This is a genomic window from Scleromatobacter humisilvae, assembly GCF_023231945.1.
GTDB classification, from domain to species: domain Bacteria; phylum Pseudomonadota; class Gammaproteobacteria; order Burkholderiales; family Burkholderiaceae_C; genus Scleromatobacter; species Scleromatobacter humisilvae.
Map to the genome: position 1 here is coordinate 1057828 of NZ_JAJLJH010000001.1, position 219025 is coordinate 1276852.

The following is a 219025-nucleotide window of genomic DNA, read 5'->3' on the forward strand; positions in this document are numbered from 1 at the left end:
GTCTCGGCCATCTGGAAGTTGCGCGCCTCGCTGACTTCGGCCAGGTGCAGCAGCTGCGCGACCTGGCGCGCCATGCGGTCGATGTCGCCCAGCAGCAGCTCGCGGTCGGCCGACTCGCTCAGTTCGACCTGGCCGCGGATCAGCGCCAGCGGCGTCTTCAGCTCGTGCGCCGCGGACGCGAGGAACTCCTGCTGCACGCGATACCCCTGCTGCAGCCGATCCAGCGCCTCGTTGAACGCGCGGATCAACGGCCGCAGCTCGCGCGGCATCGCGGCCTCGGACAGCCGCGTCTCGAGGTTGCGCGGCGCGATGCGCGATGCGGCCTCCGACGCGCGCCGCAGCGGCAGCAGGAAGTGGCGCAGCGAGCCGTGGATGCCGAAGGCGAACAGCAGCAGCGACACCGCGGCGATCAGCAACGCGTTCTGCAGGATCGGGCCGACGATGGCGCCGCTGAACAGCGCGGCCGCGCGATCGCTGATCGCGGCCTGCACGACGTAGCGATGGCCCGCGTGCGTCAGCGCCTTCGAGACCACGTGCAGCGGCAGGCCGTCGACGACGACGTCGAAGCGCTCGCGCGCCGCGTCCGCCGGCGTCGGCGCGAACGGCGGTGCGCCAGTGTCCGACGACAGCACCGCGACGCCGCGGCCGTCGACCACGCGGTACTTCCAGTCGCGCGTCGCGGCGGTGTAGACCCAGGCCGTGTCGGGCGGCTCGCGCAGCGCCACCGGCGTGCCCGCGGCGTCGAAGGCGAGGTGCGATTCGATCCAGTCGACCTGCTCGCTCAGGGCGTGCGACAGGGCCATCGAGCGATGCCAGTTGAACGCGGTCTCGAGCACGAGCGCGGCCAGCAGGATGCTCAGCAGCGACGCCACGATGAACATCGCGAGCAGGTTGCCGCCGAGGCTGCGCCCCTGGTGATGGCGGCGGTAGTGCATCAGCTCCCACGCCGCGCGCCGGCGCCAGCGCAGCTCGCGGCGCGACGCGCCCTTGTCGCTGCCGCGCCGAGGCTCGCTGGCGCCGGCGTCCCAGCGGCACCAGTCGCTGTCGCGCCAGGGCCGGCGCGCGGAGCGGTGGTCAGGACGCATCGGGACGCAGCGCATAGCCGTGGCCGCGCACGTTGACCAGTTGCAGCGTCGAGTCGATCGCCTGCAGCTTCTTGCGCAGCCGGTGCAGCGCGACGTCGAGCGCGTTGGGCGTGACGGCCTCGGTCAGCCCCCAGGCCGCCGCCTCCAGCGACGCGCGCCGCACGACCATGCCCTCGGCCTTGACCAGGCACAGCATGATCTGCAGCTCCGCGGACGGCAGCGTCACCGTCTCGGCGCCGCAGCTCATCCTGCCCTGGTCGGGCGCGAGCTGGATGTCGCCGAACGCCGGATTGAGGCTCTGCATCGCGGCCGGCCGGCGCAGCAGCGCGCGCACGCGGGCCGCGAGCTCCTCCATCGAGAACGGCTTGGCGAGGTAGTCGTCGGCGCCGGCCTCGAGGCCCTCGACGCGGTCGTGCACGGCGTCGCGCGCGGTCAGCATCAGGCAAGGCGTGTCGTTGCCGTCGGCGCGCAGCCTGCGCACCAGCGACAGGCCATCGCCATCGGGCAACCCGCGGTCGACGACGATCGCGCCGTACGGCGTCTCGGCGATCGCGTGGCCGGCGCTGGCGATGCGGTCGAACACGTCGACCTCGATGCCGGCCGCGGCCAGCGCCTTGCGCACCAGCGTGGACAGGCGTTCGTGGTCTTCGACGAGGGCGATGCGGTTCATGGTTAGTCGAGAGCGATTTTTCCTGGCGCCCAGTACGCCTTCGCGAGCAGTTGCGACGGCTTCGCGCCGGCGGCCTTCAGCGAGCGCTGCAGGCGCTGGATGGTCAGCGACTGGCCGCTGAGCACGTATTGGCGGAACGAGTCGGCGGCGGCGTAGCGCGCCAGCGCCGCCTCGACCTCCGCCAGGTGCGTGGCGTCGGCCCGTCGTTCGACCAGCCACGCATGTTGCAGCATGCCACGGCCCATCGCGTCGAGGACGGCGCGCACCTCGACGGCGTCGCCGACCTCGAAGATGAAATGCGTGTCGAGCCCGCCCAGCGGCGTGCCGCACAGCGCGAGCGCCAGGCCCAGCGAGGTCTCGTCGCCGACGAACACCGTGGAACGGTCGATCGCCGCCAGGTCCATCGAGCGCCGCGGGCCCAGCACGTGGCAACGGTCGCCGGGGGCCACGGCGTCCAGCCAGCGGGCCGCCGGCGCGTTGCCGTGCGCGTAGCAAAGCAGCTCGAGCGAGTCGTCGCCCTCGCCCAGGCGGAACGGCGTGAAGGTGCGGAACGCCATGCCCTGCACGCGCACCTGCACCTTGTCGCCGGGCCGGTGGGCGACGCGGCGCAGGGCGTCGCTGCGCAGCGAGACGAGCCGGAAGCGCGGCGACAGCGCGTGCACCGCGTCCACCCGCGTCTCGAGCGTCAGCAGCCTCAGCACGGCCTGGCCGACCCGGCCAGGGTCGGTGCGCGGGCCGGCGTCGCGCAGGGCGGCGGGGGTCGATGCGGTGGAATCCATGGCGCGCTCCGGAAGTGTTCGTCGAATGCGTCCATCGTCTCCGCGGACGGCTTTCCGCCGACTTACCGTCTGCGCAGGGGTAGCCACGACCTCCGGGAAGACCCGTGCGTGTCGACAAAACGCCGCTTCGCTTGAGGCGAGTGTGCGGAACTAGTTCACGTTTCCGCTTCCGGCCTGCAATCGCCCCGCATGCGATGGACGGAAACACATGGTCGGGCCAGTAACATGCAGTAACTTGCTCATCATTCGGACGTCCCATGTTCAACACCAAGCGCAAACGTGCCGTCGTTCTGGCACTCATCGCCTTCTTCTGCGGCGCCACCGGTTACGTGGCCGTGGACTGGAAACGCTTCGGTGGTGGCTTCCTGGCCTTCTTCAAGTCCAAGGGCGATCCGGTCGTCGTCACCAGCGGCGCCGGCTCGCCGTCGGGCGCGGGCGGCGCGTTGACCGTGAGCGAGACGCGTCCGAACCCCGGCCCGAACCTGCAGGTCGCGGCGGCGGCCGTGCACCGCCACACGAGCAGCGTGGGCGGCGGCTCCGGCGGCCACAAGGGCGATGACGACCTGTTCAAGTACGGCGATCCGGCCGCCGGCGGCATCCCGCCTGGCAGCTTCGTGGTCGCCCAGAATGACACGCCCGGCGGCGGCAACACCGGCGGCGCCGGCGCGCCCCCGTCGATCGGCGCGCCCGCGGCACCCGAGTCCGTCGCCGGACCCACGGGCGGCGACGCCGGCGGCGGCAGCGGCGGTGGTGGCGTCAGCTCGCCGGCCCCGGCGCCCGGCGGAAGCAACGGTGGCTCAGGCGATGGCGGCATCGTCGTCAAGACGCCCAGCCCGCCCCCGTCGACCACCCCGCCCCCGCCGACGACGTCGATCCCGACGCCGCCCCCGCCCGTGACGCCGCCCCCGCCGCCGACGCAGTCCGGCACAAGCGACCAGAACCCGGGCGACGGCGGCGGCGACAACGGCGACCCGACGGGCGGCGGCACGACGCCGATCTCGTCGCCGCCGCCGGTCTCGGCCGTTCCCGAAGCGTCCGACGCCGCCATGATGACGCTCGGCGCGCTGTTCCTGGCCGCCGTCGCCATGCGCAAGCGCAAGGACGAGCAGGCCTGAAACGGCCGGCGCCTCGCGCGCCACCGCATCCGACCTTCGGGCGCCCCTCTTCGAGCGGCGCCCGTTGTCCTTGCGGGCCGCGCATTCGAGGCGATTGAGGCCCGTTCTGTCGCGCGAGGCCCGGCGTATCCCTAGCTTCGCGCCAACGCGTCTTCAACTGTCACCACGGCGCCTGTAGCATCCTGCTCGGCAGCGACGACGTTGCCGAGGTGACTCCCGCCGCGCCGCTGCCGGCCGTGCCGTCGCCACCATCGACGACGCCGAGGAACCGGACAGCAAGGCATGGCCAAGCCCAATTTTCTTGATCGCAGCTGGCAGGAGATCGACTGGGAGACGTGGGGCTCGCAGTTCAGCATCGTCGACCGCGCCTCGTCCGTCCGCGAGCTGCAGAACGGCATCGGCACGCGCTACATGGAAGTGCAGGACCTGCTCTCGCAGCTGCCGCCGCACGCCGGCCGCGCGCACGCCCTGGTGGCGGCGTGGCGCGCCGAGGTCAACGGCTACGGACGCGCCATCGTGTTCTCCGAATCCGCCCGCATCCTGCGTCGGCTCGACGAGCTGCACGGCCAGGTCACCGCGCAACTGCAGGCCGCGCGCCAGGCCGCCAAGGCCGCACGCAAGGCGCGCCAGCGCGCGCTGCTCGCGGGCGCGCCGGCCCCCGCGCGCGCGGGCGGGGCGGCCACGCACCGCAGCTCGGACGCCGACACCGACGATTTCGAAGGCATGCGCCACAGCGCGGCCACCGCGCGCCAGCGCCGCGACGACGTCAACCCGGGCCAGCAGACCGCCGCGATGCGCTGGGCCGCGGTGCAGGCCGCCATGGCGCGCGAGTGCGAGAACCGCCTTGCCGACACGGCCAGGCCCGTCACCGCGCGCCAGTTCCGCGACGCGGTCGACGCCCCGGCCGACGCCGTCGTCGAGCAGTTCCAGGCGACGCGCGACAACGCCATGGTGCGCATCGTCGTGGCCGGCCGCGCGCAGTTCTGGACCACCGGCCTGCCCAATCTCGAGAACCTGGGCATCGCCCGCTTCTCGATCTACCGCCGCGACGGCAGCACGCGCCGCTTCGAGTACGTGGCGGGCGTGCGCCGGCCCGAGGACGTGGCGGCGCAGCGCGAGATCGAGGAACGCCGCAGCGGTTAGACGTTTCGCCCTAGGACGCCAGGCCGCAAGCTCTAACGGCGCACGTACTCGAAGTCGTCGACGAGCACGCCGCGCAGCGTGTCGTTGCCGGCGAGCACCCGCTCGCGCACGAAGCCCGCGCGCTCCAGCACCCGGCACGAGGCCTCGTTGCCGACGGTGACCGTGGCGTGCTGCTCGGTCACGCCATGACGCCGCAGGTGCTCGCTGAGCGCCGTCACCGCCTCGGTCGCATAGCCCTGGCCCCAGTGCGCCGGCACGAACGCGTAGCCGACGTTGGTGGCCACGCCGCGCGCGGTCACCTCGGCGTCCATCTTGCCGATCCACGCGCCATCGGCCACGCGTTGCACGGCCCAGCCGAAGTCCAGCACATCCACGCCGACGAGCGGGCATTGCGCGACGCGCGCCCAGCGCGCGCGCAGGTGCGCGACGTCCGGCGAAGGTTGCAGCGAGATCCATTCGTAGATCGCCGGGTCGCGCAGGCCGTCGAACAAGGGCGCGGCGTGGCGCTCGTCCAGCGGCTCCAGCCGCAGGCGCGCGGTGGCGAGCGTGACGTTGATGGCGGGACCGTTCACGGGGATGCGCGTGCGTTGCATGGCCCAGTGTCGTCGAGCTGGACCGCCACGCAATCGCTGGCAAGAGGAAATCCCCGCGGCCACTCGGGATGGCGATGCGGACATGCAACGGTCACACTCCGACCCCGTGTTGACCCGGTTGAACTGCAGTCCAGGGTCGATATCCTCGCGGCCACTCGGAAACAGCTCAGGACTCAGGAGACAAGCACATGGACCGCAGACAACTACTCAAGCGTGGCGCCTTCTTCACCGTCGTCGCGGCCACCGGCGCGCTGGCCGCGTGCGGCGGCGACACGGGCCCGGACGCCGGCACCTACCGCTTCGACCAGGGCGTGGCCAGCGGCGACCCGCGCGACACCAGCGTCGTGTTCTGGACGCGCTGCGTGCGCGCCGACGGCGCCGCCGAGACCATCGACGTCTACCTGGAGGTCGCGACCTCGTCCGACTTCGGCACCGTGCTCGGCCACGCCTCGCTGACCACCAGCGCCGACTGGGACAACACGCTGCGCGCGAAGATCACCGGCCTGCCCGCGAACACGCCGCTCTACTACCGCTTCGTCGCCGGCCGCGACATCAGCCCGATCGGCAAGACCAGGACGATGCCGGCCGCCACGGCCGCCGTCGCGCAGGCGAAGTTCGCGTGGTTCACGTGCCAGGACTGGTCGATCAACCACTGGGGCGCGATGTCGCTGCTGGCTGCCGAGCCCGACCTCGACTTCATCGTGCACGTGGGCGACTACGTCTACGAGACTGTCGGCGCCTCGTTCCAGGTCGGCGCCGCCGAACCCGCGCACACCGCGCTGGCGCTGCCCGACGGCCTGCCGCTGCCTTCCGGCGGCAAGTACGCGAACACCCTGAACGACTACCGCTACCTGTATCGCACCTACCGCGGCGACGCGCGCCTGCGCACGCTGCACCAGCAGTGGCCGCTGATCGCGATCTGGGACGACCACGAGTTCAGCGACGACTGCTGGCAGGACCACCAGACCTACACCAATGCCAACGTGCAGCAGACCTCGCGCCGCCGCAACGCCTCGCAGGCCTGGGTCGAGTACATGCCGCTGGACTTCGGCGACGTCTCGTTCGACACCGCCAACGCCGCCTACGACAACATCCGCATCTACCGCGACTTCCAGTTCGGCAACCTGCTGCACCTGGTGATGACCGACGAGCGCCTGTACCGCGACGACCACGTCGTGCCCGAGGCCGCGATCGCGCAGGCCCAGGGCCACGATCCGATCAACGGCAGCGACTCGGTCGGCTCGCGCTACTTCGTGCAGCAGCCGGTGCTGGCGCAGTTCGAGGCGCTCAAGACGCAGGCACTGGGCCGCGCGCCGTCCATCCTCGGCACGACGCAGGAGGCCTGGTGGAAGACGACGATGACGTCGTCGTCGGCCACCTGGAAGGTCTGGGGCAACGAGGTGATGCTCAATCGCCTGTGGGTCGACCTGACGCAGCTGGCGCCGCCGCCGTACAACGCGAACTACGTCGTCAACTGCGACTCGTGGGACGGCTACCCGTCGCACAAGGCGGAGCTGCTGGGCTACCTGAAGGCCAACAACGTGCAGAACGTCGTGGCGATCACCGGCGACCTGCACGCGTTCCAGTGCGGCGTCGTGCGCGACGTGCCGGATCCGGCCACCGGCACGCCGGTGCTCGTCGACTTCGTGACCGCCGGCATCTCCAGCTCCAGCTTCTTCAAGTACCTGCAGGCTGGCGCCCAGGGCACGCCGCTGGCGTCGCTCGTGGCCAACCAACCCACCTTCGAGGGCCTGGTCGGCGCGAACAACCCCGACCTCAAGTACCACGACCACGACGCGCAGGGCTATGCCACCGCCACCGTGACGGCCACGCAACTGGTGGTGACCTACAACAAGGTCAAGCCGCTGAACGCGGACGGCACGGCGCCGGCGGCGCCGCTGCTCAAGCGCACGCAGATGACGCTGGCCGCCGGCAGCCTGGTGCCGGTGATCGCCGACAACGTCTGACGACCGCGGCGCCGGCGCGCATCAGCCCTGGGGCATCCGGGACATGTCCATGAAGAACGGCTCCCAGTTGTGGCCGTCCAGGTCCTCGATGCTGCGCTGGTACATGAAGCCGAGATCCTGCGGCGGATTGGCGTCGGCCTTGCCGCCGTGGGCGGCGCCGGCCTTGACCATCGCGTCGACGTCGGCGCGGCTGTCGCAGATGAGCGCCAGCGAGACCTCGGACGCCTCGTGCGCATTGGTGATCGGCTTTTTCGTGAAGCTGCCCCACTTCGCGTGGGTCAGCAGCATCACGTAGATCGTGTCGGACAGCACCATGCAGGCCGCGGTGTCGTCGGTGAACTGCGGGTTGTTGGTGAAGCCGATCGCCTCGTAGAAGGCCTTGGACTTCGGAAGGTCGCGCACGGGCAGGTTGACGAAGATCTGCTTGGCCATGAAGGGTTCTCCTGTTGGATCGTTGCGGATGATGGGGCGGCCGCCATTTCCGGCACGCCACGTCCATACGACGAACGGGAACCCCGCGTTTCGACACGGCTCGCGCAGAAGGACGCCGGATCAGTTCGGCGGATCCTTCAGGCGGGTGCGCGACACCGCCATCATCACGCCGACGCCGGCGACGATCAGGCAGACGATGGCCACGTAGGTCGACGCGACGTGCGCGGCGACCAGCGCCCACGCGATGCCGCCGACGACCAGCACGAGTCCGACGATGTAGAGCAGGAACGACATGGGCACCTCCGAAGGTTGCTGACGTTCCGACGATAGGCCCCGCCGCCGCCGCCCCCCATCGGCAGGCGCCGCGGACGGTCGTAGGCCGATCCCTACAGTGCGCCTCAGCGCCCCGTGGCGGCGCTGGCCGGCGCCTGGTTCGCCGCGGCGGCCTGCGCGGCCTCGCGATCCTTCTTGGCGGCCAGGTGATGGCCGACGGCGCAGCCGACGACCGCCCCCGCGACGGCGTGGTGGCCGGCGAAGTGGCCGCCGACGCCGCCGACGGCGGCTCCCTTCAGGCAGCCCTTGGCCTGCGCCGGCACCGAGGCGGCCAGCGTGCAGGCGGCCAGGACGGCGGCCATGGCGATGCGTGCTTCGAACATGTCTTGCTCCTTGGTGGGTGACGGCTCGAACTGTCGGCCCTCGCGCCCAAGGCGGCAATCGCCGTGCGACGCGGCGCCGCGGACGCCCGACGGACCGCAGCGGCGCCGGACGGCCGGCATCCGCGCAATCCCCGTGCCGCATCCGGCCGACATGAGCGACGATCGCGCATCGACGAGGAGACCCCATGGACGCATTGCGGGACGACACCCCGGCTCGACGGCAGCTCGCCGCGATGGCCGGCATCGCGCTGGGCCTGGGCGCGCTGGGCGCACTGGGCGTGGGCAGCGGCGACTTCGCGTTCCAGTGGCAGCCCGTGCCGCCCGACGTGCCCGCGCGCGGCGCGCTGGCCATCGCGGCCGGGTTGCTGGAGATCGTCGCCGCCGTGCTGCTCGTGTCGGTGCGCCTGCGGACGGCGGGCGCCTGGCTCGCGGCCGCGATCCTCGCCGGCTGGACGGCGCTGCACGTTCCCGCCGTCGTGCAGCGGCCGGCGTCGATCGCGGACTGGCTGGGCATCGCCGAGAGCGCGGCCATGGCGAGCGCCGCGCTGATGTTCGCGGCCACGCAGGCCGGCAGCGCGTCAGCCGGCGCGATCCAACGCGGCGGCATGTTCGTGTTCGGGCTCGCCGCGATCCTGTTCGGCGTCTCGCACTTCGCCTATGCCGACTTCACGGCCTCGATGATTCCCGCCTGGCTGCCGCAGCGCGTCGCGCTCGCGTACCTGACCGGCGCCGCGCACGCGCTGGCCGGCCTGGCGATCGCGTCGGGCCTCTGCCGCACGCTGGCCGCGGCGCTGGAGGCGTCGATGATGGCTGGCTTCGTCGTCCTCGTGCACGTGCCGCGCGTGCTGGCGCATCCCGACAGCCGCATGGAGTGGACGATGCTGTTCGTCGCGCTCACGCTGAGCGCGTCGGCGGCGATGGTGGCGGCGATCTCGCGGCGTCGCAGGATGTCGATCGGCGCGTCCTCGATGTCGCCCGCGACCTCGCTCCCGAACGCGTAGCCAAGGCTCCGAAGCGACGGATCGCGGCACGATTGCGCACTCGACAATGACTTTCGGCGCCCGATTCGCACGCCGGGCACCGGGCGGCCGTACAGTGGGGGCGCCTTGTCCACCCCATCCGCCGACGTGACCACGCCCCTGCCACCCAACGCCTTCGCGGCGGCCTCGTTCCACCACGGCGCGTTCCACAACGCCAGCGGGCGCGAGAAGCACGGACTCGCGAACGCGCTGCGCTGGATGCTGACCCGCTCGCGCGGGCCGTGGCCGACGCATGTCGAGGACGTCCCCGTCGCGCTGCCGGTGGACCGCGTCGACGACGGCTCGATCCGCGCCACCGTGATCGGCCACGCCACGGTGCTGGTGCAGGTCGACGGCCTGAACATCCTCACCGATCCGGTGATGTCCGCGCGCATCGGGCCCACGCCGTGGACCGGCCCGAAGCGCGTGCGCCCGCCGGCGGTGCCGTTCGAGGCCATCCCCGCCATCGACGTCGTGCTGCTGAGCCACGACCACTACGACCACCTCGACCGGCCGACGCTGCGCCGGCTCGTCGCGCGCGACAACCCGAAGATCCTGACCGGCCTGCGCGTCGGCAAGGCCGTGCCGTCGAAGAACGTCGTCGAGCTCGACTGGTGGCAGGGCCACGCGATCCGCGACGGCGTGACGGCCACCTACGTGCCCGCCGAGCACTTCTCGGGCCGCGGGCTGTTCGACCGCGACAAGACGCTGTGGGGCGGATTCGTGCTGGAGACGCCCGCCGGCAAGGTCTACTTTGCCGGTGACACGGCCGCGGGCACGCATTTCCAGGCGATCCGCGAGCGGTTCGGCGCGATGACGCTGTCGCTGCTGCCCATCGGCGCCTACGCGCCGCGCTGGTTCATGGACCGCGTGCACATGGATCCCGACGAGGCGCTGCAGGCCAGCCTGACGCTCGAATCGCAGACCACGCTGGCGATCCACTTCGCCACGTTCAATCTCGCCGACGACGCCTACGACGCGCCGACGCACGCGCTCGCGCGCGCCGTCTCGCACCTGGTCGACCATCCGCCCGGCGGCGACTTCCGCGTGCTGCCGTTCGGCGAGGCCGCGATCGTGCGGATCGGCGAAGGGCGCGAGGCCGCGGCGCGGCGTCGCTACGCGTAGGTCGTCGCTAGCGCAGGCGTTCCCAGTCGAGGTAGTCGCGCATCGCCTGCGGGTCGCGGCGCGCTGGCGGCAGCAGTTCGTCGTCGTGCGGGGGCAGCGGCGCCGTCTCCAGCGCACGCCCGGCGGCCGCCCACAGGCGCGTGCCGCCCTGCAGCCAGGCCACGTGCACGTAGCCGCGTCGGCGCAGCGTGGCCGCCGCGAACGCCGACTGCGCGCCGTCGGAGCAGGTGACCAGCAGGGCTTCGTCGAGCGACGGCACGACGCGCCCGATGCGCGGCTCCAGCCAGCCGCGCGGCAGCCACCGCGCGCCGGGCAGGTGCCCGCGCCGGTACGAGGCGCTGGTGTCGACATGCAGCACGTGCGCCGGCGCGTACGCGGCCAGCCAGCGCGACACGTCGTCGACACCCAGCCCCGGCGTCACCGCGCTCGCCTCGCTCCAGCCCAGCGGCAGCTCGGCCACCACGCTGGCCGGACGTCCGCTGGCCGCCCAGGCCGCGATGCCGCCCGCCAGCTCCTGCACGCGCGGCAATCCGAGCCGGCGCAGCCAGACGCCGGTGAGCAGCGCGCGCACGCAGTCGTCGTCGATCAGCACGACCGGCGCGTCGCGCAGCGCGACCAGCTCGTCGTGGCGCACGATCAACGCGTCGCTGGACACCGACACGCTGCGCGGCACGTGCGCCACCACGTGGCTGCCGAGATTGCGCAGGTCGAAGGCGCTGAAGTTGCCGCTCGTCGCGTACAGCAGCCCCGCCAAGTCGGCCGCCTCGATGCGCTCGACGCCGAAGTGCTTGGCCAGGCGGGCCGACCCCAGCTCGGCGAACTGGCTCGCCGGCGTGGACGGCTTCACGCGCCGCCGCCGCGAGCCCTGCTCGAGCTCGTGGCCGGCCAGGCGCCAGGCGAGCACGCCGCCTTCGAGGACCATGACGTCGCTCAGGCCGAGATCGATCAGCGTGCGCGCGACGATCAGGCTGCGCGTGCGCGCGCTGGAGCACAGCACGATGACATCGGACTCGCCGGCCATGTCGAGCGCGTGCGAGACGATCTCGAAGCCGGGCAGCGAGACCGCGCCGGGGATGCAGCCCTCGGTGTGCTCGTCGGCACCGCGCACGTCGCACAGCGCGACGCGCCGGCCTTCGTCCAGCCAGCGTCGCAAGGTCTCGACGTCGATGCTGGGCACGCGCTCGAGATCGCCGATGCGGCGCCCGAAGGCCTTGCTCGACACCTGCGTGCCCGAGACGATGGGCAGCCCGGCGTGGCGCCACGCGGCCACGCCGCCGTCGAGCGCGGCGACGTCGCGATAGCCGAGCGCCGACAGCGTCTCGCCGGCCAGCGCCGCCCGCGGGTCGCGCGCGCCGTCGTCGATGTCCTCGCCGCTGTCGACGACGATCAGCGGCGTCGCGCGATCGCGCACCAGCGCCTCGATGCGGAACTCGATGCGGCGGCGCGGCAGGATCGTCGCGCCGGGAATGTGGCCGCGCTCGGACTCGATCAGGTCGCGCACGTCCAGCAGCGCCGGCGGGTGTTCGCCGGCGAGCGCCGCGACGAGTTGGTCGATCGTGACGAGGCGGGTCGCCATGGTCAGGCCTCGGGCCCGGACGCGACGCCGCGGCATGGCGAGGCGCCGGGCACGCGACGTCCGGGAGCGGGGTGTCCCGTTGCCGGTCGAGCGACGACGAGACGATTTGGTCGACTCATCTGCGAGCCCTGAAACACACGCGAAGCCATGGCCTGGCTTTCGTTGACGTGAATGCACCCTGTCGAACGAGTCTATGTGTCGGGCCGCCCCGGGTCAATCGTGACAGCGCTGGAACGGGTGGGGCAACCTGGACGGTCGTCGAGTCTTGTCCTAGACACCGGCCACGTCGACCGTTGCGCGACGCGCGGTCGCCGCGCCGCCGGCCGACGCGCCGATGATGCAGGCGATCGCGAGCCATTGCCACGCAGTCAGGCGTTCGCCCAGCACGACCGCACCGCACGCGGCACCGACGGCGGGCGTCGCGCTGACGAGGATGCCGAACACGTGGCGCGGCATGCGGCGCAGCGCGGCCATCTCCAGCGAGTACGGCACCGCGCTCGACAACAAGGCCACGCCGAGGCCGGCCAGCAGCGTCGTCGGCACTCGCATCGCAGCGCCCGCGTGCGCGATGCCGATGGGCACCGCGAACAGCGCCGCCACCAGCATGCCCAGCGACACCGCCTGTCCGCTCGCGAGGCCGGACACGCGTTTGCCGAACACGATGTAGAGCGCCCACGACGCGGCCGCGCCGAACGCGAACAGCAGCCCGACCGGATCGAGCGGCTGGCTCGCCGTGAGCGGCAGCAGCAGCGCGAGCCCGGCGAGCGCGAGCACGACCCAGGCGACGTCGAGCGCGCGCCGCGAGGCGGCCAGGACCACCACCAGCGGGCCGGTGGTCTCGATCGCGGTGGCGATGCCGATGGGGATGCGGCCGAAGGCGTGGTAGATGCACAGGTTCATGCCGCCCAGCATCGCGCCGTAGACGACGACGTTGGCGACGTCGCGCCGCGCCACTGGCATGCGCCAGGGCCGCCAGAACGCGAGCAGCAGCAGCGCCGACAGCCCGACGCGCAGCGCCGTCATGCCTTCGACGCCGACCACCGGGAACAGGCTCTTGGCGACGGCGGCGCCGAGGTTCTGCGACACCAGCGAGGCCATCAACGCCGCCAGCGGCAACGCGCCGGCCGGCCGCGCCGCGGCGTCAGCCAAAGCGATAGCTCGACACCGTGATGCCGCCGAAGAAATCGCGCTCGTGATAGGCGCGCGTGGCCGCCTCGCCCTCGGCGGCGCCGAGCGCGACCATCAGCGGCAGCAGGTGCTCCTCGCGCGGGTGCGCGAGACGCGCGGCGGGCGCGCGCTCCCACGCGGCGAGCGTGGCCGAGCGCGTGCCGGGGTCGGGGATCGCCAGCGTGCTCTCCAGCCACGCGTCGAACGCCGCCGACGGCGCGCGCGCCGCGGGGCCGAACGCGCGCAGGTTGTGATAGCTCAGGCCGCTGCCGACGATCAGGATGTCCTCGTCGCGCAGCGGCGCCAGCGCACGTCCGAGCGCGAGGTGCTCGCCGGGCGCGAGGCCGTCCTTGAGCGACAGCTGCAGCACCGGCACGTCGGCGTTCGGATAGATGACCGCCATCGGCGCGAACATGCCGTGGTCGAAGCCGCGCGTGGCGTCCTCGTCCGACGCGATGCCGGCCGCGGCCAGCGCCTCGCGCACGCGCGCCGCGACGCCGGGCGCGCCCGGCGCCGGGTACTGGATGCGATAGGTGAACTCGGGGAAGTTGGTGTAGTCGTAGAGCATCGGTGGCGACGGATGCGTCTGCACGGTGAACCGCGGCGCCTCCCAGTGCGCCGACAGCATCAGCACCGCGCGCGGCGTGCGGCCGATGTCGGCGGGCATGCCGGCGAGCGCGGCTTCGAGCCGGTCGTAGACGCCGCCCATCTCTTCCTTCATCCACGGCCAGGGGCCGCCGCCGTGCGAGATGAAGTAGGTCGGAAGGCGCGTCGTCGCCATGGTTCAGGCCGCCTGCCGCCGCAGCGTCAGCAAGGCGGCGCCGAAGCCGACGAAGATCGCGCCGACGCTGCGGTTGAGCCACAGCGAGAAGCGCGGACGCGCCAGCAGCGCCCGCGCGCGCGCCGCGAGCAGCGCGTAGGTCACCAGCGACGCGAACGATAGCGCGCAGAACAGCCCCGTCAGCACGAGGAACTGCGGCAGCAGCGGCGCGTGGGCATCGAGGAACTGCGGGAACAGCGCGGTGAAGAACAGGATGGGCTTGGGGTTGGTGCTGGCCGTCAGCAGCGCCTCGCCGAACAGCCGCGAGCGCCGCGGCGGTGCGGCGACCGCGGCGCCCTCGGGCGGCACCAGCGTCACGCCGCGGCCGGTCAGCTGGCGAAAGCCGACGTAGAACAGATAGCCCGCACCCAGCAGCTTGACGACGCCGAACAGCACCGCCGACGACTGCAGCAGCACGCCCAGCCCCAGCATCGCGGCCGCGGACAGGCCGAACAACCCGCACACGTTGCCCAGCGTCGACCAGATCGCCGTGCGCGGACCCCAGGCCATGCTGTTGCGCAGCGCGAGCAGCGTCGCGGGCCCCGGGCTGAGGATGGCCACGGCGGCGACGGCGGTGAAGGCGATCAGGGTGTGGATCTGCATGGCGTCCCCATTGTCGCGGCCCGGGTTCAATCCGACGGCCGGGCAGGGACTTGTCGCGCGCCGGCGGCTTTCGCGGGCACCATGGCGCCTTCTCCCGACAAGGCCTCGCCATGCGCATCCTGTTCGTCTCGACGTCGCTCGCCATCGCCCTCGCCAGCGCCCACGCGCAGGACGCCGCGGCCGGCGGCATGGCCTTCCAGCAGTGCGCCGAGTGCCACAGCCCGGGCACCGGCGACGGCGCGGGCCCGGGACTCAAGGGCGTGTTCGGCCGCCGCGCTGGCAGCAAGGACGGCTTCGAGTTCAGTGCGGCCCTCCGGAAATCCGCCATCCAGTGGGACGACAAGACGCTGGACGCCTTCCTCGCCAACCCGCAGAAGGCCGTGCCCGGCACGTCGATGGCATTCGGCGGCGACGAGGACGCCAAGGAACGCGCCGACCTCGTGGCCTACCTGAAGACGCTCAAATGAGCGGCGGCTCGGGCGTCGGGTAGCCGCCGACGGCCGGCATCTCGCTGTCGTCCTTCAACTCGATGCCGGTGAGGCGGCGCCGCTGCGATTCGCGTACCAGCCAGGCGATGCGCGCGGCGGCCTCGGCCAGCGGCAGGCCCTGCGGCCGGATGTTGCTGACGCAGTTGCGCTGGCTGTCGATGCACCCGACCTTCGGCGCCCAGGTCAGGTAGGCGCCGAGGCTGTCCGGCGAGCTCAGGCCCGGACGCTCGCCCAGCAGCACCAGCACCAGCGACGCGCCCAGCCGCTCGCCGATCTCGTCGCCGAGGGCCACGCGCGCCTGCGTCGCCACGACCAGCCGGCTCGCCTCGATTCCGACACCGCGCAACGCGGCCACCAGCGCGGCGGCATGCGTCTGCGCGGCCACCGCGGACAGCCCGTCGCCGACGACGATGCACAGCCCGCCGCCGGCGTCGCCCGCGAGCGCGTCGCGGCTCGCGGGCGCGAGCTGCCGGCCGAGATCGGGGCGCGTGAGGTACTCGACGCGCGAGCCCGCGCGGCTCGCGACGACCGCCGCGTCCAGGCCCTGTGCGCGCAGGTCGGCGATCAACGTGGGCACGTCCAGCGGCAGTTGCACCGCGTCGCGCGCGAGCGCGTGCGCGGCGGCGAAGCGCAGCACCTCGGCGGTCGGCAGGCTGGTGCCCGAACGTCCGAGCGAGATACGGGCCGGGGTATGACGGCGCAGCGCCGTCCATGGATCGCCCGGCGGCGTCGGCGCGGGCTCCGGCTCCTCGCCGTTGTCCCAGTGCATGGGATGGTCGGGCAGCGTGCGCGTCATGCCGGCAACCTCCGCGACATCGCCTGTGCCAGCGCCGGCATCGCCGCGACCGGGCGCAGCGCCCCGTGTTCGTCGGTGATGCCGCGGGCGTGCAGCCAGGCCTCGAACTCGGGCGCGCGCCGGCGGCCCAGCAGCTTGCGCGCGAACAACGCGTCGTGGAAGGACGTGCTCTGGTAGTTCAGCATCACGTCGTCGGCGCCCGGCACGCCCATCATGAAGTTGAGGCCGGCGGCCGCGAGCAGCACCAGCAGCGTGTCCATGTCGTCGGAGTCGGCCTCGGCGTGGTTGGTGTAGCAGATGTCGCAGCCCATGGGCAGGCCCAGCAGCTTGCCGCAGAAGTGATCCTCGAGGCCGGCGCGGATGATCTGCTTGCCGTCGTAGAGGTACTCCGGCCCGATGAAGCCGACCACCGTGTTGACCAGCAGCGGCCGGTAGCGCCGCGCGACGGCGTAGGCACGCGCCTCCAGCGTCTGCTGGTCGACGCCGTGATGCGCGTCGGCCGACAGCGCGCTGCCCTGCCCCGTCTCGAAGTACATGACGTTGTCGCCCAGCGGCCCGCGGTTCGACGCGAGCGCCATGGCGTGCGCCTCGTCCAGCAGCGCCAGCGACACGCCGAAGCCGCGGTTGGCCGCCTCGGTGCCGGCGATCGACTGGAACACGAGGTCGACCGGCGCGCCCTGCGCCATCGCGCGCATCGTGTTGGTGACGTGGGTCAGCACGCAGGCCTGCGTCGGGATCTGCTGGCCGGCGATCAGGTCGTCGAGCTGGCGCAGCAGGCGGATCAGCTGCGGCACGCTGTCGGCCGCCGGGTTGACGCCGATGACCGCGTCGCCGGCGCCGTACATCAGCCCGTCGACGATGCTCGCGAGGATGCCGGCGGCGCTGTCGGTGGGATGGTTGGGCTGCAGCCGCACGGCCAGCGAGCCGGGCAAGCCCAGCGTGTTGCGGAAGCGCGTGACGACGCGGCAGCGGCTCGCGGCGAGGATCAGGTCCTGGTTGCGCATGATCTTGCTGACGGCTGCGGCCATCTCGGGCGTCAGGCCGGGCGCGAGCGCGGCGAGCGTCGCGGGCGTCGCCGCGTCGGACAGCAGCCAGTCGCGCAGCCCGCCGACCGTGAGGTGGGCCACCGGCGCGAACGCGGCGGGGTCGTGCGTGTCGACGATCAGCCGCGTGAGCTCGTCGGCCTCGTAGGGCACCACGGCCTCGGACAGGAACGTCGCCAGCGGCAGGTCGGCCAACGCCGCCTGCGCCGCGACGCGCTCCTGCGCCGTCTCCGCGGCGACGCCGGCGAGCCGGTCGCCGGAGCGCAGCGGGCTCGCCTTGCCCATCAGCTCGCGCAGATCGGCGAAGCCGTAGACCCGTTGACCGACCGTGGCGCGATAGCTCATCCGCCGACGATACCCGGATCGCGGACGTTCAGGCGGAGTTCCTGAGCGCCGCCAGCTCCTTCTCCAACGCCGCGATGCGCGCGTCGCGCTCGACGATCGCCGGCACCACCTCGTCGACCGGCACCAGCTGCGGGATGTGCTGCGGGCAGTTCGCGTCCCAGGCCTTCACCGTGAAGACGATCGCCTGCTCGGCCCGCGCCTTGTAGCCGGCCGGCATCAGGCGCTCGACCAGCGCCGGGTCGGTCTCGACGCGCGCCTCGCCCCAGATCTTCAGCCGCTGCCGATGCGCGTAGTCCATCAGGAACAGCTGCGCCTTCGGGTTGTCGGCCAGGTTGCCGGTCGAGACGAACTGCCGGTTGCCGGTGAAGTCGGCGAAGGCGATCGTGTGTTCGTCCAGCACGTGCAGGAAGCCGGGCGGGCCGCCGCGGTGCTGGATGTAGGGTTGGCCGTCCAGGTTGGCCGTCGCCATGAACAGCGTCGTCTGCGCCTCGATGAAGCCGCGCATGCCGTCGTCGATGCCCGTCCGGAAGCCACGCCCCTGCTCCATGCGCGCGTACGCGTGACGCGAGCCGCGCGCCTGCTGCAGCGCCTTGACGCTGGGCGTGAAGACGATGTCGCTGGGATAGGCAGAGGCGGGCATGACAGGCTCCTTCAGGCGGTTTCGAGGGGCGCGACGACGGGGAAGTCGATGTCGGTCGCGGCGACCTCGTTGAGATAGTTCGTCCACGTGTTGAGCGCGACGTGCTGCACGATCTCGACGACCTGCGCATCGCTGTAGCCCGCCGCGCGCACGGCCTGCAGCGCGGCCTCGCCGACGTGGCCGCGGGCACGGGCGACCAGCACCGCGAAGCGGACGGCGGCGTCGGCCTTGGCGTCGTTGGACGTGCCGGCGCGGTTGGCCGCGATCTCGGCGTCGTCCAGCTTCGCGAGGTTCTTGCCGAGATAGGCGTGCGCGGCCAGGCAGTAGCTGCAGCCGTTGACCTCGGCCACCGCCAGCGCGATGCGCTCGCGCGTGGCGGCGGGCAGCGCGCCCTTGGCGAGCGCGCCCATCATGCCGAGATAGCCCTCCAGCGCCGCCGGGCTGGTCGCGGCGAGGCGGAACAGGTTGGGCACCGAGCCGAGCTGCTTGTTGACCGCCTCGAGCAGCGGTTGCGAGGCGGCCGGGGCGGTGGCGATCGAGGGCGGGGTGGGAATGCGGGACATGAGTTCTCCTTGACGGTGGGAGAACTATGGATCCTTCCAATCGATTCCACCAGACGCTAAGATCTGGAATCACTCTTCCATATTTCGGGAATATTCATGGACCGGCTCGACGCCATGACCGTCTTCCTCGCCGTGGTCGACGAGGGCAGCCTGTCGGCCGCCGGGCGCCGGCTGGCGATGCCGCTGGCCACGGTCAGCCGCAAGCTGGCCGAGCTCGAGGCGCATCTCGGCGCGCGGCTGCTGAACCGCACGACGCGCCGGCTGGAGCTCACCGACCCGGGCCGCGACTACGAGCAGGCCTGCCGCCGCATCCTCGACGAGGTCGCCGGCGCCGAGGCCGCGGTGGCCGGCGAGTACGACGCGCCGCGCGGCGAGCTGGCGATCACCGCGCCCATCGTGTTCGGCCGGCTGCACGTGCTGCCGGTCGTCAACGAGTTCCTGCGCGCCAACGCCGAGGTCGACGTGCGCCTCGCGCTCGGCGACCGCATCGCCCACCTGCTGGACGAGCACGTCGACGTCGCCGTGCGCATCGGCATGCTGCCCGACAGCCGCCTCAACGCGGTCGGGCTCGGCACGCTGCGCTCGGTCATCTGCGCCAGCCCGGACTACCTCAAGGCGCACGGCACGCCGCGCACGCCGACCGACCTGGCGCGGCACCGCTGCATCACCTTCGACGCGACCTACCCGACGCCGTGGCGCCTTGCCGGCGACACGAGCTTCGTGCCGGCGCGTCCGCGGCTGGTCGTCAACACGGCCGAGGCGGCGATCGACGCGACCATCGCCGGGCTCGGCGTGACGCGCGTGCTGTCCTACCAGGCCGACGCCGCGCTGCGCGGCAAGCAGCTGCGCCTGCTGCTGCGCAAGTTCGAGCCGGCGCCGGTGCCGGTCAACCTCGTCTACGACGGCCAGCAGCGCGTGACGTCCAAGCTGCGCGCGTTCCTCGACTTCGCCGCCCCGCGCCTGCGTCAACGACTCGCCGCGCTGCGCGCAGAATGACGCCATGACCGCTTCACCCGACCCGCGCAGGCTGCTGCGCCAGATGTTCGACGCCGCCATCGCCTCCGCGCAGCCCGCGCTGTGCCTGCCGCCGCACCTGCCCGCCCCGCCGAAGGGACGCACCATCGTCATCGGCGCCGGCAAGGCCTCGGCCGCGATGGCGCGCGCGCTGGAGGACCACTGGCCGGGGCCGCTGGAGGGGCTGGTCGTCACGCGCTACGGCTACGAGGTGCCGTGCGCGCGCATCGAGATCGTGCAGGCCGCGCACCCGGTGCCCGACGAGGCCGGCGTCGAGGCCTCGCGCCGCATCGCCGCGATGGTCACCGGGCTGACCGAGGACGACCTCGTCATCGCGCTGATCTCGGGCGGCGGCTCGTCGCTGCTGGCCGCGCCCGCGCCGGGCCTGACGCTGGCCGACAAGCGCGCCGTCAACGCGGCGCTGCTCGCCAGCGGCGCCTCGATCGGCGAGATGAACTGCGTGCGGCGCCACCTGTCCGCGCTGAAGGGCGGCCGGCTCGGCGCGCTGTGCCATCCGGCGCGCGTCGTGACGCTGCTGATCTCGGACGTGCCCGGCGACGATCCGCGCGACATCGCGTCGGGCCCGACCGTCGCCGACCCGACCACCTGCGCCGACGCACTGGCCATCGTCGATCGCTACCGGATGGACGTGCCCGACGCCGTGCGCAGGCTGCTCGAATCGGGCGGCTGCGAGTCGGTCAAGCCCGGCGACCCGCGGCTCGCGCGCGGCGAGGTCCGCATGATCACCGCGCCGCAGATCGCGCTCGAGGCGGCCGCGCAGGTCGCGCGCGACGCGGGCATCGCGGCGCACATCCTCGGCGACAGCCTCGAGGGCGAGGCGCGCGACCTCGGCAAGGCGATGGCCGGGATCGCGCGCCAGGTCGCGCTGCGCGGCCAGCCGTTCGAGGCGCCGTGCGTGCTGCTGTCCGGCGGCGAGACGACGGTCACCCTGCGCGGGGACGGCCGCGGCGGGCGCAACGTCGAGTTCCTGCTGTCGCTGGCCGTGGCGCTCGACGGCCTGGCCGGCGTGCACGCGATCGCGGGCGACACCGACGGCGTCGACGGCGCCGAGGAGATCGCGGGCGCGCACGTCGCGCCCGACACGCTCGCGCGCGCCTGGGCGCGGGGCGTGAACCCGCGTGCGAGCCTGGACGCCAACGACGCGCACACGTTCTTCAGCGGGCTCGGCGACTCGGTCGTCACCGGACCGACGCTGACCAACGTCAACGACTTCCGCGCGATCCTGGTCGAGAAGCGCTGAGCCTCACGCCACCTCGGGAAACGCGTCCAGCAGCTCGGGAAGGTGGGTCGCGTAGTTGCGCCAGCGCTCGACCGCGGTCGCATACACCGGCTGGCGCGCCTGCCACGTGCTGGCGGTGACGATGGCCTGGCGCCGACCGCCGTCCGCGGCCGCCGGCTCGGCGTCGCCCAGTCCGATGAAGCCGCGCACGCGCGCCAGCATGGCCTCGGGTTGCGCGACGACATCCTCGTAGTCGACCGGCAGCACGGGCACGCCGGCCTGCATCCAGTGCCGCATCAGGCGCTCGCAGTCGCGCGACACCGTGGCGATGTCGTCGAAGTCACGCGCGTAGCCGTTGTCGGGGTTGCCGAAGAAGTGGCTCCAGATCGACAGTGCCGTGTCGCGCGGGTTGCGCCGGCACCAGATCACGCGCAGGTTCGGGAACAGCGCGGCGGCCGTCCCGAGGTGGCGGAAGTTCAGCGGGTTCTTGTCGACATGCCACTGCGCGGGCGCGTCGTCCTGCCGCAGGTGGGTGCGATAGAGATGCGCCGCCTGCGCCACGCGGTCCGGCGACGGGTCGGCCTCCAGCATCGCGTGCACCTGCGGCAGCCACGCCGATTCGTCGCGGTTGCGCACGCGCTCGTCGCGCCCCAGGCGCTCGGCGATCAGCGTGGTGCCGCTGCGCGGCATGCCGACGATGAAGACCGGAGTGAACGACGCGTCGACCGCCACGTCCGCGACGCATGCGGCAGCGGCCAATTGACGTTCGACAGCCCGCGTCCAGTCGTCCTGCGACCACGGCCGCGCGCCGCGCAGCAGCGCGTTGCCTTCGCGCAGCGCGCGCACCGCGCCCGGCCGGTCGCCGACTTCGTCGCGGGCCTTGCCGAGCGCCAGCAGCGTCGCGCCGCGCGCGACGGGCAGCAGCGCCGGATCGCGCAGCAGCCGCTCGAACAGCGCGAAGTCGGGATGCCCCGCGTCGCCGTAGCGCTGCGCCATCGACAGCAGCAGCGCGACATGCGACTCGTTGTGGTTGACGCCGCGCGCGATGGCTTCGAGCAGGCGCACGCGCGCACGTTCGAAGTCCCCGAGCACCAGCGCCGTCCGTCCGGCCAGCGCCAGCAGGCGCGCATCGGCGGAGCCCGCCGTCACCGCCTCTTCGCACAGCGCGTGCGCCAGCTCGTCGCGCTGGCATTGCATCGCGAACTGCACGCAACGCGCGACCCCGATCGCGTCGTGCGGCGCCTGCCGTGCGCAGCGCGCGACCTGGCGCGCCGCGGCGTCGTAGCGCCCTTGCTCGCGCAGCACGTGGGCCAGCGAGAACGCCACGGCCGCGTCCGCGGGATGCCGTTGGGCCAGGCCTTCCAGCACGCGCAGCGCGCGCTCGCCGTCGCCCGCCAGCTGCCAGGACTCGCCCTGCCGCATCTCCAGCTCCACGCGCCCCGGATGGCGCTGCAGCGCGCGTTCGAGCAGGCGCGCGGCGAGCGCGTACCGGCCGCTGCGCACGAGCGCGTCGGCGCTCTGCTGCCACCGCACGGCGTCCTTGCCCTTGAGCTGGGCGCACAGCGCGGCGAGCCCGCCGTCGGCGGTCGCGCTTTCGTTGGTCATGGCGGACATCCCCGTTGTCGGTCCCGGACCGGCCTCAGGCGCCGGACGTCGGCAGCATCTCGCCGGTGTCCAGCGCCAGCACGCGCTCGGGCCAGCGCAGCGCGCCCAGCCGCGAGCGCGGCACGGCGCCGGCCGCGAGCGGGCGCTCGAGGAAACGGCCGCCGACCGAGAAGTCGATGCAGAACACGTTGCGATGCCGCCCATGCCAGGCGGTCGGCGCGAGGTCGGTGAACAGGTTCTCCTCGGTCTTGCCGAGCGAGGCGCGATCGACGTGCGCGAACTGGCGCCAGTAGTGGCCGACGATCACCGGCACCTCCTCGGCGTACTCGTCCCACCAGCGGATGCGCTCGACGAAGCGCCAGTGCCCGCTCGCGAAGAACGGCCGCGCGGCGCCGCGCTCGATGCCGGAGGTGACGACGCGGATCGGGTTGGCCATCTGGCGGATCTCGTCGACCTGCGCCGTCGCCGCCAGCATCGGCACCGGCAGCGAAGGGTCGACCAGGCGCTCGCGGTACTCCTGGTACTCGATGCGCGCCGCCTCGCCGATGCCGTGCGCGGCGATCAGGGCCTCGGCGTCGGCGTCCCAGCGCCGGAAGTGCTCGACGCGGCTCAACGCCGGATCGGCCGCGCGCAGCTGCGCGATCGAGGCGACGTCCCACGCGGCGTGCACCACGCGCAGGTCGTCGCGCTCGAGGGCCAGCGGCAGCGTGCGCAGGAAGGCGATGACGCCGTCGCGCCGCTCGGGCGGCAGGTGCGAGCGCGGCTCGTACTTGGCGTCGCGCGCGTTGAACTCGCTCCAGTACCAGTCGTTGCCGTCCTTGCGGTCGCCGCGCAGCAGGTTGATCTCGTGGTTGCCCAGCGTCGCCAGGGCCCGCCCCGATTCGACCAGCCGCTGCACGAGCGCGATGACGCCGGGACTTTCCGGCCCGCGGTCGCACAGGTCGCCGACGAAGACCAGGTGGCGGCCGTCCGGATGGTCGCCGTCGGCGTCGTAGCCCAGGCGGGCCAGCAGCGCGAGCAGCGCGTCGAGCTCGCCGTGGACGTCGCCCACCACGTCGAGCGGACCTTCGGGCAGCGGAGCGAACATGGGCGTGCGGGGCATGCCCGTAGTTTCGCCTATGCCGCGAAAGCCCTAGCGTTTCGGCAGCTTGCGGATCAGCTCGATCAGAGCCTCGACATCCACCGGCTTGACGAAATGGTGGTCGAAGCCGGCCTCGCGAGACTTGCGCCGGTCCTCGCTCTGGCCCCAGCCGCTCAGCGCGATCAGCCAGGGTCGATCGCCCTCGGGCAACGCGCGGATCGCGCGCGCCGCCTCGAGGCCGTTCATGCGCGGCATGCCGATGTCCAGCAGCGCGACGGCCGGCCGCCAGTTCGTCGCCATCTCCACGGCCTCGACGCCGTCATGCCCGACGGCCACCGGATAGCCCAGGATCTGCATGACCTGCGACAGGCTCTCGGCCGAGTCGACGTTGTCGTCGACCACCAGCACCCGCAGGCCGTCGGTGTCCTGCGCGATCAGCTCGTGGCCGGCGTCCAGCCGGGGTGCGCGCGCGGGCACGCGGATCAGCGGCAGCCGCACGACGAAGCGGCAGCCGCGGTCGGGGCCGTCGCTGGTGGCGTGCACCGCGCCGCCGTGCATCTCGACCAGCCGCTTGACCAGCGCCAGGCCGATGCCCAGGCCGCCCTGCGCGCGCTCGCGCGAGCGGTCGGCCTGCGTGAACAAGTCGAACACGCGCGGCAGCATGTCGGCCGACAGGCCGATGCCCGAGTCCTGCACGGAGATCACCGCGTCGTCGCCGTCGCGCTCGGCCAGCACCTGGATGTGGCCGCCCTCGGGCGTGTACTTGGCCGCGTTGTTCAGCAGGTTGGCCACGATCTGGCTCAGCCGCGTCGTGTCGGCGTCCACCATCAGCGCGCGCGGCGGCGCGAGCCGCGTCGTGAGATGGTGGCGGCCGGCGTCGATCAGCGGGCGGCTGGTCTCGATCGCGGCGCTGACGGCGTCGGCCACGTCGACCTGCTCGCGGCGCAGTTCGACCTTGCCCTGGCTGATGCGGCTGACGTCGAGCAGGTCGTCGACCAGGTGCACCATCTGCCGCAACTGGCGCTCGATGATCTTGCGCGCCTTGCCGTGCATCGTCTCGTCGCGCGAGAGCTGCATGATCTGGACCGCGTTGCGGATCGGCGCGAGCGGGTTGCGCAGCTCGTGCGCGAGCGTGGCGAGGAATTCGTCCTTGCGCAGGTCGGCGTCGTGCAGCGTGGCCTCGGTGTGCTTGCGCAGCGTGATGTCCGCGATGATGCCCAGGAAGCGCAGGCGCGGGCTCTCGCGTTCGCTGGCCCGTGCCGAGACGTAGGGGCTGCCGTGCACGTCGATCCAGTGCTCGCTCGCGTCGGGCCAGACGACGCGGGCCTCGAACGCGAGGTCGGTGCGCGTCGCGAACGCGCGCGTGACGAGGGCGCGCACGCGCTCGCGGTCGTCCGCGTGCAGGTGCGCGTAGAGCGTCTCGAGGTTCCAGCCCGGCACCGGCGCGGCGTAGCCGAAGCAGCGGTCGTACAGGTCGGAGTGGCGCGACTCGCCGCTGTCCACGTCGATCTCCCACTCGCCCACGTGCGCCGCGGCCAGCGTGAACTCGAGCCGCGCCTTGCTCTCGCGCAGCGCCGCGTCGATCATTTCCTGCTCGGTGATGTTGGAGGCGATGGACAGCACCGACTCCACCTCGCCGTCGTCGGCGAATTCGGGGATCAGCCGCGACGAGAACATCCACGCCTGCCCGCCCACGCCGCTGAAGCGGAACTTGATCGCGCCGACGGCGCCGGTCTCGAACACGCGGCGCACCGCGCGCTCCCACTCGGACTGCACGTCGGGCATCATGCCCATCTCGGCCGCGCTGCGACCGAGGTACGCGGCCGCCGGCACGCCGGTGTAGCGCTCGACGACCGGGCTCACGTACAGATGGCGCAGGTCGCGGTCGAAGCGCGAGAAGATGTCGGGCGAGTTCTCCACCAGCGTCGCGAACTGGCGTTCCCGCTGGGCCAGCGCCGCGGCGGCCAGCGCCAGCGTGGCCTGCGACTGCGCGCGCTCGTCGATGTTGCGGATCACGGACATCGTGCCCAGCGGCTCGCGCGCGCCGTCCTCCAGCAGCGAGACGGTGCACTCCACGTGCATCTCGTGGCCGTCGCGCCGCACGTGCACCGACTCCGCCCGGTAGCTGCCGGTGCTGCGCAGGCTCTCGCGCGCGTGCATGGCGCGCTCCGCGTCCGGCCAGCGCTCGCGGAACAGTTCGCCGCGCTCGCGCCCGAGCATCTCGGTGGCGCTGCAGCCGTACTGCGACTCGGCGGCGGGGTTCATGTAGATGACGTGGTCGTCGACGTCGAACGCCAGCACCGCGTCCTGCATCTGCGCCAGCACGTCCTTGCGCATCGCGTTGGTGGCGGCCTGGGCGCTGTCGAGCGTGTAGATGTCCTCGCCGACGATCAGCGCGTCGACGTCGCCGTTGCGGATCGCCGCCAGCGTGTCCTCGGCCTCGCCCAGGCGCGTCTCGAGCTCGACGTTGGCGCGCCGCAGCCGCGCCAGCTCGTCGTCCGCCGCGTCGCCCCCGGTGGCGGTGTCGCGTTCGAATTGGTCCTTGCTCATGACCACGTCTCTGCAGGCCGCGTGCCTACCGTCCGACCGGGACGTCGAGTCCCTTGAGGACGCGTGCCACGTCCGACATGTCGCCGATGATTCGGCGCGCCGGCGGCGGCGCCAGGCGCAGCAGCGTGGGCGCGCAGATGATCTGGTCCTCGGCGGCCTGCGCCACGTGCTCGGCGATGTCGAGGATCTCCAGCGAGTAGCTGCCCGGCAGGTGCTCCTCGAGGATGCGGCGCGTGTTGACGATCGCGCGCGCGGACTTCGGCGTGGCGTCGGTCACGTAGAGCCTCAGCACATACGGCTTGAATTCGCTGACGCCCATGCCGGCCTACCGCCGCGGCTGGACGTCGAGACCGACCAGCACGCGCTCCTCGTTGGACAGGTCGCCGATGATCTTGCGGATCGGCTCGGGGAACTTGCGCACCAGCGTGGGCACCGCCAGGATCTGGTCGCCCGCGGCCAGGCGCGGGTTGAGCAGCAGGTCGACCACCTCGATCGAGTAGCGCCCGGCCAGGTGCGTCTCGCACACCCGCTTCAGGTTCTCGAACGCGGCGATGGATTTCGCCGTCTGGCCGGCGACGTAGAGGCGCAGCTGCCACTCGGCGACCTCGGGCTGCTCCTCGTGCAGCGCCTTCTCGACCAGCTCCGCGAGGCTGGCGCTCGCGCTGGCCTTGGGCTTGGCGGAGGACTTGTGCGCGTTCATTTCTCCTCCTTTCGCGCCGTCGGGCGCACCAGTGGCGGACGCGGCCGTGGCGGTGGCACGTCGCGCGACTGCGCGATCGCGCGGGCCCGCGAGGACGCGCCCTCGGCGTGCAGGCGCTCGCGCTCGATGGCGAACTCCACCTCCCCGGCGCGCTCGTCGGCCTGCGCATTCAGCGCCGCGATCTGCGCGTCGATCGCCTTGCGATGGGCGGCGAGTTCCTTCACGCGCCGTTCGTGGTCGCGCCGGCGCAGGTCGCTCGCAGCCTCCTCCTGCGCCACCTGCGAGACGCGCGCCGTGCCCGTGAGCACGCGGTCGCCGGACAGGTAGACGTCGACGAGATCGACGCCCTTGTTGCCCATCACGAACTCGCGCACCTGGTGCGAATGCGCCATGCCGCGCGACTTCAGGACCTGCAGCGTGCGCGTGCGCTCGCCGTTGCCGGCCAGGTTGGACAGCAGGATCCAGGTGTCCATCAGCGACGACACGCCCACCTGCGAATCGGCCACGTCCACGCCCGCGTCGCTGGTCAGGCTGGTGAAGAGCGCCGTGACGCCCTGCTGCTTCAGGTAGTCGATCAAGCGCATCAGCGTCGGCTTGAGCGAGCGGTCGTCGCGATCCATCGACAGGTTGCTGATCGGATCGACCACCACCACGGACGGCTTGAAGTCGCGCACCAGGTTGTACATGTGCACCAGGTGCTGCTCGAGGCCGTGCAGCGTCGGGCGCGAGGCGTCGATGCGAAGCCGGCCCTGGCGCTCCCACTGGGCGAGATCCAGGCCGATCGAGGCCATGTTGCGCATCAGCTGGCTTGACGATTCCTCGTACGCGAACAGCAGCGCGCGCTCGCCGCGCCGGCACGCCGCGTCGGCGAAGCTGGCGCCCACGCTGCTCTTGCCGGTGCCCGGCGCGCCCGAGACGAGCGTGCTGCTGCCGCGGTACACGCCGGCGGCGCCCAGCATGTCGTCAAGCCCGTCGATGCCGGTGGACACGCGATCGGACGAGGCCTGGTGCTCCAGCCGCAGCGAGGTGATCGGCAGCACCGAGATGCCGTCGGGGGCGATCAGGAAGGGATACTCGTTGGTGCCGTGCGCCGTGCCGCGGTACTTGACGACGCGCAGGCGCCGCGTCGACACCTGGTCGACGATGCGGTGATCGAGCAGGATCACGCAGTCGGCCACGTACTCCTCGAGGCCGAAGCGCGTCAGCGACGTCTCGCCGCGCTCGCCGGTGATGATGGCGGTGACGCCGCGATCCTTCAGCCAGCGGAACAGCCGGCGCAGCTCGGCGCGCAGCACGGCGTGGTTGGGCAGGCCGGAGAACAGCGCCTCGATGGTGTCGAGCACGACGCGTTTCGCGCCGATGCTGTCGATGGCGTGGCCGAGGCGGATGAACAGGCCCTCGAGGTCGTACTCGCCGGTCTCCTGGATCTCGTTGCGCTCGATGTGGACGTGGTCGATCGCGATCTTCTTCTGGCGCTGCAGCTTGTCGAGGTCGACGCCCAGCGAGCGCAGGTTCTGCGTCAGCTCCTCGGCGTTCTCCTCGAACATCATGAACACGCCGGGCTCGTCGTATTGCAGCGCGCCGTGCACGAGGAATTCCGCGGCGAGCATCGTCTTGCCCGAGCCCGCGGAGCCGCACAGCAGCGTGGGACGGCCGCGCGGCAGGCCGCCGCCGGTGATCTCGTCCAGCCCCTGGATGCCCGTGGGCGCCTTGGGCAGGCTGGTCGCTTCGGGGTCGCTCGTCTTCGCGGTTTTCTTGGGGCGCGCCATGTCGTTCGGTCCTTCAGGGCCGTTGCGGTGAAACGGGGAGGCGGAGCGGCCTGCGAAGGCTGCTCCCGGGCGATGCAGGCAGATCATCCGTCCTGCATGGCGACGAATTTGGCAAGTGGCATGCCCGACCGTCGGCGGGTCCACTGTCGAGCGACGCGGCCTTCAAAACCGGGCCGCGAAAAATTTGCCAGCGCGACTGCAGAGTTTGCTGAAATGGCCGGGCTGCGCCTCGCGCGCCCCCGCAATGCCTTACCATTTCGGCCGAAGTCTTCATCCACCAACCGGAGTCAATGCCATGGGCAAGGAACAACGCGCAAGCAAGAACGAGAAGAAGCCGAAGAAGGACGCCGCGCCGCCGAAGACGGCCGGATCGGACCGTCCGACGCCGCCGGTGACGTCGGTCATGCCCAAGGGCAAGCTGGCGAAGAAGCCGCTGTGACGCCTCGGCGCGCGCCCGGCACCCCCGGGCCGCGCGCCCCGGCCATCGTTCGATGGACGACCTGCGCGCGCTGACCGCGCGCTTCCCGCGCGCGGGCCGGGTCGAGGCAATCTACCTGCGTCCCGGCCGCGACCAGGCGGCGGTGGCGGTGTCGTCCGCCCGCGCCCTGGCCGATCGCGGCCTGGAGGGCGACCGCAGCGCCGCCAAGCCGCCCAGCCGCGCCGGCGGCGGCAAGCGCCAGGTCACGCTGATCCAGGCCGAGCACCTCCCGTTGATCCGGCTCTGGGCCGATCGCGACGTCGCCGCCGCCGACCTGCGGCGCAACCTGGTCGTCTCCGGCATCAACCTGCTCGCGCAGCACGCGCTGTTCCCCGACCAGCCGCTGCAGGTGCGCCTCGGGCCCGACGTGCTGATCGTCGTCACCGGGCCGTGCGACCCGTGCTCGAAGATGGAGACGCTGCTGGGCCCCGGCGGCTACAACGCGATGCGCGGGCACGGCGGCACGACGGCGCGCGTGATCCACGGCGGGGTGGTCTCGGTGGGCGACGCCGTCGTCGTCGAGCCCGGCGCGAAGCCGGCCCAGGCCGGACTCTTCTAGGCCAGAACCTTCAGCAGCCAGGCCTGCATGTCGTCGATCTCTTCCTGGCAGACCGAGTGCTGCATCGGGTACTCGTGCCATTCCACCGGATGGCCCAGCTCGACGAGCGCGTCGCGCGTCTCGACGCCGCGCGCGTACGGCACGACCGGATCCATGCGGCCATGGGCCAGGAAGATCGGCACGTCGCGGTTGGCCTCGCTGCGTTCGGCGGCCGTCGTGGCGGCCAGCGGCAGGTAGCCGGACATGCCCAGCAGGCCGGCCAGCCGCTGCGGCGCGCGCAGGCCGGCGAGCAGCGTCATCGCGCAGCCTTGCGAGAAGCCGCCCAGCACGATGCGCGAGGCCGGGATGCCTTGCGCCACCTCGCGGTCGATCAGTGCCTGCACGTCGGCCGCCGACTCGCGCAGGCTCTTCTCGTCTTCGCGGCGGACGAGGTCGACGCCCAGGATGTCGTACCAGGCCGGCATCTGCATGCCGCCGTTGATGGTGACCGGGCGCACCGGCGCATCCGGGAAGACGAAGCGGACATCTCCGATCGCGCGCAGGTTCCACTGGCGGCCGACCGGCACGAAGTCGGTCGCGCTCGCGCCCAATCCGTGCAGGATGATGATGGTGGACTTCGGCGAGTCGCCGGTCTGGAAATGGAGGGTGTCTAGCGGCATGCCGCCAGCATACCGGAGGTGCCGGGGCGCACGGCGCCGGCCGGAGGGCACCGCCGCCTACTGCAGCGCCGCGGCGCTGGGGGACATGTGCGGCTTGAGCGCCGGCACGTCCGCGATCGGCAGGGCCTCGACGTTGCCGTAGCCCGGCTCCAGCAGCATGTACTGCTTCTCGAGTCCGCCCTTGACCGTGACGCGGTAGCCGTCGATCACCTCGGCCTTGTCGCCATCCCGCTGCACGAGCACGTATTCGCCGCGCGCCAGCAGCCCCGGCACGAACCACTTGGTGCGGTCGACGGTGCGCGTGGGGCCCATGTTGATGAGCGGCTTGGCGTGCGCCTGCCAGCCGGGCGCGAACTGGTCGCTGGTGATGAGCGTGCTCGCGGCGACGGCCGACATGGCCGCCAGCAGCGCGACGGCGGCCAGCGTGCCCAGCACCAGGCGGGCGAAGTGAGGGGTAGCGTGAAGGCTGTGCATGACGAAACCTCGCTGTGGCTGATGGCATGCGCGGGATCGCCGCCATGCCCCATTTGCGGCAAACGCCGTTCCGGGCGCGCCGCTCTGCAGCAACATGTTGCGCCGTTTCGGCCGCGCTGTGCAAGCGGGCGGCGCTTCTTTACGCAGCCTTACTCGACGTCCAGGAAGCGGTCGAGCGCGGCGCGCACCGTCGCCTCGTCGGCGGCCAGCGTCACCGGGGCGCCCGCCAGCGCGGCCGCGCCCTCCTTCTTGAGGCGGCCGACCCACACGCCCGCGTCGCGTCCCTGCGCGAAGGCGGCGCTCTGCAGCAGCAGGGCGTCGCCCGCGCCCACCAGCTTGAAGTAGAACTGGCCGTCCGCCTCGCGGTACTGCTTGAACGTGGCCAGCGCGGGCCCGTCGGCCGTCGACGCCGCCACCGGCGCCGCCGCGAGCGGGCGGAAGCGGCGCAGGCCGACCGCCTCGCGCAGCGTGTGCAGGAACGGCCCGGCGATCGCGCGGGCCTTCCTCGCGCCGATCAGCAACTGTTCCTCGATCAGCTCCGGCCGCGCCATGAACTGCTCGTACTTGGCGCGCATCGGCCCGATCTCGCGATCGATCACGTCGTGCAGCCGCTTCTTCGCCTCGCCCCAGGCCAGGCCGGCGCGCAGCTCGGCGCGGAACGCGGCGCGCTCGTCGGGCGTCGCGAAGGCGTCGAACAGCGTGACCAGGTGCGAGGCGTCGGGATCCTTGGGCTCGCCGGGCAGCTTCGAGTCGGTGACCACGCGTGCGATGGCCGACGACAGCGCCTTGGCGCCGCCGTCGAACAGCGGGATCGCGTTGTCGTAGCTCTTGGACATCTTGCGGCCGTCCAGCCCCGGCAGCAGCTGCATCTCGGCGTCGGTCACGGCCTCGGGCAGCGTGAACAGCGCCTGGCCCTGGCCGAACATGTGGTTGAAGCGCTGGGCGATGTCGCGCGCCATCTCGATGTGCTGCACCTGGTCCTTGCCGACGGGCACCTGGTGCGCGTTGAACATCAGGATGTCGGCCGACATCAGCACCGGGTAGCAGAACAGGCCCATGTTGATGCCGTCGTCCGGCTCGCCGCCGGCGTTGGCGTCGGTCGCGGCCTTGTAGGCGTGGGCGCGGTTCATCATGCCCTTGGGCGTGATGCAGGTGAGCAGCCAGTTCAGCTCGGGGATCTCGGGAATGTCGCTCTGGCGGTAGAACACGACGCGCTCGGGATCCAGCCCCGCCGCCAGCCACGTGGCGGCCAGCGCCAGGCGCGATTCCTCGACGCGGGCCGGGTCGTCGCACTTGACCAGCGCGTGGTAGTCGGCCAGGAACAGGAAGCTCTCGACGTCCGCGCGCCTGCTGGCCGCGACGGCCGGGCGGATGGCGCCGACATAGTTGCCGAGGTGCGGAGTGCCGGTGGTGGTGATGCCGGTGAGGACGCGAACTGTCATGGGAAGGCCGGGGTCTGTTGAAATTGGACTGTACCCGAGGCGTTCGGGCATAGTGGCGCCCCATGTCCATCGCCGACTTCGAACTCGCCTGCACCGCCGCGGCGCTGGTGGTCTACCCGATCAAGGCCTGCGCCGGCATGCCCGTGCAGGAACTCGCGCTCGACGCGCGCGGCGGCGCCGCCGGCGACCGCGAATGGGCGATCGTCGATGCGCAGGGCGTGGTCACGTGGCAGGGCGCGCATCCGCGCCTCGCGCTCGTGCAGCCGCGCATGACGCGCGCGGGCCTGCGCCTGGGCGCGGCCGGCGCCGACGAGGTCGCCGTCCCGGACGACCTTGCGCCGTGCAGCGTGAAGATATGGAACGACCTCCGCGCCCGCCACGACACCTTCGACGCCGCCGATGCTGGCGACGCCGTCGCCGCGTGGCTGGAGCGCGTCGTCGGCGCGCCGCTGCGGCTCGTGCGGCTCGGCGAGGCCGCGCTCGCACGCGAGGGCAACAACGCGCTGCACCTGGTCTTCACGCCCTCGGTCGCGGCGCTCGAGGCGCAATGGGGCGCGACCGACCCGCGGCGCTTCCGCGCCAACGTCGTCCTCGAGATCCCCGGCGGCGACGGCAACGCGTTCATCGAGGAAAGCCTCGCGGCGCTCGAATGGCAGGGCGACGACGCCACGCGGCTGGAGATCACCGCGCCGTGCATCCGCTGCGTCGTGCCCAACGTCGACCCGGCGTCGGCGCGTGTCGACGACAGCTTCGGCGACGCGTTGACGCGCCTGTCGCAGCAACGCCGGCCGGGCGCGACCGTGTTCGGCATCTACGCGCGCGGCGCCGCGGGCGCGCGCCTGCGCGTGGGCGACACCGCGAAGATGGAACTGGCGTTCTAGAGGCCGGTCGACGCGGCCGCGGCCTGCGCCGCCGCCTTCTGCCGTTCGCGCGTGACGGCCTCCATGTCCTCGAGGTGGTAGCGCAGGCCCGAGCACTTGTGGTTGAAGGCGCTCATGTCGGCGTTGTAGGCGTCGTTCACGGGCCGCGAGTCGGCGGCGTCCTGGTTCAACTGCCTGATGTGCTCGTTGTGCTCCTTGACCAGCACGTTGAACGCCTTCACCGCGATGTCGCTGTCGTGATCGAGCTGGTCGTGCAGCTGCTCCAGGCGCGTGTTCTCCGCCTCGAGCTGGTCGAACCGCTTCTCGTGCGCGGTGTTGGACGCGTCGATCGCGCGGAAGCGCTCCTTCAGGCCGGCCTCGGTGTCCGCGCACTCGCGCAACTGCGCGCGCGTGGCCCAGGTCGGCGCGGCCGGCTGCGACGCGGCGGGCTTGCCGGTCTTGACGGTGGTGGCCCCAGCAGCCGCAACGGCGAGGAGGGAGGCGGCGAGCAAAAGGGACGTGCGGATCGGCGACATGGCGACGATTCTGCCCGACCGTGGAGCCGGTCCTGCTCGGCGTTTACCTGCGTCAAGCCGCTTGCGCGCGCCGCCGACCGCGCCACCAGGCCACGACCTGCACGAGCACCAGCAACGCGCTCGCCGCGACGAAGCCCGCGGCCACCGGACGCGTCACGAACACCGACAGCTCGCCGCGCGAGAGCAGCATCGCGCGGCGGAAGTTCGGCTCCAGCATCGGCCCCAGCACGAAGCCCAGCACGATGGGCGACAGCGGGAACTCGAGCGCCAGCAGGATCGCGCCGATGACGCCGAAGGCCGCCACGATGGCGACGTCGAACAGGTTGTTGCGCGTCGAGTAGACACCCACCGCGATGAAGAACAGCGCCGACGGGAACAGGAAGCGGTACGGCACCTGCAGCAGCCGCACCCACACGCCGATCAGCGGCACGTTGAGGATCACCAGCAGCACGTTGCCGATCCAGAAGCTCGCGATCAGGCCCCAGAAGATGTCGGGGTGGTCGGAGATCAGCTGCGGCCCGGGCTGGATGCCCTTGATGATCAGTGCGCCCAGGATCAGCGCCATCACGGCGTCGCCGGGGATGCCGAGAGACATCGTCGGGATGAAGTCGACCTGCGTCTTCGAATGCGACGCGGCCTCCGGCGCCGCGACGCCCTCGAGCGCGCCCTTGCCGAAGCGCTCCGGCGTCTTCGACCACTTGCGCTCGAGCGCGTAGGCGATGAAGGTGGTGATGGTCGGGCCGGTGCCGGGCAGCGCGCCGAACAGCGTGCCCACGCCGGTGCCGCGCAGCATCGGCCAGAACGACTGCCGCATCTCCGCGACGCTCGGGCGCATGTCGCGCATGCGGACGCGCGCGCGCGACGGGCTGATCGTCGTGCGGTTGACGCTGACGAGGAAGTCGGCGACCCCGAACAGCCCCATCGTCAGGCCGCCCAGCTCGATGCCGTCGCGCAGCTCGGTGACGCCCAGCGTGTAGCGCGCGGTGCTGGTCATCTCGTCGGTGCCCACGGCGCCGCACAGCAGGCCGAAGATCGTCATCGCGACGCCTTTCAGCGGCGAGCCGCGCGCCATCGTCGCGCCGGCCAGCAGGCCCAGCAGCATGATGGCGCAGGTGTCGGCCGGGCCGAAGCTGTTGGCCGCCTTCACCAGCAGCGGCGACAGGAAGATCATCACGACGATGCCCACCGACGCCGCGAAGAACGACGCCATCATCGTGATGCCCAGCGCCGTGCCGCCCTTACCGCGCAGAGTCAGCGGATAGCCGTCCAGGCACGTGACCGCGTGCGGCGGATGGCTGGGCAGGTTCAGCAGGATCGCGCCGATCGCGCCGCCGTACTGCGAGCCGTAGAAGATGCCGGCCAGCATCAGGATCGCCGGCACCGGCGCGATGACGTAGGTCAGCGGCAGCAGCATCGAGATCGTCGACAGCGGCCCCATGCCGGGCAGCACGCCGATCAGGTTGCCCACCAGCACGCCGAACACGCACCACATGAAGTTGTCCGGCTGCAGCGCGACGCCGAAGCCGTACATCAGTTGCATCAGGCTGTCGTGCATGGCCTCACCACTGGAACAAGGGCAGCAGCAGGTGCAGGCCGTAGTGAAAGACCACGACGCCGAGGATCGTCATCAGCGCGGCCAGCAGCGCCGCGTCGCGCACGCTGTTGTTGCGGTCGCCGAGCGCCGCGACGAACACCGACACGAACGACGCCGGCACCAGCCCGCCGTGCTGGCCCAGCACGACGAACGACAGCGCGCCGCCCAGGATGCACAGCCAGCCGCGCCACTGCACGACGGGGCCGGACAGGTGCGCCGTCTCGGCGGGCGCGCTGGCGAGGTGGGCGTCCGGCGCGCGCGTCGCGGAGGCGAACAGCACCGCCCCGATCAGCGCCAGCAGCACGCCCAGCACCACCGGATAGAAGCCCGAGCCCATCGCGCGCAGCGTGCCCATGCCATAGCCGCTGCCGGCGAGCACCGTCGCCGCGCCGGTCGCCACCAGCAGCGCGCCGCCGAGGCGATCCTTGGTCAACTTGTTCATGGAGGCGACTCTACCGTCCCGGCCCGCGACAATGCAGGCAGGACAAATCCGGGGCACCCCATGGGCATCGAGATCGAACGCAAGTTCCTGGTCGTCGGCGACGGCTGGCGCGCCGCGCCGGCGGTGCCCTACGCGCAGGGCTACCTCAACCGCGACAAGCTGCGCACGGTGCGCGTGCGCGTCGTGCGCGATCAGGCCTGGCTGACGATCAAGGGCGTCAGCGTCGGCGCGACCCGCGCGGAGTTCGAGTACCCGATTCCCGTCGCCGATGCCGAGCAGCTGCTGGCGCTGTGCGACGGCCCGGTCGTGCGCAAGACGCGGCGCGTGATCGAGCATGCCGGCGCGAAATGGGAGGTCGACGAGTTCCAGGGCGACAATGCGGGCCTCGTGGTCGCCGAAATCGAACTCCCCTCCGAAGACGCGGCGTTCGAACGCCCCGGCTGGCTGGGCGCCGAGGTGACGCATGATGCGCGCTACTTCAACTCCAGCCTCGCGACGGCCCCGTACTGCACCTGGCCCGAGGCACGCGCCCGCGCGTGACGCGCGCGCGACCCATCCTCCAAGAACACCCAACGAAAGACACCATGGCCACCTCCCCCGACGTCACCAGCATGGCGCTGTTCTGCGACTTCGAGAACGTCGCGCTCGGCGTGCGCGACGTCCAGCACGACAAGTTCGACATCAAGCTCGTGCTGGAACGCCTGCTGCTCAAGGGCAGCATCGTCGTCAAGAAGGCGTACTGCGACTGGGAGCGCTACAAGGGCTTCAAGTCGACGATGCACGAGGCGAACTTCGAGCTGATCGAGATCCCGCACGTGCGCCAGTCCGGCAAGAACTCGGCGGACATCCGGCTCGTCGTCGACGCGCTGGACCTCTGCTACACCAAGTCGCACGTCAACACCTTCGTCATCATCAGCGGCGACTCCGACTTCTCGCCGCTCGTGTCCAAGCTGCGCGAGAACAACAAGCAGGTGATCGGCGTGGGCGTCAAGCAGTCGACCTCCGACCTGCTCACCGCCAACTGCGACGAGTTCATCTTCTACGACGACCTCGTGCGCGAGAGCGGCCGCCAGTCCACCCGGCGCGAGGCGCGCCCGCCGCCCGCCGCGAGCCGCAAGCCGGCCGCGCCGGGCGGCAATCCGGAGGAGAGCCGCCGCCGCGAGGAAGCCGAGGCGCGCCGCACCAAGGGCGTCGAGATGGCGCTGCAGACCTTCGAGGCGCTGTATGCCGAGCGCAGCGACGGCGACAAGGTCTGGGCCTCGGTGCTCAAGGAGGCCATCAAGCGCCGCAAGCCCGATTTCAGCGAGTCTTACTACGGCTTCCGCAGCTTCGGCGGCCTGCTCGAGGAGATGCAGGCGCGCGGCTTCCTGAAGATGGGCCGCGACGAGAAGTCCAACGCCTACGTGTTCCGCAGCGGCGGCGCGGACGCCGGCGCGCCGGCCGGCGAGCCCGCGTCGTCCGCGCCCGAGGTGCTGCCGGTGACGCATCGCGTCGGCGACGCCGAGGCGCGCGAGCCGCGCGGCCGCGGGCGCGCGCGTGGGGGCCGTGGCCGCAACGCGCCGGAGCGACATGACTTCGAGCCCGCCGTGGCCGTCGAGCCGCCGCAGCAGCACGCCTTGCCGTACGCCGACGAGGAGGAGGACGACGACGCGGCCGAGCGCTTCGCCGACGCGGCGCGCGCGTCGCAGGCCGGGCGCACGGTCAATCCGCCGTCCGAGCCGGCCCCCGACGCCGACACCTACGTCACCGACGAAGCCGTCACCGACGCCGACATCGCGCCGCCGCGCGAGGCCGGGTCGCGGCGCGGCAATCGCGGCGGCCGCGGCGGACGCGGCAACGCGGCGCGCAAGAACGCCGCGCCGGCGCCGGCGGCCGAGCCCGTCGCCGAAGTCCCGGCGCCGGCACCGGCCCCGGTCGAGGCGGTCGCACCCGTCGCCGCCGCCAAGACGCCGCGGGCGCGCAAGACCGCGGCCGCGAAGACGCCTGCCGCGGAGAAGAAGCCCGCCGCAAGGAAGGCGGCCGCGCGTCCGGCCCGCAAGACGAAGCCGGCCGACGAAGCCTGAACGATCGCGTTCTCCCGCCCACATCCCCGAAAAAGGATTCTTCGATGCAGTCTCGCCTCTGTCTTCTGTTCATGATCGCGGCCGTGCCGCTGGCCGCGTCCGCGGTACCGCCCAAGGCCAAGCCGCCTACCGTCGCCGAGGCGCAGGCATTCATGGACAAGGTCGAGGCCGAGCTGGCCGCGCTGGACGTGGAGAGCGTGCACGCGGGCTGGATGAGCCAGACCGACATCAACGACGACACGGACTACGCGGCGTCCAAGTCGCGCGAGCGCGAGAGCCTGAAGATCAACGAGTTCGTCATCGCGGGCCGCCGCTTCGACAAGCTCGCGCTGCCGCCCGCGCTGGCGCGCAAGTTCAAGCTGCTCGATCTGAACGGCAGTCCCACCGACCCGAAGCTGGTGGCCGAGCTCGCGCAGACCTCGCTCGCGCTGGAAGGCATGTACGGCAAGGGCAAGTACTGCCTCAAGGGCGACACGACGAACTGCCTGGGCATCGAGGACATCGGCGTGCGCATGGCCAGGTCGCGCGACCCCAAGGAGCTGCTGGACCTGTGGACCGGCTGGCACGCGATCGCCCCGCCAATGCGCGACAAGTACGCGCGGCTCGTCGAGCTGTCCAACCAGGGCGCGCGCGAGTTCGGCTTCAAGGACACGGGCGACCTCTGGCGCGCGGGCTACGACATGACGCCGGCGCAGTTCTCGGCCGAGCTCGAGGCCACCTGGCAGCAGCTTCAGCCGTTGTACAAGGAGCTGCACGCCTACGTCCGCTTCAAGCTGATCCAGAAGTACGGCGCGGCTGCGCAACGCCCCGACGGCATGATCCCCGCCCACCTGCTCGGCAACCCGTGGGCGCAGGAGTGGGGCAACGTCTACGACATCGTGCAGCCCACCGACCCGGCGTTCGCCAACGTGCGGATGATCGACCTCGAGGGCGCGCTGAAGAAGCAGATCGTGGCCCAGCATCCCGACGCCGCGCTCGCGTTCTCGCCCACGGCCGACCCGAGCAGCGACGCCGCGCATGCCGCCGACATCGTCGCCGGCAAGGCGATGGCCGCCTACGCCGAGCGCTTCTACACATCGATCGGCTTCGATCCGCTGCCCGCCACGTTCTGGGAACGCTCGCAGTTCGTGCGCCCGCGCGATCGCGACGCCGTCTGCCATGCGAGTGCCTGGTACGGCTTCAGCGACCCGAAGGACCTGCGCATCAAGATGTGCATCAAGGTCGACGCCGACGACTTCACGACGGTGCACCACGAGGAAGGCCACCTGATGTACGGACGGGCCTACGTGCCGCAGCCGTACCTGTTCCGCGCCGGCGCCGACGATGGCTTCCACGAGGCCATCGGCGACTCGGTGGCGCTGGCCGTCACGCCGCCCTACCTCAAGCAGATCGGCCTGATCGACGAGCTGCCGCCCGCCGAGGCCGACATCCCGCTGCAGCTGCGCACCGCGCTCGACAAGGTGGCGTTCCTGCCGTTCGGCCTGCTGATCGACAAGTGGCGCTGGGAGGTCTTCTCCGGCCAGGTCAAGCCGGCCGACTACAACAAGGCCTGGTGGGCGCTGCGCGAGCAGTACCAGGGCGTCGCGGCGCCGGTCGCGCGCAGCGAGGCCGACTTCGACCCGGGCGCGAAGTACCACATCGCCGGCAACGTGCCGTACGCGCGCTATTACCTGGCGACGCTCTACCAGTTCCAGTTCTACAAGGCGATGTGCGCCGCGAGCGGCTACAGCGGCCCGCTCAACCGCTGCACGTTCTACGGCAGCAAGCCCGCGGGCGCGAAGCTCAAGGCGATGCTGGAGGCGGGCCAGTCGGCGCCGGCGCAGCTCACGCTTCAGCGCATGACGGGCACGGATCACCTCGACGCCGGCGCGCTGCTCGAGTACTTCCGTCCGCTGCACGAGTGGCTGAAGAAGCAGAACGAGCTCAACAAGTCGCAGCCGGGCTGGCGGCAGGCCGACTAGCGTCCCGCGTCGGTCGCCGGAGCTCGATGCGCTCGCCGTCGCGGGTCTCTCGCCCGATACCCCCCAGTGTGTGGCCAGCGCTCCGTCCGGGCGTCGTGCGCACGCTCGGCCGCGGCCCCCTGGATGGCGGCTTGCGTCGCCGCGACGCAGGTCAGGGCGCCTTGGCGGCGCCCGCGTCCTTCAGGCAGCGGCCCAGCGCGACCGACGCGTCGTTCAAGGCCCGCGCGACGCCGCGCACCGACGCGTCGCTGTAGGCCTTGGCCGCGGCGCTGGCGAGGTAGTCGACGTTGCGCTTGAGGTCGTCGTCGTCCAGCCCGTCGTAGGCGAACGCGTAGGCGGGCAGGCCCATCTGGGCGTAGCGCGCCACGAGTTGCGGCCGCTTGGCGTCCAGGTCGGCCTTGATGTCGGCGATCGCGCGGGGCGTCGCCGAAGGATCGGCCCTGGCCAGGCCCTCGCGCACCGCGATGGCCATCTCGATGGCGGTGTCGGCCATGACGTCGGCCGAGCGCGTCTCGGCGAGCATCGCCTGCAGGGAAGCCCGTCGCCCGGGCGACGCGGCTTGCAGCAACTGCTCGCCGCGACGCAGGCGTTCCGCGGGATCGGCCACCTTCGCGGCCGACGCCTGCTCCAGGGCCGCGATCCGGTGGCCGAGCTCGCTGTCGTACCACGCGACGAGTACCGGCACGTCCGCGGGCTGCAGCGCGCCGGCCACCGCATCGGTCGCGGTCGCGCGCAGGGCCTCCGCGCCGTACGCCGTCGCGGCGCAGCCCAGCAGGCGAGCCTTCGTGGCCTCGGGCAGCGCGCCGGGATTGCGGGCCAGCGCGCCCGCCATGCCGGCGCGCACCTGGCCGCCCAGCGAGTCCATCTCGAGCCACATGCCCGACTTCTTCACCAGGTCCCGCGCCGCCTCGGGCGCGACCGCCGCCAGCGCGCCGCCCTGCGCGAAGACCAGCGCGACGACTCCGAGCGCCATCCCTTGCCAACGAATCATCGAGTGCTCCGTTCCAATGCAGAATCGCTGACCGCCAGTATAGGGATGGCCCCATGACGAGCACCGCGGTGGACATCGTCCGCCAGTTCTGGACGCTGATGCAGAGCAACGACTTCGCCGCCGTCGCGACGGTGCTCGCGCCCGACTTCGTGCTCGAGTGGCCGCAGACGAAGGAGCGCATCCGCGGCGCCGAGCGCTTCGTGCGCGTGAACGCGGAGTACCCGGCGCATGGGCGCTGGGATTTCGCGATCCACCGCATCGTCGGCGACGAGCGCGACGCCGTCTCCGATGTCGGCATCACCGACAGCGTGCTGCGGGCGCGCGCGATCTCGTTCTTCGAGACTGTCGACGGCCGCGTGCGGCGCATCGTCGAGTACTGGCCGGAGCCCTACGAGCCGCCCGCGAACCGGGCGCACCTCGTCGAGCGGATGGCGTGACGTCCTACTGCTCCGCGATGACGTCCACGAAGACCAGCGGCACCTTGCCGGTGTTGGCGATGCCGTGCGACTCGCCCTTGCGCACGATGGCGACGTCGCCGGCCTTGACGGGCTTGTCCTTGCCGTCCTTGTCCTTGAACACGCCCTCGCCCGAGACGATCACGTAGACGTCCTCGTTGGTGACGTGCGGGTGGTAGCCGATCGAGTCGCCCGGCTCCAGGCGAAGCCAGCTGACTTCCTTGATGGCCTGGTCCTTGAGCGCCTTGTCGCGCGTGAACGCATACTCGCCGTAGACGGTGCCGTGGCCGCCGGCGACGTCGTGGCGATCGTTCCTGATCAGCGACTCCTTCGGAAAGACGTCGGCGCGCGCGCCGGCGCAGGCCAGGGCCGCCGCGGCGGCGAGCAGGACGAGAGCGGTGGTCTTCATGGCGGTCTCCTCGATGCTCCGATGATGGGAAGTCGAGTGGACCGCGAATGCACGCGCCGCGAACCGGTGCAAACCCTTCGCGGCGAGGCCGGTTCAGCGCTCGGCCAGCCGCGCGCGCAGCTCGGTCACTTCGGCCTCCAGCCGCTTGCGCTCGGAGATGTCCTGCGCGATCACCGCGAACTGCCCCGGGGCCGGACGGTAGGCGACGATGTCCCACCAGCGGCCCGACGCGCCGAGCTGCTCGAAGCGCACGGGCTCGCCGGTCAGGGCGACGCGGCCGAAGCGGCCGATCCAGTCCGCGGGGTCGCCGGCGATGGCCGGGAAGACGTCGGTCGCGCGCGCGCCCACCGACGTCGCCGCGTCGATGCCCAGCATCGCGCTGAACGCCGCGTTCATCGCGACGAAGCGATAGTTGACCGGCGTGCCGGCCGCGTCGACCTCGATCGTGTGCAGCGCGTGGCCGCTGGCGAGGTGGTCGAACAGCAGGCGGTAGCGCTGCTCGCTGCTGCGCTGGCGCAGCTCGAGCGACTTCATGCCGGTGATGTCGAACCAGGTGCCGTAGAAGCCGTCGACCTCGTCGTCGAAGGGCCGCGCCGGCACCAGCGTCACGCGCAGCTGGCGCAGGCCGGACGTGGTCAGCATCGGCCACTCGAATTCCTGCCGGCGCCCGCCCAGCACGGCCTCGACGTGCGGCTCGAGCGCGGCGTAGCCGACGGCGTCGATGGCGGACAGGATCTCGCCCAGTCGACTCCCGATCAGGCGGTCGGTGGGCAGGCCCACGGCGGCCTGGAAGTCGCGGTTGACGAAGCGGGTGACGGCGTCGCGATCCCAGTAGCCGGCGAGCGCGGGCATGTTGTCGACCACCGCGTCTAGGTGCGCGTGCGTGCGGCCCAGTTCCTTCTGCAGCGCCTTGGTGGCCGTCACGTCCTCCAGCACCGCCAGCGAGCGCGCGCCGACGCCGGCATCGCCGCGCTCCAGCACCGCCGACAGCAGCACGTCGATCAGCGAGCCGTCGCGCCGCACGAACTGGTACTCGACGCGGTCGCAGAACCCGTTGCGGAAGAAGGCGGGCAGCACGACGTCGCGGGCGTGCGCCTGCGAGGCCGGCGTGAGGAAGTCCAGCGACGCGCGGCCGACCACCTCGTGGCGCTCGTAGCCCATCAGCGCGAGCCAGCGGTCGCTGACGTGGAGGAGGCGGCCGTCCGACCCCATCGAATGCAGGATCGCCGGCGTGGCCTCGTACAGGCGGCGCACGCGCAGCTCGCTGTCGGCCAACTGGCTCGTTGCGGCCAGCAGCTGGCGGCGCTGCGTCAGCATCGCGCCGACGATCGTGGCCAGGCTCACCAGCATCGCGCGCTGGTGGGCGTCGAGCCGGTGCGGCGTGCGGTCGATCACGCAGACCGTGCCGATGCGCTCGCCGCCCGGCAGAGTGATCGGCGCACCGGCGTAGAAACGGATGTCGGGGTCGCCGGTGACCAGCGGATTGGCCGCGAAGCGCGCGTCGAGCGTCGCGTCGGGCACCTCGAACAGCGCCTCGTCGCGGATCGCGTGGTCGCAGAACGCGACGTCGCGCGGCGTCTCCGTCACGCCCGCCAGGCCCAGGTTGGACTTGAACCACTGGCGCTGCGCGTCGATCAGCGAGATGAGCGCGATCGGCACGCCGCACAGCTGCGCGGCGGTGCGCGTGATCGTGTCGAACGCGGCTTCGGGCGAGGTGTCGAGCACGCCCAGTTCGCGCAATGCGGCCAGGCGGCGAGTCTCTTCGACGGACGTCGCGGCGCTCATTGGACAAGCCCCACTGCCGCGGCGTCGACCCGATGCAACGGCACCGCGTCGATCGCGCGCAGCACGTCGACGGCCGCGCCCGGCGCGTCGGCGTTGCGCGCGGCCCAGCGCGCCTCGCTCTGCATCGTGGCCACGAGCGACTGGTCGAGGCGGACGCGGTAGTCCTCGTTCTCCATCGCCGTCGCGGTGAGCGCCGGGGGCAGGTGCAGCCGTTCGGCCAGCAGCGCGCGCGCCAGCTCGGGCTCGGACTGGATGACGTGCTGCGCGTGCAGCAGCGCGCGCAGCAGGCGCGCGACATCGTCCTCGCGCCGCTGCAGCACCGGCCGCGCACCGACGAGGTTGAAGTGCTGCGTGTAGACGCGCGGACTGGCGAACGTGACGGCGTCGCCGCCGAGTGCCAGCGCGGCCGTCGACGCGAGCGGCTCCCAGATCGCGATGGCGTCGACGTCGCGCGCCAGCAGCGCCGGCGTGAGCTTGTCCGGCGGCAGGCCGACGACCGTCACCGAGCCCGGGTCGATGTCGTTGTAGACCAGCCAGTTGTCCAGGAAGTATTGCGCCGAGCTGCCCGGCACCGTGCCGATGCGCTTGCCGCGGATCTGCGGCGCCTCGGCGATCTTGGCGCTGCGGCGCGCCACCAGCTTGATCTGGTAGGAGGACGCGCTGATCGTCGCGATGATCGCGAGCTCGCGATGCGCCGAGCTGCCGGTGGCCACGAGCAGCTCGGCGGCGGTCGCGATGTCGACCTTGCCGTCGGCCAGCCACTGGTAGCACTCGCGGCCGCTGCTGCATTCGCGCAGGCGCAGGTCCAGCCCCTCGTCCTTGAAGAAGCCGCGCGCCTGGGCCACGTAGATCGGCAGCGAGACCGGCCCGGTCGACACGGCCAGCGTCAGCGGCGCCGCATGCGCGCGGTTCGCGAACATCATCAGCATGCAGCCCCAGACCAGCGTCCAGGCGAGCGTCCACGCCGCGCCCGCGAGCGCGCGCCGCGTCACGCGCGCGCGGGCGGAGAGGCGCGGCGGCGCGCTCATGCCAGCCCCTTCTCTTCGATCAGGACGTCGTCGGCCATCACGCGCCAGGTGTTGCGGCCGGCCTTCTTGGCGGCGTAGAGCGCGGCGTCTGCGCGGCCGATCATCGCCTCGGCGGTGGCCGCGTCGGCGGACACGATGGCGCGGCGGAACGCGATGCCGATGCTCGTCGTGAGCGTCAGCGAGCGGCCCTCGACCGTCAACGGACTCGTGACGTTGGCCACGATCTTGCGCGCGACGATCTGCGGCTCGTCCGGGTCGTTGACGCCCTCGAGCACGATCACGAACTCGTCGCCGCCCAGGCGCGCGACCGTGTCGGTGGTGCGCACGCTCTGCTGCAGCCGCTTCGCGAACGCCTTCAGCACCTCGTCGCCGGCGGCGTGGCCCAGCGTGTCGTTGATGCTCTTGAAGTGGTCGATGTCGAGATACATCAGCGCCAGCCCGCTCATCGCGCGGCGCGCCCGCGACAGCGCGAGCGGGAAGGTCTCGTTGAAGCTGTAGCGGTTGGCCACGCCGGTCAGCACGTCCGAGCGCACCAGCAGGCCCAGCTGCTTCTCGACGTTCTTCAGCGCCGAGACGTCGGTGGCCAGGCCGTACAGGCCGGCCACGCGGCCGTCGGACTCGATGTCGGGGATGTAGACGTAATGCAGGATGCGCGTGACGTCGCCGGTGATCGACTCCGCCTCGAACGTGACGCGCTTGCCGGTCAGGCCGGTCTCGATGTTCTCGCGCCGGCGCTCGTAGGCGACGGGCCGCAGGAGGTCGCCGATGCGCTGGCCGATCACTTCGTCGGCCGGGCGGCAAAGCCATTCCAGGCCGGTGCGGTTGACGAAGCGGTAGCGCTGCTGGTCGTCGAGATAGGTGATGGCCACCGGCAGGTTGTCCGTGATCGCGCGCAGCTGGCCCTCGAGCTTCGCGCGCCGCGCCTCGGCCTCCTTCAGCGCGGTGATGTCGAAGGTCATCAGGTAGAAGCCGCGCTGTGCGTCGGCGTCGCTGCGGTCCGGGATCATGTGGGCCTGGAAGTGCGCGGCGCGGCCGGCGAATTCGACCTTGCCATCGAGGCGCGCGCGGCGGCCCTGCAAGGCCTCGCGCACGTAGGGCTCGTGCTGGGCGTAGACCGTCTCGCCGAGCGCCTCGCGCATGCTGATGCCGGGGATGCGCGCGCGCTCGACGCCCAGCGAGCGCAGGCCGGCGTCGTTGGCGTAGAGGCAGGTCTCCGCCATGTCGAAGTAGCCGACCATCGCCGGGATCGCGTTGGTGAGGTCGGCCATGCGCTGCTCGCTGCGAGCGATCTCGAGCTCGGCACCGCGGCGCTCGGTGATGTCCACCGACAGCGCGTAGAAGCCGCGCACCGTGCCGCCGGGCGCGACGTCGGGGATGTATTCGACCAGCAGGTGGCGCTCGACGCCGTCGCGCCAGACGCTGCGCTCCCATTGCACGCGTTCGCCGGCCAGCGCCTTGTCCATCTTGCCCAACATCACGCTGAAGATGTCCTCGCCGAGCACCTCGGGCACGCGGCGGCTCACCATGCTGAACGGATCGATGCCCAGCCACTCGCGGTACTTCTCGTTGGCGAACTGGTAGGCGTACCCGCGGTCGATGTAGGCCACGAGCGCGGGCAGGTTGTCGGTGATGTCGCGCAGCTGCTGCTCGGAGCGGTCGCGCTGCTGGTCGCTGGCGATCAGGGCCGCGGTCATCGCGTCGAACTCGCGCGACAGGTCGCCGAACTCGTCGTGCGTGGTGTTGCCGAGACGGAAGGTCATGTCGCCGCGGCGGATGGCGGCGGCGGCGCGGTCCAGGCGCTGCATCGGCAGCAGCACGCGCCGGAGCACCACGATGGCGCTGGCCAGCAGCATCAGCAGCATCACGCAGGGCACGGCCAGCGCGATCCAGCGGAACTCGCTCTCCGCGGCCCGGCGCTGTTCGACCGAATCCTGGAACCACTGGTAGGCGTAGTCGCTCATGGACTGCGTGTTCGTCAGCAGCTGGTCGAGCAACGCCTCCTTGCGGCGCGCGGTGAAGGCGTCGCCGTTGGACGGCAGTTCCTCCAGGCGCGTGAACAGCGCGGGCAGCGCCTGCGTGACGTCGCGCAGCTCCACCAGCGCCGGGCTGTTGCCGACGCGGGCGTCGTCGGCCAGCGCCGCGGCGATCGCCGCATGGCGCAGACGCCACTGCTCGGCCGCGCGCGGCTCGGCGTAGCGCGCGACCTCCTGCGTCAGCGCGAGCAGGCCCGCGACCTCGTGCTCGGTCACCTGCGCGCGCGCCTGCGCGTCGCCGGCCGCGTCCTCGCGCCGGCCCGCCGCGAACACGATCGCCGCGGCCAGGATGCCGGTGCACACCGACGCCGTGACGAACGCGAGGAGCTGGTTGCGGATGCGCATGGCGTCGGCCTAGCTGCCCGTTCCGACCGCGGCCGGCTTGACCGTCTTCAGCGGCCCCGCATGGATCAGCGTCAGCACGTTGGGCCGCGCGCCGGCGGCGACATGGCCCTCGCGCTGCGCCCATCGGATCTCGCCCTCCATCGTGCTGACCAGGGCCTGGTCCAGCGACAGCCGAAAGCCGAGTCCGCCCCAGACCCAGTCGACGAAGTGCTGGTCGAGCTTCAACTGCTCGCGCAGGATCGCCTGCGCCTCGGCCGGCCGGGCCTGGATGAACTGCTCCGCGCGCTCGACCGCGCGCAGCAGGCGCACGAGCTCGTCGTCGCGACTGAACAGCGCGCGGCGCGCGACCAGGTTGTAGCTCTCGATGTAGCCCCCGCCCAGCGGCAGCCGCACGCCGACGGCATCGTCGCCGTGCAGCGCGGCGTAGCCGAACGGCTCCCACACCGCGACCGCGTCGATGCGGCCCGAGCGCAGCGCCGCCACCGTGTCCTCGGCCTGCAGCGGCACCATCGTGACGTGCTGCGGGTCGACGCCGACGTCGAGCAGGTGCGTCTCGAGCAGGTATTGCGCCGCGGTGCCGGCGGTCACGCCCACCTTGCGGCCGGTCAGTTGCTCGCTCGTCCTCACGCCGCCGGCCTTGCGCGCGATCAGCTTGAGGTTGTCGCTGGCGTGCGCGATCGTCGCGACGATCGCGACGTCCGGCTGCGCGAAGGCGTGCAGGACGACGGGCATCTCCGAGGTCGTGGCCAGGTCGGCCTGGTCGTCGAGCAGCTGGCGCAGGCAGCGCGTGCCGCCGATGCAGTCGGTGATCGCGACCTCGAGGCGCTCGTCCGCGAAGAAGCCGCGCTGCTGCGCGACGTACAACGGCAACGACACCGGCGCCCGCGACGCCGCGATGCGCAGCGTGTCGGCGGCCCCGGCCGGGGCCAGCCATGCCGACGTGGCGAGCGCGACCGCGGCGCGCCAGCGCGCGGCGCGTCGGCGAGGAGCCGTGGCGGAAGGGGTTCGGATCATCGTCTCGTCTTTTGTGGGAATCGACGGTCCGGGCCTGCGCCCGGACCAGCCGTCACCTACGAGCATCCCGTATATGGGCTGACCGCGAAAGCGCGAAAAGACGAGGAAAGGGCCTTCAGTCGGCCCGGCGCTAGTTTTGCGTCGAGTGCGCCACGTGCAGCGACACCGCCCGGGTGCCGCGGAACTCGATGACCGTCGAGCTGACCATCTGCAGCCCGCCGACCTGGCTCTGGAACAGGCTGGAGAAATTGGGGCCAGGCTTGACCGGGACGCCCAGCGCCTTGCGCAGCTCGGCGCTCATCCCGCCCAGCCACAGGCCGTCGTCGAAGCGCACGGGCTTGAACTTCGCCGGCAGGTCGGGGCATTGCGGCGTCGGCCCGGCGCCGGCGGGCAGGTCGGCGGCGACGACCGCGTCGACGCGGCCGCGCGCCAGCTCGCTGGACGTCAGCCACAGGCGCTGCATCGGCGACGCGTCGGAGACGGTGTAGCAGAGCCAGTCGAGCGAATCGGTGCCCTTGCCCTGGCGCTGGCTCACGCCGACGCCGATGGCCTGGCGCACGTCGGCCAGCGGCGAGGCGTCCAGCGTCACGCGCAGCGATCCCATCAGCAGCGGGCGCACCGGATCGGCGGCCAGCGCGACGGGCGAATCCTTGATCGAGGGCCACGCCGGCGGCGGCACGACGGTGTCGGCAAACGCGGTCGTCGCGCCCAGCAGCAGCAGCAGCGCGGACAGCCGGGAAGTCGAGCGGATGGGCATTTGTGAAAGAGTCTCCGAGATCGTTATGTCTGTCTCGGGCGCCTCTGGGTGCGTCCGGTGCGGGCCGAGCCCCGCACTGCCGAGCAGTCTCACACGGAAGGGCGACAACTGTCTTGCCATAAGCCGCCAACGTCGAGCTACGTACGGATGGTCCGGCATTTCGGAGCCGCGCGAGTGACTTCCGGAGCCAATCGGCGGTCATTTCGCACGCTCGTGGCCTCCGGCAGACGCCAGAGCCGCACTCCGCCCCAGGGTCGGGGCCCGTTTGGTAGATTGCAGTCCAACTGACGAGGTGGCAAGACCGATGATCGACAAGATCGTTGAAAGCGCGGCGGCGGCCCTCGCGGACGTGAAGGACGGGTCGACCGTGATGATCGGCGGCTTCGGCACCGCCGGCCTGCCCGACGAACTGATCGCCGCGCTGTTGGACCAGGGCGCGCGCGATCTGGTCGTCGTCAACAACAACGCCGGCAACGGCGACACCGGCCTGGCCGCGCTGCTGGCCGCCGGCCGGGTGCGCAAGATCATCTGCAGCTTCCCGCGCCAGGTCGACTCCTGGCACTTCGACAAGCTGTATCGCGAGGGCAAGATCGAGCTGGAACTGGTGCCGCAGGGCAACCTCGCCGAACGCATCCGCGCCGCGGGCGCCGGCATCGGCGCGTTCTTCACGCCCACCGGCTACGGCACCATCCTGGCCGAAGGCAAGGAGACGCGCGAGATCGACGGCAAGATGCAGGTGCTGGAATACGCGATCCACGCGGACGTCGCGCTGATCAAGGCCGAACGCGGCGACCGCTGGGGCAACCTCACCTACCGCATGACCGCCCGCAACTTCGGGCCGGTCATGGCGATGGCCGCGAAATGCACGGTCGCGACGGTGCACGAGGTCGTCGAACTGGGCGCGCTCGACCCCGAGGCCGTCGTCACGCAGGGCCTGTTCGTGCAGCGCGTGGTCAGGATTCCCCGCACCGCGACGCGCGGCGCCGGCTTCAAGGCGGCATGACATGAACAATCTTCCGCGCTGGACCCGCGACCAGATGGCCGCGCGCGTCGCCCAGGACATCGCCGACGGCAGCGTCGTCAACCTCGGCATCGGCCTGCCCACGCTGATCGCCAACCACCTGCCGGCCGGGCGCGAGGTGATCCTGCAAAGCGAGAACGGCATCATCGGCATGGGCCCGGCGCCCGCGCCCGGCCACGAGGACTTCGACCTCACCAACGCCGGCAAGCAGCCGGTGACGCTGCTGCCCGGCGGCTCGTTCTTCCACCACGCCGACAGCTTCGCGATGATGCGCGGCGGGCACCTCGACATCTGCGTGCTCGGCGCCTTCCAGGTGTCGGCGCACGGCGACCTCGCCAACTGGCACACCGGCGCCGAGGGCGCGATCCCGGCCGTCGGCGGCGCGATGGATCTCGCGATCGGCGCCAGGCGCACCTTCGTGATGATGGAGCACCTGACCAAGGCCGGCGAGAGCAAGCTGGTCGAGCGCTGCACCTATCCGCTGACCGGCCTGGCCTGCGTCAGCCGCGTCTACACCGATCTCGCGGTCATCGACGTCGGGCCGCGGGGCGCGACGCTCGTCGACATGGTCGAGGGGCTGACGTTCGACCAGTTGCAGGCCGTCACCGCGATTCCCCTTGCTCGTGGGTGAAGAAGGCTTCCGACATCGACTCTTCAGCAGAGTCTGTTAGAAATGCTGCACCGCAACGCCGAAAGCAAGCCATGACCGAAGACGAGGTGCGCCAGCGCGCCTTTGCGATGCCGCTGCACAACCCGGCGTTCCCGCCCGGGCCGTACCGCTTCGTCAACCGCGAGTACCTGATCATCTCGTACCGCACCGACCCGGACGCTTTGCGCGCGCTGATCCCGGCGCCGCTGCAGCTCGCCGAGCCGGTGGTGAAGTTCGAGTTCATCCGCATGCCCGACTCCACCGGCTTCGGCGACTACACCGAGTCGGGCCAGGTGATCCCCGTCACGTTGAACGGCGAGCACGGCGGCTTCGTGCTGTCGATGTTCCTCGATGACCACCCGCCGATCGCCGCCGGCCGCGAGCTGTGGGGCTTTCCGAAGAAGCTCGGCAAGCCCGAACTGCGCGTGCACACCGACACGCTGATGGGCACGCTCGACTACAGCGAGTTCCGCATCGCCACCGGCACCATGGGCTTCAAGCACAAGCACATGGACCACGACGTGGCCAAGGCCGCGCTCGAGGCGCCGGCGTTCCTGCTCAAGATCATCCCGCACGTCGACGGCACGCCGCGCATCTGCGAGCTGGTCAAGTACTCGCTCACCGACGTCACCGTCAAGGGCGCCTGGACCGGCCCCGGGGGCCTCGACCTGCGCCACCACGCGCTGGCGCCGATCGCCGACCTGCCGGTGCTGGAGATCCGGTCGACGGTGCACGTCATCGCCGACCTCTGCCTGCCGCTGGGCACCGTCGCCCACGACTACCTGGCCTAACCACTCATTCCACAGGAGAACACCATGCAACTCAAGGACAAGGTCGCCATCATCACCGGCTCGGCCAGCGGCATCGGCAAGGAAATCGCGCTCGAGTACGCCAAGGAAGGCGCCAAGGTCGTGATCGCCGACCTGATGCTGGCCGCGGCGCAGGCCACCGCCGACGAGATCAACAAGAGCGGCGGCAAGGCGATGGCCGTCGAGATGAACGTCACCGACGAGGCGGCGGTCGACGCCGCCACCGCGAAGGTGGTCGAGCAGTTCGGCGGCGTCGACGTGCTGATCTCCAACGCCGGCATCCAGATCATCAGCCCCATCGTCGACTTCAAGTACGAGGACTGGAAGAAGCTGATGGCCATCCACGCCGACGGCGCCTTCCTGACCACGCGCGCCGCGATGCGCGCGATGATCAAGCAGGGCAAGGGCGGCTCCATCATCTACATGGGCTCGGTGCACTCGCACGAGGCCTCGCCGCTGAAGTCGGCCTACGTCACCGCCAAGCACGGCCTGATCGGCCTGGCCAAGACGGTGGCCAAGGAAGGCGCCAAGGACAAGATCCGCGCCAACGTCATCTGCCCGGGCTTCGTGCGCACGCCGCTGGTGGAAAAGCAGATCCCCGAGCAATCGAAGGCGCTGGGCATCAGCGAGGCCGACGTCGTCAAGAACGTGATGCTCAAGGACACCGTGGACGGCGAGTTCACGACGGTGCAGGACGTCGCGCAGCTGGCGGTGTTCCTCGCGGCGTTCCCGACCAATGCGCTGACGGGCCAGTCGATCACCGTGAGCCACGGCTGGCACATGCAGTGATCCGGGCCGGCCATTTCAAGGCGGCCATCTTCGACATGGATGGCCTGCTGATCGACTCCGAGCGCGCGATCTCGCAGGCGTGGATCGCCGGCGCGCGCGAGCTCGGGTTCGACCTGAAGATGGCCGACTTCGTGCGCGTGATCGGCACGGCGGCGCAGCAGTCGACGGCCATGCTGATCGAGATCATGGGCAGCGAGGAGCGCATGCGCGCCGTCGCCGCGAAGGCGCGCGCGCTGCTGCCGCAGGCCGGCGGCGCGCCGGTGTTTCCGCTCAAGACGGGCGCGCTGCCGCTGCTCGAATCGCTGCATGCCGCGGGCATCCCGTGCGCGGTCGCGTCGTCGTCCAGCGTCGACGAGATCCGCCATCGGCTGGGCCATGTCGACGTGCTGAAGTACTTCAAGTGCATCGCCGGCGGCAACGAGGTCACGCACGGCAAGCCCGATCCCGCGCTCTACCTGCTCGCCGCGGCGCGGCTGGGCGTGGCACCCGAGGATTGCATCGCGTTCGAGGACAGCGAGAACGGCGCGCGCGCCGCACAGTCCGCGGGCGTGCGCGTCGTGATCGTGCCCGACCTGAAGCAGCCGCCGGACGACGTCGCGGCGCGCGCGCATGGCGTGATCGGCTCGCTGGGCGATGCGATCGACCACGTCCCGCACTGGTTCCCGAGCCTCTGAGCCGTGTGATGAAATCGGGCGGATGAACCTGCTCGTCCTCGGCGGCACGATCTTTCTCGGCCGCCACGTCGTCGCGGCGGCGCTGGCGCGCGGCCACCGCGTCACGCTGCTCAATCGTGGCCGCCATGGCACGGCGCTGTTTCCCGAGGTCGAGCGCCTCGTCGGCGATCGCGATGGCGACATGCGCGCGCTGCAAGGCCGCGTGTTCGACGCCACGATCGACTGCAGCGGCTACACGCCCGAGCAGGTCGTGCGTTCGACGACGGCGCTGGGCGACGGCGCGGGCCACACCGTGTTCGTGTCGTCGATCTCGGCCTATGCCGGCTTCGCGCCGGACAGGCTCTACGACGAGACCGCCCCGCTGGCCGCGGGCCACGAGGGCTACGGCGCGCTCAAGGCCCGCGCCGAGGAGGCCTTGCTCGCCGCCCGCCCCGGCCAGGCGGCGATCGTGCGGCCCGGGCTGATCGTCGGCCCGCACGATCCCACCGGTCGCTTCGACTACTGGCCGCGCCGCGTCGTGCGCGGCGGCGAGGTGCTGGCACCGGGACGCCCCGAGCGCCCGGTGCAGTTCATCGACGCGTGCGACCTCGCGGCGTGGTGCGTCGACCTGGCCGAAGCGCGGACCGCGGGCACGTTCAACGCGGTCGGCCCGCGGATGCCGATGCGCGAACTGCTCGAGATCTGCCGCGATGTCTCCGCCAGCGACGCGCGCTTCACGTGGCTGTCCGACGAGACGCTGCTCGCGCTCGATGTCGCGCCGTGGACGGGCTTGCCGCTGTGGCTCCCCGAGTCCGACCCGGCGTTCGGCGGCATGCTGCTGGCCGACCTCTCGCGCGCCCGCGCCGCGGGCCTGCGCACGCGGGACGCGCGCGCGACCATCGCCGACACGCTCGCCTGGACGCCCGACGCCGACGACCTCGCCGCCGCACGCCCCGTCGCGACGCTGTCCGCCGAACGCGAGGCCGAGATCCTCGCGCTGCCGCGACCATGAGCGACGACCTGCGCTTCCTCGGGGGCTATCCGGCGTCCACACTCGACCAGGTGCGCGACCTGATCGCGCAAGGCAGGCTCGGCGACTACCTCGCGCGCCGCTATCCCGAACGCCACGACGTGCGCAACGACGGCGCGCTGTACGAGCACGCGATGGCGCTCAAGCAGCGCTACCTGCGCAACGCGCCGCTGCTGTCCAAGGTGGCCTACGACGACCGGCTGCAGGTCGACCAGCGCGCGCTCGGCACGCTGACGGCGGTCTCGCGCGTGCAGGGCGGGCAGTTGAAGGCCAAGCGCGAGATCCGCGTGGCGGCGCTGTTCAAGGACGCGCCCGCCGACATGCTGCAGATGATCGTCGTGCACGAGCTTGCGCATCTGAAGGTGCGCGAGCACGACAAGGCCTTCTACGCGCTGTGCGAGCACATGCTGGCGGACTATCACCAGATCGAGTTCGATACGCGGCTGTACCTCACGTGGCGCGCGCTCGATGGGGCCGCGGCCGTGACGGAAATCACACCCCCGAACACGTGATTTGAGCGGCGTGCGCAGGGCCTCGCGTCACCGGACGGATTGGCGTGGCCGACTTCACGAACTGGCTCGGATTGCATCGGTGTTTCCACGGATCAGCAGGCCCCATTGCCTCTATCCTCATGGCATCCGAAAAGCACTTCCGGCGCCGTTGCTCATGACCACCCTTTTCCTCGCGCTCATCGTCGCCTTCGCCGCCGGCTTCGCGGCCTGGCGAGTGGTCGTCCGCCGCCGTTCCGCAGACACCCAGGCCGCTCGCGAGACCGCGACGCGCACGGCGCTCGCCGCCGCGCGCCAGGGCGTGGCCGAAGGCCGCGCCCCGGTCGCCGCACCGCCCGCCAATGCCAACGCCGCCGCCGATGTCGAGGCCGCGCGCGCCACCGCGCGCGCCAAGGCCGAACGCGTGATCGCGGCCGAGGCCGCGCGCCGCAAGGCCGCGATCCAGAAGGCGCAGAACGTCGCCCGCGTCGAGGCCGAGCGCCGCGCCGCCGAGGCCGCGAAGGCCGCGGCCGAGCTCGCGTCGACGCTGCCCGCCAATCGCCTGCCGAGGGTCGAGCGCACGACGCCCATCCTGCCCAGGCCGGCCGCCGCCGCGCCCGCCCCGGCCCTCGTCGAGAAGACCACGCCCCTGGTTCGTCCGGCCGCGGTCGCGCCGCGCAAGCCCGTGCCGACCGTGCTCAAGACCGTCGAGCAGACGCTGGTCATGCTGGTCGACGATTCGAAGATGGTGCGCGTGAAGTCCAGCCGCCTGCTGGCCTCGCACGGCTTCCAGGTCGTCACCGCGGTCGACGGCATCGACGCGTTGAAGCAACTCGAGAACTGCTGCCCCGACCTCGTGATCACCGATGTCGACATGCCCGGCATGGACGGCTTCGGCCTGGTCAGCGCGCTGCGCGGCAATGCGCGCACGCAGCAGATCCCGCTGGTGATGATCACGTCCGCCGAGGATCGCCACCGCGACGAGGCGATGCGCCTGGGCGTCGGTCTCGTGATGGGCAAGCCCTACGACGAGGCGGCGCTGATCGCCCACATCCGCGGCTTCAAGTTCTTCGCCCGCGCCGACGAGCCGGAAGCGCTGGCCTGCGCCTGAGCGGCAACGGCCCGGCCGCCGAACGCGGCCGGTAGCATGTCGGGATGCGCGTGACCTTCCCGTTCAAGAGCCCGCTGCCGGGCACGTCCTTTCACTGGCTCCTGTGGAGCGACGCGCTGACGCTGCTGTCGATGATGGTGGGGGCCGTGGCGCTGCCGTGGTGGATCGCGCAGTCCGGCGGCGCGCACGACCTGGCGGTCTACGGCGTGCTGGCCGCGGCGATGGGCTTCGTCGCGCTGCCGCTGCTGTCGCCGTTCGTCGACCGCCATTCGAAGCGCAGCCTGATGGTCGTCGGCCTGCTGGGCTTCGGCATTTCCGGCGCCGCGATGGCCGCGTTCGCCTCGTGGTCGCACTACCGGCTCGACGTGGTCGTCGCCATCGCGGCGATCGCCGTGCTGGCCAACGCGCTGGTGCAGCCGGCCACCAACAGCATCGTCACCGAACTCGTACCGCCCGCCGGGCTGTCGCAGGCGCTCGGGCTGCAGCAGTCGGCGCAGGCCGCCGGCCGGCTGGTCGGGCCCGCCATCGCCGGCGCCGTGCTGGCCGCGGTCGGCACCGCCTGGACGCTGTGGCTGGGCGCGCTGCTGCTGTTCGCCGCCGCGTTGCTGGCCACGCGGCTGCCGCGGCCCGACACCACCGTCGCGCCGCCGCCGCGGCGCGCCTGGGCCACCGAGTTCCGCGTCGGCCTGCGCGTCAACTGGGCCATTCCGATCGAGCGCGGCTGGGTGCTCTGCAACTTCGTCGCCGCGCTGGTGATGATGCCCTGCGTGACGATGCTGGTGCCGCTGAAGGTGCAGTCGCTCGGGCTGTCGGCCGCGTGGCTGGGCTGGTGCGAGGCGGCGCTGTCGCTGGGCCTGCTCGTGGGCTCGCTCGGGCCGGCGACCTGGTGGACGCGGGCGCAGGGCCGCTTCGCGACGCGCGTGACCAGCGCGGCGCTGATCGGCGTGGGCTGCGCGATCGCGGGCTGGACAAGCGATCGCCACGTGCTCGTCGCGATGTTCGCGCTGATGGGCTTCGCGAGCGCGGCGACGAACCTGGTCGGCAAGACGCACCGCATGCTCGCGCGCCCGCTCGCGTTCCGCGCGCGCATGTCGGCGGCGGCGATCATGACGACGCAGGTGTCGCAGACGCTGGGCCCGGCCATCGCGGGCCTGGCACTGGTGCACTGGAGCCTGCGCGCCGTCTACCTCGGCTTCGGACTGGCCAGCATCGCGTCGGCGCTGGGCTTCTTCCTCATCCCGGGCTTTCGAGCGTTCATGGCGCTCGACCACGAACAGGTCGACGGCTTCTACGCCCGAACGTATCCGCAGGTGTTCGAGACCGCCTAGCTTTCCAGGTGGTGCCGCCGGTGCCAGTCGGCCAGCGATTCCTTGGGATAGTCGTCGAAGAACTCATCGGCCGGACGCACGTGCGCGTCGACCCATTCGGGCTTGAACTCCAGCATCATGTGCGTGACGTCGGGCGCCTTGGGCAGCTCGGTGTCGACCGCGCCGGCATGCGGGTGCACCAGCTCCGGCCAGGTCGGATCGTAGAGCCACAGCGCGGTGCCGCAGTGCTTGCAGAAGTGGCGCTGGCCGGTGCTGGCGTGGCCGTCCTCCAGCCTGGCCTGGTAGACGGACAGGTGCTCCCCGCCCTTGACCTTCAGCGTGCGGTGGTCGGCGCCCAGGTTGATGGCGTAGCCGCCCGTGCCGGCGGTCTTGCGGCAGATCGAGCAGTAGCAGCGCATGAACGGCACCGGCTCGTGCGCCGTCACCGTGTACGTCACCGATCCGCAATGACAGGATCCTTCCAGCAGCATCGTCGCTCCCCGCGTGAGGGGCACGCGCCCGCGCGCCCACGGCGGGGATCGGCAAGAGGCGTACCTTCAGGCGTCGGGCATCTTGCGGAACGCGATGGCCAGCCGGTTCCAGCAGTTGATCATCGAGATCGCCAGCGTCAGGTCCATCTGCTCCTTCTGCGTGAACTGCGCGTCGAGCGCGGCGTGGACGTCGTCGGGGGCGTGGCTGGTCGAGATCAGCGTGACGGCCTCCGTCCACGCGAGCGCGGCGCGTTCGCGCGGCGTGAAGAACGGCGTCTCGTGCCAGGCCGACAGCGCGTAGAGCCGGCGCTCGGTCTCGCCGCCCTTGCGGGCATCGGCCGAGTGCATGTCGACGCAGAAGGCGCAACCGTTGATCTGCGAGGCGCGCAGCTTGACAAGCTCGAGCAGCGGCTTTTCGAGGCCCAGCTTCTCGGTGGCGGCCGAGAAGGCCAGCATGGCCTTGGTCGCATCGGGGGAGGCCTTGTAGAGGTCGAGACGGGGTTCCATGGCGTGCTCCTGGTTCGTTGAGGTGTGCACGAATCGTAGGAGCGCCGGGGCCCGCTGCGGGCGGCCAATTCCGGACAAGACGAGGTGACCACTGCCGCGGCGATGCCCGACAGCCCCGAGAATGGCGCCATGGAACTGCACGTCGTGATCACCGGCGACAAGGATCTGTCGGGCCAGCTTTACCGACAGCTGCACGACGCCATCCGCACCGGACGGCTGGCCGCCGACGAGCAGTTGCCGCCGTCGCGCCTGCTCGCCGAGCGCCTGGGGATCTCGCGCAAGACGGTGTCCGAGGTCTACGCGCGCCTGACCTTCGAGAAGCTGCTCGTGGGCCGCGTCGGCGTCGGCACCTTCGTCGCGCCGCAGGTGCCCGCGCGCGTGACGCTCGCGCCCGCGCGCCCGCTCGCGAGCCACGCGGCGGTCGAGAAGTGGCGCACGCTGGCGCTGCCGCTGCGCCATCCGCCGGCGGCCGGCAGCGCGCGCTACGAGTTCATCGGCGGCTCGCCGGCGATCGAGCTGTTCCCGCATGCCGACTGGCGCCGCTGCACGCTGCATGCGCTGCGCGAGAACGCCCGCACCCGCGCGCTCTACGGCCCGGCCGAGGGACAGCCCGAGCTGCGCGAGGCGATCGCGCGCCACGTCGGCTTCGCGCGCGGGGTGCGCTGCAGGCCGCAGCAGGTCGTCGTGACCAACGGCGCGCAGCAGGCGCTGGCGCTGCTGGCGCGCGTGCTGGTCGAGCCCGGCAGCACCGCCGCGGTCGAGGATCCCGGCTACCCGCAGGCGCAGCTGATCCTGGGCGCCAACGGCGCGCGCCTGGTGGGCGTGCCGGTCGATGCCGAGGGCATCGTCGTCGACGCGATTCCCGCCGACGCGCGCCTGGTCTACGTGACGCCGTCGCACCAGTTCCCGCTCGGCATGCCCATGAGCGAGCAGCGCCGGCGCGCGCTGCTGGCGCGGGCCGGCGAGATCGGCGCGATCGTCGTCGAGGACGACTACGACAGCGAGTTCCGCTACGAAGGCCGGCCGACCGACTCGCTGCAAGGCATGGACGACAGCGGCAACGTCGCGCTGGTCGGCTCGTTCTCGAAGACGGTGTCGCCGTCGCTGCGCCTGGGCTACGTGATCGCGCCGCCGGCGGTGGCGGAGGCCGTCGCCAACATGAAGCACCTCGTCGACTGGCACACGCCCACGCAGACGCAGGTCGCGCTGGCGAAGTTCATGGCCGACGGCGACCTGCAGCGCCACATCCGCCGCTGCCACGCAGCCTACGCCGAGCGTCGCGAGCGGCTGCGGGCGCGCTTCGCGGACGACCTCGCGCCCTGGTTCGAGCTGGTGCCCACGGTCGCCGGCTTCCACATGGCGGCGCTCGCGCGCCGCGCCATCGACATGCCCACGCTGCTCAACCTGGCGCGCCGCGTCGACGTCGGGCTGTATCCGCTGGCCGGCTTCTACCGCTTCCAGCCGCCGCGCGACGGCCTGATGCTGGGCTTCGGCGTGATCGCGGCGGCCGACATCGACCCGGCGCTGGATCGCGTGCGCGACGTGCTGCAACAGATGGGGTGAGCGGTCAGGGCTGCAGCTTGGCGACCAGGTAGCCCACCAGCATCGCGTCGAGCTCGCGCGCCGCGGCCTTGAGCTCGGCGCCCTCGAGATCGCCGCGCAACTGCACCGCCGACTTCATCACGTGCTGAACGACCGGTGCCATCGCGTGCAGCGTCTTGCGGTCGGCGTGCGGCGCGTGGCGCTGCAGGATCGCCTCGACGCGCTCGCGCACCTTGCGCCGCACGCCCACCACCAGCGGCGACGGCGGGCCCGGGCGCTCCACGAGCGTCGCGAACGCCGGATGGTCGGCGCGGAACTCGACGAAGCAGACGGCCAGCGTGTGCGCCAGGTCCGGCGTGGCGAGCGCGGGCGCGCGCTCGGCCAGGCCGTCCAGCCGCAGCCACAGCGCGTCGACCTGCTCGCGCAGCAGCGCGTCGGCCACGGCCTCCTTGGTGCGGAAGAACTGGTACAGCGAGCCGATGGACGACTCCGACTGCGCGGCGATCTCGGTCATCGTCGCGGCGTCGAAGCCCTTGACGGCGAACACCTCGGCCGCGGCCGCGAGCAAGGCCTCGACGCGCAGTTGTCCGCGCGCGCGGCGCGGCGTGCGCGCCGATGCGGCGGCATCGTCGTCGACGGCCGCCTCGGCGGCGGCGGAATCCCCTGGATCGGGAAGGGCGTTGGACATTTATGAGTGTTTCCTCATAAACTTTGAAATGAGGATGTCCTCATGTTATTCCGGAATTCCATCATGTCCCTGTCAAACCCCTTGAGCCTGGATGCCGCCACCACCGCCCTGGTGCTGATCGATCTCCAGCAAGGCATTGTTCCGTACGCGAAGGCGCCCTACGACTCGGCGGCCGTGCTCGCCAACGCGGTGCCGCTGGCCGCGGCCTTCCGCGCCGCGAAGGCGCCGGTGGTGCTGGTGAAGGTGGGATTCTCGGCCGATGGCGGCGACGCGCTCAAGGCCACCGTCGACGCTCCCAACCCGCCCGGCGCGCCACCGGCCAACTGGCTGGACGACACCCCGGAACTGCCCGCGCAGCCCGGCGACATCCACATCCTGAAGCGCCAGTGGGGCGCGTTCCACGGCACCGAGCTCGACCTGCAGCTGCGCCGCCGCGGCATCAGGACGATCGTGCTGGCCGGCATCGCGACCTCGATCGGCGTGGAATCGACCGCGCGCAACGCCTGGGAGCTGGGCTACGACATCGTCTTCGTGGAGGACGCCACCAGCGGCCCCGACGCCGGCACGCACGCGAACTCGTTCGAGAAGATCTTCCCCCGCCTGGGCCGGGTGCGCCGCACCGCCGACGTGCTCGCGGCGCTGAAATGAGGCGTCAGCCGTAGTTGCGGATCCAGGCCAGGCCCTCGGTGTAGGCCGCGTCGATCGCGGTGTCCTCCGTGGTGTGCTGGCCGCGCGGTACGGCGATCTCGCGCGGACGCGTCGGCCAGACCTGCTTGGAGATGATCAGATTCGGGGCGAAGCGGCCGGCGTCCACCGGCTTGGCACTGCAGAGCAGCTCGTAGTTCTGCCACTTGAAGACCCGGGTGTTGTCCATCGCCGCTCCTGCTGTAGAGATTGACAGTATGCGCCAAGCCAGATGACAGATCCGCGCGGTGCCGGACAAAGTGCGGCAACCGCGGGTTTCCACAGGAGAAGGGGTCCCGATCCAGGCGCGATTCGGCGATCGATACGGAGCCGAGTATTTTGCGGACCACGTGTCAACCGCCCCCACGCGACTGCCGTTGTGTGTCCAAGTCCGGTCGATGCCGGACCCGCTCTCGAGAGAGTCGGAGCCAAAACGAATCTCGTCTGAACCGGAATTCCTGAAATGACCAAGACCTTCATCGTTGCCGCCCTGCTCTCTTCCTTCGCGGCCGTTTCGTTCGCCCAAGGCGCGACCCCCGCCGCCGACGCTGCCTCGGCCCCGGCCAAGCACATGAAGGCCAAGAAGGCGAAGAAGCCGCACCACGCCGCTTCCGCCGCGGTGGATCCGGAAAAGTCGGCTGACAAGAAGGGCGGCAACTAAGCAGTCCTCCGGCCGTCTGGCCGGATGATGCCGTTGCTTGCAAACTAGGGGGGGCGCCCTCCCTGGTTGCGAACGAGAAGGGTCGACGAACGTCGGCCCTTTTCGCTTTCCGGGCCTCGCTCGCGACCTGACGGGACGAGGCGGCGACAATCGCCACGTCCCGATGCCCACCCGACGCCCGCCCCGCCAGAGCCATCACGTGTACGTGGTGCTGCTCGACGACCGCGTCTGGAACGAGCCGTCGTTCCGCAAGGCCAATCCCGACCACGCGCTGGGCCGACCCTGCGTCTACGTCGGCATGACCGGCCTCGACCCCGACCTGCGCTTCGACAAGCACAAGGCCGGCATCCAGTCCAACCGCTTCGTCTTCAAGTACGGGCTGCGCCTGCTGCCCGCGCTCTACGCCGTCTACAACCCGATGCCCTACGAGGCCGCGCGCGAGATGGAGGTGGAACTGGCCATCGGGCTGCGCGAGGCGGGCTATGGCGTCTGGCAGGCCTGAGCGCGTTATGCTGGCCGCCTCTCAACTGCCGAGCACCACGATGACCAAGACGTTGATGATCCTGGCCGAACTGGTCGTGATCAACTGGGCGCTGATCCTGACGGCCGCCATGGTCAGGTCGAAGATGTGGAAGCCGTCGGGCCTGCTGGCGGCGCTGGGCAACCGGGACAAGCAGGAGGAATGCACCGGCTTTCCCGCCCGCACCGAGCGCGCCGCCAGGAACATGCTCGACAACATGGTGCTGTTCACCGCGCTGGTGCTGGTGGCCAGCGCCGCCGGCGTCACGAGCCCCGAAGTCGAGCTCGGCGCGCGCATCTTCTTCTGGGCCCGGGTCGTCTACATCCCGATCTACATGATCGGCATTCCGGTCGCTCGCACGGCCGTGTGGGCGCTCAGCATCGTCGGCATGGGGATGATCTTCGCGGCCATCGCCCGCGCCCTGTACTGACGCGCTAGCGCCGGTTCATCTTCCAGACCGCCGTGCTCAGCACGGTGGCGAACGCGACCCAGGCGACCAGCGGGACGCCGGTGGCGGCGGCGGGCTTGTCGACCGGGCGCGCCGCGGCGACGTAGGCCGTGGCGGTCGCGGCGATCGCCGCGGAGCCCACTGCAGCGGCGCCCAGGTTGTGCCGTCCGAAGAACAGCCGGGTCCAGCCGGTGATCATCGCGACGTTGGCCGCGAACAAGGCCAGCGCGCGATTGCGCTGCGGCGTCGACGGCTGGCGCGCCAGGCGGTAGGCCCCGACGGCCAGCGCGCCGTCGAGCGCCGTCCAAACGATCGGAAACACCGCCTTGGGCGGATTGAAGCGCGGCTTGCGCAGCAGGGCGTACCAGACCTTGGTCGAGAGCGAACGCGACGGCCGGTCGCCCAGCGAGGCCAGCGCCGGTGCGACGAGCGCGCTGGCGGCCAGCGCGGCCGCGGCAGGCCGGGACAGGCTGCCGTCTTCGAACAGGTTCTTCTGCTGCATCGGGACACTCCGGAGAAACGATCCGCGTGGGCAGCAAGTCGCGGGCCCACGCTCGCGCACGTGGCTTGCCTGGATGAGCGCAATACGTTCACAGAGACTTCGCCATGCTCGAGAAACTGCCCGACTTCATCGGCCACGCGCTGCGCGACCAGCGCGCCGGCCTGGACCAGCTCGTGTTCAATCGCCTGCCGCTGCGCGACGGCCACGGCACGATCGCCGTCACCAGCGGCGTGTTCGTCGACCACGGCCCGCTGCCGGTGGCCTGCACGGCCGACGGCGAGGGCGTCTCGCCGCCGCTGCACTGGGCCGGCGTGCCGGAAGGAGCGACGTCGGTCGCGCTGATCGTCGAGGACGCCGATTCGCCGACGCCGCATCCGCTGGTGCATGCGATCGCGGTCGGCCTGCCGGTCAGGATAGCCGCACTGCGCGGCGGCGCGCTGGCCGACGACGAGGACACGCCGGCGACCTCGACGCTGGGGCTCAACTCGTACCTGCAGCACAGCTGGCTCCCGCCCGACCCGCCGCCCGGCCACGGTCTGCACCGCTACGCGTTCCAGGTCTTCGCGATCGGCGGCGACGAGCCGGTGCCCGACGCGCCGGGCCGCGACGCGTTGATCGAGGTGCTCGAGGCGCGCGCGATCGCCAGCGGCATGATCATCGGCACCTACGAGCGGCACGACACGACGGTCAAGTCGTCCGAGCCCGCGCTCGAGGCGGTGCCGCAGGGGGCGACGCCCGCTTGAACTGCGCGCCGGCGCATCCACATGCGCGACGAGGCGCCCCGTCGAGTCCGCCGGAAAGCCACCACTGCTCGTAGAGCCATCGCCTTCACCGGATAATGACACCCATCATGAAAACCACCCAGCACTTCCAAGTGAACAAGGCCACGCTCGCCACCTGAGTGCTCTTCGACATTTCCGTCGGAGGGCCGCGCCCTGCCGACCAGACAGAACCCCGGCAGGCTCAAGTCTCCCGGGGTTTCGTTTTTTCCGCTGCTGAAATTCCATCCACCTGCAAGGCTCGCCATGCGCACGTACGACAAGCTGATCGCCACGATTCCCGACCGCCGGGACGTGGATGACCCACGCCCGTGCTCCGGCCACGGGACTCGAACCAGCAGCTGACCCTCCGGTGAATCGCCGGGCGGCGGCTGCGACAAGACAGCACACCTGGCGGCGCGAGCAACGCGCCCTCGAAAGATTCACCATGACCACGAACACCACTCGTCTTCGCAACCTGCGCAACATCGGCGTCATCGCGCACGTCGACGCGGGCAAGACCACGACCACCGAACGCATCCTGTTCTACACCGGCGAGAACCATCGCATCGGCGAGGTGCATGACGGCAACACGCGCATGGACTTCGACCCGCAGGAGCGCAAGCGCGGCATCACGATCAACAGCGCGGCCATCACGGTGCACTGGAACGGCACGCAGATCAACCTGATCGACACGCCGGGGCACATCGACTTCAACATCGAGGTCAACCGCTCGCTGCGCGTGCTCGATGGCGCAGTCGTGGTGTTCGACGGCGTGGCCGGCGTCGAGCCGCAGACGGAGACCAACTGGCGCCTCGCGGACAAGTACCGCGTGCCGCGCATCGCCTTCGTCAACAAGCTCGACCGCACGGGGGCGGACTTCGCGCGCGTCGTCGCAATGATGGAAGAGCGCCTGGGCGTGGCGGCGTTGCCGCTGCAGCTGCCGATCGGCGCGGAGGGCGACTTCCGCGGCGTCGTCGACCTGCTGCGCATGCGCGCGCTCGTCTGGGACAAGGACGACGCGAGCGAACCGTACCGCGTGGCCGACGTGCCCGCCGAGCTTCTCGATGAGGCGCGGCGTGCGCGGGCGCGCCTGGTCGAGGCGATCGTCGAACAGGACGACGCGACGCTGGACGCGTGGCTGCGCGGCGAGGAGGTGTCGCTCGAGGCGCTGCAGGCCTGCCTGCGCAAGGGCACGCTGGCCGCGGCCTTCGTGCCGGTGCTGGCGGGCTCGGCCTTCAAGAACCGCGGCGTGGAGCCGCTGCTGGATGCCGTGGTGGACTACCTGCCGCGGCCGGGAGAAGTGAATCATGAAGACGAATTGCTGAATGCCGATCCCGATGCGCCGTTCGCGGCCCTCGCGTTCAAGGTCGTCGCCGACGACCACGGCGCGATGACCTTCGTGCGCGTGTACCGCGGGCGCCTCGCGCGCGGCGCGAGCGTGTTCAATGCGTCCACCGGCCGCAACGAACGCATCTCGCGCGTGTACGAAGTGCACGCGGACAAGCACATCGAGAAGGACGAGCTTGTCGCGGGCGACATCGCCGGCGTCGTCGGGCTGAAGGACACGCTGACCGGCCACACGCTGGCCGACAAGTCCCATCCGGTTCACCTGGAGGAGATCAGCGTGCCCGATCCCGTGATCGACGTCGCGATCGAGCCGAAGACGCAGGCCGACCAGCAGAGCCTCGGCAAGGCGCTGCAGGCCATGCTGCGCGAGGATCCGAGCCTGAAGGTGCGGCAGGACGCCGACTCCGGGCAGACGATCCTGTCCGGCATGGGCGAGCTGCAGCTCGAGGTCTCGGTCGAGAAGCTGCGCGCGCGGCACGGCGTGGACGTGACGGTGGGCCGCCCGCAGGTGGCCTACCGCGAGACGATTTCGACGGAGAGCGAGGTTCATCATGTGCACAAGAAGCAGAGCGGCGGCCCCGGCCAGTTCGCGGAACTGAAGCTGCGTCTGGCGCCGCTGGCGCGCGGCGAGGGCTTCCGCTTCGTCAACGAGAGCGTCGGCGGCGCGATCCCGCGCGAGTTCGTTCCCGCGATCGAGGCCGGTATCCGCCGCGCCGCGCAAGTGGGCGTCGCCGCCGGGTTCCCGACCGTCGACTTCGAGGCGACCGTGCTGGACGGCAGCTTCCACGAGCGCGATTCGTCGTCGCTGGCCTTCGAGCTGGCCGCGGCGGCCGCGTTCCGCGAAGGCGCCGCCCGCGCGACGCCGCTGGTGCTGGAGCCGATCATGGCCGTCGAGGTGATCACGCCGATCGACCACCTCGGCGACGTCATCGGCGACCTGCATCGCCGGCGCGGCAACGTGCAAGGCCAGACGCAGCGCGGCAACGCGTCCGTCGTCACCGCGACGGTGCCGCTGAAGGAGATGTTCGGCTACATCGGCCACCTGCGCGCCATGACCTCGGGCCGGGCGCAGTACTCGATGCAGACGAGCCACTACGACGTGGCGCCGGTGCGCGAGCGCCAGGCACTGGCGGCGTGAGCGCTGCCTGAAGGGCGCGTGTTCCGCGAGGGGCACGCGCCCTTTTTTTCAGGATTGCCGGTTGCTCGCGACGGTCATGCGACTCCTGCTGCTCGTCCTCGTGTTGCTGTCAGCGCCGGCCTGGTGCGCGACATCCGCAGCCGGTGCGCCGACAGAGCAGCAAGTCGAAGTGACCGCGCGGCTGCCCGGGGCGCGCGACGAGAAGACGCTGGCGCAACTGCTGAGCGCGCGCGACGCCTTCGAGCGCCACCATGCGCTCGCGCCCGATGCGGCGCTGGCCTTCCGGCTCTACGCTCGGCTCGACGCGAAGGATCTTGATCGGCTGCGCCTGTTCCTCGTCGACGGCCGGCAGCGGACGGAAGTCCCGCTCGACGATCACCAACGCTTCACGCTGTCGCCGGACTGGACGCGCGCCCTCGCCGACCGCGGCGCGCTGCTGCAGACCAACCTGCCCGACGGCGCCGTCGCCTGGAAGGTCGACGTGCGCTCGCCGGGCGTGCCCGCCGGCCAGGGTCGCCTCGGCGACCTGCGCCTCGAGTGCGAGGCCGACACCTTCCACGGCAACCTGCAGCGCGGCCTGCGCACGCCGGTGTCGGCCATCCTGGACGCCAGCGACGAGCTGTGCCGGCTCGACGACGCCGAGGTCTGGTTCGCGGAGCGGCCGATCTTCGGCGTGGCGCTGGTCTCTGGCATGCGGCGGCGCGTTCTGCCCTACAGCTACCTGCACGGCAGCACCGGCACGATGACGCTCGCCGGCCTGTTCGACTGGCCCCATGCCCTGCGCGATCGCGCGTATTTCCTGCCGCTCGAAGACAGGTCGTGGCCGGACGACACGCAGGTGATGTTCGACGCCATGGACGATCCGCAACCCGAGCCGGCCCCATGAAGCGCCTGCTGGCCTCCGCCGCGATCGCCCTGTGTCTGGCGGGCTGCAGCACCGTCGGCAATGGTCGCCTGGTGCAGCTCGACGCGGTGCACGCCCAGGCGTTGCTCGTGCCTGGCCGGACGACGCGCGACGACGTCCGCCAGGCGCTCGGCGACGGTGCCGTCATCCATTTCGACAGCGGCATGGAGACCTGGCACTACGCGTACCGCGAGGGCATCGCCAAGGGCTGGGACGACGTGCCCTACGTCAACCTGATCGTCGCCCGGCTCGATCGGCCGATCAAGGAACTGGTGATCCTGTTCGATGCGAACGGCGTGCTCAGGCGCTGGTCGCTGCAGGAATACCGGGCGCGCGACGCGTCGGCCAAGCCGGGCTGACGGCGGCCCCGCCCGGCATCCCGCCTGCCCTGCGGAAGCACCCGACGCCGGCAGGGGCATTTGCCTGCGATAGTTGCATGCGTTACTATCTCATCATGAACAATCAAGAACGCAATCGTTCCGCCCAGAGCATGGCGGCCGCCGAGCGGGCCCACAGCCGCGCCGGTGCCGGCGGCGTCGGCGACATCGCGATCTACATCCTGATGCGCACCTGCAACGTCATGATGCACGAGCGCCTGGGCAACCTGCTCGAGCCGCACGACCTGACGCCGCTGCCCTACATGACGATGATGGCCTTGTACAGCCGCGCCGAGAACCTGGCCAACCCGTCCGAGCTGAGCGACGCCACGGGCGAGACGCGCGGCAACATGACCCGCATCTGCGACGACCTCGTCGACAAGGGCTGGATGAAGCGCGTGCCCAACGCCGAGGATCGCCGCCGCGTCGATCTCTCGCTCACCGACTCGGGCATGAGCCTGCTCAACACGATCGCGCCGCAACTGCGGCAGAACGCCGATGAGTTCTACAAGCGCACGTTCACCAAGACGGAGAAGGCGACGCTGCAGCAGTTGCTGACCCAGTTTTCCGAAGCTCTGGCCAACGAACTCTGAACCCTGAAGGCATCCGTGCACCGGGTGCCCTTTTTTTACCCTAATGGTTGCAAAATGAACTATCTATCAAGTGACTATTTCCACGGAAATCACGCGAAGCGCCTGCTGCCCGTAGCGATGGCCGTCCTGATGCTCGGGCTCGCCGGCTGCGCGCCGCTGCCGCCCAAGGACGCGCCGCCCACCTTCGCCGCCGCGCGCACTGCCGACCTCGTGCCCGATGCGGCGGCGTCCGCGCCCGCGGCCAGCGCCGCGCCGGTGCTCGGCGACTACGGCGACGCCCAGCTCACGCGCCTCGTCGCGCTGGCGCTGCAGGACTCGCCGACGATGGCCGTCGCCCAGGCGCGCGTGCGCCAGGCCGATGCCGCCGCCGGCGAGACCGAGTCGGCCGCCGGCGCCAGCCTGTCGCTCGACGGCCAGGCCACGCGCGAGCGCTATCCGGAACACGGCCTCTACCCGCCGCCGATCGCCGGCTCGACGCGCACCAGCGGCCATGTCGCGCTCGATTTCTCCTACGACTTCGACTTCTGGGGCCGCAACCGCAAGGCGCTCGACGCCGCGCTGGGCCGCGCGGCCGCCTCGCGCGCCGACGCGCAGGCCGCCGCCGCCACGCTGGCCACCGGCGTCGCGCGCACCTACTTCCAGTGGCAGGCCGCCGACCAGCACCTGCGCATCGCGCAGACCGTCGAGACGCAGCGCCAGGCGCTGCTCGAGCGCCAGGCCCGCCGCGTGCGCGCCGGCCTCGCGCCCGGCTCCGACCTCGCGCCGCTCGACGCCGACGCGGCCGCCCCGCGCCAGAACATCGTGCAGCTCGAGACGCAGCGCGCACAGGCCGAGCGCCAGCTGCAGGCGCTCGTCGGCGTCCACGCGCTGCCGGCGCTCGTCCCGATGCCGCTGCCGACGCCGGCCGCGCTGCCCGACGCCGCCGTCCGCCTGGACCTGCTGGCGCGCCGCCCCGAGATCGCCGCCGCGCGCGATCGCGTGCAGGCCGCGCTGAAGGACGTCGACTCGCAACGTGCCGCGTTCTACCCCGACATCAGCATCAGCGCCCTCGCCGGCTTCGACTCCCTCGCGCTGGGCTCGCTGCTGCACGGCTCCAACCGCGAGCTGGCCGCGACGCCCGCGATCCACCTGCCGATCTTCGACGCCGGCCGGCTGCGCGCGGGCCTGGACGCGAAGCGCGCCGATGTCGCGCTGGCCGTCGCGCAATACGACCAGGCGCTGCAGCAGGCCGTCGGCGACGTCAACGATGCGAGCGTGCGCATGCAGGGCGCCCAACGCGAGGCCGCGCCGCTCGCCGCGCAGGTGCGCGCGCGCGAGCACGACCTCGCGAGCGCCCGCGCGCGCGAGCAGGCCGGCCTCATCGACGGCCAGGCGCGCCTCGTCGACGAGCTCGTCCTGACCGGGCTGCAGGACCAGCAACTGAGCCTGCGCCTGCAGACCCTGCTCGCCCGCATCGACCTCGACCACGCCCTCGGCGGCGCGCTGCCGTCCTCGGCGACGGTCGCCAGCACCGCCCCGTGAACCTCCCTCCCATCGAACAAGAGACGACACCATGACCGACACCAATACCACCCCCGTTACGCCCGAACCCGCCAGCAAGGGCTCGCGCGCGAAGGCGCTGCTGATCGCCGGCACCACCTTCGGCCTCGCGGCCATCGCCTACGCCGTCTGGGTGCTGGGCTACGCGCAGTACCGCGAGAGCACCGACGACGCCTACGTGCAGGCCAACCTCGTCTACGTCAACGCGCAGGTCGGCGGCACCGTCACCGCGCTCGGCGCCGACGACAACCAGCCGGTCAAGGCCGGCCAGACGCTGATCACGCTCGACCACTCCGACGCCGCCGTCGCACTCGCAGACGCCGGCGCGCAGCTCGGCTTGGCGGTGCGCCAGGTGCGCGAGCAGCAGAGCGCGGTCGACCAGGGCCAGGCCGTCGTCGCGCAGCGCCGCACCGACCTGCAGCGCGCGCAGGACGACCTCGCGCGCCGCACGCAGCTCGCCGGCACCGACTCGATCGCCGCGGAAGACCTGCAGCACGCGAAGCAGGGCGTGGCCGCTGCACAGGACGCGTTGACCGTCGCCGAGAAGACGCTCGCGACGACGCGCGCTCCGGTCGCCGGCATCACGCTGCGCCAGAACCCGGCGGTGCTGCGCGCCCGCGCCGCCTACGTGCAGGCCTCGCTGGCCACGCAGCGCAACGACGTGCAGGCGCCGATGGACGGCGTCGTCGCGCGCCGCTCGGTGCAGGTCGGACAGCACGTGGCACCGGGCGCCGCGCTGCTGGCCGTCGTGCCGCTGCAGGGCGCGTGGATCGACGCCAACTTCAAGGAGCCGCAGCTGCGCCACATCCAGGTCGGCCAGCCCGCGACCGTCGGCACCGACCTGTATGGCGGCCATGTCGAATACCACGGCGTCGTCGCCAGCATCGCAGCCGGCTCGGGCGGCGCGTTCTCGCTGCTGCCGCCGCAGAACGCGACCGGCAACTGGATCAAGGTGGTGCAACGCGTGCCGGTGCGCATCGCGCTGGACCCGAAGGAACTCGCGGCGCATCCGCTGCGCGTGGGGCTGTCGACGGACGTCACGATCGACACGCACTCGCGCAGCGACGAGCAGAAGCCCGCGATGGCCCTGCCCGGCGCGAACTTCACGACGCCCGTGTTCGACGCGCAGTTGAAGACCGCCGAGACGCGCGCCGACGCGCTGATCGCGCAGGAAGCCGGGAGCGCGCAGTGAGCACCGCGGCCACGCTCCCCGCGGAGGATGCGCCAAGGCCCGCGGCGCCCGCGCCTGCGCACGCGCCCCTGCCCGCGCACCTGCTGCCGATCTTCACCATCGCCGTCGCCCTGTCGACGTTCATGGAGGTGCTCGACACATCGATTGCCAACGTCGCCGTGCCCACCATCGCCGGCAACCTCGCGGTCAGCCCGAACATGGGCACGTGGGTGATCTCGTCGTACGGCCTGGCCGCGGCCATCGTGGTGCCGCTGACCGGCTGGATCGCGCGGCGCTTCGGCGAGGTCCGGACCTTCGTCGTCTCGGTGCTGCTGTTCACGCTCGCCTCCGCGCTGTGCGGCCTGGCGACGAGCCTGCCGATGCTGGTGGGCTTCCGCTTCCTGCAAGGCCTGGTCTCGGGTCCGATGGTGCCGCTGTCGCAGACGCTGCTGCTGCAGAACTACCCGCCGGCCAAGCGCGGGATGGCGATGGCGCTGTGGTCGATGACGGTGGTCGTCGCGCCCATCTTCGGGCCGCTGCTGGGCGGCTGGATCACCGACAACGCGACCTGGCCCTGGATCTTCTACATCAACGCGCCGATCGGCCTGTTCGCGGCCTTCACCGCGTGGACGCTGCTGCGCCATCGCGAGACGCCGACGGCCCACCAGCCGATCGACATCGTCGGCCTCGTCGCGCTGTTCATCGGCGTGGGCAGCCTGCAGCTGATGCTGGACAACGGCAACGACCTCGACTGGTTCAACTCCCACGTGATCGCCACGCTGGCCGTGGTCGCCGTGGTCGGCCTGACGTTCTTCATCATCTGGGAGCTGACCGACGGCCACCCGATCGTCGACCTCACGCTGTTCAGGACGCGCAACTTCCGCTTCGGCACGATCGCGATGGCGCTCGGCTACATGGCGTTCTTCGCGATGACCGTGCTGCTGCCGCTGTGGCTGCAGACGGTGATGGGCTACACGCCGACGTGGGCCGGCATCGCGACGGCGCCGGTTGGAATCTTCGCGCTGATCGTCTCGCCGCTGGTCGGCAGGAACATCCAGCGCTTCGACCTGCGCGTCGGCGCGAGCCTCGCGTTCGTCATCTTCGGCGCGACGGCCTACTGGTTCTCGACCTTCGACCTCGACACCTCGATCGGCCACATCTTCCTGCCGCGCCTGGTGCAGGGCATCGCGGTGGCGTTCTTCTTCATCCCCATCAACCAGATTTTGCTGTCGGGCGTGCAGCCGCAGCGCATGGCCGCGGCGTCGGGGCTCTCGAACTTCTTCCGCACGCTCTCGGGCAGCATGGGCACGGCGATCGTGACGACGCTGTGGGACCACCGCACGCAGATCCACGAGGTGCGGCTGGCGGAGAACCTGACCACCAACGGCACCGCGTCGACGTCGTACCTGGACACGCTCGCGCAAGGCGGCGTCGCCGGCAACGCGGGCTACGCGCAGCTGCAGGGCGTGATCCACGCGCAGAGCGCGATGATCGCGACGAGCGAGGTGTTCTGGGGCATCGCGATCCTGTTCGCGCTGCTGATCGGCTTCGTGTGGCTGACCCGCCCGCCGTTCGGCGTGGCCGGGGGCGCTGCGGGCGGACACTGAGTGTGGCGCGGCGGGCGCGCTTGCATAATCTCGCCACTCATCAACGCGCCCGCCTCACGCATGACCCGACGTCCCGCCGATCTCCCGTCCACGTTCGCCCGTTCCTTCGCGAGCACGCTGCTCCTGTCAGGCGCGTTGATCGCGGCCCACGCCACCGACATCGACCTGAAGAAGCCGCAGCCGCAAGGCCTGACGCGCACGCCGACGAAGATCGAGCTGCCGCCGGGCGGCCGGGTGATGGAATTCTCGAAGTGGAAGACGGTGATCCCGCCCAACGACGTCGTGGGCGAGGTCAAGCCGGGCGTGTTCTGCAGCGAGGGCCGCGAGCTGCAGTACAACAAGAAGATCGACGAGTGGCTGCACTTCTCGGTGGACAAGGCATTCAAGGCCGAGGTGGTGCGCTACGGCTTCTCGACGCCCGAAGAGGCCATTTCGGTCTTCGACGACAAGGGCAACAACGGCACCGACTACCGCATCGGCGCCACGCTGATGGCCTTCGACTACCGCACCTGCGGCGACAAGGACCAGAGCGGTTCGGCCTACTCCAAGGTCAAGTGGGAAGTCTTCTCCGTGCGGCGCCAGCAAGTGGTCTACTCCGCCGTCATCGAGAACTCCTTCGCGTCGTCGAAGGACATCCCCGAGAAGGAATTCGACGCCGCCGTGATGGCGGGCCTCGTCGACAACCTGCTGGCCGACCCGGCGTTCGTCGCGGTGATCAAGTCCGGCGGCATGGCAGAGACGGCGCCGGCGCAGGCCCAGGCCGCGCTGCGTCTCGACCCCGGCCAGGTCGTCGCCGGCGGTGTCGACAAGGGCACGCCGAAGATCCTCGCCGCGGTGGCCACCGTCGAGAGCGGCATCGGATCGGGCTCGGCGTTCTACATCTCGCAGCAAGGCTACCTGCTGACGAACAAGCACGTGGTCGGCGACGACAAGTTCGTGCGCGTCAAGCTGTCCACCGGACGCAGCCTGGTCGGCGAGGTGATCCGCGTCGACAAGGTGCGCGACGTGGCCCTGCTGCACACCGATCCAGTCGGCGGCGAGGCGCTGGCGCTGCGCCCCGACGGCGGCGTCGTCGGCGAGGTGGTGTACGCGGTCGGCTCGCCGTTCGGGCAATCGCTCAGCGGCACGCTCACGCGCGGCGTGCTCAGCGCGCGCCGCGTGTTCGAAGGCGTGCCGTATCTGCAGAGCGACGTCGCCGTCAACCCGGGCAACAGCGGCGGCCCGCTGATCGACGCCAATGGCCGCGTGATCGGCATGTCGGCCATGCGGTTGGACGCGCAGGGCATCAACATCTTCATCCCGATCGACGACGTGCTGGACAAGCTGTCGCTCACGCTCGGCTCGTCGGTCGCGGCGGCGCCGGCCACCACCGCGACGGCGAAGTGAGGCGCCGCGGGTAGCGCCTGCGGGATCGGCAATCGCCTGACGCGGGCCCGCCACGCCTGCGCGCTCGCGCCTTGCAGGCGGGCTTTCCGCCTGGCCACGCGGGCACGTTATCAGTGTGAACGGCCCTAGGCGGTCGCGGGCTTCGCGGACGACTCGTCGTCCTTGTCGGCGCCGGCGTCAGCCGCGGCCTCGGCCGGCTCGCCGTCCTCGCCGATCGCCGCCTGCCGCCGCGAGTGCACGTGGCGGATGCCCAGCGCGATGACGATGCGCACCGTGACCGACAGCGCCGCGATGAAGATGCCCACCAGCAGCGTGTCGCGCTCGTGCTCGCGCGTGGCGGCCTGGCGTCGCATCAGGAAGCGGCGCTCGTTCTCGGCCAGCACCGTCACCTGCTGGCGCAGCGCCGCCATCGCCTGGCCGCCGTCGCCGTTGCGGATCGCGGCCTGGGCCGCGTTGAAGCCCTGGCTCTGGCGCAGCGAGATCGTCTCGCCGAGCTCGGACAGCTTGGCCGCCACCGCGACGTCGATCTTCGCGAGGTTGGCCTCCTGCGTCTTGCTCGCGACGAGCAGCTCGCGCAGCTTCTCCGAGTCCTCGCTCTCCGACTTCAACGCGGCCTTGAACGCCACCAGGTGCGCGTCGTCGGCGGTGATGATGTAGTCGCGCTCGGCCACGTCGGCGTTCTGGATCGAGATGTAGAGGCCGTCGACGACGTCCAGCACCTGGTAGGCGCGGTCGACCCGCTCGCGGTTCTCGATCGTGAGCTGGTGGTAGTGATAGGACAGGTAGGCGCCCAGCACCACGACCGTCGCCATCGGGATGGCGGCGATCGAATGCCACAGCACCAGCCGCCGGGGCGGCCAGCGCAACGTCTTGAGGAACTGCAACATGGATCATCGACCTTGCATCTGTAGAGTTCCCTGGCAAACCGCAGTCCTGTCGTGTTCACCCTGCTCGCGCAGGCGTCGCGGCGGGCCGCTACCATCGGCCGAATCGCCTCTTCAACGCCCGGAAGGCCTCCCATGCAAGTGATCACGCCCCGCCCGTCCGATCTCGGCGACGGCTTCCTCGTCCACCGCGCGCTGCCGAGCGCCCAGCGGCGCGCCGTCGGGCCCTTCGTCTTCCTCGACCAGTTCGGCCCGGTGCAGTTGGCGCCGGGCACGGGCATGGACGTGCGGCCGCACCCGCACATCGGGCTGGCGACGGTCAGCTACCTGTTCGAGGGCACGATCCTGCACCGCGACAGCCTGGGCAGCGTCGTGCCGATCCGCCCCGGCGAGGTCAACTGGATGACCGCCGGGCGCGGCATCGTGCACTCGGAGCGCTCGCCCGACGAACTGCGCGCCGACGGCCCGCGCCTGTGGGGCCTGCAGTTCTGGGTCGCGCTGCCGCTCGAGCTGGAGCAGTGCCCGCCTGCGTTCGCGCACCACGGCGCCGACGCGATCCCGCGCGTGACGCGCCCGGGCGCGCGCGCGAGCGTCGTGCTGGGCGAGGCGTTCGGCGCGGCGTCGCCGGTGGCGCTGACGTCGCCGATGTTCCTGGTCGACGTCCATCTCGACGCCGGCGCCTCGATCGAGCTGGAGGCCGACTACGCCGAGCGCGCGGCCTACGTGCTGGAAGGCGAGGTGCGCGCCGACGGCGCCGAGGCCGCCACGTCCAGGGAGCACCTCATCGTCTTCGACGCCGGGGAATCCGCGCGCCTCACCGCCGGCGCCGAGCCCGCGCACGTCGTGTTCCTGGGCGGCCCGCCACTGGACGCGCCGCGCTTCATCTGGTGGAACTTCGTGTCCAGCGACCGCGACCTGATCCTCGAGGCCCAGGCCGCGTGGTCGGAGCAGCGCTTCCCCCAAGTGCCGGGCGAGACGGAGTTCATCCCGCTGCCGTCGCGTCCGATGCCGCCCGGCTCGGCGCTCTGATCCCCATCGACGGAGACAGCCCATGCCCAAGATCACGCATCAACCGCCCGCCTCGCCCGCGCCGTCCGACGACGAACTGCTCGACGAGGCGCTGAACGAGACCTTCCCCGCCAGCGACCCGATCGAGCCGCCGCGTCGCGAGAAGCTGCCGCCGGCCGACAAGCCCGGCAGCGACGTCGCAGACGCGTGAGCGCGCCCGCACTCTCGCTGGCGATGCTGAACGGCCACGCGCTGTTCACGGTCCTCGACCTCGCCGGCACCTTCGCGTTCGCGCTCAGCGGCGCGGCAGCGGCGCGCGAGCGCGGGCTGGACTGGTTCGGCGTGCTCGTCGTCGCGTTCACCGTGGCCTGCGGCGGCGGCGTGCTGCGCGACCTGTGCATCGGCGCCATCCCGCCGGCCGGCCTCGCGGACTGGCGCTACCTGGCCACGGCCGTCGTGGCCGCGGTGCTGACGATGGCGTCGCACGGGCTCGTGGAACGCCTGGCCCATCCGGTGGTGCTGTTCGACACGCTGGGCCTGGGGCTGTTCGCCGTCACCGGCGCGCAGAAGGCGTTGCTGTCCGGGTCGAACGGCGAGGTCGCGGTGCTGATGGGCATGGTCACGGCCGTGGGCGGCGGCGTCGCGCGCGACGTGCTGCTCAATCGCGTGCCGGTCATCCTGCAGCGCGAGATCTACGCCTCGGCCGCGCTGGTGGGTGCGGCCATCGCGACCGGCGGCGACCTGCTGGGACTCGAGTCGCCCGCGCTCACCTGGGGCGCGGTCGCCGCGTGCTTCGCGCTGCGCATGCTGTCGCTGCGCTATCGCTGGAACCTGCCTCGTTTCAAGCGCAAGCCGCGTCTGGAGGACGCAACCTCGCGTTTTCAACGCGAGGGGCGGGCGGACGCCGGCGACTCGCTGTCGGAGTAGTCCCGCGCCGGCAAGGTCATCCGCGGCAGAACAGAATCGCCGCTCGTTTCGACCTGGAGGCTTTCACGATGACCGATCTTTCCGATTTCGCGATCACGAAGAAGTGGCCCGCGGCCCATCCCGACCGCCTGCAGCTGTATTCGCTGCCGACGCCCAACGGCGTGAAGGTGTCGATCGCGCTCGAGGAAACCGGCCTGGCCTACGAACCGCACCTGGTGCGCTTCGACGCCAACGACCAGATGTCGCCCGAGTTCCTGTCGCTCAACCCGAACAACAAGATCCCGGCCATCATCGATCCGAACGGGCCGGGCGGCAGGCCGCTGGCGCTGTTCGAATCCGGCGCGATCCTCGTCTACATCGCCGGCAAGACGGGCCAGCTGATGCCCGCCGACGACGCCGCGCGCTACGAGACGCTGCAGTGGGTGATGTTCCAGATGGGCGGCATCGGCCCGATGTTCGGCCAGCTCGGCTTCTTCCACAAGTTCGCAGGCAAGGACTACGAGGACAAGCGCCCGCGCGACCGCTACGTCGCCGAGTCGCGCCGCCTGCTCGCCGTGCTGGACAAGCACCTCGAAGGCCGCCGCTGGATCATGGGCGACGAATACACGATCGCCGACATCGCGAGCTTCCCGTGGATCCGCAACCTCGTCGGCTTCTACGAGGCCGGCGGGCTGGTGGGCTTCGACGACTTCGCCAACGTCAAGCGCGTGCTTGCGGCCTTCCTCGAGCGGCCGGCGGTGGTGCGCGGCCTCGACGTCCCGAAGCGGCCGGCCTGATCAACGCGGCGCGCGTTCGAACTGCCAGGTGCTGACGCCGCGCCGGAAGCCCAGCGATTCGTAGACATCGATGGCGACGTCCGTCGGATCGGCCACCATCGCCAGCGTGCGCAGGTCCATCGCCTCGAAGCCGTGGCGGCAGGCGGCGTGCACGAGCGCCGTGCACAGGCCGCGCCGGCGCCAGGCCGGATGCGTGGACACGTACTGGAAGCGGCCGAGCCGCTCGTCGCTCGCGGCGTCGCGAAACAGGCCGCAGGACGCGGCCAGCACGGGGCGGCCGTCGACATTCGCGACCAGTCCGAGCCAATGTCCCAGCCCGGCGCGCTGCATCGCCGCGTAGCGCTGCATCTGGCGCTCGGCGAACGCGCGATAGCCCGCGGGCTCGTCGCGCGATTCGTCGACGGCCACCTGCTTGTCGACGACGGCGGCGCTGTCGCGCGCCAGGTCCAGCACCTGGAACTCGACGCCCGCGGGCAGCCGCTTGGGCGACGCGCGCAGCCGCTCGCGCGTCAGCGTCAGCACGGTCGCCTCGTTGAGTTCGAAGCCCGCGGCGGCGAACTCGTTCGGCAGCGCGAGCCGCCCGGGCACGTCGACGCCGAAGGCGCGAGGCCGGCTGGCGCGACGCGATCTCCTCGTCGAACAGCGCCATCCAGCGCTCGAAGTCGCCCGGCCCCGGCGCGTGCTGGAACAGCAGGAAGTTGCCCCACCAGTAGGTCGGGTTGGCGGGCGTCAGGACGCGCAGGTGGCTGCCACGGTCAGCGACCTGGCCGTCGAAGCGGGCGAAGATCAGGTCGGTGCGCCAGCCCAGCGACAGGCCGGCGTCGACCGCTTCGGCGGTCATTGATCCAGGCCCAGCAGGGCCGCGACCGGCGCGCCCAGCAGCGCGACGAGTTCGGGATCCATGTAGCGGTAGTCGTCGGGGATGTCGAGCACGTACAAAGGCTTGTGCTGCAGCAGCGCGCGATGCTCGGACAGCAGCCGCGACTTGTGCTTGTCCTCCATCACGAGGACGACGTCCGCCCACGCGAGGTCGGTCTCCGAGACCAGGTGCCGCGCGCCGCTGGAGGTGCCCGCCGAACGCGCGTTGACGCGCGGATCGCGCCGCCACACCTGCTCGGCCGTCGGGCTGCGCCACTGGTTGCGGCTGCAGACGAACAGCAGGTTGAGCCGCTCGCTGGGAAGGTGGCTCAGGGCGCCGACGGGATCGCGCAGCCGCAGCGACTCCGCCAGCGTCTCGGCGCGGCGCAGGAACTGGCCGCTGAGGGTCGTCTTGTCCGGCATTCAGCCGCTCTCGCCGGTTGCACGAATCGTCGTCATCGCGGAGGCTCCTGACGTTGCCGCGCCTCGTCGGAAATGGGCGCATTGGAGGAGGATCGTCGGAGCTGGACCTGTCGTCGTCAATCGCGTGCGGCTGCCAAGCTAGGGATGATGTTGCGCCGGCTACGACGAGGCCGGCGCGAAGCGCAGGTGCATCTGCAGCTCGTCGCGCGACTCGCCGTGCAGCCGGGTCGCATCGGCCTCGCGCGCGAACACGACGAAGCCCAGCGATTCGTACAAGGCGATCGCGGCCACGTTGGCGGCGTCGACGCTCAGCGTGACCTTGGCGATGCCCGGTGTCGCTCGCGCGAGCGCCAGCGCCGCCTGCATCAGCTCGCGCGCGACGCCATGCCCGCGCGCGCCGGCGGCCACGTACATGCCCCAGACCTGGGCCTTGTGGGCGGCCTGCAGCAGGACCTCGCGCGCCAGGCCGGTGATGCCCACCAGGGCGTGGCCGTCGAACGCGCCGAAGACCGCCTGGCCCGGCGCCTCGACCAGCCGGGATTCGAAGGCCGCCAGCGGCAGGTCGCGCTCCTCGACGTGGCTGGTGGCGAAGGCCTCGGGCGTGTCGAGCAGCGCGGCCAGGCGCAAGTCGCGAAAGGCCGGGGCATCGGATGCGGACAGTCTGCGAATGTTCATGAGTTTTGGGCTACCCTGCGCGCTCGGTCGTGTCGGCGCCGTCGCGGCGAGTCTAGCGACCCCTCATATGCCTCGCAGCCATCCTGGAGAAACGCCATGAAGACCCGTGCAGCCGTCGCCTGGAAGGCCGGCGCCCCGTTGAGCATCGAGACCGTCGACCTCGAAGGCCCGAAGGCCGGCGAGGTGCTGGTCGAGGTCAAGGCCACCGGCATCTGCCACACCGACCAGTTCACGCTGTCGGGCGCCGACCCCGAAGGCCTGTTCCCGGCCATCCTCGGCCACGAGGGCGCGGGCGTGGTGGTGGACGTCGGCCCCGGCGTGACGACGCTGCGCCGCGACGACCACGTCATCCCGCTCTACACGCCGGAATGCCGCCAGTGCAAGTTCTGCCTGTCGCGCAAGACCAACCTGTGCCAGCAGATCCGCTCCACGCAAGGCCGCGGCCTGATGCCGGACGCGACCAGCCGCTTCTCGCTGGACGGCCGGCCCATCCTGCACTACATGGGCACGTCCACGTTCAGCAACTACATCGTCGTGCCCGAGATCGCGCTCGCGAAGATCCGCCCGGACGCGCCGTTCGACAAGGTCTGCTACATCGGCTGCGGCGTCACGACGGGCGTGGGCGCGGTGCTGTTCACGGCCAAGGTGGAGGCCGGCGCCAACGTCGTCGTGTTCGGCCTCGGCGGCATCGGCCTGAACGTGATCCAGGGCGCGAAGATGGTGGGCGCCGGCAAGATCATCGGCGTCGACATCAACCCGGCGCGCGAGGCGATGGCGCGCCAGTTCGGCATGACCGACTTCATCAACCCGAAGGACGTGCCCAACGTCGTCGACACCATCGTGCAGCTGACCGACGGCGGCGCGGACTACAGCTTCGAATGCGTCGGCAACACCACGCTGATGCGCCAGGCGCTCGAGTGCTGCCACAAGGGCTGGGGCAAGAGCGTGATCATCGGCGTGGCCGGTGCGGGCCAGGAGATCTCGACGCGGCCGTTCCAGCTCGTCACCGGCCGCGAATGGAAGGGCTCGGCCTTCGGCGGCGCGCGCGGGCGCACCGACGTGCCGAAGATCGTCGACTGGTACATGGACGGCAAGATCGCCATCGACCCGCTGATCACGCACACGCTCAAGCTCGAGGAGATCAACCACGGCTTCGAGCTGATGGAGCGCGGCGAGTCGATCCGCTCGGTGGTCGTGTACTGAGATGGCCGACCTCGAGACGCTGTCCGAGCACGCCTGCTTCGGCGGCCTGCAGGGCTTTTATCGCCACGCGTCGGAGACGATCGGCCTGGCCATGAAGGTCGGCGTGTTCCTGCCGCCGCAGGCGATCGCGGGCGCGCGGGTGCCGGCGCTGGTCTGGCTGGCCGGACTCACCTGCACCGAGGAGACCTTCGCGATCAAGGCCGGCGCGCAGCGCGCGGCCGCGGAGCTGGGCCTGATGCTGGTGACGCCCGACACCAGCCCGCGCGACACCGGCGTCGCTGGCGCCGACGCGAGCTGGGACTTCGGCAACGGCGCCGGCTTCTACCTCGACGCCACGCAGTCCCCGTGGGCCGGGCGCTGGCGCATGGAGAGCTACGTCACGCGCGAGCTGCCGGCGCTGCTGGCCGCGCACTTTCCGTGGCGCACCGACCGCCTGGGGCTGTTCGGCCACTCGATGGGCGGCCACGGCGCGTTGACGCTCGCGCTGCGCCATCCCGGCGCGTACCGCAGCGTGTCGGCGTTCGCCCCGGTGGCGGCGCCGATGCAGTGTCCGTGGGGCGTCAAGGCGTTCACGAACTATCTCGGCGACGACCGCGCCGCCTGGGCCGCGCACGATGCCACCGAGCTCGTGAAGTCCGGCGCTCGGGCGCCGGCGCTGCTGGTCGACCAGGGCCTGGCCGACAAGTTCCTGGCGGAGCAGCTGCACGTCGATCGCTTCGAGGCCGCCTGCCGCGCCGCGGGACAGTCGCTGACGCTGCGTCGACATCCCGGCTACGACCACGGCTACTTCTTCATCGCCAGCTTCGTCGAGGATCACCTGCGCTTCCACGCGGACGCGTTGAACGCCGCGTGAGTCCGCTGCGCGTCACGCGCGCCGGCGTTGGCGCCAGCCGACGGCGGCGCCCGCCAGCATGAATGCGGCCGCCTCGGCGAACAGGCGCAGGCCGCGTTCGTACGAGGCCTGTGCCGCGGACTCGGCGGCCTTCTCGTCGCGCACGAACTGCTCGCGCGCGCGCTCCTGGTCCGGCGCCGGCACGAACGGCGTGCGCGCGCCTTGCGCGTCGACCACCGCGATGTGGCCGCCCTCGAACAGGTAGGCCACCGTGGCCGCCTGGTAGCTCAGCGCCGTGCGCTGCTCCGGCGATGACGCGGCCTTCTCCCAGCCACCCGCGGGCTCGCGGCCGTGCAGCGCGACGGCGGCCAGCTTGTCGGCCTGCAGCGCGCGCACCGAGTGCATCACGTTCAGGTTCAACCAGGCGTCCGCGACCGGCGGGATCAGGCCGATCGCGACCATCAGCGCGGCGCGGCGCGTCATGCCCTCGCGCACCAGCCGGCGGCAGCCGTCGAAGACCACCAGCAGCGCGGCCGCGAGCAGGGCCTGCTCCGCGAGGAGTTCCAGCCAGCCAATCCAGTGAGTCATCGGGAGAATGTGACTGCAGTCGGGAGGAGCATTGTCGATGGATTTCGACATCGTGCTCAGGAGGCGTCGACGGCCTGCCTGAGTCCTTCGACGAACGCGGCCAGCGGCTTTCGCGACAGGTCGGACACCACGCACCAGCGCAGCCCGCCGTGCGTCCAGTGGCTCACCGTGTAGCCGCGCAGCGAGCTCGTGCTGACGGCGTCGTCGCCGGTCGTCATCGGCAGCACGAAGACATCGACGACGTGGCCGTCGAGACGGTAGACCATCGCTGCCGTGGATCGTCCCTCCAGGCTGTCGATGCGGCCACCCAGCAGCCCGGCCTCGACCACGCTGTTGTCGGCGCCGGGCGACGCGTAGAACGGCAGCCGCGTGGACAGCCACGCCGCGACCGCCCCGCGATCGGGCGACGACAGGTCAACGAGGCGAGCTTGGCGCGTGGCGCGGACATGGCTCGTGACGGCGGCGTCCATCAGGCGCTCATCGGGGTCGGCCTTCGGCATGAAGGCAACCAGGCCCCACGCCGCGAGGCCGGCGACCGCGATCGCCGCGGCAGCCCGCGCCCATCCAAACCGCCATCGCGCGGGACGCGGCGCGGGTGCGGCCCCGCGCGCGAGGACGGCGGCGAGGCGCAGCCGCTCGGCCAGGCGTTCCGGCGCGGGGTACAGGACGGCATGCGCGTGGACGGCGTCGCGCACCCGCCTCAACGCGTGCAGCTCGGAGCGCAGGCCGGCGTCGGAGCGCAGCGCCGCGCGCGTCGCCCGTTGCTGCGACTCGTCCAGCGCGCCGTCCAGGAAGGCGCTCAGCCGCTGCGATTCGAAGTTGGATTCCATCGATGAAACCTACCTCGCGACACGCGCCGTTATTCCCGTGGCGCGCAGAGGCCCTGGGCGCCGCGGCGCTTCGGGGCGCGCCCGAAATATCGCCAGTGTCGCGCGGGTATGGAAGGTAGCGACGCAGGAAGCATCGGCTGCGAGCGCCGCGACATCGTCCACCCCCTCAAGGAAAAACCATGCGTCTCTTCTTCATCGCCTCCGCGCTGCTGGCCCTGGCCGGCTGCGCGCAGTTCGCTCCGACCACGCCGCAGGACCCGGTGGCGGCCCAGGCCGTCCGGGATGCCAAGGCCGCGCAGTGCGCGACCATGGTCGGCGAGGACCGCCTCGTCTGCTATCCGCTCTGAGCGCGACGCCACCCGTAGGGCGGGTTAGCCGCAGGCGTAACCCGCCGTTCGCCGGCGTTGCCGACTGGCCGATATGGCGGGTTACGCCTGCGGCTAACCCGCCCTACGTGCCTCTGACAGGGAGCCTGTCAGGAATTTTGTGTGCGCGGCAAAACATGACCCCGAACAGCAATTTCGCGAGCAAGGTCGGCGCCGTCGTGGCCTCGCACTCACTTCTTCGCCGGCGGCTTCGGAGGCGGGTCGACGTGGATCGGCGGCAGGCTCTTGATGTAGACCGCCATCGCATGGCGATCGGCGTCGGTCAGCTTCGACGTGCCGCGCACGACCGCCTTCATGCCCGAGCCCACCAGGTCGGAGTCCGGCGTCATGCCGGTCTTGAGCAAGTTCTGGATGTCCGCGACCGACCAGTCGCCGATGCCCGTCGCGACGTCGGAGGTGATGTTGGGCGCGTTCTGGCCGTCGGGGCCGCCGACGTTGCCGGAGAACGCCATCGAGGCCTTCATCGCGCCGAGCGCGTTGCGCGGCGTGTGGCACTCGCCGCAGTGGCCGACGGCGTGGACGAGGTAGTCGCCTCGGTTCCACTCGGCGCTCTTCGTCGGATCGGGCGCCTTGACGCCCTCGCTGAAGAACAGCGTGCGCCAACCCAGGAGCAACGGGCGCCAGTCGAACGGCGCCTTCGCCGCGTGCGGCTTGTCGGGCGCGGCCACGGGCGGCAGCGTCATCAGGTAGGCGTAGAGGTCGGCGGTGTCGCTGTCGGTGAGCCGGGTGAACGACGTGTACGGGAAGACGGGGAACAGGTATTCGCCGTGCTTGCCGACGCCTTCGCGCAGCGCGCGCTGGAACTCGGCCTGGCTCCAGCTGCCGATGCCGTAGCGCTTGTCGGGCGTGATGTTGGGCGCGCGGAACGTGCCGAACGGCGTGTCGAGCCCGAGGCCGCCCGACGGGTCGGCGCTGGTGCCGTTGCCGGCATGGCAGCCGCTGCAGTCGCTCGCCTCGAACAGGTACTTGCCGCGCGCGACCGCCGCCGGGTCGGCAGCGTGGGCCGCGGCCACCGCGCCGGCGAGTCCGGCGGCGACGATCGTCGCAAGGGTCTTGCTCATGGACGAGGCTCTCAGGCGAGCGGGTGCGTCGTCGGCTTGCCCGTGCCGGCGTGCTCGGCGACGGCGTTGTAGCCCAGGCCCTTGAACGGATGCGCGGCGTCCCAGGGCACCGGCGTCCGCTTGGGCTGCGAGCCCGCCAGCGGGAACGGGAAGATGAGCGACTCGGCCGCGTGGTGCGCGATCTTGCCGGTCATCTCGTGGTGCTCCTGGTGGATGTGGCCGAAGAACACGGTGGTGTTCTGGTACGGCGTCAGGATGTCGATCGCCTTGGCGCCGTCCTTGGTCGCCCAGTCCCATTGCGGATAGAGGTCGAACAGCGGGCGATGCGCGAAGACGACGACCGGCGCGGACTTGTCGAACTTCGCCAGGTCGGCATGCAGCCATTCCAGCTGCTTCTCGCCGATGAGGCCGTTCGGGTCGGAGACGTTGTCGAGCGCGACGAAGTGCACGCCCTTGTGGTCGAAGCTGTAGAAGCCGTCGCCGAAGATGTGCTTGTACATCTCGCCGTTGTCGAGGCCGGCGTCGTTCTCGCCGGGGATGAAGCGCACGTCCTTGACCTTCAGCTCGCCGACGATGGACTTGAACTCCTCCATGCGGCGCTGGCGCTCCTTGTCGTCGGACGCGGCGTGCGTCAGGTCGCCGGTGAACATGATGAAGTCGGGCTGGTGGTCGAGGCTGTTGACCGCGGCGACGGCCTTGCGCAGCGTGTTGTGCGCCTCCGGGTTCGGCGGGCCTTCGAAACCCCAATGGGTATCGGTCATCTGCACGAAGCTGAAGTCCTGGCCGGCCGCGGCCATGGCCCGGCCCCACGGGCCCAGGCCGCTGGCCAGCACCGCGCCGCCCAGGCCGGCGAGTTTGAGGAAGTCACGACGTTCGAACTGGCTGCGCATGGGCATCACTCCAAGGATGAGCGTCGGAAATCGACGCCGTCCCTGCGAATACCGCGGCCTGCTTCGATCTATTCCCGGCCGACGCGAAAATAGATTCATCGCCGATGTGTGGGGAGATTCTCGAGGCGTGTTGCCCGCCCCTTGCGCGGGCGGTTTGTGGCGAGCGTCGTGGCGCTGACAGGCTGGACAGGGGTCGATCGCTCCGGCGCCTCGGGCATCTGAGCCCCGCCTGAACGGCGGGTCTCCGCGCGCCGTTCAGGCCGGAGTCAGATGCCCGAGGCGCCGGAAAATGAGGCCCCTGCTCTCCCTGCCGCTGAAGATCCGCGAGCCAGCAACCGCCGGCGCGCAGCGCGGGCAAAAACAATGCCACCCGCAAACCGCCGATGACCCAAAGAAAGGCCGCGCGGGCGGCCTTGGGAAACGCGGGCCAGGAGACCCGCCCGCTAGCGCTGCTCGTCGCCGCGCTGGATCGCCTGCACCACGGTCTGGAACTCCTCGGCGTTGACGTCCGAGATGACCCAGTGCGCCATGCCGCCGTAGGACCAGTGCGCGGTGCGGAAGCCCTTTTCCTGCGAGAAGGCCGGCTTGCCGTCCGCGGCCTTGGTCGGCCAGATGAACGAATTGACCACGTGCGGGCCCTGCTTGTAGACCAGCGCCGCGACGGGCCGGCCATCGAGGTAGTCGACGCGCCCCCCCAGGAACTCCGAGCCCGTGAGCTGCAGCTCGCTGACCGGCGGCGAGAAGCCGAGCCGGGTGGACAGGAAGGGCTTGACCTGGTGGTGGTCGGACGACGAGACGTCGACGAGATGCTGGCCCAGCGTCGAGCGGACGTGGCTCGCGACGACGTCGTCCTCGAGCTGCTGTTCCGCGAACGAGTGCGAGGCCGACATGTTGACGAAGAACGCCGCCGCGCCCGCCACCGCGAAGGCGCTGGCCATCGGCTTCCAGGCGAACCACTCGCCCAGCACCTCGCCGAGCGAGCGCCCGGCCTTGCGAGGCGCGGGCGCCGCGGCAGGCGCGGGCGCCGCCGCGCGACCCATCTGCGCAAGGAGGCGTTGGCGCAGTGCGTCGGGCGCGGCGTGGTACGACGCCTCCTTGACCGACTCGCGAAGCGCGCGCGCCTCGTCGACCTGCTGGCGCAACTGCGGCTCGGCCTCGTAGCGGCGCTCCATCTCGAGCTGGTCGGACAGGTCGAGCTCGCCGTCGATGAAGGCCCCGATGCGTTCGTGTTCGTTCAGTTGATTCATTTCTGGGCACCCCCACTGGCGCTGACAGGCACGGTGTGCAGGAGCGGTCGGACCTTGGGCGTCAGGGCGACGCGGAGCAGGCCGCGCGCCCGGGCGAGGCGGGACATCACGGTGCCGATCGGGATCTCCGCGATGCGCGCGATGTCGCTGTACGAGAAGTCCTCCAGCTCGCGCAGCACGAGAACCTCGCGATAGGCCACCGGCAGCGCCGCGATCGCCGCGTTCAGCTGCTCGCGATCCGACCTGCGAAGGGCGATGACGTGCGGCTCGTCCGCCGCGGGCGCGGGGAAGTCCTGCCAGGCGTCGTCGGCGTCGTCCAGGATGACGCGTTCGGACGGCCGGTTGGTCTTCAGCCACGTGTAGTACGTGTTGCGGACGATCTGCAGCAGCCAGGCGCGGGCGCCTTCGGCGCGCAGGCCCTGGATGTAGCGCATCGCGCGCATCGTCGCGTCCTGCACGATGTCCTGGGCGTCGTGGTCGTCGCGGGTCAGCCAGCGCGCCAGGTTGTAGGCGGCGTCGAGATGGGGCATCGCCAGCAGCTCGAAGCGCCGCCAGTTCTCTTCATCGTTCATGGGGCGAACCTTTCTTCCTCACTTGACCGGGCGAGGCGATGGTTTATTCCCGATACATGACAGGAATGCTGGGGCAAGCGACTTCGAGGGAATTCCCGGGAACGCGCGCAAGTATCCATCGCAAGCCCTTTCTTGGGCAGGGGCGCGCATCGGGGCAAGATCGCGGACGCGGCGCCGGCGCTGACGGCGATTCTGGAAGAAGGAACCGGGATGGAGCCGAGCGCGAGGACGGGACTGTCGAGGCGCGACCTGCGGCTGGCGAGCGGGCTGCTGCTGTTCGGCTACATCGCGCTGCACCTGGCCAACCATGCGCTGGGGCTGGTCTCGCTCGACGTCGCCGAGCGCGCGCTGGCCATCGCCGCGGCGTTCTGGCACGGCGGCTTCGGCAGCGTGCTGCTGTACGGCGCCTTCGCGATCCACCTCGCGCTCGCCTTCGACGCCATCTACGCGCGCCGGACGCTGCGCATGGCCCCGGCCGACCTGGTGCGCGTCTTCCTCGGGCTCGGCATTCCGACGCTGCTGATCGGCCATGCGGTCGGCACGCGACTGGCGTGGCAGATCTACGGCGAGTCGACGGCCTACTCGCGCGTGATCGGCTCGCTGCTGGCCGCCGACGGCCAGGGCCGCCAGCTCGCGCTGCTGGTGCCGGGCTGGCTGCATGGCTGCATCGGCGTCCATTTCGCGCTGGTGCGGCGGCCGACGTACCAGCGGCTGCGGCCCGTGCTGTTCGCGCTGGCCCTGCTGCTGCCGGTGCTGGGCGCGCTCGGGTTCCTGGCGATGGCGCGCGAGCTGCAGACGGCCGCGGTCATGCATGCGCTGTCCGCCGTGACGCCGACGCGCGCCAGCCAGCCGGTGCTGGCGAGCGTCCGACAGGCCGTCCTCGGGGTCTATGCCGGCGCCTGCGCGCTGGTGTTCGTGTCGCGCTGGGGCCGGTCGTGGCAGGAGCGGCGCGCGGGCTCGACGGTGCGCATCCGCTATCCCGAGCGGTCGGCGGTGGTGCCGCGCGGGTGGTCGGTGCTCGAGGCGAGCCGCAGCCACCATGTGCCCCACGTGGCCGCGTGCGGCGGGCGCGCGCGCTGCTCGACATGCCGCGTCCGCATCGTGGACGGCGACGCGCACTGCCCCGCGCCCGGCGACATGGAGAGCGCCACGCTGCGCCGTATCCATGCGGCGCCGGACGTCCGGCTGGCGTGCCAGCTGCGGCCCACCGGCGACGTGGCGGTCATCCCGGTGCTCGCTCCCGCGGGCACAGGCCGCCATCCCGCGGCAAGCGCACCGGCCGTCGAGAAGGCGCTCGCGTTCGCCTGCGTCCGCTGGAACAACTTCCACGCGCTGTCGCAGACGATGCTGGCCCAGGACGAGGTGTTCCTCGTCGCCCGGTTCCGGCGCAGCGTGGAGAGCGCGACGCACGCGCGAAAGGCGGCGATCTGCAACATCACCGGCGACAGCGTCACCCTGGCGTTCGGCGTTGCAGGAAGACCCGACCAGGCGTGTCGCGAGGCGCTGCTGGCGGCACGCGCCATCGAGCAGGCACTGGACACGCTGGCCGACGTCTGCGCCCGCCAATTCGGCGCGCGGCCCGAGTTCGGGATCTGCGTGCACGTCGGCATCGCGGCGCTGAGCGATGTGGACGGCGCAGTGCCGCATCAACGCGTGGCCGCAGGACCCGCGGTGCGCGAGACCCAAGGGCTGCAACAGGCGGTGCTGCGACAAGAAGAGAAGATCGTCCTCTCGACCGACCTGCTGCGTCACGCCGGCGCGGAGGCCTGGATGCCGGGCGGGGTCGAGGCTCGCCGCGTCGAGGGATCGACGCACCCCGCCGCGATGGCGGTGCCCTCGCTGCAGGGCATCGACCGGTACCTCGGCGCCTGAGGCGCGGGGTCGTCGGGCGTCCGAGTCCTTCGGGCCCACGACGCAAGGCGCCTGCAGCGGATCACGCGGGTCCGGCTGCAGGCGCAAGTGGGTGGATCGAGTCAGGATGCCGCAGGCTTCACTGCGCGGCGGTGGCCGCACCGGAAGCCGGCATCGCGGCGGCCAGCGTCCGAGGTGCCACGCCGTTCGCACGCGCCTTGGCGTAGCGCTGCGGGAACGCTTCGTTCATCTTCAGGCCGCTGTCGCCCGGGGCGAGGATGTCGCCCGTGCGAACCGCTTCGGCGTATTCCTCGCGCACCTGTTCGCGCGTCTCGCCCGCGGCCACGGCGTTGGCGGGATAGCGTTGCGGATCCAGCTCGTTCTCCTTCAGGCCCAGGTCGCCGCTGCGGACGATGTCGCCGCTGCGCACGGCCGCCTGGTATTCCGCGACCACCTGCGCACGCGTCTTGCGCTCCTCGGCCGCCTTGGGATAGCGATCCGGGTAGATCTCGTTGAGCTTCAGCCCCGAGTCGCCGGGCGCCAGGATGTCGCCCGCGCGGACCGCTGCCTGGTATTCGGCCTTGACCTGTTCGCGGGTCAGCGGCGTCTGGCCGTGCGCGGCGCCTGCGGCGAACGTTGAGGCGAGGACGAGAGCGAGCGAGGTCTGGAGGGTTTTCATGTCGGTTCCTTTGGTTGTCCGGAGGGAGCCGGCGAACACGTCTCGCCAGCCGTGAAGACCGCGTGGCCTTCCCTCGAGATACCGCCGATGTCTCGCCGATATTTCGCGCGCCGCAGAGTCGGTGACGGCGTCAGCGTCTTTCGACGACGGCGGGAATATCGCGGCCCTCGCGCGAGTCTTCATCGCGACGCCCGTCGATGACGACGGCAGGAGACGACGATGCAGGGACACGCGGAATGGGAGCTCCTGAGCGCGCTCGCCGACGGCGAGCTTGACGACGGCGCGCGGCTTCGCCTCGTCGACGCGATGAACCGTGACGTGCGGCTGCAGGCCCGCTATCGCCGGCTCGAATTCCTGCGCGCCTGGACACGTCGCGCCGCGACGCGCCACGGCGCTCCGCGCGGGCTTCGCCGGCAGATCGGCTGCAGGCGATGGCCGCGCGGGCAGGCAGGATTCGCGCGGCGGCTGCTGGCGGCGTGGCGTCGCTGGTCGAACTGGTCGAACCCTGCACGTCGCGCGTGGCGTGCCGCAGCGAGTCGTCTGATGTTGATCACGCCGGGATCGCATGGCGTTGGCCGCGCGCCGGCCAGGCCGGCGTCACGAACGACACGGCCTGGCGACAACCCATCGACCGGACGCGTCGGTCAGGCAGGCGCGACGCCGGGTTCATCCACGCGCTCCATCACGTAGCGATCGGCCTGGGCGAGGCTGGCCATCCATCGCTGCCGCATCGACGCCTGCCGCGACGGCTCCGCGCGCAGGATCGCCGCCGGATGCAGGCACACCAGCACCGGCGTGCCGTCGGGACGCGGCAGCCATCGGCCCTCGTTTGCGGTGACCGCGACGTCGCTTCCCAGCAGGCTGCGCACCGCCGTCGCGCCGAGCGCCACGATGGCCCGCGGGCGCAGCGCCTCGATCTCGGCCTCGAGCCAGTGCAGGCAGGCCATCGCCTCGCGCTGGCCGGGCGTCTTGTGGATGCGCCGCTTGCCGCGCAGTTCGTGATGGAAGTGCTTGACCGCGTTGGTGAGATAGAGCGCCGACGACGGCCAGCCCCGCTCGGCGATCGCGCCGCGCAGCAACTGGCCCGCCGGGCCCTGGAACGGCTTGCCGCGCAAGTCCTCCTGGTCGCCGGGCTGCTCGCCGACCAGCATCACGCGGGCGCCGAGCTCGCCTTCGCCGAAGACGGTCTGCGTGGCCGAGTCGGCGCCGGGGCAGTCGCGACAACGCGCGGCCTGGCGCGCCAGCCCGTCGAGCGACATCGGTACGCCGGTGGGTGCCGTCGTCGTTTCGGTGGCCTCGAGTTGTCCGCGACGCCGCGTTCGCGCGACGCCGCCATCGTCGACCATGCGCTGCTCGCGCCGCGGCGCCTGCGCCAGCAATTCGGGCACCGTGGCCGCCTCCGGCAGGTTCTTCCAGAAGCGCACGGGCATCTCCTTCTTCATCATCGCCACCTTCACGCGGGCGGGATTGAAGATGCTGCGGTAGTAGGCCAGCCACAAGGCCTCGCCCGCGTCGGCGGCGGGCGCGTCCTCCTGCCGCGCGCCGGGGCCGAACGACAGCGCGCGGCCATCCCATTCGACGCTGGCCCGCGGCGTGAGGATGGCCCAGCGCATCGTCGCGAAGCGGCGCGCGAAGAATGGCGCCGCGGCTTCCAGCACGTGGTGTACCGGTTCGAACCACGCGACGTGGCGGACCGACGCCGCGCTCGCCACGCCGTCGCGAGCCGCGTCCTCGCCGTCCTCCGCGAGCTCCGGGACTTCGACCCGGGTGAACCGCACGAACGCATGCATCTTGTGGATCTCGCGCCGCACCTCTCGATGAAGGCGCTCGAACTGCAGGCGATCCTCGTGCAGCGGATCGGCCCAGGCGCGCGCATCGTCCGCGATGCGCGCGGCCAGGCGATGGATCAGCGGTAGCCGCCGCGGGTCGGCATGCAGGAAGACCTCGCGCGCGGCATCGACGAACGTCCGGGGCAGGGACATCGCCGCATCGCCCGACATCGCGCCTGCGCGGCGTACGTCGCCGGCCTCGAACAGGTCAGGCGTGCCGCCGTCGTCGCCGTCGACACGCCAACGCACGCATTCCGGCGCCACGCCTTCCGCGCGCAACGCCCGCACGGCCCGCGCGAAGCCCGGCCAGTCGACGACCGAGTCGAGGCGAACGGTGATCGCCGCCATGGACAGGCGCATCCGAGCAGGGCCGCCGCGCGTTCAGTGTCCGGCGACGACGGTGACCACGCGCATGAACTGCGACTGCGCCCGGCGCAGCGTCGACGGACTCACGAGCGACAGCGCGCCATGCTGCACCACGCGCAGGCCACCGGTCACCAGCAGGACAACGCTCACGGACTGATTGGACAACCACATCGACATCACGACTCCTTCACGGGCACTCGCGCGCCCAGACGATGACAAAGGCAGACAACAGCGAAACCAACACGATCAATGCGTACAACGAACGAGGCAATGCCATGGCATCACCTTCAGGCAAACAGGTCGGACTGGCGCTCGCCCGCACCGGCGCCCGAGTCGGACTCCGCACGCCGCCGCAGCGGCAGGCGGTCGCCGTCCTTGGGCAGGTGATCGGGCAAAGCCACGAAGGGCAACACCTTGGCGACGGGCACGCGCAAGCGGTCCAGATCGGCGCGGCGCACGCTGCGCGCGCGGCGCGCCATCAACAGCCGCTCCACCGAGCGCACGCCCAGGCCAGGAACGCGCAGCAGGCGTTCCCGGGTCGCGCGATTGAGGTCGATCGGGAACTGCGCCGGATTGGCCAGCGCCCAGGCGAGCTTGGGGTCGACGTCCAGCGACAGCATGCCGTCGTCGGTGCAGATCTCGTCCTGCGCGAAGCCGTAGAAGCGCATCAGCCAGTCGGCCTGGTAGAGCCGGTGCTCGCGCATCAGCGGCGCGGGCCGCGGCGGCAGGGCGTCGGAGGCGTGCGGGATCGGGCTGAACGCCGAGTAGTAGACGCGCTTGAGGCGGTAGGCGCCGTACAGCGTGGCGCTGGTCTGCAGGATCGTGCGGTCGTCCGACGCGTCGGCGCCGACGATCATCTGCGTGCTCTGCCCCGCGGGCGCGAAGCGCGGCGGCGCGACGGGCTTAGCGGCGGCGGCCGGCATGGAACGCGCCCGCTTGGCGATGCCGTCGGCATGGTCGTCCTGCTGCAGCTTGATGCGCGCCATCGAGCGCTTGATCGCCGCGCTTTCCTTCTCGGGCGCCAGCGCCCGCAGCGCGTCGGCGGTCGGCAGCTCGATGTTGACGCTCAGGCGGTCGGCGTAGCGGCCGGCCTTGAGCACCAGCTCGTCGCTCGCATCGGGAATCGTCTTGAGGTGGATGTAGCCGCGGAAGTGGTGCACCTCGCGGAGCCGGCGCGCGACCTCGATCACCTGTTCCATCGTGTAGTCGGGCGAGCGCACGATGCCCGAGCTGAGGAACAGGCCCTCGATGACGTTGCGGCGGTAGAAATCGAGCGTGAGGTCGACGACCTCGTCGACCGTGAAGCGCGCGCGTTCGACGTTGCTCGACTCGCGGTTGACGCAATACAGGCAGTCGTAGGTGCACCAGTTGGTGAGCAGCACCTTCAGCAGCGAGATGCAGCGGCCGTCGGGCGCGTAGCTGTGGCAGATGCCGGCGCCCTCGGTCGAGCCGAGTCCCAAGCCATCCGACGAGTCGCGCCGGGACGTGCCGCTGGACGCGCAGGACGCGTCGTACTTGGCCGCGTCCGCCAGGATGATGAGTTTGCGCCGCGTGTCCATGACGAGCAGAAAGCCGTGCCGACCAGTGGTACTGTATGAATCACCAGTCTACGTCATCCGCTCGCCAACGCAAGCCCCTGCCCGCGAAGGTGTGTTTCTTTCCACAGGTCGGCGAAGGCGGCCCGTCTCGCGTCAGTCCGGTGCGTCCAGATTGGCCTTCACGCGCCCCAGCAAGTCCACCAGCTGGGCCTGCTCCTTCGCGCTGAGCCCGGCCAGCGCCCGCTCGTTGAGCACCCGTCCCTCGGCGCGCATCGCGTGCTGCGCCGCCCGGCCCGCCGCGCTGAGGCTGAGGCGGACGCTGCGGCGGTCGGTGGCGTCCGACTCCGCCGCCAGCAGGCCGCGCTCGCGCAGGCCCTTCACGAGCTTGGCGAGCTGCGCCTTGTCGCGGCCGCTGTGCACGACGAGGTCGCTCAGCGTCGCGCCCGGACGGTGGGCGAAGAAGCCCATCACCTTGGCCTCCATGTGCGTGACGTCGTGCGCGCCGTCGCGCAGCGCCTGGAACTGCCGCGAGCGGAACTGGTGCATCACCACGTGGACGAGCTCGATCACGGCATCCGCCGCGGACGAAGAGTCCACATGGTTGACATTGTCTACTTGTTTCTGCATGATCGATGACATTGTCAACCATATCGAAACCAGCTGCATCGCGCGGTTTCCGGAGAACCGCTTCATGAACAGCCCCACCACGCTGCGCCGCGTCGAACGCGTGCGCCACGAACTCAAGCGCCGCGAGCTGACGGTCAAGGCCGTCGAGCCGCTGACGCCGCAATTCCGCCGCATCACCTTCGTCGACGAGTCGCTGTCCGACTTCGTCAGCGCCTCGTTCGACGACCACGTCAAGGTCTTCATCGGCGACGCCCGGCGCGACCACACGCCGCGCCGCTTCGACAACGCCGCCCGCGAACTCGTGATCGAGTTCGCGCTGCACGGCGAGGGCCCGGCCGCCGGATGGGCAACGCACGCGAAGGTCGGCGACACGCTGGCCATCGGCGGCCCGAAGGGCTCGATGATCGTGCCGCTGGACTACGACTGGCACCTGTTGGTCGGCGACGAGACGGCCTTCCCCGCCGTCGCGCGCCGTCTCGAGGAACTGCCCGCCGGCGCCCGGGCGGTCGTGATCCTGCAGGCGGCCGACGCCGCGGATCGCCGCGAGTTCGAGTCGGCGGCCGACGTCGATCTCACCTGGTTCGCGACGGACGCCGACCTGCTCGCCGCCGTCCGCGCGCTGGCGCTGCCCGAGGGCGACGGCTACGCCTGGTGCGCCGGCGAGGCGGCGTGCATGGCGGCGCTGCGGCGCGAGCTGGTCGAGGTCAAGGGCCATCCCGGCGAATCGATCCGCGCCGCAGCGTACTGGAAGCGCGGCGCGCGCGGGCACCACGAGAACCTCTGAGGCAGGCGTCGGGCAGAATCGCCCGCATGCGCTTCACCCTCGAATTCCACGATTCCGAGGTTCGCGACATCGCGACAGACGGCACCACCGTGCGCCTGCGCTTCGCGGCCGCGTCGGTGCGCGACGCCGATGGCGCGCGCGGCTGGCTGCCCGGCGTCACGCTGGCACTGGCCGACGCCACGCTCGCCGGCGACCCGTCGCACGCGTTCGGCAAGCTCGCCGAAGGCCACCTGCGCCACGACGGCCACGACATCGCCCGCCCCGCCCTGCCCGCCACGCTCTCCGGCCGGATCGAGCTGACGCTGCGCTTCGCCAACGGCACGCAGCTGGCCGCGCACGCCGGCGCGCTGGCGCTGGCGGCCGCCGACGGCGCCCGCTTCGCGGAAGACCTGTCGTGCTGAGCCCCCGGAATCCTCACTCTCCTTCAACGACATGACCTCCACGACCCTCGCCGGCGACGTCGACTACGCCACCCACGGCCACGGCTACGGCCGCCAGCGCCGCACCGACCCCCGGCTCGCCGCCTGGGTGCACGCCCAGCTGGGCGACGCGCGCACGATCCTCAACGTCGGCGCGGGCGCGGGCTCCTACGAACCGACCGATCGCCACGTGCTGGCCATCGAGCCCTCGGCCGCGATGCGCGCGCAGCGCCCGGCGCACCTGACGCCCGCCGTCGACGCCGTCGCCGAGAAGCTGCCGCTGGACGACCAGTCCTTCGACGCCGCGATGGCGCTGGTCACCGTGCACCAGTGGCCCGATCTCGCGCAAGGCCTGCGCGAACTGCGCCGGGTGACGCGCGGGCCCATCGTCGTCCTGACCTTCGACGGCGACGCCCTCGACCGCTACTGGCTGGCCGACTACGCGCCCGAGATGCTGGCGGTGGAACGCCGCCGCTATCCGCCGATCGCGACGCTGGTCGAGACGCTCGGCGGCGCCTGCGAGGTGCACGTGCTGCCGATCCCGATCGACTGCGTCGACGGCTTCTCCGAGGCGTTCTACGCGCGCCCCGAGGCCTTCCTCGATCCGGCGGTGCGGCGCTCGCAGTCGGCCTGGAGCTTCGTGTCCGACGAGGTGCAGGCACGCATCGTCGAACGGCTGGGCGCCGACCTCGCTTCGGGCGAATGGGATCGCCGCCACGGCGCGTGGCGCGCGAGGCCGTTCTTCGAAGGCTCTCTGCGCGGCATCGTCAGCCGGCCGCCGCGCTGAGCTATCCTGCGCGCCCGACCCACTGGTGCGCACCTTGATCTATTCCTCGACCTTCATCTTCGCGAAGAAGCAATTCGACGACGCGTTCCACAGCCTCGACCAGGTCATCGCCGCCGCGGCGAAGGACCTGCCGGGGTATCTCGGCGAGGAGTCGTGGGAGAACGCGGCGACCGGCGTCGTGTCCAACGTCTACTACTGGTCGTCGCTGGACGCGCTGCAGGCGCTGATGTCGCACCCGGCGCATCTCCAGGCCAAGGCGGCGCAGTCGAACTGGCTGGCCGGCTACCGGGTCGTCATCGCCAAGGTGATGCGCACCTACGGCGGCGGAGAGACGCTGGCGGGCGTCGTCGAGTTCGAGACGCCGTGACGTCCCGGCAGCCGGTGTGGCTTGCGCGCATCGGCGCGACCGCCGTGTGCGCAGTTCGGCACGAGCGACCTCGGCGTCGAGACCTCCCTACAGGGCACGCGCGCGATAGTCCGGCCTCGAACCGCCGAACCCCCGAGTCCCCATGGCCCACCTGCTCGACACCATGCCTCCCGACGAAGTCACCGTCTGCACGTCGGACCTGCTCGTCGCCACCGCCGAATCCTGCGACCCGCTGGTCGACGCCTCCGTGCTGAAGGCGCTGCAGCTGCTGCGCAGGATGCTCAAGGTGGATGCCGTGTTCGTCGCCGAGCTGATCGACGGCGCGCGCGTGACGCGCGTGGGCGAGACCAGCGGCGCGATGCCGATGAACGTCGGCGAGGTGGTGCCGCTGGAGCGCACCTACTGCCGCCTCGTGCTCGAAGGCAGGCTGCCCGAGTTCATCGTCGACGTCGACGAACTCGAGGAAGACATCGCGCCGCGCGGACTGCTCGCCGGCCTGCGCGGCCACGTGATGACGCCCATCGTGCTCAAGGACGGCCGCGTCTACGGCACGCTGTGCTGCCTCAGCGCCAGCCCGATGGCCGTCGACCGGGAGAAGGCGCTGCTGAACCTGCGCCGATCGGCCAGGTTCGTGGCCGACGCGCTGGACGGCGCGACGCACACGCACTGACCTACTCGCGGTCGGCCGCCTTGCGCAGCAGCTCCTGCGCCCGCGTGCCGTCCGCCGGATGGGCCGCGGCGCCGATGCGCACCGCCACCTGCAGCAGTTCGCCCGCCACGCGATAGTCGCCGTTGACGAGGCGCTCGAGGCGGCGGCCGACGCGGTCCGCGACGCCCGAGTCCGCGCCCGGCATCACGACGCAGGTGTCGCGGTCGCTCTCGCGCAGGATCGCGTCGCTGCCGCGCACGGCGTTGCCGATCCGGTTCGATACCTCCTGCCGTACGCGCCGCTCCATGCTGGCGCTGACCTCGCCGTCCGGCCGCTCGACCGAGTCGACGCTGACGCACAGCAGCGCCAGCACGCCGCCGCGCCGGCGGCACTGCGACAGGTGCAGCTCCAGCCGCGCCTGCACCTCCGACGGGCCGGCGACCGGCGTCACGCGCGGCACCACGGCCGGACGATCCACCGGGCCGGGATGGCTGGCGTCTTCCTCGCGTTCGGGACGGGTGGGCGACATCAAGGGCGGCTCCTCGCGGTTCAATGGCCTCGACGGCCCTCGGCGGCGGCGTCTCCTGGGGTGAGGGGCGGCACCCCGGATCGGCCCTCCGGCCTCCCTTCCTCCCGAAACACCACCCCTCGTTGAATAAAACGTGAAGCGGTCGCGCAACCCGACAGCGCCCGGCAAAATAAATGTGTAACGGCGAGTTAAAGTCAGGGCATGCGGGCTCGACCAGCCCGAGACGTAAAAGCCCATGTCCGACATCACCTCCTTGCTGAAGGCGGCCGCCGCCGGCGACCGCCAGGCGGCAGACCAGGCGTTCGCCCTGCTCTACGCCGACCTTCAGCGCCTGGCCCACAGCCGCATGAGCCGATCCGGCAACATGACGATGCTGGACACCACGGCGCTGGTGCACGAAAGCTGGCTGCGCTTCCAGGGCGCCAGCGAGGCCGTCTTCGCCGACAAGCAGCACTTCATGGGCTACGCGGCCCGCGTGATGCATTCGGTGGTGGTCGACTTCGTGCGCGCGCGCAAGGCCGCCAAGCACGGCGGCGAGTTCGAGCACGTGACGCTCAACACCGCCCTCGGCGACTCGCTCTCGCGCCACGACGACGAGATCCTGCGCGTCGACGAGGCGATGCAGCAGCTCGCCGTGGCCGACCGCCGCCTGCACGACGTGGTCGAATTGCGCTACTTCGGCGGCCTGTCGGAGCTCGAGATCGCGGCGATCCTGGGCGTGACCGAGCGCACGGTGCAGCGCGACTGGGCCAAGGCGCGGCTGTTCCTTTCCTCGTCGCTGAATTCATGACATGAGCGTCGGCAAGGAGACCTGGAGCAAGCTCTCGCCGCTGCTGGACGAGTTGCTGGACCTGCCCGACGACGAGCGCGACGCGCGCCTGGCCGCGCTGCGCGCGCAGGATCCGCCGCTGGCCGACGCCGTCGCCGCGATGCTGCAGCACCTGCCCGCGATCGAGCGCGGCGAGTTCATGCCGACGTCCGCGCTGCCCAAGCCGGGCGGCCTTGCCGGCCAGGCGATCGGCCCATACACGCTGGTGCGCGAGATCGGCCACGGCGGCATGGGCACCGTGTGGCTGGCACGCCGCACCGACGGCCGCTACGAGGGCGAGGTGGCGATCAAGTTCCTGCGCTCCGGCCTGTTCGGCCAGGGCGACGCCGCGCGCTTCGAGCGCGAGGGCAGCATCCTCGCGCGCCTGTCGCACCCGCACATCGCGCGGCTGCTCGACGCCGGCGTCATGGCCGACGGCGCGCAGCCCTACCTCGTGCTCGAGTACATCGACGGCGAGCCGATCGACGCCTACTGCCGCCGCCTCGAGCTGCCCGTGGCCGCGCGCCTGCGCCTGATGCTGGACGTGCTCGCCGCCGTCGCGCAGGCGCACAACCGCCTCGTGCTTCACCGCGACCTGAAGCCCACCAACATCCTGGTGACGCAGGCCGGCGACGTGAAGCTGCTGGACTTCGGCATCGCCAAGCTGCTGGACGACGCCGGCGCCGACCAGACCGCGCTGACCGCGCGCGTCGGCAACGCGTTCACGCCGGAGTTCGCGGCGCCCGAGCAGCTGCAGGGCGGCGACGTGACCACCGCCACCGACGTCTACGCACTCGGCGTGCTGATGTACATCCTGCTGGGCGGCGACCATCCGACCGCCACCCCCACCGGCGCGCCGCTCGATCGCATGCGCTCGGTGATCGAGACCGTGCCCCGGCGGCTGTCCGAGGCCGTGCTGCGGCGCGGCGGGCCCACGACGCGCTGGTCGTCCGAGTCGCGCAAGGTCTCCAGCGAGGTCAAGGGCGACATCGAGACCATCGTCGCCAAGGCCTTGAAGAAGTCGCCGCCGGAGCGCTACGCCAACGCCGCCGAACTGGCCGACGACGTGCGGCGCTATCTCGCCAACGAGCCGATCGCCGCGCGGCCGGACTCGACGCTCTACCGCGCGACGAAGTTCGTGCAGCGCCACCGCGCCGGCGTCGCGATGGCCGCCGCCGCGGTGATGGCGCTCGGCGTGGGCGTGGGCGTCGCGCTGTGGCAGGCGCGCGAGGCGCAGGCGCAGCGCGTGCAGGCGGAAGGGCTGATCGAGTACATGATCGGCGACCTGCGCAAGAAGCTGCAGCCCGTCGGCCGGCTCGACGTGCTCGATGGCGTCGGCACCAGGGCGCTCGACTACTACGCCGCGCAGGACCTGGGCAGCCTGGACGCCGACTCGCTCGGCCGCCGCGCGCGGGCGCTGCACCTGATCGGCGACCTGGCCGCGCGGCAGGGCAAGATGAAGGAGGCGCAGAAGGACTTCGCCCAGGCCGCGGCCACGACCAGTGAGCTGCTCGCGCGCCATCCCGAGGACGGCCAGCGCATCTTCGACCAGTCGCAGAGCGAGTACTACGTGGGGTATGCCGCGTGGCAGGGCGGACGGCTGCACGACGCCGAGGAGTCGTTCCGGCGCTACGACGACATGGCGCAGCGCATGGTCAAGGTGCAGCCGGACAACCACGACTGGCTGCTGGAGCGCGTGTTCGCCGGGCAGAACGTCGCGATCGTGCTGCTCGATCTCGGGCGCGCCGACGAGGCGCTCGCGCTGTCCACGCAGGCGCGCGCGCAGATCGCGGAGCTCGTCAAGACACACCCGGAGGACATCGTCAGCAACGCGAACACCATCGGCTGGAGCGCGCGCGCGCAGGCGTCGCTCGGCCACTACAGCGAGGCGATCGCCGACGAGAACGCCAAGATCGCCGCCGCCGAGCGCGCGCCCGACGCCGACAAGAACCAGGACGTGCAGTACCTGATCGCCAACGGCCACGTCGAGATCGCCGTCTATCTGCGCTGCCTCGGACGGCTCGACGAAGCGGCGCAGATGGGTCGCGCCGCCATCGCGGAGCTGAACCGGCTCGCGGTGCTCGACCCGAAGAACACCGACAACCTCAGCGAGATCGTCGGTGGCCGCCTGACGCTGGCCTCCACGCTGGCCGACCTCGGCGACGTCGCCGGCGCGCGCACGGAGCTCGCCAGCGCCCAGGCGACGCTGGCGGGCCTGATGACGCGGCCGATCCCGAAGCGCGTCTGGCGGCTCGGCCACGGGGGCCGCGTCGCCATCCTGCAGGCGCGCCTCGCCGCCTCGCCCGCGGACGCGGCGGCCGCTCAAGCCGCGCTCGCCGCGTACATGGCCAACGTGACCAGCTACGAACAACAGGGCAGCGAGATTCCGGCCGAGAACATGCTGACGGTCGCCGACGCGCAGATCACCCTGGGCGACCTGCTGCAGCGCACCGGCCAGCCGCAGGCAGCCGAGGCCGCCTGGCGCGACGCCGCCGCGCGCCTGCGCCCGCAGGCCGAACATCTGCTTCCAGCGGCGATGACGCTGGTGGGACAGGCGGATCTTCGGCTCGGCAGCCCTCAAGACGCACGCGCCTGGGCCGATAGAGTGGTGCGCACGACCTATCGGCACCCCGCCTTTGCCGATCTTCAACAACGACTCGGGCCGACGCAGCAGGCGGGGGGAGCGGCCAGGCCCTGATCAAGGGAACCCACCATGCATACCCCCAAGCGTGTCGTTCAAGTCTCGGTCGATGTCAACGTCGACACCGACGGCACCGTCACCATCGACTGCAACCCGAACCCGGCCCCCATCATCAAGGACACCAAGCACGCGCTGCTCGTGTTCACGCTGAACACCCCGGGCTTCCGCTTCCCGGTCGCCAACGCGATCACGCTGGACCAGGCCGTCGAGGACTTCCCCTACGACTCGTGGACGATCAGCGACAGGCAAGCCGCGCTGTACGACCGCAACAAGGTGGCCGACACCATCGACTACACGGTGACCGTGGTCAACGCCACGACGGGCCAGCACCACAGCGTCGACCCCGAGATCCAGAACGGCGGCACCAGCCCCGGCGACGGCGACTGCTGATTCAAGTCAGTCCGCGTAGAGCGCCGCGATGGCGCTCACGCGCTCGACCAGCGCGCGGCGCAAGGCCGCGGGCTTGAGCACCTCGGCCTGCGCGCCGAGGCGCAGCACCTGGGCGGCGGCGTGCGGGATCGATTCGATCGGGATCGTCACGCGCCGCCAGCCTGACTCGTCCGGCGCGGAGGCCGACGCCTCGGCTGCCTGCGCCACCGCGGCGCCGAGATCGCGCAGCGCCTTCAGGCCCAGGGCCGACACGCGCAGCTGCGCCGTGTCCACTGCCAGCTCCTTCTCGAAACGCTTCGTCGATGCCTGCCACCAGGCGGCGAGGTCGAAGCCGGCCGGGCGTTCGAACGACTCGTCGCCGATCTCGAGATCGAGGATGTTGGACAGCCGATAGGTGCGCACCCCGTTGCCCACCTGCGCGGCCAAATACCAGATGCCCGCCTTGAGCACCAACCCCAGCGGATCGACCCGGCGCGACACCTCGCCCTTCCAGCTCTCGTAGCGCAGCGCGACGCGGCGCTCGCCCCAGACTGCCTGCGCGATCGCAGGCAGGTGGTCGGTGGCCGACGGGCCGCGGTACCAGTCGATCGGGTCGAGGTGGAAGCGCGCGCTGACGCGGCGGGCGTCCTCGCGCCAGCCGTCCGGCAGCGCGGCGAGCAGCTTCAGCTGCGCCGACGCCATCGCTTCGCCCAGGCCCAGCTCGGACGCCGGCCCGGGCAGTCCGCCCAGGAACATCGCCTGCGCCTCGGGCGCGGTCAGGCCGTCGACCTTGGTGCGCCAGCCTGGTTGCAGCTGGAAGCCGCCGAGGCGCCCGCGGTCGGCCCAGATTGGCACGCCGGCGGCGCTGAGCTCGTCGACGTCGCGATGGATCGTGCGCACCGAGACCTCCAGCGCCTCGGCCAGCACCTGCGCGCTGACGCGGCCGCGCGTCTGCAGAAGCATCAGGAGCGACAGGAGGCGGCTGGCACGCATGAATCGCAGTGTGCCTCAAATATATGCCATGCCTTGTCAACTATTGGCGGCGAACATGGCTCCATCGACCAACACGCAGGAGTCCCCGCCATGTCTTCCACCGCCGTCACCGAGGCGCTCGCCGTGCTCGAGCTGCGCCAGTACACGCTTCATCCGGGCCGGCGCGACACGCTGATCGCGCTGTTCGAACGCGAGTTCGTCGAGCCGCAGGAGGACGTCGGCGCCCGCATCGTCGGCACCTTCCGCGACCTCGACAACCCCGACCGCTTCGTCTGGCTGCGCGGCTTCGCCGACATGGCCGCGCGCGCCGACGCCTTGACCGCGTTCTATGGCGGGCCGGCGTGGCAGGCGAATCGGGAGACCGCCAACGCGACGATGGTCGACAGCGACAACGTGCTGCTGCTGCGTCCGCTCGGCGGCGACCAGGGCCTGCGTGCGGCACTGCAGCCGCGACCGCCGGTCGGCGCCGCGCCGACCGCTCGCGGCGTCTTCACGATCACGGTCTGCCCGCTGCTGAAGCCGGCCGACGACGCGCTGGTGCACGCGTTCGACCAATGCGTCCATCCGTGGTGGGTCGGCGTCGGCGGCGACCTGCTGGCGTGCTGGGTCACCGAGCCGGCGCCCAACAACTTCCCGCGCCTTCCGGTGCGCGAGAACGAACCCGTCATTGCCTGGCTGACGCGCTTCGACGACGAGGCCGCGCAGCAACGCCACGCCACGCTGCTGCGGTCTTCCGGCTGCCTCGAACGCGCCGAATGGCGCGCCCATCTTTCCGGCGAGCCGCAGCAGCTGCGCCTCGCGCCCACCCCCCGTTCGGCGCTGCGCCGCCGTCACTCCATCGAAGGCTGAGACACCATGACCACCGACTTCATCGGACGCCCCCACGACTTCGACTTCCTCGTCGGCCGCTGGCACATCGCCAACCGCCGGCTGCGCGAACGCCACGTCGGTTGCACCGAGTGGATCCATTTCGACGCGACGACGCAGGCCTTCAGCCACCTGGGTGGCCTGGTCTCCGTCGACGACAACGTGTTCACGGACCTCGGCGCCGGCGGCCTGAGCTTCCGCACGCTGGACGTCGCCGCCCGACGCTGGAACATCTACTGGGTCAGCAGCCGCGACGGCAAGCTGAGCGCGCCGGTGAGCGGCGGCTGGAACGGCGATCGCGGAGAGTTCCTCGGTACCGACGAGGACGGCGGCAGGACGGTGCGCGCGCGCTTCCTGTGGGAGCGCCTGGGCCCGGACCGCGCGCGCTGGTCACAGGACTTCGCCACCATCGGCCAGGACGGCGCGCCGGACGGCCCGTGGGAAACCAACTGGGTGATGGACTTCAGCCGGCTGGCTGGCTGACGGCGTCGACCGCGAGCGGCGGCGTGCTTGCGTCGTCGCGGAAGTTCGACGGCACGAGCCGGTCGCGCAGCGCCATGAACGGCGCCTCGACCAGCTTGTACAGCAGGCCGCCCATCGCGACGCACGCGAGCGTGATGATCGCCAACCGCGCGCCGTCGGATACCCCCAACGGTTTCAGCTGCTGCGCGATGAAGTACGCCAGCGGCTTGTGCGACAGGTAGGTCGAGTACGACCACAGCGCCAGCTTGTCGGCGCCGGGGATGCGCCAGCGCAGCATCCGCGCCGTCGGACTCAGCGCCGCGGCGACCAGGATGGCGAACGCCAGCGCGATCAGCGAGTAGCCGAAGGCGGTCATGAAGAAGCCCCAGCCGTGGCCGTTGTCGTAGAACAGATACGCCGCGGTCAGCATGCCCACGCTCGCGACGGCGCCGAGGGCGGAGAGCAGGCCGCCGCGCGCCATCAGGCGATCCCAGGCCGGGCGATGGAAGTGCTTCAGCATCGCCACCGCGACGCCGGGGATGAACTCGTCGAAGCGGCACAGCGTGTCGAAGTAGACCCATGACATGTAGCCGTCGCCGCGGCCGTCGGTGGGCGTGCCGAACTTCTGCCAAAGCACCCAGCGCGCAACGACGCCCACCGCGACGAGCGCGCCCATCAGCGCCCAGCCGTGCGCGCGCGTGAGCGTCACGCGCCCGCGCGCGAGCCAGGCGCCCAGCGCCAGGATCGCCGGCAGCACGAGGTAGAACTGCTCCTCGACGCACAGCGACCAGGCGTGCGAGAACGCCGTGCCGGGCTGCAGGCCGATGTTCTGCGTGAAGGTCAGGAAGCGCCACCAAGGCGGCGGCGGGCGTCCGCCCATCGCCGCGGGAAACAGCACGAACGCGGCGAGCACCAGCCAGAACACGGGCAGCGTGCGGAACGCGCGGCGCGCGTAGAAGCGCGGCAGCGATAGCGCCTGTCCGCGCGCCACGCCGGCGAACAGCTGGTTGGCGATCAGGTAGCCGCTCAACACGAAGAACAGGTCGACACCCACCCAGCCGATGTCGCTGAGCCAGCCGAACGTGGGCGCGCGGCTGACGAAGACTTCGTAGTGGTACATGAACACCAGCGCGATGGCGCAGGCGCGCAGCGTGTCGAGGCCGGGATTGCGGGACTTGGTCATCGTCATGGCGGGATCTGAGCGCTGCTCGACGGAAAAGATTCCGTCGATTCAGGAATATTTTTCGACGAGCCGGACGACCGTGCGCCAGTTGCGTGTCGTGGCCAGCTCGCCGAGCGTCCGCTCCAGCCAGGCGTTAGGCGAGCCGGCCGACGCGCCGACCCAGCGGCTGACGCTCAGCACGTGCGTGTCGTCGGCGCGCAGCAGCTCGAGGTCGCCGCGCGGTGTCGCCAGCGGCAACGTCGGCAGCGGCTTGCGCGGCGCGCCGAGGAAGCTGATGCAGCAGGCGTCGCGACCGTCGGCGACCTGTCCCGCGAACGGATCGCTCGCGACCAGCGCCCGCAGTTCGTCGACGCTGCGCACGAAGACGGGCTCGCGCATGCCGCAACTCGCGGCCAGCGCCTCGCAGGCGCGCGCCGCGAGCGCGCGCGGACGGGTCCCGCGCGCGGGCGTGAAGACCAGCGTGCCGTTGACCTGGAACGACTGCGCCGTCGCGGCGCCGGCGGCCAGGAAGGCGGCCTCCAGCTGGTCGCGCGTCGGGCTGTTCGTCCGGCCGAGATTGACGTTGCGCAAGAACGCCGCGTATCGCGCGACGCTCATGGCTGTCCGTCGAAGGCCGCCAGCGAGCGCACGTACGTCGGGTCGTCGATGATGGTGTTGTGGCTGGCGCCGGCCACCACCGTGTACTGCACCTGGGCGGCCGGGAAGCGCCCGCGCAGGGCCTCGGTGCTGGCGGCGGGGATCAGCTCGTCGAGCTCGGCGCGCAGGATCAGCACCGGCACCTTGATCTTCGGCACGTAGCGCCACGTCTCGTACTTGTCGATCAGCAGCCAGCGCACCGGCGCGAACCAGAACTGGCGCTGCGCGATGCCCAGCAGGCTGTCGTAGGGCGTGACCAGCACCAGCTTCGAGACGGGCCGGGTGCTCGCGAGCCGCGCCGCGACGCCCGAGCCCAGGCTGCGGCCGATCACGATCACGTCCGGATGCTGCGCGTGCACCTTGTCGAACAGGCCGGCGGCGTCGGCGGTGATGTCGGCCTCGGTCGGACGCCCGGCGCTGCCGCCGTAGCCGCGGTAGTGCAGCATGACGATCTCGCGCTCCGGGAAGGCCGCCATCAGCGGCGCGACGCTGCTGGAGACGTCCTCGCCGTTGCCGCCGAAATACAGCACCGCGCCGGGACCGGCGTGTGGCCGCACCGTCAGCTGCAGCAGCGTGTCGCCGTTCTGGAACGTGCCGGCCATCTGCGTGCCGAGGCGACGGGCCGTCGGGAAGTATTGAAAGGAACGCTGCGTCGTGTACAGCACGATGCAGAAGCCGATGTAGGCCACGGCCAGGGTCAGGAGGAGCAGGGTCAGCATTCGGCGCCTCGGGCAATCGGGGTGCGGGGCCGGTGTTATTGTGGACGATGACCACCGCCGACCCGCTCCTGCTCGCCACCGCGCGCGTCTCCACCTTCCTCGGGCCGCTGCTGCAGACGAACGCGAGCGGGTTCTTCTTCGAGCGCGACGAGCGGCTGTATCTGGTGACGAGCCGGCACGTCGTCATCGACGCGGCCAACAAGCACCTGCCCGACCGGATCGAGATCGAGCTGCACCTGGACGGCGTCGACCTGACGCGCTCCACCGGCTTCTCGATCCCGCTGTACGCCAATGGCCGCAGCGTCTGGCGCCAGGGTCGCGACTCCGGCGGCGAGGTCGACATCGCGGTGCTGGAACTCGACCGCACGAAGCTGCCGGCGCAAGTCCTGCTGCGCGCCTTCACGCCGGCGCAGCTCGCCGGGCACGCGGACGACATCGGCGTCGGCGCCACGCTGCTGGTGTCGGGCTTTCCGCTCGGCTTCCATGACGCGCTGCACCATCTGCCGGTGGTTCGCCAGGCGATCGTGGCGTCGTCGTTCGGCATCCGCTTCCAGGGCCAGGGCTACTTCCTGACCGACGCGCGCATGCACCGCGGCGCCAGCGGCGCGCCGGTGGTGATGCGCGATCCGGCCGTACCGCCCCGCAATCCAGCGCTGCCCTGGCTTCTGCTCGGCGTGCACTCGGCGCGGCTGGACATGGGCGACCGCGACCAGGTGCTCGACGAATCGCTGGGCCTGAACTGCGCCTGGTACGCCGACATCCTGATGACGCTGACCGGGCCGCAGCCGGCTCCCGACAAGCTGGCGCCGGCACCGGACGCCGAGCCACCGGCCGCCGCGTGACGAGATCCGACACGACGTCGCGGGGCGCGACATCATGCGCCCCGCGCGTGTCCGTTTCCTGGCGTTCACATTGACGGCATGACGCCGTCGCGGCCTTTCCCGGCGTCCTTGACAGGCCGCGCCGCGGCTCGCAATGTCGGCATCGCCCATGCCTGCGGCGCGCGTCGCCACGGGCCGCATTCCGGACGTCAAACCCAATGGAGACAGCAATGGACATGCTAGAACCCGGCCGCTTCGGCTACGCCGTCAATTTCAAGAAGCGCTATGGCAACTACATCGGCGGCGAATGGGTGCCGCCGACCAACGGCGAGTATTTCGAGAACATCACGCCCATCACCGGCCGCGCGTTCTGCGAGATCCCGCGCTCCACGGCCGAGGACATCGAGCGCGCGCTCGACGCCGCGCACGCGGCCAAGACCGCCTGGGGCAAGACCTCGCCCACGGAGCGCGCCAACATCCTCAACAAGATCGCCGACCGCATGGAGCAGAACCTGGAGCTGCTCGCCAACGCGGAGACCTGGGACAACGGCAAGCCGCTGCGCGAGACCATGGCCGCCGACCTCCCGCTGGCCATCGACCACTTCCGCTACTTCGCGGGCTGCGTGCGCGGCCAGGAAGGCGGCATCAGCGAGATCGACGACACCACCTACGCCTACCACTTCCACGAGCCGCTGGGCGTGGTCGGCCAGATCATCCCGTGGAACTTCCCGATCCTGATGGCCGTGTGGAAGCTCGCGCCGGCGCTGGCCGCGGGCAACTGCGTCGTGCTCAAGCCCGCGGAGCAGACACCCGTGTCCATCCTCGTGCTGGCCGAACTGATCGGCGACCTGCTGCCGGCCGGCGTGCTCAACATCGTCAACGGCTTCGGACTCGAGTGCGGCAAGCCGCTGGCATCGAGCAAGCGCATCGCCAAGATCGCCTTCACCGGCGAGACGACGACCGGCCGCCTGATCATGCAGTACGCCAGCCAGAACCTGATCCCCGTCACGCTGGAACTCGGCGGCAAGTCGCCCAACATCTTCTTCGCCGACGTGATGAGCAAGGACGACGCCTTCTTCGACAAGGCGCTCGAAGGCTTCGCGATGTTCGCGCTGAACCAGGGCGAGGTCTGCACCTGCCCGTCGCGCGTGCTGTTGCAGGAGTCCATCTACGACCAGTTCATGGAGAAGGCGCTCAAGCGCGTCGCGGCCATCAAGCAGGGCAACCCGCTCGAGATGTCGACGATGATCGGCGCGCAGGCCTCCAGCGAGCAGTTGGAGAAGATCCTGAGCTACCTCGACCTCGGCAAGCAGGAAGGCGCGCAGTGCCTGATCGGGGGCGAGCGCAACATGTTGAAGGACGACCTCGAGGGCGGCTTCTACGTCAAGCCCACCGTGTTCAAGGGCCACAACAAGATGCGCATCTTCCAGGAGGAGATCTTCGGCCCGGTGGTGTCGGTGACGACGTTCAAGGACGAGGAGGAAGCCCTGTCCATCGCCAACGACACGCTGTACGGACTCGGCGCGGGCGTGTGGTCGCGCGACATGAACACCGCGTTCCGCATGGGCCGCGGCATCCAGGCCGGGCGCGTGTGGACGAACTGCTATCACGCGTATCCGGCGCACGCGGCGTTCGGCGGCTACAAGCAGTCGGGCATCGGGCGCGAGAACCACAAGATGATGCTGGACCACTACCAGCAGACGAAGAACCTGCTGGTCAGCTACAGCGACAAGGCGCTCGGGTTCTTCTGAAATGCGAGCCCCACGGTCGCTGGCGCTCCCTGCCCCCGAGGGGCCGGCCGCAAGCGGCCCGGCGGAGCCGGATCCGCCGCTCCCTTGAACTTCGCCGCCGACGTCCGGGCGCCGGCGGCGGATCCGTTTCATATCGACAGGAGTTGCATATGGGTGAGGTTGTTGTCGACCTGCCGGCCCAGGTCGTCGCGACCGACGCCGCGCTGGCGCTGATCCAGGAGTTGAAGGACCGCCACGGCGCCCTGATGTTCCACCAGTCCGGCGGCTGCTGCGACGGCAGCGCGCCGATGTGCTTCCCTCTGGGCGACTTCATCGTCGGCGATAACGACGTCCACCTCGGCGACATCGGCGGCGTGCCGTTCTACATCAGCGAGTCGCAGTACGAATACTGGTGCCACACGCAGCTGATCATCGACGTCGTGCCCGGGCGCGGCGGCATGTTCTCGCTCGAAGGGCCGACGGGCAAGCGCTTCCTGACGCGTTCGCGCTTCTACGAAGATGCGGAGTGGGACGCGCTGGTGGCGAGCGGAAAGGCGAAGAACTAGCGGCTTTGGGTCCAGAATGGGGCCATGAACCCCTCGTCGTCGCTGCCCTATCCCGCGTCCGCCCGCACGGCGTCGCACACGCAGGCCGACGACGAGCCGCCGCACGGCGACCTCGTCACCGTCACGCGCGTCTTCAACTCGCTGGAGGCCGAGATGCTGCGCGGCTGCCTGGAGGCCGAGGGCATCCCGGCGACGCTGGGCGACGCGCAGACCATCCAGACCGACACCCTTCTGACCGTCGCGCTCGGCGGCATCCGCGTGATGGTGCCGTTCTCGTTCGCCGACGCCGCGCGGCAGACAGTCGACGCCTTCGAGCGCGGCGAGCTGGCCATCGACGAACTCCCCGCCGATTCGGAACCGGCCGTGCCGGAGGCCGAGACGGCGACGACGACGGGCTGGCGCATGTCGCCGGCGGCCTGGGTGGTGCTGGCGATCGTCGTCGTTGCGGTCGTGATCTTCTGATCGCGCGCATACTGGGGCCCGTCCCCAGTTTCCGAAGCGCTCCGTGCGGGCTTCGCCCCACGGCCATGCCCGGTTATGAAGTCAAGCAGGAACGCGTCGCGATCGCCGGCGTCGACGACCTGGTCATCCGCTCGCTGCTCGACAAGCAGCAGTTCGCCGATCCGCAGGGCGACGCCGAGCGGCTGGGCATCTCGTCGTCGCTGTGGCCGCTGTTCGGGCTGTTGTGGCCGTCGGGCAGCCATCTGGCGGCGCGCCTGGGCGCGCGCGGCGTCGTCAAGACGGACCGCATCCTGGAGATCGGCTGCGGGCTGGGGCTCGCGAGCCTGGTCGGCCACCGCGCCGGCGCCGACATGACCGCCAGCGACTGCCATCCGCTGGCCGGCCGCTTCCTCGCGCACAACCTCGTCCTGAACGACCTCGGCCCGATGAAGTACCGCCACGGCCAGTGGCCCGGCGTGGTGCTGCCGCGCGACGCGATCGACGAGCGCGCGCCGGTCGTCGTGCACGGCGAGTTCGACCTGATCATCGGCAGCGACGTGCTCTACGAACGCGACGAGCGCGGCACGCTGGCCGACTTCATCGCGCGGCTGGCGGCGCCCGTGGCCGAAGTCTGGATCGTCGACCCGAACCGCGGCAACCGCAGCCACTTCCACCGCAACATGGCGCGCCACGGCTTTCGCATGGAGGAGACCCCTCTCGACCACGACGAAAAGGCTGGCGTCGCGGCCTACAAAGGGCGCATGCTCACGTATCGGCGGCGGTAGGCGCTCGGGAACGTCGGTTGCCGCCAGATCCGAAGGCCGCCGCGCGCGGCAAAGGAGTCGCCATGAACCCGCTCGTCAACCGCAACAACGCCGCCGCCGACATCGGCCGCCCACCGCCGGCCGACGCGCCGATGCAGGTCTTGCCCTGGGCCGAGGTCTCGTCGCATTCCATCGGGCCGGAGGACGCCGACACGCGCTACCAGGGCGAGCTGTTCCTGCCGGGCTGGCTCAAGATCGAGCTGCAGCCGACGGCCGAACAGGGCCCCGGCGCCTGATCATTTGACGGCGATGGCCTCGACCTGGATGCGCAGGTCGACGGCCATGCTGAAGCCGTACTCCTTGCCGGCGGCCATGCCGAACTGCTCGCGGTCGATCGTCGCGTAGACGTCGGCGCCGCAGTCCTCGCGCTTGAACATCGGGTGCTGGATGCACTTGAACTTCCTGATGTCCAGCGTCACCGGGTTGGTCTTGCCGTGCAGTTCCAGCGTGCCCACCGCGCGCGTGGGCGCGCCGTCCGTGAAGCCTTCCAGCGTGCCCTTGAAATGGGCCTTCGGGTACTTGGCCGACTCGAACAGCTCCTTGCCCTTGGCGACCTTGTTCAGCGCGTCGAGCCCGAAGTCGCCACTGTTCATGTCGATGACGATGTCGACCGTGCCGGTGCCGGCCTCGCGGTCCATCGTCACCGTGCCCGAGGTGTGGTCGAACTTGCCGCGCCATGTCGAGATGCCCATGTGGTCGGCCTCGAAGCTCGGGTAGGTGTGCATCGGGTCGATGTTGTAGGCAACCGGGGCGGCCTGCGCGGCGAAGGTCGCCGCGAACAGGGCGGCGGTGGCGAGACGGGACGAGGCGTTCATCGGAAGTGCTCCAGGGTTTGTTGGATGGGTCATGGCGAGCGTCGCCACCTTCCACGACGCGCGAGAGGGCGCGATTTCGACACGGTCGGCCCGCGGTTCGATCGCGACGGCACTTTACCGAAACCACCGCCGCCTTGGACAACGCGGCCGAAGCCGCCGATGATCTCGCCGTCGCGTTCCCGAAGAAGGCCAACGACCATGCTCGCCGTCCTGCTCGTCCTCGTCATCGCCATTGGCGCCCTGCTGGGCTACGCGAACTCGCGCCCGGACAAGTTCCGCCTCGAACGGTCGATCCGCATCGCGGCGCCCATCTTGCAGGTCGCCGAGCAGATCGACGACTTCCACCAGTGGCAGAAGTGGTCGCCGTGGGAGCACATCGACCCGACGCTGCAACGCACGTTCAGCGGCGCGGACGCGGGCGTCGGCGCGGTCTACGAGTGGACGGGCACCGGCAAGGCGGGCGCCGGGCGCATGGAGATCGTCGAGATGCGCACCGGCTCGGCGGGCGGCCTCATCACGATCAAGCTGGATTTCATCAAGCCGTTCCAGGCCAGCAACACCGCCGAATTCCTGATGACGCCCACCGACGCCGGCACCGACCTCACCTGGGCGATGTTCGGCCCCAGCAAGTTCATGACCAAGCTGATGGGCGTGTTCATGGACTTCGACAAGATCGTCGGCAAGGACTTCGAGGCCGGCCTCGCGGCGCTCAAGCGCAACGCGGAGCAGGCGCCGCGCTGACTGGCCGGCCCAACAAAAAACGCCGACCAGGCGCAAGCCGGTCGGCGTTTTCGTTGGCGTGACCGCGAGGATCAGGCCAGCGCGGGTTGCAGCGGCGCGTCCGGTGCCTCGACGGCGTCGCGCGCCTGCAGCATGCGATTGAGCATCGGCGTCAGGATCAGCAGCAGCACGCCCATGCCGATCGACGACGCGAGCAGGAACGCGTATGGCGGGATGCCGCTGCCGGCCAGGATGCCCTCGAGCGCGCCGGCGAAGTAGTTGGCGATGCCGTTGGCGATGAACCAGATGCCCATCAGCAGCGCGGCGATGCGATGCGGCGCGGCGCGCGACACCAGCGACAGGCCGACCGGCGACAGCATCAGCTCGCCGATGGTGTGCAGCGCGTAGACCCAGAACAGCCATTGCGGGCCGACCGGCCCGAGCGCGTTGGCCCGGTTCTGCGCGATGAACATCACGACGAAGCCCAGGCCCAGCACGATCATGCCCAGGCCCTGCTTGGCCACGTCGGGCAGCGGGAAGCGGGACTTGTTGTTCGCGGTCCACAGCATGGAGAAGAACGGCGCCAGCAGGAAGATCAGCAGCGGGTTGATGCTCTGGAACCAGGTCGCCGGGATCTCGAAGCTGCCGAGGTGGCGGTCGGTCTGCTTGTCCGCGAACAGGTTCATCGAGCCGCCGGCCTGCTCGAAGCCCATCCAGAAGAAGGCGACGAACACGATCAGGATCAGCACCGCCGCGACGCGCGTCCATTCGGCGCGGGTCAGCGGCTGCGTCACCTGGCCGGGCTTGGCGGTCAGCTTCGACCAGAGCCGGATCACGATGGCGATGACGGCGATGCCGATGGCGATCGACAGCCAGCCCGGGATGCCGGAGAGCAGCCCCTTGAGCATCGGCCAGACGGCCAGCACGCCGTAGACCAGCGCGATGGACGCGGCGGTGAAGGCCAGGATCACCGGCAGGTTGTGCGCCCCGATCGGGCGCTGGCCCGGCTTCAGGCCCGAGCGGCCAAGGATGTTCTGGAACGCGACGAGCGTGATCAGGCCGATGCCCATGCCGACGCCGGCGCTGCCGAAGCCCCAGTCCCAGCCCACCTTCTGGCCGAGCGTGCCGCAGACCAGTCCCGAGAAGAACGAGCCGAGGTTGATCCCCATGTAGAAGATCGTGTACGCACCATCGCGGCGCGGGTCGGTCGGACCGTCGTACAGTTCGCCGACCATCGAGGTGGTGTTCGGCTTGAAGAAGCCGTTGCCGACAATCAGCAGGCCGAGCGCGACGTGCAACAGCGACGGCACCGCCATCGCGAAGTGTCCCAGCATCATCACGGTGCCGCCGATGACGGCCGTCAGCCGCAGGCCGAGGTACTTGTCGGCGATCCAGCCGCCGAAGATCGGCGTCAGGTAGACGAGGCCGGTGTAGATGCCGTACATCTCGAGCGCGTCGACCCGCTTGTAGCCCAGCGCATTGACGAGGTACAGCACGAGCAGCGCCCGCATGCCGTAGTAGCTGAAGCGCTCCCACATCTCGGTGGCGAACAAAACGTACAGGCCGCGCGGGTGCGCGGCATTCGAGGCCGAGGTCGGCGTCGTGGCAGTGAGTGTGGTCAAGGAAACCTCTGGATTCTCGATGAATGCCGGCCAGCCTCATGAGCGGACGGCGAAGCGCGAATTGTGGCAAATCCGGGTCATCCCGGACGTGGGGACTTGCCCGGGCTCGGGCACGGCAAGTGCCACCGCCCGCGGCGCATGCAAGGTCCGGGCCAATCGCCGCAAGTCGACGCATCAGGGCGCAAGATGCGCGTTACTGAACCCAACTCCCCTGTACAAGCCGATGCAACGCCGAACCGCCCTGCGCAAGCTCGCCGAAGGCCTCGCCCTTGCTGTCGGGCACTCGACTTGCCGACCGTCGGACACCACGCCTGCCGAGTCGGCGTCGAAAGCTTCCATGCCCTCGTCCCTGCCCGCGCCGTCGCCGACGACGCCGCCCGTCCTGTTGTCCTGCGACCTGTCGACGCCGTCGCAGCCGCTGCGCCATCCGTGGCGCCACTGCGTGGGCAGCTGCCACGCGCCGCTCGCGCTGCGCGCCGACTGGCAGCAGCAGCTCACGCGCGCGCACCGCGAGCTGGGCTTCAGGCACGTGCGCTTCCACGGCCTGCTCAGCGACGACATGGGCACGCTGGTCAACCAGGACAACCAGTTCCTGTTCTCGTTCTTCAACATCGACCGCGCGTTCGACTTCCTGCTGTCCATCGGCATGAAGCCGGTGGTGGAGCTGTCGTTCATGCCGGCAACGCTGTCCTCCGACGGCAACTCGGTCTTCCACTACCGGGCCAACGTCACGCCGCCGAAGCGGATGGAGGACTGGCAGCTGCTGATGACGACGCTGGTGGGCCACTGGGTCGAGCGCTACGGCATCGACGAGGTCGCGCAATGGCCGCTGGAGGTGTGGAACGAGCCCAACCTCGTCGCCTTCTGGACCGGCGGCCAGGCGAAATACTTCGAGCTGTTCAAGGCGACGTGGCAGGCCGTCAAGGCGATCTCGCCGCGGCTGCAGGTCGGCGGCCCCGCCACCGCGGCCAACGCGTGGCTGGACGAGTTCAACGCGTTCTGCGCCGCCAACGCCTGCCTGCCCGACTTCATCAGCACGCACTACTACCCGACCGACGCGTTCGGCTCGGTCGACACCGACACCGTCTCGCAGCTCGCCGACGCGCCCATGAGCGTCATGCGCGACCGCGCGCGTGACGCACGCGCGTCCGCCGGCGCGAGGCCGCTCTACTACACCGAGTGGAACATCACGTCGAACCCGCGCGACCCGATGCACGACGGCCCGTTCTGCGCGGCGCTGGCCACGCACTTCATCCTGAGCGTCGACGACCTGGTCGACGCCTGGAGCTGGTGGGTCTTCACGGACATCTTCGAGGAGAACTACTTTCCGAGCATCCCGTACCACGGCGGCTTCGGGCTGATGAACCTGTACGGCGTGCCCAAGCCGGTCTATCGAGGCTTCCAGATGATCGACCAGCTGGGGACGCGGCGCTGGGTCGTGCCGGAGTCGCATCCGACGGTGCGCCTGCATGTGGGCGCGCCCGACGACGACGGCGCGACGACCGTGCTGCTGCTCAACGTGGCGATGCCGCGCCATCCCATCGCCACCGAGGTCGTCACCGTGCAGCTGCAAGGCGTGAAGGGCCGCCGCCCGCGCGCCGCGCTGCTCTCGCGCATCGACGACACGCATGCGAACCCGCAGGCCGAGTGGCTGCGCCTGGGCAGTCCCGAGTATCCGCATCCGCACCAGGTCGACGCGCTCGAGAACGCGTCGACGGTGACGCCGGAGCGCATCGAGGTCGCGAGCACCGAGGCCGGCGCGAGCTTCACGCTGCCGCTGCCCGCCAATGCGATGGCGCTGGTGCGCATCGAATGGGAGGCGGCATGACCGAGCCGCGCGACCTGGGCGTGGCGCCGGAGATCGCCAAGCAGCACGTGCTGCACGGCTTCACGCGCCGCGAGATCATCGAACGCGACGCAATGCTGACCGACCTGCAGCGCGAGTCCTTCGGCTACTTCGTGCACGAGGTCAACGAGGCCAACGGCCTGGTGATGGACAAGACCGCGCCGAACTGGCCCGCCAGCATCGCCGCGGTGGGCATGGCGCTGACCTGCTATCCCGTGGGCGTTCAGCGCGGCCTGATGACGCGCGCGCAGGCCCTGCAGCGCACGCTCGTGACGCTGCGCTTCCTGCTCGCCGGCGAGCAGAGCGAGTCGCCGTCGGCGGCCGGCCATCGCGGCTTCTTCTATCACTTCCTCGACATGTCCACCGGCCGCCGCGCCTGGAACTGCGAGCTCTCCAGCATCGACACTGCGCTGTTGATGGCCGGCGTGCTGGCCGCGGCCGCGTACTTCGCCGGACCGTCCGACGACGAGGCCGAGGTGCGCCGGCTCGCCACGTCGCTGTACGAACGCGTCGAATGGGACTGGCTGGCCGGCGAGCACGGCACGATCTGCCACGGCTGGCAGCCGGAGACGGGCCTGCTGCCCTGGCACTGGGAAGGCTACGACGAGGCGCTGATCCTGTACCTGCTCGCGCTGGGCTCGCCCACGCATCCGGTGCCGGCGGCGTCGTACGACGCGTGGTGCTCGACGTACCAGTGGCTGGAGATCGAGGGCATCTCGTACCTGCACGCAGGGCCGTTGTTCATCCACCAGATGTCGCACCTGTGGGTCGACTTCCGCGGCCTGCAGGACAAGTTCATGCGCGCGCACGGCAGCGACTACTTCGACAACAGCCGCGCCGGCGCGCAGGTGCAGCAGCGCTACGCGATGCGCAACCCGCGCCGCCACGCGATGTACGGCGAGTTCTGCTGGGGCATCACCGCCAGCGACGGCCCCGGCACCATGCGCTGGCACGGCAGGGGCGAGCCGCCGTTCTACGACTACGTCGCGCGCGGCGTGCCCGACGGCCCCGACGACGGCACGCTGGCGCCCTGGGCGGTGGTCGCGTCCCTGCCGTTCGCGCCCGAGATCGTGCTGCCGACCATCGCCAACTACCGCCACATCCAGCTGCACGTGGCCAATCCGTACGGCTTCAAGGCCTCGTTCAACCCCAGCTATCCGAGCGACCGCCGGCATGCGATCGGCTGGGTCTCGCCGTACCACTTCGGCATCAACGAGGGCCCGACCGTGGTGATGATCGAGAACTTCCGCAGCCAGATGCCGTGGAAGATGATGCATGCCTGCGCGCCGCTGGTCTGCGGCCTGCGCCGCGCGGGCTTCACGGGCGGCTGGCTCGATGCGATCCCGCACGCGTCGGACGCCGCGCCGGCCGCGGCGATGCCGACGCCCGAACCCTTCGATCCGCCGACGCCGCCCGAGCAGACGGCGATCTCGCAGAGCACGCAAGCGCCCGGAGCCACGTCATGAACATCTCGCTCGCGGGCCGCCGCGCCCTCGTGACCGGCGCGAACTCCGGCATCGGCCAGGCGATCGCGCTGGCGCTGGCCGACGCGGGCGCCGACGTGGCCGTCAACTACGTGACGCATCCCGAGGCCGCCGACGCGGTCGTCGCGCAGATCGCCGCCAAGGGCCGGCGGGCGCTGGCGCTGCATGCGGACGTGTCGAACGAGACCGACGTCGATGCGATGTTCGCGGCGATGGACACGCAGTGGGGCGGCATCGACATCCTCGTCAACTGCGCCGGCATCGACGGCCAGCGCGCGCTGGCGCAGGACGCGAAGATGGCCGACTGGCGGCGCGTCGTCGAGATCAACCTGTTCGGCGCCTTCGACTGCGCGCGTCACGCGCTCGCGCGCATGCTCGCGCAGGGGCGCGGGGTGATCCTCAACATCAGCTCGGTGCACGAGGTGATCCCGTGGTCGGGCTACAGCGCGTATGCGGCGAGCAAGGCGGCGCTCGGGATGATGACGAAGACGCTCGCGCAGGAGGCGGCGCCGCATGGGGTGCGCGTGCTGGCGCTCGGGCCGGGGGCGATCCGGACGCCCATCAACCAGTCGGTGTGGGCGGATCCCGCTCAGTCTGCGGACCTGTTGTCCAAGATCCCGTTGGGGCGCATGGGACGGACCGACGAGATTGCTGCGATGGCCGTCGTGCTTTGTTCGGACGTCGCCAGCTATGCGACCGGCACCACGGTGATGGTGGATGGCGGGATGACGGACTATCCGGAGTTTGCGCGCGGCGGCTGAGTCACCTCTTGTTGCGCGAAAGACGCAGCAGCGCCCCGCTGTGATCCTCCGCGATCAGCACACTGCCATCGCTCATCTCGACCAGACCCACCGGCGAGCCCTGCGGATGGCTGCCATCGCGCTGCTCCCACCCGGTGACGAGCTCGGTGGGCGCGCCCGTCGGACGCTGATCCTTGTCGAGGCCGACCGCGACGATGCGGTGCCCCGTCGCGCGATAGCCGTGGTAGCCGACGACCAGCTTGCCGGCCAGGCCCGGCAGCTTGTCGCCCTTGTACAGCAGCATGCCCAGCGGCGCCGCATGCGCGGGCAGCAGCATGTCGGGGGCGAGCTTCGCGGCGCAATCGAAGCCGCGGTACTCGGGACTGGGCACGCGCTGGTCGTAGCAATAGGGCCAGCCGTAGTCGCCGCCTTGCTGCAGCACGACCAGCAGGTCGTGCGGCAGTTCGGCGTCGGGCAGCGTCGGATCGGCGTGGTTGATGCCGTCGCGCGAATTGACGGCCACCGCGAGCCTGCCGTTGGCCAGCACGGCCATCGCCATGCTGTTGCGCAGGCCGCGCGCGTAGGGCGGCTGCTCGTTGGCGTGCCACGTCGCCGCGCGCGCCGGAAAACGCAGCACCGAGCCGCGCGGCGGGTTTTCCTGCGTCTCGGGACAGGCGGCCTTCGGATCGGGCGCCTTGCCGCCGGCATGGCAGTTGTCGCTGGACGAGCCGACGTTGACGAACAGCGCACCGTCGGCGCCGACCGCGAGGCTGGGCACGGGATGGCGGCCGGTCGTCGGCAGCCCGTCGACGATCATGCGCGCGCCCTTGGCCGGGTCGGCCGCGTAGGGATCGACCTGCAGCACCTGGCCCGTGATGCCGACGTAGAGCGTGCGGCCCGGCCCGCGCACGACCGCGTTGGGCTGCCACAGGTCGTGCAGCACGACCTCCGGCGCGTGGCGTCCGCCCTTCGACAGCTTGAGCAGCCGGCCCTTGCGGCTCTCCCACGCAACCATGTCGACCACGAACACGTCGTCGTCGATGACCGCGACGCCGCGCGCATGGCCCAGGCCTTCGGCGACGAGGCCGACGCACAGCCCGTCCGCCGTCGTCAGCGAAACCGCGGGAAAGCCGTCGCAGTCGCCGGCGGTGGCGTAGACCTTGCCGGTCGCCGCGCCGGCCCACGGCGGGGCGAGCAGCAGCAGCGACAACAGCGGCGAACGGAACAGGGCTCGGAGACGCACGCGTTGGCCTTGCAGGTGGGGACGTCGGCGCATTGTGCCGGCAGGCTCACGCCACGCCGGCGAGGAAGTCCGCGATCAGGCGCACGACCAGTTCGGGCCGCTCGCGCGTCGGGACATGGCCGACGCCCGGCAGCATCTCGAGCCGCGCCGGCCCGGCGACGCCGTCGACGATGCGCCGCGGATGGGCCGCGCTGCCGTACTCGTCCTGCTCGCCATGGATCGCCAGCACGGGACACGTGACGCGCGGCAACGCGTCGTCCAGCGTCCACGCCGCGAACGCCGGATCGAGCCATTGCCCGAGCCAGGCATCCAGCGCCCACGCGGCCTTGTCGCCGTGATACCTCGCGAGCCGCTTGACCTGCGCCGGATCCGCGAACTGCGCCTGGGCGACGCGCAGGCCGGCGAGCGTGCGATCCTCGACGAAGGCCTGGGCCGACATCGTGACCAGCGCCTCGCAGTCGGTGGACGTCCGCGCCGCGATCTCGACGGCCATGCCCCCGCCCACGCTGTAGCCGACGACGACGAAGCGGCCGATGGCCAGCTGCTCGCGCAGCGCCGCGAATCCCGTCGTGGCCTCTTCGGCGACGAAGGCCCGGGAGGGCCGGCCGCTGCGCGCGTCGGAACGTCCGAAGCCGAGGCGGTCGTAGGCGAGCACGCGTCGGCCTGTCGCGGCGGCGAGGCGTGCGGGAAAGTCGCGCCATAGCTCGACGCAGCCGATCGAGTCGTGCAGCAGCACGATGGGCGCGCGGGCGGGTTCGGCGGCTTGGGGTTGCCACTGGCGCGCGAACAGGCGGCCGGACGGCGTGACGATCCAGTGATCGGTGGGGACGATGGCGCTCATGGGAGCGCCGAGCTTAGCGCGACTCGTAGACCAGGATCGCCGCGGCCAGGTCTTCCAGCGCGGTGCCCACCGACTTGAAGACGGTGCGCGCGGCCGGATCGCGCGCCAGGCTGCGCGTCGCGGCGAGGTCGGCCAGCGTGCCGCGCACGTCCGCGCGCCGCAGCACGCCCATCTCGATCGGATGCAGCAGGTCGCCGGCCTTGGCGAGCGCGTCGGCCGTGTCGATCCAGACCTCGGCGCCGGCGAAGCACGCGTCGTCGGCCTCGCGCATCGCGGGCGTGAAGCCGCCGATCAGGTCGAGATGGCTGCCGGGCGCGAGCCATTCGCCGTGGATCAGCGGCTCGTTGGCGAGCGTCGCGCAGCTGACGATGTCGGCCGTGGCCGCGGCGGTCGCGAGGTCGGTCACGACGCGCGCCGGGATGCCCTCGGCGGCGAGCTTGACGACCAGGCGCAGCGCGGATTGCTCGTCGCGGCTCCACACCATCACGTCGTCGATCCGGCGCACCGCGCGATACGCCTGCGCGAGCAGGCCGCCGACGCGGCCGGCGCCGACGATCAGCTGGCGCCGCGCGTCCTCGCGCGCGAGGCGCGAGGCGGCCAGCGCCGACGCCGCCGCGGTGCGGCGCGCGGTGATCTCGCCGCCGTCGATCAGCGCGAGCGGCGCGCCGGTGCTGGCGTCGAACAGCTGGTAGCTGGCGAAGATGCCGGGCAGACCCAACGCGGCGTTGCCGCGCGCGACGTTGACGATCTTCACGCCGAAGTAGCGGCCGGGCACCCAGGCCGGCATCACGAGGGCGGTGAGCGCGTCGCCGACCGCGTGCACGTGGCGCGCGGGCACCTCGCAGCCGGCGACGAACTGGCGCTCGAGCGCATCGATCAACGCGGGGAACGCGAGGGCCCGCGCGGTGGCGGCGGCGTCGAACTGCTTCATGGTGCGGGGCGCGGCGAGCGCAGGCCGTGCAGCCCGAAAATGGAATGCAGCATCTCGTCGTCCCAGGCGCAGCTGGTGTCCTCCGCGTCGACCAGCCGCTCGCCGCGTTCGAGCAGGTGACCCAGCCGCGTGGCGACCAGCGCCGTGGCCAGGCTCAGCGCCTGCATCGACGAGGCGCCGCAGACATCCGGATAGCGCGGATCGACGCCCTGCAGTTCGGCCGGACAGGCCCAGCTGCCGTCGTCGGTCGGATAGGGCAAGCCGACGCGGGCCACGACGCGGACCTGCGAGCCGTCGGGCCGCAGCCAGATGAGTTGTTCCGTGGCGATGTAGTTCGGCGCGCTGGTTCGCATGAGCGGCCAGTCTGCACCAAGCGTCCCGCCTTGACCCTTCGTGATTACGCCATTTCGACATGCCACCATGCGGGCAGCAGCCGCCGGACTTCAGCGCGCCGAAAGCGATCGTCGATCAGGAACACCACGCCGGCGTCGGTGGTCGTGCGGATCACGCGGCCCGCGGCCTGCACCACCTTCTGCAGGCCGGGGAACAGGTAGGTGTAGTCGTGGCCTGCGCCGAACAGCGTCTCCAGGCGCGCCTTCATCTGCTCGTTGACCGGGTTGACCTGCGGCAGGCCCAGCGTGGCGATGAAGGCGCCGATCAGGCGTTCGCCGGGCAGGTCGACCGCCTCGGCGAACGCGCCGCCCAGCACCGCGAAGCCGATGCCGCGGCCGCCGGCGTGGAAGCGCGCGAGGAAGTCGGCGCGCGCGCCCTCGGTCATCTGGCGCGCCTGCGACCACACCGGAACCTCGGGATGCAGCGCCTGGAACAGCTCGGCGACCTGGGCCAGGTAGTCGAAGCTGCTGAAGAACGCGAGGTAGTTGCCGGGCGCCTGCCCGAACTGGGTCGCCATCAGTTCGACGATGGGCGCGAGCGACGCGGGCCGGTGGGCGAAGCGCGTCGACAGCGGCGCCACCTGCACGCGCAGCTGCGCGGCCTCGAACGGCGACTCGACGTCGATCCAGGCAACGTCCGGCGGCAGGCCCAGCAGGTCGGCGTGGAAGTGCATCGGCGTCAGCGTGGCCGAGAACAGCGTCGTCGTGCGCGCGGCCAGGAAGCGCGGCTTGAGGAACGAGGCCGGCACCAGGTTGCGCAGGCACAGCGTGACGTCGCGCTGCGCGTCGTCGGCGATCGTCACGTCGAACAGCGAGTGCGTGCCGAAGGACTCGGCCAGGCGCGTGAAGTGCAGCGTGTCGAAGTAGAACGCGAGCAGCTCGGGCGGCATGTCGTCGGGGTGCGCGGCGGCGTGGTCGCCGATCGCCGAGTTGACGTTCTGCAGCGCGGTGACGAGGCCTTGCGGCAGCTCCTCGTGCACGGCGTAGGGCTCGAGCTGGCGGCCGAGGATCTCGTTCCACGTGCGCGCGAGCCGCTTCAGCGAGGGCGCGACCGTGACCGGCGCGCGCGGCCGCACGCCGTCGAGCGCGGCGCGCGACAGCGTGGCCGAATACATCTCGCGCGCCCGCGGCACGAGGTTGTGCGCCTCGTCGACCAGCACGCCGACGCGCCAGTCGTGCGCGTGCGCGAGGCCGTGCAGCATGCCGTTCAGGTCGAAGTAGTAGTTGTAGTCGCCGACCACGACGTCGGCCCAGCGCACCAGCTCCTGGGCCAGGTAATACGGGCAGACCTCGTGCGCCAGCGCGATCGCGCGCAGGCCGGCGCGATCCAGCCGCGGCGCGGCCTCGGGCGTGGCGCCGACCGCCGCCTGGCGCGCGGCGGGCAGGCGGTCGTAGAAGCCCTTGGCGAGCGGGCACGAGTCGCCGTGGCAGGCCTTGGTCGGATGCTCGCAGGCCTTGTCGCGAGCGACCAGCTCGATGACCCGAAGAGGGGCGCCCCCGGTCTGCGGCGTACCGCAGCCAGCCCCCCGCGGGGGCGCGCGGCCTTGCTCCGGGGCGGCCGAGCGCGGCGGCCGCGCGCTTTCGCCCTCCGTTGTGCAATTGCTCGCCTCGGTGATCGTGCGCAGCGCGTCCAGCGCCAGCGCGCGCCCGGGCGTCTTGGCCGCGAGGAAGTAGAGCTTGTCCAGCTTCTGCCCCGGCATCGCCTTGAGCTGCGGATAGAGCGTGCCCACCGTCTTGCCGATGCCCGTGGGCGCCTGGGCGAGCAGCGTGCGGCCGGAGATCGCGGCCTTGTAGACGTTCTCCGCCAGCTGGCGCTGGCCGGCGCGGAAGGTGGCGTACGGGAACGGCAGCGCGGCGAGCGCGGCGTCGCGCGCCCCGCGGTGCGCGGATTCCTGCGCCGCCCAGGCCAGGAAGCGTTCGCACTGCAGTTCGAGGAACGCGCGCAGGTCGTCGGCCGAGTGCGACTCGACCAGCATCGTCTCGTCCTGCGAGCCGACGTCGAAGTAGACCAGCGCGACATCGAGCCGCGGCAGGCCGCGCTCGGCGCACAGCAGCGCGCCGTAGCACTTGGCCTGCGCCCAGTGCAGCGAGCGGCGGTTGTGCGGCATGGCGTGCAGGTCGCCGCGGTAGGTCTTGACCTCCTCGAGGCGGCTGGCGTCGGGGTCGAAGCCGTCGGCGCGGCCGCGCACGACGAGCCCGCCGACCTCGCCCTTGAGCCAGACCTCGTTCTCGTAGTGCTCGCCGCGACGCGAGGCGACCATGGCGTGGCCCGCCATGCCCTCGAGCGCGGTGGCCGAGGGCGTGAAGCGCAAGTCGAGGTCGCCGAGCTTGGCCGTGAACTCGCAAAGGGTGCGGACGGCTACCGTGTACTTCATCCAGCCCTGATTTTCCCACGCGGCACCGCCGGCCGGGGCGCGCCGAGACGTCGATTTCCGACCCGATTCGCGCCGCGATGCACGGGAGTCAAATCATATTGGTACCAATTTGGTATCTGCTCGTCAGGAAAGATGCGGGAGCGCCCCGCGCCGACCTGCTGATGACGCATCTCCTTCGGAATATCTGGGACGAAGTGATGCAAACGGGGGCTTGTTCGGATTTCCTTACATTTCCAGAAACCAGCGGCAATTGGTTACTGGTTTTGTACTGGTTTTACCTAGATCAGGCACACCGTCGCCGGCCGAGACTGCCTCGCACCGGCGCGCGCACAGCGCCGGCCCACAACAAGGAGAGCCCGCAATGTCCCCATCCCCGACCCCGAACGAGCGGCGCAGCCGACTCGAACGCATCGCGTTGCTGTCGGCCGCCGTCGCCGGCAGCGCCCTCGCCTCCACGGGCGCGCATGCAACCACCGAATGCCAGCCCTGGAACGCCTCGATCGCCTATGTGGCGGGCGATACCGTGACCGAAGGCGGCAAGACCTACAAGGCCAACTGGTGGACGCAGGGCAACGACCCCGCGAGCAACAGCGGCGCGAGCGGCACTGGCCAGCCCTGGACGGTGGCCGCCAGCTGCACGACGTCCCCGCCGCCCACGCCGGCACCGCCCCCGCCCACCCCGGCACCGCCTCCGCCCACCCCGGCCCCGCCTCCGCCCACGCCGGCACCGCCGCCGTCCTCCTGCGCCGCCTGGAACGCGGGCACCGCCTACAGCGCCGGCGCCACCGTCACCGAAGGCGGCACGACCTACAAGGCCAACTGGTGGACGCAGGGCGACGACCCGGCGACCCACAACGGCGCGACCGGCTCCGGCCAGCCATGGACCATCACGACCAGCTGCAGCAGCACCCCGACGCCGCCGTCCCCGCCCGCGCCGACCCCGCCGTCGCCGCCGCCCGCACCCACGCCGCCGTCCCCGCCGCCGGCCTCGGGCTTCGTGTTCGGGTCGTACAAGGACGTCACGATCAACATGGACTGGAACGTCGACCAGATCTCGACGTCGGTCACGGGCGCACGCACGCCGGTGCTCAACGCGATGCCCGCGAAACAGACGTCGCTCACCTGGGCCTTCGCGTCGGGCGAGTGCGGCTCCGAGAACTGGGCCGGCGTCACGCCGTCGGCGCTCGTCGCGCAGAACGTGTCGCAATGGGTCGGCGCCAACAAGAAGTACATCATCTCCACCGGTGGCGCCAACGGCGTGTTCACCTGCGGCTCGGATGCCAATTTCGAGGCCTTCATCCAGCGCTACAACTCGGCCAGCCTGCAGGGCATCGACTTCGACATCGAGGGCGGCCAGTCGCAAGCCGTCATCGACGCCCTGGTCGCGCGCGTGAAGGTCGCCAAGGCCAACCACCCGAACCTGCGCTTCAGCTTCACGCTGGCCACGCTGGGCGGCAACTCGCCGCAGAGCCTGGGCGCGATCGGCGTCAACGTGATGAACTCGATCAAGTCGCAAGGCCTGACGGGCTACACCGTGAACCTGATGGCCATGGACTACGGCAGCGCGATCGCCAGCAACTGCACGCTGGGCTCGAACGGCAAGTGCGACATGGCGCAGTCGGCGATCAATTCGGCGGTCAACCTGCACAACTACTGGGGCGTGCCGTACGGCCAGATCGAGATCACGCCGATGATCGGCGGCAACGACGCCACCGACGAGATCTTCACCATCGCCAACGTCGACACCCTGTCGTCGTGGGCGAAGGCGAACGGCATCGCCGGCATCCACTTCTGGTCGCTCGACCGCGACGTCGACTGCCCGCTGGGCAGCTCCTCGGCCACCTGCAACAGCTACGGCACCGCGGGAACCTGGGGCTTCACCAACCGGTTCATCGGCGACCTGGGACTGTGATCCGTTGACGGTGCACGACGCCGGTGCGTCGCACCGGCGACACGAAGGGCCGCGTCGATCGACGCGGCCCTGATTTCTTTCAATTTCCTGACGCCGCCGTGCGCGGAAGGCCCCCATTTCGTCCGGGTTGACCCGAACGTATTTCTGCGAACTGTTACGGCTAGGGAGCTGCCCCTACACTCAGCTGGATGAGCACAGACTACATCCTCGAGACAACCGACCTCACGAAGGAGTTCAAGGGTTTCGTGGCGGTCAACAAGGTGAACCTGCGCGTGCGGCGCGGCCACATCCACGCGCTGATCGGCCCCAACGGCGCCGGCAAGACGACCTGCTTCAACCTGCTCACCAAGTTCCTGCAGCCGACGTCGGGCACCATCGTGTTCGACGGCGCCGACATCACGCGCGAGGCGCCCGCGGCGATCGCGCGCCGGGGCGTCATCCGCTCGTTCCAGATCTCGGCCGTGTTCCAGCACCTGAGCGTGCTCGAGAACGTGCGCGTCGCACTGCAGCGCACGCTCGATACCTCGTTCCACTTCTGGAAGCCCGAGCGCAGCCTGCACAAGCTCGACGCCCGCGCGATGGAGCTGCTGGCCGAGGTCGACCTGGCCGCCTACGCGCAGCTGCCGGCCGTCGAGCTCAGCTACGGCCGCAAGCGCGCGCTCGAGATCGCCACCACGCTCGCGATGGAGCCGCAGCTGATGCTGCTGGACGAACCTACGCAGGGCATGGGCATCGAGGACGTCGACCGCATCCGCCAGCTGATCAAGAAGGTGTCGGCCAGGCGCACGATCCTGATGGTGGAGCACAACATGAGCGTGGTGTCGTCGATCGCCGACACCATCACCGTGCTGCAACGGGGCGCGCTGCTGGCCGAGGGCCCGTATGCCGAGGTCTCGAGGAATCCGCAGGTGATCGAGGCCTACATGGGCACCACGCAGACCGAGCTGGTCGGAGCGCATTGAGCATGGCAACCCCGTTTCTCGAGATCAAGGGACTCAACGCCTGGTACGGCGAGTCGCACGTGCTGCACGGCGTCGACCTGCACGTCGACGAAGGCGAGGTCGTCACGCTCCTGGGCCGCAACGGCGCGGGCCGCACGACGACGATGCGCGCCATCATGGGCCTGACCGGCACGCGCAAGGGCTCGATCAAGGTCAAGGGCCAGGAGACGCTCGGCATGCCCACGCACAAGGTGGCGCGCCTGGGCCTCGGCTACTGCCCCGAGGAGCGCGGCATCTTCTCCAGCCTCAGCTGCGAGGAGAACCTGATGCTGCCGCCGGTCCTCACGAAGGGCGGCATGCCCGTCGAACAGATCTACGCGATGTTCCCCAATCTCAAGGAACGCGCGCCCAGCCAGGGCACGCGGCTGTCGGGCGGCGAGCAGCAGATGCTGGCCGTCGCGCGCATCCTGCGCACCGGCGCGCGCCTGCTGCTGCTCGACGAGATCTCCGAAGGCCTGGCGCCCGTGATCGTGCAGAAGCTCGCCGAGATGGTGGTCGCGCTGCGCAAGCAGGGCTACACGATCGTGATGGTCGAACAGAACTTCCGCTTCGCCGCGCCGCTGGCCGACCGCTTCCTCGTGATGGAACACGGCCAGGTCATCCAGCAGTTCACGCAGGCCGAGCTGCCGGGCCGCATCGACAAGCTGCACGAATACCTGGGCGTATGACCATGAGCCCCCTCGCTCCTCCCGTCGCTGCCCCCCCGAGGGGGAGCCCGGATTGGCTCGGGGCGTGACCCTCGCTTCCCTCTATTCGCTCACGCTCGATTCCTTTTCCTCTCGCTTCAGACAACGCACAAACAAGGAGACCGTCCCATGCTCAAGCCTCTTTCCGCCACCCTCAAGACCGTGGCCGTCGCCTGCCTCGGCGCGCTCGGCCTGGCCGGCGCCGCGCAGGCGCAGATCTCGGGCGACGTCGTCCGCATCGGCTTCATCACCGACATGTCGGGCGTCTACGCCGACATCGACGGCCAGGGCGGCGTCGAGGCCATCAAGATGGCCATCGCCGACGCCGGCGGCGCGATCGGCGGCAAGAAGATCGAACTGGTCACCGCCGACCACCAGAACAAGGCGGACGTCGCCGCCGCCAAGGCGCGCGAGTGGTTCGACACCAACGGCGTCGACATCCTGATCGCCGGCACCAACTCCGGTACCAACCTCGCGATGGCCAAGGTGGCCGCCGAGAAGCACAAGATCATGATCTCGGTGGGCGGTGGCACCTCGGCGCTGACCAACGAGCAGTGCGCGCCCACCACCATCCACTGGGCCTACGACACCACCGCGCTCGCCAAGGGCACCGGCGGCGCCGTGACCAAGGCCGGAGGCAAGACCTGGTACTTCCTGCAGGCCGACTACGCCTTCGGCGCGGCGCTGGAAGGCGACACCGCCAAGGTCGTCGAGGCCAACGGCGGCAAGGTGCTGGGCGTCGTCAAGCACCCGCTGTCGGCGAGCGACTTCTCGTCGTTCCTGCTGCAGGCGCAGGCCAGCAAGGCGCAGATCCTGGGACTGGCCAACGCCGGCGGCGACACGATCAACGCGATCAAGGCGGCCAACGAGTTCGGCATCACCAAGTCGATGAAGCTGGCCGGCCTGCTGATGTTCATCCAGGACGTGCACTCGCTGGGCCTGAAGACCACGCAAGGCATGTACCTGACCGACAGCTGGTACTGGAACAAGTCGCCCGAGACGCGCGCCTGGGGCCGCCGCTACTTCGACGTCATGAAGAAGATGCCCGGCTCGCTGCAGGCCGGCGACTACTCCGCCGCCGCCAACTACCTGGCCGCGGTCAAGGCCACCGGCTCGGACGACACCGACAAGGTGCTGGCCAAGATGAAGGCCTCCAAGGTCAACGACATGTTCGCCAAGGACGGCTGGATCCGCGCCGACGGCTCGATGATCCACGACATGTACCTGATGCAGGTCAAGGCGCCGGAAGCCTCGAAGGAGCCGTGGGACTACTACAACGTGGTCGAGACCATCAAGGGCGAGGCCGCGTGGACCACGAAAGCCGAAACGAAGTGCAGCGCCTGGAAGTGATCTGACGAGGACGGCCCCGGCCGTCTTCGCGTGATCTCGCAACATCGGGCCGCCGCGTTCGCACGCCGCGGCCCGTCGCACAAAGCTGGAGACATCCCTCGATGACCGAAATTTTCGGCGTCCCGCTGCAGGCCTTGTTCGGGCAGCTCATGCTCGGCCTGGTCAACGGCTCGTTCTACGCGATGCTGAGCCTGGGCCTGGCCGTGATCTTCGGCCTGCTCGGCGTCGTCAACTTCGCGCACGGCGCCTTGTACATGCTCGGCGCCTACGTGGCCTGGTTCTCGATGGACCGCTGGGGCGTCAGCTACTGGTGGGCGCTGCTGCTGGGGCCGCTGGTGGTCGGGCTGGTGGGGGCGCTGCTCGAACGCACGCTGCTCAAGCGCCTGTACAAGCTGGATCCGCTGTACGGCCTGCTGCTGACGTTCGGCCTGGCGCTGATCATCCAGGGCGTGTTCCAGCAGTACTACGGCTCCTCGGGACAGTCCTACTCGGCGCCGGAACAGCTCTCTGGCGCGACCAACCTGGGCTTCATGATCCTGCCGAACTACCGCGGCTTCGTGGTCGCGGCCTCGCTGGTGATCTGCTTCGGCACCTGGTTCCTGATCGAGCGCACGCAGCTCGGCGCGCTGCTGCGCGCGGGCACCGAGAATCCGGCGCTGGTGCAGGCCTTCGGCGTCAACGTGCCGCTGATGGTCACGCTGACCTACGCCGGCGGCGCCGCGCTCGCGGGCCTGGCGGGCGTGATGGCGGCGCCGGTGATCCAGGTGACGCCGCTGATGGGCAGCAACCTCATCATCGTCGTGTTCGCGGTGGTCGTGATCGGCGGCATGGGCTCGATCATCGGCTCCATCGTCACCGGCCTGGTGCTCGGCCTGCTGGAAGGCCTCACGCGCGTCTTCTATCCCGAGGCGTCGAACGTCGTCGTGTTCTTCATCATGGCCGTCGTGCTCATGATCCGGCCCGCCGGGCTGTTCGGGAAGGAGAAGTGATGAGCTGGCTCGGCCAAGGCGTGGATCGCGCCGGCAAGATCGCCTGGATCGTGGCGCTGGCGCTGCTGGTGATCGCGCCGTTCGTGGGCGTCTACCCCATCTTCATCGCGCAGGCGCTGTGCTTCGCCATCTTCGCGATGGCATTCAACCTCCTGCTGGGCTACACCGGACTGCTGTCGTTCGGACACGCCGCGTTCTTCGGCGGCGCGGCCTACATCACGGCGTGGCTGCTGCAGGAAAAGCACGTCACGCCGGAAGTGGCGCTGCTGGGCGGGGTCGCCGCCGCCGGGCTGACCGGCCTGGTGATCGGCGCGATCGCCATCCGCCGCCAGGGCATCTACTTCGCGATGGTCACGCTGGCGCTGGCCTACATGCTGTCGTTCTTCTTCCTCGAGGCGTCGTTCACGGGCGGCGAGAACGGCATCCAGGGCGTCGAGCGCGGCAGGCTGTTCGGCATGATCCCGCTGGACAACGACCTCAGCCTCTACTTCTTCGTGCTGCTGGTCTTCGTCGGCATCTTCGCGCTGGTGCTGCGCATCGTGCATTCGCCGTACGGCCAGGTGCTCAAGGCGATCCGCGAGAACGAGCCGCGCGCGATCTCCCTCGGCTACAACGTCGACCGCTACAAGCTGCTCGCCTTCGTGCTGTCGGCCTCCATCGCGGGACTCGGCGGCGCGCTCAAGGTGCTGGTGCTGCACCTGGCCACGCTGCAGGACGTGCGCTGGGAGCAGTCCGGCGAGGTCATCCTGATGACGCTGCTGGGCGGCCTCGGCACCTTCGCCGGGCCCGTGGTGGGCGCGTTCATCGTCATCGGCCTGCAGAACTTCCTGTCCGACCGCGCCGGCTCGTGGACGGGCGTGATCATCGGCTGCATCTTCGTCGCGTGCGTCGTCGCGTTCCGCAAGGGCGTCGTCGGCGAGCTGCTGGCGTGGCACAAGCGGCGGACCAAGAAGGCCTGACGCGCCGAATTTCCGGGGCGGCGGCCCCACCCGTGTCTAATACGGGCATGACTTTCCAATCCCTCGGCCTGCACGCGCCGTTCCAGCGCGCCGCCCAGCAGCGCGGCTACCTGGGCCCGACGCCCATCCAGGCCGCGGCCATTCCGCCGGCCCTCGAGGGCCGCGACGTCCAGGGCACCGCGCGCACCGGCTCCGGCAAGACGCAGGCGTTCGGCTGGCCGGTGCTGCAGCGGCTGGCCGACGCCGGCGTGCCGCCCGAGGGCGCCAAGCGCCCGGTGCGCGCGCTGATCCTCGCGCCCACGCGCGAGCTCGCGGCGCAGATCGGCGAGTCGCTGCGCGAGGACGCGCAGCACCTGCCCGTGGCGCTGAAGATCGCGATCACCTACGGCGGCGTGTCGATCAACCCGCAGATGATGCGGCTGCGCGGCGGCGCCGACATCGTCGTCGCGACGCCCGGCCGCCTGCTCGACCTGATCGACCAGAACGCCGTCTCCATCGCCGACGTGCAGACGCTGGTCCTCGACGAGGCCGATCGCCTGCTGGACATGGGCTTCGCCGACGAACTCAAGCGCGTGCTCGCGCTGCTGCCGGCCAAGCGCCAGACGCTGCTGTTCTCGGCGACCTTCCCGCGCGCCGTGCTCGATCTCGCGGCCAGGCTGCTGCACGACCCGTTCACCATCGACGTGCCCGACGTCCCCAGCGACAGCGCCGCGGCGCTGGCGGCCGAAGGCGCGAAGATCGTCCAGCGCTCGATCGCGGTCGATACCCCGGCCCGTACCCAGCTGCTGCTCAAGCTGATCCGCGACCACGGCTGGAAGCGCGTGCTCGTGTTCGTCGCGACGCAGCACGCGGCCGAGCATGTCGCGCAGAAGCTGTATGTCGGCGGGCTCAAGGCCGAGGCCTTCCACGGCGAGCTGAGCCAGGGCCGGCGCAACCAGCTGCTGGACGACTTCAAGGCCTCGCGGCTGCAGGTGCTCGTCGCCACCGACCTGGCCGCGCGCGGCATCGACATCGTGCAGTTGCCGGTGGTCGTCAACTACGACCTGCCGCGCTCCGCCGACGACCACGTGCACCGCATCGGCCGCACCGGCCGCGCCGGCGAGGCTGGCGTGGCGGTGAGCTTCGTGCCCGCGGCCAGCGAGGCGCACTTCCGCCTGATCGAGAAGCGCCAGGGCCAGCGCGTGCCGCGCGAGAAGATCGCCGGCTTCGAGCCGAAGGAGGTCGCGCCGCCCAAGGGCGCGGCCGAATCGCCGAACAACGCGGGCGGCGTCAAGGGCAAGCGTCCGAGCAAGAAGGACAAGCTGCGCGCCGCCGAGGCCGCGAAGGCCGCCGAGCGCGCGGCGCGGGCGGCCAAGCGAAACCGCTAGCGAGCCGCGCCCGCGGGCGGCTGCGAGTTGTCACTATGCCCGCGCGCCGCGGTTTCGGCGATGATGCGCGGCTTGATCCCGAGGAGTCCACTTGAACGCAGTCGCCCCTTCCAACAACGAGCTGACCCTGCGCGGCGTCGTGCTCGGCTTCCTGATCACGCTGCTGTTCACGGCGGCCAACGTCTACTTCGGCCTCAAGGCGGGCCTGACGTTCGCCACGTCGATCCCGGCGGCGGTCATCTCGATGGGCCTGCTGCGCTACGCCAAGGGCGTGACGATCCAGGAGAACAACATCGTGCAGACCGTCGCCTCGGCGGCCGGCGCGATCTCGTCCATCATCTTCGTGCTGCCCGGCCTCGTGATGATCGGCTGGTGGAGCGGGTTCCCGTACATCACCTGCGTGCTGATCTGCGCGCTCGGCGGCGTGCTGGGCGTGACCTACTCGATCCCGCTGCGCCGCGCGCTCGTGACGACGTCCGACCTGCCGTATCCGGAAGGCGTGGCCTGCGCCGAGGTGCTCAAGGTCGGCGCCGGCGGTGAAGGCGCGGCGGCCGAGAACCGCGCCGGCCTGCTGGCCATCGTCTGGGGCGGCATCGTGTCGGCCGGCTTCCAGGTGATCGTCGCGACGCAGCTGTTCGCCTCCGACGTCGTCGGCTACTTCCGCCTGAGCCGCAGCAGCAACGCGTCGACCGGCGTCGACTTCGGCCTCTCGCTGGCGCTGCTGGCCGTGGGCCACCTGGTCGGCCTGTGGGTCGGCGTGGCCATGCTGGTGGGCGTGCTGATCTCCTGGGCGGGCGCCGTGCCGCACCTGACCAGCCTGCTGCCCTTCGACGCCGCCGCCGACGTGGCCGGCGTCGCCAACCATGTCTGGGCCAAGCAGGTGCGCTTCATCGGCGCCGGCGCGATCGCCGTGGCCGCGATCTGGACGCTGGTCAAGCTCGTCAAGCCCGTGGCCACCGGCCTGGCCTCGGCGATGGCGGCCTCGCGCGTGCGCAAGGCCGGCCAGGGCGCGACGCTGCCGCGTACCGAGCAGGACCTGCCCATCGGCTGGGTCGCCGGCGTCACGGTCGCCTGCCTGGTGCCGATCGCCTGGGTGCTGGCCGACATGAGCAACGGCGCGGGCCTGGGCTCGGCCACCGCCATCCTGGTGATCGGCGGCATCGCGTTCATCGCGCTCATGAGCTTCTTCGTCGCCGCCGTCTGCGGCTACATGGCCGGCCTGATCGGCTCGAGCAACAGCCCGCTGTCGGGCGTGGGCATCATCGTCGTCATCAGCTGCGCGCTGCTGGTCGCGCTGGTCGCCAAGCCGATGCTGCCGCCGAGCGCCGGCCCGGCGCTGGTGGCCTTCACGCTTTTCGTCACCTCGGTCATCATCGCCGCGGCCACGGTGGCCAACGACAACCTGCAGGACCTGAAGACCGGCCAGCTGGTCGACGCCACGCCGTGGAAGCAGCAGGTGGCACTGGCCATCGGCACGGTGGCCGGCGCGCTTGTCATCCCGCCGGTGCTCGATCTGCTGCAGAAGGCCTACGGCTTCGCCGGCGCGCCGGGCGCCACCGCCAAGGCCCTCGCCGCGCCGCAGGCCGCGCTGATCTCGGCGCTGGCCAAGGGCGTGCTGGGCGGCGACCTCGATTGGAGCCTGCTGGGCAAGGGCGTCGTGCTGGGCGTGCTGCTGGTCGTCCTCGACGAGGCGATCAAGCGTTTCCGCAAGCCCGGCAGCCATGCGCAGCTGCCGCCGCTGGCGGTGGGCCTGGGCATCTACCTGCCGATGGCCACGACGCTGATGGTCGTCGTCGGCGCCTTCGTCGGCTGGGCCTGGGATCGCAACGCCGAGGCCTCGCCCCGCCCCGCATCGCGCAAGCAGCTGGGCGTGCTGCTGGCCAGCGGCATGATCGTCGGCGAGGGCCTGTTCGGCGTGGCGCTGGCGGCGCTGACCGTCTTCAGCGGCAAGGACGCGCCGCTGGCCGTCGTCGGCGACAGCTTCGCGACCCCGGCGTTGTGGCTGGGCGGCATCGGCTTCGTGCTCGCGACGCTGGCGCTGTATCGCTGGCTGGCGGGGATGAGCGACCGGGTGGCGGCGTAAACGTCCGCGGCCGGCTACTCCGGCGGCAGCTTCGAGAACCGGAAGTCGCAATGGCTCGCGCCGCCGGCGAGCGTCTGCGTCCTGTGCAGGCGAATGCCGCGTGTCGCGTAGGCGTCGAAGTCCAGCCCGCAGAGGTTGGGCAGGATGTCCTTGTCGCCGTGGCGCGCCGCGAACTTGCAGAAGCCGCATGACTTGTAGTCGATGCCGAAGTCGAAGTCGTCGCCCGGGCCCGGCTCGACGAAGTCGTAGACGAAATCCGCCGGAAACTCGCCGCGGTGGCGCGCCGTCGTGCTCATGGCGGCCTGCTCGCGCAGCAAGGCCTGGTTCTCGGGCGACATGAACTGGCGCCCCGCGGCGAGGCGTTCCGCCTCGGGCAAGGCCAGCAGTTGCGCCTTGTAGGCCTCGCGCTCGATCTCGCCGATCTCGGCCAGCGGCACGCCGTGTCGCCGCAGCACGCGGCTGATGGCCATGAAGCCGAGCAGGCGCATGAAGAAGTCGCTCATGCGGCTCGCCGTGCCCCCGACATAGGGCATCTGCGTGAGCACGATGGCGAATTCGTCCATCACCTCGCGCCGGATCGCGTCGGTGTCGGCCAGCTGCGCGCGTTCGCGCAGCATCGCCTGCGCATGGTCGAGGCGCTCGCGCATGGCGGCCTCCATCTCGACGCGATGCGACTCGTAGAACGGATGGATGACCTCGGCCATGGGATGCGACCTGTGCAGCCGACGATCCGATCAGGGCGCCGGCGCCGATGCCGGAGACGCCAGCGGCTTGCCTTTTTCCACCACATAGACCCCGACCAGCCGCGTCGGCGACGTGCCTTCGTTCCTGGCGTTGTGCACGACGCCCGCCGGGATCACGAAGCCCTCGCCCGCAACCACCTTGCGCGGGGCCTGCCCGGCGACCATCAGCACCACCTCGCCCTCGCTGACGACGCTGATCTCGTCACCCGGGTGGGTGTGCCATCCCGAGACCCCGCCGGGCGCGATGTCGACACGAGCCGCGACCGCCTCGCGCCCCGGCACCGACACATCGCCCCGCGCGACGACCGTCCTGGTCAGCGCGGGTGCCGGTGCCTGCGAGGACGCGGCGCCGGCCAGCACGGCCAGAAGGGTTCCAGCGAGGAATCTGTTCGCGAGTTGCATCATGCGGCTCCTTCGGAATGAGGAATGCAAAAGGGCTGACCCGCTGATTCTGAAGGGGCGCTTTCCGGGCACGCAAGCTCGCAATCCCGCGCCTGGCGGCAAGCCGCGATCACGGTCGACGCGGCACCGGGCTCAGGCTGATCGCGCGGTCCGGGTCGAGCGGAAACTCGCGATGCCCCACGAGCTGGCCGTCCTTGAGATCCAGCACGATGGTGCTGACCACGGTCTGGTTGCGCAGGCGCGGGTTGCGCGCCATCACCTGGTAGGTCAGCGTCAGGTGGGTGTCGCTGACGGACTCCAGCTTGACCTGCTTGCCGCGGCTCGTCGAGGGAGGGGCTTCCCTGGCCGGCAGGTCGTTGTACCAATCGATCTCGCCGTCGTCGCGCACGACGATGGCGACCCAGTCGCGGCCCTGCCTTGAGTTCGACTCCTCGCCGACCCAGGTGCCCTGCAGGGCGGCCGGCACGGTGAGGGATGCGGCTTCCTGCGTGTGGCCGGCGCTGATCGTGTTCAACGACGCGCACAGGATGGCGAGGCCTCGCCACGCGGTCGCCCGACGCTGGGCCGGCGAATGTCGCTCCATGACTCCTCCTCGATGCAAGCTGTCGATGATCGCTCAGCGCGCCGCGGCGTTCAACGCCTGCGCCGCCAGGCCCACCCGCCTTGCCGCACGCGTGGCCAGCTGCAGCCGGCGCCGCAGCCACGGCAGGACGGCGCTGTCCGGCAGGGCCGCGGGCACCGCTGTGTGGTCGACGTCCTCGCTGGGCACCGTGCCGCTGACCACCACCGGCGCGCCCGCCGCGCCGGGCGCGCCGCGCTGGGGCGAGGTGCCGACGCCGGGGTTGTCGAGCGCGTGGTGCAGCGCGACGCAGGCGTCGGTCAGCGCCTTCTGCGCGACGGCGCTCTCCAGCTGCGCGCCGCGGCGCGCCAGCAGCAGCCGCACCGCCACCAGCTGCGCCATCAGCACGTGGCAGCGCGTGAGCATCTCGGCGAACGCATACATCGGCACCTGCACGCGCGAGGGCTCGGCGCCGGTGCGCTGGGCGGCCGAGGCGATCGCGCCGACCGCCTCGTAGACCTCGCGCCGCGCGAGCCGCAGCTTCAGGTCGGGCTGCGCCGGGTCGGGCAGGCGCATCACCTCGGTGGTGAGCGTGCGCAGGCTCCTGAGCACGCGCTCGTTGAGCTTGGCGATGCCGCGCCGCTCCCACCACGGCCAGACGTAGCTGAAGCCCCAGGCGAGCGCGGCGCCCATCACGGTGTCGGCCAGGCGCTCGAAGACGCCGAAGCTGTGCGCATCGGGCGCGGCCATGTGGGCCTGCATCAGCGCCATCACGCTGGCGGCGGCGGCCGTGACGAGGTAGCGCGCCGTCGTGAACGAGTGCGCGATGCCCACGGCGACCAGGAAGGCCAGCGTCGACAGCCACGGCGCGCCGAACTGCGCGAGCACGAGCACCAGCAGGCAGCCGATCATCGTGCCCAGCACGCGGTCGTTGCGGCGCGACAGCGTCTGCTCGAGATTGCCGCGCAACACGACGCCCACGCTGAGCACCAGCCAGTGCGGATGCGAGGCCCACGGCAGCGCGAGTCCGATGAAGTAGGCGCTGCCGAGCGCCAGGCTCAGGCGCACCGCGTGGCGGAACGTCGGCGAGCGCGTGTTGAGCTGCGCGCGCAGCGCAGCCCAGGGCCAGCCCTCGGTCGAGATGAAGACCTGCAGCTCGTCGCGCGCCAGCGGCAGCGGCGTGACCTCGCCGCGCAGCGCACCCTGCATGCGCGCGAGCACCGCCACCATCTGGCGCGCGCGGCCGTAGAACGCGACGGCCAGCGGATAGCGCGGATCGGTGCTCGCAAACAGCGGCACGCGCGCTGGCGTCCGCGCGCGCGCGGCGGCGGCGGCGTCCTTCGCGACCTGCGCGGGATCGGCCTGCGCGCCCGCACCGCCCTCGTGCCGCGCGACCGCCTGCGCCGCGGCGTCGCCGATGCGCTCGGCGTCGCGCTGCGCGACGTCGGCGTCCATCGACGCCAACGGGGACGTCGCCGCCGCCGAAGCCGCCGAGGCCGCGATCGACGCCGCCGCCGCGGCCGCCGGCGCCGTCGCCGCCTGCGGCACGTGCGTCGGGCGGGCCGGATGCGGCACGATGGCCTCGCCGGTCTCGATGTCCGTCTCGGCCAGCGGCGAGGCCGCCGACGCCGGCACCTTCATGCCGAAGTCGCGCAGCGCCTGGGCCATGGCATCGATCGCGTCGGCCACGCGCACGCCATGCTCGCGCAGGCGATCGCGCAGCTGCGTGGCAGGGGCGTCGGCGCCCAGCAGCTCGATGTCGAGCTCGCCGGCCAGCAGCGTGTCGCGCATCTCCACGGCCTGCAGCAGCACCGCGATCGCGGGGCCGGTGTGCGGCTCGCCGGCGGCCGGGAACAGCAGGTCGCGCGCGGCCTGCAGGCGCTCGTCGAGCGAGACCTGGCTGCGGATCCATTCCTGCAGCGGCGGCGTGCCGTCGGCGGCGTCCGTGCGCGACAGCAGCGCCGCCCGCGAACGCAGCAGCGCCGCCAGCGCCTGCAGCGCGGCGGCCAGTGCCAGCGTGCGGTAGCGCGGCTGCAGCACGCGCGAGCTGAGCACCGCCCAGCTGAAATAGGCCAGCGCGCCGACCGCCGTCCAGCCCGAATGGATCAGCAGCTGTGCCGTGCTGGCCGGCGGCGGCGCGGCGAGCGTGAAGATCAGCGCGAGGATCGGGATGAACGCCAGCGGCCCGGCGCGCGGGCCCCAGGCCCAGGCCATCGTCGAGCAGAACGACAGCGCCACGATGGTGAAGCCCATCGCCACGCCCGACTCGCGCAGCAGGTTGACGATCAGGCCGCTCGCGCAGCCCACCAGCGCGCCCATGCCGACGCGGCGCCAGGTGCGCGCGGGCGCGATCGGCAGGTCGGCCAGGCTGGCGCAGATCGCGCCCGTGGCCGCGGCCAGCGCCGCCAGCTTGCCGGCCGTCAGCGCGAGCGTGATCTGGATGATGGAGATGCCCAGCGACACGGCCAGTCCGTTGAGCACGTGCGCGGGCAGACGCATCGCAAGGCGGGGGGTCTCCATGCGAGGCATTGTGGCGCGAGATTTGGCCCTCGCGAGCGCGTGCTCGCGCACAGCGCGAGAATGGGCCGCTCCGATTCCAGACCCCGCCGCCGATGACGCTCCTCGCCCGCCTCGCCCTGCTCTGCACGCTGGCCGCCGCCGCGGCCTGCGCGTCGGCCACGCCGCCGCCGTCCGACGACAAGAAGCAGGCGCTGGCCGAATTCGTCGTCGCCTACCGTCTCGCCGAAGTCTGGCCGCAGATGGCGCCCAAGATCGCGCACGACTCGCTGCCTCGCCTCGAGGACGCCACGCACGCCGACCTCGACGCCGACAAATCCCCAGCCACCGCCCACGCGCGCGTGCCGGCGCTGCTGGCCGAGGGCCGCCGCGAACTCGAGGACGCGCTGCAACGCTTCGACGCCGACGAGCTCGCCGCCTACACGGCCTACGAGATCTACGCGAAGTATTTCGAGACGCAGGAGATCCGCGACATCAGCACGTTCTTCGGCTCGGCCACCGGCCGCAAGCTCACCGAGCTGGCGCCCACCATCCTCGCCGAGAGCCGCAGGCCGCAGGCCGGCAACGTGATGGCCAACCATTTCGACGCGCAGGAACTGGCCGAGATCGACACGTTCTGGAACTCGCCGACAGGCCAGAAGATGCACGCGACCGCGGAGCAGATCCGCGAGGACATGCACGCGCATTTCATCGAGCGCTCGGAGGCGGCGGTGCAGGCGGTGGCGCGCGACCTGGCCGCCAAGGCCGAGGCGCAGGCTTCGGCGGCGTCGGCGGGGAACTGATCGATCCGGGCGTCCCGCTCGCGGGCGTCACCGTCGGGATCGCGCAGGGGCATCGATGCCGTCCCGGATCCGGGGTTTCAGGAGCAGCCGTTGGTTATGCTGCCAACCTTGCACGCTCGAGGACTCCGGCGAGGCATGTCGGCGACATCGCCGCGTCCCGGCCGACAGCGATGGAGGATGCGCATGCAATCGATCGGATGGAAACGCCGCCTGGTTCTGTTTGCACAGCGACTCTGGCAGCCGACCTGCGCCTGCATGACCTGCATGCCGGGCAGCCTGTCGATGGTCGGCAGCCTCGCCCACTGGATCACCGCCGCGGAGACGGGGCTGACGACGGGACTTCTCGCGCTCCTCCTGACGTTCACGCCTGCCGCGCGGCTGTACCACAGCCGGTGGGGCAACGCGGCGCTGGTCGTGGCGCTGACCATGTTCGGCGATCTTTGGTCGCACGCACACCGAGACGGTGTCCGGCCCCTCGAGGTCATGCGGACCGGCGTGGTGGCCGGCCTGCTCGCGCTGGCGGCCTCCTATGTCCTCGAGGACCGTGGGCGCAGGATCCGCGCGGCGTGGGCGAGGCTCAGGCGATAGGCGGAGGCCTTTCGCAGATGGTGTGCTGTCGGTGCACGCGATTCGCACCCCGGTCGACCGTCGCTGACCCTCACGGATGCAGCACCAGCTTCTGCACCCGCCAGTTCAACAGCTCCGCCACGAACAGCGTGTTCTCGTCCGGGCACGCGATCTCGTGCACCCAGCCGAACTGCTTCAGCTGGCGGCCCGGGCCGCCGATGGTGCCCAGCACCTTGCCGTCCAGCGTCATCTTGTAGATGCGGCCGGGGTAGGCATCGGCGGCGTAGAGCACCTGGTGCGGGCCGGGCGTGATGCACAAGGCCCAGGGTGCGCCGGGCGAAAACGTGCCGGAGGTGGCGTCGGGGTTGAGCGCATTGCCGATCACCGGCTTCGTTGCGCGGTCGAAGGGCACGTCGATGGTCATCGCGCGCAGGAAATGGCCGTCGCCGTCGAAGACCTGGATGCGGCGGTTGAAGCGGTCGGCGACGTAGACGTGGCCTTGCGCGTCGGCCGCGATGCTGTGCGGCGTGTTGAACTCGCCGGGCGCGCTGCCGCGCTTGCCCCAGGACGTCAGCCAGTTGCCGTCCTTGTCGACCTTGGCCACGCGCGAGTTGATGTAGCCGTCGCTGATGAAGATGTTGCCTGCGGGATCCCAGGTGACGTCGGTGACCTGGCGGAAGCGGCCGTCCTCGGCCGGCAGCGGCGGGTTCGGGTGCTTCAGCGGCGCGGTGTCCTCGTCCGAGGCCTCCTGCTTGCGGCCGATCACCATCGCCACCTTGCCTTCGGGCGTGAACTTGATGACGAGGTCGGAGCCCTTGTCGGTGACCCAGATGTTGTCGTCGCGGTCGACGCGCACCGCGTGCGCAAACGACCAGCCGTACAGGTTCTTGCCGATCTCGCGCAGGAAGTTGCCGTTGGCGTCGAACTCGAGCAGCTGCGCCGCGGCCGCCGCGTAGGCCGGGCCGCGCGTGTTGCCGCGCGAGAAGACGAAGATGTGGCCCTTCGAGTTGACGGCGACGCCGGAGGCCTCGCCGAGATACATGTCCTTGGGCAGCTTGATCGCGTCGGGCACGGAGTCGAAGGCGATCTGCGGCACCGCCTGGGCGAAGGCCGGCGCGCCCGCCAGCGCCGCGGCCAGCGCGAGCGCGAGGGATGCGATTTTCATGGTGTCTCCTCGGTGGGGAAGTCGCGAGGATAGGAGCGCGCGCAAGCCCGACGCGGCGCCAGGGCGAACGGCCCGGCATCCCCCGTTCGCGGACTTTTCGCACCGCTGCGCACTGCCGGGCAGCGCGGGCGGCCGAACATTGCGACAATACGCCCCTTCACCGCTTCACTTTCGTTGCCGCATGTCTTCGCTTCCCCCGTCCTCGACGCCGCCCGAAGGCGACGATTCCGCGCCCGTGTCGCTGCCTGCCGCAGTCGACGCCGCGCCCGAGTCCTCGCCCGAAGTTGCCGCCGCCGTGGAGCCGTCGCCGCCTGTCGCGGCCGATGCCTCCGCCGAGCCGCAGCCTGCCGGCCAGACCGCGCGTCCCGCGCTGGAGGACTGCGGCCCGCAACTCAAGAAGTTGTACCCGGCCCTGTTCTCCAATCCCCCCAAGCCGATCAAGCTGCGCATCCAGGCCGACATCCAGGAGCGTTCGCCGGGGCTGTTCACCAAGCCGCAGCTGTCCGCGTTCCTGCGCCGCTACACCGGCAGCCACGCGTACCTCAACGCGCTGGTGAAGGCGACGCACCGCTTCGACCTCGACGGCAACCCCGGCGACGAGCTGAGCGACGAGCACCGCAACGCCGCCACCGAGGAGCTGGCGCGCCGCCGCGCCAACACGCAGGCGCGCACCGCGCTCGAACAGGAGCAGCGCGCCAACCGCGCCACGCTGCTCAAGGAGTTCGAGGCCAACACGCTGCCGGTCGCCGAATTCGCCGCCGCCAAGGGCGTGCCCGAAGGCGAGCTCGAGCCCTTGATCGCGCGCGCCCGCAAGGAGGCGTTCGAGCCGCCGCCGGCGCCCGCGTTCAATCGCGATCGCCGCGGCCCGCAGCACAACCGCGGCCCGCGTCCGGAAGGCCAGGGCCCGCGCGGCCCGCGTCCGCCACGCGATGCGAACGCGCAGCCCGCAGTCGCGGCGAACGGTGCGGCGCCGCAAGCCGATGCGCCGCGCGCGCCACGGCCGCCTCGTGCGGATGGCCCGCGGAGTCCTCGCACGGATGCGCCGCGCGGTCCGCGGGGCGATCGTCCGCAAGGCCCGCGCCCCGATGCGCCGCGTGCGGACGGCCCCCGTGGCCCGCTGGACGCGCCGCGTGCCGAGCGCCCGCGCGGTCCGCTGGATGCGCCGCGGGGCCCTCGTCCCGAAGGCCAACGCAACGGCCCTCGCCCCGACAGCCGCGGCCCGCGCGCGGACGGCCCGCGCGGTGCGAACAACGGCCCGCGTTCCGACGCGCCGCGCGGCCCGCGCCGCGACGACGATCGCCGTCCGCCGCGCCCGGACGATCGCGGCCCTCGGCCCAACGTCGTCTCGTCGCCGGCCGCACCGACGGCGATGGCGCTGGCGTTCAGCGCGCTCAATGCGCTGAAGACCAAGAAGTAAGAGAAAGGCCCGCGCGATGCGGGCCTTCTTCATTCGGCGCGCCGGGCCTGGAGGAGGCTGGCCTCGTTGGGGTCATGGCGTCGTTGGGGTCGGCCTCGTTGGGGTCAGGTCTTGCCTTTTGCCTGCCGGCTGGGGTCAGGTCTTGCCTTTTGCCTGGCGGACACGAGATTCGTCACCTATGAGAAGTCACCGGGATGACTTGGCCCGGCCTCGTTGGGGTCAGGTCTTGCCTTTTGCCTGCCGGCTGGGGTCAGGTCTTGCCTTTTGCCTGGTGGACACGAGATTCGTCACCTATGAGAAGTCGCCGGGATGACTTGGCCAACAAGGCGCGGTTGAATCCGATGCCCTTGCGCCACCCGAACAGTCTTGGACACCCATTCGCCTGCGAGAAACACAGGCAAATGGCAAGACCTGACCCCGGGTTGAAGGCAAAAGGCAAGACCTGACCCCAGTCTGCCATGACCCCAGTCTGCCAGTCTGTTGTGACCCCAGTCTGTTGACCCCGGCCTGTTCTGCCCTCCGGCGCTCAGGCCGCCAGCGCGCGACCGTTCGCATCGAACAGCATCAGGTCGCGCGGCAGCACGCGCAGGCGCACCGGCGTGCCGTGGGGCAGCGACGCGTCGTCGGCGAGCGTCGTCTTGACGCTGATCGTGTCGGCGCCGGCATTGGCGGCGTCGCGGCCGGACAGGCGGCAGTGCACCAGCGTGACGTCGCCCAGCCACTCGACGCGCTCGACGCTGGCCTGCAGGCCGTCGGTGCCCTCACTCGTTCCATTCGCCGCGCTCATCTGCCAGTGCTCGGGCCGCACGCCCAGCGAGTGCACGCTGGACAGCGGCGTCGCGCAGTCGGCGGGCAGCGCGAGCCGGCCGGCGCCGGGCACCTGCACCGCGAGGCCCGCGGTGTCGCGCTCGGCCACGGCCGGCAGGAAGTTCATCTGCGGCGAGCCGAGGAAGCCGGCGACGAAGCGGTTGACCGGCTGCCGGTAGACCGCCGTCGGCGGCCCGACCTGCTCGATGCGGCCGGCGTTGAAGACGGCGATGCGGTCGCCCAGCGTCATCGCCTCGACCTGATCGTGCGTGACGTAGACGATGGTCGCGCCCAGCCGCTCGTGCAGCCGCGCCATCTCGAGCCGCATCTGCGTGCGCAGCGAGGCATCGAGGTTGGACAGCGGCTCGTCGAACAGGAACACCTTGGGCTCGCGCACGATGGAGCGCCCGATCGCGACGCGCTGGCGCTGGCCGCCGGACAGCGCGCGCGGCTTGCGATCCAGCAACGGCTCCAGTTGCAGCGACGCCGCGGCGCGGAGCACGGCCTCGTCGATCTCGCGCTTCGGCCGGCCCGCGATCTTCAGCGCGAAGCCCATGTTCTCGGCCACGGTCATGTGCGGATAGAGCGCATAGCTCTGGAACACCATCGCCACGCCGCGCTCGGCCGGCGGCGTGTCGGTGACGTCGACGCCGCCGATCAGCAGGCGGCCCGCGCTCATCTCCTCGAGCCCGGCGATCATGCGCAGCGTCGTCGACTTGCCGCAGCCCGACGGCCCGACCAGCACCATGAACTCGCCCTCGGCGACGGTGAGGTCGACGCCGTCGACCGCCGTCACGCCGTTCGCATAGGTGCGGCGCAGGCCCTGCAGTTGGAGTTCGGCCATCAGCGGCTCCGCTTGTGGTTTGCGATGAACTCGCGGTACCAGTGCGCGCTGGCCTTGGGGGTGCGCGCCTGCGTGTCGTAGTCGACGCGGAACAGGCCGAAGCGCTTGGCGTAGCCCGAATCCCACTCGAAGTTGTCGAGCAGGCTCCAGTAGAAATAGCCGCGCACGTCGACGCCCATCGCCAGCGCCTTGGCGACCGCGTCGAGATGCCCCTGCAGGTAGGCGACGCGCGGCGTGTCCTCGACCGCGCCGTCCGCGTCGACGACGTCGGCGTTGGCCATGCCGTTCTCGGTGATGATCATCGGCGGCGGCATGTAGTCGCGCGTCAGGCGCACCAGGTGCTGCGTCAGCACCTCGGGCACGATCTCCCAGCCCATGTCGTTGAAGCCATGCGGCGCCGGCGCGGGGATCTTCGGTTCGCGCGTGCTGACCCAGTTGCGCGTGTAGAGGTTGATGCCGAGGAAATCCAGCGGCTGGCGGATGACGGCCATGTCGCCGGACTCGATGCGCGGCGCGTCGTCGCCGAGGTGCTCGATCGCATCGGCCGGATAGGCGCCGCGGAACAGCGGATCCATGTACCAGCGCACGTCCAGGCCGTCGGCGATGCGCGCGGCGTGCAGGTCGGACGGCGTCTTCTCGGCCGCGACGGCCGGCGTGTGGTTCAGCACGATGCCCAGCTGCGACCTCGGCCCGATCGCGCGCATCGCGCTCATCGCCAGGCCGTGGCCCAGCAGCAGGTGGTGCGAGACCTGCATCGCGGCCTTGCGGCTCTTCAGGCCCGGCGCGAACTGGCCCATCTCGTAGCCCAGCGTCGCGACGCACCAGGGCTCGTTGAGCGTCGAGATCGTCACGAGACGGTCGCCGAAGCGGCGCGCGATCTCGGCGGCATAGTCGGCGAAGTACCGGGAAGTCTCGCGCGACTGCCAGCCGCCCACCAGATCCTGCAGCGCCTGCGGCAGGTCCCAGTGATGCAGCGTCGCGTGCGGCGCGATGCCGGCGGCCAGCAGCGTGTCGATCAGCCGGTCGTAGAACGCGAGGCCCGTCTCGTTCCACGCGCCCTGCCCCAGCGGCTGCACGCGCGGCCAGGCGAACGAGAAGCGGTAGGCGTCCAGGCCCAGCCACTGCATGCGCTCGACGTCCTGCGGCATGCGGTGGATGTGGTCGCAGGCCACGCTGATGTCGGAGCCGTCCTTGATCTTGCCGGGCGTCGCGCAGAACGCGTCCCAGATCGACGGGCCCTTGCCGTCGCCCGGCGCGTGGCCTTCGATCTGCGCGGCGCTCGTCGCGGCGCCGAGGACGAAGTCGCGCGGCAAGGTCGGGAATGGGAACTGTGAGGAAGTCATGTCGAACCGAAGTTATTTGACGGCACCCGCCGTGAGCCCTGCAACAAGGCGGCGTGCGGAGAAGACGAAGGCGACGAGCAGCGGCAGCATCGCGATGGCCGAGCCGGCCATCAGCGCGCCCCACTCGGTGTTGTTGGGGCTTTGCATGCTGCGCAGCGCCAGCGGCACGGTGTAGTGGTCGACGCTGCGCATCACCACCAGCGGGCCGACGAAGTTGTTCCAGGCATTGATGAACGTGATCAGCCCCAGCGTTCCGAGCGCGGGGCCGCACAGCGGCAGCACCACGCTCCAGAACGTGCGCAGCTCGCCGCAGCCGTCCATGCGCGCGGCGTCGATCAGGTCGCGCGGGATCGCCGAGCCGATGTACTGGCGCATCAGGAAGATGCCCAGCGCGCCGGCCGCACCGGGCACGTACAGCGCGCGCGGCTCGTCGATCCAGCCCAGCAGGTCCATCACCATGAAGGTCGGGATCATGTTGAGGAAACTGGGCAGCATCATCGAGCCGACCACCAGCGCGAACAGGATCTTCTTGCCCGCGAACTCGTGCACCGCGAACGCATAGCCCGCGAGCGCGCACAATACGAGGTTCAGCGCGGTCGCCATCGTCGCGACATACAGGCTCATGCCAAGGTTGCGCCAGAACGGCAGGCGCTCCAGCAGCAGCTGCAGGTTCATGAGGAAGTGCGTGCCGAACCAGACAGGCGGCGGCGAGGCGAAGATGTCGGCCCGCGCCTGCGTCGCGAAGACGAAGGTGAACCAGAACGGCGCGGCGAGCAGGATCACACCGGCGAAAACGAGGGCCAGCGTCGTCACGCGCGCGGGCGTGAGGCGTTCAGCGCGCGACATCGCCGCCCCCTTCCTTGCCGAACAGCCGCGCATTGCCATACGTCAGCGCCGCGATGATGAAGAACAGCAGCCACGACACGGCCGACGCGGTGCCGAAGTCGCCGTCGGAAAACGCCATGCGGTACATGAACGTCGCAGTCGTCATCACGCTCGTGGCCACGCCGGAGTCGGGCGGGATCAGGATGAACGGCTCCTCGAACAGCTGCAGGTTGCCGATCAGCGTCAGCGTGACGGCGAAGAACATCATGGGCTTGAGCAGCGGCAGCGCGATGTAGCGGAACTGCTGCCAGCGCGAGGCGCCGTCCAGCGTCGCGGCCTCGTACAGGTCGTTCGAGATCACCTGCAGCGCCGACAGGTACAGCACGACGTTCCAGCCGAGGTAGCGCCAGAACACGACGAAGGCGATGGCGGGCCTGGCCCAGAAGGCGTCGCCCAGCCAGTCGATCGGCTTGCCCGGCAGGATCGCGTTGATGACGCCGAAGTCCTTGGAGAACAGCGTCGTGAAGATCAGCGCGATCGCCACGCTGGACGTCACATATGGCACGAAGTACGCGCCGACGACGAAGTTGCGGCTGCGCTTCAAGGTCATGTGGATCAGGAACGCCAACGGCAGCGCGACCAGGTGCTGCGGCACGCCGGACGCCACGGCGAACCACAGCGTGTTGCCCAGCGACTTGGCGAACCACGGGTCGGTGATCGCGTACCGGTAGTTCTCCAGCCCGACCCAGTGCATGGCGGCCAGGCCTTCCGCGGCGTCCCACTGGTGCAGCGACAGCCACACCGAGAACAGCAGCGGGAACAGGCCGAACACCGCGAACAGGACGAAGAACGGCGCGATGAACGCGTACGGCGCGAGCTTGCGCACGCGCTTGCGCCAGCGCGCGCGGGACGCGCTCGCGCGCGCGGGGGCAGCGGCGCGCAGGTAGGTCGAGTCGGGGGAGATCATCGAATGCATGGCTCAGCGGCGCGCGCGGTGTTCGATCAGCGACTTCGCGTCGGCAAGCGCGACGCGGATGTCCTTGCCCTGCGAGATCACGTTCTGGTATTCGGCACGCACGACGTCGGTGGCCATCGAGTCGTACTTGTCGACGGGGATCGCCGGCACCCTGGCGGCGATGTCGCGCCACAGCTCACGCGCCTTCTGGCCGCCGAGGAAGGCCATGGGCTCGTCGATGATCGGATCCTGCTGCGCGGCGAGCAGCGAGGGGAAGGTGTCCAGCGTGCGCAGCGAGGCCAGCTGCGTCTCCTTGTCCGCGGTCATGAAGCGCACGAACGCCCAGGCCTCGGGCTTGTGCGCCGCGCGGCGCGGGATCGCGTAGAACGAGCCGCCGTACGACGCGTTCGCGCCCGCGGGCAGCGGCGCCGCTCGCCACTTGCCGGCGGTGTCGGGCGCGAGCCAGTTCTTCAGGTGGCCGGCGAGCCAGGCGCCCATCATGGCGCCCGCGATCTTGCTGGAGCGAAAGCCCGCGACCCACTCGTTGGTCCAGATCGTCGTGCCCGCATCGATGCCGGCCTTGTGCGCGGCGCGGCCCAGCTCGAACGCGTGCACGAAGCGTGGGCCGTCGACCAGCACCTTGCCCGCATGGTCGAAGTAGATGCCGTCGCCGGGCGCGAGGTCGGAGCGCAGCACGATGTCGACGATGTCGGCCGAGTCGGCCAGCAGGTTCGCGCCGGTCGCGGACTTCAACTTGACGCCGGCCGCGATGAACGAGTCCCAGCTCTTTGTGAGGTCGGCCTCGGACAGGCCGGCCTTGGCGATCAGGTCGGCGCGGTACAGCAGCGTGCCGGGGCCAATGTCGGCGGGCAGCGCCGCGAGCTCGCCCGCGGCGTTGGTCGCCTGCGTGAACGTGTAGCCGACGAACTGGCCGCGCAGCGCGCCCGCGTCGTACGGCGGCTTGTTCAGGTCCTCGAAGCCGCGCGAGCCGGCGAATTTGCCGATGAACTTGAAGTCGATCGCCATCACGTCGGGCAGGCCCGAGCCGGTGGCCAGCGCGGTGGTCATCGCGGTGTGGTGGTCGGCGTACTGCAGCGAGACGATCTTGACGTCGACGTCCGGATGCGCGGCGTGCCAGCGCGGCAGCGCGGCGCGGGCGGCGCGATCGAGGTCGGGGAACGTGGCGACGGTGATGGTCGTCGTCGCGCCGGCCAGGCCGGCAGCAAGGACGAGCGCCGCGGCCGCCAGCGCGCGGAAAAGGGAGGACATGGTCGGGGCGAGGATGGCGCGGCGCAGGGGCCGCGACCGTGGCGCGCCGCCCGCGCGCGGCGCGGACGGATGCGGGGAGACGGCGGCGCTCGTCCAACGAGGAGCGCCGCCCGGCATCAGAACGCGAGGCCCACGTTCACGCCGAACGTGCGCGGCGCCAGGTACTGCGACTGCCACACGCCGAACGAGTTCTGCGCGTTGGTCTTGATGCGGCCGTCCTCGACGTTCTGCACGTAGGCGTCGACATACCACTGCTTCATCGCCTGGTAGCGCAGGCCGAGGTCGGTGCGCGAGTACGACTTCTGCAGGTCGCCCTGGCCGAGGTTGAACACGCTGAGCCAGCTCGACGACTCGTAGTGGAACGAGACGCGCGGGGACAGCGTGTCGCCGTTGGCGAGGTGGAACGTGTGCTCCAGCAAGGCCTGCAGCGAGCCGGTGGGCGAGTGCGGCAGGCGGTGGCCGGTGACGTCCAGGCACTTGCTGATCTTCGGATCCGGGCAGGCCGGCAGCGTGTAGTCGTTGCTGCCCGCGAGCAGATACCCCAGCTCCGTATGCAGGTAGGCGGCGCTCAGCTGCACGGTGTCGTCGGGCGTCACCTTGGCCGCCAGCTCGGACTCCACGCCGTAGACCTTCGCGCCCTTCGCGTTGGACGTGGCCAGCGAGTGCGTGCCGTCGGGATTGGTCACCGGCGCGCTGAACTGGAAGTCCTTGAAGTCCTCGTAGTAGGCCGAGTTGTTGAAGTGCACGGTGCCGTCGAACAGCGTGTTCTTGGTCCCGACCTCGTAGTTGGTCAGCGTCTCCGGCCCGTAGTGCAGGCCGCCGTCCTGCAGGCCGCCGGACTTGTAGCCGGTGGACACGCTGGCGTAGGCCATGAAGTTCTTCGACACGTCATAGTTCGCGCGTGCGAGCCAGGTCGCCTTGGTGCCGGTGTAGTGGCCGTCGTTGTGGCCGGCGCCAAACAGACCGCTGGTCGCCGGGTCGGTGCCCGGGTCGATCGGCTGCCCGGCGGGCGTGCCGCTCCAGCCCCAGTTGATGCCGCCTTCGTTCTTGCGGTCGTCCCAGGTGAAGCGCGCGCCGCCGGTCAGGTGCAGCGAGCTGCCCAGGTTCCAGGTCGCCTGGCCGAACACGGCCTCGGACGCCACGGTTTCCTTGGGCTGGATGAACGAGCCCTGCCAGCCGATCGTGCCCTGCTGCGTGCCGTTGGAGATCGGGATGTCGAAGCGGATGCCGTTGTCCTCGGCCGCGTAGTACAGGCCCAGGATCCAGTCGACGTCGTGCGTGCCGCGCGACTGCAGTTCCAGCTCGTGGCTCCAGTTCTTGTAGTGCGACCAGTTGGTGCGGTCTTCCTGCACCGTCGCGCCGCTCGTGAAGCTGGTGGGCACCGTGGCGCCGCCGGACTGGTCGAAATCGCCCGAGCCCTTGAAGTCCGAATACCCTGCCACGTAGTCGAGCGCCAGGTAGTCGCTCAGGTTCCAGTCGACGCGGCTGCGGAAGGTGTTGACGTCGCGATCGAGGTAGGGCGCGACGCTGATCAGCGCCGACCAGAACTTCTCGCCCGGACGCGGATCCTGCATCAGGTTCATGTTGGGCGTGCCGCGATCGAGGAACTTCTCGTACGAGGCGTTCCAGGTGATGTCGCGCGTCGGCTTCCACAGCATGCTGAGGCGCACGGCGCTCTGGTCCTGCGCGTCGTATTTCGGGCCAGCCTGGACGAAGGTGTTGCGGTCGATCGGCTGGTACGGCTTGGTGGCCGGAGGCGGATTGCCTTGCGCCGCGGCGGCGGCGTTGTTGGCCGCGTTGAACGCGTCGTAGGCCGTCTGCTGGTCGGCGAGCGAAGGCAGCTTGGGGTTCTGGTAGTCCACGTAGCCGTCGTGCTGCTCGTGCACGAAGGCGGCGCGCAGCGCGAAGGTGTCGCTCAGCGCGAAGTTGAATGCGGCGCGCGCGCCGTAGCGGTTGTAGCTGCCGAGGCCGCCCGAGATGTCGCCGAAGTTGGATCCGAGTTCGGCGGGCGCGGTCGTCATGTTGACGGCGCCGACCGTGGAATTGCGGCCCCACAGCGTGCCCTGCGGGCCGCGCAGCACCTCGATGTTCTGCATGTCGAACAGCAGCGACGCGGCGCCTTCGGCACGCGGCGCGTAGATGCCGTTGATGAACAGCGCCACCTCGGGGTCGGCGTACTCGGTCTTGGCGCTGTCGTTGCCGATGCCGCGCATCGTCATCGTGATGACGCCGTGGTCGCCCTCGGTCGTCGCCTGGAAACTGGGCACCAGGTGGACGACGTCGCTGATCGTCTGCACGTGCTGCTTGTCCAGCTCCACCGCGCTGATCGGCGTGACGGCCAGCGGCGTGCTCTGCAGCGTGGTGGTGCGCTTGGTCGCCGTGACGGTGACCTCCTGCGACGAGTCGGCGGCGCTCGCGGCCGCGGCGGGCGACTGCGCGGTCTGTGCCTGCGCGGACGCGGTGGCGGCGAGCATGGCCAGGACGGCCAGGTGGATCGGGGTCGCGAGCGAGCCGCGGGATTTCTGAGCGCGAGTTGTCACGTTGTCTCCAGTATTTTGGTGGTGCGTCATCGACCGTCTGCGCGGCGATTACCTTGTCTTCTCGTCATCGGTGCCACAGGCCGCATCGGGGCTCGCGCACGTCCCGGGCGACGCCGACCACTCCGGCGAGTGTCGATTCCCGGCGTCTTGTCCGCCAGCCTCTTCGCCGGGTCGAACTCCTGGGATGGATCGCATGATGCGAGTCGATGACAACGCTGTCAAGAAATAAATGACAGCGTTGTCTATTGCTCGCTATCATTGCCTATAAGAAGCGCCGGAAGCGTCTACGGGAAAACGACGAGACGATTCACGGCCCTCGAGAAACAGCCTTGCGCACCCGCGCTGCGGCCATGGAGACAACGCGCATGAATCCCATCCGGCACATCCTCATCGTCGGCGGCGGCACCGCCGGCTGGCTCACCGCGGCCTTCCTCGCGCGCACCCTCGGCACGGCCGCGGGCGGCGTGCGCGTGACGCTGGTGGAGTCCAGCGACATCGGCATCATCGGCGTCGGCGAGGGCACGTTCCCGTCGATCCGCGGCACGCTCGCCGCGATCGGCCTCGACGAGGCGCGCTTCATCCGCGAGTGCGACGCGACCTTCAAGCAGGGCGTCAGCTTCGTCGACTGGTCGCGCGTGGGCGAGCGCTACTTCCATCCGTTCAACGCGCCCAGCCAGCGCCCCGGCGCGCCCGAGTTGATGCCCTACTGGCTGCTGGGCGAGGCCGGCGAGCGCGCGTTCGCGGACGCGGTGTCGATGCAGCAGCGCGTCGCCGACGCCTCGCGCGCGCCCAAGCGCGCGAGCGACGGCGACTGGCTCGGCCCGATGAACTACGCGTACCACTTCGACGCCGGCAAGTTCGCGACGCTGCTCGCCACGCACGCGCAGTCGCTGGGGGTGGAACGCGTGATCGCGACGGTCGAGCGCGTGGAACGGCGCGGCGACGGCGGCATCGCATCGGTCGTCACGCGCGAGCGCGGCACGCTGTCGGCGGACCTGTTCGTCGACTGCTCCGGCTTTCGCGCGCTGCTGATCGGCGAGACGCTCGGGGCGCCGCGCAAGCCGTTGAACGACGTGCTGTTCGTCGACCGCGCGCTCGCCGTGCAGGTGCCCTGGCCGGCCGCCGACACGGCGATCCCGTCGTACACGATCTCCACCGCGCACGAGGCCGGCTGGACCTGGGATATCGGCCTGCATCGCCGGCGCGGCGTCGGCTACGTCTATTCGAGCCGCCACACGAGCGACGAGCAGGCCGAGCGCGTGCTGCGCGGCTACGTCGGCTCCGCGTCCGACGCGTTGACGCCGCGCTTCCTGAAGCTGGAGACCGGCTATCGGGAGACGCAGTGGATCGGCAACTGCGTCGCGGTGGGCCTGTCCGCGGGCTTTCTCGAGCCGCTCGAATCCTCGGGCATCGGCCTGATCGAGACGGCGGCGTACCTCATCGGGTATCTGTTCCCGGCCGACGGCAACCTCGAGCCCGCGGCGCGCCAGTTCAACGAGCACATGCGCGCGCGCTTCGAGCGCATCGTCGACTTCCTCAAGCTGCACTACTGCCTGACGCGGCGCGACGACAATGCGTTCTGGCGCGACAACGCCGATCCGTCCTCGTGGACACCCACGCTGCGCGACCGCCTCGCGCAATGGCGCAGCCGGCCGCCGCATCGGCTGGACTTCATCGCCGACCTCGAGATGTACCCGCCTTCCAGCTGGCAGTACGTGCTGTACGGCATGGGGTATCCGACCGACCTGTCGCACGCGCGCCCCGCGTGGCTGCGCGCGGCCGAGGCGCGGCAGGAGTTCGCGATGATCGCGCAGGTGGCGCAGCGCGCGCTGGCCGACCTGCCCGACCACCGTGCGCTGGTCGACGCGCTGTGCGCCCGCGCGTCCGCGCCCGCGCGTGACGCGAAGCCCGCGCTGCGGAGCGTCGCCTGATGGGGACGCCGCGCACGCCGTTGGCCGCGCCGCCCGCGGCCACCACGACGATCAGCGACGTCGCCAAGCGGGCCGGCGTGTCGATCAAGACGGTGTCGCGCGTGATGAACAACGAGCCCGGCGTGCGCGCCGACACGCGCGCCAAGGTGCTGGAGGTGATCGCCGAGCTGCGCTATCGCCCCAGCCAGTCGGCGCGCAGCCTCGCCGGCGCGCGCTCGTTCCTGATCGGCCTGCTGTACTTCGACCCGAGCGCGGCGTTCGTCTCCGGCGTGCAGCAGGGCGCGACGATGCGCTGCCGCGAGGCCGGCTACCACCTGGTCGTCGAGTCGATGGACAACGACGCGCACGATCTCGGCGAGCAGGTGCACCGCATGGTGTCGACGCTGCGCCCCGACGGCATGATCCTGACGCCGCCGCTGTGCGACAACCCGCACGTGCTCAAGGCGCTGCACGACAGCGCGACGCCGACGGTGCTGGTCTCGCCGGCGAGGCAGCGCAAGGACATGCCCAGCGTGCGCATGGACGACGTGCACGCCGCCGAGGAGATCACCAACCTGCTGCTGAGCCTGGGGCATCGCCGCATCGCGTTCATCCGCGGCGCCGCCGACCAGGCCGCGTCGGCGCTGCGCGAGCAGGGCTTCGTCAAGGCGATGAAGGCGGCGCGCGTCGAGGTCGCGCCCGAGCTGGTCATCGACGGCGACTTCCGCTTCGAGTCCGGCGTCGCGGCCACGCACCAGTTGCTCAAGCTGCGCCATCATCCGACGGCGGTCTTCGCGAGCAACGACGACATGGCGCTCGGCGTGCTCGCCGCGGCGCAGCGGCAGGGCCTCGCGATCCCCGGCGACCTCGCGATCGCCGGCTTCGACGATTCGCCCGCCTCGAGCCTCGTGTGGCCGCCGCTGACGACGATGCGCCAGCCCACCCTCGCGATGGCACGGGCCGCGGTGGACCTGCTGATCGGCACGCCCACCGTCGAGGGCACGCCGGGGACGCGGACGACCGCCGCCATCCAGCGCGTGCTGCCGCACGAGCTGATCGTGCGCGATTCGACGAGCGCGCCCGCGCGCGCGACGCGACGGCCGGCCGGCGCCTGGCGCCAGGAGGAGTGAACAGCGTGGGCAAGGCGCTCCCGCAAAGCGAACGCGATAGGCCCCCCTAGAGATCGGCCGGCCGGCGATTGCCATCGCCCATGCGCTCGTGCATGCTGGGCGGCGCACGACTGGACAGGGAGCGGCCATGAAATTCAAGGCGATCGCGGCAATCCGGGCCATCGCGTTCACAGCGACCCTCCTGTTCCAGGGTTGCTCCGACGACGGGACGCCTGGCCGGGTGCTCGACGAGGCGGCGAACGCCGGCCGCGCGGCCAGCACGTTCAAGCAATCCGAGGATCCTTACTTCCACGACATGGACGGCGCCGTGGCGCTCACGCCGCAGGAAGTCGCCGGCCGCAACATGTGGCTGCTCTGGAGCGGCGGCAACGACCGCTTCTGGGACCGGATGACGCAGTACACCTACGGCGGCTTCGACCTGCTCAAGGTCATCAGCTCGCACCCCAGCCAGGGCTACTCGCGCACCAATCGCTGGACCTATCTCGGCCTCGTCAACGAGCCCTGCTTCGAAAATGCGCCCGGTCCGAACCCGCAACGCCGCGGCCTCTGGCTCGACGTGCGCAGCAAGGATTGCGCGCCCGATCCGTTCGAGGACGAGAGCAAGTACCCGGGCGTGGCCGTCGGCTCGCGCGGCAAGCCGCTGGGCGACGGCACGACGCAGCCCGTCGGCTCGTTCTACGGCTACGCGACCGGCATCCTCGGCCTGCGCCTGTTCCCGAATCCGGCCTTCGACGAGAAGGCCGCGAAGGCGTGGGACGCCGAGCGCTTCTACACCGATCCGAGCTACTACAACCGCAAGGACCTGGTCAGGCCCTATCGGGTCGGCATGTCCTGCGGGTTCTGCCATGTCGGCCCGAGCCCGGTCAATCCGCCGGCCGATCCGGCGCATCCGGCCTTCGCCAACCTCAGCTCCTCGGTGGGCGCGCAGTACATGTGGGTGGACAGGCTGTTCATCCACAACGCCAACAAGCCCGAGGGCCAGCGCAACTACATGTTCCAGCTGGCGCACACCTTCCGGCCGGGCTCGATGGACACCTCGCTCGTCTCGACCGACAGCATCAACAACCCGCGCACGATGAACGCGGTCTACGACTTCGTCTCGCGGCTGGGCATCGACAAGCGGCTGTGGCACGAGAAGCTGGCGGGTGGCGAGCTCGACAACAAGCAGCTCAACGACTTCTACCCGACCGGCCCGCTCAGCGAGTACTGGGACAAGGCGAGCGCGACCTCCAGGACGCCGCACGTGCTGAAGGACGGCGCCGACTCGGTCGGCCTGCTCGGCGCCCTGAACCGCGTCTACCTCAACATCGGCCTGTTCAGCGAGGAATGGCTGCTGCACTTCAACCCGGTGGTCGGTGGCAAGGAGATCACGCCGATCCGCATCGCCGACGCGCAGAAGAACTCGCCGTACTGGCAGGCGACCGAGCAGGGCACGCCGGCCACCGCGCTGTTCTTCCTCAAGGCCGCGCAGCCGGATCACCTGAAGGACGCACCCGGCGGCGCGGCCTTCCTCAGCGCCGACGATGCCGCCTTGCGACACGGCAAGGACGTCTTCGCCGACACCTGCGCGCGCTGCCATTCGAGCAAGGCGCCGACGCCTCCGGCCAATCTCGATCTCGACGCCGATCGCTGCGCCGGCGCCAACTACCTGGCGTGCTTCAAGCGCTACTGGAGCTGGACGCAGACCGACGCGTACAAGCAGAGCATGCGCGCCATCGTGCAGGCGCCCGACTTCCTGCAGGGCAACTACCTGTCGACCGAGGCGCGCATCCCGTCGACGCTTCTGCGCACCAACATCTGCAGTCCGCTGGCCACCAACGCGCTGGCGGGCAACATCTGGGACAACTTCTCGTCGCACTCGTACAAGGCGCTGCCGTCGGTGGGCACGGTCACCGTCAGCGATCCCTTCACCGGCCAGCCGGTGCCCTACGTCATGCCCGCGGGCGGACGCGGCTACACGCGCGTGCCCTCGCTGATCAGCGTCTGGTCGACGGCGCCGCTGCTGTTGAACAACAGCGTCGGGCCGTTCGACACCGATCCGTCGGTGGCGGCGCGCGTGCGCGTCTTCGACGCGTCCATCGAGCAGTTGCTCTGGCCCGAGAAGCGCGAGCGCGACAGCCTGCTGGGCGACAAGCTGCCCGGCACGATCGACCGCACGACGCAGCGCAGCGCGGTGACGATCCCCATCGGCTTCCTGCCGGAGCAATTGCAACCGACGCAGGCCCGGCTGCGCCAGTGGTTGCACGGCCTGCTGCCCGGGCTGGTCGACGAGGCCGGCGGCCTCGTGCTCGGCCCGATCCCGAAGGGCGTGCCGGTCGCCCTGATCTCGAACCTGAAGCTGCGCCCCGAGCCCGGCGACGCGGTGCTGGTCAACGCAAAGGACGCGGCCGACCTCGTGGCCAGGCTCAAGCTCGACCTCGCGACCGCGCCCGCCAATGCCAGCGATGCCGACCTGATCCAGCGCTTCGCCAACCTGAAGGCGCCGATGCTGGAGCTGAGCAAGTGCCCGGACTTCGTCGTCAACCGCGGCCACTACTTCGGCACCGCCGAATTCAACAAGCAGCAAGGCCTCAGCGCGGACGAGCGATCCTTCGGCACCGAGCCCGAACTCAGCGACGACGACAAGCGCGCACTCATCGCCTTCGTGAAGACGTTCTGACCATGCTCATGCGAACCGCCGACGCCCCCAGCGATGACGCGGGACAGGCGCATCGGCTCGAGTGGGACTACGTGATCGTCGGTTCGGGCGCGGGCGGCGGCACGCTGGCGGCACGCCTGGTCGAACAGGGCATGCGCGTGTTCCTCATCGAGGCCGGCGGCGATCCGCTGGAGACGTCCGCCGAGCGCCTGCCCGACGACTACGCCGTGCCGGGCTTCCACGCGTTCGCCTGCGAGAACCCGGCGATGAGCTGGAATTTCCACGTGCAGCACTACAGCGATCCCGCGCAGCAGGCGCTCGATCCGAAGTACGACGCAGCGCGCGGCGGCGTGCTCTATCCGCGCGCCGCCGCGCTGGGAGGCTGCACGGCGCACAACGCGATGATCTTCATGGCGCCCCATGAATCCGACTGGAACCACATCGCCGAGCTGACCGGCGATGCGTCATGGCGCGCGAAGTCCATGCGGCGCTTCGCCAAGCGCCTCGAGGATTGCCGCTACAGCCCGCTGTGGCGCGCGCTGCGCCGTCTCGGCATCGACCCGACCGGACACGGCTGGGGCGGCTGGCTGCGCACCGAGAAGTCCGTCCCGCTGCAGGATCTCGACGACCCGGAGATCGCGAAGCTGGTCACGCGGACGACCGTCGCCTTCGCGGCCAGCCTGAAGAATCCGGTCGCCAGCGCCTGGCATTGGCTCTGGGGCGCCGGCGACCCGAACGCGCGCTTCCCGCGGCCGATTTCACGTGGCAGCTTCACGGGACTTTGCTACACGCCGCTGTCGACGGCGAATCGCCGGCGCACCGGCCCGCGCGAGCGGCTGCGCGCGGTCGAGGCGGCGCATCGCGGTTCGCTGCACATCGAGACCGACGCGCTCGCGACGCGCGTGCTGTTCGACGACGATGGCGCGGCCAGCGGCGTCGAATACCTGAAGGGCCGCCACCTCTATCGCGCCCATGCCGTCCCGAGCGCGGCGGCGGGCGAGCTGCGCCAGGTGCGCGCGCGGCGCGAGGTGGTGCTGTGCGGCGGGGCGTTCAACACGCCGCAGTTGCTGATGCTCTCGGGCATCGGGCCGGCCGCCGAGTTGCGCGCCCATGGCATCGCCGTGCGGGCGGATGTCCCCGGCGTCGGCCGCAACCTGCAGGATCGCTACGAAGTGGCCGTCACGCACCGCATGCGCCGGCCGTGGCAGATTCAGGAGGGCGCGACGTACACGCGCGGCGACGCGCCATGGCAGCAATGGAATGCGCAGCGCGAGAGCCTCTACGACGGCAGCGGCGCCGCCATCGCGCTGGTGCGCCGCTCGCGGGCCGGGCTGCCCGAGCCTGACATCTTCTGCATGGCGCTGCCCGCGCTGTTCCAGGGCTACAGGACCGGCTTCTCGGCCGACATCCGCGACCACCACGATCGCCTGACCTGGGCCGTGCTGAAGGCGCACACCAACAACCGCGCGGGCAGCGTGCGCCTGCGATCGGCCGATCCGCGGGATCCGCCGCTCGTGAATTTCCGCTACTTCGAAGAGGGCGACGACGCGAGCGGCGCCGACCTCAAGGCCGTGGTCGAGGCCGTCCGCTTCGTGCGCCGCCTGACCGCGCCGCTGCGGGACGCCGGCGTCATCGCGGAGGAATGCGCGCCGGGGCCCGCCGTCGACACCGACGAGGCCCTGGCCGACTACGTGCGCGACACCGCCTGGGGCCACCATGCCTCGTGCTCGTGCCCGATCGGCGCGCTGGCGGACGGCGGCGTGCTCGCCAGCGACCTCGGCGTGCACGGCACGCGCCGGTTGCGCGTGGTCGATGCCTCGGTGTTCCCGCGCATCCCCGGCTTCTTCATCGTGTCGGCCGTCTACATGGTCGCGGAGAAGGCGGCCGAGATGCTGTTGCAAGGCGGCGCGCCGGCACGGCCCGCGCAGGCGCGGCCGTCCGTCACCCAACCCACCGCCTGACGAATCACTGCGAAGGAGAACCCCATGGCCTACGACGTCGCGCAACTGCTCACCATGTCCCAGAAGGCGCTGGACGACCTGTTCACCGCCAGCCCGCCGGGCGACATCCCCAACGGCCAGGCCAAGGGCACCGCCATCATCGCGCCCGGCACGGTCTACTCGCAGGACATCGCCGAGGTGATCAACCTGTTCGGCTGGCAGGGCAAGGTGTTCGATGCGGAGAGGGGCCTGCTCAAGAACAGCATCACGCTGTTCCACGTGCAGGCCATCATCGCGCGCGTCTACAAGGGCGCCAGCTGGCTCGACGGCAAGGAGTGCATCGTGCTCGACTACTCCGAGACGTCCGTCGTCGCGCACTACGTCCGCGACGAGATCCGGCTGATCGGTCCGGGCTTCTACCTCGGCAAGGTCTACTGGAAGAAGGACCGGTTGATCGACTTCTGCCTGCAGTTCTGAAGGCTGCCCTGACCCGGGGCTCGTGGTGACACCGCAATCGTGCTTCATGATCGTCGCGACGATCGCGCCCGCGCGCGAGGCGGGCTTGCGCGAGCTGCTGCGATCCATGAACACGCAACCCGGCACCGCGGGTCCGATGAACCCGGTGCTGCCCTTCGGCGCGATCGACACGCTGCACTACGCGCGGCTCGTCATCGTCGACGATGCGATGCAGGCCGACCTGCGCGTCTGCGGCGTCACGCCCGCGCCGATCCCGACGCGTCTCGTGCTCATGGGCGATTGCGACGGCCCCGGCGCCGACTGCCTCGCGGCGATCGCGCGCGCCGCGGAGCCGGGTCTGCGCCGGCTCTTCGCGCACTGCGACGGATTCGAAGACGGCAGCGATGTGCTCGCGTGGATGCGTGCGCACGACGTCCCTGTGGCCGTCAATTTCATCTGCCGCCTGGGGCGCACCGTGCGCCGCGTGCGCGAGGACAACGTGCTCTGGCGCGTCCTCGCCGAACGCGTGCCGCGCGGTCCGATCGAGGCCCCGGGCGATGCGCAGCGGCGTTGCCGGGCCCTGATCGACTACGTCGAGGCCGAGCGGCGCGCCGGCCGTCTCGTGCTGACCGATGAAAGTCCGACGCCGCTGGCGTGGCAGATCGCCAACCTGTGCCATCTCGTCGCGCTGCCGCTCGCCGCGCTGTTGCTGGCACCGCTATGGCTGATCGCGTTGCCGTTCGCCATCGTGGCCCTGCGCCGGCTCGAGAAGACCGATCCCGAATACTGCCCGCGCCCCGATCCGGCTGCGCTGCGCGCGTTGCAGGATCTGGAGGACTTCGACGTGACGAATCAGTTCACCGCGATCGGCCCGGTCAAGCCCGGACGGTTCAGGCGCATGCTGGTGCAGCTGATCCTGGTCGCCATCGAGTACACCTGCCGGCACATCTTCCATCGCGGCTACCTGGCGCGCGTGCAGACCATCCACTTCGCGCGCTGGGTCGTCCTCGACGACGTGGCCCGAGTGTATTTCGCCAGCAACTACGACGGCGGCCATGAGGCCTACATGGACGACTTCATCAACAAGGTGGGCTGGGGCCTCAACCTCGTCTTCAGCAACGGCGTGGGCTGGCCGCGCACGTCGTGGCTGCTGTTCGGCGGCTCGAAGAAGGAGCCGGATTTCAAGCGCTACCAGCGCCGGCACCAGATCCCGACGCAGGTCTGGTACAAGGCCTACCCCGGCCTCACGCTGACCGACCTCGAGCGCGCCAGCCGCATCCGGGACGGCCTGCGCGATGCCGCCGACAGCGACGCCAGCGCGCTCGCCTGGCTGAGGCTGATATGACCACGCAGCAAGTCGATCTCGCCGATGTCCAGGGCCTGCTTCGCTACGGCTACAAGCATCACACCGAGTCCGTGTTCCTGGCGTTGCGCGTGCGCGATCGCGCGGCCGCGCGCGCGTGGCTCGCGCAGGCGCCGGTCGCGAACGCCCTGCCGCAGAAGGCCTTGCCTGCGACCGTCCTGCAGGTCGCGCTCGGCGCCGAAGGCCTGGCGGCGCTGGGCGTGGCCGACGATGTCGCCGCGGCGTTCTCGCCGGAGTTCGTCTCGGGTCTCGCCGGCCTGCCCGAGCGCTCGCGCCGGCTCGGCGACACGGGCGCGAACGACCCGGCCGACTGGGCGTGGGGCAGTGGCCCGCGGACGGCGCACGTGTTGCTGCTGCTCTATGCGCTGCCCGGGTTGCTCGAAGCCTTCGAGGCCATGATCCAGTCGCAATGCGCCGCAGCCTTCGACGTCGTCGCGCGTCTCACCACCATCGACATGGGCGGCATCGAGCCCTTCGGCTTCACCGACGGCATCTCGCAGCCGGAGGTCGACTGGGACGGCACGCGCCGCATGGGCGACGAGGACAAGGTGCTCCGATACGGCAACGAGGCCTGCCTCGGCGAGTTCGTTCTTGGCTACCGCAACGAGTACGGTCTCTACACCGACAGGCCGCTGCTGGATCCGCAACGCGATCCGCAAGGCCTGCTTCCGCGCGCCGAAGACCACCCCGACCAGGCCGACCTCGGCCGCAACGGCAGCTACCTGGTGCTGCGACAGCTCGAGCAGGACGTCGACGGCTTCCGGCGCTGGATCGCCGACGCCACGCACGGCGATGCGACCGAAGGCGAGCTGCTCGCGGCCGCGATGGTGGGCCGCACGAAGACCGGCGAGCCGCTCGCCGGCTGCGGCGATCGCGGCCTGAACCGCTTCGACTACGACGCCGATCCCGACGGCCTGCGCTGCCCGCTCGGCGCGCACGTGCGGCGCGCCAACCCGCGCACGGCGGACATGCCCGCCGGCACCGGCGGCCTGGTCTCGCAGCTCGTGCGCACGCTCGGCTTCGATGCGACGGCGCGGCGCCACGATCTCGTCGCCTCGGCCCGTCTTCACCGGCTGCTGCGCCGCGGCCGCGAATACAGCGTGGACGGCGCGACGCGCCAGGGCCTGCACTTCGTCGCGCTCAACGCCAACATCGCGCGCCAGTTCGAGTTCGTGCAGACGGCCTGGATCGCGTCGGCGCATTTCGACGGGCTCAGCGGCGAGGTGGATCCGCTGCTCGGCACGCGGTCGTCCTCGTCCGCCAGCGGCACCGCCGATGCCTTCTCGCGTCCGAGCGACGACCAGCCGAACCGCCGCGAGACCGGCCTGCCGCAGTTCGTCACGGTGCGCGGCGGCGGCTATTTCTTCCTGCCCGGCCTGCGCGCGCTGCGCTATCTCCTGGAGTGACGCGATGACCCCGAACTCGAACGCCAGCCGCCCGGTGCCGCCCGCCAACACCGGCTCGTGGCTGAAGAACGTGTTCTCCGACACGACGCTGAAGCTGCTGCAGCTCGAACGCCGCATCGATCCCCTCTTGCGGCCGGCCTTCGATGCGCTGCTTCGCGACGCGATCGCCGCCTTCGTCTCGGACATGATCAATCGCCGGCGCCCGCGCGACGACCTGAGGCTCGCCGAGGAGCGTCTGCTGCCCGACGAGGACGCGCTGACCGATTCGGTGATCGAGACCTTCCGCGCCCAGATGAGCGGCCTGTGGAAGCCGGGCGGCTTCGAGCGCGGCGGCAACACGAAGACGCAGGGCGTTCTGCGCGCCGAATTCATCGTCCACGACGGGCTGCCGGAACATCTGCGCCACGGCGTCTTCGCGCAGCCGCGCCGCTGGCCGGCATGGGTGCGCTTCTCCGGCCCCGGCCCGTACGTGACGCCGGACATCGACGACGTCGGCTTCATGAGCATCAGCATCAAGCTGATGGGGGTGCCCGGCCCGAAGCTGATGGACGAGGAGAAGTTCACGCAAGACATGTTCGGCGTGTCGACGCCGACCTTCGTGACGCAGGACATCCGCTCCAACGCGCACCTGCAGAAGGCGAGCCTGCAGAACGCGTCGATCTTCCACTTCCTCAACTTCACCGACCCGCACGTGCTGGACCTCATCATGCAGGGCCTGTGGACGAAGACCCAGTCCAGCCCGTTCGAGGCGCCGTACTTCAGCTGCGTCCCGTACCTGCTGGGCCCCGCGCAGGCCATGCAGTATTCCGTGTGGCCGACGACGGCCCGGCGCACGCCCATTCCGCGCCTGCCGCTGCGCCCGCCCGACGACTACCTGCGCCAGGCGATGGCGAAGGCGCTGCGGGAGGGCGACGTCGACCTCGACTTCCGCATCCAGCTGCAGACCGACCCGTGGCGCATGCCGATCGAGAACAACGGCGTGCTGTGGCCGGAGAAGCTGTCGCCGCGCATCCCGGTGGCGACGATCCGTCTTCCGAAACAGACCTTCGACTCGCCGGCGCAGATCGCGTTCGCGCGGAGGCTCTCGTACAACCCATGGCATTGCATCGCCGAGCATCGGCCGCTGGGCAACCAGAGCCGCGCGCGCAAGAGGATGTACTGGGAACTGGCCAGGCTGCGCCACGAGATGAACGCCGTGCCCCACTTCGAGCCGGACGGCTCCGAGACCTTCGACCAGGCGGCGTAGGCCCACGCCGCCCGGGCCGCCTTCAGTCCCGCGACGGGAAGACGCCTTGCAAGGCGATGAAGCACTCGACCGTGAGCGTCGGCGGGGCGATCGGCACCGGCAGGTTGCCGCCGGCCGGCGACGTCGTCTCCGGTGCCATGGCGATCGTGCCCGGACCCGGGGCATAGAGCGTCGTGCGAGCCTTGCTCGCCGGCACGCCGTTGGCGGGCGAGACCTGGGTCGCGTCGCTGCTGGAGCCCAGCGGCGTCACGCTGTGCGTGTGGGCCGGCATCTGGGAGCTCGTGAGCGTCACCGTCTCGTGGCCCTCCTGGGCGCCCTCGACGTGCGGGCTCAGGCCCGGGCCCTGTCCGTCGTGCAGCAGCGCGCGGCCGCGCATGTCGGGCAAGGCGAAATTGCTGGTGCCGTTGCCACCATACGTCGTGCCCAGCAGCGAGAACAGCGCCGTGTTCTGCGCGATCGACAGCAGCTGTCCGTCGAGGCGCGCCCAGCCCCGCGGCGCAAAGGTGAAGCCGGCGCACATGATCTGACCGAGGAACGGCTCGGCCTGGGCATGGGCGGCCTGCAACGGCGCCAGGGACGCGACGGCCACGGCGGCCAGGCCGAACAGACGCGAGCGAGCGAAGGTCATGATGTTGCTTTCATTGACGGGTGGAGGAAGCGCCTGCGCGCCGGCGTGCGAGGACGCCCAGCAGGCCGAGGCCGGCCAGCAGCGATGCCGCGACGCCGGGCTCCGGCACCGTGGACGTGGCCGCCACGGCGCTGGTGATGTCGTCGGCGCTGAACGGAAGGAACGCGCCCCCGGAGGGCACGCCGGTGATCGTGATCGAGCCGAAGCCCGCGCTGTCCACCAGCCCGAGGAAGTAGGCCTTGCCGTCGACGAGGTCCAGCGGCGTCGCGCCGTTGAACACGCTGGCCGACGCCGTCGACAGCTCGAGATCGCCCGGCTCGGCGTCGTTGCCGGCGATCAGGTAGAGGCCGGCGGCGGTCACGCTGCGGCCGAACGAGATCGTGAAGCTGTCGCCGAGATAGAACGCGGTGTCGGGGTTGTCGAGCCCGAGGTAGTTGGTGCCGGAAGTGGTGCCGAAGGTGCTCGACACCTGCAGCATCTGCCCGGCGATGGCGTAGGTGAAGACCAGGCCGCCGGTGCCCGTGCCGGACGCGAAGGTGGTGCCGCTGGGCACGCTCTCGAAGTCGACGGTCTGCACGCCCGACAGCCCTGCGATGGCCGCGGCGAAATCGGACTCCGACTGGTAGCCGGTCGCCGCCGCCCGGGATGCGGCAGACAGGGCCAGCAGTGTCGCGAGGACGGCAAGCTTGCCGTGGAAGTTGCGTTGCATGGGTCCTCCGATGCCACCAGGCACGAAGGCGATTCTGCGCCGCGATCCGGTCTGGCCGGACCGCCCAACCTAGGGGGCCTTCAATCGCGCCGATCGCTGCGCCGCAGACGGTACCAGACCTCGACGTCGTCCTTCATCTCGCCACGCGTCCAGCCCTGCGCGGCGTAGAAGCGGTCGGCGCGCGTGTTCGCCTCGGTGCCCAGGCGGATCTCGTCGTGGCCGATCTCGAACAGCCAGGCGACGGCGAACCGCAGCAGTTGCTTGCCGGCACCGAGGCCCTCGCGTCCGGGATCGACGAACAGCGCCCAGATCGAACCGTCGCGCGCGGCGTACGAGAAGCCCACGATCTCGCCGGCGAGTTCCGCGACCCAGGCGCGGCCGAGGCGATCGAGGTAGTCGCTGCACATCGCGTGCGTGACGCTCGACGGATTCGACAACTTGTTCTCGTTCACGCTCAGCCGCAGGCGCATCATCGTCGCGATGTCGGCCTCGACGGCCCGGCGAAACGTCAACACGCTCACGCCCGGCCCTTCGCCGGCGCCGCGGTCGACCCGCGCACGATCACCTCGTGCGGCAGCACGCGCACCGGCGCGGGGGCGTCGGCGTCGAACCTGGCGTCGCCGGCGAGCAGCATCTGCACCGCCGCCATCGCCATCTCGGCGAGCGGCTGGCGCACCGTCGTCAGCGGCGGCCAGACGAGCGAAGCCGCGTCCGAATCGTCGAAGCCGACGATGGCGACGTCGCCGGGCACCGCGATGCCGCGGCGCTGCGCCTCGGTGAGCGCGCCGAGGGCCATGAAGTCGTTGGCCGCGAAGATGGCCGTCGGGGGCTCGGGCAGCGCGAACAGCCTGCGCGCCGCCTCGACGCCGGACTCGAACTGGAACGTGCCCGGCACGATCCGCGACGGATCGGGCAAGAGGCGGTGCGCCTTCAACGCGCGCTCGTAGCCCTCGCGCCGGCGCTGGCTCGCCGCCTGGTTGCCCTCGATGAACGCGATCGACTTGTGGCCGAGGCTGATCAGCAGGTTGGTGAGCTCCTCGGCCGCAAGGGCGTCGTCCATGCGCACGCTGGCCATGCCGTGGCCCTCGCCGGCCGGCGAGATCAGCACGCAGGGCGTGCGCTGGGCACGCAGCGTCTCGAGGATGGCCGGGTTGTCGCACAGCGGCGGCGTCAGGATCATGCCGTCGGGGCGCAGCGCGGCGAGCATGGACTCGATCTGCGCCTGCACGTCGGCGCCATTCTCCTGCAGCGACTCGACCACCAGGTGGCGCCCGGCCTCGCGGCAACCCAGCGTCGCGCCCTGCTGCACGCCGGCGACGAAGGCCGCGCTCGGGTCGTAGTAAAGCAGGCCGATGAGGAAGGACTTGGCGCCGGCCAGGCTGCGCGCGGAGAGTTGGGGCCGGTAGTTCAGCGCGGCGACAGCTTCCTGGACACGGGCCCGCGTGTCGGCATGCACCGTGGGCTCCTTGTTCATCACGCGCGAGACCGTCTTGATCGAGACGCCGGCCTGGCGCGCCACGTCGATGATCGTCGGCGGTGCGCCCGCTCTCTTGTTCACTGTTCACCCTCTCGCTCGTTTCAGCTGCGCCCGGGGATTGTGTCGACCCGGCGCAGATCGTCTTGTTCTCGTCAGTCTAATGTTTCCCTTTTGAAAATCTGCCGCGAACCATGGGATTTGCTCTAACCGAATTCCAAGGTTCGCGGCAGCATCCGAGCCTGCGTCGCAATTCCGCCGCACGAGACAAAACGATACACGGCGATACGGCGGTGAAAGCATGCCGGCGCCCCGATGCACGTTAATGAGAGCGTGGCGAAGCGAAATGTTGATCGCCACGTCACCCCAAACCAAGGAATGAAATCATGAAGACCTGGCTGAAGCGCACTCTCACGGGTGTGGCAGTCTCCACCGCCCTGCTGGGCACCGTTGCGGCCTACTCGCAAGGCACGGGCTTCCATCACGGCCCGCCGTCGTCCGAGCAGATCGCCCAGCACGAGCAGATGATGCTCACCCACATCGGCAAGAAGCTCAACCTCGATGCCAACCAGGCCGCCAAGCTCAAGGTGCTGGGCGACCTGCTCTTCGCGCAGCACACGCCGCCCGCGGCCGGCACGCCCAACCCGCACGCCGCGCTGATCGCCGGCAACACCTTCGACCGCGCCGGCGCGACGACGCTGCTGAACCAGCACGTCGCCAAGATGCAGGCCAACGGCCCGGCGATGATCAACGCCTTCGGCGACTTCTTCGACAGCCTCAGCGCCACGCAGCAAGCGCAGGTTCGCGAGATGGCCGCGCATCACCACGGCCTGATGATGTTCGGCATGGGTGGCCCCGAAGGCATGCACGGCCACCACGGCCCGCATGGCGCGTCGGCCCCGACCGGCAACTGACGTTCGACGCGCGGGCGGCGCATGCATTGATCCCGTCAGGTCGGGCGTGTCGATCGCGGCGCCGCCCGCACGCCCTCGCCTTGCCAGGCCCGCCTACGCGCGGCCGCTCCGGAGGGCGCGGGCCCGAGCCCCCCGGGGGCGGCGAGCGGAGCGAGCCCAGGCCGTCATCTACCATCGCCGCATGCGCCGCCTCCTGATGATCGACGACGACGCGCTGCTCGCCGCACCGCTCGCCACCTACTTCCGTCGCTTCGACTACGAACTCGACAGCGCCGTCACGCCCAGCGAGGGCCTGGCCAAGCTGCGCGCGAACGCCTACGACGCGGCGATCCTCGACGTGATGCTGCCCGAGATGGACGGCTTCGAGCTGTGCCGCACGATCCGGCGCGAGTCCGACATCCCCATCGTGATGCTCACCGCGCGCGGCGACGTGATGGACCGCATCGTCGGCCTCGAGATCGGCGCCGACGACTACATCCCCAAGCCGTTCGAGCCGCGCGAGCTGCTCACGCGCATCCAGACCATCCTGCGCCGCGCGCGCGCGCCGGCCGCGACGCCGCAGAGCCGCCTCGAGTTCGACGGCCTCTCGATCGACCTCGAGCGGCGCCAGGTGCTGCGCCAGGGCGAGCCGGTCGAGCTCACCGGCACCGAATTCGAGCTGCTCGCGATGCTCGCCAAGGCGCCTCAGAAGGTGTTCCATCGCGACGAGATCCTCAACCGGCTGCGCGGCCAGGACGCCGATCTCTACACGCGCGCCGTCGACATCCTCGTCAGCCGGCTGCGCAAGAAGCTCGAGCCGCTGGACTGCATCAAGACACTGCGCAACGCGGGCTACGCATTCGCGGGCGGCCACGCATGAACGCGACTCCGCCCTCGCGCTGGAGCGTCCGCTTTCCGTCGCTGGGCGCGCGGCTGGTCGGGCTGTTCCTCGTGCTGGCCATCGCGGTGGCGGTCACCTTCATGCTGGGCATGCACGTCGTGCAGGCGACGGGCTGGCACGAGACGCTGCGGCCGCTGGTGCTGAACTACACGGACACGCTGGTCGCCGAGATCGGCTCGCCGCCCGACGTCGAACGCGCACGGGTGCTGGCGCAGCGCCTGCCGCTTCGCATCCGCATCGACGGCCCGGACATCAACTGGGACTCGGCCGACGAGCCGCCGCCGCCGCCGCCGGCCGAGGACGGCCATCCGCGGCCGCCGCATCGTCCGGTGGTCACGCTGCCCAACGGCGACCCGCTGCCGCTGGTGGTGCCGGAGCCGCGTGCGCCGCGCTCCGCGCCGGAGCACATGCCGCCCGGCGCGCCGGGCCCGCACGTCGGCGGGCGCGGCCTGCCCTACCGCATGGCGCTGCCCACGGACATCGATCCGACCCACTGGCGCGTCGTGCGCCGCCTGCCGGACGGCCACCGCATCGTTTTCAGCCTGGCCGATACCTCGCACGAGCAGCGCGCCGAGCACATCGGCTGGGCCACGCTGGGCCTGCTGCTGCTGCTCACCGCGTTCGCCTATGCCGGGGTGCGCCACATGCTCCATCCGCTGGTGGCACTGCGCGAGGGCGCCGTGCGCTACGGCCAGGGCGACTTCTCGCAGCCCATCGCGCCGCGCAACCGCGACGAGCTGGGCGACCTGGCCGAACAGATCAACGCCATGGCCGCGCGCCTGCACCACATGCTCGACGCCAAGCGCCAGCTGCTGCTGGCCATCAGCCACGAGCTGCGCTCGCCGCTGGCGCGCGCCCGCATGAACACCGAGCTGCTCGACGAAAGCGGCGAGCGCACGGCGTTGCTGCGCGATCTCGGCGAGATGCGCGACCTCATCACCGACCTGCTCGAAAGCGAGCGCCTGGCCGACGTGCAGGCCGGCGGCCACGCCGTGCTGCAGACGGAGTCGTCGACGCTGTCGGACATCATCCACGCGCAATGCGACGCGCAGGCCGCCGCCGGCACGGTCACGCTGCAGCTCGACGACACGCTGCCCGCGCTGCTGCTGGACCGCGCCCGCATGCGGTTGCTGCTGCGCAACCTCGTCGACAACGCACTGCGGCACGGCGGCGAGTCGGGGCAGCCGCCGCGGGTGTCGACCACGGGCGACGCGCAGTCGGTGGCGCTGGCGGTGCGCGACTTCGGCCCGGGCATGGACGACAGCCAGCTGCAGCACGCGGCCGAGGCGTTCTACCGCGCCGACGCCGCGCGCCTGCGCAGCACCGGCGGCGTCGGCCTGGGCCTGTACCTGTGCAAGCTGGTGGCCGAGGCGCACGGCGGCACGCTGGCGCTGCGCAACGCGCATCCGGGCCTCGAGATCACCGTCACGCTGCCAGTGTCTGTCGCCCAAGGCTGAGCGCGGGCGCGCGTCTTGCCTCATCATCGAAAACGCGGCCTCCGGCGGGTCGCAAGGAGACCTCGATGAGCAAGATTTCAATTCTGCTGGCCGCGTCCCTCGTGGCGCTGGCCGGCGGCGTCCATGCGGCCGACGACCCGGCCACGGCGGCCAAGAAGAGCAGCCTGGCCGCGTCCGCCAACACGCAGCTGCGGCAGGCCGACGTGCCTTCGGTCAGGACGGATCCGAACGGCGCGCAGAGCGTGAAGGCCCAGGCCGACGCCGACATGGCCGCGCGCGCGGCGCGCGACAAGGGGCCGCGCCTGGTGGTCAAGCGCGAGAACCTCAAGGGGAACCAGGCCGCGCGCGCGATGGAGCAACGCGCCAATCCCAACACGATCGACCACGACATCGCGTACGGCGACAAGGATCACACCGAGCAGGTCACCGACATCAAGGTGCAGCTGAAGAAGTGATCAGATCCGCGTGGTCAGCGCGAGCCACGCGTCGGGCAGGCGGTCGTTGACCCAGGCCTCGATCGCGTGGTCGCCGCCGCTGAGGATCAGCACGCCCACGAGCAGCAGCAGCGCGCCCATCGCGCGCTTGGCGCTGCCCGCGTGCGCGAGCACCCACGCGCGCACGCGCCCGAAGCCGGCGCGCGACGCGTAGGCCGCGCCCACCAGCGGCAACGCCGCGCCGATGCCGAACAGGCCCAGCAGGAACGCGCCGCGCGCGGCGCCGCAGGCGGTGGCCACCAGCGCCAGCGTCGAGCCCAGCAACGGGCCGGCGCACGGGCTCCAGACCAGTCCCAGCAAGCCGCCCAGCGCGAACGCGCCCGCCAGCGCGCCGCCGTCGACCCTCGACGTCGCGGCATTGGCGGACGACGCGAGCGGCGTCATCAGGCTCGAGAAGCGTCGTTCGAGCGGCGGCACCAGCATCACGACGCCGAAGGCGATCAGCAGCCACGCACCGACATGGCGGACGTCGTCGGGCGCCAGCGACAGCGCGCCGCCCAGGCCGCCCACCAGCAGGCCGATCAGCGTGAACGTGATGGCCATGCCCAGCCCCATCGCGACCGGCGCGGCGCGATGGCGCTGCACCGCGCCGCCGACGATCACCGGCAGCAGCGGGAATACGCACGGCGACAGCGTCGTCAACGCGCCGGCGGCGACGCTCAGCGCGGGTTGGGCGAAGCCGGGCATCTCAGATCGCGCTCTGCAGCGTGGCCTTCAACTTTGCCGGATCGGTCTCGCCGGTCGATCGGCTGCGCTCGGTCGCGCCGTGGAAGACGATCAGCGTCGACTGCGCCGTCACGTGCATCTGCTTCTCGAGCGCCTTCTCCTGGTCGTAGTCGACCTCCATCAGCGTCACCTTGAGCGACGGGTCGGCCTTGAGCGCGTCGAAGGCCTTGTCCTGCGCGCGGCAGGTCGGGCACCAGCTGGCATGGAAAAGCAGCACCAGCGGCTCGCCGGCCTTCTGCGCCGCAGCGAGCGCCGACGGCGTGTACGGCGCGACGGTCAGCGCCTGCGACAGCGACGAGGCCAGCAGCAGGAACGCGGCAAACGCGAAACGGGTCAGGGACATCATGGAACGAACTCCGGAAATTCTGGGAAGGCGGGCCGCCATCACGCTGGCGGTGGCATGCCGCATCGTGGCATGCTTGCCTGGCTTCGTCGCCGGCACGGTTGAAACCTTACATGCCGCCCGCAGGTAATCTGGCGCGGGCTGTCAGGAATCTCGCCGTCCGGCTCGTCGATTGCTGCAGGTGCAGCATCGCGCCCGTCCGGGCGCCCCTGTGCGCCAAGGAATCCGCCATGAAGTCCCGTTCGTCCGCCCTTCTCCACGCCAATCCGTTCCTGTTGTGGAGTTCACTCGGCGTCAAGACGCTCCAGATGTCCACGGCCGCGGCGCAGGTCATCGCGATCCGCACGACGCGCATGGCCACGCACGGCCTGAACCCGAACGCCGCGGATCGCCGCGAGATGACGCTGATGGGCGCCGAGAAGGTCGACGCCTTCTCGCGCGCCGGCCAGGCCCTGGCCACGGGCGCGATCCCGCTGGTGGCGGGCATGGCCGGCCAGGCGCTGCGCACCAGCATGGACCTGATGAACGCCTCCGCGCACCTGGCCGCGAGCCGCACGATCCCGCAGACGATGGCGCGCCAGCGCAAGCTGGCCGACACGCTGATGCGCGGCGCGCCGGACTCGAAGGCGACTGCGCGGCTGGCGCATCGCGCGCTCGCTCCGGTGCACCAGAAGGCGACGGCCAACGCCAGGCGCCTCACGAAGAAAGCCCGCTGAACACGGAGACAGCCCCACCCATGGACTTCAAGGACTACTACAGCGCGCTGGGCGTCGCCCGCGACGCCAGCGACGACGACATCCGCAAGGCCTACCGCAAGCTGGCCCGCAAGTACCACCCCGACGTCAGCAAGGAAGCCGACGCCGACGCGAAGATGCGCGAGATCAACGAAGCGCGCGACGTCCTGCAGGACAAGGAAAAGCGCGCGGCCTACGACCAGCTCGCCGACCACGTCGCCCGCGGCGGCAGCCCCGACGGCGGCTTCCGCCAGCCGCCGCCCGGCTGGGACGAGGGCTTCGAGTTCCACCGCGGCCCGAACGCGGGGCCGGCCGACCATGCCGACTTCAGCGAGTTCTTCTCGTCGATCTTCGGCAATCGCGGCGGCATGGGCGGCGGCACCCAGCGCGGCCCGTACCGCGAGCGCGGCGAGGATCACCACGCCGCCATCGAGATCTCGCTGGAAGACGCGCTGCACGGCGCCGAGCGCCAGCTCTCGCTGCGCGCGCAGGAGATCGACGAGCAGGGCCGGCCGCACCTGGTCAACCGCACGCTGGACGTCAAGATCCCGGCCGGCGTGCGCCCCGGCCAATACATCCGGCTCGCCGGCCAGGGCCTGCCCGGCCACGGCGGCGAAGCCGCGGGCGACCTGTACCTCGAGGTGCGCATCGCGCCGCACAAGCTGTACCGCATCGAGGGCCACGACCTCTACATGACGCTGCCCGTCACGCCCACCGAGGCCGCGCTCGGCGCGCACGTGACGGTGCCCACGCCCGCGGGCGCGCAGGTCGACGTCACGATCCCCAAGGGCGCGCGCAGCGGCATGAAGCTGCGCCTGAAGGAGCGCGGGCTTCCGGGCAAGACGCCGGGCCACCTGTACCTGCTGCTCGAGATCGCACTGCCGCCGGCCGACTCCGACGCCGCGCGCGCCGCCTACGAGGCGCTGGCCAAGGCCACGCCGTCGTTCAATCCGCGCCAGAACCTGGGAGGCTGAGATGCGCGCCGTCACAACCACCGTCATCGATGCCGCGCCGCTGACCGTGCGCGAACTGGCCCGCGCCGTCGGCGCCGAGGATCAATGGGTCGTCCGCCTCGTCGAGGTCGAGATCCTGCACGTCGACACGCCCGCCGAGCCGCCGGAGCGCTGGCACTTCCGCAGCGCGGACCTGCAACGCGCGCTCGCCGCGCGCCGCCTGGAGCGCGACTTCGGCGCGAACCTCGACACCGCGGCGCTGATCCTCGACCTGCAGTCCGAGCTGCGGCGCCTGCGCGCAGTGATGGGCGCGCACGGGCTCGGGTGAGTCGCCAGCGCGCGGGCGTGCGCTCGACCAGCCCCGGCGGCGCGCGCAGGGTCTGCGGGCCGACGGGTTTCATGGGCGCAGGATAGATCGCTAGACTCGGTCACCATCCGATCCGACCGGAGTCCACGCCATGCGCCGTCCCCTCGTCGCCCTTGCCCTGACATCGCTCGCCGGCCTCGCGTCCGCCGAGCCGCCCGACGCGCTCAAGCCCATGGCCTTCCTCGCGGGCCACTGCTGGAAGGGCACGCTGGCGGACGGCAAGAAGACCGACGAGCACTGCTTCGCGTGGATGTACGGCGGCCAGGTGCTGCGCGACACCCACACCGTGCGCGGCGCCGACCAGGCCGTCTTCACCGGCGAGACCACCTACTACGTCGACACCGCCGCCAAGCGCGTCGCGTTCCTCTACATCGAGAACACCGGCGGCTTCAGCACGGGCAGCGTCGAGAACGGCCCGGAGGCGCTGCTGTTTCCGGATGGCCGCTACACGTCCGACGGCAAGACGATGACCTACCGCGCACGCTGGACGCGCCACGGCGACGAGGCCTACGAGACGTGGAGCGAGGCGCAGACGCCCAAGGGGTGGGCGACGATGTTCAAGGTGATGATGAAGCGGACCGACTGACACGCGGACGGCCGAGCCGGCGCCTGGAATCGTCCCCGGCTCGCTAGCCCGCGCGTCCGAGCTCGCGCAGCCGCGGCGCGTGCTGCTCGATCCAGTGCGGCAACTGGTCGTGCGGCAGCGCCGGCGACACCAGGAAGCCCTGGCCGACGCCGCAGCCGAAGTCGCGCACGAGCTGCCAGTCGGCCGGCGTCTCGATGCCCTCGGCCACCGTCACGAGCCCTAGCTGGCGCGACATGTCGAGCGCCGACTGCAGGATCACGCGCAGGTTGGTGCGCTCGTGCGCGCCGTGCACGAAGGCACGGTCGATCTTGAGTTCGCTGAACGGGATGCGCGCCAGCTGCTGCATCGACGAAAAGCCGGTGCCGTAGTCGTCGATCGACAGCCCGAAGCCCTTCAGGCGCAGGCGCGCGAGCACGCCGAGTGCCACGCCCATGCAGTCGACGACGGAGCTCTCGGTGATCTCCAGCACGACCTGGCGTGCCTCGAGGCCGTGTTCGTCGAGCAGCGCGGAAAGCTCGCGCACCAGCGCCGGCTCCTCCAGCAGCCGCGGCGACAGGTTGACCGCCATCGACAGCCGCAGCCCCGCCGCGTTCCAGCGCGCCGCGACGCCGAAGGCCTGGCGCAGCACCGACATCGTCAGCGCGTGGATCAGGCCCTCGCGCTCGGCCAGCGCGACGAAATGGTCGGGGCGGAGCTCCCCCAGGCGCGGATGCGTCCAGCGCGCCAGCGCCTCGACGCCGCAGACGACGCCCTTGGCCATGTCGACCTTGGGCTGGTAGTGCACCGCGATCGCACCGGACGCGATGGCCTGCGCCAGCTCGCCCGGGTCCACGGCGGCCGGCGGCGTGCTGCTGGCCACCACGTCCGGCGCCTGTTGCCGGCGGTTCCAGCCCTCGAGCGCCGCGGCGAGCGACTCGCGTTGCAGCGGCTTGCGGATGCCGGCCACCACCGGCACGCCGAGGTTGCGCGCCATCGTCTCGACGCTGTCGATCAGCACCACCTCGCGGCTGGAGACGACGATCAGCGGGATGGCCAGCGCCCGCTCGTGCAGCAGCTCGATCAGCTCGACGCCGTCCATCACCGGCATCTCGAGGTCGATGATGGCGACGTCGGGCGGCAGCACCAGCAGCGACAGCAGCTCCAGCGCCTCGGCGCCGCTGCCGGCCTCGTAGATCATCTCCACGCCCAGCTCGCGGCACAGCGCGACGACCTGCATGCGCTGCACGATGTTGTCGTCGACGATCAGCAGCGATGCGACGGCCGGGGGGGCACCTGGCGGGACCATGCCCCAGTGTGACTGGGGTTACAAAAGTTGCAAGTCGGGGGCTCTGGATGAGCGCACGGCAAGCCGCTCAGCCGCCGAACTCGGCGGCGGCGTCGTCTTCCCAGCTCTTCTGCACCGCCGCCCAGCCCTGGGCGCCCAGCTTCTCCAGCGTCTCCATGTTGCGCTCGAAGATGGCCTCGGCCTCGGGAAACGCCGCCACGGCGCGGTCGACGCTGTCCTCGCGCAGCAGGTGCAGCGTCGGGTACGGCGAGCGGTTGGTGGCGTTCGTGATGTCGTCGGGCTCGGTGTCGGCGAACTGGAAGCGCGGATGGAAGCTCGCGACCTGCAGCACGCCGTCGAGGTCGAGATCCTCGACGGCGGCGTCGGCGAGCTCGAGGAAGTCGTTGAAGTCCTCGAAGTCGGCGAATACCCGTGGGTGTATGACCATCGTCGTGTCGACGACGGCCGGGTCGGTGTCGGCCAGGCGCTGCAGCTCGACGACCAGCGTGGCCAGCAGCGTCTCGGCGTCGGTGGCGTCGCTGAAGACGTAGCGGATCTGGTCCTTGACGTCGACGGCGCGCGCGAACGGGCACAGGTTCAGGCCGATCACGGCGCGGCGCACCCAGGCGCGCGTCTCTGCGATGGCCAGCGCGGCGGGCACGCCGTCGGGCGAGGCGTCGGCGGTGTTGAGGGGGTCGGTCATGCGCGGACTCCTTCGCGTTCGAACACGAGCATCAGGTTGTTGGCCGGCATCGCGACGCGCTCGCGCAGGCGCAGGCCCGCGTGACGCGCGTGCGCGACGGCGTCCGCGAGCCGGCGGATGCCCCAGCTGGGGTCGCGCGTCTTCAGCCACGCGTCGAACTCGACGTTGCTGGGCGTGAGCGGCTCGTCGTCGAGGATGTAGGGGCCGTAGGTGACGAGCACGCCCGCGGGCGCGAGATGGCGGCCGGCGCCCTGCATCAATCCGGGCAGCGTGGCTGGCGGCGAGGCGTGGATCATGTTGGCGCAGGTGATCGCGTCGAACGCGCCGGCAACGGGCCACGCGGGCGCGCAGACGTCCAGTTGCAGCGGCGGCAGCACGTTGGCGAGCGGGCCGGTGCCCGCCGCGGATGACGGCGACTCGGCGAGGTCGGCCTCGTCCAGCACGCTCCACGCTGCGATCGAGGGCAGCGACGCCGCCGCGAATTCGGTCGGCTGCCACGTCCAGCCCGGCAGGTGGCGCGCGAACCAGGACACGTGCTGGCCGCTGCCGCTGGCGATCTCCAGCGCGCGGCCGGACGGCGGCAGCACGCGGCGCAGCACGTCCAGGATGGGTTGGCGGTTGCGTTCGGCGGCGGGGCTGGACAAGCGGACGGTGTCGGTCATTGCGTTCATCTTAGGTCGGTTCGCCGACAATGCGGAATGACCTCTGCCACTTCGTTCAGCACGCTCGCGCTGCCGCCCGCCGTCCTCGCCAACCTGACCCAGCTGGGTTACCTGGAGATGACGCCCATCCAGGCCGCGGCGCTTCCCGTGGCGCTCGCCGGCCACGACCTGCTCGCGCAGGCCAAGACCGGCAGCGGCAAGACCGCCGCGTTCGCCCTCGCGATGCTGGACAAGCTCAACCCGCGCCACTTCGGCGTCCAGTGCCTGGTGCTGTGTCCCACGCGCGAGCTCGCCGAGCAGGTGGCCGTCGAGACGCGCCGGCTGGCGCGCGCCGAGGAGAACATCAAGGTGCTGACGGTCGTGGGCGGCGTGCCGGTGCGCAACCAGCTCGCGAGCCTGGAGCACGGCGCGCACGTCATCGTCGGCACGCCCGGCCGCGTGATGGACCTGCTCGAGCGCGAGGCGCTCGACCTGTCCGGCCTGAAGACGCTGGTGCTGGACGAGGCCGACCGCATGCTGGACATGGGCTTCGTCGACGACATCAAGGCCGTCGCGAGCGCCTGCCCGAAGACGCGCCAGACGCTGCTGTTCTCGGCGACCTACCCCGAGGGCATCGCCAGGCTGAGCCAGCAGTTCATGCGCAATCCGCAGACGGTCAAGGTCGAATCGCGCCACGACGCCGCGCAGATCCGCCAGCTCTGGTACGAGGTCAGGCCCACCGAGCGCCTGCACGCCGTCGGCCGCCTGCTGCGCCACTACCAGCCGGCCTCGACGATCGCGTTCTGCAACACCAGGCAGCAATGCCGCGACCTCGTCGACGTGCTCACCGCCGAAGGCATCCAGGCCATCGCGCTGCACGGCGACCTCGAGCAGCGCGACCGCGACCAGGTGCTGATCCAGTTCGCCAACCGCAGCTGCTCGGTGCTCGTCGCCACCGACGTCGCCGCGCGCGGCCTGGACATCGCCAAGCTCGAGTGCGTGGTCAACGTCGACGTGACCTACGAGACCGAGCAGCACATCCACCGCATCGGCCGCACCGGCCGCGCCGGCGAGGAAGGGCTCGCGCTCAACCTTGCGAGCCTGGAGGAGATGGGCCGCGTCGGCAACATCGAGGTGCTGCAGGGTGCCGCGACGAAGTGGCACACGCTTGACGAACTCGACGCGGGCTCCGACAAGCCGCTCGTCGCGCCGATGGTGACGCTGCAGATCCTCGGCGGCCGCAAGGAAAAGATCCGCCCCGGCGACGTGCTGGGCGCGCTGACCAAGGACATGGGCTTCGACGGCGCGCAGATCGGCAAGATCAACGTGACGGAGATGTCGACCTACGTCGCGGTCGAACGCGCGATCGCGGACAAGGCGCTGGCCAGGCTGAATTCGGGCCTCGTCAAGGGCAAGCGCGTGCGCGCCCGCCGCATCGAGGGCATCACCGAGTAGGTTTCACTCGTCGGCGATGAGCCGGCGGCCGAACGAGACGACCTCGTCCTGCGCATAGCCGATGGCCTTGTAGAACGCGATCACCGACGCGTTGCTGGTGCGGATCTGCAGGTTGATCTTCGGGCAGCCCGCGGCTTCCAGCAGCCGCTCGGCCTCGCGCATGAGCGCGCGCGCATGGCCTTTCTTGCGATGCTCGGGCGCGACCGCGAGGTAGTTGATCCAGCCGCGATGGCCGTCGTAGCCGATCATGATGGAGGCCATCACGGCGTCGTCCTCGGTGCCGACCAGGAACCACTCGCGCTGCACCGATCGCTTGCGTTCGATGTCCTTGCGCGGGTCGTTCCACGACCGCGTGAGGCCGGCGGCCTCCCACAAGGCGATGACGGCGGCTTCATCGGAATCGAGGAAGGGGCGGACCTGCATGGCGAACCCGGTGGAGTTGGCGCACCATCGTACAGTGGCCGCCGTGCGTTCCACTTCTCGTTCCGCGAAGCGTCGCTTCGACCCGGCCAGCGTCCTCGTGCTCGGCGCGTTCGCGCTGCTGCTCGCGTTCGTCGCGCTGACCCGCGGCGTGCCGCGCTGGGCCGCGCTGCTGTACCTCGGCGCGAGCGTGCTCAGCTTCGCGCTCTACGCAGTCGACAAGGCCGCCGCGATCGACAAGCGTGACCGCATCCCCGAATCGGTGCTGCTGTGGCTGGGCTTGGCCGGCGGCTGGCCGGGCGCGATCGTGGCGCAGCAGGTGCTGCGGCACAAGACGGCGAAGTGGACGTTCCGGCTGCGGTTCTGGCTGTCGGTGGTGGCGAACGTGGCGTTGTTCGCCTGGTTCGCGCTGCCCCGCCTGTTCGGCCGCTGAGTTCAGCGCGCGCGCAGCAGGTCGTGGTACGCGCCGGTGACCAGGCTGTCCTGCGAGATCCCGAGCCGCGCCATCAGCGCATGCGCCTCGCGCACGCCGTCCTCGGCCGATTCGCCGTCGGCCAGCACGACCTCCAGCTCCATGAAGTCGCCCAGGCCCTGCACGCGATCGAGGTGCACGCGCGTGCGGCCCACGAGGAACAGCGTGCGGTGCTTGACGACGCGGCCTTCCTGCCCGTTGGCCAGCGTCAGCGCCTCGCGCAGCGTGTCGGGCGAGGCGGTCGGCGACAGCACGTAGAACGAGACCTTGGGGCCGTCGGCGTCGGGCCGGCGATAGAAGATCAGCTCGCCGTGGCCGTCCTCGAACACGCGCAGCTTCAGGCGGCCGTTGTCGCAGCGGAAGAAGGTGTCGTCCTGCGGGATCGCGACCGGCCCGCTGTCGGCGATCGCCGCAGTGCGCACGGCGAGCGCGTCCATGTCGGCGACGCGCGCCTTGATCTCGATGTTGCGGGCCATGCCGTCGCGCTCCTCTCGTCCGGGAGCGCGACGTTATCAGAGCGTCACTCGTCCTTGCCGCGGATCGCGCGGAACACGTACGCGCCGATCACGGCCCCGACGATGGGCGCGACCCAGAACAGCCACAGCTGCTCCAGCGCCGGCGCGCCCGCGTAGATCGCGACACCGGTGCTGCGCGCCGGGTTGACCGACGTGTTGGTGACGGGAATGCTGACCAGGTGGATCAGCGTCAGCGCCAGGCCGATCGGGATCGGGGCGAACTGGCCGGGCGCGCGCGAGTCGGTGGCGCCGAGGATGACGACCAGGAACATCATCGTCATCACGACCTCGCACACCAGGCCGGCCATCATCGAGTAGCCGCCCGGCGAGCGCACGCCGTAGCCGTTGGACGCGAAGCCCTTGGCGACGTCGAAGCCCGGCGCGCCGCTGGCGATCACGTAGAGCACGCCGCCGGCGATGATCGCGCCGAAGACCTGGGCCACGATGTAGCCTGGCAGCTTGTCGCCCGGGAAGCGCCCGGCGGCCCACAGGCCCACCGACACCGCCGGGTTCAGGTGGCAGCCCGAGATGGGGCCGATCGCATAGGCCATCGTCAGCACCGTCAGGCCGAACGCCAGCGAGACGCCCAGCAGGCCGATGCCCACGCCCGGAAACGCCGCCGCGAGCACCGCGCTGCCGCAGCCGCCCAGCACCAACCAGAACGTGCCGAGGAACTCGGCGCCATATTGCTTCATGTCTGCTCCTCTTCGTGTGTCGCACCTGCCAGCTGAACGAGTGTCCGCTCGACCCGGGCGTTATACGCCTCGACTGCGACGAAGAGAAGAACGCCGCTGTCTCAGGGCTTGCAAAGGACGATGGTCACCAGCGCCGACGAATCCTCGAGGCCGACCAGGCCGTGAAGGACGCCGCCCTCCAGGTGCAGCAGCTGGCCGGCGCGCAGCTCCTGCGACACGCCGTCGACGCTGAAATCGATGCGTCCGTCCAGGCATTGCACCGTGATCTCGCCGGCCACGCGGTGTGGCGGAAACGCCTTGCCGGCCGGCAAGACGACACGCATCACCTCGAGCTGGTCGCTCTTGAACAGCGCGAACGACTTGGCCGAGGGCAGCGTTCCCTCGCTGGACAGGATGTCGACGATCTGTCCCGGGCTTGCGTGGGGAAGGGCCATGCGCGAAGTATGCGACGACGACGCCGGGGCTAGCGCAGGGGAAACACCGGGATGTCGCCGCTGGCCCGGCGGCCGATCTCGGCGCGCAGCGCGGCGATCGCCTGCGCGACCACGTCGGCGACGGCCGGCGAGGCGGCCATCGCGTCCTCGTCCATGTGCGCGCCCAGCAGCTCGACCGCGAACGATGCCTCGCCGACCAGCCCCGCCGACATCGTGCGCAGCGTCTCGCGCAGCGCGTCGTCCGCGTGATGCGCCCGCGGCGACACGTTGACGACGGCCACCGGCTTGTGGATGAAGGGCTCGAAGCTCACCAGCCAGTCGAGCGTGTTCTTGATCGTGCCGCTGATGCCGTGCGCGTATTCGGGGCTCGCGATCAGGATCGCGTCGGCCGCGTCCACCGCCAGGTGCAGCGCCTTGACAGCGCGCGGCAGTTCGCGGTCGTCGACGACGTTCTCGAGGTCGGGGTTGAACAGCGGCAGCCGGCCCAGCCAGTCGGCGACCTCGATGTCGGCGCCCGGCGCGGCGATGCGCGCGGCAGCCCGCAGCAGCGCGGCGTTGATCGAGGCGGCGCGCAGGCTGCCGCACAGTGCGAGGACGTTCAAGGGGCGGTTGTCGGACGATTGCATCCCCCCAAGTATGCGACGGGCGTCGCGAATCGTCTCCACCTAATGGTGCAGCGCAACAGAGACCGGGCCGGACGGATGGGCATGTTTCCAGTTTTCAGTACTTACTGAAACTTCGACATAAGATTCGCGCCATGGAACCCATGACGCCCCTCGTTCGCAGCTTCGTCGGCCACTTCGGGGAGATGGGCTCCCGCTGGGGCATCAACCGCACCGTCGGCCAGATCTACGCGCTGATCTTCGTGTCGCCGCAGGCGCTCAACGCCGACGAGATCGCGCAGGCGCTGGAGTTCTCGCGCTCCAACGTCAGCATGGGGCTGAAGGAGCTGCAGTCCTGGCGCCTCGTCAACCTGCACCACCTGCCCGGCGACCGGCGCGAGTATTTCGACGCCCCGACCGACGCGTGGGAGATCTTCCGCACCCTCGCCGAGGAGCGCCGGCGGCGCGAGATCGAGCCGACGCTGTCCATGCTGCGCAATGCGCTGATCGAGCCGGTGACCACGCCCGAGGACCGCGTCGCGCAGGACCGCATGCGCGGCATGCACGACCTGATCGAGCTGATGTCGACCTGGTTCGACGACGTCGAGCGCCTCGACTCGCGCACCCTGCAGCAGCTGATGAAGATGGGCTCCAAGGTGCAGCGCCTGCTCGAATTCGGCGGCAAGCTCAAGAAGCCGGCCGCTCCCCGATAACGCTCACAACCTGGCCTTTCAAGATGGATCCCCTGCTCCTGGCGCGCGCGCAGTTCGCAGCCAACATGAGCTTCCACATCCTGTTCCCCACGATCAGCATCGCGCTCGGCTGGACGCTGCTGTTCATGCGCCTGCGCTGGCTGAAGACGCACGACGACGCGTGGCTCGCGGCCTACCGCTTCTGGACCAAGGTGTTCGCGCTGTCGTTCGCGCTGGGCGTGGTCAGCGGCATCACGATGAGCTTCCAGTTCGGCACCAACTGGCCGGGCTACATGGAGCGCGTCGGCGACATCGCCGGCCCGCTGCTGGGCTACGAGGTGCTGACCGCGTTCTTCCTCGAGGCGAGCTTCCTGGGCATCATGCTGTTCGGGCACGGGCGCGTCAGCGAACGCGTCCACCTGGTCTCGACCTTCCTCGTCGCCTTCGGCACCACGATCAGCGCGTTCTGGATCCTCTGCCTCGATTCGTGGATGCAGACGCCCGTGGGCTACGAGATCGTCGATGGCGTCTTCCACGTGACGAGCTGGCCGGCGATCCTGACCAACCCGTCGTTCCCGTACCGGCTCGCGCACATGCTGATCGCATCGGCGCTGACGGTGTCGTTCCTGCTCGCGGGCCTCAGCGCGTGGCAGGTCCTGCGCGGCAAGACGAACGCGTCGACCCCGAAGGCGATGCGCCTGGGCCTCACGCTGGCGGCCGTGCTGGTGCCGATCCAGATCCTCGTGGGCGACGCGCACGGCCTCAACACGCTGGAACACCAGCCGCAGAAGATCGCCGCGATGGAAGGCGTGTGGCACACCGAGAAGGGCGCGCCGCTGCTGCTGTTCGCGTGGCCGAACGAGCGCGAGCAGCGCAACGAGCTCGCGATCGGCGTGCCGCGCGGCGCCAGCCTGATCCTGCGCCATGATCCGGACGCCGAGATCCGCGGCCTCGACGAATTCCCCGACGCGCATCCGCCGGTCAAGCCGCTGTTCTTCGGCTTCCGGGTGATGGTGGGCACCGGGATGCTGATGCTGCTGTCGGCGTGGCTGGGCCTGTGGCTGCTGCGCCGCCGCGGCTGGGCGCCCGCCGCGCTGCCGCGCCCGGTGCTGCGCCTGCTCGCCGCGATGACGTTCTCGGGCTGGCTGGCGACGCTGGCCGGCTGGTACGTCACCGAGATCGGGCGCCAGCCCTTCATCGTCTACGGCCTGGTGCGCACGGCGGAAGTCGCGTCCAGGGTGCCGCCGGGCAAGATCGCGGCCTCGTTCGCGCTATACCTCGCACTGTATGGCACGCTGATCGTCGCCTACGTCGGCGTCGTGCGCTACATGGCCGGCAAGCCGCCCGAACAGGCGCCGGCGACACCCCAGAGCGGCGAGGCCGTGGCCGACGTCGTGGGAGCCGCATCGTGAGCTTCGACAACATGCTGCCGATCATCTTCATGGTGATCATGGGCCTGGCCATGCTGACCTACGTGGTGCTCGATGGCTACGACCTCGGCGTCGGCCTGCTGATGCCGCGCGCCACGCTGGCGCAGAAGGACACGATGATCGCCAGCATCGGCCCGTTCTGGGACGCCAACGAGACCTGGCTGGTGCTGGGCGTCGGCCTGCTGCTGATCGCGTTCCCGAAAGCGCACGGCATGGTGCTGGGCGCGCTCTACCTGCCGGTGGCCTTCATGTTGATCGGCCTGATCCTGCGCGGCGTCGCGTTCGACTTCCGCGTCAAGGCGCAGGACGTGCACAAGCGCGGCTGGAACCGCGCCTTCGCGGCGGGCTCGGCGCTGGCGTCGGTGTCGCAGGGCTGGATGCTGGGCCGCTACGTCACCGGGCTGCAGGACGGCTGGCGCTTCGACGCGTTCGCGGCCGTCATCGCCGTCACGCTGCCGGCCGCCTACGCGCTGCTGGGCGCGTGCTGGCTGATCCTGAAGACCGAGGACGAGTTGCAGGAGCGCGCGATCGGCTGGGCGAAGAAGGCGTGGCCGCTGGTGGTGCTGGGCATCGCGGCGATCTCGCTGGCGACGCCGCTGGTCAGCGCCACGGTGCGCGAGCGCTGGTTCCAGATGCCCGAGTTCATCGCGCTGCTGCCCATCCCGCTGACCAGCGCCATCGCGCTGCTGGGGCTGCGCGGCCTGCTGAACTCGCACCGCATCCGCGGCAAGCTGTGCGGGTTGCCGTTCGCGCTGCTGGTGCTGGTGTTCGTGCTCGGCTTCTTCGGCCTCGCCTACAGCATCTACCCGTTCGTCGTGATCGACCAGCTGACGATCTGGCAGGCCGCCAGCAGCCCCGCGGCGCTGAAGGTGATCCTGGCCGGCGTCGCGGTGGCGGTGCCGGCGATCGCGGCGTACACCGTGCTGGCGTACCGCGTCTTTGGCGGCAAGGCCACCGCGCTCAGCTACGCCTGATCGCCGGCTACTGGCTCGGGCACGTCGAGCCCGGGCCGGCGATGCGCGCGAACACGGTCTGCGACTGGTCGGCCTCGATCGTCGTGAAGTGCCCGGGCGAGACGTCGACCATCCGATTGACGTCGGCTGCGAAGCCCTGCGACGAATCGCGCCAGGTGATCTGCTCGTCGGCGACGCGCCAGGTGCCATGGAAATTGAGATGGTCGCCGGCTTCGGAGTTGGGCGCCATCAGGTAGGTGCCGTCGGCATGCAGCTCGATGCAGCGCATCACCGGGCCGCGCGTCGAGGTCCAGACGCCCGCCATGTCCGACGGCACGTCCGCCGGCGGCGCGACGGGTGCGGGCGCGGGCGCCGCCGCGGGCACGTGCCGGGAACAGGCGTGCAGCAACGCGCAAAGCAGCAGCAGGGACGCGGCGCGCAGGAACAGTGGCGGGGGCAAGGCGGGTCTCCGTCGGACGATGTCCGCGCGGAGCCGGCCGGCCCCGCGCGCGGCCACAGTCTACGTGCCCGCCCGGGCGCGCGCGCGTCACGCGCGCGCGGCTGCCCGCTACAGCAGCTTGGTCAGCGCGGCCAGCAGGTCCTTGCCCCGGGGCGAGCCCCAGCCGGTGACGGCGTCGAAGCCGGCCGTCGACTTGAAGCCGCCGACATGCGCCGTGACGTTGTCGCCGGCGTGGATGTCGTTGCAGCCCAGCTTGCCGAGCGGCCCGCCGCCGGCGGCCGCCGCGCCGTACAGCAGCGGCGTCAGGTAGCCGACGCGCTTGCCGGTGGCCGCCAGTTGCTGGTTCATGCGCGCGACCAGCGCGGCCCACAGCGGCGCGGCGGCGCTGGTGCCGCCGCTGATCTCCTGCTGGCCCTGGGCGACGACGAAGTAGCCGGTGTTGGCGCTGGCGTTGGCCGCGACGTCCGGCACGATGCGGCCGGCCGTCTGGCCCGGATTGACCGGCGCGATGTCCAGCCCGGCCTGCCACGCCGGCCGTGCCAGCCGCGCGCTGACGCCGCCGCCGGTGGAGCCGCCGTTGTCGGCGCGCAGGCCGTCGCCGTCCTTCCACGCGCGCTCGCTGCCCTTGGCGCCGGTGCGCAGCAGCGTGCCGCCCACCGCCAGCACGAACGGACTCGCGCACGGGAAGTCGACGTGCGCGTGGCCGTCGTTGATGCCGTCGGACGAGCCGTCGTCGCCCGCGGCCACGCAGATGGTGATGCCCATCAGCGCGGCCTCCTGCAGCGCCTCGTTGACCTGCTTGACGGCCGACGCCGTCCACACCGACACATCCTCGGCATAGCCCCAGCTGATCGACAGCACCTGCGGCTTGTACTGGGCGTCGTGCGTGGCGGCGTCGAGCGCGTCGACCCAGCCCTTCTCGGTGAACTGGCTGAACCACACGGGAATCGTCGCCTTCGGGCAGATGCCGGCCAGCACCTCGACGTCCAGCATCACCTCGCCGGTGGCCTCGTCGTTGGTGTTGGTGGGCATCTTGTCGACGCTGATCGGCACCACCGTGGGCAGGCTCGCGAGGCCGGCGGCCTTGCCGAAGGCGGCGAGGTCGTCGGGGAAGTAGCCGCCGCCGAACTCGAGCAGGCCGATGGTCTGGCCGCTGCCGTCGCCGTCGGGGAAGTCGTAGGCCGTCGCGAGCTCGGACGGGAAGAACCAGGGACGCTTCTTCGCGGCCGTGGCGGTGTGGTCGACGACGTGGCGCTTGCGGCCGGCGTCGGGGCGGCGCCGCACGACGCGCCGGTTGTCGAGGCCGAACACGCCGACGATGTCGTTCCCGAGGGCCGCCGGCACATGCAGCGCGCCGACGCGGCCGCGGTAGGCGCCGCGCACGCCGTCGAAGTTCATCAGCTTGACCTGGAACGCACCTTCCATCGCGCTCACCGGGCCGCCCAGCTGCACGCTGCGCGTGGCGGCGTCGCTCGCGAGCACGGTCAGGCCCAGGCCGGTGAAGGTGTCGGACACGCGCTTGACGGCGTCGTCGGACGCGCCGTATTGCGCGCCGAGTTCGGTGGCCGACAGCGGGCGCTGCGGGCGCTGGTCGACCGCCGGCAGCGGCGTCTTGCGGGCCAGCTTGAGCGTGACCTCCACCCACGCCTCGGCATCGGCCGCGCGCGTGGCGGTGGCGCCGAAGGCCGGGGTGCGTTCGCTGCCGGGGACGGCGATGAATCTCGTATCGGTCATGTGCAACTCCAGTGATTGAGGGCAGGACGACAGGTGCGTGCGCGCGGGCCGCGCGACCGCCCGCTCAGACTAGGACGACGAGCCTGCCATTGGATCCCTCCAACGAGTGTGACGCCAGCGCCGCTCGCCCGATGAGCTAGGGAGGACGCGTGTGCCCCGGCCCGCGCCCGGTTAGCGGCCACTGTCGGGCACGGTGCTTGCCGAATCGGTCTCACGGGCCGCAAGGCCAAGCAGGAGATCACGACATGACCATGTCCCCAAGACCGTTACAACTGGGCCTCGCCGTCGCCGCGGCGCTCGCCGGTCTCGCGTTGGCGGGCTGCGACAACAAGCTGCCCGCCGACAAGCAGGCCAGCGCCGGCACCCACCTGGACGACGCCGTCATCACGACCAAGGTGAAGTCCACGCTGCTGACCGACGCGCAGACGCGCGGCGGCGACACCAGCGTCGAGACCCGCAAGGGCGAAGTGCTGCTGAGCGGCTTCGTCGACAGCCAGGCGCAGGCCGACCGCGAGGTGCAGTTGGCCAAGGGCATCGAGGGCGTGACCTCCGTGCAGAACAAGTTGATGGTCAAGGACGGCAAGTCCACGCCCGGGAACGTGCTGGACGACTCGGTCGTCACCGTCAAAGTGAAGTCGGCCCTGCTGGCCGACGACCAGACCCGTGGATCGGAATTCACGGTCTCGAGCAACAAGGGCGTCGTGCAGCTGAGCGGCTATGTCGACAGCGCCGATGAGCAAGCACGCGCGACGTCCGTCGCACGAAACGTCGAAGGCGTCCAGAGCGTCGTCAACGACACCAGCATCAAGAAGTAGCAACCGGAGAAAACCATGCTCTACACCATCGCCGTCATCCTCGTCATCCTCTGGCTCATCGGCATGCTCACTTCGGTGACGCTGGGCGGCCTGATCCACATCCTGCTCGTCATCGCGATCATCGCGGTGCTGTTCCGTCTGATCAGCGGACGCGGGATCTGACGCTCCTGGTCGACTGATCGGACGGCCCCTGTCGCAGAGATGCGGCCGGGGCCGATCTGCGTGCTGGGTACAGTCGGGGCATGACCACGACCCCGCCCCAGCCGCTGGCTGCCATCGGCAGCTTCCACGCGCACATCTACTTCGACGGCCCCGCCCAGCGCGAGACGGCGCTGGCCCTGCGCGCGCAGATCGGCGAGCGCTTCGGCGTCGCGCTGGGGCGCGTGCACGACGGCCTGGTCGGGCCGCACGCGCGCGCCATGTACCAGGTCGCGTTCGACGTCGCGAGCTTCGGCAAGTTCGTCCCGTGGCTGATGCTCAACCGGCAAGGTTTGACGGTGCTCGTGCATCCGAACACGCGCGACAGCCGGCGCGACCACCTGACGCACGCGCTGTGGATGGGCGAGGTTCTGCCCATCGTGCGGCAGGAGATCCTGGGCACCGACGACGAGCCCGAGCTCGCGCCGGCGCCCAACACGGCGCCGACGATCGCGCCCTGAGCCTGCTGCGTCAGCTCTTGGCGGACTGCAGCGCGGTGTAGACGCCGCCGATGGCGGTGAAGATGCCGCCGGTGTCGCCCACCAGCGCCGCGGCGGCCAGGCCGATCACCGCGCTGGCGACCGTGAGCTGGCCTTCGATCTTCTTGACGTCGGCGAGGAATCCGTTGATCTTGCCGGCCGCCTGCTTCAACTGCGCGACCGCGTCGGCCGCCTGCGAACCGAGCAGCGTGACGGCCTGCGTGCGCAGCTCGATCGCACGCTTGTCCAGCGCGAGCTCGAGGTTCAGCGCCTGGGCGACGTCGGCCGCGTCGGGGTTGTCGCGCCGGTAGTTGAACAGCACGGTCGACACGTGGCCGGCCGCGTCCGCCAGCTGCGTCAGCGCGTCGAAGGTGTCGTCCGCGGTGGGCGCGGCGGTGCTGGCGAGCGTGGTGGCGGCGATGTCGGCGGCGGTGGGGGCGGTCATGGCGATCCTCTCGATGGCGGGGGTCACAGCGCGGCGGAGGCCTTGAGCGCCTGCACCTTGGCGACGAAGTCCTGCACCTGCTTCAACTGCAGGACGCCGTGCAGCGTGTCGAAGTTGGCGGCCAGGTCAGCGTGCGCCTTGACGAGCGCGTCGGCGGCCTCGTCGAACGCGAGGACATGATCGTGCGCCAGCCTGTTGGCATCGATGTCGGCCCGCAGCCCCGGCTGCGCGAGGCGCCAGGGCAGCACGCGTGGCACATCGGACGACGTCGCCGCGTTCGACGCGGCGACGAAGCTGGCGTGCTCGCCGATGAGGACGGCCCGGGTGTCCGTGAGCTGGTGGTCGTAGATCTTGTCGGCGTAGCGCTTCATCGCGTTGACGACGACCTCGAGCGGCGCCTGGTTCTCCTGCAGGGTCGACTTCGTCAGCGTCTGCAGCCGGCCTTCGACGACCAGCAGCGCCGTCGCGCGCAGGGCCTTGGTGGCGACGTTCAGCTCCTGGTTCGCGATCACGGGCTCGCCGTCGTGCGTCATCGCGCCGAGTTCACCGGAGGCCTGGCGGATCTCGCTGTCGAAGACGGTGGGCCTGGCCCCCGACAGCCTCACGAGCGCGACCGCGTAGGCCGACAGGCCGTCGGCGATCGCCGCCGCCTCGGCGCCCGCCCGCTTGTACTGCGCGCAGAAGGCCCTGGCGTCGCGCCAGACGACCTCGTCGTCGTAGTTGCCCGGGGCGCTGAGCGCCACGGTGCGCTGTTGCTGCTCGCAGCTGTCTTCGAGGCCCGTCGTGAAGGGCTTGTAGGCGCCGGCCAGGTGGTTGGCCGAGGCCCCGAAGTCGGCGACCGGCTGCATCTGCGCGGCACAGCCGGCGAGCAGGCTCATCGCGATGGCGGCCGGCAACCAGGGCGCACGCAGGCGGTTCGACATGGACATCTCCGGCTCGGTCTGTTGTGGTGGCGCGCAGTCTACGTTCGCGGCGTCGCGGGTGCACTGCTCGTCCTGGGGGGATGGCCGCCAGCCTGACGCAAAATCGCCGGCTCATCAACGAGGTTCCGCATCCATGATCGACCACACCGGCGTCACCGTCAGCGACTTCGCTGCCAGCAAGGCGTTCTACACGACGGCGCTCGCCGCCATCGGCTATGCGAAGCTGCTGGAATTCGGCTCCGGGATCACCGGCACGACGGCCGTGGCCGGCTACGGCGAGCCGCCCAAGCCCGACTTCTGGATCGCCGCCGGCACGCCCAATCGCCCGCCGATCCACGTGGCGTTCCGCGTCGCCACGCGGGCCCAGGTGCGCGCGTTCCACGCCGCCGCGCTCGCCGCGGGCGGCGCGTGCAATGGCCCTCCGGGCCTGCGCGCCCACTACCACCCGAATTACTATGGGGCCTTCGTGCACGACCCGGACGGCCACAACATCGAGGCCGTCTGCCATGACCCCGAGGATCACTCATGACGCTGACGTTCCCCCGCGCGCTGTTCGGCCTCACCGTCGCCGCGTTCGCGTTGTCCGCGCAGGCCGACGAAGTCCAGGTGGCGGTCGCTGCCAACTTCTCGGCCGCCGCGCAGAAGATCGCCGCGCAGTTCGAGCATGACACGGGCCACACGGTCAAGCTGTCGTTCGGCGCGACCGGCAAGTTCTACGCGCAGATCGAGGCCGGTGCGCCGTTCGACGTGCTGCTCGCGGCCGACCAGGTCACGCCCGGCACGCTGGTCACCGAAGGCAAGGCCGTGCCCGGCACGCTGCACACGTACGCGATCGGCAAGCTGGTGCTGTGGTCGGCCGACCCGGCACTGGTCGACGGCAGGGGCGAGGTGCTGAAGTCGGACAAGTGGAAGCACCTGTCCGTCGCCGACGCCAAGCTCGCGCCCTACGGCCAGGCGGCCAAGGAGACGCTGGCCGCGCTCAAGCTCACCGACGGCGTGCAGCCGCGCATCGTGACGGCGGAGAACATCGGCCAGGCGCTGCAGTTCGTGCAGAGCGGCAACGCCGAACTCGGCTTCGTCGCGCTGGGCCAGGTGCAGCCGCCGGACGGCTCCAAGGTGCCCGGCTCGATGTGGCTGGTGCCGGACAACCTCTACACGCCGATCAAGCAGGACGCCGTCGTCATCGCGGCGACCAAGGTCAACAAGGCCGCGACGGAGTTCGTCGACTACCTCGCGAGCGACAAGGCGCGCGTCGTGATCAAGGCCTACGGCTACAGCTGGTGACGCATTGAACGCGGTCGACGTCGACTGGGCCACCGACCTGCAGGCGGTGGCGCTGACGCTCAAGCTGGCGTTCGTCGTCACCGCGTTGCTGCTCGTGCTCGGCACGCCGCTCGCGTGGTGGCTCGCGCACACGCGTTCGCGCTGGAAGGCGCCGCTGGCCGCGCTCGTCGCGCTGCCGCTGGTGCTGCCGCCGACGGTGCTGGGCTTCTACCTGCTGATGCTGATGGGCCCGCACGGCTGGGTCGGCAAGGCGACGCAGGCGCTCGGCATCGGGCTGCTGCCGTTCAGCTTCGCCGGCCTTGTGATCGCGTCGATGCTGTATTCGATGCCCTTCGTCGTGCAGCCGCTGCAGACCGCGTTCGAGGCCATCGGCGCGCGCCCGCTCGAGGCCGCGGCCACGCTGCGCGCCGGCCCGTGGGAACGCTTCGCGCACGTGGCGCTGCCGCTCGCGCGGCGCGGCATGATCACGGCCGCGGTGCTGGGCTTCGCGCACACCGTCGGCGAATTCGGCGTGGTGCTGATGATCGGCGGCAACATCCCCGGCGCGACACGCGTGATCTCCACGCAGCTGTACAACCACGTCGAGGCGCTCGAATACCCCGCGGCCCATCGGCTCGCGGCGCTGCTGCTCGTCTTCAGCTTCGCGGTGCTGCTGTGGGTCTATCGGCTGCGAACCCGGGGCGCGCTGATCGGCCCGCCAAGCGCATGATCGAAGCGACCCTGCGCCTGCCGCGCGGCGCCTTCACGCTGGACGTCGCGCTGACCCTGCCCGCGCGCGGCGTCAGTGCGCTGTTCGGCCCGTCGGGCTGCGGCAAGACGACGCTGCTGCGCTGCCTCGCCGGCCTCGAGCGCGCGCCCGGCGGACGCGTCGTCGTCGGCGGCGAGGTCTGGCAGGACGACGCCGCCGGCGTGTTCGTGCCCACGCATCGCCGCGCGGTCGGCGTCGTGTTCCAGGAGGCCAGCCTGTTCGAGCACCTGGATGTGCGCGCCAACGTCGAATTCGGCTGGAAGCGGCTCGCCCCGTCGGAGCGCCGCGTGTCGATGGAGGACGCGATCGCCTGGACCGGCATCGAGTCGCTGCTCGCACGCGGGACGGCGGGCCTGTCCGGCGGCGAGCGCCAGCGCGTCGCGATCGCGCGCGCGCTGGCGGTCAGCCCGCGCGTGCTGCTGATGGACGAGCCGCTGGCCGCGCTCGACGCCGCGCGCAAGGCGGAGATCCTGCCGGCGATCGAGCGCCTCAACGAGCTGTCCGGCATCACCATCGTCTACGTCAGCCACGCGATCGCGGAGGTCGCGCGGCTGGCCGACCACGTCGTGCTGATGGACGCCGGCAAGGCCGTCGCCTCGGGCGCCGTCGCCGACCTGCTGAGCCGCCTCGACCTGCCGCTGCCGCCGGGCGAGGACGCCGGCGTCGTGCTGCTCGGCGAGGTCGGCGCGCTCGACGCGCCGTGGCACATGGCGCGCCTCGACGTCCCCGGCGCCGCCTTCTGGACCCGCGACCCCGGTCTGCCGATCGGCCATCGCATCCGCCTTCGCGTGCTGGCGCGCGACGTGTCGCTGAGCCTGGTCGCGCAGCCTGGCAGCAGCATCGTCAACCAGATCCCGGCGACCGTCGAGGCGCTCGCCGACGACGCGCATCCGTCGCAGGTGCTGGTGCGGGTGCGCGCGCAGGCGGGCGCCAGCGCGCTCCTCGCGCGCGTGACGCGCCGCTCCGCGCAGGCATTGGGGCTGGCGCCGGGCCAGGCGGTGTGGGCGATGGTGAAGTCGGTGGCGTTGCTGGACTGAGGGCACCGCGCCATCCCCTGACCAGGTGATGCGATAGCCAACTGACGGACTTCTGCAAGCTTGCGTTCGGGCAGCACGCGGCCGGCCCACTACAACCGGGGCACCTCCTTTCGACAGGTGCATCGTGCTCGATTCCTCGTTCCAGGACGCCACCGCGGCCGCCGTCCTCGCTCCCCGCATCCACCTGGCGTCGGCGGCCGACGTGCCGTTCATCGTCGACGCGATCGTCGCCGGCTCGCGCGATGGCCACTTCGGCTGCGACTGCACGCGGCCCGACGTGCTGCAGGGGCTGTGGCACCAGGTCCAGGCCGTCGTGTCGGACGGCGTCACGCCGCTGCCGGGCGCGCGCAACGGCGCCGGCGGGCGGGCGTTCGTCGTGCAGGCGGGCCGCGCCACCGCCGGATTCGCGATGCTGGTCGAGGACACGCCGGGATCCTGGCGCGAGAGCATCGAGCTGTTCGCGATGACCGTGCATCCGTCGTTCCGCGGCGCCGGCCTGGGACGGCACCTGCTGACCAGCCTCGTGCGCGACGCGCAGAGCGCGCACGTGTACGCACGCGTGGCCTTCGCGTCGACCGCGATGAGCGGCCTGCTCAAGTCCTGCGGCTTCGCGCTCGGCGCGCGCTCCGGCCACGGCACGGTGACGCTCGAATACCGCCGGGACGCCGCGCGGGGCTGAAGTCGCGCCACCGAAGGGGCATTGCCGGCCAGCGCCGGCCAAGCCGCGTATCGTCGGACGCATCGCCTCGCTGCGTCCGGTGCGCCCATGAAATTCAGCGTCCCCGTCTTCCTGAGCCTCAACGCGGGCTATGTCGACACGGCCGGCTTCCTCGCGTTGCAGGGGCTGTTCACGGCGCACGTCACCGGCAACTTCGTGACGCTGGGCGCGGCGCTGGTGCTGGGCACCTCGGGCATCCTGGCCAAGCTGCTGGCGCTGCCGGTGTTCTGCGTGGTCATCCTCGTCACGCGGCTGCTCGCACCGGCCCTGCCGCGCCTGGGCCTGCCGGTGCTGCGCACGGTGCTGTGGCTCAAGCTCCTGCTGCTGGCGGCGGGCGCGGCGATGGCGATCTGGATCGGGCCGGTGCGCGACGCCGGCCAGCCGGCGGCCGTGGTCACCGGCATGCTGCTCGTGTCCGCGATGGCGATCCAGAACGCGATCTCGCGCATCCATCTCGGCACCGCGCCGCCCACCACACTGATGACGGGCACCACCACGCAGATGATGATCGACATTGCCGACCTGCTGCGCGGCGGGTTGCAGGACGAGCAACGCGCCGCTGCCAGGGCCCGCCTCGGGCGCATGGGCGCCAACGTCGGCGCCTTCGCGCTCGGCTGCGCCGGCGGCGCGCTGCTGTTCAGCCAGTTCAGGATGGACTGCTTCGTCGTGCCGCCGCTCCTGGCCGTCATACCGCTGACGATGGCCGAGACGCGCGAACCGTGAGCGCTCACTGACAGCCCAGGAGCTGCCCGTCGCGTCCAGGTTGCGGCGGAAGCGCCACAACAGGCCCGTCCTCTCGCTGGCAAAACCCTTGAACAAGGCGTCCGGCCTTGTCCTCATCGCTGCGGGTCTGTAAAGTCGCGGATCTGATTGCGAATCAATCGCAATTGCACTACCAATCAGCGCCTGGCGATCGGGTCACGCGCGGCATGCACAGACAATGACGATTCCTGGCTTGGTTTCGGCTCCTGCGCCGAGAGGATGGGGGCTGGCGCTCTCGATGTGCCTGCTGCTCGCGGCCTGCGGCGGCGGCAGCGACTCCGCGCCACCGCCCGCGACCGGCAGCGGCGCCATCGCGCTGTCGGCCGCGGCGCAGCTGGGCCAGAAGATCTTCAACGACGCGACGCTGTCGGTCTCCGGCACGCAGTCGTGCGCGAGCTGCCACGTCACGGGCTCCGCGTTCGCCGAGGATGCGAGCGCCAGCGGCGTCGACCACGGCTCGCCCGTGCCCATCGGCGGCGCCGGCATGAACCAGACCGGCTTCCGCAACACGCCCTCGCTGATGTACGCATCGCTGATCCCGGCGTTCACCATCGACGCCGACGGCGGGCCCAACGGCGGCTTCTTCCGCGACGGCCGCGCCAACACGCTGGCCGACCAGGCCGTGCTGCCGTTCACCACGTCCTTCGAGATGGGCAATGCCGACGCGAGCGCCGTCATCGCGCGGCTCAAGACGCGGCCCTACCTCGCCGACTTCCAGGCGCTGTACGGCAGCGCGGTGCTGGACGACCCCGCGACCGCGCTCGCGCGCATGGGCCAGGCGCTCGCGGCCTTCGAGACGGAGGAGCCGTCGTTCCATCCGTTCTCGAGCAAGTACGACGCGTTCCAGAACGGCCAGGTCCAGCTCTCGGCACAGGAACTGCGCGGGCTCGCGCTGTTCAACAACGCCACCAAGGGCAACTGCAGCGCGTGCCATCCGAGCACCTCGGGCGACGGCGTCCACCCGCCGATGTTCACCGACTTCAGCTACGACAACCTGGGCATCCCGCGCAACGGCCTGATCCCGGCCAACGCCGCGTCGGCGCCCGCGGGCACGCCCGTCGACAGCGACGACGGCATCCAGGCGTACTACGACCTGGGCGTGTGCGGCCCGTTCCGCGAGCAGACCGTCAACTTCTTCAGCAACTGCGGCCAGTTCAAGGTGCCCACGCTGCGCAACATCGCCGTCACCGCGCCCTACTTCCACAACGGCCGCTTCACGACGCTGAAGGACGCGATCGGCTTCTACGTGCGGCGCGACACCAACCCCGAGGAGTGGTACCCGATGAACGCCGACGGCACGGTCACCAAGTTCGACGACCTGCCCGCGATCTACGGCGGCCAGTTCGTCGTGACGCCGGGCGTCGTCGGCAGCGATGCCGGCTATCTCGGCAACGTCAACACGAGCGAGATTCCGTACAACCGCTCGATCGGCGACACGCCGGCCCTGTCGCCCGACGAGATCGACGACGTCATCACCTTCCTGTGCACGCTGACCGACGGCTACGACCCGGCCCATCCGGGCGCCCAGGTGCTGCCCGCGCAATGCCAGGCCGCCGTCCACGCGACGGCCGCCTTCCCGACTTCCCAGAGCCGCTGAACCCCATGAAAAACACGCCTGCCGCCCTCGCCGCCCTGTCCCTGTGCCTGCTGACGTCGGCCCGCGCCGCCGAGACGTCGCCCGACATCGCCGAAAAGCTGGCCAACCAGATCAACCAGATGCAGCAGCAGCTCGACGCGATGAAGCAGGAGCTGGCGCGCGTGAAGGCGCAGAACGACGCGCTCGCCGCCGCGCAGGCCAAGGCCGCCGCGGCGCCGCCGCCCGTCGTCGCGGCCGCGCCGGCTCCGGCGCCTGCGCCCGCCAGCGCCATCTCGCCCAACCTGGGCCTGTGGGGCTACGGCGAGATCTACTACACGCATCCGACCAAGGACAAGAGCCTGACCGAGGCCGACCTCGCGCGCGCCGTGTTCGGCATCGGCTACAAGTTCGACGACCGCACCAGCTTCAACTCCGAGTTCGAGGTCGAGCACGCGGTGGCCTCGTCGAGCGACGCCGGCGAGTTCGAGGTCGAGCAGTTCTACATCGACCACCAGCTGACCGACTCGATCAACGCCAAGGCCGGCCTGTACCTGATGCCCGTGGGCCTGCTCAACGAGCACCACGAGCCGACCAACTACTTCGGCGTGCAGCGCAACTTCGTCGAGACGCTGATCATCCCCAGCACCTGGCGCGAAGGCGGCCTCGGCCTGCACGGCACCAGCGACATCGGCCTGACCTGGGATCTGGGCGTCACCACCGGCCTGAACCTGGGCGGCTGGAACAACAGCCCCGAGGATCCGCAGTACCGCACGGCGCTGGACATGGAAGACAACGACATCGCGCCGATGCAGGCCATGCACCAGGAGCTGCAGCTGGCCAACGCGCAGCACCTGTCGCAGTACGCCGGCCTGAACTACGTCGGCGTGCCGGGTCTGCAGCTGGGCGGCTTCGCGTTCACCGGCAACCTCGCGCTGCCCGCGGTGCCGGCCAACCTGCCGCAGTCGCGCCTGACGCTGTGGGAGACGCACGCGCGCTGGACACCGGGCAACGCCGACATCTCGGCCGTCTATGCGCGCGGCACGATCTCCAAGACGGCCACCTACAACCTCGACAACACCGGCGTGTCCAACCCGATCCCGTCGTCGTTCCTCGGCTACTACGTGCAGGGCGCCTACAAGGTGTGGGAAAGCGGCGGCGAGAAGCTGACGCCGTTCGTGCGCTGGGAGCACTACGACATGGGCGCCAGCTACGCCGGCATCGCCCCGGGCTTCTCGACCGTGCCCACCGGCCTGGCCTCCGACGGCAAGCCGTGGCCGCAGCCGCACGACCGCGTCTGGACGGCGGGCGCCAACTTCTACCTCAACCCGAACGTGGTGCTGAAGGCCGACTACCAGCGCTTCAACACCAACACCGACCTGACCCGCTTCGACCTGGGTCTGGGCCTGGCGTTCTGATCGTCACCGCGCTCGAAAAAAGGGATCGCCGCGGCGATCCCTTTTTGTCTGGCGCGTCGCGCGGCCTACTTGTGGCGGTTGGCGGCTTCGGCGGCCAGGCGCATCTGCTCCTCGGCCTCGCGCAGCAGCTTCTCGGCCTTGGCGGCGTGGCCGCCCATGTCGTACTCGTTGGCCGCCTGCGCCGCCTTCATCTTCTCGATCGCCGCCTGCGCGTTCTCGCGCGCGGCGATGATGTTCGGGTGCCCGGCTTCGGGGCCCGCGAACGCCGTGCCTGCCGCGGCCAGGGCGGCGCCGAGGGCCACCAGCGACATCGTCTTCCTGAAGGTCATGACTGTCTCCATCGGTTCGAAGCGCCGGCCGGGATGCCGGGCACGTCGTGCGGATTCAACGCCGCGCCCGCGCGGCGCGAAGTCAGTGGAACCACGGGGTGGCCAAGTTCAGCCTGGCGTCATTGCGGCGTCGCCGCCGTCACGTCCGCCGTCCCACCGGAAGGACGCCGCCAATGCCGAGGCGGCCTGCGCGAACCGGGTCGCGTCAATCGCGTGCCGGATAGCCCGTGATGGCCCGGATGCGCGCGTACAGCGGCGCCAGCCGCGGGTACATCTTCTGGTAGACCTGCTCGTAGAGCTGGTCGTACAGCGCCGCGTTCCTCGCATCGGGCTCGAAGGTGCGCGCGACGCGCGTCATCGCGCGCACGGCGCTCGGGAAGTCGGCGTGCAGGCCCAGGCCCACCGCGCAGTCGATCGCCGCGCCCAGGCCGCTGGTCTCGTAGACGTGCGGCCGGCTGGCCGGCAGGCGGAAGATGTCGGCCGTCAGCTGCAGCGCGGCGTCGGACTGCGAGCCGCCGCCCGACACCCGCAGCTCGGTCAGCGCCACGCCCGTCTTCTTCTCGACGCGCTCGCGCCCGTCGCGCAGCGCGTAGCCCAGGCCCTCGAGGATCGCGCGGTAGACGTGCGCCCGCGTGTGGGCGTCGCCGAAGCCGATGATCGCGCCCTTGGCGTCGGGGCCGGGATGGCGGATGCCGGGCGTCCAGTACGGCTGCAGCACCAGGCCCAGCGAGCCGGGCGGCACCGCGGCGACGAGCTCGTCGAGCAGCGCCTCGGGCGCGACGCCGCGCTCCTGCGCCGCGTTGCGCTCGCGATCGCCGAACTGCTCCTTGAACCAGCGCACCATCCAGTAGCCGCGGAAGATCTGCACCTCGCTGTCGAAGTGGTCGGGCAGGGCGGCCGGATAGGGCGGCACGAAGGACAGCGCCTCCGCGTATTTCCTCGTGCAGACATTGATGGTGGCCGTGGTGCCGTACGAGATGCCGCCGACGTGCGGCTCGAGGCAGCCCGAGCCCAGCACCTCGCAGGCCTTGTCGGCCGCCGCGGCGATCACGGGCGTGCCGGCGGGGATACCCGTGGCCGTACTCGCCGCGGCGCTGACGCGTCCCAGCGTCGAGCCGACGGGGCGCAGCTCGGGCAGCTGCTCGCGCCGCACGGAAAGCGCCTGCCACTTCCAGTCCGACGGCTTCGCCCACGCATGCGCCTTGAAGTCGAACGGCACGTAGCCCACCTGCGAACCGACCGAGTCGACGAACTCGCCGGTCAGCTTCCAGTTGATCAGCCCCGACAGCAGCAGCACCTTGTGCGTGCGCGCCCAGGCCGCGGGCTCGTTCTCGGCCCACCAGTTGACCTCGGCCTCTCGCTGGAAGTAGCGGATGGTGTCGGCGACGCCCGCGAGGCGGAATGCCGTGCGCCACGCCACGCCGATCTGCGGCACCTTCGCCGCGCGGCGCTGGTCGAGCCAGACCAGCGCGGGCAGCGCCGCGTTGCCCTGCGCGTCGATGGGCATGATGGTGCCGCGCTGCGTGGTCACCGTGACGCCGCGCACCCGCGCGGCGAGCTCCGGACGATCCAGCCACAGCTGGCGGCAGGCACGCGCGCTGGCGGCCCAGAAGCCGTCGACGTCGTGCGCCATCCAGCCGGGTTGCTCGACGACGTAGTCGTCCAGCGCGAGCTGCGACTTCGCCACCAGGTTGCCGAGCGGGTCGAACAGCAGCGCGCGCACGCTCTGCGTGCCGCAGTCGATCGAGAGCAGGAGGTCGTCGGGACGGGCAACGGTCATGGGGTGGGCACGCAGTAGCAGCTGGCAATGATGCGCGCGTAGCGCTCGCGCTGGTCGCGCCATTCTCCGGCAGACCAGCCGAGCGCCTCGCGCGCCACCGGTTCGAGACGTGGCAGGAGCGCGGCGGCGCCTTCGGGCAGCAGCAGGCCCAGGCGCGTGCGGCGCAGCAGCAGGTCGTCGAGGAAGCGAACCTGTTCGTGGCGCAGCGCCCAGTGCAGCTCGGCCCAGGGCGTGGCCGTGCCGGCGATGGGTTCGAGGTCGGCCGGCGCGGACTCGCGCAGCAGCACCCGCGCGTGGCGGCCGAAGCGTCCGGCGAGGCGGCTGCGCAGGCCGTGCGGAAGCGCGAGCAGTTCGGGCGCCTCGGGCTGGGGCGCGAAGATCGGGTCGGCCGCGCGATAGTCGAAGGCGTCGGCGCTGGTCGTCGCAGCGACGGCCGCATCGCCGGCGACGGACGATGGCGCCAGGTAAGGCGCGGCGTGGCGCAGCGCGTCGAGCGCGTTGACACGGAAGGTCGTCAGCTTGCCGCCGGTGACCGTGATCAGGCCGTGCTCGTCGCGCACGACGTGCTCGCGCGGCGCCTTCGACGGATCGCCGCCGCCGGCGCGATCGTCGACCACCGGACGCACGCCGGCGAAGCTGCAGATCGCGTCGGCCGCGCGCAGGTCCAGGCGCGGGAAGGCCTGGCGCACCGCCTCGACGAGGTAGGCCGTCTCGTCGGCCGTGATGCTCGGCTCGATGTCGGGATCGTCGTGGTGGTCGAGGTCGGTCGTGCCCACCAGCGCGACGCCCTCCCACGGCGTCGCGAAGACAGGGCGGCCGTCGCGCGGGTGGTAGAGACTCACCGTCTGCGCGACCGGCAACTTCCACAGCGGAAACACGAGATGGCTGCCGCGGAGAGGCCGCAGCATCGGCGTGCCCAGGCCGCGGCGCAGGCCGTCGGCCCAGAAGCCGGTGGCGTTGACGACGCAGCGCGCCCGCACCGCGCCGGTGAAGCCCGCGCCCTCGATGCGCGCACCGACGACGGTGCCCGGCTTCGGCGCGGCGCCGCCGTCGGCCGACAGCGACGACAGCGGCATGTCTGCGTCGCCCGCGCGCAGCAGCGACTTCACCGCCGCGCGGTTGACCACGCGCGCGCCGTGCTGCTGCGCCTCCTGCAGCACGCGCATCACCAGGCGCGCGTCGTCGGTCTTGGCGTCGAGGTAGCTGGACGCCCCCAGCAAGTGCGTGTCGTCCATGTGCGGCGCGAGCGCGCGCACCTCGTCGGGCGTGTGGAAGCCGCGCGTGCGCTGGCCGGCCATCGCGTCGTAGATCGCCAGACCCGTGACCATCGTGCGCCGGCTGGGGCTGCGGCCTTCGTAGTGGCCCATCAGGAAGCGCTGCGCCTCGACGAGCCCCGGCGCGTCCTGCAGCAGCCGGCCGCGCTCGCGCACCGATTCGCGCGTCAGGCCGAACGCGCCCTCGCGCAGGTAGCGCAGGCCGCCGTGCACGAGCTTGGACGAGCGCGACGAGCTGCCCCACGCGAAATCGCGCGCCTCCACGAGCATCACGGCCAGGCCGCGGCGCGCCGCCTCCAGCGCGACGCCGGCCCCGGCGATGCCGCCGCCGACGACGAGGATGTCGACCTCGGTCAATGCAGGTCCTCGCAGCCGCGCGGCGGCAGGCTGGCCTTGGCGTCCGCCGTGTCGCGCGGCGCGACCCGGCGCGCGGGCCGCGGGCCGACGAAGACGCTGCGACGCGCAGCCGGCTCCGGCTGCAATGCGGCCAACGCCGCGGCGACGACGCGCATCGCGACGGCCACGGGCGTGCGCGCACGCGCGAACGCGAGGCGGCGATCGATGCTCATTCGATGTCGCCCAGCAGGTTGCCGCGCGCCATCACGCCCTGCGGATCGAACTCGCGCACCATCGCGGCGATGGCGGACATGCCCGTCGCGCCCTTCTCGGCCGCCAGCCAGCGCGCGTGGTCCTTGCCGACGCCGTGCTGATGCGTGATCGTGCCGCCCTGCGCGACGATCGCGTCGCCGACGGCGGTCTTGAGCGACTGCCAGCGGGCGAGCGCGCTGTCGTAGTCCGCGCCGATGCGATAGACGAAGGTCGAGTAGACGCTGGAGCCCTGCGCGTAGACGTGCGACAGGTGCGTGTAGCAATGCGTGCGCTCGCCGTGCCGTGCCAGCGCGCCGCGGCCGGCGGTCTCCAGCGCGTGCACCATCGCGTCGACGCGCGGCCAGTCGCACGCGGTCTCCATCGTGTCGACCGCATAGCCGGCGTCCCACAGCGCGTTGCGCAGGTAGACGTTGGCGAAGCGGCGCTGCGCCCACTTCCTGCCCAGCACGGTGCCGGTGGAGACGCCGCCGTGCTCCTGCCAGATCGCCGCGGCCGCGCGCTGCATCGAACGGACGGCGCCCGCGCTGGCACCGGTGAAGCCGGCGAACAGCAGGCACTTGCCCTCGCCCGCGCCGTTGAGCGACAGGTAGCGCTCGAGCCAGCGGATCGCGCCCGCGTGGCCGGCCATCTGCAGCGTCGTGAAGGTCTCGGCCGGATTGGCCAGGCGCAGCATCGACAGCCCCAGCCTGGCCTGCCCGAGGCGGCGCACCGCGGCCAGGCCGCTGGCCCAGTCGGGGAAGAAGATGCCGACGAAGCGCTCGGCCACGGGCGCGCGCGTCACGCGCACGCTGGCCTCGGTCAGCACGCCGATGCGGCCTTCGGAGCCGAGCACCCACTCGCGCAGGTCGGGGCCGGCGGCCGAGGCGGGGAAGGTCGGCAGCGTCCATTCGCGCTCCGGCGTCTGCAGCGTGCCGCCGGCGAACAGCTGCTCGATGCGGCCGTAGCGCGCCGACTGCTGGCCCGACGAGCGCGTCACCACCCAGCCGCCGAGGGTCGACAACTCGAAGCTCTGCGGAAAGTGGCCCAGCGTGAAGCCGTGGGCGCGCAGCTGGGCCTCGAGGTCGGGCCCGGCGACGCCGGCCTCGAAGCGCGCGAGCTGCGCCACCGGGTCGAGATCGAGCAGCCGCATCATGCGGCCCATGTTGAGCGTGAGCACCGGCGCGGCGCCCACCGGCGTGAGGTGGCCGGCGACGCTGGTCGCGCCGCCGGAGGGCAGCACCTGCACGCCCTGCTCGCGCGCCCACGTCAGCAGCGCGCGCACCTCGGCGCTGCTGCTCGGGAAGGCGACGCCGTCGGTCACGCGCCCCAGGACGCCGAAGCGCAGCCGCAGCCAGTCGTGCATGGACTGGCCGAAGCTGGCGCGCAGGCGCGTCTCGGCGCGCGTGTCGACCAGCGGATGCGGCGGCAGCCGCGAGGGCTGGGCGTCGACCTGCGCCAGCGCGGCGGCGAAGGTGGCGTCCGACGGCGGCTGGCCCTCGCCGATGGCCTGCGCCAGGAAGGCGCGCGCCTCGGGCTTGAGCTCTTCGTGCACGCTGGCATCGCCCCAGCCGTTCCAGCGTCGTTCGGTGGTCATGTGGCTATACTCGTTTTCAGGTCGAATGCGCCCACGAAGCCTGGAAAGACGAGGCCCCGGACGCTACGCCGCGATGGTGCGCCGAACGCGCACCGGCGGCTTGTCTTTCGCCGACAGGCGAGTTGCCACTACATGCCAGTCCCGCCCGCGGCAACCCCGCCCGCCTCCTCTGCCGTCAACCGGCCCGCGGACGCGCCCTGCCCGATCCCGCCGGCGCAGGACGCGCGCGTCGCCATGGCCTACGTGCAGACGGCGGTGGCGGCGGCGCAGACGATGGGCGTGACGCCCGCCGCGCTGTGCGCCGATCTCGCCTGGCCCGCCGACACGCTGGACCCCGCGCGCGACAGCCTCGGCGTCGCCGAATACATCGCGCTGCTGGGCGCGGGCGACCGCCTCGCGGGCGATCCGGCGTTCGGCCTGCACGTCGGACTGCAGGCGCGGCTGTCCACCTATCCGTTCTACGGCCTGGTGGTGTGCGCCTGCACGACGCTGCGAGCCGCCTTCGACCAGACCCGCCGCTACGAAGGCCTCGCGCACGACCTCGGCCGCTCGCGCCTGGACGAGCGCGGCGACGTCGCCACCTACTACTGGGACACGCCCTGGCTGGCCCAGTGCACGCCCGCCGAGGCGCGCCATCTCTGCGACAGCGTGCTCGCCGGCATCCTCACCTTCGTCAGCTGGCTCGCGCACGAGCGGCTGCCGGTGCGCGAGATCGGCCTGCCCTATCCCGAGCCCGACGCGGCGATCCGCGCGGCCCATGCGCAGGTCTTCGGCCCCGCGGTCGTCTACGGCGTGCCCGCCGCCTACGGCCGCTTCGACGCCGCACTGCTCGATCGCCCGGTGCCCAACGCCGACGGCAGCATGCTCAAGGTGTTGCAGCGCCACGCCGACGAGTTGCTGGCCGCGCGCCTGCGCGAGACCTCGGAGCCGCGCATCGTCAGCGACGTGCGGCGCGAGGTCGCGGCCCAGCTCGCCAACGACCGCGCCCGCGTCGACGACGTCGCCTCGGCGCTGGCCGTCAGCACCCGCACGCTGCAACGCAAGCTCGCCGACGCCGGCACCAACTTCCAGGCCGTGCACGACGCCGCCCGCCAGGCGCTGGCCGAGGAACTGCTGCGCGACTCGCGGCTGAACCTCACGGACGTCGCGTACATGCTGGGGTATCGCGAACAGAGCTCGTTCAACCGGGCCTGCCGCGACTGGTTCGGCAACACGCCGGCGCGCACGCGCGAGCGCCTGCGCGCGGCCGTCGGCACCTGAGTCCCGAGGTCAAACCAGCGGGTCGGGCGGCAAATTCGCGCGCCGAGCGGCCGTCGACCTCGACACGGCGCCGGGCCCCGGCTGCGGCGACGGGCCTCGGCACCGGCGAGGCGCGGCGGACGTCCTCGCGCTGCCGACATTGCCGTGCGACACCGCGACAGCACGTCTCGGAGCGCCGACATTCCCCCGCGCCGGGCCGACGTCGGGTCTTCCAGCAGCGTCGATCCCCCGTCGAAGCGGCGCCTTCCCATCCGGACACCTGAAATCGCCCCTAGGCGCGGGAAACTTGCCGCGCCGAAGGGGAAATCTGCCGCTCCGAGGGGCAATGTCGCGGATCGGAGCGAGGACGCCGCAGCTGCAGAGGCCGGCGCCGGGGCCGAATGCGGGAGGACGCCCGCCTTGACAGGGATGGAGGACACCGTCGGTCCCGGAGGCCGGAGGGCGGGCAGCGAGCCCCCTTTGGGCCAAGCATCCGTCGAGCCGTAACGGCCGCGGGCCCCTGGGCATTCGCTGGAATCGGCCATCCCGACCGCAAGGCGGCTCTGGTCGTTTGGTCTTGCAGTGCTGGCGGGATGACCGCTTCCGGCGTCGCGATCGGCAGCTGGCGACCCGTTGCGGCCCTTCGTCGAAGCGAATTGACCGCTCGAAAGCGGTCATCGGAGAGCTGGCACCAAGCCAGTTCGTCAGGGTCTGGACGAGGATCTGCTCGTCCCGAATTTACGGTCTCGACTTCATCGACAATCGACATTCGACATGCAGGCTGCGCCTTCGATCGAATAGCCGCCACGCCACACGCTCTTCGCCTACGACCTGCGGTCGGTGCGGCGAAGATCCGCGCTCGCCCGGCGCCCATCGCCGCTGATCGGTCTACTGGCAACGCTGGTCCTGATCGTGATCGGGTACACGCATCAGCGCATCGGTATGGGCGCTGCGCTGCTGAGAGGAACACTTTTCAGAGAACCAGCATCTGCGCATCAGGGTCGAAGCGACTGCAAGGCAAAGTCCCAGGTTCGCAACGTTTAAGTGAAGAGACCCGAACGTCAATGAAAAGCTTGCGGCCATTCAATGGGCAGACTCGGTTTCGGACTCGGTATCGTCAAAGCGATTGCCGAAATGCACGGCGAGAGCCAGCGTCGTCAGTGCAAGCCTGCAGCCTGGATCAACCTTCGAATTGCGCTTGCCCTTGAGACAAGCGCTCACGCTGGCACGGTGAGTGCAGGAACTCGGTATGGCTGCCGTCCGAATTTGCGCTGAAGGCCGCTCGCTCGCGGCTTTCAAGCCTTTCGACAATGTCCGAGCGGGCAAGCCTCCTGCGTTGTCAGACAGCTTCGTCGAGCGCGGGGGTCTTCTGCAGGACGGCGCTCACGCCGGTCGACGCCGGCAGCCGTCGCACTGCGTCCAGCGGGACGTGCACGTCGCGGCCCGTCGGATCGGCGCCGACGAAGCGAAGCACGGGGGACGCGCTCGAGGCCAGCTTGGGCCAATACCGATGAACCAGATACTCGCCCGGCAAGACGTGCGTGGCCTCGCCCCCGGCGGCGGAGCCGGCCACTTTCACGCCGGACGGTATCTCGATGCGATAGCACTCCATGATGATCCTCGCGCTGCAAGACGAGGCGGCGGCACTCGCGCGGCCGCCGCTCCCGTGCAGGTTCAGCCGGCCGTCACCTCGATGCGACGCGGCTGCGCCTGGGCCTGCTTCGGGATCCGCAGGGTCAGCACGCCGTCCTTCAGATTGGCCTCGATGCGCGCGGCGTCGAGCTCCCGGCTCAGCGTGAAGGTGCGGCGGAAGCGCGGGACATTGACCTCGGCCCACACCGCGCGCATTTCCGCTGGCGCGTCCAGTTCCACGCGGCCCTCGATGGAAAGGTTGTCGCTGTCGAGCTTGACGTCCAGGCGCTCCTTCGACACGCCCGGCATGTCGGCCAGCAGCGTAATGCCGCCGGCGTCCTCGAAGATGTCCACGGCGGGCAGGGCGGGACGTTGCGCCGATTCGGCAGGCTTGTTGGCGGTGGTGAGTTCGTTGCGATCAGTCATGTCGGTTCTCCTTCAATCCGTGGTCGTGGGAGGTCACTGCACCGCGATGCGCTGCGGTTGCGCGGCGGCGCTCAACGCCACGCTCACGCGCAGGACGCCGTCGCGGTATGTCGCCTCGACCTTCAGCGGGTCGACGTCGTCAGGCAGGGAAACGGCCCGCGAGAAGCCTCCGTCCGGCCGCTCGTTCGCGTACAGCTGCACCTGGGCGTCGCGCTTCGGGATGGCGGCGCTGCGGGCGCCGGAGATCTTGAGGACGTTGCGCTCGATCGTGACGTCGAGCGTCGACGCGTCGAGGCCGGGCGCGAAGGCGAAGACCTCCACGCTCGTGGGCGTGCGCCCGACGTTGATCTCGGGGAAGGCGCCGTAGCCGACGGCGCGGATGCCGCCGGGCGCGCCTTCGGCGCCGAACGAGCGCGCGAGCAGGCGCTGCATGGTTTCGAGTTGGTCGAAAAGGCTCTGGGGCCGCAGGGTGTCGATCATGTTGAAGCTCCTTCGGTGGGGTGGACGCGGATACCGGGCCCTGTATCCCGCCGGGAGGGGTCGAGCCTGCCCGCGCGGCTGCGGGGCCGCGGGATCCTCGGGAAATCCGTCGGTCAATCCGCCGGCGTCGGCGGAGAAGAGCGCTGTCGCGGCTCCTCGGGAACGGCGGCGGCGCGCACGCGCCGCAACGCTTCCCTGGCCTGCAGATAGGCGTCGAGCTGGCGCTCGCTCATCCAGCGCATGCCGCGCGTCCCGCGCGACGAAGCCTGGCGTATCGATGTGGACGTGTTGGCCATGATTCAGTCCTCTCCGAATCGGTTGATGGCAGATCCTCGACGCATCAGCTAGGAGCGGCGTTGACAGTTTCAAGCGTCGATCAAGGTCCGTGAAAACCCTTACTCAACGCGCTGGCGCGAGGTCTTGAACCGGCGCTCCCACCAAGCGAGCCGCCAGAAAGCTTTCTGTCAGCGAGACGACCGTCGGACTGGTGCCACCCTGGATGGGGCGCGGCATCGCGCTTGCCCTTCTCGCCCGAGCCGGCGCCGCCGGCACATCGCGGGAGCAAGTCATGTTGAGATGGGCACTGATATTCGCGGTCATCGCGATCATCGCGGGCGCGCTGGGGTTCACCGGGATCGCCGTGGGCGCGGCGGACATCGCGCGTCTTCTGTTCTACGTCTTCGTGGCGCTCGTGGTGATCTTCCTGCTCCTGGGCTTCACGATCTTCCGGCGTTAGCGGCCTGCACGCGCGAGCGGCGATGGACCACGACACGCTCGAATCGATCTTCAAGCTGACGATGCCCATCGTCGAGCTGGTCGCGCGCGGCAGCCTCATGTTCTGGTTCCTGGTGCTCATCTTCCGCATCGTGCTGCGGCGCGACGTGGGCTCGATGGGCATCACCGATTTCCTGTTCATCGTGCTGCTGGGCGACGCCGCGCAGAACGGCATGATCGGGGACGCGACTTCGGCCACCGACGCCATCGTGCTCATCTCGACACTGGTGTTCTGGAACGTCGCGATCGACTGGGCGACCTATCGCTGGCCGGCGGCCGAGCGGCTGCTGGCCGCGCGCCGGTTGACCCTCGTGCGCAACGGCAAGCGCAACCGCCGCAACATGCGCCGCGAGTTCATCTCGGATGCGGAGCTGATGTCGAAGGTGCGCGAAGAAGGCCTGGAGGATCTGAGCCGGATCAAGGCGATGTACCTCGAATCGGACGGCGAGATCAGCCTGATCCGGCAGCCGGGCTCGCAGGACGACCCGAAGACGCTCGCCCGGCCCCCTGGCCGCTGATCAGCCCGCGAACACCCGGTTCTCCAGTTGCAGGAGGTGCGCCGCGAAGCCGTCGGGCGCACGCGCGACGCGTCGTGCGCTGGTCCGCACGCGCCTAGCGTTGGTTCAGCGGATGGTCGCGCCTTGCCAATGGTCTTCGTGCGCCAGTGCCATGGCGACCGCGACCCGGTCGCCCTGGGCGAGCGCGTCGTGGGTGGAGGCGAGACCTCATGGACGAACAGGTGCTGATGGCGTGCACCATGCTGCGAAGCATCGGAACGGAGCGCTTTAGGCTGCCGGAACGCCAACGGTCAGGCCTCTTTAACGACTTGCCAGGCGACTCTTGCGGGAGGGGAGAAATGCGGAACAGAGCTAGTGGAGAACACGCTCAAAGTCGCGTGAGCGCAGCCAAGCTGTGAATTGCAGTGACAGGCTATTTGACTACCCGTAGACCTACGGGTTCCCGAGCTTTCACTCTTCGGGTGGCCAACTACGGATCGCCTATGGCACAAGGACGCCCGGGTGAGATGACGGGAAGTAGCTGCCCACCAATGACAGCTCCTGGCCGACCTGAGACGACCGGTCGCCCCACCGTCAGCAGACCCGGCAGTCGACTTCCTGCATGTCGCGGGGCACGGTGTACTTCGACCCGTCGTATTGCAACCGGTGCTCGTTGGTTTTCACGCTGGTGGGTGCAAGGCGACATCGGCCGGAAGCGTCCTTCTTGCCCGCTGAATCGGTGATCGTTTCCTTAACCAGCAGGTCGCGGAAGCCGTGACTGAGCGCCTTGTCGACGACCAGAACCCGTGCAATCTCGCGTCTCTGCTCTTCGCAGACTTCGGCACGGTTCGAATAGGAGATGCGCATGTCGGCGTTTGACAGGACATTGACGATGTCCTTGCCCCTCACGACGAATAGGGCGAGTTCCTCACCGTCGGTAGGAACACCGAACAGAGTCATGGAATTGAGCGCGCGTACACCGAAGGCCCGGACGCCGGGCGCGATAAAGTATCTGCCAGTGTCGACCTTGATCTCGCCGAGCTCCGGACCGCCGCCGTTTTTCAGCAGGCCCTTGAAGTGGCCGACTGCGATGGACTTGCCGCTGACAAGATCTTCCAAAGACACATCGAGATCGTAGCTGTCCTCTGATGCATCCTCCGACGCATCGCGCGGGGAGGCTACGGCCCAGATGTCCTTGTTTAGCTCGAAATCTCTCTTGCAGGCAACGTGTTCTTGGCCGGAACCCGGTGAATCCGCGAACTTCAGATGCCGCCTCTGGTCATCGCTCGAGCAATTTCCCCAAGCAGACATCGAAAGAACACCGGAGACTACGAATACGGCGAGGCGCATAAATCGACGGGTGACGAGGCCTTAGGATCCCGGGATGGTAGCTGAACGCCAATTCGAGCGGCTGGTCCCAGAGCGGCGTCATTTACCCGACACTCTGCAACATCTCAATCTCCGAAGTCGCTGATGGCTCTCGTGGATGACAAGCCATCGCACCCTGGGATTCGAGGCAGGTGCAGGGTGCCCTTCCCGAAAGCGGAAAGTCGCGAGCGACCGGTTGTGGCCGGATTGTGACTTCTCTCAACGCCGCGTGGAACTTGCAAGCCACGCAGCACGAAGCGCTCTTGCGTCGACGAGCGCATGATGCCGGCCCGGCGATTTGCTGGTTTCGAACACCGCGTTCTGGGCGGCCTCTCCCGGCGTCCCCGGCGCCGCCACGCCGGCGACGTCCTCGGTGCGAATTGTCGAGGCCAATGCGTGCCACTGCCCGGCCGCGCTCAGCGCGCTCTCGAAGAATCGCCAGTCAAGTTTGTAGTCATACGAAATTACGACTGGGTGCTCGAACGAACGTAGCCAGTTTGCCACCCGCGCGCCGACCGCCGCGTCGTCGCGAACAGCAGCGCCAGGTACGAGTCCGAACTGGGGAATCACCACGTCCTTGCAGAAGTCACTCGCCTGGGCATGGCGGGTCAGATCTGCAACCTCGACATAGAACTCATGGCCTTCGTCGGTGACCAGCCCAATCGAGAGCAGTTGGCCGTCACGGAACTGGGTGAACTCGGTGTCGAGGAATATGCGACGCATGGCTTCCGTTCGTGGGTTGCCCGGGGGAAAGGGGCGATAGCCTACCCCGAAGCCGACGTTCGCGACTGGCAGATCGTGGCCGACACATGCCTATGCGGCGAAATACTCAACGATGACTTTGTCATCGCTAACCATGCTACTGGCCGCGTGCCGCCCGAAAGAAACCAAGTCGATCGCAACGCTGCCGACCCAAGCGGCGGCAGTTGCTTGGCGAGCATCAAAGTCAATTTTCTGCCCCCGTTCCCGAGGCAAGGAACTCGTCGACAGCCCTTCCCACGCCAAGGACTGCAGCGCGACTGACCAGCGCTTGGCCGCGTTCGACATCCTTCTTGCTCAGGAGCTCCTGCACGATCGCTCGATTGCCGACTGCGTGGCTATTGTTTGAGGGGTCGATTTTCACGGAGAGGCCAAACAGCGCATAGGCGACCACCAGGTTCTTGCGCACGCCTTGACCACGGGCGTACATATCTCCCCAGTTACTGAGCGCTTGGCGGTTCCCTTGTTCAGCGGCTTGTCGATACAACGTCGCGGCAGCGCTGAAGTCCTGCGGGACACCCTCACCGTTGCTGTAAAGGACGCCGAGGTTGTTGCGGGCTTCGGCGTCCCCTTGCTCAGCTGCCTCGTGAAACCAAGCCGCCGCGGCATTCATATCCTTCGGAACGCCACCGCCGCTGGCATACATGCTGCCGAGAGAACGTTGCGCAGTCGCATGCCCTTGTTTTGCCGCCTTGCGATACCAGGCAGCTGACTCTTGCATGTCCTTCTTCAAGCCTTTGCCGGTGCCGTACAGGGCGCCGAGCAAAAACTGCGAGTCGGCATCGCCCTGTTCAGCCGCCTTGAGGAGCCAAGCGGCCCCCTCGCGGTCGTCTTCGGATACACCTTGGCCGGCGAGATACATGGTGGCGAGAACGTACTGCGCCATGGCGGCACCTTGACCAGCCGACTTGCGAATCCAGCCCGCGGCCAGGACCATGTCCTTGCCGACGCCTTCGCCAATGTAGTACGCCTCGCCGAGACGTAGCTGGGCTGTGGCATTTCCCTCGTCGGCCGCCGCGCGATACCAATGTATCGCCTCACGCGCATCCTTGTCGACACCTTCACCTTTCGTGTACATCAATGCAAGGGCGAGCTGCGCGGGCTCATTCCCTTGCTCGGCCCCCCGGCGAAACCAGGCTGCGGCCTCGGGCGTATCCTTCGTCACTCCAAGGCCGTTGAGATACAGGCGTCCCAAGTCGTACTGCGCATGGCCATCCCCTTGCTCGGCCGACTTCCGAAACCAGACCGCGGCCTCAGCCTCGTCCTTGGGAACGCCCTGCCCATTGACGAATAGGAGCCCAAGCAGATACTCGCCTCGGGAGTCGCCATTGACAGCCAACGAGCGAAACTGCTGCAGCGCCTCTGAATAATTCCTTTCCTCGTACGCCTTCAGCCCCTCGCTCAAGCCGGCATATGCTGCTTTGGAACCGAGGCACAGTACCAGGAGCGCAAGGCCGCTCTTCAGCGACGCGAATCTGGAACTCGTGCGGTTCAAGAAGTGTACGGAGGTCGAATCCCAGAAATCGCGCATTGGTGTTTGGAGACTGGTGAGCCGTGATCGGCGGGGCATGGTCGAGCGATGGAACGTGCATTAGTCTCGGCCTGCAGCAGCACGCCTAGAGCAGCTGTGAATTCGGCCAATAGGGATGTGATCGTCGACCACCTTTCCGCGATGCCGACGACTGCATCGTAAGATGGCCTACGACCTTACCCCATAGCGGACACGTTCGAACGACCGCTTCTGGCCGTTCAGAGAGATCCCAGATCGACCTCAACGTCACAATCCGTACTCGCTCATGGTTTGAAGATGTCGACGGGGAGCAATACGACCGATGTCGTGCCGCGGTTTTCCCACCAGTGCGATACGTCACGTGTTGCGATCACCATGTCACCCGGTTGGTGGGGGATCTCGATTCCGTTGCGGATCTCGACAGGCTGCCCCTGAACGACATACTCCATCGTCGGCCGGTCCTTGTGGCTATGGAGTGCGATGTGTCCACCGGGCTCGATGGTCACCAGGCGCGCACGCAGTTGGCGCGCTGACATCCCCTCGATTTCGCTCGACAAGTCGATCGTCCCAAGCGACTTGGTGGACACCCCTTGGGCCTCCGATGGGCCGGTGCCTTGCGAATGTGCGACTACCGCCAACGTGATGGCGCCCAAGACGGCAACTGCAATTGCAGTCCACCGAGCCGGAACGATCGACCGCGATGTCAGAAGGTCTGGATTCATGGTGGCCCTTTGGATGAAGTGTCTCGACGGCGAGGAAACGGTCCTGCCCAGGCGACCTCAGACCGGCTTCTTCAGCTTCTTGCGCGCCTTGGCCGCCTTCTCGCGCGCATGGCAATGCTCGTAGTGGTCGTTGACCAGCCCCATGGCCTGCATGAACGCATACACCGTCGTGGGCCCGACGAAGGTCCAGCCCCGCTTCTTCAGGTCCTTGGACATCGCCACCGCCTCGGCCGACGGCCCGAGCACCACGCCGGTCTGCGGCACGTGCGGTCGGCTGTCCTTCGCGGGCTCGTAGCCCCAGGCGTAGGCCGCGAGCGAGCCGAACTCCTGGCGCAGCTCCAGCACGCGCTGCGCGTTGTTGATGGTGGAGACGATCTTGCCGCGATGCCGCACGATGCCCGGGTCGGCGAGCAGGCGCTCGATGTCCCTGTCGCCGAAGCGCACGACCTTGTCGGCCTCGAAGTTGGCGAAGCCCTTGCGGAAGGCCTCGCGCTTGTTGAGGATGGTCAGCCAGCTCAGGCCGGCCTGGAAGCCCTCGAGGCAGATCTTCTCGAACAGCCGGCGCTCGTCGGTGACGGGAAAGCCCCATTCCTCGTCGTGATAGCGCCGGTACTCGGGGCTGGCCCGGCACCACTGGCAGCGCAGCACGCCGTCGTCTTCATGCAGGAACAGGCCGGCGGGGACAGAAGTGGTTTCGCTCATGCATCCATTCTGCAGCCGTTGCGCCGAAACTGCCGCGCGCCAATCGTGCGCCGAATCGGCCGGTTCGCGCGGCACGGCGCCGCTCCGTAGCGCCGGCCTGCAGTTCGTCCGGCCACGCTGGCGCGTCGTCGCAAGCGGCTCGTGACCCGGGGCGCGCCTGCCTACAGTCCACCCCATCGACACGCCGGACACACGACCCCAGGAGCCCACCATGACCAAGACCTTCGCCCACCAGGCCGCCCCCATTGCCGTCGCCGCGCTGCTGACGACCGCGATGCTGCTGGCCACCAACGCGCTGGCGGGCCACCAATACCGCGTCGCCGCGCTGTCGCAGGCCGCCTCGACGCGAGTGGTCGCCGTCGACCACCAGACCGTGACCATCGTCGGCCGCCGCGCGAACGCCTGACCCCCGATTTCCCAGCCTTTGGCCCCGCGATGCGGGGCTTTTTTGCATGTCCATCCGCGGACAGTGCTGCCCCGAGCCGCCGCCCGCGCTCAATCCTCTGCTGCCGCCGCCGCGGCCTCGTCGCTGCCGCGGATCATCCCCAGCATCGCCGGGATCATCGCGAGCTTGGCGCGCTGCAGGGTATCGGTGTGCGTGCCCCCGGGCACTTCGAAGATGGGCAGGCGCTCCGGCCCGCCCGCTTCCGACCCGAAGTCCGACAGCGGGGTGCGTGTGTCGGCGCTCCCCTGGAAGATGGCGACGTGCAATCCCGCGGGCACGGCCTCGGCGATCGAGTAGTCGTGCTTGACGATCATCTCGATCGGCAGGGACGCCAGCGGACGAAGGAACCAGCGCTCGCGCAACGCGCCCCGGATGCCGGCGCTCAACGACGGCGAGGCGGACTCCAGCACGAGGCCCGCAGGCATCACGGCGCCGGCGGCGTAGGCCGCGACCATCGCGCCGAGCGAGCGTCCCGCGACGACCGTGTGGCCGGATCCGCAGTTCGCGACGACGGTGGACACCGCGGTTGCCGCGAGGGCCTGCACGTCGTCGATGCGGGCCGGCCCCGGCGCGCCGTCCTGGCCCGGATAGGCGACGGCGTACACGATCAGCCCTGCGCGCTCGAAGTCGGGGAACAGTTCGCCTGCATATCGGTCGACGCCGCCCTCGTGTCCTGGAAAGAAGACGACGCAGCCGTGTCGAGGCCTGGCGACGGCACGGTCGAAACGGCGCACGATCATGGCGGCGCCGTCGCGTCCCGGCAACCGGAACGCCTCCGCGGCGCGCCCCAGCGAGACGGGCGGCGGCGTGCGCGCGAAGAGCAGGCGGTCGAGATCGAAGCGCAGCAGCCAGGCCGTGGCGGCAACGACCGCGACGGCCACGCCGCCCAGCGCGACCGTCGCCGCGGCGAGCTTCCTGAGCGTGGAGGACCTCATCGTCCCGGCATTGTGGCGGGATGCGGGCGGCCCGCTCGACCACCGCGCTACTACCCGTCGCACGGCCCAACGTCGCTGGATCGTCGACCCCGCCGGCGCAGCCCTCTTCGATCGCCTGGCCGCCGGCCTCGCGGGCTAGGAGCCGCAATCGCCGCTGCTCGAAGTGACGGGCTGGGCCGTCTCGCCGCCAACCGGCGCGCCGTCTTCGTCGGCAGCGGACCGGGATCGCAGCGGATCGCGCCGCGCTTCGCCTCCAACCGCTGAAATGAGCGGCGTCCTCACGCGCGGCCGAACGTCCTCCGGCCCGAGCGCAGCCCCAGCGCCAGCACCGCCAGCGCAAACGGCAGCAGGTTGTAGAGCAGGCGATAGAGCAGCAGCGCGGCCAGCAGGTCGGGCCGGCCGCGGCCCGAGAGGATCGCCGTCATGCTCGCCTCGAACACGCCCAGGCCGCCGGGCGCGTGCGATACCACACCCAGTATCACGGCCGCGATGCAGCCGACCGCGAAGATGTCGAACGGCGGCGCGAGGTCGGCCGGCAGCAGGATGTAGAGCGCGGCGATCGCGGTGCCGCTCTCGACCGCACCCAGCAGCATCAGGCTCAGCGCCATCGAGGCGGGCGGCATCTTCAGGCGAAAGCGCCCGAGCGCGAGCTCGCGCGGGCCGCGCGACAGCCACCACAGCCACAGCAGCATGAGCCCCTCCAGCACGAGGCCCAGCATCGCGTGCCAGGCGGGGTCGGCGCCGGTCGCGGCCTCGACCAGCTCGGCGCCGGCCAGCATCGTCATGTTGCCCGCCACCAGCGACAGCCACGACATCGACACGACGCGCGCCACTTCGCCGCCGCTCAGGCCCGCCGGCAGGTAGAGATGCGCGCGCACGGCCGAGCCCGACACCGCGTGGAAGCCGAGCGTGTTGGCGATGGCCGCGCTGGACGCGCCCGCCAGCAACGCGAGCCGCGCGCGCACGCGGCCGGGCGCGGCCACGCGCAGGCCCACGAGGTCGTGAAGCGCGAGGCAGCCGAAGCTGGCGAGCGTCAGCGCCAGGCACGCGAGGATGTGCCACGTCGGCTGGCGCCGCACGGCCGCCGCGAGCTCGGCGAGGCTCAGGTCGCGGAAGACGAAGTCGAGCGCGAGGGCCGCCAGCACGAGCGCGAGCGCCACGCCCGCGCGACGCGCGAGCGCGGCCGCGGCCGCACGCGTCACGCGCTCACCTGCTCCAGCGCCTCGCGCGAATCGGCGTCCGCGGCCGCGGGCTGCTGCACCGGCAGCCGCATCAGCGCCTGCCCCATGCGGATGCGCGTGCCGGTGGCGATGCCGTCGACGAACTCGAAGCCGGGCGGCACGAACAGGATGATGGTCGAGCCGTGCTGGAAGCCGCCCATCTCGTCGCCCTTGCCGAAGCGCGCGTCGACGGGAATCTCGTTGGGGCCGCGGTACTTCAGGTGCAGCAGCACGTCGGTGAACTTCAGCCGGATGCTTGCGACGAGGATGGCCGCCACCGGCACGATGGCGATCGGATGGTTGCCGCGGCGCAGGCGCGCGCTGAGCACGGCGCGCTCGTTGCGGCAGAACAGCTTCTCGACGCGCTTGAGCGCGATCGGGTTGACGTTCCAGGTGTCGCCGGTGATGTAGCTCACGTGGCTCACGTCGACGTCGTGCGGCGCGTGGAAGCGGTGGTACATCGCCGACGTCAGCCGCAGCGTGATGAAGCGGCCGTCGCGGAACGGCGTCGCGTCGGTGCCCGGGCCGAACAGCTCCTCCATCTTGTACGGGAAGCCCTTGGCCTGGAACACCGTGGTGCCGGCCACCGCACCGCACGCGCCGACGATGGCGTCGCAGGGCGACGTGAGCACGTTCGGATCGGGATCGACCACGCGCGCGCCCGGCATCAGCTCGCGCGTGAAGCAGTCGTGCATCGAGCGGAACTTGCGCGTGCGGGCGTCGCTGAGGTCGAGGTCGGTGAACAGCTTCCACATGCCGATCGAGGCCTTGCTGACGATCGGGTTGCGGATCTTGCTGAACTTGCCCATGAAGTGCGTCAGCGCGATGCGCGGCACGCGGTTGGTGAGCAGGAAGTTCAGGTCTTCTTGGGCGAGCAGGCGCCGGAATTGTTTTTTCATCGACTTTCGATCAACCCGCCGCTCTCAGTTGCTGAAGCGTTGACGCAGCATCTCCCGCAGCAGGCCGCGCCGGATGGTGCGGTTGCTCTGCGCGGGATCGTTCCACCACCAGCCGTCCGCCTGCATCTGGACGGCCGCGGCGACGAAGCGGTCGAGCACCGCGTCGAAGTCGGCGTCGCCATAGTTCAGGCTGAAGATCAGGCGCCCCGTGCCCACCCAGCTGAGCGCCAGCCCGTGCGCGCGCAGGTAGAACTGCAGCATCCAGTTGTAGCGCGACGGCTGCTCGTACAGCACCGTCCAGATCGACTGGATGTTGGCCACGCGCACCGGCACGCCGGCGGAGGAAAGGCGTTCGTTGAAGCGGGCACTGCGCCGGTTCCAGCGCTCGTCGACGCCGTCGTACATGGCCTTGACGTCGGCACTCTCGAGCCGCTCGAGGAACACGTTCATCGCGCCCATCACGTACGGGTGCGAGTTGAAGGTGCCGCGGGCGAAGCAGATGTCGGCGGGCCGGTCCTCGCGGAAGCGCTTCATCAGCTGGCGCCTGCCGCAGACCACGCCCACCGGCAGGCCGCCGCCCAGCGACTTGCCGTAGGTCACCATGTCGGCCTCGATGCCGAAGTACTCCTGCGCGCCGCCGGGCGCGAGGCGGAAGCCGATGAAGATCTCGTCGAAGATCAGCACGATGCCGCGCTCGGTGCAGACCTGGCGCAATGCTTTCAGCCACTCGGTGTACGCCGCGCGGTCGAACTTCGCGCGGCGGCCGCTGTCGACCAGCGACGAGTCGCCCGGCGCCGCGGCGTTCGGATGCAGCGCCTGCAGCGGGTTGACCAGCACGCAGGCGATGTCCTTGCGCGTGCGCAGCACCTTCAGCGTCTCGGCCTTCATCTCTTCGAGCGTGTAGGTCTCGCGCGGCGGCAGCGGGTTGCCGGGGCCGGGCTGCACGTCCTCCCACCAGCCGTGGTACGCGCCGCAGAATCGCACGAGGTACTTCTTCTTCGTGTGGTAGCGGGCCAGGCGCACGGCCTGCATGACGGCCTCGGTGCCCGACATGTGGAACGACACCTCGTCGAGCCCGGAGATGCGCTGCAGGTGGCGCACGTTGTCCAGCAGCACCGGGTGGTAGGCGCCGAGCACCGGCCCCAGGTCGGCGACGCGCGCGGCGCCCTCGGCGATGCATTCCTTGTAGAAGTCGACGCCGAACAGGTTGACGCCGTACGAACCGGTCAGGTCATACAGCGTGTTGCCGTCGAGATCCTGCACGGTGACGCCCGACGAGGACTGCAGGAAGCTGCCCGTCTTCAGGTGCTTGCGCAGGTACGGGCTGTACTGGAACGGCACGCGGTAGCTGCCGGTGAACTGCAGGTCGGAGATGCCGGTGCTGGCCTGGGCGGTGAGCGCGGCGCTCTTCGGGAATCGCTCGGTGTAGAGCGCGACCAGCTTGTCGAAGCCGGCGCGGCGCCGGCGCTGGAACTCGTCCGGGGCGCCGTCCGAGCCGAAGAAGCGCGCCTCGTCGTACGCGTAGCCGGGCAGCAGGCCGGCGACGCGCTTGGCCATCTTCGAGTGGCCGGTCAGCGAGCGGTGCTTGGCACGCGAGAGATCGAGGCGACGCCAGGCGCGCGGAGCCATCACGGCCAGCGCGGCGAGCATCAACGCGGAGAGGGCGAGGGTGGTGGGTTCCATGTATCGCTTGCGCGTGGCGTGTCAGTGCGCGGCCGTCGGCATCGTCGGCGACGCCACCGACGAGATCATCTGGCCGCGCATCAGCTTGAGCGGGGCCTTGTGATACAGCACGATGTCCATCACCGGGTCGGTGATGATCTTGAAGCCCCAGGCCAGGCCTTCGGTGACGTTGCGCGTGATGCACAGCTGGATGACGCGCACCGCCAGGCCGGCCGCGCCCTGCGACAGCCAGGCGATGCCCACGTCGTGCAGGAAGCCGCGGACGTCGGTGTGCGGCTGGATCAGGCCGCCGAGCGACGGCGCGAACCACAGCGCGGCCGGGATCGCGACCCAGATCGCCATCAGCACGATCTTGCGGCGGATGTTGTAGCCGGCCTTGACCTCTTCCTTGTAGTCGTCCGAGACCTGGTTGACGTCGTCGTAGCCGCGCGGCTCGAAGAAGAAGTGGCCGGCCTGGCGCGTCGTCATCGACACGGTCCACGCGAGGATCGCGGCGGCCGCCGGGTTCACGAACAGCAGCGCATACGAGACGCAGAACGTGATCGCGCTGATGAAGTGCAGGCTCTGGTTGATCGTGCTGTGATGGTAGAAGCGGTGGTCGTCCCAGCGCAGCGTGCGCAGCGTTTGCATGAAGTTGTTCACGGTGTTCCTCTCGAGGTTCGCTCGCGGCCAGGAGCCTGCGCGGCGTGACAGGATGGTGACGCCGAAATATGAAAGGGCCGTGTCCGTTGATGCGTCGAATTGACGCGGAACTGTCATCGATCTGTTGCTTGCCGTTGTCATCATCGACCGCGACCGCAACCAACCGAAGGTTCCTCGTGGACATTCAATCCGGCCTCCCGCGGCCCCTGCGAATCGCCTGCGTGACGGAGACCTATCCGCCCGAGGTCAACGGTGTCGCGATGACCGTCGCGCGCCTCGTGCAGAGCCTGCGGGCCCGGCATCACGCGGTGCAGGTGGTGCGTCCGCGCCAGAAGAGCGAGGTCGGCGCGAGCTCGGCGGACGGCCAGGGCGACGTCCTCGTGCACGGCGTGCCGATCCCGCGCTACGCGGGCCTGCGCATGGGCCTGCCGTGCATGGGCAGGCTCGTGAAGCTGTGGAAGAAGCACCGCCCCGACGTCGTGCACATCGCCACCGAGGGCCCGCTCGGCCGCTCCGCGCTGCTGGCCGCCCGCCGCCTCGGCCTGCCGGTGTGCTCCGAGTTCCGCACCAACTTCCACGCGTACAGCCAGCACTACGGCTTCGGCTTCCTGCGCGGGCCCATCATCGGCTACCTGCGCCGCTTCCACAACGCGACGCAGTGCACGATGGTGCCGACGCAGGCGCTGCACGACGACCTCGCCAAGGAAGGCTTCCACAACCTGCTGACGGTGGCGCGCGGCGTGGACGTGCGCCGCTTCGACACCGCGCATCGCAGCGAGGCGCTGCGCGCGCAGTGGGGCGCGGCGCCGGACGACCTGGTCGTCACCTGCGTCGGCCGCCTCGCGCCCGAGAAGAACCTGGCGACGCTCGTGTCCGCCTTCGAGGCCATCCGCCGCCAGCAGCCGCGCGCCAGGCTGGTGCTGGTGGGCGACGGCCCCATGCGCAAGGAACTGCAGGCGCGCTGCCCCGACGCGATCTTCGCCGGCCAGCGCATCGGCGACGACCTTGCGGCGCACTACGCGTCGGCCGACCTGTTCCTGTTCCCGAGCGTCACCGAGACCTTCGGCAATGTCACGACCGAGGCGATGGCCAGCGGCCTCGCGGTGGTCGCGTTCGACTACGCCGCCGCGCAGCGCGTGATCGAGGACGGCGTCAGCGGCGCGCTCGTGTCGTTCAACGACAATGCCGCGTTCGTCGCCCGCGCCGCGCGCGTCGCCGCCGACCTGGCGCACTGCCGCGTGCTCGGCACGCGGGCGCGCACCAGCGTGATGGCGCTCGACTGGGACAGCATCGCCGCGCAGGTCGAGGGCGTGATGGCCTCGGTGATGCGCGCGGTCGAGCCGGTGCAGGACTACGCCTTCGCGCCGGCGCGCCACTCGTCCGTGTGAACCGCGGCGCGGCGCTCGCGCCAGCGCTGCTGCATCAGCAACAGGCCCAGCGCGGCGGCCACGCCCACGCCGAGCCCGGCCATCAACGCGGCCAGCGGCACGTCGATGGCCACCAGCAGCGAGTAGACGCCCAGGCAGGCGAGCACGCTCGCGTTCTCGTTGGCGCCCTGCACCGCGATCGAGCGGCCCGCGCTGAGCAGCGTGTTGCCACGATCCTGCAGCAGCGCGTTCAGCGGCACCACCATCAGCCCGCCGACGCCGCCGACCACGATCAGCAGCAGCGTCGCGGGCACCAGGTCGTCGACGAACGGGACGGCCGTCATCAGCACGCCGAACAGCACGCCCGCCCAGAGCATGCGCCTGGCGTGGGCGAGCGGCACCCAGCGTCCCGCGGCCACCGCGCCCGCGACGACACCCACGGCCACCGCGGCCTGCAGGAACGAGGCGTGCGCGAGCGACAGGTGCATCGTCTCGCGTGCCCAGCGCAGCACCGCGAACTGCAGCGTCGCGCCGACGCCCCAGAAGATCGTGGTGACGGCCAGCGACATCCCGCCGTCCGGATCGCCCCACAGCCTGCGGTTGGCGCGCACGAACTCGACCAGCATCGTTCGCGGCCGCAGCGATACGTCGTGCCGTATGCCGCTGTCGGCCACGCCGAGATTGAGCGCGCCGGCCAGCAGGTACACGCCGAGCAGGATCAGCAGCGGCGCGATCCCGCCCAGCCGCGGCGCGACGAGAAAGCCGCCGAGCCCGGTGCCCAGCAGCACGGCGGTGACGGCGGCCGTCTCGATCCACGCGTTGGCCTCGACGAGCTGGTCGGGCCGCACCAGCTCGGTCGCGAGGCCGTACTTGGCCGGCGCGTAGGCCGCCGCGCCGAGGCCGACGATGAGGAAGGCCGTCACGGGATGCGCGCCGGCCACCAGCGCG

The 219025-nt window shown here is 70.6% G+C and carries 231 protein-coding genes (2 of these 231 running past the window's edge); 116 read left to right on the top strand and 115 right to left on the bottom strand.

The annotated features are described in order from the left end of the window. The 3 genes in view from LPC04_RS05015 to LPC04_RS05025 are tightly spaced (at most 2 nt apart) and all read right to left on the bottom strand, a layout consistent with a single transcriptional unit that may run on beyond the window. A protein-coding gene (locus LPC04_RS05015) for a sensor histidine kinase (RefSeq protein WP_275681082.1) crosses the window boundary here: on the bottom strand, positions 1 to 1085 show its 5' portion. 424 nt of this gene lie to the left of the window's left edge; 1085 of the gene's 1509 nt are visible here — the first part of the coding sequence; it begins with the start codon at positions 1083 to 1085; its stop codon lies off the left edge, out of view. Next, positions 1075 to 1755 (bottom strand): response regulator transcription factor, encoded by a 681-nt coding sequence (locus LPC04_RS05020; RefSeq protein ID WP_275681083.1) that lies wholly within the window; start codon positions 1753 to 1755, stop codon positions 1075 to 1077. The genes LPC04_RS05015 and LPC04_RS05020 overlap by 11 nt, the downstream gene beginning before the upstream one ends. A gap of 2 nt (positions 1756 to 1757) precedes the next feature. Then, positions 1758 to 2534 carry a siderophore-interacting protein gene (locus LPC04_RS05025; protein ID WP_275681084.1) on the bottom strand — a complete coding sequence of 259 codons (777 nt, stop codon included), beginning with the start codon at positions 2532 to 2534 and terminating at the stop codon, positions 1758 to 1760. A 257-nt stretch (positions 2535 to 2791) separates the two neighbouring features. Here LPC04_RS05025 and LPC04_RS05030 point away from each other — a divergent pair, with 257 nt between their 5' ends. Further along, positions 2792 to 3649, top strand: coding sequence for a hypothetical protein (locus tag LPC04_RS05030; RefSeq protein WP_275681085.1), 858 nt, complete (start codon positions 2792 to 2794; stop codon positions 3647 to 3649). A gap of 282 nt (positions 3650 to 3931) precedes the next feature. Continuing rightward, a complete protein-coding gene (locus LPC04_RS05035; RefSeq protein ID WP_275681086.1) occupies positions 3932 to 4792 on the top strand; it encodes a hypothetical protein in 861 nt (286 codons plus the stop codon). A 32-nt stretch (positions 4793 to 4824) separates the two neighbouring features. On the opposite strand, the gene LPC04_RS05040 is transcribed toward LPC04_RS05035, so the two are convergent. Beyond that, positions 4825 to 5364: a GNAT family N-acetyltransferase gene (locus LPC04_RS05040; RefSeq protein WP_275681087.1), complete on the bottom strand. Its 540-nt coding sequence runs from the start codon at positions 5362 to 5364 to the stop codon at positions 4825 to 4827. 209 nt (positions 5365 to 5573) lie between these two features. On the opposite strand from LPC04_RS05040, the gene LPC04_RS05045 reads away from it, so the two are divergent. Continuing rightward, positions 5574 to 7352: an alkaline phosphatase D family protein gene (locus LPC04_RS05045; RefSeq protein WP_275681088.1), complete on the top strand. Its 1779-nt coding sequence runs from the start codon at positions 5574 to 5576 to the stop codon at positions 7350 to 7352. A 21-nt stretch (positions 7353 to 7373) separates the two neighbouring features. Here the strand turns inward: LPC04_RS05045 and LPC04_RS05050 are convergent, their stop codons facing one another. The 3 genes from LPC04_RS05050 to LPC04_RS05060 form a co-directional block, all read right to left on the bottom strand. Further along, on the bottom strand, positions 7374 to 7784 hold the full coding sequence (locus LPC04_RS05050) for a VOC family protein (RefSeq protein ID WP_275681089.1): 411 nt from the start codon (positions 7782 to 7784) through the stop codon (positions 7374 to 7376). A 120-nt stretch (positions 7785 to 7904) separates the two neighbouring features. Then, positions 7905 to 8078 carry a hypothetical protein gene (locus LPC04_RS05055; protein ID WP_275681090.1) on the bottom strand — a complete coding sequence of 58 codons (174 nt, stop codon included), beginning with the start codon at positions 8076 to 8078 and terminating at the stop codon, positions 7905 to 7907. Positions 8079 to 8182: 104 nt separating this feature from the next. Further along, a complete protein-coding gene (locus tag LPC04_RS05060; RefSeq protein ID WP_275681091.1) occupies positions 8183 to 8440 on the bottom strand; it encodes a hypothetical protein in 258 nt (85 codons plus the stop codon). Positions 8441 to 8625: 185 nt separating this feature from the next. On the opposite strand from LPC04_RS05060, the gene LPC04_RS05065 reads away from it, so the two are divergent. Next, complete coding sequence (locus LPC04_RS05065) at positions 8626 to 9441, top strand: DoxX family membrane protein (protein WP_275681092.1); 816 nt, start codon at positions 8626 to 8628, stop codon at positions 9439 to 9441. 126 nt (positions 9442 to 9567) lie between these two features. Continuing rightward, positions 9568 to 10584, top strand: coding sequence for an MBL fold metallo-hydrolase (locus LPC04_RS05070; RefSeq protein WP_275681093.1), 1017 nt, complete (start codon positions 9568 to 9570; stop codon positions 10582 to 10584). Between the two features lie 7 nt (positions 10585 to 10591). Here LPC04_RS05070 and LPC04_RS05075 read toward each other — a convergent pair whose 3' ends face one another. The 4 genes from LPC04_RS05075 to LPC04_RS05090 form a co-directional block, all read right to left on the bottom strand. After that, a complete protein-coding gene (locus LPC04_RS05075) occupies positions 10592 to 12160 on the bottom strand; it encodes a rhodanese-like domain-containing protein (RefSeq protein WP_275681094.1) in 1569 nt (522 codons plus the stop codon). A gap of 270 nt (positions 12161 to 12430) precedes the next feature. Further along, entirely contained in the window at positions 12431 to 13309 is an 879-nt protein-coding gene (locus LPC04_RS05080) for an EamA family transporter (protein ID WP_275681095.1), read from the bottom strand. Beyond that, positions 13302 to 14108: a DODA-type extradiol aromatic ring-opening family dioxygenase gene (locus tag LPC04_RS05085; protein WP_275681096.1), complete on the bottom strand. Its 807-nt coding sequence runs from the start codon at positions 14106 to 14108 to the stop codon at positions 13302 to 13304. The genes LPC04_RS05080 and LPC04_RS05085 overlap by 8 nt, the downstream gene beginning before the upstream one ends. A gap of 3 nt (positions 14109 to 14111) precedes the next feature. Beyond that, on the bottom strand, positions 14112 to 14750 hold the full coding sequence (locus tag LPC04_RS05090) for a LysE family translocator (RefSeq protein WP_275681097.1): 639 nt from the start codon (positions 14748 to 14750) through the stop codon (positions 14112 to 14114). A gap of 110 nt (positions 14751 to 14860) precedes the next feature. Between LPC04_RS05090 and LPC04_RS05095 the strand changes: the two genes are divergently transcribed. Beyond that, entirely contained in the window at positions 14861 to 15217 is a 357-nt protein-coding gene (locus LPC04_RS05095) for a c-type cytochrome (protein ID WP_275681098.1), read from the top strand. On the opposite strand, the gene eutC is transcribed toward LPC04_RS05095, so the two are convergent. From eutC to LPC04_RS05115, 4 genes are read right to left on the bottom strand one after another with little or no spacing between them, the layout of a single operon-like run. Further along, positions 15210 to 16034 carry an ethanolamine ammonia-lyase subunit EutC gene (gene eutC / locus LPC04_RS05100; RefSeq protein ID WP_275681099.1) on the bottom strand — a complete coding sequence of 275 codons (825 nt, stop codon included), beginning with the start codon at positions 16032 to 16034 and terminating at the stop codon, positions 15210 to 15212. The two genes, LPC04_RS05095 and eutC, sit on opposite strands and share 8 nt — an antisense overlap. Beyond that, complete coding sequence (locus tag LPC04_RS05105) at positions 16031 to 17422, bottom strand: ethanolamine ammonia-lyase subunit EutB (RefSeq protein ID WP_275681100.1); 1392 nt, start codon at positions 17420 to 17422, stop codon at positions 16031 to 16033. Before LPC04_RS05105 ends, eutC begins: the two co-directional genes overlap by 4 nt. A 28-nt stretch (positions 17423 to 17450) precedes the next feature. Then, complete coding sequence (locus tag LPC04_RS05110) at positions 17451 to 18062, bottom strand: pyridoxamine 5'-phosphate oxidase family protein (protein ID WP_275681101.1); 612 nt, start codon at positions 18060 to 18062, stop codon at positions 17451 to 17453. Positions 18063 to 18073: 11 nt separating this feature from the next. Beyond that, positions 18074 to 18625 (bottom strand): carboxymuconolactone decarboxylase family protein, encoded by a 552-nt coding sequence (locus tag LPC04_RS05115; protein ID WP_275681102.1) that lies wholly within the window; start codon positions 18623 to 18625, stop codon positions 18074 to 18076. Between the two features lie 114 nt (positions 18626 to 18739). Between LPC04_RS05115 and LPC04_RS05120 the strand changes: the two genes are divergently transcribed. Continuing rightward, positions 18740 to 19621 (top strand): LysR family transcriptional regulator, encoded by an 882-nt coding sequence (locus LPC04_RS05120; protein WP_275681103.1) that lies wholly within the window; start codon positions 18740 to 18742, stop codon positions 19619 to 19621. A 4-nt stretch (positions 19622 to 19625) separates the two neighbouring features. Continuing rightward, the gene (locus LPC04_RS05125; protein ID WP_275681104.1) at positions 19626 to 20900 is read left to right on the top strand and encodes a glycerate kinase type-2 family protein; all 1275 of its coding nucleotides are present in this window, start codon (positions 19626 to 19628) and stop codon (positions 20898 to 20900) included. Between the two features lie 3 nt (positions 20901 to 20903). On the opposite strand, the gene LPC04_RS05130 is transcribed toward LPC04_RS05125, so the two are convergent. Genes LPC04_RS05130 through kaiC form a run of 6 tightly spaced genes read right to left on the bottom strand, consistent with a single transcriptional unit; the run spans position 20904 to position 28584 of the window. After that, positions 20904 to 22484 (bottom strand): tetratricopeptide repeat-containing sulfotransferase family protein, encoded by a 1581-nt coding sequence (locus tag LPC04_RS05130; protein WP_275681105.1) that lies wholly within the window; start codon positions 22482 to 22484, stop codon positions 20904 to 20906. A 34-nt stretch (positions 22485 to 22518) separates the two neighbouring features. Continuing rightward, the gene (locus LPC04_RS05135) at positions 22519 to 23586 is read right to left on the bottom strand and encodes a metallophosphoesterase (protein WP_275681106.1); all 1068 of its coding nucleotides are present in this window, start codon (positions 23584 to 23586) and stop codon (positions 22519 to 22521) included. A 30-nt stretch (positions 23587 to 23616) separates the two neighbouring features. Next, complete coding sequence (locus tag LPC04_RS05140; RefSeq protein WP_275681107.1) at positions 23617 to 26115, bottom strand: PAS domain-containing hybrid sensor histidine kinase/response regulator; 2499 nt, start codon at positions 26113 to 26115, stop codon at positions 23617 to 23619. 25 nt (positions 26116 to 26140) lie between these two features. After that, on the bottom strand, positions 26141 to 26434 hold the full coding sequence (locus LPC04_RS05145) for a circadian clock KaiB family protein (protein WP_275681108.1): 294 nt from the start codon (positions 26432 to 26434) through the stop codon (positions 26141 to 26143). A 6-nt stretch (positions 26435 to 26440) separates the two neighbouring features. Further along, on the bottom strand, positions 26441 to 26815 hold the full coding sequence (locus LPC04_RS05150) for a circadian clock KaiB family protein (RefSeq protein ID WP_275681109.1): 375 nt from the start codon (positions 26813 to 26815) through the stop codon (positions 26441 to 26443). Then, a complete protein-coding gene (kaiC, locus tag LPC04_RS05155) occupies positions 26812 to 28584 on the bottom strand; it encodes a circadian clock protein KaiC (protein ID WP_275681110.1) in 1773 nt (590 codons plus the stop codon). The genes LPC04_RS05150 and kaiC overlap by 4 nt, the downstream gene beginning before the upstream one ends. A gap of 295 nt (positions 28585 to 28879) precedes the next feature. On the opposite strand from kaiC, the gene LPC04_RS05160 reads away from it, so the two are divergent. Next, positions 28880 to 29023: a hypothetical protein gene (locus LPC04_RS05160; protein WP_275681111.1), complete on the top strand. Its 144-nt coding sequence runs from the start codon at positions 28880 to 28882 to the stop codon at positions 29021 to 29023. A 52-nt stretch (positions 29024 to 29075) separates the two neighbouring features. Further along, the gene (locus tag LPC04_RS05165; protein ID WP_275681112.1) at positions 29076 to 29621 is read left to right on the top strand and encodes an MOSC domain-containing protein; all 546 of its coding nucleotides are present in this window, start codon (positions 29076 to 29078) and stop codon (positions 29619 to 29621) included. Here LPC04_RS05165 and LPC04_RS05170 read toward each other — a convergent pair. The 3 genes from LPC04_RS05170 to LPC04_RS05180 form a co-directional block, all read right to left on the bottom strand. Then, the gene (locus LPC04_RS05170) at positions 29618 to 30280 is read right to left on the bottom strand and encodes an alpha/beta hydrolase (RefSeq protein WP_275681113.1); all 663 of its coding nucleotides are present in this window, start codon (positions 30278 to 30280) and stop codon (positions 29618 to 29620) included. The genes LPC04_RS05165 and LPC04_RS05170 overlap by 4 nt on opposite strands. 57 nt (positions 30281 to 30337) lie before the next feature. After that, positions 30338 to 30754, bottom strand: a complete 417-nt coding sequence (locus tag LPC04_RS05175; RefSeq protein ID WP_275681114.1) for a hypothetical protein — start codon at positions 30752 to 30754, stop codon at positions 30338 to 30340. 149 nt (positions 30755 to 30903) lie between these two features. Then, complete coding sequence (locus tag LPC04_RS05180; RefSeq protein ID WP_275681115.1) at positions 30904 to 32196, bottom strand: tryptophan--tRNA ligase; 1293 nt, start codon at positions 32194 to 32196, stop codon at positions 30904 to 30906. Between the two features lie 62 nt (positions 32197 to 32258). On the opposite strand from LPC04_RS05180, the gene LPC04_RS05185 reads away from it, so the two are divergent. Further along, positions 32259 to 33077: an MOSC domain-containing protein gene (locus LPC04_RS05185; protein WP_275681116.1), complete on the top strand. Its 819-nt coding sequence runs from the start codon at positions 32259 to 32261 to the stop codon at positions 33075 to 33077. On the opposite strand, the gene LPC04_RS05190 is transcribed toward LPC04_RS05185, so the two are convergent. The 3 genes from LPC04_RS05190 to LPC04_RS05200 are packed head-to-tail and all read right to left on the bottom strand — an operon-like array spanning position 33074 to position 35628. After that, positions 33074 to 33592, bottom strand: coding sequence for a hypothetical protein (locus LPC04_RS05190; RefSeq protein WP_275681117.1), 519 nt, complete (start codon positions 33590 to 33592; stop codon positions 33074 to 33076). The two genes, LPC04_RS05185 and LPC04_RS05190, sit on opposite strands and share 4 nt — an antisense overlap. 52 nt (positions 33593 to 33644) lie before the next feature. Then, positions 33645 to 35147 carry a tripartite tricarboxylate transporter permease gene (locus tag LPC04_RS05195; RefSeq protein WP_275681118.1) on the bottom strand — a complete coding sequence of 501 codons (1503 nt, stop codon included), beginning with the start codon at positions 35145 to 35147 and terminating at the stop codon, positions 33645 to 33647. A 4-nt stretch (positions 35148 to 35151) separates the two neighbouring features. Continuing rightward, the gene (locus LPC04_RS05200; RefSeq protein WP_275681119.1) at positions 35152 to 35628 is read right to left on the bottom strand and encodes a tripartite tricarboxylate transporter TctB family protein; all 477 of its coding nucleotides are present in this window, start codon (positions 35626 to 35628) and stop codon (positions 35152 to 35154) included. A gap of 60 nt (positions 35629 to 35688) precedes the next feature. Here LPC04_RS05200 and LPC04_RS05205 point away from each other — a divergent pair, with 60 nt between their 5' ends. Genes LPC04_RS05205 through LPC04_RS05215 form a run of 3 tightly spaced genes read left to right on the top strand, consistent with a single transcriptional unit; the run spans position 35689 to position 39652 of the window. After that, on the top strand, positions 35689 to 36168 hold the full coding sequence (locus tag LPC04_RS05205) for a CYTH domain-containing protein (protein ID WP_275681120.1): 480 nt from the start codon (positions 35689 to 35691) through the stop codon (positions 36166 to 36168). A 44-nt stretch (positions 36169 to 36212) separates the two neighbouring features. Beyond that, the gene (locus tag LPC04_RS05210; protein ID WP_275681121.1) at positions 36213 to 37691 is read left to right on the top strand and encodes an NYN domain-containing protein; all 1479 of its coding nucleotides are present in this window, start codon (positions 36213 to 36215) and stop codon (positions 37689 to 37691) included. A 44-nt stretch (positions 37692 to 37735) separates the two neighbouring features. Further along, positions 37736 to 39652 carry a M2 family metallopeptidase gene (locus LPC04_RS05215; RefSeq protein WP_275681122.1) on the top strand — a complete coding sequence of 639 codons (1917 nt, stop codon included), beginning with the start codon at positions 37736 to 37738 and terminating at the stop codon, positions 39650 to 39652. 151 nt (positions 39653 to 39803) lie between these two features. Here LPC04_RS05215 and LPC04_RS05220 read toward each other — a convergent pair whose 3' ends face one another. After that, positions 39804 to 40643, bottom strand: a complete 840-nt coding sequence (locus LPC04_RS05220) for a hypothetical protein (protein ID WP_275681123.1) — start codon at positions 40641 to 40643, stop codon at positions 39804 to 39806. A 53-nt stretch (positions 40644 to 40696) separates the two neighbouring features. Here LPC04_RS05220 and LPC04_RS05225 point away from each other — a divergent pair, with 53 nt between their 5' ends. Beyond that, the gene (locus LPC04_RS05225; RefSeq protein ID WP_275681124.1) at positions 40697 to 41080 is read left to right on the top strand and encodes a nuclear transport factor 2 family protein; all 384 of its coding nucleotides are present in this window, start codon (positions 40697 to 40699) and stop codon (positions 41078 to 41080) included. Positions 41081 to 41084: 4 nt separating this feature from the next. On the opposite strand, the gene LPC04_RS05230 is transcribed toward LPC04_RS05225, so the two are convergent. The 6 genes from LPC04_RS05230 to LPC04_RS05255 all read right to left on the bottom strand — a co-directional run bounded on the left by LPC04_RS05230 (position 41085) and on the right by LPC04_RS05255 (position 48469). Next, positions 41085 to 41507 (bottom strand): cupin domain-containing protein, encoded by a 423-nt coding sequence (locus LPC04_RS05230; protein WP_275681125.1) that lies wholly within the window; start codon positions 41505 to 41507, stop codon positions 41085 to 41087. A 93-nt stretch (positions 41508 to 41600) separates the two neighbouring features. Then, the gene (locus tag LPC04_RS05235; RefSeq protein ID WP_275681126.1) at positions 41601 to 43292 is read right to left on the bottom strand and encodes a PAS domain-containing protein; all 1692 of its coding nucleotides are present in this window, start codon (positions 43290 to 43292) and stop codon (positions 41601 to 41603) included. Next, positions 43289 to 44320 carry an ABC transporter substrate-binding protein gene (locus LPC04_RS05240; protein ID WP_275681127.1) on the bottom strand — a complete coding sequence of 344 codons (1032 nt, stop codon included), beginning with the start codon at positions 44318 to 44320 and terminating at the stop codon, positions 43289 to 43291. The genes LPC04_RS05235 and LPC04_RS05240 overlap by 4 nt, the downstream gene beginning before the upstream one ends. Beyond that, positions 44317 to 46698, bottom strand: a complete 2382-nt coding sequence (locus LPC04_RS05245) for a diguanylate cyclase domain-containing protein (protein WP_275681128.1) — start codon at positions 46696 to 46698, stop codon at positions 44317 to 44319. Before LPC04_RS05245 ends, LPC04_RS05240 begins: the two co-directional genes overlap by 4 nt. A 9-nt stretch (positions 46699 to 46707) precedes the next feature. Beyond that, positions 46708 to 47712 (bottom strand): ABC transporter substrate-binding protein, encoded by a 1005-nt coding sequence (locus LPC04_RS05250; RefSeq protein WP_275681129.1) that lies wholly within the window; start codon positions 47710 to 47712, stop codon positions 46708 to 46710. A 130-nt stretch (positions 47713 to 47842) separates the two neighbouring features. Further along, positions 47843 to 48469 carry a hypothetical protein gene (locus tag LPC04_RS05255; protein WP_275681130.1) on the bottom strand — a complete coding sequence of 209 codons (627 nt, stop codon included), beginning with the start codon at positions 48467 to 48469 and terminating at the stop codon, positions 47843 to 47845. A 304-nt stretch (positions 48470 to 48773) separates the two neighbouring features. Here LPC04_RS05255 and LPC04_RS05260 point away from each other — a divergent pair, with 304 nt between their 5' ends. The 9 genes from LPC04_RS05260 (at position 48774) to LPC04_RS05300 (ending at position 56347) form a co-directional block, all read left to right on the top strand. After that, positions 48774 to 49472 (top strand): 3-oxoacid CoA-transferase subunit A, encoded by a 699-nt coding sequence (locus LPC04_RS05260; protein ID WP_275681131.1) that lies wholly within the window; start codon positions 48774 to 48776, stop codon positions 49470 to 49472. Position 49473: 1 nt separating this feature from the next. After that, on the top strand, positions 49474 to 50121 hold the full coding sequence (locus LPC04_RS05265; RefSeq protein WP_275681132.1) for a 3-oxoacid CoA-transferase subunit B: 648 nt from the start codon (positions 49474 to 49476) through the stop codon (positions 50119 to 50121). Between the two features lie 71 nt (positions 50122 to 50192). Further along, positions 50193 to 50930, top strand: a complete 738-nt coding sequence (locus LPC04_RS05270; RefSeq protein WP_275681133.1) for an acetoacetate decarboxylase — start codon at positions 50193 to 50195, stop codon at positions 50928 to 50930. Positions 50931 to 50954: 24 nt separating this feature from the next. Further along, entirely contained in the window at positions 50955 to 51737 is a 783-nt protein-coding gene (locus LPC04_RS05275; protein WP_275681134.1) for a 3-hydroxybutyrate dehydrogenase, read from the top strand. Beyond that, complete coding sequence (locus tag LPC04_RS05280; RefSeq protein WP_275681923.1) at positions 51737 to 52411, top strand: HAD family hydrolase; 675 nt, start codon at positions 51737 to 51739, stop codon at positions 52409 to 52411. Before LPC04_RS05275 ends, LPC04_RS05280 begins: the two co-directional genes overlap by 1 nt. 22 nt (positions 52412 to 52433) lie before the next feature. Continuing rightward, positions 52434 to 53402, top strand: coding sequence for an NAD-dependent epimerase/dehydratase family protein (locus tag LPC04_RS05285; protein ID WP_275681135.1), 969 nt, complete (start codon positions 52434 to 52436; stop codon positions 53400 to 53402). Between the two features lie 8 nt (positions 53403 to 53410). Continuing rightward, on the top strand, positions 53411 to 53932 hold the full coding sequence (locus LPC04_RS05290) for a YgjP-like metallopeptidase domain-containing protein (RefSeq protein WP_275681924.1): 522 nt from the start codon (positions 53411 to 53413) through the stop codon (positions 53930 to 53932). A 154-nt stretch (positions 53933 to 54086) separates the two neighbouring features. Further along, complete coding sequence (locus LPC04_RS05295) at positions 54087 to 55019, top strand: response regulator (RefSeq protein ID WP_275681136.1); 933 nt, start codon at positions 54087 to 54089, stop codon at positions 55017 to 55019. A 44-nt stretch (positions 55020 to 55063) separates the two neighbouring features. Beyond that, entirely contained in the window at positions 55064 to 56347 is a 1284-nt protein-coding gene (locus LPC04_RS05300; RefSeq protein ID WP_275681137.1) for an MFS transporter, read from the top strand. Here the strand turns inward: LPC04_RS05300 and LPC04_RS05305 are convergent. Together LPC04_RS05305 and LPC04_RS05310 are read right to left on the bottom strand one after the other, a co-directional pair. Continuing rightward, positions 56344 to 56817 (bottom strand): GFA family protein, encoded by a 474-nt coding sequence (locus LPC04_RS05305; RefSeq protein WP_275681138.1) that lies wholly within the window; start codon positions 56815 to 56817, stop codon positions 56344 to 56346. The two genes, LPC04_RS05300 and LPC04_RS05305, sit on opposite strands and share 4 nt — an antisense overlap. 66 nt (positions 56818 to 56883) lie before the next feature. After that, positions 56884 to 57324: a carboxymuconolactone decarboxylase family protein gene (locus LPC04_RS05310; RefSeq protein ID WP_275681139.1), complete on the bottom strand. Its 441-nt coding sequence runs from the start codon at positions 57322 to 57324 to the stop codon at positions 56884 to 56886. A 129-nt stretch (positions 57325 to 57453) separates the two neighbouring features. Between LPC04_RS05310 and pdxR the strand changes: the two genes are divergently transcribed. Continuing rightward, positions 57454 to 58887, top strand: a complete 1434-nt coding sequence (pdxR, locus tag LPC04_RS05315; RefSeq protein ID WP_275681140.1) for a MocR-like pyridoxine biosynthesis transcription factor PdxR — start codon at positions 57454 to 57456, stop codon at positions 58885 to 58887. 4 nt (positions 58888 to 58891) lie between these two features. Here pdxR and LPC04_RS05320 read toward each other — a convergent pair whose 3' ends face one another. Continuing rightward, positions 58892 to 59554, bottom strand: a complete 663-nt coding sequence (locus LPC04_RS05320; protein ID WP_275681141.1) for a TetR/AcrR family transcriptional regulator — start codon at positions 59552 to 59554, stop codon at positions 58892 to 58894. A gap of 63 nt (positions 59555 to 59617) precedes the next feature. Between LPC04_RS05320 and LPC04_RS05325 the strand changes: the two genes are divergently transcribed. Beyond that, the gene (locus tag LPC04_RS05325) at positions 59618 to 60202 is read left to right on the top strand and encodes a hydrolase (RefSeq protein ID WP_275681142.1); all 585 of its coding nucleotides are present in this window, start codon (positions 59618 to 59620) and stop codon (positions 60200 to 60202) included. Between the two features lie 4 nt (positions 60203 to 60206). Here LPC04_RS05325 and LPC04_RS05330 read toward each other — a convergent pair whose 3' ends face one another. Beyond that, the gene (locus tag LPC04_RS05330; RefSeq protein ID WP_275681143.1) at positions 60207 to 60428 is read right to left on the bottom strand and encodes a hypothetical protein; all 222 of its coding nucleotides are present in this window, start codon (positions 60426 to 60428) and stop codon (positions 60207 to 60209) included. A 273-nt stretch (positions 60429 to 60701) separates the two neighbouring features. Here LPC04_RS05330 and LPC04_RS05335 point away from each other — a divergent pair, with 273 nt between their 5' ends. The 3 genes from LPC04_RS05335 (at position 60702) to LPC04_RS05345 (ending at position 61849) form a co-directional block, all read left to right on the top strand. After that, positions 60702 to 60899, top strand: a complete 198-nt coding sequence (locus LPC04_RS05335; protein WP_275681144.1) for a hypothetical protein — start codon at positions 60702 to 60704, stop codon at positions 60897 to 60899. 163 nt (positions 60900 to 61062) lie between these two features. Beyond that, on the top strand, positions 61063 to 61401 hold the full coding sequence (locus LPC04_RS05340) for a hypothetical protein (RefSeq protein WP_275681145.1): 339 nt from the start codon (positions 61063 to 61065) through the stop codon (positions 61399 to 61401). 40 nt (positions 61402 to 61441) lie between these two features. After that, positions 61442 to 61849, top strand: a complete 408-nt coding sequence (locus tag LPC04_RS05345; protein WP_275681146.1) for an MAPEG family protein — start codon at positions 61442 to 61444, stop codon at positions 61847 to 61849. Positions 61850 to 61853: 4 nt separating this feature from the next. On the opposite strand, the gene LPC04_RS05350 is transcribed toward LPC04_RS05345, so the two are convergent. Then, positions 61854 to 62369 (bottom strand): TspO/MBR family protein, encoded by a 516-nt coding sequence (locus LPC04_RS05350; protein WP_275681147.1) that lies wholly within the window; start codon positions 62367 to 62369, stop codon positions 61854 to 61856. Positions 62370 to 62473: 104 nt separating this feature from the next. Between LPC04_RS05350 and LPC04_RS05355 the strand changes: the two genes are divergently transcribed. The 9 genes from LPC04_RS05355 to LPC04_RS05395 all read left to right on the top strand — a co-directional run bounded on the left by LPC04_RS05355 (position 62474) and on the right by LPC04_RS05395 (position 73192). Continuing rightward, positions 62474 to 63112 carry a YbhB/YbcL family Raf kinase inhibitor-like protein gene (locus LPC04_RS05355; protein ID WP_275681148.1) on the top strand — a complete coding sequence of 213 codons (639 nt, stop codon included), beginning with the start codon at positions 62474 to 62476 and terminating at the stop codon, positions 63110 to 63112. 463 nt (positions 63113 to 63575) lie between these two features. Next, on the top strand, positions 63576 to 65615 hold the full coding sequence (gene fusA, locus LPC04_RS05360) for an elongation factor G (protein WP_275681149.1): 2040 nt from the start codon (positions 63576 to 63578) through the stop codon (positions 65613 to 65615). A 76-nt stretch (positions 65616 to 65691) separates the two neighbouring features. Then, a complete protein-coding gene (locus LPC04_RS05365; protein WP_275681150.1) occupies positions 65692 to 66501 on the top strand; it encodes a hypothetical protein in 810 nt (269 codons plus the stop codon). Continuing rightward, positions 66498 to 66878, top strand: coding sequence for a hypothetical protein (locus tag LPC04_RS05370; protein ID WP_275681151.1), 381 nt, complete (start codon positions 66498 to 66500; stop codon positions 66876 to 66878). Before LPC04_RS05365 ends, LPC04_RS05370 begins: the two co-directional genes overlap by 4 nt. Before the next feature lie 95 nt (positions 66879 to 66973). Next, complete coding sequence (locus tag LPC04_RS05375; protein WP_275681152.1) at positions 66974 to 67489, top strand: MarR family winged helix-turn-helix transcriptional regulator; 516 nt, start codon at positions 66974 to 66976, stop codon at positions 67487 to 67489. Positions 67490 to 67606: 117 nt separating this feature from the next. Then, positions 67607 to 69010 carry an efflux transporter outer membrane subunit gene (locus tag LPC04_RS05380; RefSeq protein WP_275681153.1) on the top strand — a complete coding sequence of 468 codons (1404 nt, stop codon included), beginning with the start codon at positions 67607 to 67609 and terminating at the stop codon, positions 69008 to 69010. A gap of 31 nt (positions 69011 to 69041) precedes the next feature. Beyond that, positions 69042 to 70220, top strand: a complete 1179-nt coding sequence (locus LPC04_RS05385; RefSeq protein ID WP_275681154.1) for an HlyD/EmrA/EmrK family protein — start codon at positions 69042 to 69044, stop codon at positions 70218 to 70220. Continuing rightward, a complete protein-coding gene (locus LPC04_RS05390; protein ID WP_275681155.1) occupies positions 70217 to 71806 on the top strand; it encodes a DHA2 family efflux MFS transporter permease subunit in 1590 nt (529 codons plus the stop codon). The genes LPC04_RS05385 and LPC04_RS05390 overlap by 4 nt, the downstream gene beginning before the upstream one ends. A 60-nt stretch (positions 71807 to 71866) precedes the next feature. Next, on the top strand, positions 71867 to 73192 hold the full coding sequence (locus tag LPC04_RS05395) for a S1C family serine protease (protein WP_275681156.1): 1326 nt from the start codon (positions 71867 to 71869) through the stop codon (positions 73190 to 73192). Between the two features lie 125 nt (positions 73193 to 73317). On the opposite strand, the gene LPC04_RS05400 is transcribed toward LPC04_RS05395, so the two are convergent. Then, positions 73318 to 74079: a CHASE3 domain-containing protein gene (locus LPC04_RS05400; RefSeq protein WP_275681157.1), complete on the bottom strand. Its 762-nt coding sequence runs from the start codon at positions 74077 to 74079 to the stop codon at positions 73318 to 73320. A 132-nt stretch (positions 74080 to 74211) separates the two neighbouring features. On the opposite strand from LPC04_RS05400, the gene LPC04_RS05405 reads away from it, so the two are divergent. The 4 genes from LPC04_RS05405 (at position 74212) to LPC04_RS05420 (ending at position 76787) form a co-directional block, all read left to right on the top strand. Then, positions 74212 to 75105, top strand: coding sequence for a pirin family protein (locus LPC04_RS05405; RefSeq protein WP_275681158.1), 894 nt, complete (start codon positions 74212 to 74214; stop codon positions 75103 to 75105). A 22-nt stretch (positions 75106 to 75127) separates the two neighbouring features. Continuing rightward, positions 75128 to 75295, top strand: a complete 168-nt coding sequence (locus tag LPC04_RS05410) for a hypothetical protein (RefSeq protein WP_275681159.1) — start codon at positions 75128 to 75130, stop codon at positions 75293 to 75295. Beyond that, entirely contained in the window at positions 75292 to 76011 is a 720-nt protein-coding gene (locus LPC04_RS05415) for a trimeric intracellular cation channel family protein (protein WP_420854697.1), read from the top strand. The genes LPC04_RS05410 and LPC04_RS05415 overlap by 4 nt, the downstream gene beginning before the upstream one ends. Before the next feature lie 68 nt (positions 76012 to 76079). Further along, positions 76080 to 76787, top strand: a complete 708-nt coding sequence (locus LPC04_RS05420; RefSeq protein WP_275681160.1) for a glutathione binding-like protein — start codon at positions 76080 to 76082, stop codon at positions 76785 to 76787. Here the strand turns inward: LPC04_RS05420 and LPC04_RS05425 are convergent, their stop codons facing one another. After that, complete coding sequence (locus tag LPC04_RS05425; protein ID WP_275681161.1) at positions 76788 to 77309, bottom strand: GNAT family N-acetyltransferase; 522 nt, start codon at positions 77307 to 77309, stop codon at positions 76788 to 76790. A gap of 10 nt (positions 77310 to 77319) precedes the next feature. Between LPC04_RS05425 and LPC04_RS05430 the strand changes: the two genes are divergently transcribed. Continuing rightward, positions 77320 to 77631, top strand: coding sequence for a hypothetical protein (locus LPC04_RS05430; protein ID WP_275681162.1), 312 nt, complete (start codon positions 77320 to 77322; stop codon positions 77629 to 77631). On the opposite strand, the gene LPC04_RS05435 is transcribed toward LPC04_RS05430, so the two are convergent. Continuing rightward, complete coding sequence (locus tag LPC04_RS05435) at positions 77625 to 77978, bottom strand: low molecular weight protein tyrosine phosphatase family protein (protein WP_275681926.1); 354 nt, start codon at positions 77976 to 77978, stop codon at positions 77625 to 77627. The two genes, LPC04_RS05430 and LPC04_RS05435, sit on opposite strands and share 7 nt — an antisense overlap. 249 nt (positions 77979 to 78227) lie before the next feature. After that, a complete protein-coding gene (locus LPC04_RS05440; RefSeq protein WP_275681163.1) occupies positions 78228 to 78743 on the bottom strand; it encodes a GNAT family N-acetyltransferase in 516 nt (171 codons plus the stop codon). Positions 78744 to 78839: 96 nt separating this feature from the next. Here LPC04_RS05440 and LPC04_RS05445 point away from each other — a divergent pair, with 96 nt between their 5' ends. Together LPC04_RS05445 and fghA are read left to right on the top strand one after the other, a co-directional pair. Beyond that, the gene (locus LPC04_RS05445) at positions 78840 to 79946 is read left to right on the top strand and encodes an S-(hydroxymethyl)glutathione dehydrogenase/class III alcohol dehydrogenase (RefSeq protein WP_275681164.1); all 1107 of its coding nucleotides are present in this window, start codon (positions 78840 to 78842) and stop codon (positions 79944 to 79946) included. Position 79947: 1 nt separating this feature from the next. Further along, entirely contained in the window at positions 79948 to 80799 is an 852-nt protein-coding gene (gene fghA / locus LPC04_RS05450; protein ID WP_275681165.1) for an S-formylglutathione hydrolase, read from the top strand. 12 nt (positions 80800 to 80811) lie between these two features. Here fghA and LPC04_RS05455 read toward each other — a convergent pair whose 3' ends face one another. Together LPC04_RS05455 and LPC04_RS05460 are read right to left on the bottom strand one after the other, a co-directional pair. Beyond that, positions 80812 to 81366, bottom strand: a complete 555-nt coding sequence (locus LPC04_RS05455; RefSeq protein WP_275681166.1) for a hypothetical protein — start codon at positions 81364 to 81366, stop codon at positions 80812 to 80814. 56 nt (positions 81367 to 81422) lie between these two features. Then, on the bottom strand, positions 81423 to 82196 hold the full coding sequence (locus tag LPC04_RS05460) for an anti-sigma factor family protein (protein WP_275681167.1): 774 nt from the start codon (positions 82194 to 82196) through the stop codon (positions 81423 to 81425). A 179-nt stretch (positions 82197 to 82375) separates the two neighbouring features. On the opposite strand from LPC04_RS05460, the gene LPC04_RS05465 reads away from it, so the two are divergent. Next, entirely contained in the window at positions 82376 to 82543 is a 168-nt protein-coding gene (locus LPC04_RS05465) for a hypothetical protein (RefSeq protein WP_275681168.1), read from the top strand. Positions 82544 to 82752: 209 nt separating this feature from the next. On the opposite strand, the gene LPC04_RS05470 is transcribed toward LPC04_RS05465, so the two are convergent. From LPC04_RS05470 to LPC04_RS05485, 4 genes are all read right to left on the bottom strand, one after another. Next, positions 82753 to 83643 (bottom strand): cytochrome c, encoded by an 891-nt coding sequence (locus LPC04_RS05470; RefSeq protein ID WP_275681169.1) that lies wholly within the window; start codon positions 83641 to 83643, stop codon positions 82753 to 82755. Between the two features lie 11 nt (positions 83644 to 83654). Continuing rightward, positions 83655 to 84533, bottom strand: a complete 879-nt coding sequence (locus LPC04_RS05475; protein ID WP_275681170.1) for a metallophosphoesterase — start codon at positions 84531 to 84533, stop codon at positions 83655 to 83657. A gap of 443 nt (positions 84534 to 84976) precedes the next feature. After that, entirely contained in the window at positions 84977 to 85780 is an 804-nt protein-coding gene (locus tag LPC04_RS05480) for an anti-sigma factor family protein (RefSeq protein WP_275681171.1), read from the bottom strand. Further along, positions 85777 to 86352, bottom strand: coding sequence for a sigma-70 family RNA polymerase sigma factor (locus LPC04_RS05485; RefSeq protein WP_275681172.1), 576 nt, complete (start codon positions 86350 to 86352; stop codon positions 85777 to 85779). Before LPC04_RS05485 ends, LPC04_RS05480 begins: the two co-directional genes overlap by 4 nt. A gap of 210 nt (positions 86353 to 86562) precedes the next feature. Between LPC04_RS05485 and LPC04_RS05490 the strand changes: the two genes are divergently transcribed. Beyond that, complete coding sequence (locus LPC04_RS05490) at positions 86563 to 88224, top strand: 2Fe-2S iron-sulfur cluster-binding protein (RefSeq protein WP_275681173.1); 1662 nt, start codon at positions 86563 to 86565, stop codon at positions 88222 to 88224. A gap of 118 nt (positions 88225 to 88342) precedes the next feature. On the opposite strand, the gene LPC04_RS05495 is transcribed toward LPC04_RS05490, so the two are convergent. Beyond that, positions 88343 to 88882, bottom strand: coding sequence for a DUF4148 domain-containing protein (locus LPC04_RS05495; protein WP_275681174.1), 540 nt, complete (start codon positions 88880 to 88882; stop codon positions 88343 to 88345). Positions 88883 to 89101: 219 nt separating this feature from the next. Here LPC04_RS05495 and LPC04_RS05500 point away from each other — a divergent pair, with 219 nt between their 5' ends. Continuing rightward, positions 89102 to 89572, top strand: coding sequence for a hypothetical protein (locus LPC04_RS05500; RefSeq protein WP_275681175.1), 471 nt, complete (start codon positions 89102 to 89104; stop codon positions 89570 to 89572). On the opposite strand, the gene LPC04_RS05505 is transcribed toward LPC04_RS05500, so the two are convergent. The 4 genes from LPC04_RS05505 to LPC04_RS05520 form a co-directional block, all read right to left on the bottom strand. Further along, on the bottom strand, positions 89527 to 91059 hold the full coding sequence (locus LPC04_RS05505) for a UdgX family uracil-DNA binding protein (protein ID WP_275681176.1): 1533 nt from the start codon (positions 91057 to 91059) through the stop codon (positions 89527 to 89529). The genes LPC04_RS05500 and LPC04_RS05505 overlap by 46 nt on opposite strands. A 33-nt stretch (positions 91060 to 91092) precedes the next feature. Next, positions 91093 to 91227 carry a hypothetical protein gene (locus LPC04_RS05510; protein ID WP_275681177.1) on the bottom strand — a complete coding sequence of 45 codons (135 nt, stop codon included), beginning with the start codon at positions 91225 to 91227 and terminating at the stop codon, positions 91093 to 91095. Between the two features lie 137 nt (positions 91228 to 91364). Continuing rightward, positions 91365 to 92636 carry a putative DNA modification/repair radical SAM protein gene (locus LPC04_RS05515; RefSeq protein ID WP_275681178.1) on the bottom strand — a complete coding sequence of 424 codons (1272 nt, stop codon included), beginning with the start codon at positions 92634 to 92636 and terminating at the stop codon, positions 91365 to 91367. A 132-nt stretch (positions 92637 to 92768) separates the two neighbouring features. Continuing rightward, entirely contained in the window at positions 92769 to 93212 is a 444-nt protein-coding gene (locus tag LPC04_RS05520) for a MarR family winged helix-turn-helix transcriptional regulator (RefSeq protein ID WP_275681179.1), read from the bottom strand. Positions 93213 to 93306: 94 nt separating this feature from the next. Between LPC04_RS05520 and LPC04_RS05525 the strand changes: the two genes are divergently transcribed. The 5 genes from LPC04_RS05525 (at position 93307) to LPC04_RS05545 (ending at position 96269) form a co-directional block, all read left to right on the top strand. Further along, positions 93307 to 94026, top strand: a complete 720-nt coding sequence (locus LPC04_RS05525) for a siderophore-interacting protein (protein WP_275681180.1) — start codon at positions 93307 to 93309, stop codon at positions 94024 to 94026. A 26-nt stretch (positions 94027 to 94052) separates the two neighbouring features. After that, positions 94053 to 94427 carry a hypothetical protein gene (locus LPC04_RS05530; protein ID WP_275681181.1) on the top strand — a complete coding sequence of 125 codons (375 nt, stop codon included), beginning with the start codon at positions 94053 to 94055 and terminating at the stop codon, positions 94425 to 94427. A gap of 31 nt (positions 94428 to 94458) precedes the next feature. Further along, entirely contained in the window at positions 94459 to 95232 is a 774-nt protein-coding gene (locus tag LPC04_RS05535; RefSeq protein ID WP_275681182.1) for a class I SAM-dependent methyltransferase, read from the top strand. Positions 95233 to 95269: 37 nt separating this feature from the next. Beyond that, on the top strand, positions 95270 to 95599 hold the full coding sequence (locus LPC04_RS05540) for an antibiotic biosynthesis monooxygenase family protein (protein WP_275681927.1): 330 nt from the start codon (positions 95270 to 95272) through the stop codon (positions 95597 to 95599). 142 nt (positions 95600 to 95741) lie between these two features. After that, positions 95742 to 96269: a GAF domain-containing protein gene (locus LPC04_RS05545; RefSeq protein ID WP_275681183.1), complete on the top strand. Its 528-nt coding sequence runs from the start codon at positions 95742 to 95744 to the stop codon at positions 96267 to 96269. Position 96270: 1 nt separating this feature from the next. Here LPC04_RS05545 and LPC04_RS05550 read toward each other — a convergent pair whose 3' ends face one another. Beyond that, the gene (locus LPC04_RS05550) at positions 96271 to 96777 is read right to left on the bottom strand and encodes a diguanylate cyclase domain-containing protein (protein WP_275681928.1); all 507 of its coding nucleotides are present in this window, start codon (positions 96775 to 96777) and stop codon (positions 96271 to 96273) included. A gap of 235 nt (positions 96778 to 97012) precedes the next feature. Between LPC04_RS05550 and LPC04_RS05555 the strand changes: the two genes are divergently transcribed. The 3 genes from LPC04_RS05555 to LPC04_RS05565 are packed head-to-tail and all read left to right on the top strand — an operon-like array spanning position 97013 to position 100676. Continuing rightward, a complete protein-coding gene (locus tag LPC04_RS05555) occupies positions 97013 to 97567 on the top strand; it encodes an ECF-type sigma factor (RefSeq protein WP_275681184.1) in 555 nt (184 codons plus the stop codon). 1 nt (position 97568) lies between these two features. Next, the gene (locus tag LPC04_RS05560) at positions 97569 to 100283 is read left to right on the top strand and encodes a serine/threonine-protein kinase (protein WP_275681185.1); all 2715 of its coding nucleotides are present in this window, start codon (positions 97569 to 97571) and stop codon (positions 100281 to 100283) included. Between the two features lie 15 nt (positions 100284 to 100298). Continuing rightward, entirely contained in the window at positions 100299 to 100676 is a 378-nt protein-coding gene (locus tag LPC04_RS05565) for a hypothetical protein (RefSeq protein ID WP_275681186.1), read from the top strand. A gap of 6 nt (positions 100677 to 100682) precedes the next feature. Here the strand turns inward: LPC04_RS05565 and LPC04_RS05570 are convergent, their stop codons facing one another. Then, complete coding sequence (locus tag LPC04_RS05570; protein ID WP_275681187.1) at positions 100683 to 101648, bottom strand: helix-turn-helix transcriptional regulator; 966 nt, start codon at positions 101646 to 101648, stop codon at positions 100683 to 100685. Positions 101649 to 101738: 90 nt separating this feature from the next. Between LPC04_RS05570 and LPC04_RS05575 the strand changes: the two genes are divergently transcribed. Together LPC04_RS05575 and LPC04_RS05580 are read left to right on the top strand one after the other, a co-directional pair. Beyond that, positions 101739 to 102497 (top strand): NIPSNAP family protein, encoded by a 759-nt coding sequence (locus LPC04_RS05575; protein WP_275681188.1) that lies wholly within the window; start codon positions 101739 to 101741, stop codon positions 102495 to 102497. A 6-nt stretch (positions 102498 to 102503) separates the two neighbouring features. After that, positions 102504 to 102998, top strand: coding sequence for a hypothetical protein (locus tag LPC04_RS05580; protein WP_275681189.1), 495 nt, complete (start codon positions 102504 to 102506; stop codon positions 102996 to 102998). Here the strand turns inward: LPC04_RS05580 and LPC04_RS05585 are convergent. The 3 genes from LPC04_RS05585 to LPC04_RS05595 are packed head-to-tail and all read right to left on the bottom strand — an operon-like array spanning position 102979 to position 105515. Beyond that, positions 102979 to 104166, bottom strand: coding sequence for an acyltransferase family protein (locus tag LPC04_RS05585; RefSeq protein WP_275681190.1), 1188 nt, complete (start codon positions 104164 to 104166; stop codon positions 102979 to 102981). The two genes, LPC04_RS05580 and LPC04_RS05585, sit on opposite strands and share 20 nt — an antisense overlap. A gap of 42 nt (positions 104167 to 104208) precedes the next feature. Continuing rightward, positions 104209 to 104757, bottom strand: coding sequence for a DUF1697 domain-containing protein (locus LPC04_RS05590; RefSeq protein ID WP_275681191.1), 549 nt, complete (start codon positions 104755 to 104757; stop codon positions 104209 to 104211). After that, the gene (locus LPC04_RS05595; protein WP_275681192.1) at positions 104754 to 105515 is read right to left on the bottom strand and encodes an alpha/beta hydrolase; all 762 of its coding nucleotides are present in this window, start codon (positions 105513 to 105515) and stop codon (positions 104754 to 104756) included. The genes LPC04_RS05590 and LPC04_RS05595 overlap by 4 nt, the downstream gene beginning before the upstream one ends. A gap of 47 nt (positions 105516 to 105562) precedes the next feature. On the opposite strand from LPC04_RS05595, the gene LPC04_RS05600 reads away from it, so the two are divergent. From LPC04_RS05600 to LPC04_RS05625, 6 genes are all read left to right on the top strand, one after another. Further along, positions 105563 to 106357 (top strand): S1 family peptidase, encoded by a 795-nt coding sequence (locus tag LPC04_RS05600; RefSeq protein WP_275681193.1) that lies wholly within the window; start codon positions 105563 to 105565, stop codon positions 106355 to 106357. 209 nt (positions 106358 to 106566) lie between these two features. Continuing rightward, the gene (adh, locus tag LPC04_RS05605; RefSeq protein WP_275681194.1) at positions 106567 to 108087 is read left to right on the top strand and encodes an aldehyde dehydrogenase; all 1521 of its coding nucleotides are present in this window, start codon (positions 106567 to 106569) and stop codon (positions 108085 to 108087) included. Positions 108088 to 108236: 149 nt separating this feature from the next. Further along, positions 108237 to 108632, top strand: a complete 396-nt coding sequence (locus tag LPC04_RS05610; RefSeq protein WP_275681195.1) for a DUF779 domain-containing protein — start codon at positions 108237 to 108239, stop codon at positions 108630 to 108632. Positions 108633 to 108656: 24 nt separating this feature from the next. After that, complete coding sequence (locus LPC04_RS05615; RefSeq protein ID WP_275681196.1) at positions 108657 to 109094, top strand: putative signal transducing protein; 438 nt, start codon at positions 108657 to 108659, stop codon at positions 109092 to 109094. A gap of 65 nt (positions 109095 to 109159) precedes the next feature. Continuing rightward, positions 109160 to 109858 (top strand): class I SAM-dependent methyltransferase, encoded by a 699-nt coding sequence (locus tag LPC04_RS05620; protein WP_275681197.1) that lies wholly within the window; start codon positions 109160 to 109162, stop codon positions 109856 to 109858. Between the two features lie 62 nt (positions 109859 to 109920). Continuing rightward, entirely contained in the window at positions 109921 to 110133 is a 213-nt protein-coding gene (locus LPC04_RS05625) for a hypothetical protein (protein ID WP_275681198.1), read from the top strand. Here LPC04_RS05625 and LPC04_RS05630 read toward each other — a convergent pair whose 3' ends face one another. Next, on the bottom strand, positions 110134 to 110712 hold the full coding sequence (locus tag LPC04_RS05630; protein WP_275681199.1) for a YceI family protein: 579 nt from the start codon (positions 110710 to 110712) through the stop codon (positions 110134 to 110136). 198 nt (positions 110713 to 110910) lie between these two features. On the opposite strand from LPC04_RS05630, the gene LPC04_RS05635 reads away from it, so the two are divergent. Then, entirely contained in the window at positions 110911 to 111453 is a 543-nt protein-coding gene (locus LPC04_RS05635; RefSeq protein ID WP_275681200.1) for an SRPBCC family protein, read from the top strand. A 71-nt stretch (positions 111454 to 111524) separates the two neighbouring features. On the opposite strand, the gene LPC04_RS05640 is transcribed toward LPC04_RS05635, so the two are convergent. Then, positions 111525 to 113054 (bottom strand): peptide MFS transporter, encoded by a 1530-nt coding sequence (locus LPC04_RS05640; protein ID WP_275681201.1) that lies wholly within the window; start codon positions 113052 to 113054, stop codon positions 111525 to 111527. Positions 113055 to 113391: 337 nt separating this feature from the next. Here LPC04_RS05640 and LPC04_RS05645 point away from each other — a divergent pair, with 337 nt between their 5' ends. From LPC04_RS05645 to LPC04_RS05655, 3 genes are read left to right on the top strand one after another with little or no spacing between them, the layout of a single operon-like run. Next, positions 113392 to 114882 (top strand): GH39 family glycosyl hydrolase, encoded by a 1491-nt coding sequence (locus LPC04_RS05645; protein WP_275681202.1) that lies wholly within the window; start codon positions 113392 to 113394, stop codon positions 114880 to 114882. After that, positions 114879 to 116366 (top strand): glucoamylase family protein, encoded by a 1488-nt coding sequence (locus LPC04_RS05650; protein ID WP_275681203.1) that lies wholly within the window; start codon positions 114879 to 114881, stop codon positions 116364 to 116366. Before LPC04_RS05645 ends, LPC04_RS05650 begins: the two co-directional genes overlap by 4 nt. Continuing rightward, positions 116363 to 117145 (top strand): SDR family oxidoreductase, encoded by a 783-nt coding sequence (locus tag LPC04_RS05655; RefSeq protein WP_275681204.1) that lies wholly within the window; start codon positions 116363 to 116365, stop codon positions 117143 to 117145. The genes LPC04_RS05650 and LPC04_RS05655 overlap by 4 nt, the downstream gene beginning before the upstream one ends. Position 117146: 1 nt before the next feature. On the opposite strand, the gene LPC04_RS05660 is transcribed toward LPC04_RS05655, so the two are convergent. The 5 genes from LPC04_RS05660 to LPC04_RS05680 are packed head-to-tail and all read right to left on the bottom strand — an operon-like array spanning position 117147 to position 122906. Next, a complete protein-coding gene (locus LPC04_RS05660; RefSeq protein WP_275681205.1) occupies positions 117147 to 118367 on the bottom strand; it encodes a PQQ-dependent sugar dehydrogenase in 1221 nt (406 codons plus the stop codon). 46 nt (positions 118368 to 118413) lie between these two features. After that, the gene (locus LPC04_RS05665; RefSeq protein ID WP_275681206.1) at positions 118414 to 119208 is read right to left on the bottom strand and encodes an alpha/beta fold hydrolase; all 795 of its coding nucleotides are present in this window, start codon (positions 119206 to 119208) and stop codon (positions 118414 to 118416) included. A gap of 13 nt (positions 119209 to 119221) precedes the next feature. Continuing rightward, positions 119222 to 120139: a bifunctional Delta(1)-pyrroline-2-carboxylate/Delta(1)-piperideine-2-carboxylate reductase gene (lhpI, locus tag LPC04_RS05670; RefSeq protein ID WP_275681207.1), complete on the bottom strand. Its 918-nt coding sequence runs from the start codon at positions 120137 to 120139 to the stop codon at positions 119222 to 119224. Next, the gene (locus LPC04_RS05675; RefSeq protein ID WP_275681208.1) at positions 120136 to 120492 is read right to left on the bottom strand and encodes a DUF6968 family protein; all 357 of its coding nucleotides are present in this window, start codon (positions 120490 to 120492) and stop codon (positions 120136 to 120138) included. Before LPC04_RS05675 ends, lhpI begins: the two co-directional genes overlap by 4 nt. A gap of 44 nt (positions 120493 to 120536) precedes the next feature. Then, positions 120537 to 122906, bottom strand: a complete 2370-nt coding sequence (locus tag LPC04_RS05680) for an ATP-dependent DNA helicase (protein WP_275681209.1) — start codon at positions 122904 to 122906, stop codon at positions 120537 to 120539. A gap of 361 nt (positions 122907 to 123267) precedes the next feature. Between LPC04_RS05680 and LPC04_RS05685 the strand changes: the two genes are divergently transcribed. The 8 genes from LPC04_RS05685 (at position 123268) to LPC04_RS05720 (ending at position 133253) form a co-directional block, all read left to right on the top strand. Then, a complete protein-coding gene (locus LPC04_RS05685) occupies positions 123268 to 124818 on the top strand; it encodes a carbohydrate-binding protein (protein WP_275681210.1) in 1551 nt (516 codons plus the stop codon). 188 nt (positions 124819 to 125006) lie between these two features. Next, complete coding sequence (locus tag LPC04_RS05690; RefSeq protein ID WP_275681211.1) at positions 125007 to 125780, top strand: ABC transporter ATP-binding protein; 774 nt, start codon at positions 125007 to 125009, stop codon at positions 125778 to 125780. Positions 125781 to 125782: 2 nt separating this feature from the next. Further along, a complete protein-coding gene (locus LPC04_RS05695) occupies positions 125783 to 126487 on the top strand; it encodes an ABC transporter ATP-binding protein (RefSeq protein ID WP_275681212.1) in 705 nt (234 codons plus the stop codon). Between the two features lie 147 nt (positions 126488 to 126634). Beyond that, the gene (locus LPC04_RS05700) at positions 126635 to 127855 is read left to right on the top strand and encodes an ABC transporter substrate-binding protein (RefSeq protein ID WP_275681213.1); all 1221 of its coding nucleotides are present in this window, start codon (positions 126635 to 126637) and stop codon (positions 127853 to 127855) included. Between the two features lie 101 nt (positions 127856 to 127956). Beyond that, complete coding sequence (locus LPC04_RS05705) at positions 127957 to 128844, top strand: branched-chain amino acid ABC transporter permease (RefSeq protein ID WP_275681214.1); 888 nt, start codon at positions 127957 to 127959, stop codon at positions 128842 to 128844. Next, entirely contained in the window at positions 128844 to 129803 is a 960-nt protein-coding gene (locus tag LPC04_RS05710; RefSeq protein WP_275681215.1) for a branched-chain amino acid ABC transporter permease, read from the top strand. Before LPC04_RS05705 ends, LPC04_RS05710 begins: the two co-directional genes overlap by 1 nt. A gap of 47 nt (positions 129804 to 129850) precedes the next feature. Beyond that, positions 129851 to 131170 (top strand): DEAD/DEAH box helicase, encoded by a 1320-nt coding sequence (locus LPC04_RS05715; RefSeq protein WP_275681216.1) that lies wholly within the window; start codon positions 129851 to 129853, stop codon positions 131168 to 131170. Positions 131171 to 131261: 91 nt separating this feature from the next. Further along, positions 131262 to 133253 (top strand): OPT family oligopeptide transporter, encoded by a 1992-nt coding sequence (locus tag LPC04_RS05720; protein WP_275681217.1) that lies wholly within the window; start codon positions 131262 to 131264, stop codon positions 133251 to 133253. A gap of 14 nt (positions 133254 to 133267) precedes the next feature. Here LPC04_RS05720 and LPC04_RS05725 read toward each other — a convergent pair whose 3' ends face one another. From LPC04_RS05725 to LPC04_RS05740, 4 genes are all read right to left on the bottom strand, one after another. After that, positions 133268 to 133957, bottom strand: coding sequence for an L-2-amino-thiazoline-4-carboxylic acid hydrolase (locus tag LPC04_RS05725; protein ID WP_275681218.1), 690 nt, complete (start codon positions 133955 to 133957; stop codon positions 133268 to 133270). Positions 133958 to 133987: 30 nt separating this feature from the next. Next, positions 133988 to 134401 carry a cupin domain-containing protein gene (locus LPC04_RS05730; RefSeq protein WP_420854698.1) on the bottom strand — a complete coding sequence of 138 codons (414 nt, stop codon included), beginning with the start codon at positions 134399 to 134401 and terminating at the stop codon, positions 133988 to 133990. A 106-nt stretch (positions 134402 to 134507) separates the two neighbouring features. Continuing rightward, complete coding sequence (locus tag LPC04_RS05735; RefSeq protein ID WP_275681220.1) at positions 134508 to 134981, bottom strand: hypothetical protein; 474 nt, start codon at positions 134979 to 134981, stop codon at positions 134508 to 134510. A gap of 33 nt (positions 134982 to 135014) precedes the next feature. Then, a complete protein-coding gene (locus tag LPC04_RS05740; RefSeq protein WP_275681221.1) occupies positions 135015 to 137477 on the bottom strand; it encodes an FUSC family protein in 2463 nt (820 codons plus the stop codon). Between the two features lie 92 nt (positions 137478 to 137569). On the opposite strand from LPC04_RS05740, the gene LPC04_RS05745 reads away from it, so the two are divergent. Next, positions 137570 to 138256 carry a DUF2059 domain-containing protein gene (locus tag LPC04_RS05745; RefSeq protein WP_275681222.1) on the top strand — a complete coding sequence of 229 codons (687 nt, stop codon included), beginning with the start codon at positions 137570 to 137572 and terminating at the stop codon, positions 138254 to 138256. Positions 138257 to 138439: 183 nt separating this feature from the next. After that, positions 138440 to 138844: a hypothetical protein gene (locus LPC04_RS05750; protein ID WP_275681223.1), complete on the top strand. Its 405-nt coding sequence runs from the start codon at positions 138440 to 138442 to the stop codon at positions 138842 to 138844. Positions 138845 to 138914: 70 nt separating this feature from the next. Here LPC04_RS05750 and LPC04_RS05755 read toward each other — a convergent pair whose 3' ends face one another. Then, positions 138915 to 139988, bottom strand: a complete 1074-nt coding sequence (locus LPC04_RS05755; RefSeq protein WP_275681224.1) for a peptidyl-alpha-hydroxyglycine alpha-amidating lyase family protein — start codon at positions 139986 to 139988, stop codon at positions 138915 to 138917. Between the two features lie 181 nt (positions 139989 to 140169). On the opposite strand from LPC04_RS05755, the gene LPC04_RS05760 reads away from it, so the two are divergent. Beyond that, positions 140170 to 141405, top strand: a complete 1236-nt coding sequence (locus LPC04_RS05760; RefSeq protein ID WP_275681225.1) for a ProQ/FINO family protein — start codon at positions 140170 to 140172, stop codon at positions 141403 to 141405. Positions 141406 to 141931: 526 nt separating this feature from the next. Here the strand turns inward: LPC04_RS05760 and LPC04_RS05765 are convergent. The 6 genes from LPC04_RS05765 to LPC04_RS05790 form a co-directional block, all read right to left on the bottom strand. Beyond that, positions 141932 to 143056: an ABC transporter ATP-binding protein gene (locus LPC04_RS05765; RefSeq protein ID WP_275681226.1), complete on the bottom strand. Its 1125-nt coding sequence runs from the start codon at positions 143054 to 143056 to the stop codon at positions 141932 to 141934. Continuing rightward, positions 143056 to 144399 carry a GH1 family beta-glucosidase gene (locus LPC04_RS05770; protein WP_275681227.1) on the bottom strand — a complete coding sequence of 448 codons (1344 nt, stop codon included), beginning with the start codon at positions 144397 to 144399 and terminating at the stop codon, positions 143056 to 143058. Before LPC04_RS05770 ends, LPC04_RS05765 begins: the two co-directional genes overlap by 1 nt. A 12-nt stretch (positions 144400 to 144411) precedes the next feature. Next, a complete protein-coding gene (locus tag LPC04_RS05775) occupies positions 144412 to 145245 on the bottom strand; it encodes a carbohydrate ABC transporter permease (RefSeq protein WP_275681228.1) in 834 nt (277 codons plus the stop codon). Then, complete coding sequence (locus tag LPC04_RS05780) at positions 145232 to 146191, bottom strand: carbohydrate ABC transporter permease (protein ID WP_275681229.1); 960 nt, start codon at positions 146189 to 146191, stop codon at positions 145232 to 145234. The genes LPC04_RS05775 and LPC04_RS05780 overlap by 14 nt, the downstream gene beginning before the upstream one ends. A 12-nt stretch (positions 146192 to 146203) precedes the next feature. Beyond that, on the bottom strand, positions 146204 to 147448 hold the full coding sequence (locus LPC04_RS05785) for an ABC transporter substrate-binding protein (RefSeq protein WP_275681230.1): 1245 nt from the start codon (positions 147446 to 147448) through the stop codon (positions 146204 to 146206). A gap of 116 nt (positions 147449 to 147564) precedes the next feature. Continuing rightward, a complete protein-coding gene (locus LPC04_RS05790; protein WP_275681231.1) occupies positions 147565 to 149988 on the bottom strand; it encodes a TonB-dependent receptor in 2424 nt (807 codons plus the stop codon). 365 nt (positions 149989 to 150353) lie between these two features. Between LPC04_RS05790 and LPC04_RS05795 the strand changes: the two genes are divergently transcribed. The 8 genes from LPC04_RS05795 (at position 150354) to LPC04_RS05830 (ending at position 162077) form a co-directional block, all read left to right on the top strand. After that, on the top strand, positions 150354 to 151919 hold the full coding sequence (locus tag LPC04_RS05795; RefSeq protein WP_275681232.1) for a tryptophan halogenase family protein: 1566 nt from the start codon (positions 150354 to 150356) through the stop codon (positions 151917 to 151919). Continuing rightward, positions 151919 to 153028, top strand: coding sequence for a LacI family DNA-binding transcriptional regulator (locus LPC04_RS05800; RefSeq protein WP_275681233.1), 1110 nt, complete (start codon positions 151919 to 151921; stop codon positions 153026 to 153028). The genes LPC04_RS05795 and LPC04_RS05800 overlap by 1 nt, the downstream gene beginning before the upstream one ends. A gap of 127 nt (positions 153029 to 153155) precedes the next feature. After that, the gene (locus LPC04_RS05805) at positions 153156 to 155687 is read left to right on the top strand and encodes a hypothetical protein (RefSeq protein WP_275681234.1); all 2532 of its coding nucleotides are present in this window, start codon (positions 153156 to 153158) and stop codon (positions 155685 to 155687) included. Between the two features lie 2 nt (positions 155688 to 155689). Further along, on the top strand, positions 155690 to 157627 hold the full coding sequence (locus tag LPC04_RS05810) for a GMC family oxidoreductase (protein ID WP_275681235.1): 1938 nt from the start codon (positions 155690 to 155692) through the stop codon (positions 157625 to 157627). A gap of 24 nt (positions 157628 to 157651) precedes the next feature. Next, positions 157652 to 158083 (top strand): hypothetical protein, encoded by a 432-nt coding sequence (locus LPC04_RS05815; protein ID WP_275681236.1) that lies wholly within the window; start codon positions 157652 to 157654, stop codon positions 158081 to 158083. 25 nt (positions 158084 to 158108) lie between these two features. Then, positions 158109 to 159407, top strand: a complete 1299-nt coding sequence (locus tag LPC04_RS05820; RefSeq protein WP_275681237.1) for a hypothetical protein — start codon at positions 158109 to 158111, stop codon at positions 159405 to 159407. Next, entirely contained in the window at positions 159404 to 160831 is a 1428-nt protein-coding gene (locus LPC04_RS05825; protein ID WP_275681238.1) for a Dyp-type peroxidase, read from the top strand. Before LPC04_RS05820 ends, LPC04_RS05825 begins: the two co-directional genes overlap by 4 nt. 4 nt (positions 160832 to 160835) lie before the next feature. After that, complete coding sequence (locus tag LPC04_RS05830) at positions 160836 to 162077, top strand: catalase family protein (RefSeq protein WP_275681239.1); 1242 nt, start codon at positions 160836 to 160838, stop codon at positions 162075 to 162077. A 22-nt stretch (positions 162078 to 162099) separates the two neighbouring features. Here LPC04_RS05830 and LPC04_RS05835 read toward each other — a convergent pair whose 3' ends face one another. The 4 genes from LPC04_RS05835 to LPC04_RS05850 all read right to left on the bottom strand — a co-directional run bounded on the left by LPC04_RS05835 (position 162100) and on the right by LPC04_RS05850 (position 164972). Continuing rightward, positions 162100 to 162705 carry a phage tail protein gene (locus LPC04_RS05835; protein WP_275681240.1) on the bottom strand — a complete coding sequence of 202 codons (606 nt, stop codon included), beginning with the start codon at positions 162703 to 162705 and terminating at the stop codon, positions 162100 to 162102. A 10-nt stretch (positions 162706 to 162715) separates the two neighbouring features. Beyond that, the gene (locus LPC04_RS05840; RefSeq protein WP_275681241.1) at positions 162716 to 163414 is read right to left on the bottom strand and encodes a PEP-CTERM sorting domain-containing protein; all 699 of its coding nucleotides are present in this window, start codon (positions 163412 to 163414) and stop codon (positions 162716 to 162718) included. Between the two features lie 80 nt (positions 163415 to 163494). After that, the gene (locus LPC04_RS05845; protein WP_275681242.1) at positions 163495 to 163935 is read right to left on the bottom strand and encodes a GNAT family N-acetyltransferase; all 441 of its coding nucleotides are present in this window, start codon (positions 163933 to 163935) and stop codon (positions 163495 to 163497) included. After that, the gene (locus LPC04_RS05850) at positions 163932 to 164972 is read right to left on the bottom strand and encodes a LacI family DNA-binding transcriptional regulator (protein ID WP_275681243.1); all 1041 of its coding nucleotides are present in this window, start codon (positions 164970 to 164972) and stop codon (positions 163932 to 163934) included. Before LPC04_RS05850 ends, LPC04_RS05845 begins: the two co-directional genes overlap by 4 nt. Before the next feature lie 302 nt (positions 164973 to 165274). On the opposite strand from LPC04_RS05850, the gene LPC04_RS05855 reads away from it, so the two are divergent. The 4 genes from LPC04_RS05855 to LPC04_RS05870 all read left to right on the top strand — a co-directional run bounded on the left by LPC04_RS05855 (position 165275) and on the right by LPC04_RS05870 (position 168594). Beyond that, positions 165275 to 165802 carry a Spy/CpxP family protein refolding chaperone gene (locus tag LPC04_RS05855; protein WP_275681244.1) on the top strand — a complete coding sequence of 176 codons (528 nt, stop codon included), beginning with the start codon at positions 165275 to 165277 and terminating at the stop codon, positions 165800 to 165802. Positions 165803 to 165983: 181 nt separating this feature from the next. Continuing rightward, positions 165984 to 166661: a response regulator transcription factor gene (locus tag LPC04_RS05860; RefSeq protein WP_275681245.1), complete on the top strand. Its 678-nt coding sequence runs from the start codon at positions 165984 to 165986 to the stop codon at positions 166659 to 166661. After that, on the top strand, positions 166658 to 168139 hold the full coding sequence (locus LPC04_RS05865) for a HAMP domain-containing sensor histidine kinase (RefSeq protein ID WP_275681246.1): 1482 nt from the start codon (positions 166658 to 166660) through the stop codon (positions 168137 to 168139). Before LPC04_RS05860 ends, LPC04_RS05865 begins: the two co-directional genes overlap by 4 nt. Before the next feature lie 65 nt (positions 168140 to 168204). Further along, positions 168205 to 168594 carry a hypothetical protein gene (locus LPC04_RS05870; protein WP_275681247.1) on the top strand — a complete coding sequence of 130 codons (390 nt, stop codon included), beginning with the start codon at positions 168205 to 168207 and terminating at the stop codon, positions 168592 to 168594. Here LPC04_RS05870 and LPC04_RS05875 read toward each other — a convergent pair whose 3' ends face one another. Next, positions 168595 to 169320 carry a cytochrome c biogenesis CcdA family protein gene (locus tag LPC04_RS05875; RefSeq protein ID WP_275681248.1) on the bottom strand — a complete coding sequence of 242 codons (726 nt, stop codon included), beginning with the start codon at positions 169318 to 169320 and terminating at the stop codon, positions 168595 to 168597. A 1-nt stretch (position 169321) separates the two neighbouring features. Beyond that, positions 169322 to 169705 (bottom strand): thioredoxin family protein, encoded by a 384-nt coding sequence (locus LPC04_RS05880; RefSeq protein ID WP_275681249.1) that lies wholly within the window; start codon positions 169703 to 169705, stop codon positions 169322 to 169324. Between the two features lie 227 nt (positions 169706 to 169932). Between LPC04_RS05880 and LPC04_RS05885 the strand changes: the two genes are divergently transcribed. The 4 genes from LPC04_RS05885 (at position 169933) to LPC04_RS05900 (ending at position 172342) form a co-directional block, all read left to right on the top strand. Then, positions 169933 to 170418 (top strand): polyhydroxyalkanoate granule-associated phasin, encoded by a 486-nt coding sequence (locus tag LPC04_RS05885; RefSeq protein WP_275681250.1) that lies wholly within the window; start codon positions 169933 to 169935, stop codon positions 170416 to 170418. A gap of 20 nt (positions 170419 to 170438) precedes the next feature. Continuing rightward, positions 170439 to 171410, top strand: a complete 972-nt coding sequence (locus LPC04_RS05890; protein WP_275681251.1) for a DnaJ C-terminal domain-containing protein — start codon at positions 170439 to 170441, stop codon at positions 171408 to 171410. A 1-nt stretch (position 171411) separates the two neighbouring features. Continuing rightward, on the top strand, positions 171412 to 171717 hold the full coding sequence (locus LPC04_RS05895; RefSeq protein ID WP_275681252.1) for a chaperone modulator CbpM: 306 nt from the start codon (positions 171412 to 171414) through the stop codon (positions 171715 to 171717). Positions 171718 to 171847: 130 nt separating this feature from the next. Continuing rightward, positions 171848 to 172342: a hypothetical protein gene (locus LPC04_RS05900; protein WP_275681253.1), complete on the top strand. Its 495-nt coding sequence runs from the start codon at positions 171848 to 171850 to the stop codon at positions 172340 to 172342. Positions 172343 to 172385: 43 nt separating this feature from the next. Here LPC04_RS05900 and LPC04_RS05905 read toward each other — a convergent pair whose 3' ends face one another. From LPC04_RS05905 to LPC04_RS05915, 3 genes are all read right to left on the bottom strand, one after another. Continuing rightward, entirely contained in the window at positions 172386 to 173627 is a 1242-nt protein-coding gene (locus LPC04_RS05905; protein ID WP_275681254.1) for an EAL domain-containing response regulator, read from the bottom strand. A gap of 67 nt (positions 173628 to 173694) precedes the next feature. Next, the gene (locus LPC04_RS05910) at positions 173695 to 174309 is read right to left on the bottom strand and encodes a DUF1415 domain-containing protein (RefSeq protein WP_275681255.1); all 615 of its coding nucleotides are present in this window, start codon (positions 174307 to 174309) and stop codon (positions 173695 to 173697) included. Further along, complete coding sequence (locus tag LPC04_RS05915; protein WP_275681256.1) at positions 174306 to 174971, bottom strand: DUF938 domain-containing protein; 666 nt, start codon at positions 174969 to 174971, stop codon at positions 174306 to 174308. Before LPC04_RS05915 ends, LPC04_RS05910 begins: the two co-directional genes overlap by 4 nt. A gap of 36 nt (positions 174972 to 175007) precedes the next feature. Between LPC04_RS05915 and dbpA the strand changes: the two genes are divergently transcribed. Beyond that, the gene (dbpA, locus tag LPC04_RS05920; protein WP_275681257.1) at positions 175008 to 176405 is read left to right on the top strand and encodes an ATP-dependent RNA helicase DbpA; all 1398 of its coding nucleotides are present in this window, start codon (positions 175008 to 175010) and stop codon (positions 176403 to 176405) included. Between the two features lie 3 nt (positions 176406 to 176408). On the opposite strand, the gene LPC04_RS05925 is transcribed toward dbpA, so the two are convergent. After that, positions 176409 to 176828 (bottom strand): GNAT family acetyltransferase, encoded by a 420-nt coding sequence (locus LPC04_RS05925; RefSeq protein WP_275681258.1) that lies wholly within the window; start codon positions 176826 to 176828, stop codon positions 176409 to 176411. A 43-nt stretch (positions 176829 to 176871) separates the two neighbouring features. Between LPC04_RS05925 and LPC04_RS05930 the strand changes: the two genes are divergently transcribed. Next, positions 176872 to 177258, top strand: a complete 387-nt coding sequence (locus LPC04_RS05930) for a DUF1294 domain-containing protein (protein WP_275681259.1) — start codon at positions 176872 to 176874, stop codon at positions 177256 to 177258. A 2-nt stretch (positions 177259 to 177260) separates the two neighbouring features. On the opposite strand, the gene LPC04_RS05935 is transcribed toward LPC04_RS05930, so the two are convergent. From LPC04_RS05935 to LPC04_RS05950, 4 genes are all read right to left on the bottom strand, one after another. Continuing rightward, the gene (locus LPC04_RS05935; protein WP_275681260.1) at positions 177261 to 177773 is read right to left on the bottom strand and encodes a class IV adenylate cyclase; all 513 of its coding nucleotides are present in this window, start codon (positions 177771 to 177773) and stop codon (positions 177261 to 177263) included. 44 nt (positions 177774 to 177817) lie between these two features. After that, positions 177818 to 178507 (bottom strand): aquaporin Z, encoded by a 690-nt coding sequence (aqpZ, locus tag LPC04_RS05940; protein WP_275681261.1) that lies wholly within the window; start codon positions 178505 to 178507, stop codon positions 177818 to 177820. 101 nt (positions 178508 to 178608) lie between these two features. Then, positions 178609 to 178941 carry a cupin domain-containing protein gene (locus LPC04_RS05945; protein WP_275681262.1) on the bottom strand — a complete coding sequence of 111 codons (333 nt, stop codon included), beginning with the start codon at positions 178939 to 178941 and terminating at the stop codon, positions 178609 to 178611. Between the two features lie 29 nt (positions 178942 to 178970). After that, positions 178971 to 179567: an NADPH-dependent FMN reductase gene (locus LPC04_RS05950; protein WP_275681263.1), complete on the bottom strand. Its 597-nt coding sequence runs from the start codon at positions 179565 to 179567 to the stop codon at positions 178971 to 178973. Positions 179568 to 179698: 131 nt separating this feature from the next. Here LPC04_RS05950 and LPC04_RS05955 point away from each other — a divergent pair, with 131 nt between their 5' ends. From LPC04_RS05955 to LPC04_RS05965, 3 genes are read left to right on the top strand one after another with little or no spacing between them, the layout of a single operon-like run. Continuing rightward, on the top strand, positions 179699 to 180256 hold the full coding sequence (locus tag LPC04_RS05955; protein ID WP_275681264.1) for a GbsR/MarR family transcriptional regulator: 558 nt from the start codon (positions 179699 to 179701) through the stop codon (positions 180254 to 180256). Positions 180257 to 180279: 23 nt separating this feature from the next. Then, complete coding sequence (locus LPC04_RS05960; RefSeq protein ID WP_275681265.1) at positions 180280 to 181647, top strand: cytochrome ubiquinol oxidase subunit I; 1368 nt, start codon at positions 180280 to 180282, stop codon at positions 181645 to 181647. After that, entirely contained in the window at positions 181644 to 182639 is a 996-nt protein-coding gene (locus tag LPC04_RS05965; protein WP_275681266.1) for a cytochrome d ubiquinol oxidase subunit II, read from the top strand. Before LPC04_RS05960 ends, LPC04_RS05965 begins: the two co-directional genes overlap by 4 nt. 7 nt (positions 182640 to 182646) lie before the next feature. Here the strand turns inward: LPC04_RS05965 and LPC04_RS05970 are convergent, their stop codons facing one another. Both LPC04_RS05970 and LPC04_RS05975 read right to left on the bottom strand, forming a co-directional pair. After that, entirely contained in the window at positions 182647 to 183078 is a 432-nt protein-coding gene (locus LPC04_RS05970; RefSeq protein WP_275681267.1) for a hypothetical protein, read from the bottom strand. A 108-nt stretch (positions 183079 to 183186) separates the two neighbouring features. Beyond that, a complete protein-coding gene (locus LPC04_RS05975) occupies positions 183187 to 184812 on the bottom strand; it encodes a S53 family peptidase (protein ID WP_275681268.1) in 1626 nt (541 codons plus the stop codon). A 245-nt stretch (positions 184813 to 185057) separates the two neighbouring features. Here LPC04_RS05975 and LPC04_RS05980 point away from each other — a divergent pair, with 245 nt between their 5' ends. From LPC04_RS05980 to LPC04_RS05990, 3 genes are all read left to right on the top strand, one after another. Then, positions 185058 to 185627, top strand: a complete 570-nt coding sequence (locus tag LPC04_RS05980; RefSeq protein WP_275681269.1) for a BON domain-containing protein — start codon at positions 185058 to 185060, stop codon at positions 185625 to 185627. A 15-nt stretch (positions 185628 to 185642) separates the two neighbouring features. Further along, a complete protein-coding gene (locus tag LPC04_RS05985) occupies positions 185643 to 185789 on the top strand; it encodes a lmo0937 family membrane protein (RefSeq protein ID WP_275681270.1) in 147 nt (48 codons plus the stop codon). An 80-nt stretch (positions 185790 to 185869) separates the two neighbouring features. Beyond that, positions 185870 to 186286: a DOPA 4,5-dioxygenase family protein gene (locus LPC04_RS05990; RefSeq protein ID WP_275681271.1), complete on the top strand. Its 417-nt coding sequence runs from the start codon at positions 185870 to 185872 to the stop codon at positions 186284 to 186286. Between the two features lie 10 nt (positions 186287 to 186296). Here LPC04_RS05990 and LPC04_RS05995 read toward each other — a convergent pair whose 3' ends face one another. Together LPC04_RS05995 and LPC04_RS06000 are read right to left on the bottom strand one after the other, a co-directional pair. Next, positions 186297 to 186749: a hypothetical protein gene (locus LPC04_RS05995; protein ID WP_275681272.1), complete on the bottom strand. Its 453-nt coding sequence runs from the start codon at positions 186747 to 186749 to the stop codon at positions 186297 to 186299. A gap of 23 nt (positions 186750 to 186772) precedes the next feature. Then, positions 186773 to 187672 carry a hypothetical protein gene (locus LPC04_RS06000; RefSeq protein WP_275681273.1) on the bottom strand — a complete coding sequence of 300 codons (900 nt, stop codon included), beginning with the start codon at positions 187670 to 187672 and terminating at the stop codon, positions 186773 to 186775. A gap of 133 nt (positions 187673 to 187805) precedes the next feature. Between LPC04_RS06000 and LPC04_RS06005 the strand changes: the two genes are divergently transcribed. The 8 genes from LPC04_RS06005 (at position 187806) to LPC04_RS06040 (ending at position 195212) form a co-directional block, all read left to right on the top strand. Beyond that, complete coding sequence (locus LPC04_RS06005) at positions 187806 to 188201, top strand: VOC family protein (protein ID WP_275681274.1); 396 nt, start codon at positions 187806 to 187808, stop codon at positions 188199 to 188201. Continuing rightward, positions 188198 to 188956: a molybdate ABC transporter substrate-binding protein gene (gene modA, locus LPC04_RS06010; protein ID WP_275681275.1), complete on the top strand. Its 759-nt coding sequence runs from the start codon at positions 188198 to 188200 to the stop codon at positions 188954 to 188956. Before LPC04_RS06005 ends, modA begins: the two co-directional genes overlap by 4 nt. 4 nt (positions 188957 to 188960) lie before the next feature. Beyond that, positions 188961 to 189665, top strand: coding sequence for a molybdate ABC transporter permease subunit (gene modB, locus LPC04_RS06015; RefSeq protein ID WP_275681276.1), 705 nt, complete (start codon positions 188961 to 188963; stop codon positions 189663 to 189665). Beyond that, positions 189662 to 190741, top strand: a complete 1080-nt coding sequence (gene modC / locus LPC04_RS06020; protein WP_275681277.1) for a molybdenum ABC transporter ATP-binding protein — start codon at positions 189662 to 189664, stop codon at positions 190739 to 190741. Before modB ends, modC begins: the two co-directional genes overlap by 4 nt. 124 nt (positions 190742 to 190865) lie before the next feature. Further along, a complete protein-coding gene (locus tag LPC04_RS06025) occupies positions 190866 to 191420 on the top strand; it encodes a GNAT family N-acetyltransferase (RefSeq protein ID WP_275681278.1) in 555 nt (184 codons plus the stop codon). An 87-nt stretch (positions 191421 to 191507) separates the two neighbouring features. Continuing rightward, the gene (locus tag LPC04_RS06030) at positions 191508 to 192182 is read left to right on the top strand and encodes a YoaK family protein (RefSeq protein ID WP_275681279.1); all 675 of its coding nucleotides are present in this window, start codon (positions 191508 to 191510) and stop codon (positions 192180 to 192182) included. Positions 192183 to 192459: 277 nt separating this feature from the next. Next, positions 192460 to 193818 carry a cytochrome-c peroxidase gene (locus LPC04_RS06035; protein ID WP_275681280.1) on the top strand — a complete coding sequence of 453 codons (1359 nt, stop codon included), beginning with the start codon at positions 192460 to 192462 and terminating at the stop codon, positions 193816 to 193818. 5 nt (positions 193819 to 193823) lie between these two features. Then, positions 193824 to 195212 carry a porin gene (locus LPC04_RS06040; RefSeq protein WP_275681281.1) on the top strand — a complete coding sequence of 463 codons (1389 nt, stop codon included), beginning with the start codon at positions 193824 to 193826 and terminating at the stop codon, positions 195210 to 195212. A gap of 65 nt (positions 195213 to 195277) precedes the next feature. Here LPC04_RS06040 and LPC04_RS06045 read toward each other — a convergent pair whose 3' ends face one another. The 5 genes from LPC04_RS06045 to LPC04_RS06065 all read right to left on the bottom strand — a co-directional run bounded on the left by LPC04_RS06045 (position 195278) and on the right by LPC04_RS06065 (position 200777). Then, complete coding sequence (locus LPC04_RS06045; protein WP_275681282.1) at positions 195278 to 195541, bottom strand: hypothetical protein; 264 nt, start codon at positions 195539 to 195541, stop codon at positions 195278 to 195280. Positions 195542 to 195746: 205 nt separating this feature from the next. After that, on the bottom strand, positions 195747 to 197321 hold the full coding sequence (locus LPC04_RS06050) for an FGGY-family carbohydrate kinase (RefSeq protein ID WP_275681283.1): 1575 nt from the start codon (positions 197319 to 197321) through the stop codon (positions 195747 to 195749). Beyond that, positions 197318 to 198952 carry a glycerol-3-phosphate dehydrogenase/oxidase gene (locus LPC04_RS06055; protein ID WP_275681284.1) on the bottom strand — a complete coding sequence of 545 codons (1635 nt, stop codon included), beginning with the start codon at positions 198950 to 198952 and terminating at the stop codon, positions 197318 to 197320. The genes LPC04_RS06050 and LPC04_RS06055 overlap by 4 nt, the downstream gene beginning before the upstream one ends. Continuing rightward, positions 198949 to 199164 (bottom strand): hypothetical protein, encoded by a 216-nt coding sequence (locus LPC04_RS06060; RefSeq protein ID WP_275681285.1) that lies wholly within the window; start codon positions 199162 to 199164, stop codon positions 198949 to 198951. The genes LPC04_RS06055 and LPC04_RS06060 overlap by 4 nt, the downstream gene beginning before the upstream one ends. Then, positions 199161 to 200777 (bottom strand): FAD-binding oxidoreductase, encoded by a 1617-nt coding sequence (locus LPC04_RS06065; RefSeq protein WP_275681286.1) that lies wholly within the window; start codon positions 200775 to 200777, stop codon positions 199161 to 199163. Before LPC04_RS06065 ends, LPC04_RS06060 begins: the two co-directional genes overlap by 4 nt. 132 nt (positions 200778 to 200909) lie before the next feature. Between LPC04_RS06065 and LPC04_RS06070 the strand changes: the two genes are divergently transcribed. Continuing rightward, entirely contained in the window at positions 200910 to 202037 is a 1128-nt protein-coding gene (locus LPC04_RS06070) for an AraC family transcriptional regulator (RefSeq protein ID WP_275681287.1), read from the top strand. 1318 nt (positions 202038 to 203355) lie between these two features. On the opposite strand, the gene LPC04_RS06075 is transcribed toward LPC04_RS06070, so the two are convergent. The 4 genes from LPC04_RS06075 to LPC04_RS06090 all read right to left on the bottom strand — a co-directional run bounded on the left by LPC04_RS06075 (position 203356) and on the right by LPC04_RS06090 (position 204850). After that, a complete protein-coding gene (locus LPC04_RS06075) occupies positions 203356 to 203628 on the bottom strand; it encodes a hypothetical protein (protein WP_275681288.1) in 273 nt (90 codons plus the stop codon). 62 nt (positions 203629 to 203690) lie between these two features. Beyond that, positions 203691 to 204074 (bottom strand): Hsp20/alpha crystallin family protein, encoded by a 384-nt coding sequence (locus tag LPC04_RS06080; RefSeq protein ID WP_275681289.1) that lies wholly within the window; start codon positions 204072 to 204074, stop codon positions 203691 to 203693. Positions 204075 to 204107: 33 nt separating this feature from the next. Further along, positions 204108 to 204554 (bottom strand): Hsp20/alpha crystallin family protein, encoded by a 447-nt coding sequence (locus tag LPC04_RS06085; protein ID WP_275681290.1) that lies wholly within the window; start codon positions 204552 to 204554, stop codon positions 204108 to 204110. A 113-nt stretch (positions 204555 to 204667) separates the two neighbouring features. Further along, the gene (locus LPC04_RS06090; RefSeq protein ID WP_275681291.1) at positions 204668 to 204850 is read right to left on the bottom strand and encodes a hypothetical protein; all 183 of its coding nucleotides are present in this window, start codon (positions 204848 to 204850) and stop codon (positions 204668 to 204670) included. A 272-nt stretch (positions 204851 to 205122) separates the two neighbouring features. On the opposite strand from LPC04_RS06090, the gene LPC04_RS06095 reads away from it, so the two are divergent. Together LPC04_RS06095 and LPC04_RS06100 are read left to right on the top strand one after the other, a co-directional pair. After that, the gene (locus LPC04_RS06095) at positions 205123 to 205290 is read left to right on the top strand and encodes a DUF1328 domain-containing protein (RefSeq protein ID WP_275681292.1); all 168 of its coding nucleotides are present in this window, start codon (positions 205123 to 205125) and stop codon (positions 205288 to 205290) included. A gap of 22 nt (positions 205291 to 205312) precedes the next feature. Further along, positions 205313 to 205846: a DUF421 domain-containing protein gene (locus LPC04_RS06100; protein WP_275681293.1), complete on the top strand. Its 534-nt coding sequence runs from the start codon at positions 205313 to 205315 to the stop codon at positions 205844 to 205846. Positions 205847 to 206419: 573 nt separating this feature from the next. On the opposite strand, the gene LPC04_RS06105 is transcribed toward LPC04_RS06100, so the two are convergent. The 5 genes from LPC04_RS06105 to LPC04_RS06125 form a co-directional block, all read right to left on the bottom strand. Beyond that, the gene (locus tag LPC04_RS06105) at positions 206420 to 207175 is read right to left on the bottom strand and encodes a PA3715 family protein (protein WP_275681294.1); all 756 of its coding nucleotides are present in this window, start codon (positions 207173 to 207175) and stop codon (positions 206420 to 206422) included. Positions 207176 to 207412: 237 nt separating this feature from the next. Then, positions 207413 to 207916, bottom strand: a complete 504-nt coding sequence (locus LPC04_RS06110; RefSeq protein ID WP_275681295.1) for a 3'-5' exoribonuclease — start codon at positions 207914 to 207916, stop codon at positions 207413 to 207415. A 223-nt stretch (positions 207917 to 208139) separates the two neighbouring features. Further along, positions 208140 to 209483: a tetratricopeptide repeat protein gene (locus LPC04_RS06115; RefSeq protein WP_275681296.1), complete on the bottom strand. Its 1344-nt coding sequence runs from the start codon at positions 209481 to 209483 to the stop codon at positions 208140 to 208142. Between the two features lie 263 nt (positions 209484 to 209746). Beyond that, entirely contained in the window at positions 209747 to 210184 is a 438-nt protein-coding gene (locus LPC04_RS06120; RefSeq protein WP_275681297.1) for a cupin domain-containing protein, read from the bottom strand. Between the two features lie 57 nt (positions 210185 to 210241). Then, positions 210242 to 210886, bottom strand: coding sequence for a DNA-3-methyladenine glycosylase I (locus LPC04_RS06125; protein WP_275681298.1), 645 nt, complete (start codon positions 210884 to 210886; stop codon positions 210242 to 210244). A 211-nt stretch (positions 210887 to 211097) separates the two neighbouring features. On the opposite strand from LPC04_RS06125, the gene LPC04_RS06130 reads away from it, so the two are divergent. Further along, positions 211098 to 211292, top strand: a complete 195-nt coding sequence (locus LPC04_RS06130) for a hypothetical protein (RefSeq protein WP_275681299.1) — start codon at positions 211098 to 211100, stop codon at positions 211290 to 211292. An 89-nt stretch (positions 211293 to 211381) separates the two neighbouring features. Here LPC04_RS06130 and LPC04_RS06135 read toward each other — a convergent pair whose 3' ends face one another. The 5 genes from LPC04_RS06135 to LPC04_RS06155 all read right to left on the bottom strand — a co-directional run bounded on the left by LPC04_RS06135 (position 211382) and on the right by LPC04_RS06155 (position 216710). Beyond that, the gene (locus LPC04_RS06135) at positions 211382 to 212266 is read right to left on the bottom strand and encodes a hypothetical protein (protein WP_275681300.1); all 885 of its coding nucleotides are present in this window, start codon (positions 212264 to 212266) and stop codon (positions 211382 to 211384) included. A 278-nt stretch (positions 212267 to 212544) separates the two neighbouring features. Further along, positions 212545 to 213468, bottom strand: coding sequence for a lysylphosphatidylglycerol synthase domain-containing protein (locus LPC04_RS06140; protein WP_275681301.1), 924 nt, complete (start codon positions 213466 to 213468; stop codon positions 212545 to 212547). Then, positions 213465 to 214385, bottom strand: coding sequence for an archaetidylserine decarboxylase (gene asd / locus LPC04_RS06145; RefSeq protein WP_275681302.1), 921 nt, complete (start codon positions 214383 to 214385; stop codon positions 213465 to 213467). Before asd ends, LPC04_RS06140 begins: the two co-directional genes overlap by 4 nt. 24 nt (positions 214386 to 214409) lie before the next feature. Next, the gene (locus tag LPC04_RS06150; RefSeq protein WP_275681303.1) at positions 214410 to 216068 is read right to left on the bottom strand and encodes an aminotransferase class III-fold pyridoxal phosphate-dependent enzyme; all 1659 of its coding nucleotides are present in this window, start codon (positions 216066 to 216068) and stop codon (positions 214410 to 214412) included. A gap of 21 nt (positions 216069 to 216089) precedes the next feature. Next, a complete protein-coding gene (locus LPC04_RS06155; protein ID WP_275681304.1) occupies positions 216090 to 216710 on the bottom strand; it encodes a DUF962 domain-containing protein in 621 nt (206 codons plus the stop codon). A 176-nt stretch (positions 216711 to 216886) separates the two neighbouring features. Here LPC04_RS06155 and LPC04_RS06160 point away from each other — a divergent pair, with 176 nt between their 5' ends. Next, the gene (locus tag LPC04_RS06160) at positions 216887 to 218098 is read left to right on the top strand and encodes a glycosyltransferase family 4 protein (protein WP_275681305.1); all 1212 of its coding nucleotides are present in this window, start codon (positions 216887 to 216889) and stop codon (positions 218096 to 218098) included. Here the strand turns inward: LPC04_RS06160 and lplT are convergent. Then, on the bottom strand, positions 218062 to 219025 hold the 3' portion of the coding sequence (gene lplT / locus LPC04_RS06165) for a lysophospholipid transporter LplT (RefSeq protein ID WP_275681306.1). The gene runs 248 nt beyond the window's last position; 964 of the gene's 1212 nt are visible here — the last part of the coding sequence; the start codon falls outside the window, past its right edge; its stop codon occupies positions 218062 to 218064. The genes LPC04_RS06160 and lplT overlap by 37 nt on opposite strands.

Excerpts from the sequence above, each read along its gene's own strand:
- LPC04_RS05020 (WP_275681083.1), bottom strand. The coding sequence starts at position 1,755 with ATGAACCGCATCGCCCTCGTCGAAGACCACGAACGCCTGTCCACGCTG.
- LPC04_RS05025 (WP_275681084.1), bottom strand. The coding sequence starts at position 2,534 with ATGGATTCCACCGCATCGACCCCCGCCGCCCTGCGCGACGCCGGCCCG.
- LPC04_RS05030 (WP_275681085.1), top strand. The coding sequence starts at position 2,792 with ATGTTCAACACCAAGCGCAAACGTGCCGTCGTTCTGGCACTCATCGCC.
- LPC04_RS05035 (WP_275681086.1), top strand. The coding sequence starts at position 3,932 with ATGGCCAAGCCCAATTTTCTTGATCGCAGCTGGCAGGAGATCGACTGG.
- LPC04_RS05045 (WP_275681088.1), top strand. The coding sequence starts at position 5,574 with ATGGACCGCAGACAACTACTCAAGCGTGGCGCCTTCTTCACCGTCGTC.
- LPC04_RS05050 (WP_275681089.1), bottom strand. The coding sequence starts at position 7,784 with ATGGCCAAGCAGATCTTCGTCAACCTGCCCGTGCGCGACCTTCCGAAG.
- LPC04_RS05055 (WP_275681090.1), bottom strand. The coding sequence starts at position 8,078 with ATGTCGTTCCTGCTCTACATCGTCGGACTCGTGCTGGTCGTCGGCGGC.
- LPC04_RS05060 (WP_275681091.1), bottom strand. The coding sequence starts at position 8,440 with ATGTTCGAAGCACGCATCGCCATGGCCGCCGTCCTGGCCGCCTGCACG.
- LPC04_RS05065 (WP_275681092.1), top strand. The coding sequence starts at position 8,626 with ATGGACGCATTGCGGGACGACACCCCGGCTCGACGGCAGCTCGCCGCG.
- LPC04_RS05075 (WP_275681094.1), bottom strand. The coding sequence starts at position 12,160 with ATGGCGACCCGCCTCGTCACGATCGACCAACTCGTCGCGGCGCTCGCC.
- LPC04_RS05085 (WP_275681096.1), bottom strand. The coding sequence starts at position 14,108 with ATGGCGACGACGCGCCTTCCGACCTACTTCATCTCGCACGGCGGCGGC.
- LPC04_RS05090 (WP_275681097.1), bottom strand. The coding sequence starts at position 14,750 with ATGCAGATCCACACCCTGATCGCCTTCACCGCCGTCGCCGCCGTGGCC.
- LPC04_RS05095 (WP_275681098.1), top strand. The coding sequence starts at position 14,861 with ATGCGCATCCTGTTCGTCTCGACGTCGCTCGCCATCGCCCTCGCCAGC.
- eutC (WP_275681099.1), bottom strand. The coding sequence starts at position 16,034 with ATGACGCGCACGCTGCCCGACCATCCCATGCACTGGGACAACGGCGAG.
- LPC04_RS05105 (WP_275681100.1), bottom strand. The coding sequence starts at position 17,422 with ATGAGCTATCGCGCCACGGTCGGTCAACGGGTCTACGGCTTCGCCGAT.
- LPC04_RS05110 (WP_275681101.1), bottom strand. The coding sequence starts at position 18,062 with ATGCCCGCCTCTGCCTATCCCAGCGACATCGTCTTCACGCCCAGCGTC.
- LPC04_RS05115 (WP_275681102.1), bottom strand. The coding sequence starts at position 18,625 with ATGTCCCGCATTCCCACCCCGCCCTCGATCGCCACCGCCCCGGCCGCC.
- LPC04_RS05120 (WP_275681103.1), top strand. The coding sequence starts at position 18,740 with ATGACCGTCTTCCTCGCCGTGGTCGACGAGGGCAGCCTGTCGGCCGCC.
- LPC04_RS05125 (WP_275681104.1), top strand. The coding sequence starts at position 19,626 with ATGACCGCTTCACCCGACCCGCGCAGGCTGCTGCGCCAGATGTTCGAC.
- LPC04_RS05130 (WP_275681105.1), bottom strand. The coding sequence starts at position 22,484 with ATGACCAACGAAAGCGCGACCGCCGACGGCGGGCTCGCCGCGCTGTGC.
- LPC04_RS05135 (WP_275681106.1), bottom strand. The coding sequence starts at position 23,586 with ATGCCCCGCACGCCCATGTTCGCTCCGCTGCCCGAAGGTCCGCTCGAC.
- LPC04_RS05140 (WP_275681107.1), bottom strand. The coding sequence starts at position 26,115 with ATGAGCAAGGACCAATTCGAACGCGACACCGCCACCGGGGGCGACGCG.
- LPC04_RS05145 (WP_275681108.1), bottom strand. The coding sequence starts at position 26,434 with ATGGGCGTCAGCGAATTCAAGCCGTATGTGCTGAGGCTCTACGTGACC.
- LPC04_RS05150 (WP_275681109.1), bottom strand. The coding sequence starts at position 26,815 with ATGAACGCGCACAAGTCCTCCGCCAAGCCCAAGGCCAGCGCGAGCGCC.
- kaiC (WP_275681110.1), bottom strand. The coding sequence starts at position 28,584 with ATGGCGCGCCCCAAGAAAACCGCGAAGACGAGCGACCCCGAAGCGACC.
- LPC04_RS05160 (WP_275681111.1), top strand. The coding sequence starts at position 28,880 with ATGGGCAAGGAACAACGCGCAAGCAAGAACGAGAAGAAGCCGAAGAAG.
- LPC04_RS05165 (WP_275681112.1), top strand. The coding sequence starts at position 29,076 with ATGGACGACCTGCGCGCGCTGACCGCGCGCTTCCCGCGCGCGGGCCGG.
- LPC04_RS05170 (WP_275681113.1), bottom strand. The coding sequence starts at position 30,280 with ATGCCGCTAGACACCCTCCATTTCCAGACCGGCGACTCGCCGAAGTCC.
- LPC04_RS05175 (WP_275681114.1), bottom strand. The coding sequence starts at position 30,754 with ATGCACAGCCTTCACGCTACCCCTCACTTCGCCCGCCTGGTGCTGGGC.
- LPC04_RS05180 (WP_275681115.1), bottom strand. The coding sequence starts at position 32,196 with ATGACAGTTCGCGTCCTCACCGGCATCACCACCACCGGCACTCCGCAC.
- LPC04_RS05185 (WP_275681116.1), top strand. The coding sequence starts at position 32,259 with ATGTCCATCGCCGACTTCGAACTCGCCTGCACCGCCGCGGCGCTGGTG.
- LPC04_RS05190 (WP_275681117.1), bottom strand. The coding sequence starts at position 33,592 with ATGTCGCCGATCCGCACGTCCCTTTTGCTCGCCGCCTCCCTCCTCGCC.
- LPC04_RS05195 (WP_275681118.1), bottom strand. The coding sequence starts at position 35,147 with ATGCACGACAGCCTGATGCAACTGATGTACGGCTTCGGCGTCGCGCTG.
- LPC04_RS05200 (WP_275681119.1), bottom strand. The coding sequence starts at position 35,628 with ATGAACAAGTTGACCAAGGATCGCCTCGGCGGCGCGCTGCTGGTGGCG.
- LPC04_RS05205 (WP_275681120.1), top strand. The coding sequence starts at position 35,689 with ATGGGCATCGAGATCGAACGCAAGTTCCTGGTCGTCGGCGACGGCTGG.
- LPC04_RS05210 (WP_275681121.1), top strand. The coding sequence starts at position 36,213 with ATGGCCACCTCCCCCGACGTCACCAGCATGGCGCTGTTCTGCGACTTC.
- LPC04_RS05215 (WP_275681122.1), top strand. The coding sequence starts at position 37,736 with ATGCAGTCTCGCCTCTGTCTTCTGTTCATGATCGCGGCCGTGCCGCTG.
- LPC04_RS05220 (WP_275681123.1), bottom strand. The coding sequence starts at position 40,643 with ATGATTCGTTGGCAAGGGATGGCGCTCGGAGTCGTCGCGCTGGTCTTC.
- LPC04_RS05225 (WP_275681124.1), top strand. The coding sequence starts at position 40,697 with ATGACGAGCACCGCGGTGGACATCGTCCGCCAGTTCTGGACGCTGATG.
- LPC04_RS05230 (WP_275681125.1), bottom strand. The coding sequence starts at position 41,507 with ATGAAGACCACCGCTCTCGTCCTGCTCGCCGCCGCGGCGGCCCTGGCC.
- LPC04_RS05235 (WP_275681126.1), bottom strand. The coding sequence starts at position 43,292 with ATGAGCGCCGCGACGTCCGTCGAAGAGACTCGCCGCCTGGCCGCATTG.
- LPC04_RS05240 (WP_275681127.1), bottom strand. The coding sequence starts at position 44,320 with ATGAGCGCGCCGCCGCGCCTCTCCGCCCGCGCGCGCGTGACGCGGCGC.
- LPC04_RS05245 (WP_275681128.1), bottom strand. The coding sequence starts at position 46,698 with ATGCGCATCCGCAACCAGCTCCTCGCGTTCGTCACGGCGTCGGTGTGC.
- LPC04_RS05250 (WP_275681129.1), bottom strand. The coding sequence starts at position 47,712 with ATGATCCGAACCCCTTCCGCCACGGCTCCTCGCCGACGCGCCGCGCGC.
- LPC04_RS05255 (WP_275681130.1), bottom strand. The coding sequence starts at position 48,469 with ATGCCCATCCGCTCGACTTCCCGGCTGTCCGCGCTGCTGCTGCTGCTG.
- LPC04_RS05260 (WP_275681131.1), top strand. The coding sequence starts at position 48,774 with ATGATCGACAAGATCGTTGAAAGCGCGGCGGCGGCCCTCGCGGACGTG.
- LPC04_RS05265 (WP_275681132.1), top strand. The coding sequence starts at position 49,474 with ATGAACAATCTTCCGCGCTGGACCCGCGACCAGATGGCCGCGCGCGTC.
- LPC04_RS05270 (WP_275681133.1), top strand. The coding sequence starts at position 50,193 with ATGACCGAAGACGAGGTGCGCCAGCGCGCCTTTGCGATGCCGCTGCAC.
- LPC04_RS05275 (WP_275681134.1), top strand. The coding sequence starts at position 50,955 with ATGCAACTCAAGGACAAGGTCGCCATCATCACCGGCTCGGCCAGCGGC.
- LPC04_RS05285 (WP_275681135.1), top strand. The coding sequence starts at position 52,434 with ATGAACCTGCTCGTCCTCGGCGGCACGATCTTTCTCGGCCGCCACGTC.
- LPC04_RS05295 (WP_275681136.1), top strand. The coding sequence starts at position 54,087 with ATGACCACCCTTTTCCTCGCGCTCATCGTCGCCTTCGCCGCCGGCTTC.
- LPC04_RS05300 (WP_275681137.1), top strand. The coding sequence starts at position 55,064 with ATGCGCGTGACCTTCCCGTTCAAGAGCCCGCTGCCGGGCACGTCCTTT.
- LPC04_RS05305 (WP_275681138.1), bottom strand. The coding sequence starts at position 56,817 with ATGCTGCTGGAAGGATCCTGTCATTGCGGATCGGTGACGTACACGGTG.
- LPC04_RS05310 (WP_275681139.1), bottom strand. The coding sequence starts at position 57,324 with ATGGAACCCCGTCTCGACCTCTACAAGGCCTCCCCCGATGCGACCAAG.
- pdxR (WP_275681140.1), top strand. The coding sequence starts at position 57,454 with ATGGAACTGCACGTCGTGATCACCGGCGACAAGGATCTGTCGGGCCAG.
- LPC04_RS05320 (WP_275681141.1), bottom strand. The coding sequence starts at position 59,554 with ATGTCCAACGCCCTTCCCGATCCAGGGGATTCCGCCGCCGCCGAGGCG.
- LPC04_RS05325 (WP_275681142.1), top strand. The coding sequence starts at position 59,618 with ATGTCCCTGTCAAACCCCTTGAGCCTGGATGCCGCCACCACCGCCCTG.
- LPC04_RS05330 (WP_275681143.1), bottom strand. The coding sequence starts at position 60,428 with ATGGACAACACCCGGGTCTTCAAGTGGCAGAACTACGAGCTGCTCTGC.
- LPC04_RS05335 (WP_275681144.1), top strand. The coding sequence starts at position 60,702 with ATGACCAAGACCTTCATCGTTGCCGCCCTGCTCTCTTCCTTCGCGGCC.
- LPC04_RS05340 (WP_275681145.1), top strand. The coding sequence starts at position 61,063 with ATGCCCACCCGACGCCCGCCCCGCCAGAGCCATCACGTGTACGTGGTG.
- LPC04_RS05345 (WP_275681146.1), top strand. The coding sequence starts at position 61,442 with ATGACCAAGACGTTGATGATCCTGGCCGAACTGGTCGTGATCAACTGG.
- LPC04_RS05350 (WP_275681147.1), bottom strand. The coding sequence starts at position 62,369 with ATGCAGCAGAAGAACCTGTTCGAAGACGGCAGCCTGTCCCGGCCTGCC.
- LPC04_RS05355 (WP_275681148.1), top strand. The coding sequence starts at position 62,474 with ATGCTCGAGAAACTGCCCGACTTCATCGGCCACGCGCTGCGCGACCAG.
- fusA (WP_275681149.1), top strand. The coding sequence starts at position 63,576 with ATGACCACGAACACCACTCGTCTTCGCAACCTGCGCAACATCGGCGTC.
- LPC04_RS05365 (WP_275681150.1), top strand. The coding sequence starts at position 65,692 with ATGCGACTCCTGCTGCTCGTCCTCGTGTTGCTGTCAGCGCCGGCCTGG.
- LPC04_RS05370 (WP_275681151.1), top strand. The coding sequence starts at position 66,498 with ATGAAGCGCCTGCTGGCCTCCGCCGCGATCGCCCTGTGTCTGGCGGGC.
- LPC04_RS05375 (WP_275681152.1), top strand. The coding sequence starts at position 66,974 with ATGAACAATCAAGAACGCAATCGTTCCGCCCAGAGCATGGCGGCCGCC.
- LPC04_RS05380 (WP_275681153.1), top strand. The coding sequence starts at position 67,607 with ATGGCCGTCCTGATGCTCGGGCTCGCCGGCTGCGCGCCGCTGCCGCCC.
- LPC04_RS05385 (WP_275681154.1), top strand. The coding sequence starts at position 69,042 with ATGACCGACACCAATACCACCCCCGTTACGCCCGAACCCGCCAGCAAG.
- LPC04_RS05395 (WP_275681156.1), top strand. The coding sequence starts at position 71,867 with ATGACCCGACGTCCCGCCGATCTCCCGTCCACGTTCGCCCGTTCCTTC.
- LPC04_RS05400 (WP_275681157.1), bottom strand. The coding sequence starts at position 74,079 with ATGTTGCAGTTCCTCAAGACGTTGCGCTGGCCGCCCCGGCGGCTGGTG.
- LPC04_RS05405 (WP_275681158.1), top strand. The coding sequence starts at position 74,212 with ATGCAAGTGATCACGCCCCGCCCGTCCGATCTCGGCGACGGCTTCCTC.
- LPC04_RS05410 (WP_275681159.1), top strand. The coding sequence starts at position 75,128 with ATGCCCAAGATCACGCATCAACCGCCCGCCTCGCCCGCGCCGTCCGAC.
- LPC04_RS05420 (WP_275681160.1), top strand. The coding sequence starts at position 76,080 with ATGACCGATCTTTCCGATTTCGCGATCACGAAGAAGTGGCCCGCGGCC.
- LPC04_RS05440 (WP_275681163.1), bottom strand. The coding sequence starts at position 78,743 with ATGAACATTCGCAGACTGTCCGCATCCGATGCCCCGGCCTTTCGCGAC.
- LPC04_RS05445 (WP_275681164.1), top strand. The coding sequence starts at position 78,840 with ATGAAGACCCGTGCAGCCGTCGCCTGGAAGGCCGGCGCCCCGTTGAGC.
- fghA (WP_275681165.1), top strand. The coding sequence starts at position 79,948 with ATGGCCGACCTCGAGACGCTGTCCGAGCACGCCTGCTTCGGCGGCCTG.
- LPC04_RS05455 (WP_275681166.1), bottom strand. The coding sequence starts at position 81,366 with ATGACTCACTGGATTGGCTGGCTGGAACTCCTCGCGGAGCAGGCCCTG.
- LPC04_RS05460 (WP_275681167.1), bottom strand. The coding sequence starts at position 82,196 with ATGGAATCCAACTTCGAATCGCAGCGGCTGAGCGCCTTCCTGGACGGC.
- LPC04_RS05465 (WP_275681168.1), top strand. The coding sequence starts at position 82,376 with ATGCGTCTCTTCTTCATCGCCTCCGCGCTGCTGGCCCTGGCCGGCTGC.
- LPC04_RS05470 (WP_275681169.1), bottom strand. The coding sequence starts at position 83,643 with ATGAGCAAGACCCTTGCGACGATCGTCGCCGCCGGACTCGCCGGCGCG.
- LPC04_RS05475 (WP_275681170.1), bottom strand. The coding sequence starts at position 84,533 with ATGCGCAGCCAGTTCGAACGTCGTGACTTCCTCAAACTCGCCGGCCTG.
- LPC04_RS05480 (WP_275681171.1), bottom strand. The coding sequence starts at position 85,780 with ATGAATCAACTGAACGAACACGAACGCATCGGGGCCTTCATCGACGGC.
- LPC04_RS05485 (WP_275681172.1), bottom strand. The coding sequence starts at position 86,352 with ATGAACGATGAAGAGAACTGGCGGCGCTTCGAGCTGCTGGCGATGCCC.
- LPC04_RS05490 (WP_275681173.1), top strand. The coding sequence starts at position 86,563 with ATGGAGCCGAGCGCGAGGACGGGACTGTCGAGGCGCGACCTGCGGCTG.
- LPC04_RS05495 (WP_275681174.1), bottom strand. The coding sequence starts at position 88,882 with ATGAAAACCCTCCAGACCTCGCTCGCTCTCGTCCTCGCCTCAACGTTC.
- LPC04_RS05500 (WP_275681175.1), top strand. The coding sequence starts at position 89,102 with ATGCAGGGACACGCGGAATGGGAGCTCCTGAGCGCGCTCGCCGACGGC.
- LPC04_RS05505 (WP_275681176.1), bottom strand. The coding sequence starts at position 91,059 with ATGGCGGCGATCACCGTTCGCCTCGACTCGGTCGTCGACTGGCCGGGC.
- LPC04_RS05515 (WP_275681178.1), bottom strand. The coding sequence starts at position 92,636 with ATGGACACGCGGCGCAAACTCATCATCCTGGCGGACGCGGCCAAGTAC.
- LPC04_RS05525 (WP_275681180.1), top strand. The coding sequence starts at position 93,307 with ATGAACAGCCCCACCACGCTGCGCCGCGTCGAACGCGTGCGCCACGAA.
- LPC04_RS05530 (WP_275681181.1), top strand. The coding sequence starts at position 94,053 with ATGCGCTTCACCCTCGAATTCCACGATTCCGAGGTTCGCGACATCGCG.
- LPC04_RS05535 (WP_275681182.1), top strand. The coding sequence starts at position 94,459 with ATGACCTCCACGACCCTCGCCGGCGACGTCGACTACGCCACCCACGGC.
- LPC04_RS05545 (WP_275681183.1), top strand. The coding sequence starts at position 95,742 with ATGGCCCACCTGCTCGACACCATGCCTCCCGACGAAGTCACCGTCTGC.
- LPC04_RS05550 (WP_275681928.1), bottom strand. The coding sequence starts at position 96,777 with ATGTCGCCCACCCGTCCCGAACGCGAGGAAGACGCCAGCCATCCCGGC.
- LPC04_RS05555 (WP_275681184.1), top strand. The coding sequence starts at position 97,013 with ATGTCCGACATCACCTCCTTGCTGAAGGCGGCCGCCGCCGGCGACCGC.
- LPC04_RS05560 (WP_275681185.1), top strand. The coding sequence starts at position 97,569 with ATGAGCGTCGGCAAGGAGACCTGGAGCAAGCTCTCGCCGCTGCTGGAC.
- LPC04_RS05565 (WP_275681186.1), top strand. The coding sequence starts at position 100,299 with ATGCATACCCCCAAGCGTGTCGTTCAAGTCTCGGTCGATGTCAACGTC.
- LPC04_RS05570 (WP_275681187.1), bottom strand. The coding sequence starts at position 101,648 with ATGCGTGCCAGCCGCCTCCTGTCGCTCCTGATGCTTCTGCAGACGCGC.
- LPC04_RS05575 (WP_275681188.1), top strand. The coding sequence starts at position 101,739 with ATGTCTTCCACCGCCGTCACCGAGGCGCTCGCCGTGCTCGAGCTGCGC.
- LPC04_RS05580 (WP_275681189.1), top strand. The coding sequence starts at position 102,504 with ATGACCACCGACTTCATCGGACGCCCCCACGACTTCGACTTCCTCGTC.
- LPC04_RS05585 (WP_275681190.1), bottom strand. The coding sequence starts at position 104,166 with ATGACGATGACCAAGTCCCGCAATCCCGGCCTCGACACGCTGCGCGCC.
- LPC04_RS05590 (WP_275681191.1), bottom strand. The coding sequence starts at position 104,757 with ATGAGCGTCGCGCGATACGCGGCGTTCTTGCGCAACGTCAATCTCGGC.
- LPC04_RS05595 (WP_275681192.1), bottom strand. The coding sequence starts at position 105,515 with ATGCTGACCCTGCTCCTCCTGACCCTGGCCGTGGCCTACATCGGCTTC.
- LPC04_RS05600 (WP_275681193.1), top strand. The coding sequence starts at position 105,563 with ATGACCACCGCCGACCCGCTCCTGCTCGCCACCGCGCGCGTCTCCACC.
- adh (WP_275681194.1), top strand. The coding sequence starts at position 106,567 with ATGGACATGCTAGAACCCGGCCGCTTCGGCTACGCCGTCAATTTCAAG.
- LPC04_RS05610 (WP_275681195.1), top strand. The coding sequence starts at position 108,237 with ATGGGTGAGGTTGTTGTCGACCTGCCGGCCCAGGTCGTCGCGACCGAC.
- LPC04_RS05615 (WP_275681196.1), top strand. The coding sequence starts at position 108,657 with ATGAACCCCTCGTCGTCGCTGCCCTATCCCGCGTCCGCCCGCACGGCG.
- LPC04_RS05620 (WP_275681197.1), top strand. The coding sequence starts at position 109,160 with ATGCCCGGTTATGAAGTCAAGCAGGAACGCGTCGCGATCGCCGGCGTC.
- LPC04_RS05625 (WP_275681198.1), top strand. The coding sequence starts at position 109,921 with ATGAACCCGCTCGTCAACCGCAACAACGCCGCCGCCGACATCGGCCGC.
- LPC04_RS05630 (WP_275681199.1), bottom strand. The coding sequence starts at position 110,712 with ATGAACGCCTCGTCCCGTCTCGCCACCGCCGCCCTGTTCGCGGCGACC.
- LPC04_RS05635 (WP_275681200.1), top strand. The coding sequence starts at position 110,911 with ATGCTCGCCGTCCTGCTCGTCCTCGTCATCGCCATTGGCGCCCTGCTG.
- LPC04_RS05645 (WP_275681202.1), top strand. The coding sequence starts at position 113,392 with ATGCCCTCGTCCCTGCCCGCGCCGTCGCCGACGACGCCGCCCGTCCTG.
- LPC04_RS05650 (WP_275681203.1), top strand. The coding sequence starts at position 114,879 with ATGACCGAGCCGCGCGACCTGGGCGTGGCGCCGGAGATCGCCAAGCAG.
- LPC04_RS05655 (WP_275681204.1), top strand. The coding sequence starts at position 116,363 with ATGAACATCTCGCTCGCGGGCCGCCGCGCCCTCGTGACCGGCGCGAAC.
- LPC04_RS05665 (WP_275681206.1), bottom strand. The coding sequence starts at position 119,208 with ATGAGCGCCATCGTCCCCACCGATCACTGGATCGTCACGCCGTCCGGC.
- lhpI (WP_275681207.1), bottom strand. The coding sequence starts at position 120,139 with ATGAAGCAGTTCGACGCCGCCGCCACCGCGCGGGCCCTCGCGTTCCCC.
- LPC04_RS05675 (WP_275681208.1), bottom strand. The coding sequence starts at position 120,492 with ATGCGAACCAGCGCGCCGAACTACATCGCCACGGAACAACTCATCTGG.
- LPC04_RS05680 (WP_275681209.1), bottom strand. The coding sequence starts at position 122,906 with ATGAAGTACACGGTAGCCGTCCGCACCCTTTGCGAGTTCACGGCCAAG.
- LPC04_RS05685 (WP_275681210.1), top strand. The coding sequence starts at position 123,268 with ATGTCCCCATCCCCGACCCCGAACGAGCGGCGCAGCCGACTCGAACGC.
- LPC04_RS05690 (WP_275681211.1), top strand. The coding sequence starts at position 125,007 with ATGAGCACAGACTACATCCTCGAGACAACCGACCTCACGAAGGAGTTC.
- LPC04_RS05695 (WP_275681212.1), top strand. The coding sequence starts at position 125,783 with ATGGCAACCCCGTTTCTCGAGATCAAGGGACTCAACGCCTGGTACGGC.
- LPC04_RS05700 (WP_275681213.1), top strand. The coding sequence starts at position 126,635 with ATGCTCAAGCCTCTTTCCGCCACCCTCAAGACCGTGGCCGTCGCCTGC.
- LPC04_RS05705 (WP_275681214.1), top strand. The coding sequence starts at position 127,957 with ATGACCGAAATTTTCGGCGTCCCGCTGCAGGCCTTGTTCGGGCAGCTC.
- LPC04_RS05710 (WP_275681215.1), top strand. The coding sequence starts at position 128,844 with ATGAGCTGGCTCGGCCAAGGCGTGGATCGCGCCGGCAAGATCGCCTGG.
- LPC04_RS05715 (WP_275681216.1), top strand. The coding sequence starts at position 129,851 with ATGACTTTCCAATCCCTCGGCCTGCACGCGCCGTTCCAGCGCGCCGCC.
- LPC04_RS05725 (WP_275681218.1), bottom strand. The coding sequence starts at position 133,957 with ATGGCCGAGGTCATCCATCCGTTCTACGAGTCGCATCGCGTCGAGATG.
- LPC04_RS05730 (WP_420854698.1), bottom strand. The coding sequence starts at position 134,401 with ATGATGCAACTCGCGAACAGATTCCTCGCTGGAACCCTTCTGGCCGTG.
- LPC04_RS05735 (WP_275681220.1), bottom strand. The coding sequence starts at position 134,981 with ATGGAGCGACATTCGCCGGCCCAGCGTCGGGCGACCGCGTGGCGAGGC.
- LPC04_RS05740 (WP_275681221.1), bottom strand. The coding sequence starts at position 137,477 with ATGGAGACCCCCCGCCTTGCGATGCGTCTGCCCGCGCACGTGCTCAAC.
- LPC04_RS05745 (WP_275681222.1), top strand. The coding sequence starts at position 137,570 with ATGACGCTCCTCGCCCGCCTCGCCCTGCTCTGCACGCTGGCCGCCGCC.
- LPC04_RS05750 (WP_275681223.1), top strand. The coding sequence starts at position 138,440 with ATGCAATCGATCGGATGGAAACGCCGCCTGGTTCTGTTTGCACAGCGA.
- LPC04_RS05755 (WP_275681224.1), bottom strand. The coding sequence starts at position 139,988 with ATGAAAATCGCATCCCTCGCGCTCGCGCTGGCCGCGGCGCTGGCGGGC.
- LPC04_RS05760 (WP_275681225.1), top strand. The coding sequence starts at position 140,170 with ATGTCTTCGCTTCCCCCGTCCTCGACGCCGCCCGAAGGCGACGATTCC.
- LPC04_RS05765 (WP_275681226.1), bottom strand. The coding sequence starts at position 143,056 with ATGGCCGAACTCCAACTGCAGGGCCTGCGCCGCACCTATGCGAACGGC.
- LPC04_RS05770 (WP_275681227.1), bottom strand. The coding sequence starts at position 144,399 with ATGACTTCCTCACAGTTCCCATTCCCGACCTTGCCGCGCGACTTCGTC.
- LPC04_RS05775 (WP_275681228.1), bottom strand. The coding sequence starts at position 145,245 with ATGTCGCGCGCTGAACGCCTCACGCCCGCGCGCGTGACGACGCTGGCC.
- LPC04_RS05780 (WP_275681229.1), bottom strand. The coding sequence starts at position 146,191 with ATGATCTCCCCCGACTCGACCTACCTGCGCGCCGCTGCCCCCGCGCGC.
- LPC04_RS05785 (WP_275681230.1), bottom strand. The coding sequence starts at position 147,448 with ATGTCCTCCCTTTTCCGCGCGCTGGCGGCCGCGGCGCTCGTCCTTGCT.
- LPC04_RS05795 (WP_275681232.1), top strand. The coding sequence starts at position 150,354 with ATGAATCCCATCCGGCACATCCTCATCGTCGGCGGCGGCACCGCCGGC.
- LPC04_RS05800 (WP_275681233.1), top strand. The coding sequence starts at position 151,919 with ATGGGGACGCCGCGCACGCCGTTGGCCGCGCCGCCCGCGGCCACCACG.
- LPC04_RS05805 (WP_275681234.1), top strand. The coding sequence starts at position 153,156 with ATGAAATTCAAGGCGATCGCGGCAATCCGGGCCATCGCGTTCACAGCG.
- LPC04_RS05810 (WP_275681235.1), top strand. The coding sequence starts at position 155,690 with ATGCTCATGCGAACCGCCGACGCCCCCAGCGATGACGCGGGACAGGCG.
- LPC04_RS05815 (WP_275681236.1), top strand. The coding sequence starts at position 157,652 with ATGGCCTACGACGTCGCGCAACTGCTCACCATGTCCCAGAAGGCGCTG.
- LPC04_RS05825 (WP_275681238.1), top strand. The coding sequence starts at position 159,404 with ATGACCACGCAGCAAGTCGATCTCGCCGATGTCCAGGGCCTGCTTCGC.
- LPC04_RS05830 (WP_275681239.1), top strand. The coding sequence starts at position 160,836 with ATGACCCCGAACTCGAACGCCAGCCGCCCGGTGCCGCCCGCCAACACC.
- LPC04_RS05835 (WP_275681240.1), bottom strand. The coding sequence starts at position 162,705 with ATGACCTTCGCTCGCTCGCGTCTGTTCGGCCTGGCCGCCGTGGCCGTC.
- LPC04_RS05840 (WP_275681241.1), bottom strand. The coding sequence starts at position 163,414 with ATGCAACGCAACTTCCACGGCAAGCTTGCCGTCCTCGCGACACTGCTG.
- LPC04_RS05855 (WP_275681244.1), top strand. The coding sequence starts at position 165,275 with ATGAAGACCTGGCTGAAGCGCACTCTCACGGGTGTGGCAGTCTCCACC.
- LPC04_RS05860 (WP_275681245.1), top strand. The coding sequence starts at position 165,984 with ATGCGCCGCCTCCTGATGATCGACGACGACGCGCTGCTCGCCGCACCG.
- LPC04_RS05865 (WP_275681246.1), top strand. The coding sequence starts at position 166,658 with ATGAACGCGACTCCGCCCTCGCGCTGGAGCGTCCGCTTTCCGTCGCTG.
- LPC04_RS05870 (WP_275681247.1), top strand. The coding sequence starts at position 168,205 with ATGAGCAAGATTTCAATTCTGCTGGCCGCGTCCCTCGTGGCGCTGGCC.
- LPC04_RS05875 (WP_275681248.1), bottom strand. The coding sequence starts at position 169,320 with ATGCCCGGCTTCGCCCAACCCGCGCTGAGCGTCGCCGCCGGCGCGTTG.
- LPC04_RS05880 (WP_275681249.1), bottom strand. The coding sequence starts at position 169,705 with ATGATGTCCCTGACCCGTTTCGCGTTTGCCGCGTTCCTGCTGCTGGCC.
- LPC04_RS05885 (WP_275681250.1), top strand. The coding sequence starts at position 169,933 with ATGAAGTCCCGTTCGTCCGCCCTTCTCCACGCCAATCCGTTCCTGTTG.
- LPC04_RS05890 (WP_275681251.1), top strand. The coding sequence starts at position 170,439 with ATGGACTTCAAGGACTACTACAGCGCGCTGGGCGTCGCCCGCGACGCC.
- LPC04_RS05895 (WP_275681252.1), top strand. The coding sequence starts at position 171,412 with ATGCGCGCCGTCACAACCACCGTCATCGATGCCGCGCCGCTGACCGTG.
- LPC04_RS05900 (WP_275681253.1), top strand. The coding sequence starts at position 171,848 with ATGCGCCGTCCCCTCGTCGCCCTTGCCCTGACATCGCTCGCCGGCCTC.
- LPC04_RS05905 (WP_275681254.1), bottom strand. The coding sequence starts at position 173,627 with ATGGTCCCGCCAGGTGCCCCCCCGGCCGTCGCATCGCTGCTGATCGTC.
- LPC04_RS05910 (WP_275681255.1), bottom strand. The coding sequence starts at position 174,309 with ATGACCGACCCCCTCAACACCGCCGACGCCTCGCCCGACGGCGTGCCC.
- LPC04_RS05915 (WP_275681256.1), bottom strand. The coding sequence starts at position 174,971 with ATGACCGACACCGTCCGCTTGTCCAGCCCCGCCGCCGAACGCAACCGC.
- dbpA (WP_275681257.1), top strand. The coding sequence starts at position 175,008 with ATGACCTCTGCCACTTCGTTCAGCACGCTCGCGCTGCCGCCCGCCGTC.
- LPC04_RS05925 (WP_275681258.1), bottom strand. The coding sequence starts at position 176,828 with ATGCAGGTCCGCCCCTTCCTCGATTCCGATGAAGCCGCCGTCATCGCC.
- LPC04_RS05935 (WP_275681260.1), bottom strand. The coding sequence starts at position 177,773 with ATGGCCCGCAACATCGAGATCAAGGCGCGCGTCGCCGACATGGACGCG.
- aqpZ (WP_275681261.1), bottom strand. The coding sequence starts at position 178,507 with ATGAAGCAATATGGCGCCGAGTTCCTCGGCACGTTCTGGTTGGTGCTG.
- LPC04_RS05945 (WP_275681262.1), bottom strand. The coding sequence starts at position 178,941 with ATGGCCCTTCCCCACGCAAGCCCGGGACAGATCGTCGACATCCTGTCC.
- LPC04_RS05950 (WP_275681263.1), bottom strand. The coding sequence starts at position 179,567 with ATGCAATCGTCCGACAACCGCCCCTTGAACGTCCTCGCACTGTGCGGC.
- LPC04_RS05955 (WP_275681264.1), top strand. The coding sequence starts at position 179,699 with ATGGAACCCATGACGCCCCTCGTTCGCAGCTTCGTCGGCCACTTCGGG.
- LPC04_RS05960 (WP_275681265.1), top strand. The coding sequence starts at position 180,280 with ATGGATCCCCTGCTCCTGGCGCGCGCGCAGTTCGCAGCCAACATGAGC.
- LPC04_RS05975 (WP_275681268.1), bottom strand. The coding sequence starts at position 184,812 with ATGACCGATACGAGATTCATCGCCGTCCCCGGCAGCGAACGCACCCCG.
- LPC04_RS05980 (WP_275681269.1), top strand. The coding sequence starts at position 185,058 with ATGACCATGTCCCCAAGACCGTTACAACTGGGCCTCGCCGTCGCCGCG.
- LPC04_RS05985 (WP_275681270.1), top strand. The coding sequence starts at position 185,643 with ATGCTCTACACCATCGCCGTCATCCTCGTCATCCTCTGGCTCATCGGC.
- LPC04_RS05990 (WP_275681271.1), top strand. The coding sequence starts at position 185,870 with ATGACCACGACCCCGCCCCAGCCGCTGGCTGCCATCGGCAGCTTCCAC.
- LPC04_RS05995 (WP_275681272.1), bottom strand. The coding sequence starts at position 186,749 with ATGACCGCCCCCACCGCCGCCGACATCGCCGCCACCACGCTCGCCAGC.
- LPC04_RS06000 (WP_275681273.1), bottom strand. The coding sequence starts at position 187,672 with ATGTCGAACCGCCTGCGTGCGCCCTGGTTGCCGGCCGCCATCGCGATG.
- LPC04_RS06005 (WP_275681274.1), top strand. The coding sequence starts at position 187,806 with ATGATCGACCACACCGGCGTCACCGTCAGCGACTTCGCTGCCAGCAAG.
- modA (WP_275681275.1), top strand. The coding sequence starts at position 188,198 with ATGACGCTGACGTTCCCCCGCGCGCTGTTCGGCCTCACCGTCGCCGCG.
- modC (WP_275681277.1), top strand. The coding sequence starts at position 189,662 with ATGATCGAAGCGACCCTGCGCCTGCCGCGCGGCGCCTTCACGCTGGAC.
- LPC04_RS06030 (WP_275681279.1), top strand. The coding sequence starts at position 191,508 with ATGAAATTCAGCGTCCCCGTCTTCCTGAGCCTCAACGCGGGCTATGTC.
- LPC04_RS06035 (WP_275681280.1), top strand. The coding sequence starts at position 192,460 with ATGTGCCTGCTGCTCGCGGCCTGCGGCGGCGGCAGCGACTCCGCGCCA.
- LPC04_RS06040 (WP_275681281.1), top strand. The coding sequence starts at position 193,824 with ATGAAAAACACGCCTGCCGCCCTCGCCGCCCTGTCCCTGTGCCTGCTG.
- LPC04_RS06045 (WP_275681282.1), bottom strand. The coding sequence starts at position 195,541 with ATGACCTTCAGGAAGACGATGTCGCTGGTGGCCCTCGGCGCCGCCCTG.
- LPC04_RS06050 (WP_275681283.1), bottom strand. The coding sequence starts at position 197,321 with ATGACCGTTGCCCGTCCCGACGACCTCCTGCTCTCGATCGACTGCGGC.
- LPC04_RS06060 (WP_275681285.1), bottom strand. The coding sequence starts at position 199,164 with ATGAGCATCGATCGCCGCCTCGCGTTCGCGCGTGCGCGCACGCCCGTG.
- LPC04_RS06065 (WP_275681286.1), bottom strand. The coding sequence starts at position 200,777 with ATGACCACCGAACGACGCTGGAACGGCTGGGGCGATGCCAGCGTGCAC.
- LPC04_RS06070 (WP_275681287.1), top strand. The coding sequence starts at position 200,910 with ATGCCAGTCCCGCCCGCGGCAACCCCGCCCGCCTCCTCTGCCGTCAAC.
- LPC04_RS06075 (WP_275681288.1), bottom strand. The coding sequence starts at position 203,628 with ATGGAGTGCTATCGCATCGAGATACCGTCCGGCGTGAAAGTGGCCGGC.
- LPC04_RS06080 (WP_275681289.1), bottom strand. The coding sequence starts at position 204,074 with ATGACTGATCGCAACGAACTCACCACCGCCAACAAGCCTGCCGAATCG.
- LPC04_RS06085 (WP_275681290.1), bottom strand. The coding sequence starts at position 204,554 with ATGATCGACACCCTGCGGCCCCAGAGCCTTTTCGACCAACTCGAAACC.
- LPC04_RS06090 (WP_275681291.1), bottom strand. The coding sequence starts at position 204,850 with ATGGCCAACACGTCCACATCGATACGCCAGGCTTCGTCGCGCGGGACG.
- LPC04_RS06095 (WP_275681292.1), top strand. The coding sequence starts at position 205,123 with ATGTTGAGATGGGCACTGATATTCGCGGTCATCGCGATCATCGCGGGC.
- LPC04_RS06100 (WP_275681293.1), top strand. The coding sequence starts at position 205,313 with ATGGACCACGACACGCTCGAATCGATCTTCAAGCTGACGATGCCCATC.
- LPC04_RS06105 (WP_275681294.1), bottom strand. The coding sequence starts at position 207,175 with ATGCGCCTCGCCGTATTCGTAGTCTCCGGTGTTCTTTCGATGTCTGCT.
- LPC04_RS06110 (WP_275681295.1), bottom strand. The coding sequence starts at position 207,916 with ATGCGTCGCATATTCCTCGACACCGAGTTCACCCAGTTCCGTGACGGC.
- LPC04_RS06115 (WP_275681296.1), bottom strand. The coding sequence starts at position 209,483 with ATGCGCGATTTCTGGGATTCGACCTCCGTACACTTCTTGAACCGCACG.
- LPC04_RS06120 (WP_275681297.1), bottom strand. The coding sequence starts at position 210,184 with ATGAATCCAGACCTTCTGACATCGCGGTCGATCGTTCCGGCTCGGTGG.
- LPC04_RS06125 (WP_275681298.1), bottom strand. The coding sequence starts at position 210,886 with ATGAGCGAAACCACTTCTGTCCCCGCCGGCCTGTTCCTGCATGAAGAC.
- LPC04_RS06130 (WP_275681299.1), top strand. The coding sequence starts at position 211,098 with ATGACCAAGACCTTCGCCCACCAGGCCGCCCCCATTGCCGTCGCCGCG.
- LPC04_RS06135 (WP_275681300.1), bottom strand. The coding sequence starts at position 212,266 with ATGAGGTCCTCCACGCTCAGGAAGCTCGCCGCGGCGACGGTCGCGCTG.
- asd (WP_275681302.1), bottom strand. The coding sequence starts at position 214,385 with ATGAAAAAACAATTCCGGCGCCTGCTCGCCCAAGAAGACCTGAACTTC.
- LPC04_RS06150 (WP_275681303.1), bottom strand. The coding sequence starts at position 216,068 with ATGGAACCCACCACCCTCGCCCTCTCCGCGTTGATGCTCGCCGCGCTG.